Raw genomic sequence first — 229869 nt, forward strand, 5'->3', positions numbered from 1 at the left:
CCTCGGGCTCGATGCGTGGACCGGCTCGCCCAGGTCACCGGTCTCGCCGAGCATCGCGTACGACTGGGATCACCACGCCTACGGAGACGTGCCGCACCCGATGATCAGCCCGCAGCCGGGCGCGAGCCTGGTGGCGTACGTCGATATGGGTTCCGGCTTCCCGAACGTGCTCCGGCTGACGCACGTGGACGGCTCCGGTGACCGCTCGCTCACGCTGCCCGCCGCAGCGGTCGCGGCGCCGCAGTGGTCGCCGGATGCCAAACGGGTGCTCGTCTCCGTGTCCGACAGCGCCGGCCGGTCCGGGTTCGCGGTGGTGGATCCGGCCAGCGGTACCGTCGCCGCCCAGTGGCCGGGGATGAAGCTGCGGGCGCCCTACTTCAGCTGGTACGGCGACGGTACGAAGGTCGCCGCGACGGTGGCCGACGGGAGCGCGATCCAGCTGTACGACCTCGACGGCAGCGCGGGGGACACGGTTCCGGTGCGTGGCACGGTGTCCGGTGCCGGCAGCTGGTCACCCGACCTGCGGCACGTCGTCGTGCACACGGCGCGCGGCAACCGGGTGGTGGCGACCGACACCGGCACCGTGGTCGCCACGCTGCCGGCCGGCAACGTTCCCGGAGCCGCCGCCTGGTGGTCGGACGCCACCCACCTGCTGGTCCGCTCCACCGGCGAGCACGGTGCCATCCGGCTCTGCCTGGCGACCCTGTCCGGCCGGATCACCCGGAAGTGGGTGGTGCCGGTGCCGGGCGACGACCGGCGGCCACCTGCCCTCGTCCTCTCCCGGGACAGCTGACCCGGCGAAGACCCGGACGCCGGGCACGAGCCCCGTCGGACGGACGTGCCTCGACATCTCGCCGCGGCCGCGGTGGGACGACCACCTCGGCGCGAAGCGGTCAGTCGGTGCCGGCTTCCATGGCGGCCTGGTCGAGGAGGGCGTCGTCGGCCGAGGCGGTGCCGCGGGAGGCGATCGCCTGGGCGCCGCCGGCCGGCATCGCGCCGATCAACCCGGTGGAGGCGGCCTGCTCGGCGCCGATCAGCGCCGGCTGCGAGGCGGCGCCGACGATCCCGATCCCGGCGTACTGCTCCAGCTTGGCGCGGGAGTCGGCGATGTCGAGGTTGCGCATGGTCAGCTGGCCGATCCGGTCCAGCGGACCGAACGCGGAGTCCTCGGTGCGCTCCATGGACAGCTTGTCCGGGTGGTAGCTGAACGCCGGGCCGGTGGTGTCGATGATCGAGTAGTCCTCGCCGCGGCGCAGCCGCAGCGTCACCTCGCCGGTCACCGCGGTGGCCACCCAGCGCTGCAACGACTCGCGCAGCATCAGCGACTGCGGGTCGAGCCAGCGCCCCTCGTACATCAGCCGGCCGAGGCGGCGGCCCTCGTTGTGGTAGCTCGCGACGGTGTCCTCGTTGTGGATCGCGTTGACCAGCCGCTCGTACGCGGCGTGCAGCAGCGCCATGCCCGGCGCCTCGTAGATGCCGCGGCTCTTCGCCTCGATGATCCGGTTCTCGATCTGGTCGGACATGCCCAGGCCGTGCCGGCCGCCGATCGCGTTGGCCTCCAGCACGAGGTCGACGGCGGTGGCGAACTTGGTGCCGTTGATGGTGATCGGCCGGCCCTGCTCGAACCCGATCGTGACGTCCTCGCTGGCCACCTCGACGGCGGGGTCCCAGAACCGGACGCCCATGATCGGGTCGACCAGCTCGATCCCGGCGTCCAGGTGCTCCAGCGCCTTGGCCTCGTGGGTGGCGCCCCAGATGTTCGCGTCGGTCGAGTACGCCTTCTCGGTGCTCGCCCGGTACGGCAGGTCACGGGCGGCGAGCCACTCCGACATCTCGGTCCGGCCGCCCAGCTCGCCGACGAAGTCGGCGTCCAGCCAGGGCTTGTAGATGCGCAGGGCGGGGTTGGTGAGCAGCCCGTACCGGTAGAACCGCTCGATGTCGTTGCCCTTGAAGGTGGAGCCGTCGCCCCAGATCTGCACGTTGTCCGCGAGCATCGCGCGCACCAGCAGGGTGCCGGTCACCGCACGCCCCAGCGGCGTGGTGTTGAAGTACGTGCGGCCGCCGGAGCGGATGTGGAACGCGCCGCAGGCGAGCGCCGCGAGCCCCTCCTCGACGAGCGCCGCGCGGCAGTCGACCAGCCGGGCGACCTCCGCCCCGTACGCGTGGGCACGGCCGGGCACCGACGCGATGTCGGGCTCGTCGTACTGGCCGAGGTCGGCGGTGTAGGTGCACGGCACGGCACCCTTCTCGCGCATCCACGCGACCGCGACCGACGTGTCGAGACCGCCGGAGAAGGCGATCCCGACCCGTTCACCAACAGGCAGAGACGTCAGCACCTTGGACACGAGTAAGAGTATATGCACACGACTGCATGTCCATGCAACGCCCCGCATGGTGTCCCGCCCCACTGCCCGTCGCCGGCCGGGGTGGGCGCCGGAACTCAGCGCCGGGTCAGGCGCAGTACCGGGATGATCCGCGCGGTCTTCTTCTCGTAGCCGGCGAAACCGTCCGACATCGCCTTGAACCGGTCCCACGCGGCGTCCCGCTCGGGCCGAGCCAGATCCTCCGCGCGAACCGGCACGACGCCGTCGTCCGGGGTCTCGATCGACACGTCGGGATGCGCGACCAGGTTGTGGTACCAGTCCGGATTGCGGTCGGCGCCGCCGGCCGACGCGGCGATCAGCCAGCTGTCGGCCGACTCCCGGATCGCCGCGACCGGGTTGACCCGCTCGGTCCCCGTCCTGGCGCCTCGATGGTGCACGAGCACGAGGCCGCGCCCGAACCCCATGGTCTCGACGGTGCCGTCGTTCCCGCGGAACTCGTCGATGATCTGTTGGTTCCAGTCTGTCATGGGGCCAAGTATCGACCCCGGCGAATCCGACCTCTCCGGCGCCGCGCGGTCCGGCGGGACCGCGCCGCGCGGCGCCGGGTCGCCGGTCAGTTCCGGTTCGGCAGCAACAGCAGCGCGTCGCCGATCGGGCGCTCCCCGGCGGCGTCGGACGGGGAGTTGATCACCGCACCGTTCACCACCATGGTGGTCGAGCCGCCGCCGTCCAGGTTCATCGCCTGCCGCAGGCCCAGCGACTTCGCCACCGCCGCGGTCTCCGGGATGCTCAACCCGAGGCTGCCGGTACTGCGGCCGTCGGCGGTGATCAGCACCAGCCGGCCGTGCGCGTCGACCCCGGCCACCGTGCGCGGATTGCGCTTGTGCACCCAGCCGTAGTAGAAGCTCGGCCCGGCCGGCTCCACCATCCCGTCCTGCGCCACCGTCACGTCCAGCCGCCCGTTGCGGACCAGCAGCGGGCCGCCGTTGACGATCGAGGTGTGCCGGGACGGCCGTACCGTGTGGCCGCGCGCGTCGACCACCCGGGAGTCGATCGCCAGGTGCGCCCCGACCGGGGCCAGCGCCCGCAGCGCGGCGGCCTCGGTACCGGTCGCCTGCAGCACCCGGCCGCCGGCCGGCACCGCGCCGCCGCGCTCGTCCGCCACCGAGACCACCCGGTCCCGGGCGTCCAGTACCACCTGGGCGCCGTCACCGGTGGGCAACTGCGCGCCGTACGCGGCGTCGAACGCGATCACCTCGTCCGGATCGGTGCACGTGATGTCCTGCTGCGGCGCGTCGGTGTACGAGTCGTCCGGCGTGCCGCCGCAGTTGCGGATCAGGCCGGGGACCCGGTTCAGCCCGTCCAGCGTCAGGGTCGCCGTGCCGTGCCGGACGTCGCCGCGCCACCACAGCCGCTCGATCCCGGTGTTGGCGGCGTCGTCGTGCACCACGAGCGCGGGCCGGCCGTTCGTCGCCTCGCTCTCCACCTTCCCGTCGTAGACACCGATGCCGGCCGGATCCCCCGGCGCGCCGGCCTTCGGGTCCAGCACGAAGAAGCCGGCGTTGACCCCGGCGAACGCGCCGGTGGCCGCGGCCAGCGAACTGGTCGTCTCGCGCCCGACGAAGTCCGGCCCGTACGAGTCGAGCAGCCGCCCGTGGAACCGGCGCGGGTCGATCGTGAGCACCTGCAGGTGCCAGGTGCCGCGGGAGGGCGCCGCGCCCACGTCGCCGTCCCAGCCGGTGTAGACGGCGCTGCCGCCCAGTCCGGTCGCCTTGACCGCCTTGAGCTGCGCGGACAGCGCGGCGGAGCTGGCCGCCCGGCCGACCCGGACCCGGTAGCCGAGGAACCCGCCGGTGTCGGCGGTGGCCGGGGTGTCCACCGTCTCCAGCCGCGCGTCGATGCCGGCGTCGTGCAGCGTCTGCCAGGTCTCCTGCGCCGCGGCGTGCGAGGTGGTGATGGCGGTCTTCGGTGCGTCCGGGTCCGGGTTGCCGGCGTCCGGCGCCGACACCTCGATCGTCCAGAAGTCGGTGGTGTCCGGAACGCCCCGGGTGATGGTGGTCAGCGTGACGCCCGGCTGCAGTTGCTGGGTCTGCCGGGACTCGGGCAGGTCGGCGGCGCCGAGCGGGAGCCCCGGCCGGTGGGTGTCGGAATGTGCCGCGGCCGGTGCGGCGACGGCGGACAGGATCGCGGCGAGCGCGACGGCGCCGATCGGTACGCGCCGGCGTCGGCGAAAGAAGGGTGACATGGCAGGGGTCCTACCACCTGCGCACCCTGTCGGCAATGCCATCCCGATGTCGCCGGCCACCCGTCGCCGCCCGTTTCGCCGGGCCGGCATCGGGTAAGCGCAGCCCGGGAACCCACTCGTACCTGCGGAGGCGCCACCATGCCCCATGACAGCCGGTTTCGCCGCGAGCTCGGTCAACAGCTGCGGGTCGACTCGGTACGGGCGTCGGCGGCGGCCGGTTCCGGCCACCCGACCTCGTCGATGTCGGCCGCCGACCTGCTTGCCGTGCTCGTCGACGGCCACCTGCGGCTCGACTACACCGATCCGGGCAACCCGGACAACGACCACCTGATCTTCTCCAAGGGCCACGCATCGCCGCTCTACTACGCGGTACTGAAGGCGGTCGGCGCGATCGACGACGCCGAACTGCTCACCTTCCGCAAGTTCGGCTCCCGGCTGGAGGGCCACCCGACGCCGCGCATCCCCCCGACCGATGTGGCGACCGGCTCGCTCGGCCAGGGCCTGCCGATCGGTGTCGGCCTGGCGCTCGCCGGTGCCCGGCTGGACCGCACCGGGTACCGGACGTGGGTGCTGTGCGGCGACTCCGAACTCGCCGAGGGGTCGATCTGGGAGGCGTTCAACTACGCCGGCTGGGCGAAGCTCGCGAACCTGACTGCGATCGTCGACGTGAACCGGCTCGGCCAGACCCGCGAGACGATGTTCGGCTGGGACCTGGACGTCTACCGGGACCGGGCGCTCGCGTTCGGCTGGCACCCGATCGAGGTGGACGGGCACGATGTGGACGCCATCGACCGCGCGTACGACGAGGCGCAGGCCACTACCGACCGGCCGAGCGTGATCCTCGCCCGTACGGTGAAGGGCAAGGGGGTGGCGGCGGTCGCCGACCAGCCCGGCAAGCACGGCAAACCGCTGGACGATCCGGACGCCGCGATCGCCGAGCTGGGTGGCGAGCGCGACCTGCGGGTGTCGGTACCGCACCCGGAGAAGGCGACGCCGCACAGCTTCGCCGCGCCCGGTGCCGCCCCGCCCCGGTACGAGCTGGGGGAGCAGGTCGCCACCCGGGCCGCGTACGGCAAGGCGCTCGCGGCGCTCGGCTCGGCCCGCGGCGACATCGTCGCGCTCGACGGCGAGGTGTCCAACTCGACGCACGCCGAGGACTTCCGCGCCGCCCATCCGGACCGGTACTTCGAGATGTTCATCGCCGAGCAGCAGATGATCGCCGCCGCGGTCGGCATCCAGGTACGGGGCTGGGTGCCGTACGCGTCGACGTTCGCCGCATTCCTGTCCCGCGCGTACGACTTCATCCGGATGGCCGCGATCTCCCAGGCCAACCTGCGGCTGGTCGGCTCGCACGCGGGGGTGTCCATCGGCCAGGACGGGCCGTCGCAGATGGCGCTGGAGGACTTCGCCGCGATCCGGGCGGTGCACGGCTCCTGCGTGCTGCACCCCTCCGACGCCAACCAGACCGTGCAGCTGGTGGCGGAGATGGCCGACCGGCGCGGCATCAGCTACCTGCGCACGCTGCGCGCCGCGACCGAGGTACGCACCCCGGCGGACGAACCGGTGCACATCGGCGGCAGCCGCGTCGCGCTCGGCCCCGACGCCACCGGCGCGGCGGTACTGGCCTGCGGCATCACCCTGCCCGGGGCGATCGACGCGGCGCAGCGGCTGGCCGCCGAGGGGGTGCGCGTCCGGGTGCTGGACTGCTACTCGATCAAGCCGCTGGATCGCGACGCGGTGCTCGCCGCGGCCGACGAGTGCGCGCTGCTGGTCACGGTCGAGGACCACTGGTCGGAGGGCGGTCTCGGCGAGGCGGTACTGGCCACGCTCGCCGACGCCAACCGCCACCCGACCGTGCGTCGCCTTGCGGTACGGGGGATGCCGGGGTCCGGGACACCGGCCGAGCTGATGCACGCGGCCGGCATCGACGCGGACGCCATCGTCGCCGCCGTCCGCGCGGCCCAGGAAGCGTCTTCGTAGCCCGGTGCCCGTAACCGGGGTCCGGTGTCCGGTGCCTTGGAGCCCGGAACCCGGTGCCCGGAGCCCGGTGCCCGGAGCTCGGGGGCCGGCGCTGGAGCCCGGAGGCCGGGGGACGTCCTCGCGGTCGGTCAGCGGCGGCCGAGGGCCGGCGGAGTGGCGCGGTACCGCGGCGGAGTGGTGCGCGGCGAGCGGCGGCGCAGGTGCCACCGCCAGCCGGCGCCGACGGTGGCCGCCGCCGCGCCGGCGATCGCGGCCGCCGCCAGGCAGAACGTCGGGTTCACCGCGGCGCCCATGCCGACCAGGGTGACCACGCAGGCCAGCAGGGCGCCGATCGCGGTGCGGCAGAGCCGCCCGGCCTGCTGGCTGACCGGCGCGAGGCGGCCGAGCCGGTCGGCGAGCCCCGGATCGTCCTGCTCGACGGATCGTGCGATGATCTCCAGTTGCCGCCGCTCGTACTCGGTCAACGACATGGCCCTGCCTCGTGGACGTCGCGTGACTGTGGGCGCTCCTCGGGCCGTGACGCCCGGTACCGCCGCTGTCAGTGTGCCAGCAGCGCGACCGGGCGGCCGCGTACTGTGACCGGGCCGACGTGTGAGCTGTACCGTCCGGACGGCCGCTGAATGTCCATAGTGGACGATCATGGCGCCGGCCGGCCGCCGGACCACCGCACCTTATGATGTGCCGCATGACCACGCGCGGCTACACGGCGACCAAACCGCAGCTGCTGACCCGGCTGCGCCGCATCGAGGGCCAGATCCGCGGCATCGAGCGGATGGTGGACGAGGACCGGTACTGCATCGACATCCTGACCCAGATCGCCGCGATCCAGGCCGCACTGGACAAGGTGGGCCTCGGCCTGCTCGACGGGCACGCCCACCACTGCATGCAGGAGGGCGCCGAGGAGGGCCGCGCGGACGAGATGACCGAGGAGATGATGTCCGCGGTCGGCCGCCTGCTGCGCCGCGGCTGACCGAATCCGGCCGTGCCGGTGCCCGGTCCGGCCCGGCAGGCTGCCCGATCGGCGTCCGCCCTCCGCTACCGGCGCCGCTGCCGTACCGTGCTGCTGAGCGTGGGAGATCGGAGGTATGGCGTGGTTGCCCTGAACGCGAAGACGGTCCGGCGGCTGCCCGACGAGGTGGTCGTGCCGGGGTACGACCGCAGCCGGGTGACGGTGGGCATCGTGCACCTGGGCGTTGGCGGCTTCCACCGCGCGCACCAGGCGATGTACCTGGACCGGCTGATGGCCGCCGGCGAGGCGCTGGACTGGGGCATCTGCGGCGTCGGGGTGCTGCCGGCGGACCGGGCGATGGCCGACGCGCTCGCCGCCCAGGACCACCTGTACACCCTGGTGGTCAAGCACCCGGACGGGCGGTACGAGCCGCGGGTGATCGGGTCGATCGTGGACTACCTGTTCGCCCCGGACGACCCGGAGGCGGTCATCGAGAAGCTGGCCGCACCGGCCACCCGGATCGTCTCGCTGACCGTGACCGAGGGTGGGTACAATCTGCACCACGTTACCGGGCAGTTCGCCGCCGACAACCCCGACGTGCAGCACGATCTCGTGCCCGGGGTGGCGCCGAAGACCAGCTTCGGGCTGATCGTCGAGGCGCTGGCGCGGCGGCGCGACCGCGGCATCGCGCCGTTCACCGTGATGTCGTGCGACAACCTGCAGGGCAACGGCGACCTGTCCCGGCGGGTGTTCACCGCGTTCGCCCGGCTGCGCGACCCGCAGCTGGCCGACTGGATTGACGCGAACGTCCGGTTCCCGAACTCGATGGTGGACCGGATCACGCCGGTGACCACCGACGCCGACCGGGCCGAGATCGCCCGCCGGTTCGGTGTCGAGGACCGCTGGCCGGTGGTGTGCGAACCGTTCACCCAGTGGGTGCTGGCCGACGACTTCGGCGCCGGCCGACCCGGCTACGAGAAGGTCGGCGTGCAGGTCGTCGACGACGTCGAGCCGTACGAGCTGATGAAGCTGCGGCTGCTCAACGCCAGCCACCAGGCGCTGGCCTACTTCGGCCACCTCGCCGGCTACCGGCTGGTGGACAGGGCGGCCGCCGACCCGCTGTTCGCCACGTTCCTGCGGCAGTACATGGACCGCGAGGGCACCCCCACGCTCGCCCCGGTGCCCGGCGTCGACCTCGACGCGTACCAGGCGAGCCTGCTGGAGCGGTTCGCGAACCCCGAGGTCCGTGACACGATCGCCCGGCTGTGTGCGGAGAGCTCCGACCGGATCCCGAAGTGGGTGCTGCCGGTGATCCGCGCGCAGCTGAAGGCCGGCGGCCCGATCGACCACGCCACCGCGGTCGTGGCGAGCTGGGCCCGCTACGCCGAGGGCGTGGACGAGCAGGGCGAACAGATCACCGTCGTCGACCCGCTCGCCGACCGGCTCACCGCGGCGGCGAAACGGCAGCGCAGCGAGCCGCTCGCGTTCCTCGCCGACCGCAGCATCTTCGGCGACCTGATCGACGACGAGCGGTTCACCGCCTCCTATCGGGCCACCCTCGACTCCCTGCACACCGTCGGCGCCCGCGCCACGTTGGAGGGTCTCGTCGCCGGCTGACCGCGGCGCCGGCTGGTCGGGCGCGGGGTCGTGCCACGGTTCGGCCCCGGCGTGCGGTGCGGGTCAGCCGACCAGCGGGACGAAGGTACTGGTGCCGATACTCACCGCGAGCGCCGCGGCGGCGAGCAGCACCCCGAACGCCAGGACCAGCCGGTCGGCACCGGTGAACGGGTGCCGGCGGGCGAAGGTGCGCGGGGTGCCGGCGTCGAAGCCGCGCGCGTCCATCGCCGTGGCCAGCCGGCCGCCCCGCCGTACCGCGCCGACCAGCAGCGCGAACATGGTGGCGGCGAACAGCCGGAAGCGGGCCAGCGGGTTCGCGCCGCCGTCGATGCCGCGGGCCCGGCGGGCAAGACCGAGCAGCTCCCACTCGTCGGCCAGCAGCGGCAGCAGCCGGTACGCGGCGAGCGCGCCGATCGCGAACCGGGCCGGTACCCGCAGCTGCTGTACCAGGCAGTCGGCGAGGTCGGTCGGGTCGATGGTGGCGAACGCGACCACCCCGGGTAGCGCGATCGCGAGTACCCGCAACCCGAGCGCGCCGCCGACGGCCAGGCTCACCGACGACAGGTGCAGCGGCCCGAGCTGCAGGTAGGTCGTCCCGCCCTGATCGGCGGCGAACAGCATGTTCGCGCTGCCGACCAGGACCGCGCCGACCAGCACCGGCCAGCCGCGGCGCAGCAGCCGGCCGTAGTGCAACCCGCCGAACGGAAGCGCCGCCAGCACCCCGAGCAGCGCGACCGTCGGGGTCACCGGGTCGATCGAGGCGAGTACGGCGAGCGACACCGCCAGCGCGGCGCCGAGCTTGGCGAGCGGGTTGAGCCGGGAGACCGGGGCGTCCGGCGGTGCGGCGGCCGGCGCGATGCGCATCACGCCACCTCGGCCGGTGCGGTCAGCCGGCCGCCGGCCAGCGTGACGGTACGGTCGGCGAGCGCGTCGACCAGATCGGTGTCGTGCGTGACGACCGCGAGGCCGCGGCCGCCGTCGGCAAGCTCGCCCAGCAGCGCCACCGTCTCCCGCCAGGTACGCAGATCCTGGCCGAACGTCGGCTCGTCGAGCACCAGCAGCCGGGGGGCGGCCGACAGCGCGGTCGCCACCGACAGCCGGCGCTGCTCCCCGCCGGACAGCGAGTACGGGTTGGCGTCGGCAAGGCGGCTCAACCGCAACCGGTCGAGCAGCTCGTCCACGGTGGCGGCGATCTCGGCCGCCGGTCGGTGCAGCCGGCGCGGACCCAGCGCAAGCTCGTCGCGCACCCGGGCGGCGACGAACTGGTGTTCCGGGTTCTGGAACACCGAGCCGATCCGGCCAGCCAGCGCCGCGGCCCGCCACCGGTGCGGCGGCCTCGCCGCCGACCGACCGTTTCGCGCGGGCGTCGCGGTCGAGCGGTTCGGCCACCGTCCGGTCGATCGGATCGGCCCCCGCGCCGCCGACGGGTCGGTCAGCGCCGGTTCGGCGACCACCCGGCCGGTACCCGGTGCGAGCAGCCCGCCGAGCAGCAGCGCCAGCGTCGACTTGCCGGATCCGTTGTGCCCCAGCACCGCCAGCACCTGCCCGGCCGGTACCGAAAGGTCCACATCGGACAGTGCCGGGGTGCTGCGGTCGCGGTGCGTGTAGCCGAGCCGCTCGGCGCGCAGCAGCGTCGGCCCCGCCGTACGGGCCGGGTGCGATCCGGCGTGCACCGAGCCGGGCACCCACACCCCCTGCGCGGCCAGGGTTTCGCCGTGCTCGGCGAACACCTTCGCCGGCGGGCCGTCGACCGCGACGCCGCCGCCGGCGGCCAGCACCACCACCCGGTCGATCAGCGGCAGTGCCTCGGCGACCCGGTGCTCCACCAGGATCATGCTGCGCCGCCGGTCGGCCAGCGCGCCGGCGATCGCGGCGCGCACCAGCTCGGCGCCCGCCGGGTCGAGGTTGGCGGTCGGCTCGTCGAGCAGCAGCAGCTCGGGGTCGGGCGCGAGCACCCCGGCCAGCGCGAGCCGTTGCTTCTCCCCGCCGGACAGCGCATCGGTGGCCCGGTCGCGCGGGTAGCCGAACCCGACGGTACGCAGCGTCTTGTCCACCCGAGGCCAGATCGCCGCCGGTGGTACGCCGCGGCACTCCAGCCCGAACGCGACGTCGTCGCCGCTGCGCGCCATCACCAGCTGCGTCTCCGGGTCCTGGAACAGGATCCCGGGCCGGTGCGTACCGCCGGGCGGCCGGCCGTCGAGCAGGATCTCGCCGGCCGACTCGCCGGTGTCGGTGGGCAGCAGGCCGGCGATGCCGGCCAGCAGCGTCGACTTTCCGGCACCGGAGGCGCCGAGCAGCAGCACCCGCTCGCCTGGCTCGACGTGCAGGTCGACGTCGCGGACGGCCCAGGCCGAGCGGCCGGCGTGCCGCCAGGAGAAGCCGCGTACCGCAAGGGTGGTCATGGCGTCACACGGTGCTCGCGCGCTCGCGGCCGGCGCCGAACCGGTCGAGCACCCCGGTGCCGGCCATCGCCCGTACCAGCGCCCAGCCGAGCAGCCCGGCGAGCAGCAGCCCGCTGACCGCGCCGAAGCCGGTGTAGGCGAGCTTCCAGCCCCACGCCCAGCTCGGGTAGTAGGTGAACCACTCCCAGACGGTCGCGAACACCGCCGCCGCGGCGCCCGCCAGCATGGCCACCGGCAGCTTGAACACCCGGTAGGCGAACAGCGCGAAGATCAGTTCCGCGCCGAGCGCCTCGACGAAGCCCTCCAGTACCGAGGTGAGGCCCCACTGGTTCCCGATCAGCGACTCCACCAGCGCCGCGATCACCTCGACGAACAGCGCCGCGCCCGGCTTGCGAATGATCAACCCGCCGAGTACCGCGCCGAGCATCCAGATGCCGATGCCCAGGCCGCCGGCCGGCTTGAAGAAGTCGAACGCGGTCCCGAACACGCCCCACAGCAGCGACCACGCCCAGAACACGACGCCGATCGCGACGCCGAGGACCGCCGCCACGACGATGTCGATCGTGCGCCATCTCAGGCTGCGTGTCGTGTCACCCATCGCTGTACCTCCCAGTCCGTGAACCAGGAGGAGCCACCCGTACCCGGCCATGCCGGACACGGCGACGTGCCGCGACGAGACGTCGACGGCACGCCGAACTGCGTGAGATCCAACCGAACTCCCTGCGCTGGCATTACCCAGATCAGGTTCGAGGGTCTGCGAACCGGCGGCACCGGTGTCGCACTCTCAGCGTCGTGCGCTCCCCTGTCGATATGCGAGGACCAGCCGGCCCTCATGTTGTCGACCTCGACCCTAGTGCCCAGCCGCGCGCAGCTCAATCGCTCGCGTCGACGGTGTGCCCGCCCTAACAGACGCCGGCGGTACGCGCGGCCCGTTGCCGAGGCGGGCCGGGGGAGATGATTCACAGCGTGTTCGCAGGCTGTTGGCCGGTGGGCGCCGGGTTGGCGTGACAGCCTCGAACGCGTTGACATCGCACCCCCCGGATCGGGAGGACGAATGATCAGGCGCTGGGGAGCCGTCCTGATGGCGGCGGCCGGGCTCACCGTGGCGGTGGGCACACCGGCCGCGGCGAGCAGCAACGTTCCGCGGACCCGCCACCACACCACATCCGGGCGGCCCAACCAGACCATCACCTTCGCCCGCACACCCGACCTCGCCGGCCCGGTGATCCGGGTGACCGCGCGCGGCCCGATCAACGGCTTCGGCACCGCCCGGGTCGTCGACTTCGCCGCCGACGAGGCGACCGGTGGCTTCCGCGGCATCTGGGACCTGGCCTTCGGCGCCGACACCATCCGGTACCAGTTCCGCGGCGTCGCCCGGGACCAGCGGCCCGGCCCGTCGACGCCGGCCGAGATCACCGGGTCGACCGGCCTGCTGATGCCGCTCGGCGGCGTCCAGCAGGCCGCGCGTGACCTGCCGCAGCGGTACGACGCGCTGGTCGCCGGCGATTTCCGGTTGCTGGCGGGTACCGGCCGGCTGGCCGGAATCGGCGGTTCCGGCACGTTCCACGGCTTCACCATGCCGGCCGAGGTGACGCCGACCCTTCCGGCCAGCGACTGATCGCCCGTCCGGCCAGCTCCGGCACGCTGTGTGTGATTTGGCTACCAGTGGGTAACACCGACGAGTAGCCTCGAGAGTGCAGCCGGAGCAAGGGGGCCGAGATGACGGCGACCGTACGCGACGAGCACCCGGGCGGACACGTCGACGAGGCGACCGCCCGCGAGACGGCCGAGCAGGCCCGCGAGACCGAATGGCGCAAGCCGAGCTTCGGCAGGGAGCTGTTCCTCGGCCGGCTGCGGTTGGACCTGGTCCACCCGCACCCCGAGCCGGACCCGGCCGACGTCGAACGCGGCGAGGCCTACCTCGCGAGGGTCCGCGAGTTCACCGCGACCCGCATCGACGGGCGCCGGATCGAGCGCGAGGACCGGATCGACGACGACACCCTGCGCGGCCTGCGCGAGCTGGGCGCGTTCGGGATGAAGATCGACCCGGCGTACGGCGGGGTCGGCCTCTCGCAGTACTACTACGGCCGGGCGCTGATGATCATCTCCTCGGCGTCCCCGGCGGTCGCCGCGCTGCTGTCCGCGCACCAGTCGATCGGCGTACCGCAGCCGCTCAAGCTGTTCGGCACCGAGGCGCAGAAGCGCCGGTACCTGCCGCGCCTCGCGGCCGGCGAGATCAGCGCCTTCCTGCTCACCGAGCCGGACGTCGGCTCCGACCCGGCCCGGCTGGCGACCAGCGCCACCCGTACCGACGACGGCGGGTACCGCATCGACGGGGTGAAGCTGTGGGCCACCAACGGCGTGCTCGCCGACCTGCTGGTGGTGCTCGCCCGGGTGCCCGACGCCGGGATCACCGCGTTCGTCGTCCCCGCCGACGCCGAGGGCATCACGGTCGAGCGGCGCAACTCGTTCATGGGCCTGCGCGGCCTGGAGAACAGCGTCACCCGGTTCGACCGGGTGTACGTGCCGGCCGCCGACCGGATCGGCGCCGAGGGCCAGGGCCTCAAGATCGCCCTCACCACGCTGAACACCGGCCGGCTGGCGCTGCCGGCGCCGTGCGTAGGCGCGGCGAAGTACAGCCTGGCGGTCACGCGACAGTTCGCCGCCGCCCGGGTGCAGTGGGGCAAGCCGGTCGGCGCGCACGAGGCGGTGGCCGGCCAGCTCGCCGAGCTGGCCGCCGGCACGTACGGGATGGAGGCGGTGCTGGATCTGTGCGACCTGCTGGCCGACGACGACCGCAACGACATCCGGATCGAGGCCGCGATCGCCAAGCTGTACGCCTCCGAGCTCGGCTGGCGCATCGTCGACGCCGCGATGCAGATTCGCGGCGGCCGCGGCTACGAGACGGCCGACTCGCTGGCTGCCCGCGGCGAGCGACCGATCCGTACCGAGCAGTTGCTGCGGGACATGCGGATCAACCGGATCTTCGAGGGCTCCAGCGAGATCATGCGGCTGTTCATCGCCCGCGAGGCGGTCGACCAGCACCTGTCGGTCGCCGGCGAGCTGATCGACCCGAAGGTGGCACTGCCGGGCAAGGCGCGGGCCGGTGCCCGGGCCGGCGCGTTCTACGCGCGCTGGCTGCCGGGCCTGACCGTCGGCCGCGGCCAGAACCCCGCCTCGTACACCGAGTTCGGGCCGCTGGCCCGGCACCTGCGGTACGTGGAGCGGGCCAGCCGGCGCCTGGCCCGGTCCACGTTCTACGCGATGGCGCGCTGGCAGGGCGGACTGGAACGCAAGGAACGGTTCCTCGGCCGCATCGTCGACATCGGCGCGGAGCTGTTCGCGATGACCGCCGCCTGCGTGCGCGCCAGCCGGGACGAGCGCGCCGGCTCGCCGCACGCGGCGGCCTCGGCCGAGCTCGCCGACCTGTTCTGCGTGCAGGCCACCGCGCGGGCCGAGGCGCTGTTCGATGCGTTGTGGCGCAACGACGACGAGCTGGCACGGCGGGCCGCCGCGCGGGTGCTCGACGGCCGGTACGCGTTCCTGGAGGAGGGCATCCTGCCGCCGAGCGACGACGGCCCCTGGGTCGCCCACCACGAACCCGGGCCGGCCACCGTACCCAGCGTCCGCCGCCACGTACCGCGCTGATGCTGCACCCACCGCCCGGCCGCGTCGATCATGGTGTCCGGTGTCGAGACGAGCGCCTCTCCTCGACATGACGCCATGATCGACGCCGGGGTCGGCGTCGGGTCAGCGGGACAGCAGGCAGAACTCGTTGCCGTCCGGGTCGGCCAGTACGGTCCGGTCGGCGGCACCCTGTTCCGAGTCGAGCCGGGTCGCGCCGAGCGCGAGCAGCCGGTCGAGCTCGGCCGCCGGATCGCCGTCCGGCGCGAGGTCGAAGTGCAGCCGGTTCTTGCCCAGCTTGGGCGCGACGGGCGGGCCGCCCCAGGTCACCTTGGGCCCGCCGTGCGGCGACCGGATGGCCGTCTCCTCGTCCTGGTCCCACACCAGCGGCCAGCCCAGCGCCTTGCTCCAGAAGTACCCGACGGCCTGGGAACCGTCACAGGACAACGCGCCGAGGAAGCCGCAGTCGGCGAGGAAGCGGTTGCCGGCCGGCAGCACGCAGAACTCGTTGCCGTCCGGGTCGGCCATGACCGCGTGGTCGGCGTCAGGGCCCTGCCCGATGTCGATGTGCCGGCCGCCGAGTTCCAGCACCCGGGCCACGGTCTGCTCCTGCTGCTCGGCCGAGGCGCTGGTGAGGTCGAAGTGGATCTGGTTCTGCCCGCGTTTGGGCTCGTCCGAGGCCAGACATCGGATCCGGAACCCGGTGTCGTCGGTGGGTGTCAGCGCGGCGCCGGCCGGGTCGTCGGCCGGATCCCAGCCGAGTACGCCGGCCCAGAAGCGGGCCAGATCGGCAGGGTCGTGCGCGTCGAAACAGAGCGCGTCGAGGCGGGCCATGGCGAAAGCTCCGATCCATTCTGGCCGGGGCGGTACCCCAGCTGTGAGGAAGGCCACGCTAAGCGGAGCGTCGGCCGCGTCGCAACCGCATTGGCCCGGCCTCACCCGCCCACCGCGTCGAGCAGGGCGCGGCCGAGCGCGGCGTGCGCGCGTACCGCCGGGTGGGTTCCGCCGTAGTCGTCCGGGTCGCTCAGCCCGTCGGCGAGGAACGCGAACGTGGCCGCCGGCGCGCCGTCGAGGTCGAACACGATGCCCACCTCGTGCCGGCGGTCCTCGTCCGCGCCGTGCTTGACCGCCGCCCGCCGGCGCTGCGCCGACGACAGGTACCGGCGCACCCCGTCGCAGTACCCGGGCTGCGCCCAGCGCATCGCCCGCAGCACCGTGTCGGTACCGGCCGGGGAGAGCAGCGCGCCGGTCGCGAGCCGGCGCAGCAGCTCGTGCGTCTCCCGGGCGGTGGTGGTACCGAGAAAGAAGTGCCGCTCGTCGGCCGGCAGCGGCTGCACCCGGGTGTGCCGGAACCCTTGCGCGGCAAGGAAGTCGTTGATGCGGGGACCGGGCAGCAGCCGGCCGAGCAACCGGACCGCGGTGTTGTCGGAGCCGTTCACCAGCGCCACCACCAGGTGCGCGACGGTCAGCCGGTCACCGAAGGCCGCCTGCAGGTGCAGCGTGCCGGTGCCGCCTGCGACCAGCTCCGCGGTCAGCTCGACGGTGTCGGTCAGCGCCAGCTCGCGGCGGTCGACGGCGGCGAGCGCAGCGGCCGCGATCGCCACCTTCTGCACGCTCGCCGCGACCACCACCGCGTCCGGGTCCGCATCGAGCACCGTCTCGCCGAACACCGTCAGGTACGAGTGCCAGCGCCCGCCGGCCGCCCCGGTACACCGCGCGTAGGTCGCGGCGAGCCCGTCAGCCGGCGCAGGACGGGCAGTCACCGAAGATCTCCACGGTGTGCGAGACCTGCCGGTACCCGTGCTCGGCAGCGACCTTCGCGGCCCACTGCTCGACCGCCGGACCGGCCACCTCGACCGTCGCGCCGCACCGCCGGCAGACCAGGTGATGGTGGTGGTCCCCCTGCCGGCACCGCCGGTACAGGTGCTCGCCGTTGGGCGGGCGCATGGTGTCCACCTCACCGGCGTCGGCGAGCGCCTGGAGGGTGCGGTACACCGTGGTCAGGCCGACGGCGTCGCCCTGGCCGCGCAGCATCGCGTGCAGGTCCTGCGCGCTGCGGAACTCGTCGACCTCCGACAGCAGCTGCACCACCGCCGCCCGCTGCCGGGTGGCCCGCCCCATCGGCCGCCCCTGGGTCACGAGCCCTCCCCGGCGGCGACGGCCGGCTCGGCGGTGACGGCCGGCTCGGCGGCGTCCCGGTTGATCGGCTCCGGCTCGCGCGAATGGCTGACCGCGTCGGCGACGATGTGCGCCACGTGCTGGTCGGCCAGCGAGTACGCGATCTCGCGGCCGCGGCGCCGGCCACGCACCACGCCGGCACCCTTGAGCACCCGCAGGTGCTGGGAGACCAGCGGCTGCGGCGCACCGATCGCATCGACCAGCTCGTGCACGCAGCGCGGCCCCGCGGCGAGCTCGGTGACCACCGCGATGCGCAGCGGCGCGGCCAGCGCGCGCAGCAGCTCGCCCGCCGCCTGGTAGTTCTCGGACGCGTTGGGCATGCTCATCGGCCGCACCACGGGCAGCACGCGACAACAGCGGTCATGTCACCACCGTATCGCTCCCGCGGCGGCGCCCGAGCGGGCCGACGGTCACCCGCGAGACCGCGGCCCGGCCGGTCAGGCCAGCTTGACCACCGCGATGATCACGAGCACGGCGATCAGCAGCAGCTGCATCGCCCGGCGGGCCGCGAGCAGCCGTGGCCAGGTCACCCGCAGCACCGCGACCAGCCCGGCCGCGATCAGCAGCAACATGATCGCGCCGACCAGACCCGGGGCGAACAGTCCGACCAACACCACGGCCAGGGCGAAAAGGAACACTCCGGTACGCGGCAGCCCGGCCAGCCAGGCGAGCAGCACCTGCGCCCGCCGTGCCACCGGTGAACCTTCCGACATAGTCACCGACCCTAGCGCCGTCGGCGCCGCCCGGTGGGGCCGCGCCCCGACGAAACTCCTCCCGGCATGCCTGCCACAACCCTCCGGTGCCGCGTACCGGCGCCGGGCGGTACCGGTAGCGTTGCCGGAAACGAGGTACGGATCGATGCGTGGGGGACGTCGTGCTGGTGGTCAACCGATTCGTGCTGGGCGCCGGCCAACTCGACGAGCGGGACGTGACCGGGCCGGACGCGGATGCCGAGCGCGACTTTCTCAGCCGGGCCGAACCGGCGCTCGCGGCGCTGGCCGGCTGCACCGGCTTCGTGCACGGCGAGCTGGGGCGCGCGGTCGACGATCCGACCCGCTGGTGCCTGGTGACCCGGTGGGCGTCCATCGGCGCGTACCGGCGGGCGCTCGGCTCGTACCAGGTGAAGATCGCCGCGACCGCGCTGCTGGCCGAGGCGGTCGAGGAGCCCGCCGGGTACGAGGTGCTGCGCGGCGCCGACGCCGACGGCATCCGCGTCGAACACAGCGATCGGGCGCCGGGCGAGGCCAACCGCCCGCCGCGGCGGTAACGACATGGACCGCCGGCGCGAATGTTCACTCGCCAGCCTCGGCCGGCTGCGGCAGACCGGCCATGATCGACCGCGAGTGGCGCGGTGACCACGCATCGGTCAGGATCGGCGAGTGATGCCCCGGCTGGTTACGATCACCGCAAACCAGCAGACCGGGGGAGCCGACCGAACATGATCGTCAGCGGGGCGTGGGGAGCGTGCGGATGACCGGCCCCACCGGTGACTCTCCCGAGCCGGACCGCCCCGCGGCGCCGCCGGGCTGGACGCCGCCCACCCCACCAGGCGGGCAGCCGGCGTGGACCCCGCCGTCGTCGCCCGGCCCCCCGCGCCCGGCCAGCCGCGGCCCGTCCCGCCGCCCGGCAGCCAGCCACCGCCCCCGGCCCCGCCGGCCGGCGCGCCAGGTGCGCCACCGGCCGCGTCGCCGCCGGCACGGCCCCCGGCCGGTGCGCCGCCATGGACCGGCGGGATGCCGCCGGCCGGAGCCCAGCCGCCCGGGATGCCGCCTGCTGGTGCCCAGCCGCCCGGGATGCCGCCTGCTGGTGCCCAGCCGTCCGGGATGCCGCCGGCCGGGCCACCCGCACCGCCGTCCGAGCCGGCCGGGCCGCCACCGCCGGCCGGACCCGGTGCGGTCGTGCCGTTCACCGCCGCGCCGCGGGAGCGCAACCCGCGGGTCTGGATCGGCCTCGGCGTGGTTGCCTTCCTGGTCGTGCTGTGCTGCGGCGGTGGGATCGCCGGGATCTTCGGCTACGGCACCTACCAGGAACACCAGATCTCCGCCGCCGCCGACAAGTTCCTCGTCGCGCTGGAGGACCAGCAGTACGCGCAGGCGTACCGGATGCAGTGCCAGCAGGCGCGGGCACAGGAGAGCGAGCACGAGTTCGTCAGCCGGCTGGACAACCAGCCCCGGCTGGAGTCGCACCAGCTGTCGACCCCGCGGCAGTACCAGGGCAACACCGTGTTCGAGGTGCCCGCCACCCTGCAGTACGAGGGCGGCCAGTCCCGGTCGCTGGACGTCATCGTGGTGGGCAGCAGCGCCGGTGGCGGCGTCGGCTGGCAGGTCTGCGGTACCACCGGCTGACCGGTCCCGACCGGCGCCGGGGCGGGCCGAATCCGGCTCGATCCGATTTCTGCCGGCGAGTACTCTGAACAGCTCCGACGGACGGTAACCAGCGGCACCGACGAGCGTTGTGCTCGGTGACGTCAATGTCCCCGCCGACCGCCAGCCGGATGGAGGAGCTGTGCCTGTGGACCGCATCGATGCGATCGTGAGCCTGGCCAAGCGCCGTGGCTTCGTCTTCCCCTCCAGCGAGATCTACGGCGGGTCGAAATCCGCCTGGGACTACGGTCCGCTCGGCGTCGAGCTGAAGGAGAACGTGCGGCGGGCGTGGTGGCGCTCCATGGTGACGTTCCGGGACGACGTGGTGGGGCTCGATTCGGCGGTGATCCTGGCGCCGGAGGTGTGGGCCGCGTCCGGTCACCTGACCGAGTTCGTCGACCCGCTCACCGAGTGCCAGTCCTGCCACAAGCGGTACCGCGCCGACCATCTCACCGAGGAACACACCGCCCGGCACGGCGCCGCGCCGGCCAGCCTGGCCGACCTGACCTGCGCCAACTGCGGCAACCGCGGCACCTTCAGCCCGCCGCGCAACTTCAACGGGCTGGTGCGCACCTCCCTCGGCCCGGTGGAGGACAGCTCGTCGACCCACTACCTGCGGCCGGAGACGGCGCAGGGGATCTTCGTCAACTTCCTCAACGTGATGCAGTCGTCCCGGCGCAAGCCGCCGTTCGGCATCGCGCAGGTCGGCAAGTCGTTCCGGAACGAGATCACCCCCGGCAACTTCATCTTCCGCACCCGCGAGTTCGAGCAGATGGAGCTGGAGTTCTTCTGCAAGCCGGGGGAGGACGAGCAGTGGCACGAGCATTGGCTCGCCGAGCGGTGGCGCTGGTGGACCGATCTCGGACTGTCCGAGCGCAACCTGCGTCGCAACGAGCATCCGGCGGCGAAGCTGGCGCACTACGCCAAGCGCACCGTCGACATCGAGTACCGCTTCGGCTTCGGTGGTAAGGACTTCGACGAGCTGGAGGGCGTGTCGAACAGGTCCGACTTCGACCTGCGCACCCACTCCACCGCGTCCGGCACGGACCTGTCCTACTTCGACCAGGAGAACGGCGAACGCTGGTTCCCGTACGTGATCGAGCCGGCCGCGGGCCTGACCCGCGCGGTGCTCGCCTTCCTGCTGGAGGCGCACGACGTGGACAAGGCGCCGAACACCAAGGGCGGCATGGACTCCCGGACGGTGCTGCGGTTCGACCCGCGGCTGGCGCCGGTGAAGGTTGCGGTACTTCCGTTGTCGCGCAACCCACAGCTGTCACCGAAGGCCCGCGGGCTGGCCACCGACCTGCGCCGGCGGTGGAGCGTGGAGTTCGACGACGCCGGTGCGATCGGCCGGCGGTACCGGCGGCAGGACGAGATCGGTACCCCGTACTGCGTGACGGTCGACTTCGACACGCTGTCCGACAACGCGGTCACGGTTCGCGACCGCGACTCGATGAAGCAGGAACGGGTCAGTCTCGACCACGCGGAGGCATACCTCGCGGAGCGGCTGCCCGGCTGCTGAGCGACGACGCGGCGAGGGCCCGACACCGTGCGGTGTCGGGCCCTCGCTGTGGGGGGACGTGCTGCGGTTGGGGGGGGGGGGGGGGGGGGGGGGGGGAACCGCGGTACTGCTACGGGCAGGGCAGCGCGTTGACGATCGCGGTCGCCCGCACCTCGTCGTCCGCGTACGCCGACGGGAACGCCGACACCTGGACCCGCTGGGCCGCCACGGTCACCGGCAGGTGCTGCCAGCCGGGGATGCGCAGCAGCGCCTGGTAGAACTTGGTCGCCGAGATCTCCGGGTTCATCAGCTGGTTCAGCGAACCCCAGTTCGGCTGCTGCTGGAACAGCCCGACCGACAGGTGGTCGGAGCCGACCGCCTGGTGCGCCATCCGCATCGACGCCGGCAGGTTCACGTTGGCGTAGTTGCGCAGCTGGCTCTCCTGCAGCGCCGTCGACAACGCGATGATCTGGCCGCGCTTGCTGATGTGCATCTTCCGGCCGGCCCGCATGATGGCGCGGGCGTTCTGGGTCTGCAGCCTGGACAGGTCGGTGACCCGAGCCGGCGCGGTGCACCGCTTGGCGCTGCGCGAGGCCTCGGCCGCCTTCTTCTTGCGCGCGGCGTCGTCGGCCTTCTTCTTGGCGTCGTCGGCCTTCTTCTTGGCCGCGGCGTCCTCGGCCGCCTTCTTCTTGTCGGCTTCGGCCTGGGCCGCAGCCTGCCGGGCCCGGACCATGTTGGCCGAGACCCGCTGGCCGGAGGCCTGGATCCGCTGCCCGGACAGGTCCACCGCAGGCTTGGCCTCGGTGGTTGCCGCGACGGGCTTCTCGTGACTGGACGTGTCAGATGTGGGGGAGGCACTGGCCAGCGATGCACCAAACAGCGCGGGGGAGCACGCAATCACCGCAGCCAGCACCACGCGCAGACGCGCGCGATTCATGGCAGTCCTTCGGTATAGGGGGTTTGGGGGGTCTGGCACGCCGGGGGGACGTGCCGCGCCTCGACGCCTCTAACGCCGGGGCTGATCGAGTGGGAGCTCGATCCGCCTGGACCCGGTGGCTGGTGCTACCGGGCGGCCTGCGCGTCGCTTGCCGGCGGGTGGCCTACCCACGATGGTTCGCGGCGCTTGAACCTGGGTAACACTCCGCAGTCGCTGCTGGCCAGCCTCTGCGCGTCTTTCATGGCGTAACCCACAGTGATCATGAAACTGCTGGGTTGACAAGTCCGGCGTGCGTTACGGAACCGCCCAGTCACGCCGAGTCGTGTTGTCACGGCGGCGTGCGGAGCACACCGGTACGCGAGCCTGCCTCACAACTCCCGTGCCCGTTTCAGCACTCTCGGTAATCATGCTGCGGCTCGGGCAGTCGTTTGCCCGCCCGTCTGCGGGGTTGCCCGCGGCGCAGACACGCAACCGGAGCCGCCGCGGCCGCAGCCGTGTGAGCCGGCTCACTCAATCGTCGGCGGCCGCGTCCACCGTCACGGTGATTGCGGGCGGCTCGGCCAGCCGCCGCTCCACCACCGCCGCCAGCGGCGACGTCGGAGCCCGCCGCCGACCCCGCCGCAGCGACCGCTGCGCCTCCCGCCGGTCCCCGGCCGTCGCCGCCGCGATCGCGGCTATCAACTCGGCCTCGCCGGCGTCGTACTGGTTGATCGACCAGCGGATCGCCTGCTGGCAGAACTGGAGAGCCAGGTCGGTGTCCCGGTCGTACAGCGCGAACAGCGCCAGGACGACCGCCGCGAAGTCGCGTCGCAGCGTGAACGCGACAGCGGGGCAAAGCTCGCGGGCCCGAGCGGCCGCTTCCGGCGCCACCGGCTGGTCGGCGAGCACGGCAAGCCCGGTGTACAGGCAGAAGGAACCGCGGGCCATCATGTCGTCGATGCCGACGACATCGAGGTGGGCGGCGGCCGCGGCGCTGGCGGCGGCGTACTCGCCCCGGTGGTACCGGATCGCGATGCGCACCAGGGCGGCGTCGCGCTCGGATATGTTGTCCGCCAACGCATCCAGCGAGACCTGCATCGCCTCGTGGTCGCCGCGCGACTCCGCCCGGCTGAGCCGCTGGGCGGTGGCCCGGCCGGCCTTGGCGACCGCCCACTTCGTGGGTGCGAAGCGACGCGGGCGCCACAGGGCGATCCGGGTCGGCAGCTGCGACGGCACGTTCAGCTGGCCACCCCACAGCACGAGCCAGCCGAAGACGAACAGTGCGATGGTGGCCGCCGGGCGCAGCCAGGGCACCGGGATCGGCCCGACCGACCGGTCGAAGTTCAGTAGTTGCCACAGGACCCAGACCATCGCCGCGGTACTGGCCAGCGCGGGGACGAAGGCGAGCAGCCAGCGACGTGCCGTGGCCACCCCGCCGCGTGGTTGGTTGAAGCCGAACCGGATCGGCAGCGGGATCGTCCGCAGCAGCACGGCGTACCGCCCGATCAGCCAGCGACCGCGAATCCGCCCGGTACCGATGTCCAGGACCGCCACGTCCAGGCCAGCGAGCAATCCGCCGATCAGCGTGGTGCACAAAAAGCCCAGCTGCACCATCGCGACGCACGCCACGCCACGCAGCAGTACCGGTCCGTCGAGCCAGTGATCGCCGAGGCTTCCGTTCCACCACAGCACGCTGACGAGCAGGGCGAGGACGAGGTTGATTTTGGGCGGAATGCGGCGGGGCAACCGCAGAGGTGGGGGCACGGCGTGATCGTAGGGATGTGCCGATCGTCCGGGACTCGGCCGAACGGCCGATTCCCGCCGGTGTGACCTGACCTGCGCCGGGCCGCGCCGAGCGCGCGGCGGGCGGCGGTGCGTGCCATGCTCGTCGGGTGAGTGCACCGACCCTGAACCAGCCCGTACCGGCCAGCCCCCGACGGGGCTGCCCGGGCCGCTGCGGCTCGGCCCGTACGAGCTGCCCGCACCGGTGGTGCTGGCGCCGATGGCCGGCATCACCAACGTGGCGTTCCGGGCGCTGTGCGCCGAGCACGGCGGCGGGCTGTACGAGTGCGAGATGGTCACCACCCGCGCGCTGGTCGAACGGAACCCCAAGACGCTGCGCATGATCGAGTTCGGCGCGACCGAGCGCCCGCGCAGCCTCCAGCTGTACGGGGTGGACCCGCGGGTCACCGCGGACGCGGTGCGGATGGTGGTGGGCGAGGGGCTCGCCGATCACATCGACCTGAACTTCGGCTGCCCGGTACCGAAGGTGACCCGCAAGGGCGGCGGCTCGGCGCTGCCGTGGCGCCGCCGGCTGTTCGAGGCGATCGTGCGCGGGGCGGTCGAGGCGGCCGCGCCGGCCGGGGTGCCGGTGACGGTGAAGCTGCGCCGCGGCATCGACGACGAGCACCTCACCTTCCTGGACGCGGGGCGGATCGCGCAGGACGCCGGCGTCGCCTGGGTGGCGTTGCACGGGCGGACGGCCGCACAGCGCTACTCCGGTACCGCCGACTGGGCGTCGATCGCCGAGCTGAAGGGCGCGCTGTCGGTGCCGGTGCTCGGCAACGGCGACATCTGGGAGGCCGACGACGCGCTGCGGATGGTGCGCCAGACCGGCTGCGACGGCGTGGTCGTCGGCCGCGGCTGCCTCGGCCGGCCGTGGCTGTTCGCCGACCTGGCCACGGCGTTCGCCGGTGGCACCGGCCGGGTGCTGCCGACCCTGGGCGAGGTGGCCGCGACGATGCGCCGGCACGCGGTACTGCTGGGCGAGTGGCTCGGATCGGAGCGGGACGGCTGCGTCGACTTCCGCAAGCACGTCGCCTGGTACCTCAAGGGGTTCCCGGTGGGCAGCGCGCTGCGGCGCGCCCTGGCGATGTCCTCGTCGCTGTCCGAGCTGGACGGCCTGCTCGCGCAGCTGGACCCGACCGAACCGTTCCCGGTGGCGGAGCTGGGCAAGCCGCGTGGCCGCACCTCGGCGCCGGGCCGGGTGGTGCTGCCCGAGGGCTGGCTGGCCGACCGGGACGCGCTGACCGTCCCGTCCGCGGCGGAACTCGACGTCTCGGGCGGCTGAGCCGGGCCGACCGGAAGGCCGTGATACCCGTGCCACGAGGACCGCGGCGCACGATTCCCGCACCGTTGCTGGACGTGTCGTTCGGCGGGTCGTTCTCCGCCGGCGACGCGTACACCGCCGCCACCGGTGAGACGATGGCCGGTGCGCTGACCCGCCGTACCGGTGCCGAGTCGATCGACGCGGAGCACGGTGCCGTGCTGCACGGCGGCGCGGACGGGCTGGCCTTCGTGCCGGCCGCGCCGGTCAGCGGCGGCCGCCTGCAGCGTCCCTTCGTCGTCGAGGCCGCCTTCACTGCGATCGTCGTCGAGGCCGCCGTCACTTCGACCGGCCGCCAGGGATCGCCGGCGACGGTGCTCGCGGTCGGCGGTGCCCTGTTCGCCCGCTACGCCGGAAACCAGCTGCAGTACGGGTTCTCGGTGCTCGCCGGCGGCGGCCGGACCGACGTGAGCCGTACCGTGGCCGCGCCGGCGGCGGGCGGGCCGCACGTGCTGTCGCTCGCGTACGAGCCGGGCGACGGTGGGGCGACGCTGCACGCGTTCCTGGACGGCGACCGGCTGCCGGATGCGGTGAGTACGGCCGGGGCGGCGAGCTGGGCGCCCGGTGCGCCGGGGAGCACCGTGAGCCTCGGCAGCGAGGTCAGCCCCGGTGGGGCCGGCGGCCTGGCCGGGTCGGTGCGCCGGGTCCGCCTCGCCGCCCTCCCCGGACCGTTCACGGCCGCGGACCTTGCGCTGCAACGCTTCCGGCCGGCCGCGACTCGGGCCGGCGCCGACGCCGGCCCCGCCGCGCGCGGCACGGCCCCGCGCGCGGCGGCGAAGTACGCGCCGGCGCAGCGGCTGGCGATCACGCCGGGGGAGCCCCTGAACTCCTTGGTGGCCAAGGCATCCGCGCTGCGGCCGTCGCAGCGGCAACTGGACTGGCAGCGGCTGGGCCGGACCGCGTTCCTGCACTTCGGCATGAACACCTTCACCGGCCAGGAGTGGGGTACGGGCACCGAGGATCCGGACCTGTTCGCGCCGCGGGACCTGGACACCGACCAGTGGGCGAGGACGTTGCGGGACAGCGGGTTCGAGCTCGCGATCCTGGTGGTCAAGCACCACGACGGTTTCGTGCTCTACCCGTCGCGCCACACCGGGCACAGCGTCGCGTCGAGTGCCTGGCGCGGTGGCGCCGGTGACGTGCTGCGCGAGTTCGTGAACTCGATGCACTCCCACGGCCTCAAGGCCGGCGTCTACCTGTCGCCGGCGGATGAGAACCAGTACCACGACGGGGTGTACGCCAACGGCAGCGCGCGGACCAGGCGGACGATCCCGACCCTGGTGGACGGGGACGACCGGGCGGCCCGGGTCGCCGACGGCAGCCTGCCCACCTTCCACCTCACCGCCGACGACTACGGCACCTACATGCTCGACCAGCTGTACGAGGTGCTGACCGAGTACGGCCCGATCGACCAGGTGTGGTTCGACGGCGCGCCGGGGCGGATCCCGCCGGACGCGGTCGAGCCGTACGACTTCGCCAGCTGGTACTCGCTGATCCGGTCGCTGGCGCCGCGCGCGGTGATCTCGGTGACCGGCCCGGACGTGCGCTGGGTCGGCAACGAGAACGGCGTCGCCCGGCAGAACGAGTGGAGCGTGTTGCCGACCGTCACCCGCGCCGACGGTGCGCCGGACTACGCGCTCGGATTCGCCGCGCCGGACCAGGGCAGCGATGCCGCGCTGCTCGCCGGCCGGGACGCCGGCGCCACCGAGCTGTCCTGGTGGCCGGCGGAGTGCGACGTGTCGCTGCGCGACGGCTGGTTCTTCCATCCCGACCAGGCGCCGAAGTCGGTGGCGCGGCTGGTGGACCTCCACCACCGGTCGGTCGGCCGCAACGCGGTGCTGCTGTTCAACGTGCCTCCGGACACCGATGGCCGGATCAATGCCGCGGACGGGACCCGGCTCGCCGAGTGGCAGGCGGAACTGCACCGGCTGATGCCGGCCGACCTGGCCCGCGGCGCCCGGGTGACCGGCGACGGCAGCTCGCCCGGCGCCGTGGTCGACGGCAGGGACGGCAGCGACTGGACCGCGCCCGGGCCGGACACCGGCACGCTCACCCTCACCCTGCCCGCCGCCACCAGGATCGAGCGGGTGGTGCTGGCCGAGGACCTCCGGCACGGCCAGCAGCTGGTGCGGGCGGTACTGGAGGAACCCGACGGCGCAGGCGGCTGGTCCGCGGTCGCCACCGTCGGCACGGTCGGCGCGCGGCGCATCGTCGTACTCGACCGGCCGATCGACACCGACGCGATACGGCTGCGCGTCCTCGGCTCCCGGGCCGCCGTGCACCTGCACCGGATCAGCCTGTACTGCGCCGAATCCTGACCTTCGTCCACCATGGACAGCACGGCGAACGGCGTGGCCCGGCACGAGCGGCGGTGAGTCCAGCACCCGCTGCGTGGCCGCGTCGCACCAGGGGTACCGGCGGCGTCGACACGGCCGCTGGCAGCTAGCTTGAGTTTTAACCTTGGTGGGCGGTGTGGGGCACCCTGGTTGATCATGGAAGCAGCCCTTGGTTGATCATTCCTCTTGCGACAGTAGGAAGATCAACAGCAAGGGCTGCGGTGATCAGTGTGCCTCAACCATATCGTCGGGTCGTCGGCGGGCAGTTGAGCCGGTTCCGGCGGGACTTTTATGCGTGTTTGACGTCCCGGGCCGATGGCCTGTTCGAGGCGTGTGACGCCTTGTTGTGTGTCGATGGGCCGGTGCGGTCGTTGCCGGAGTTGTCGCTGGCCGGAGTCCACCGCCGTGGTCACGGTGGTCTGTATGGCGCGCTGGCGGCTGGCCGTATCGACTCCGATCGGTTGCGGCAAGCGATGTTGGGGTGCACGTTGCCGCGGGCGGGTGATGGGCGGATCGTGCTGGCGGTGGACGTGACGTGTTGGTTGCGGCCCGAGGCACATACCAGTCCCGGCCGGATGATGTGTCATACCTACGGTCGTGGCAAGGATCAGCACATCGGGGTGCCGGGCTGGCCGTGGTCGGTGGTGGTGGCGTTGGAGACCGGACGGTCGTCATGGACCGCGCCGTTGGACGCGGTCCGGTTGGCTCCGGGTGAGGACGCGGCGGCCGTGACCGCTTACCAGCTACGGCGGGTCGTGACCGGCCTGATCGAGGCAGGGCATTGGGATGCCGGTGATCCGGAGATCCTGATCGTGGCCGACGCCGGCTACGACGGTCCCCGCCTGTCGTTCGTGCTGGCCGATCTGCCGGTGCGGGTGCTGGTGCGGATGCGTTCCGACCGGGTCCTACGCCGAGCGGCTCTGTCTGATCGTCGGCATACGGTGGGCCGGCCGTGCCGGCACGGCAGCGAGTTCGTGTTCGGCCAGACGGCAACCTGGGGCGAGCCCGATGTCCAGATCTCCACCGACACCAGGCATTACGGGCCGGCGCGTATCCGTGCTTGGGACCGTCTGCATCCGCGGTTGACGCACCGCACCGCCTGGGCCGCGCATACCGGCGATCTGCCGGTGCTGGAAGGCACCGTCATCCGCCTCGACGTCGAGAGGCTGCCCTCGGGCGCGATCCCGAAACCGGTGTGGCTGTGGCATTCGGCCACCGACCTGGACCCTGGGCAGGTCGACCTGGCATGGCAGGCGTTCCTGCGCCGCTTCGACATCGAGCACACCTTCCGCATGCTCAAACAGACCCTGGGCTGGACCTGCCCGAAACTACGCGACCCGGCCGCGGCCGAACGCTGGACATGGCTGGTGCTGGCCGCCTACACCCAACTACGCCTCGCACGAAACGTCGCGGCGGACCTGCGTCGGCCGTGGGAGAAACCCCTCCCGCCACAGCGGGTGACCCCGGCACGCCTCCGGCGAGGGTTTCGATACCTGCACCCGCGGCTGCCTCCTCTAGCGGCTGCGCCGAAACTCTGCCGGCCCGGGCCAGGACGCCCAGCCGGGCACCCCAACCAACGGCCAGCCGCCCGCCATGACGTGCACACGGCGTCCAGACCGGACCGACCCAAACCGCATCGCCACAAACCTAAGAAGCCGTCGGCCACGCCACGACCCCGACGAACAGGTTAAAACTCAAGCTAGGGTCTGTTTCGCAAGTCCCGCGTGCCGGCTGCGGCGGCCCCGTTTGCCCGCTCGCGGCGTTGTCGCACAGCCCGTGTGCAAGCCCGGCACACGAACTGCCCTCCGCCTTGCGAGCAGACAAACGGCACTCGCCTCGCTCGGCCGGGGACTCCGAAACAGACCCTAGCCGGCCTGCTCTGCGGCGGCGAGTTCGGCCTTGCGGACGCGGCGGTGCTCGATCGCGTTGAGGGCGGCGAGCGCGGCGGCGAGCAGTACCAGCGCGGCGAGCGCGGGCAGGAACGGCGCGATCGGCAGCAGCGCCAGTACCACCCCGGCGGCGGCGAGCCGGGTCGTCGACACGAGCCGGAACATCTGCCAGCGGGTGTAGCCGAACGTGGCGAGATACAGCGCGGCGCCGCCGTACAGCAGTCCGGTCACCGCCCAGTTCAGGTGCTCGCCGGGGTGGGCGACCGCCTCCCGCATACCGACGGCCGCCGCGATGATGGCGCCGACGAACGACAGGTGCGCGTACGACAGCACGTGCCGGGCGACGTCGTTCTGCACCTGCGCGGTGGCCATCGAGAACCGCATCGCGTCCTGCGCGTACTGGAAGTAGACCCACCACAACCCGCAACTGAGCGCGAACGCGGCGGCCACCGCCCCCAGCACGCCGGCCGACAGCTCGTGCTCGGCGGCCGCCGGCGCGCCGATCGCGACCACCGACTCGCCCAGCGCGATCAGGACCAGCAGCCCGAACCGCTCGGTCAGGTGCGGCGCGTCGAAGTGCAGCGCGCGCAGCCGGGCGCGGGTGAGCGTCGGCGCGGCCAGGTCGATCACCGCGGCGATCGCCCACAGCGCGAGCCGGGCCGGACCGTCCAGCGCTCCGCCGATCACCAGCAGCGGACCGGAGACCACCGCCGCGATCAGGAACGGCGGGTTGGATCTCCGGCCGCGACCGGCGAACGCGATGCCGGCCAGCAGCAACCGGCCGACCCAGTACGAGGTGGCGAACAGCAGGCCGCGCTCGCCGTACGCCGCCGGTACCGCAAGCGCCATGAACAGGCCGGTCAGCCCCACCGCGAACAGCGCCAGCCGGTACCTGATCGGGCCCAGATCGCGCAGGTTCGCCTGCATCGACGCGCCCACCCAGGTCCAGTACAGGGGGACGAACACGGTCAGGGCGCGCAGCACGCCGAACCACGAATGGTGTTCGTGCACCAGCTCCGAGACCTCGGTGATGGCGAACACGAACACCAGATCGAAGAACAGTTCGGCCCAGCTGACCCGCTTTTCGGGTTGTGCTTCGGTCACGCGGACAACCTACCGACCCCGGCCCAGCTGCCATGCCGTCGTCACTCGCCGTGCCGGTCGGCGCCGTTTCGCGGTTTCCTGTCGCCTTCCGCTCCGTCGGCGGTACGGCCGGTCCCACCGCCGCCGACCGCCGCCCCGGGCACGCCGGCTTCGGTGGCCGTCTCGGCTTCGGTGGCCGCGCCGGCCTCGTCGGGATCGGCCGCGGCCGCGAGCAGCCGGGTGCCGAGGTCGCGGACCAGCTCGCGCAGTTCGGCCGGCCGGTCGACGGTGAACGGCGCGTCCAACCCGGCGAGTACGGCGGGGAGCCAGTCCAGCCGCTCGGCGCGCAGCTCGACCCGTACCCAACCGTCATCGGCCGGGTGCAGGACCGCGAGCGAGGCGGGCAACCGGGTACGGATCCGCTCGACCGGCGCGCGCACCCGCAGCGACACCCGGTACCGCCAGGGCGTGCGGGCGAGCGTGGCCGTCACGTGAGCGGCCGGATCGAACGCGTCCGGAACCTCGAACCGGCCGGGCAGCACCCGGGGTGCGTCGATCCGGTCCAGCCGGAACGTGCGCAGCGCGCCGCTGGCCGAGTCCGGCCCGGTCAGGTACCACCGGCCGCCGAGCGCGACGATCCCGTACGGCTGGACGGTGCGCCGGCCGGTCCGGCCGTCGCGTGCGGTGTAGCCGATCTCGACCGGCTGCCGGTCCCGGGCCGCAGCCGCGAGCACCAGCAGCACCTCGGTCCCGGGTGGCGTCGCGGTGGGTGGCGGGGCGAGGTCCGCGGTGTCGCGCAGGGCGGCGAGCCGGTCGGCGAGCTGCGCCGGCAGGACCCGGTGCAGCTTGGCCGCGGCGCTCTCGGCGGCCGGCGCGGCGGCGTGCCGGCCGGTGAGCAGGCCCAGCAGTACGGCGAGCGCCTCGTCGTCGGTGAACATCAGCGGCGGCAGCCGGTACCCCGGCGACAACCGGTACCCGCCGTAGCGGCCGCGGATGGACCGGACCGGGATGCCGAGGTCGACCAGGTGCGCCGCATAGCGGCGGACGGTGCGCTCGTCGACGCCGAGGCGCGTAGCCAGCTCGCGGACGGTACGGGTGCCGCCGGCCTGCAGGATCTCCAGCAGCGCGAGCACGCGTGCCGTCGGTCGGGTCACACCGCCTCCAATACCGGGCGGAAGCTGTCCGGTATCGATCCTAGCCTTCCTGCCAGCGCAAACACGAGAGGGAGCAGCACCATGAACCTGGTTTCGATCCGGATCATCACCGCCGACATGGCCCGGCTGGTCGCGTTCTACGAACTGGTCACCGGCGTGGCCGCCGACTGGGCCACCTCGGACTTCGCCGAACTGCGTACCGCGGCGGGGACCCTTGCCCTCGGCAGTACCCGCACGGTGCCGCTGTTCGCCCCGGGGTCCGCCGAACCGGCGGCGAACCGTACGGCGATCGTCGAGTTCCTGGTCGACGACGTGGACGCGCAGTACCGCCGGCTCGCGGGCGTGTTGACCGACGTGGTGGCCGAGCCGACCACGATGCCGTGGGGCAACCGGTCGCTGCTGTTTCGTGACCCCGACGGCAACCTGGTCAACCTCTTCACCCCGGTCACCGAGCAGGCCATCGCCCGGTTTTCCCGCTGATCGCACCCGCGCCGCGGTTCGGCATACGTTTGCCGAAAGGGGGCATCGGGCGAAATAACGTTTGCCCAATTGTTCGCCTCGTTCTCGGCATACGTTTTCCCATTTCTTGATCGCTTTTCGAGGCGTCGCCGCGTGCGCGTTCGTGCGCGGACAAACGAGATCCCGCACCAGGTGGATCAGTGGTTGGCCGGCCGACGTGCAAAGTGTCACGATGGCATTCAGAAGTCGGGTGAACATTCGTTAACCTGCGGGCAGACACATCCACTTCAGGCGCGGCGACGGCTGCGACCTTGCGAGAGGGGCCGGCGTGACGAAGTACGTGTACGACTTCGCCGAGGGCAACAAGGACCTCAAGGACCTGCTGGGCGGCAAGGGCGCGAACCTGGCCGAGATGACCAACATCGGGTTGCCGGTGCCACCCGGGTTCACCATCACCACCGAGGCCTGCCGGGCCTACCTGGTCGACGGCGCCGAGCCGGACGGGTTGCGCGCCGAGGTCGCCGACCACCTGGCCAGGCTGGAGGCGGGCATCGGCCGCCGGCTCGGCGACCCGGCCGACCCGCTGCTGGTGTCGGTGCGGTCCGGCGCGAAGTTCTCCATGCCGGGAATGATGGAGACGGTGCTCAATGTGGGGCTCAACGACGAATCGGTGCACGGCCTGGCCGCCCAATCCGGCAGCGAACGGTTCGCCTGGGATTCCTACCGGCGCCTGATCCAGATGTTCGGCAAGATCGTGCTGGGCATCGATCCGGAGCGTTTCGACGACGCGCTGGAGGACAAGAAGCGCGCCCGCGGTTCCGATTCCGACCTGGATCTGACCACCGACGATTTCCGTACCCTGGTGACCGCATACAAAAAGATCGTGCGAGACGCGACCGGCCGTGACTTTCCGCAGGATCCCGCCGAACAAATGAGTCAGGCGGTTCGTGCGGTGTTCGACTCCTGGAACGCCGAACGTGCCATTCTGTACCGCCGGCAGGAGCGCATCCCGGCCGACCTCGGTACCGCGGTCAACATCGTCGCGATGGTGTTCGGAAACCTCGGCATGGACTCCGGTACCGGCGTCGCGTTCACCCGGGATCCGGCGTCCGGCGCGCAGGGCATCTACGGCGACTACCTGCAGAACGCGCAGGGCGAGGACGTGGTGGCCGGCATCCGCAACACCGTGCCGCTGCAACAGCTCGCCGAGATCGACCGCGCGTCCTACGACCAGCTGCTCGAGATCATGGCCACGCTCGAACGGCACTACCGCGACCTGTGCGACATCGAGTTCACCATCGAACGCGGCAAGCTGTGGATGCTGCAGACCCGGGTCGGCAAGCGCACCGCCGCCGCCGCGTACGTGATCGCCAACCAGCTCGTCGACGAGGGCATGATCGACCTGGACGAGGCGGTACGCCGGGTCAACGGCGCCCAGCTCGCCCAGCTGATGTTCCCCCGCTTCGACACCGAGGCGAAGAAGGAACGCATCGCGCGCGGCATGAACGCCTCGCCCGGCGCCGCCGTCGGCAAGGTCGTGTTCGACTCGTACACCGCGGTGAAGTGGTCCCGGTCGGGGGAGAAGGTCATCCTGGTCCGGCGTGAGACCAACCCGGACGACCTGAACGGCATGATCGCCGCCGAGGGCATCCTGACCAGCCGCGGCGGCAAGACCTCGCACGCCGCGGTGGTGGCCCGCGGGATGGGCAAGACCTGCGTGTGCGGCGCCGAGGAGCTCGACGTCGACACCAAGGGCCGCCGGCTGACCACCCGGGACGGCCTGGTCGTCGAGGAGGGCGACGTGCTGTCCATCGACGGCTCGAACGGCATGGTCTACCGCGGCGAGGTGCCGGTGGTGTCCTCCCCGGTGGTCGAGTACTTCGAGGGCCGGCAGGAGACGACCGCCGTCGAGTCCGACGTACTGGTCAAGGCGGTGCACCGGATCATGACCCGGGCCGACGAGGTGCGCTGCCTGGGCGTGCGCGCCAACGCCGACACCCCCGAGGACGCCGCCCGGGCCCGCCGGTTCGGGGCGCAGGGCGTCGGGTTGTGCCGGACCGAGCACATGTTCCTCGGGGACCGCCGGCAGCACGTCGAGCGGCTGATCCTGGCCGACACCGAGACCGAACGCGAGTCCGCGCTCGCGGCGCTGCTGCCGCTGCAGCGCGAGGACTTCGTGGGCATCTTCACCGCGATGAACGGGCTGCCGGTCACGGTGCGGCTGCTCGACCCGCCGCTGCACGAGTTCCTGCCCGACATCACCGAGCTGTCGGTACGGGTCGCGCTCGCCGAGGCCCGCGGCGACGCCAACGAGAACGACCTGCGGCTGCTCCAGGCGGTACACAAGCTGCACGAGCAGAACCCGATGTTGGGGCTGCGCGGGGTGCGGTTGGGCCTGGTCATCCCCGGCCTGTTCACCATGCAGGTACGGGCGATCGCCGAGGCCGCCGCGCAGTGCCGGGCAGCCGGCGGCAACCCACACGCGGAGATCATGATCCCGCTGGTCGGTACGGTGCAGGAGCTGGAGATCATCCGGGCGGAGGCCGAGGAGGTGCTGGCCGAGGTGTCCCGCGAGTCCGGCGCGGACCTGCACTGCCTGATCGGCACCATGATCGAGCTGCCGCGCGCCGCGCTGACCGCCGGGCAGATCGCCGGCGCCGCCGAGTTCTTCTCCTTCGGTACCAACGATCTGACCCAGACGGTGTGGGGCTTCTCCCGGGACGACGTGGAGGCGGCGTTCTTCTCCGCCTACCTGGAGAAGGGCATCTTCGGGGTGTCGCCGTTCGAGACGCTCGACACCGACGGCGTCGGCCGGCTGGTCCGGCTGGCCACCGAGGAGGGCCGCGCCGCCCGGCCGGAGCTGAAGGTCGGCGTCTGCGGCGAGCACGGCGGCGACCCCGACTCGGTGCACTTCTTCCACCAGGTCGGGCTGGACTACGTGTCCTGCTCGCCGTTCCGGGTACCGGTGGCGCGGCTGGAAGCCGGCCGCGCCGCGCTGCAGAGCAGCGACTCCGACACCCGCTGACCCGAGCCGGGTTTCCGAACCCGGCGGAACGCGCTCTGCCCGACGAACCGGGCGCCACCCACGGCGCCCGGTTCGTCGCCCGTTCGCCGTACCCGCTCGACGAGCGAATCCGCGGGTCAGCCGGCAGAATGAGGCGTTATGTCTAGCAGGCGCGAGCAGAGCGCGGCCGACTCGAACGGCTCGGGCGCGGTTCGAGGGCGGGCACGATGAGCATCGACATGGCCGACGCGTACATCGCCGAGGGGCTGGCCGCCGACACCGCCGGCTGGGACTTCGACCGGTTCGCCAGCCGGATGAGCACCACCCCGCCGCCCTGGCGGTACGGCCGGCTCGTGGACGCCGCGGTCGACGCCGGCACGGACACCCTGCTCGACCTCGGTACCGGCGGCGGCGAGTGGCTGTCCGGCTGGCTGTCCGGCCGCCCCGCCGACCGGCAGCCGCGCCGGGTGCTCGCGATCGAGTGCTGGCCGCCGAACGTCCCGGTCGCCGCCCGCCGGCTGGCCCGGCACGGGGTGCTCGTGGTGGCCGCGGACGGCGCACAGGACAACGTCGAGCAGGGGCCGGCGGACCGGTCCGGCCGGTTGCCGCTGGCCGACCGCAGCGTCGACGTGGTCATCAACCGGCACGAGTCGTACCGGGCCTCCGAGGTGGCGCGGGTGCTGCGGCCGGGCGGCACGTTCCTGACCCAGCAGGTCGCGTGCGGCGAGAGCGACCTGCACCGGCTGCTCGACCTGCCGGAGCCGGAGGCCGGTGACTGGACCCTGCGGTACGCGGTGAACCAGGCCGCCGAGGGCGGGCTCACCGTGCTCGACGGTGGGGTCGGCACCGACGTCACCGCCTACCACGATGTCGCACCGCTGGCCTGGTACCTGCGCCAGGTGCCGTGGGCGGTGCCGGGCTTCGACCCGGCCCGCGACGCCGAGCGGCTGCGCGCGGTGCAGCACCGCATCGACGCCGACGGGCCGGCCGAGGTCCGCCGCCAGCATTTCTGGTTCCGCGCGACCCGCCGCGCCACGTGACGCCGGTCGCCCGGACCGGTCGCGTCCCCCGGCGGGTGCCGGTGGACTCGTCCGCCGGTAGCGCCGACCCTCGGTGAACCGGAATCGAACCGGCGTGCACGTCGCAGTTTGCCGGTGTTCCCGGCAGCCCGGACAATCCTCAAGCGGGGCTCAAGATTTGGCCACCGAGCTTTCCGATCCGACGGTACAGCGGCTAAATTCTGCGTACCGCGGCGATCGGGGGACCGCCGGGTGACTGTGACTCGTCGAGTAGACGCGCTGCGGGGTGGTCTGCTCACGACTGTTTACGGAGCGTTTATGTACCTGGGTTGGTTCACTCCTCTGCCGGCGCGGCTGCGCTCCGATTCGGCGACAAGATCGGATTTGTACGGCGCGGAGTGACGCGGCGGAGGCCTCACGCTCGGTGATCGTGGCGCAGGGTGCGACACCGTATGACCGAGGGGTCACGGCGCCGGGCCGCTCGCGCACGATCGGCGGGAAATCGTGTCCAGGAATTGGCACCGGACCGGAAATCCACCGGCGCTGCGAGTGCATGACCGTGCCGCCCACCCACCATTCTTTTCCATTGTTTCGGTCCGCTGTGTCGTGGCCATTGGCGGGCCGCCGCACGCAGGACCAGCCGAACGTTGAAGGGAGTCTGCGTTGCAGGGACTCACCGCGATCCTGTTCCCGGATCAGGGCGCGTACCGGCCCGGTGCGCTGACCGCGCTGCGACAGCGGTCCGCGGCGTCCGCGTGGGCGCTGGAGCGGATCTCCGTCGCCGCCGAGGGGCGGCTCGACCCGCTGCTCAGCGACGATCCGGGCCGCTCCGCGGGCGAGTTGGCCGACGCCGATCCCGGTCTGCTGCAACTCGCCATCTTCGCCGCGTCCGTCGCCACCTGGGCGGCGAACGAGGGCGGCGTGCCCGCCGGGTCGGTGATGTTGGGCCACGGCCTCGGCGAGATCGCCGCACTGACCTGCGCCGGCGGGTACTCGGTCGCGGACGGTACCCGCATCGTGCTGGCCCGCAACGAGGCACTGGCGCAGCTCGGCCCCTGGCGTGGTGGGATGGTCGCGCTCAGCCTCGACGCGAGCCGCGCGGCGGCGGCGATCCGGCTGGTCGACGACCCGACGCTGGCCGTCGCCTCGATGAACGCGCCGACGCAGACCGTGATCTCCGGCTCCGATCTCGCCCTGTCCAAGCTGGCCGACCTGGCCCGCGGCATCGACGTGGACTGCACCCGGCTGGAGGCGCCCTACGCGCTGCACGGCCCGCTGATGGCACGCGCGGTCGAGCCGTTCCAGGCCGAGCTGGCCGGCATCCGGCCCGGCCCGTTGCTGCACCGGGTGTACTCGCCGTTGCTCGGACGCTACGTGCTGGACAACGACGACCTGGGCGGACTGCTGGTCGAGCAGTTCCTGTCCCCGGTGAACCTGCTCGGCGCGATCCAGGACCTGTCGATCCACGGCGTCCGCAACTACATCGAGTGCGGCGTCGGCCGGACCACCATCGGCCTGGCCCGCCAGTGCATCCCGGTGGCGCACGCGAGCACCTGGGACGACGAGGCGCCGGTCGCGACCGACGAGGCGCCGGCCGGCGGCGCCGGTGGCGGCAGCCTGGCGGTCGCCCCGCCCAGCACGCTGCTCGACGGCGCCGCCACCGGGCGGCCCGAGCGGGTCGACGCGTCCGCGGCCGGTGCCGTCGACACGGCGGTACGCCGGGCCTCCGGCACACCGCTCGCCCCGGTCCTCGCGCCCCCGGCGCGGGGCGGCGCGCCGTTCCCCACGGCCGGCCGGTTCACCGCCGGACCGGTGCCGGGCTCGATCTGCCTGCCCGCCCGCTGACCACCTGTCCGGCCGGTTCGTCCCCCCGTGCGGCCGGCCGGACAGGTGCCCAACCGGCACGGCGTCAGGCAATGCCGGTCAGGCGCAGCAGCGCGGTGACGGCGACCGCGGCGCCGACCACGACCAGGAACGGGGCGCGCAGCAGCAACGCGACACCGGCGGCGGCGAGCCCGGCCAGCCGGGCATCGACGGTCAACTGACCGCTGTCGGTGGTGAGGGTCTGCACCGCCGTCAGCGCGGCGAGCAGCGCCACCGGCAGCAGCGCCGCACCGCGCCGTACCCAGGGGCGTTCCAGCACGCCGGCCGGCACGGACAGGCCGAGGATCTTCCAGCCGAAGCAGCCGGCCGCCATCCCGAGGATCGCCAGCCACACCAGCAGGTCGTGGCTCATCGGACCTCCTCCCCGGATCCCTGTGCCGCGACCGGGGCGCCGCGGTCGGGCCGGCGGCCGGCGAGCAGCACCAGCGGTACGGCGGGGGTGGCGAGCAGGATCGGTACCCCGGACGGCAGGTACGGGCTGGTCGCCAGCGCGAGGACCACCGCGACGCCGGCCACCCAGTACCGCTCGCGGGCACCGCGCAGTTGCGGGACGAGCAGCGCGAGGAAGCAGGCGGGCCCGGCCACGTCCAGCCCGTACCGGGACGGGTCGCCGAGAGCGGTGGCGCCCACGGCGCCGGCCAGCGTGGTGGCGTTCCACAGCACGAACAGGGTCGCCGCGGTGGCGGAGAAGCCGAGCCGGGCCGACCGGCGGTCCGGCTGCGCCAGCGTCACCGCGGTCGTCTCGTCGATGACGAACTGCGCCGCGGCGAGCCGCTGCCGGGTCCGGGTCAGGCCGAGCAGCGGGCCGACGCGCAGCCCGTACAGCGCGTTGCGGGAGCCGAGCAGCAGCGCACCGACCGCGCCGGGTAGCGGGTTGCCGCCCGCGGCCACCGCCGCCACCAGCGCGAACTGCGACGCGCCGGTGAACGCGAGCAGGCTCAGCACGCCGGCCTGCGCCACGCTCAGCCCGCCGGCCACCGCGGTACCGCCGAACGCCACGCCGGACACGCCCACCGCGATGCCGACACCGAGCGAGTCACGCAGCACCGCCCGGCGCGGCCGGGTCGGGCTCTCACACACCGTCACGCGACCACGCTACGAGCCCACCCCGCCCCGGGTCTTGTACGTTCCTGCGCCGCGCGGACGAGGCAGCACCGCGCGGACCAGGCTGCACCGCGCGGACCAGGCTGCACCGCGCGGACGAGGCAGCGCCGCCGGTGCGGATCAGCCCGCGTGCTGCCGCCGGTAGGCGCCCGGCGGGACGCCGACGATGCGGCGGAAGTGCCGGGTCAGGTGCGCCTGGTCGACGAACCCGACGGTGGCGGCGACCTCGGCCGGCGTGGCGCCGCCGTCCAGCAGCCGGCGCGCCACGCCGACCCGGTGCTGGGTGAGAAACGCATGCGGCGGCAGCCCGAAATGCGACCGGAAGGTGCGGGTTAGCGCGAACGGCCCGGTACCGACCTGGGCAGCCAGCTCGTCCAGGCTCGGCGGTGCGGCGATCCGGTCGAGCAGCAGGTCACGGGCGCGTACCGCGAGATGGGCGTTGCGCCGGGCCGGGGTGGCCAGCGTCGGCCGGCGCCCGGCGTAGCGGGTCAGCAGCCCGGCGAACAGCTCGCGCGTGAGCTCGGAGGCGGCCAGCGCGTCGCCGGTCTCGGCCGCCTGGTGCGCGGACAGCAGCAACCGGGCCAGCTGCGGGTCGTCCACCACCGGCTCGGGAAACCACGGCGTGCCGGGCGGCAGCCGCAGCTCGTCGGCGACCGACCGCAGCGCCGGTACCGACGGGTAGAGCACGCGGTAGGCCCAGCCTCCCGGCACGCCGGGTTCACCGGTGTGCACGGTGTCCGGGTTGACCAGCCCGATGCCGCCGGCACCCGCGCGCACCACGTCGCCGCGGTACCACCACTGCTCGACGCCGTCCCGGATCAGCGCGATGGCGTACGCGTCGTGCGTGTGCCGGGCGTACCGGTGGTCGACGAACCGGGCCCGCAGCAGGTCGACGTCCGGCAGCGCCGGATGCCGCCAGAACCGCGCCGTCTCCCCCGCCCCCATACGCAAACGGTACGAGCCCCGGCGCCGCCCTGGCCAGCCGGTTCCCACCGCCGGCCGACCGCGGGGGCTCCGAAACAGACCCTAGGCTGGCGGCATGACCGACGTCGATGGGTACGCCGCGGCGGGCTACGAGCCGGCCGCGATGGCCCGGTACGCGGAGGAGCCGCCGAAGGACAGCGGCGCGGCGCGCAGCCCGTTCGCCCGGGACCGGGCCCGGATTCTGCACAGCGCGGCGTTTCGCCGGCTCGCCGCGAAGACCCAGGTGCACCAGGCCGGCCCGGCGCCGGCCGGGGTGGACGACTTCCCGCGGACCCGGCTGACGCACTCGCTGGAGGTCGCGCAGATCGCCCGGGAGATGGGGCAGCGGCTCGGCTGCGACGCCGACGTGGTCGACTCCGCCGGCCTGGCGCACGACCTGGGACACCCGCCGTTCGGGCACAACGGTGAGGCCGCGCTGGACGAGCTGGCGCGCGGCTGCGGCGGCTTCGAGGGCAACGCGCAGACGCTGCGGGTGGTGACCCGGCTGGAGGTCAAGGTGGTCGACGGCGCCGGCGCCTCGGTCGGCCTCAACCTGACCCGGGCCACCCTGGACGCGGCCGGCAAGTACCCGTGGCCACGCGGCGGTGCGCCCGACGGCGGCGGCAAGTTCGGCGTGTACGCCGACGACCGGCCGGTGTTCGACTGGCTGCGGGCCGGCGCGCCGGACCGGCGGCCCTGCCTGGAAGCGCAGGTGATGGACTGGGCCGACGACGTCGCCTACTCGGTGCACGACATCGAGGACGGCGTGCACGGCGGGTACCTGCGGCCCGAGCTGCTGGCCGACCCGGACGAACGGGCCGCGCTGTGCCAGCTGGTCGCGGCGGAGTACTCGACCGAGAAGCCGGTCGATCTGGCCGGCGTGCTGGCCGAGTTGCTCACCGACCCGGTGGTGGCCCCGCTGTCGGGCTACGACGGCGGGCCGGGCGCGACGATCGCGCTGAAGCGGGCGGCGTCGGCGCTGATCGGCCGGTTCGTCGACGCCGCGGTCGGCGAGACGCGCTGCCGGTACGGCACCGGGCCGCTGCGCCGGTACGCGGCGGAGCTGGTGGTACCGCGGCGTACCCGCGCCGAGTGCGCGCTGCTGAAGGGGATGGCCTGGCGCTACGTGCTGGCCCGGCCGGACGCCGCCCGCCGGTACCAGCGGCAGCGGGAGCTGCTGCACGACCTGGTCACCGAACTCGTGGTGCGCGCCCCGGACGCGCTGGACGCGCTGTTCGCGCCGCGGTGGCGGGCGGCGGTCGACGACGCGGCCCGGCTGCGGGTGGTGATCGACCAGGTGGCGAGCCTCACCGACACGTCCGCGGTGGCCTGGTACCACCGCCTCACCGGCAGCCCCACCATCGCCCTCTGACGAGCGGCGCCGGTCCGGATCGCCACGCGGTCCGCGGGCACCGGTCCATCGTGCGCTCCCGCGGTGTTCGACGGTTCCGGACTGTCCGGTGTCACCGCCTGACCCGTCAGGTCGGCGCGTTCGGGTTGTCCGGGTCGGTCGGTGGGGGCAGGCTGGGGCCATGACCGAACCGATCACCCCGGACGGCGAGACCGAACGCGACGAGGCGCGCGAGGTCGGTCGCCCGCCGGGCAGCAACACTCCGGAAACGTTCGTGGTGGTCGGCGGCGGCCTCACCGCCGGCCGGGCGGTGGAGACGTTGCGCTCCGACGGGTACGAGGGCCGCATCGTGCTGCTCACCGACGAGGAGGAGCTGCCGTACGAGCGTCCGCCGCTGTCGAAGGGCTACCTGCTCGGCAACGACCCGCGCAGCGTCGTGTTCTGCCACGACGAGTCCTGGTACGCGCAGAACCGGGTCGAGGTGCGCCGCGGTGTGCGGGCCACCATGCTCGACACCACCGAGCACCTGCTCACCCTGGACGGCTACCACGAGCTGCGCTACGACCAGTTGCTGCTCGCCACCGGCTCCCGGGTGCGCACCCTCGACGTGCCCGGCGCGCAGCTGCCCGGGGTCCGCTACCTGCGCACCCTGGACGACTCCGACGACCTGCTCGCGCTGTTGCGGGCCGCCGGCGGCGGCCGGCGGATGGTGGTCGTCGGCGCCGGCTGGATCGGGCTGGAGGTGGCCGCCGCCGGCATCTCGCACGGGCTGTCGGTGACCGTGGTCGAACCCGAACCCTGCCCGCTGCGCCGGGTGCTCGGTGACGAGCTCGGCGGGTTCTTCACCGCGCTGCACACCGACCACGGCGTCGACTTCCGCTTCGGCGCCAGCGTCGAGGAGATCCGCGGCGAGCGTGGCGGCGTCGCCGGGGTCCGGCTGTCCGACGGGACCGAGCTGCCGGCCGAGCTGGTGGTGGTCGGCATCGGCGTCCGACCCGCGGTCGAGCTCGCGGTCGCCGCCGGGATCGCGGTCGACGACGGCATCGTCACCGACGAGCGGCTGCGTACCTCCGCGCAGGACGTGTTCGCCGCCGGCGACGTCGCCGACTCGTACCGGCCGTGGCTGGGGCGCCGGCTGCGGGTCGAACACTGGTCGAACGCGCAGGACGGCGGGGTCGCCGCGGCGCACTCGATGCTCGGCCACGACCACGTGTACGACCAGGTGCCGTTCTTCTTCTCCGACCAGTACGACCTGGGGTTGGAGTACTCGGGCTTCGTCGACGACGTGGCCGCGCCGGACGTGCGGGTGGTGTACCGGGGCGATCCGGCCAGCCGCGAGTTCATCGCGTTCTGGTTGCGCGGCGACCGGCTGCTCGCCGGCATGAACGTCAACGTCTGGGACGTCAGCGGCCACATCGAGGCGATCGTGAAGGCGGGCCGGCCGGTCGACGTGGCTCGGCTGACCGACCCGTCGGTACCGCTGGAGTCGCTCGCCGGCTGACCGGGCGCGGCGGCCGGCCGCCCTCGTCGGCGCGTCGGAGGGTGCCGCCGGCTCAGCCGTCGGTGCCGGCCGCCCGGGTGCGCCGAGCCGTGGCCGTACCCGGACGGTGATGCCGGCTCAGCGGTCGGTGCCCGCGGCCCGGGTCCGCCGCGAGGCGGGCGCGCGCCGGCGATGCGCCGCCAGGAAGGCGTCGATGCCGTCGAGCAGCCGGGCCAGCCCGAACTCGAACATCGAGTCGAGGTCGGCGTCCACCTCGTCGTGCATCGCCACCGACAGCTGCGGGAACCGCTCGGGGTCGGCGATCGCCAGCATCGACGGCTTCTGTTGCGCCATCCACTCCTCGTCGGTGAGCCCGGTGTCCTCCCGCGCCCGCAGCTCCGGCTCGATGTTGACCGCCAGCCCCCGGGTGTACATCAGCACGCTGAGCCCGAGCTGGAACCGGGTGCCGAGATCCAGGCCGTACCCGTCGAAGGCGGCCAGCAGCCATTCGCTGTAGTCCATCCCGTTCGGGATCGACTGCGGGCGGGTCATCGACAGCGCCTGCGCGGCCCAGGGATGCCGCTGGCAGAACCCCCACATGACCCGGGCGGCGACCTCGCACCGGTCTCGCCAGCCGGCCGGCGGCGGATCGGGCAGCGACCGGGCGCCGATCGCGGCGTCGAGCATCAGGTTGACCAGCTCGTCCCGGCTCGCCACGTACCGGTACACCGACATGGTGGCGATGCCGAGTTCGGTGGCGACCCGCCGCATGGACACGCCGGCCAGGCCGTCCGCGTCGGCGAGGGCGATGGCCGCGCGCACCACCTCGTCCCGGCCGACCGCGGTCGTCGCGCGTGCGGCCGACCGTACCGGGTGCCGCCCGCTCTGTCGGTCCGCGGCGCCGGTGTGCGCGGCGGAGCGGGGCCGATCGGCGACGACGGTGCCGACGCCGGGAACCGGGTGGACCAGGCCGGCCTGGCGCAGCGCGGTCAGCGCCTTGGTGGCGGTCGCCATCGCCACGCCGTAGTCGGCGACCAGCCGCCGGGTCGACGGTACGGGAGCGCCGGGTACCAGCTCGCCGGACTCGATGCGGGCCCGGATGTCCGTCACGATCTGCCGGTACGTCGCCGCCATCGCCACCTCCGCACTAGTGCACCGGATCATACGCCACCTAGTGCACTAGTGCGTTGCGTGTCATCAATTCGATTGCAGCACAACGACTTGGTGCTTCACGGCGGTGTATGTACAGTGTACCGACAGCGCCGGCGACAAACCCGTGCCGGTGTACGGACGAGGGAGCGAACCATGACCCAGGTGTTGATCAGTGGGGCGAGCATCGCCGGCCCGGCCCTCGCGTACTGGCTGCGCCGGTACGGGATGGACGTCACGGTGGTGGAGCGGGCGCCGGCGCTGCGGCCCGGCGGGCAGGGCATCGACGTGCGCGGCGCCGCCCGTACCGTGATCGAGCGGATGGGGCTGATGGCGCAGGTGCGCGCCGCGCACACCGGCACCCGCGGCATCGCCAACGTCGACGCGCACAACCGGCGCACGGCGGAGATGCCGGCGGACGCGTTCGGCGACTCCGGCGGCATCGTCGCCGACCTGGAGATACTGCGCGCCGACCTGGCGCGGATCCTGGTCGACGCGAGCGACGGGGTCGAGTACCTGTTCGACGACACGATCACCGCGCTGGATCAGCACGACGACGGTGTGGACGTGACGTTCGAGCGGGCCGGTGCGCGATGGTTCGACCTGGTGGTCGGCGCCGACGGGATCTTCTCGACGACCCGGCGGATCGCCTTCGGCGCCGACCGGTGGCGCATGGCCGACTCCGGGTACCACCGGGCCGTGTTCACCGCGCGCACCTCGCTGCGGCTGGACGGCTGGGAGCTGATGTACTCGATGCCGGCCGGCAACGGCACCAGCGGCGGTCGCAACGTGCTGCTCTACCCGGCGCACGGTGAGGCGCGGGCGATGTTCCACTTCGCCTGCGACCCGATCGAGTACGACCGGCGCGACGTCGAGGCGCAGAAGGCGATCGTGGCGCGCACCTTCGCCGGCGAGGGCTGGCAGGTGCCGGAGCTGCTCGACTCGATGGCCGAGGCGCCCGACTTCTACTTCGACCGCGTCGGCAAGATCGAGATGGACCGCTGGTACACGGGCCGGGTGATCCTGCTCGGCGACTCGTGCTTCGCCGGCTCGGTCGGGATGGGCACCTCGATGGCGATCGTCGGCGGGTACGTGCTGGCCGGCGAGCTCGCCGCGGCCGGTGGCGACCCCCGCAGCGCGTTCCCGGCGTACCAGGCGCGGATGGCCGACTACGTGGCGGCGAACCGCAAGCCGCTGCCCGGCGGGGTCAAGGGGTTCCTGCCGGCGACCGCCCGCGGCATCCGGATGCGGGACTGGTCGATGCGGATGATGACCAAGCTGCCCGGCGCCGGGAAGCTGATGGGCGGCATCGACAAGGCGGTCAACGCCATCGAGCTGCCGGACTACCCGGTGCCGGCCGCGCACTGACCGGCACCGGGGGCCGGGCGGCCCGCGCACGGACCGACGCCGGCCGCCCGGCGGCAAGCCCTCGGACGGCCGCCTGGCGGTAGGTACTCGGGCGGCCGCGCGGCGGTCAGCCCTTGATGCAGATCACCTGGCGCAGCCGCTGGACCACCTCGACCAGATCCGACTGCTGCGCCATGCCTGCTGCCACATTCGCGTCGCACGGGGAAATGTCGGACCTTGCCTCTACCCTCCGCCCATGTTCTTCGACCTAACGAACCCGGACCATGCCTATTTCTTCGGGTTCGTGCAGACCGACGGTTCGCTGTACGCGGGGAAGGGGCAAAAGGGGAAACTGTCCATCGAACTGCAGGCGCACGATGTCGACATGCTCAAACGGTTTCAACGGTTGCTGCCATTCAACAGTTCGATCATCTTTCGAACACGCGACACCAACTTCGCGGTCGGGTACCGCTCCGCGGTCTGGACACTGTCCTCATTGACCGCGCGACAGGAACTGGTGTCTCTTGGGCTCATCGCCGGCCGGAAGTCGACCGCGTCTCGCCCGCCCGACGGTTCGTTCAGTCACAACGACTACCTACGTGGCCTGATCGATGGTGACGGCTCGGTTGGAACGACCGCTCGCGGGTATCCGTTCGTCAGCTTCACGACAGCGAGCGACGACCTGGCCGCGTTCTTCTGCGCCGAGATCAAACGGATCACTGGTGCGATGCGGTCCGCCAGAGCGAACGCCCGCGACGGCGTGTACAACCTCATGGTGATGTCGGACCCCGCCGCTGAACTCGCCGCCACGTTGTACCCCGAAGACTGCCTGGCGCTACCCCGGAAGGCGGCAGCGGCTCGATCGATCGCGACCTGGACTCGACCCGCCGGGATGCGCAGGCGATCGTCGCCACGGCGCTGGACGCCGGAAGAAGACGACGTGGTTCTCGCCCTATCCACTTCTGAAGCCGCCGAGCGGCTCGGCCGTACCAAACAGAGCGTGAACCTTCGTCGCTGGCGCCTCCGACACGAGTAAACGATCTCGTGACCCCTGTCGATGCGCATGGGCGCCGGGCGAAGGATCGGTTCGATGGTGGGCATCGCCTCGGCAACGTGGTTTGTCGGACCAAGGCCGTGTCGCCGCCAGCCGCCGTTTCAGCCAGGCCTGGTAGTGCCCAATCCGGGCGCCGCTGCGTGGGACGGTGGTCACCTGCCGCGGCCGGACGGGGCCGGTGGGGGAGGATGGCGGGATGGTCGACACGCAGGATCTGGTGGCGGCGCTGGCGCGGGCCGGGGTGCCCGAGGTGGACGCCTCCACCCGCCGCCGCGCCGAGTACTCCACCGACGCCTCGCTGTACCGGGTGCCGCCCACCGCGGTGGCCTTCCCGCGCCATGCCGACGAGGTCGCCGCGGCGCTGTCGGTCTGTCGCGAGCTGGGCGTGCCGCTGACCGCCCGCGGCGCCGGTACCTCGATCGCCGGTAACGCGGTCGGCACCGGCCTGGTGCTCGACTTCTCCCGGCACCTCAACCGGATCGAGTCGGTCGATCCGGACGCCCGGACCGCCGTGGTGCAGCCCGGGGTGGTGCTCGACCAGCTGCAGCGCGAGGTCGCGCCGCACCGGCTGCGGTTCGGGCCGGAGCCCTCGACACACAGCCGCTGCACGTTCGGCGGCATGATCGGCAACAACTCGTGCGGCTCCCGGGCGCTGGCGTACGGGCGGACCGCGGACAGCGTGCTGGACCTGGACGTTCTTGCCGGTACCGGGGAGCGGCTCACCGCGGGCCGGGGCGCCGATCCGGCGTCCTCGCCGGTGCTGTCCGCGCTGCACCAGGTCACCCGGGAGCACCTGGCGACCATCCGTACCGAGCTGGGCCGGTTCGGCCGGCAGGTGTCCGGTTACTCGCTGGAGCACCTGCTGCCGGAGCGCGACTTCGACGTGGCCCGCGCCCTGGTCGGCACCGAGGGCGGCTGCGCGGTGTTGCTGCGCGGCACCGTCTCGCTGGTGCCGGTGCCGCCGGCGACGATCCTGGTCGCGCTGGGCTATCCGAGCATGGCCGAGGCCGCCGACGCGGTACCGGCGCTGCTGCCGCACCAGCCGATCGCGCTGGAGGGCCTGGACCTCCGGATCGTCGACGTGGTGCGCACCCGGCGCGGCGCCGCCGCCGTACCGCCGCTGCCGGACGGGGAGGGGTGGCTCTTCGCCGAGCTGGCCGGCGGGTCGGCGGCGGAGCTCGCGGCCGCGGCGCAGGCGCTGATCGCGGACGCCGGTGCGCTGGACGCCGCGGTGGTGACCGATGCGGCGGCGGTGTGGCGGATCCGGGAGGCGGGCGCCGCGCTGTCCCAGCGGTCGGTGGACAACCGCCCGGCGTACGCGGGTTGGGAGGATTCCGCGGTGCCGCCGGAGAAGCTCGGCGCCTACCTGCGGGAGTTCGACGAGCTGCTGGCGGCGCAGGGCCTGACCGGCATGCCGTACGGGCACTTCGGCGACGGCTGCCTGCACGTGCGGATCGACTTCCCGCTGTCCGACGGCGATCCCGGGGTGCGCCGGTTCCGGGAGTTCCTGACCGAGGCGGCGAAGCTGGTCGCCTCCTACGGCGGGTCGATGTCCGGCGAGCACGGTGACGGGCGGGCCCGCGGAGAGCTGCTGCCGCTGATGTACTCGCCGGCCGCCCTGTCGGCGTTCGCCGCGGTCAAGGACGTGTTCGACCCGGACGGCGTGCTCAACCCCGGGGTGATCGTGCGGCCCCGCCCGGTCGACGCCGACCTGCGGGTACCGGCGGCCCGACCGGTCACCGAGCGGCTGGCGCTGGCGTTGCGGCACGACCACGGCGACTTCGGCACCGCCGTACACCGGTGTACCGGGGTGGGGGTGTGCCGCGCCGACAACACCGGTGGCGGCGGGGTGATGTGCCCGTCGTACGTGGCGACCCGGGACGAGAAGGACTCCACCCGGGGCCGGTCCCGGGTGCTGCAGGAGATGCTGAACGGCACCCTGGTGCGCGACGGCTGGCGCTCGCCGGAGGTGCACGAGGCGCTGGATCTGTGCCTGTCCTGCAAGGGATGCGCGAGCGACTGCCCCGCCGGGGTGGACATGGCGAGCTACAAGGCCGAGGTGCTGTACCAGTCGTACCGCGGGCGGTTGCGGCCGGTGTCGCACTACACGCTGGGGATGCTGCCGCGGTGGTCCCGGCTGGCGTCCCGGGTGCCGGCGCTGGCGAACGCCGCGCTCGCCGCGCCGGGCGTGGCGTCGGTGGCCAAGCGGCTGGCCGGGGTGGACACCCGGCGCTCGGTGCCGCGGTTCGCGGCCCGCACGTTCCGGCACTGGTTCAACAACCGTCCACATCGGACGGACGGGGATCCGGTGCTGCTGTGGGTGGACACGTTCACCAACCACTTCACCCCGGCGGTCGGTGCGGCCGCGGTCCGGGTACTGGAACGGGCCGGGTTCGCCGTGCGGCTGTCGGATCCCGGGCTGTGCTGCGGGCTGACCTGGATCTCCACCGGCCAGCTGGACGCGGCGAAGCGCATCCTGCGCCGCTCGGTGGCCACCCTCGCTCCGCACGCCCGCAGCGGCGTACCGATCGTGGGGCTGGAGCCGTCGTGCACCGCGGTGCTGCGCAGCGATGCGGTGGAGCTGCTCGACCACGACGTCGCCCGCAGGGTCGCGGACGCCAGCCACACGCTCGCCGAACTGCTCGGCGAGCGGCCCGGCTGGCAGCCGCCGGACCTGTCCGGGGTCGAGGTGCTCGCCCAGCCGCACTGCCACCAGCACGCGGTCATGGGTTGGGACGCCGACCGGGCGCTGCTGGAGCGGGCCGGTGCGACGGTGACCTCGGTCGGCGGGTGCTGCGGGCTGGCCGGCAACTTCGGGATGGAGCGCGGCCACTACGAGGTGTCGGTCGCGGTGGCCGAGTCGGCGCTGCTGCCCGCGGTACGCGAGGCGGAGCGCGACACGGTGGTCCTCGCCGACGGCTTCTCCTGCCGTACCCAGCTGGCCGATCTCGCCGACCGCCCCGGCCGGCACCTGGTCGAGCTGCTGGACGCCCCGGCCGGTTGACCTGCGCACGCAACCGGCCGTACCGAAGGGATCGGTACGGCCGGCCGCCGGTGTGCTCAGGCGAACTTGCGCCGGTAGATGACCATCGCCGCCGCGTAGGCGGCGAGCAGGATGCCGACGCACCAGGCGAGCGCGATCCAGATGTCGTGGCCGACCGGCTGCCCCTGCAGCAGCGCCCGGAGCGCGTTGACGATCGAGGTGACCGGCTGGTTCTCCGCGAACGCCCGTACCGGGCCGGGCATCGTGTCGGTGGGCACGAACGCCGAGCTGACGAACGGCAGGAAGATGATCGGGTAGGAGAATGCGGTCGCCCCGTCGGGGGAGGACGCCGACAGCCCGGCGATCACCGCGATCCAGGTCAGCGCGAGGGTGAACAGCACCAGGATGCCGACCACCGATAGCCAGTCCAGCACCCCGGCCGAGGAGCGGAACCCGATGGCGAAGCCGACCCCGATGATGATCGCCACCGAGACCAGGTTGGACACCAGCGAGGTCAGTACGTGTCCCCACAGCACCGATGAGCGGGCGATCGGCATCGAGTGGAACCGCTCGAAGATGCCGCCCTTCAGATCGTTGAACAGCCGGAACGCGGTGTAGGAGATGCCGCTCGCGATCGCGATCAGCAGGATGCCGGGCATCAGGTAGTTGACGTAGTGGTCGGTGCCGGCCCGGATCGCGCCACCGAACACGAAGACGAACAGCAGCATGAACCCGATCGGCATGATCGTGACGGTGATGATGGTGTCCAGGCTGCGGGTGATGTGCCGCATCGAGCGGCCGAGCATCACACCGGTGTCGCTGAGGGTGTGCGCGGTCATGACTGCTGCTCCTGCTTCTGCTGGTGGTTGGTGTGGTCGTCGTCGACGATCGCCAGGAAGATCTCCTCGAGCGTGGGCTGCCGCTCCACGTACTCCACCTGTGCCGGCGGCAGCAGCTGCCGCAGCTCGGCGAGGGTGCCGGAGACGATGATGGTGCCCTCGTGCAGGATCGCGATCCGGTCCGCGAGCTTCTCCGCCTCGTCCAGGTACTGGGTGGTCAGCAGCACCGTGGTGCCGCTGTCGGCGAGGTCCTGGATCACCTGCCAGACCTCGAGCCGGGCCTGCGGATCCAGGCCGGTACTGGGCTCGTCGAGGAAGATGACCGCCGGGTCGCCGATGAGGCTCATCGCGATGTCCAGCCGGCGCCGCATGCCGCCGGAGTACGTCGCGACGCGGCGCCCGCCGGCCTCGGTGAGCCGGAACCGATCGAGCAGGTCGTCGGCGACCTTTCGAGGGTCGGCGACCCGGCGCAGCCGGGCGATCATGACCAGGTTCTCCCGGCCGGTGAGGATCTCGTCGACCGCGGCGAACTGCCCGGTGAGACTGATCGAGTCGCGTACCTTGCCCGGCGTCGCCGTCACGTCGAACCCGTTGACGCGGAGCACGCCGTCGTCGGGTGCCAGCAGGGTGGCGAGGATGCGGACCACGGTGGTCTTGCCGGCGCCGTTCGAGCCCAGCAGCGCGAAGATGCTCCCGCGCGGTACCTCGAAGTCGACGCCCTTGAGCACCTCCAGTTTCTGGTAGGACTTGCGCAGTCCGGTGACCTGGATAGCCGGCGCAGCGGTCATCGCCCCGACTCCTTTCTGGTTGTCAGGTTCGTGGGAGGGTGCGGAATCAGGCCCGGCGCAGCGTGATGTCGCCGTACGAGGTGCGGCACCGCACGGTGACCACCTCGTCGGACGGCGCCGGGCCGGCGGTGCTGTCGAGCGTGTTGTCGATCCGGCCGAACTTCGTTTCCAGGTCGAGCTTGGCGGCGGTGCCGTCGGCCAACCCGACGCGGACGTTGCCGAACCCCGTCTCGGCGTCGATCCGGCCGCGGATCGCCCGCGCCACCCGCACCGAGCCTGCCGAGGTACGCGCCTGCACGTCGCCGCCCGCGTCGCCGACGGAGACGTCGCCGTTGGACGAGCGGACCTGCACGTCGCCGGTCACCGAGTCGACCTCGGTCGTCCCGTTGGAGTTCTTGACGGTCGCGTTGCCGCCGAGTGTGCCGATCCGGATCGCGCCGGAGCCGGTGGACACCTCGGCCGTGCCGTCGATGCGGCCGATGCCGATGTCCCCGACGGTACGGGCGCGCAGCGCACCGGTGTGCTCCAGCCGCAGCCGTCCGGTACCGGACTTGACCTGGCAGTCGCCGAGCGTGCCGGTGGTGACGACGTCGCCCATCGAGGCGCTGCTGCGCACCGCCGATCCGGTGGGCAGCTCGATCGTCACGTCGACCGACCAGGTCTTGTTGCTCCAGGAGATCCAGTTGCGCAGCCGGGTGCTGCGGATGTGCAGCTCGCCGTCGGCGAACTCGACCCGGGCCTGTTCGGCGGCGCGGACGTTCGAGTCGTCGTCCGGGTCGGTCGGTACGACCTCGACGACGGTGGTGTGGCGATCGGAGGCGTGCACGGTGAGGTTGCCGACGAACAGTTCGGCGATCACCGCGATCGGTTCGGGTGTGTCGTAGCTGGGCATGGTGGGCTCCGTTGCTGGGTCGTGGTGGACGGTGCGGGTGTCAGCGCACCCAGCCGGTCTGTCGTCGGCGCCCACCGCGGCCGGTGGCCGGCTGCACGGTCGGCGGGTCGAATTCCTCGGCCGCCAGCGCGGCGTTGGCGGCCCGGGCCAGCCAGGAGTTGGCGGACCTGCCCTGGCGCGTGGCGGCCCGCTCGATCCGCGCCTTGAGCTGCTCGGACAGTCGCAGGTTGAGCCGGGCCATCGGCCCGTCGTCGGCATCGTCGATGCCCGGCCCCGGGGCCGGCGGGGGCTCGGCCGCCGCCGGTTCGGCGGGCGGCGCGGTCACCGCGAACTCGGGCTCGCCGGCCCGTAGCCGCACCTCGACCGACCCGGGCGCGAGATCCTGGGTGATCTCGGCCGCCGCGGCGGACAGCGCGTCCAGCAGCGCCAGCCGCGCGGCCGGCTCCAGCGCCACGACCAGCCGGTCGAGGAACGCGCGGGCGGCGGGATCCCCGGTCTCGGCCACGGCCACGAGCTGGTCGTGCAGCTGCCGTACATAGGTGCTCAACTCCATGACGTCAGCATGGCACAGAGGTGACGTCATGACAAGTGCCATCTTGGCACGCGTCTGGCTCTTGGCCTTCCGCAGCGCCGTGGCGTAGGAGCCTTCCGCTCTTGCCGAGATCCGAGGTGGGCGATGTTTTCTCAGGTAGACGGATGATGGGCGGCTGCTCGGGGAGCGTGTCCGGTGCTGGGGAGTGCTGCGGCACACGCGTGGCACCGATTGGCACCGATGGTCGGGTCGAGGTGCCGGCGTACCGGCACAGTGGTGTCGCGGCTGGCCGATCCGGACCGGGTCGTACCGTTGCGCCGTGCAGACGAACATTCGGCCGCGCCGCGACGACGATCTGCCCGGCTGCGTCGCCGCGCTGCGCATCGTGCAGCGGCAGGACGCGTACCCGCTGGTCTGGCCGGCCGACCCGGTCGGCTGGCTGTGCCCGAAGGGCGCGCTCGACGCCTGGGTGTGCACCGCCGAGGACGAGGTGGTCGGCCAGCTGCTGCTGCGCGACGGCGGCGACCTGGAACTGCGCGACACCGTTGCTGGCGCGGCCGGGCTGCCGGCCGACCGGCTGGCGAGCGTCAGCCGGCTGTTCGTGGCGCCACGGGCCCGCGGTACCGGCCTGGCCGCGCGGCTGATCGACACCGCCGTCGCCGCCGCGGCCGAGCAGGGTCGGCGCTGCGCGTTGGACGTGCTGGACGCCCGCTGGGGTGGCCCGACCGCGCTGTACGAGCGGCTCGGCTGGCGCCGGGTCGCCACCACGTCCGCGTCCTGGTGGTCCGGCCCGGACGCCGAACGCCCGGTCGTGCACAGCTACCTCGCGCCGGACCGCACCTCGATCCACGCCTGAGCGGCCGGCGGGTTCGGCCTGAGGTCGATGCCGCGGTGCCTCCGGGTGCGGCGGCCGCTCGGTGCTCGTGCAGGTCGGCTGCTGCGCGCGCAGGTCGGCTCAGCGCTCGCGCAGGTCGGCTCAGCGCTTGCGCAACTGGGCGCAGCGCCGCTCCACGTCAGGGACGAACCAGTCCGGGACCTGGCCGGTGGCCCGCAGCCGGACGCGTTCGTCCCTGCTCAACGTGCGGGCCGCATCGTCCACCGCGAACGCGTAGTCGCCGAGCTTGCCGGTCATGGCGTCGCGCTGGTCCTCGGCGACCATCGCGCCTCGGCTGCGTCCGCCGCCACCCATGAATGCCAGGATCAACCCGGCGGTACGAAGCACTCCTCGCTTGCGGGACAGCGCGCCGAAGTGGTCGCGGACGGCGAGCCAGGCGAGCCGTTCGTCGGTGAGGCGGTGCGTCGGTTGCGACATCCGGGGGCCTTTCTGGGCTGAGAGCGAGGCGATGTTACCGGTGCGTTCACTGGGCCGACTACCACCGTTCGGCCGATATGTCGGGTCGTACCGCCCACCGAGGGCCCTGCCGTTCGCGGCACCGCGCTGACTCCTGCGATCGAGAAAACGATCAACATTTGCTGAATGGCTGTACGCCTGGCAGTGGGTCTGCGCGCTGTCGCAAATGGATTTGCCAGCAGCGTAGGGACGGAAGATAGTCAACGTGTGCGTAATAATTCGAGCGAAGATGCGCCCGTGGTGCCGGTACGGCGGGTGGCCGGGCTGTTCGTCGGGTACCGGCGACGGCTGGCCGGGTTGGTGGCGCTGCTGGTGCTGCAGGCCGGGGTGAGCGTCAGCGCGCCGTTCCTGCTGCGAGAGATCCTGGACCGGGCGATACCGGCGCGCGACGTGCCGCTGCTGAGCCTGCTCGCGCTCGGCATGCTCGCCTCGGCGGCCGGTACCGCGGCCCTGTCGGCGGTCACCAACCGGCTGTCGAACGTGATCGGCCAGGGCATCATGCACGACGTCCGGGTCGCCGTCTACGACCACCTGCAACGGATGTCGCTCGGCTGGTTCACCAGGACCCGCGCCGGCGACACGCTGTCCCGCATCACCAGCGACATCGCCGGCGTCGACGCGGTGCTGACCAACACCGTCACCGCCATGGTCCAAAGTGGAGTCTCGGCGCTCGCGGTGGCGGTCGCGCTGGTCGTACTCAACTGGCAGCTGGCCCTGGTCGCGCTCGTGGTGGTGCCGGGGATGCTGCTGCTCACCCCGCGGCTGGGGCGCCGCCGGCGCGCCGTGGTCGGCAACCGGCAGCGGCGGATGGGCAGGCTGACCTCTCTGATCACCGAGTCGCTGTCGGTGTCCGGCATCCTGCTCGCGAAGACCATGGGCAACCGGGACGAGCTGCGCGACCGGTTCGCGGCCGAGTCGCGCGAGGTGTCCCGGCTGGAGATCGCCGCGTCGATGATGGGCCGCTGGTCGACCGCGTCGCGCCGGGCCAGCCTGGTCGCCGTCCCGGCCGTCGTGTACTGGCTGGCCGGTGTCCAGTTCGCGCACGGCATCCACCCGAGCACGCTCGGCACCGTGGTCGCCTTCACCAGCATGCTGAACCGGCTGGTCTCGCCGATCGGCACCATGCAGGGCATCGGCGCGGGCGTGTCCAGCTCGATGGCGCTGTTCGGCCGCATCTTCGAGGTGCTCGACCTGCCCGTGGAGGTGGCCGACGCACCCGGCGCAACCCCGCTGCGGACCACCGGCAGCGCCGAGGTGGCGCTGCGTGACGTCTGGTTCCGCTACGACGGCCCGGGCAGCGACCACGCCAGCGCCGCAAACGGCCACGCCGGCGTTGCGGACGGCCACGCGGGCGCCGCGGACGGCCATCGCGACGCCAGCGGCGACAGCGTCCGTGACCGGGCGAGCGAGGACCGGGGCGGCGGGTGGACGCTGCGCGGGATCGACCTGACCGTACCGGCGGGCCGGCGGCTCGCGATCGTCGGCGCCACCGGCTCCGGCAAGACCAGCCTGGCGTACCTGATCGCCCGGCTCTACGACCCGCAGCGCGGTGCGGTGACCATCGGCGGTACCGACGTGCGGACCGTCACGCTCGACTCGCTCGCCGACGTGGTCGGGCTGGTGTCCCAGGAGACCTACCTGTTCCACGACACGGTGGCGGCGAACCTGCGCTTCGCCCGGCCGGAGGCCACCGACGCCGATCTCGTCGCGGCGTGCCGGGCGGCCCGCATCCACGAGGCGGTCGCGGCGCTGCCCGACGGGTACGACACGGTCGTCGGCGAGCGCGGTTTCCGCTTCTCCGGCGGCGAGCGGCAGCGGCTCGCGATCGCTCGGGTACTGCTGCGCGACCCGCCGGTACTGGTACTGGACGAGGCGACCAGCGCGCTGGACACCGGTACCGAGCGGGAGGTGCAGCTGGCGCTGGACGTGGCCGCCGCCGGCCGTACCACGATCGCCATCGCGCACCGGTTGTCCACCGTCCGCGACGCCGACGAGATCGTCGTCCTGCACGCCGGTTCGGTCGTCGAACGCGGCCGGCACGCCGACCTGGTCGCCGCCGGCGGCCGGTACGCCGCACTCGTCGCGGACGCCGACCACGCCCCGGCATCCTGACCGGCCCGGCGTGCCGGTCCAGCGTCCGCCGGTGGCCGGTTCGCCGTGCTCGTCGGAGCGGCCGACCATGCCCGGCATCCTGACCGGTCCCGCGCGCCGGTCCAGCGTCCGGCAGCGGGCGGGGCCGGCGGATAGGCTCGCGGGCATGGCGAGGGTCGGGCCGGATCGGGCCAGCGTGGCGGCGGCGGACCGGGTGCTGGCCGGGGTGAGCCGGCTCGGCAGCCGGATGCGCGCCGAACGGCCGCGCACCGGACCGTCGCTCGCCGTGCTCGGCGTGTTGTTGCGGCTGTCGGTGCGCGGCACCATGACCACCGGCGCGCTGGCCGCCTCGCTGAAGGTGGCGCCCCAGTCGATGACCCGGATCGTGGCGGGCATGGCCGAGAACGGGCTGATCGACCGAACCCCCGACCCGGACGACCGGCGCCAGATCCTGGTCTCGATGACCGAGGCGGGCCGCCGGGTGTTCGACGAGGACACCCGGACCAGGCGGGCCTGGCTCGCGGCGGCGATGGACGCCGAGCTGACCACCGCCGAACGTGACGTGCTGCGGGTCGCCGGTGACCTGATGATCCGGCTCGCCGACTGGCAGCCTCCGGCCGACTGAGCCGCGAGACGGCGCCGCGCCGTCGCCCGATCGAGGCCGTACCGGGAGAAACCGGGCGGGCTCGGCGGGTCGGTCGGCTCGTTCGTCCGCCGATCCGGCCGTACCGGGCAGGTGAAACGGGGTCCGGGGTGGGCGCCGGCGCGGGTCCCCGCGCGGCGCGGCAGGATGGAGGCGGCGCGTGTGGGAGGTGGCCAGACTCAGATGGCGGGTCGGATCGTGGCGGCGGACATCGCCGCGGTACGGGAACGGGTGTCGATCGTCGAGGTCATCGGCGGTCAGGTGACCCTGCGTCCGGCCGGTGGCGGCAACCTCAAGGGCCTGTGCCCGTTCCACGAGGAGAAGTCGCCGAGCTTCAACGTCACCCCGGAGCGGGGTGTCTTCTACTGCTTCGGCTGCGGTAAGGGCGGCGACGCGATCAGTTTCCTGATGGAGACCGATCACCTCACCTTCTCCGAGTCGGTCGAGCGGCTCGCCGGCATGGTCGGCATCACCCTGCGGTACGAGGAGTCCGGTGACGGCTCGCCCCGGCGCCGGGAGGACACCGGCAGCCGCCGCACCCTGGTCGCCGCGCACGCCGAGGCGGCCGCGTTCTACGCCGAGCAGCTCGGCTCGGCCGGAGCCCGTACCGCCCGGGAGTTCCTGGCGCAGCGCGGGTTCGACCGGGACGCGGCGCTGCGGTTCGGCTGCGGCTTCGCCCCCGACTCGTGGGACGCGCTGGGCAAGCACCTGCGCGCCAAGGGGTACGCGGCGAAGGATCTGATCACCGCCGGGCTGATCCGGGAGGCGAGGTCCGGCAACCTGATCGACCGGTTCCGCGGGCGGCTGATCTGGCCGATCCGCGACCTGTCCGGCGACGTGATCGGGTTCGGCGCGCGCAAGCTGTTCGACCATGACGACGGCCCCAAGTACCTGAACACCCCCGAGACGCCGATCTACAAGAAGTCGCACGTGCTGTACGGCATCGACCAGGCGAAACGGGAGATCGCCAAGCAGAACAAGGCGGTCATCGTCGAGGGCTACACCGACGTGATGGCCTGCCACCTCGCCGGCGTACCGACCGCGGTCGCCACCTGCGGCACCGCGTTCGGCGACGGGCACATCTCGGTGTTGCGGCGGCTGCTGCTGGACTCCGACGCCGGCACCATCGTGTTCACCTTCGACGGCGACGCGGCCGGGCAGAAGGCGGCGCTACGCGCGTTCGCCGACGACCACAAGTTCGCCGCCCGCAGCATGGTGGCCATCGGCGCCGACAACATGGACCCGTGTGAGCTGCGGCTGGCCAAGGGCGACGCCGCGGTCCGCGACCTGATCGCGGACAGCGAACGGCTGATCAACTTCGCGCTGCGCACCACCGTGCAGGGCTACGATCTGGACAGCGCGGAGGGCCAGGCCGGCGCACTGCGGGCCGGCGCCCGGATGGTCGCCGACATCAAGCAGCGTGACCTGCGCGACCGGTACGTCGGGTTCCTGGCCCGGCACGTCGGGGTCGACACCGAGGAGGCCCGGGCCGCGGTCGGCGACGCGCTGCGGCACGGCGGCCGGCGCCCCGCCGCCCCGTCCCGTCCGACTCGGGCCGTCGCCCCCGCGGTGGTCCCGAACTCGCGCCGGGCCCTGGTCGAGCGGGAGGCGCTGAAGCTCGCCGTGCAGCACCCGCAGCTCGCCGGCCCGCTGTTCGACGCCGTCGACGCCACTCCGTACGGGCACCCGGTGCACGCGGCGATCCGGGAGGCGATCGCCGCGGCCGGGGGAGCGGCGGCCGCCGCCGGCGGGCCGACCTGGATCGAGCAGGTCCGGTCCGGCTGTACCGACCTGGCCGGCCAGGCGCTGGTCACCGAGCTGGCGGTGGAGCCGCTGCGCTACGACGGCGAGCCCGACCCGCGGTACGTGTCGGTCACGCTCGCCTCGCTGCAACTGCCGGTGATCGAGCAGCGGATCAAGGCCGTGAAGTCGAAGCTGCAGCGCACCAATCCGGTGCAGCACAAGGACGAGTACCTGTCGCTGTTCGGTGAGGTGGCCTCGCTGGAGCAGCACGCGCAGGCGCTGCGCGAACAGGCGACCGGGGGGTTGTGATGGGGATTCTCGCGCGCATCCGGCGCAGCCGGCTGCCGGTCGAGGCGAAGCGGCCCTTCGCGGCGTCCGAGCACCTGGTGGCCTGGGCGCCGGTGGGCAACGGGCACGCCACCGGTGGATCCGCCGGCGACGGGTACCTGGTGGCCACCAACCGCGGGCTGTGGCTGCCGGGCCGCGACGAGCGGCTCGGCTGGCACGAGATCCACAAGGCCACCTGGTCGGGCCGCGAGCTGGTCGTCACACCGGCCAGGCTCGTCCGGTCCGCCGGCGAGGCGCCGGACGCGCCGGCCGACGTGTTCACCGACGACGAGCCGGTGAGCTACCGGATCGGTGACCCGGGCGAGCTGCCGTACCAGGTCCGGGTCCGGGTGACCAAGAGCGTGGCGTTCTCCACCCACCACGAGCTGCCGAACGGGGGAGTGCGGGTGGTGGCCCGGCGCATCCCGGGCGTGGACGGGCTGCACTGGGCGCTGCGGTACGACGAGGGCACCGTGCTGATCGGCCCGGACCACGACCTGGTCGCCGAGTTCCTCGCCCAGGCCCGCAACACCGTCGAAACCGGCTGACCCGCCGGGGTCCTCGATCGAGGGTGCACGTCGGTGGACCGCGGCGCCTGGCGGCGCACCTCGGGTGGACCGCGGCGCCTGGTGGCGCGCTCCAGGTGGACCGCGGCGCTCGGCGGCGTCAGTCGCGGGGGACCGGGACGACGGTGTCGGCCACCGGACGCCGCCCGGTACGGGCCCGGGGTGGCTGCTCGGGGCTCGCCACGCCGAGCCGCAACACCAGGTACGGCGCGCCCAGCCCGGCCAGCACCTCGCGGGCGATCAGCTGCCGGGTGGCCAGCACTTCGATCGGGTCGGAGTAGGGCGACACGGCGAGACCGAGCCGCACCACGGTCAGCAGCACCGAGCCGAGCGCCTCACCGCCGCGCAGCCAGTGCGCCGGATCGTCCCGGTCGCCGTAGAGCACCGCATACCGCGCGTACCGGTCGGCAAGTTCCGGCTCGTCCGGCAGCGCGGCGTCCTGGTCCGGGGCGAAGTCGCGGATCGGCACCCGCCGCGCGGCCGGCTCCGGCAGTACGCCGGCGGGCAGCCCCTCGCCGCTGTCGAGGTCGCGGTGGGTCCAGTCGTGCAGCTCCCGCTGGTACGCCGGCTCGGCCCGCTCGAGCTCGCCGGCCCGGCCGACCGCCATCGTCACCGTCGTCACCTGCTCGGGCCGAACCAGGTGCAGGTGCGCGCCGCCGGCGTCGGCCGCCGCGGTGAGCTGCCGCAACGCCTCGTCGCTCGGCGGCTGGTCGGCGAACGGGCGCCGGTCCATGTGCCGGATCAGCATCGACTGGTAGTCCCGGACACACTCGGCGCTCGGCGCCGTCGCGCCGCCCAGCCTGACCCGGGCGAGCAGGTCCCCGTCCTCGGGATCGGGCAGCCGCACCACGTCCGGCAGGTACCCGGCGGCGCGCAGCGCGACCTGCGCGTGCTGCAACGCCACCCCGCAGGACAGGGTCAGCGACCGGCCGTCCGGGTCGGTGGCGAGCAGCTGCCGGGTCCGGTCCGCGTACAGCTCGGTGTCATGCTCGTGCACCAGCCACTGCCACGGCTGCGTGTTGTGGATGGACGGGGCGAGCGAGGCGATCGCCGCCGCCTCGCGCAGGAGGGACTGCGGATCCCGTGCCTGACCAGCCATGCGGTCAAGCTACCCAACCGCCCCCGGCCCGCGTGGCGGTTCGCGCCACCCGGACCGGCGCTACGGTACGAAATGGGGCCCGGTCCTGTCGGGGGTGGGCGATAGGGTCGCCGGCATGTCCTCTGATCTGATGATCTCGGCGACCGGGCTGGTGAAGCGGTTCGGCTCGTTCACCGCGGTCGCCGGCATCGACGTGGGCGTGCAGCGGGGGGAGGCGTTCGGTTTCCTCGGGCCGAACGGCGCGGGCAAGAGTTCCACGATGCGCATGATCGGCTGCGTGTCGCCACCGACCGAGGGCCGCCTGTCCATCCTCGGGCTCGACGCGGCGACCCACGGCCCGGCGATCCGGTCCCGGCTCGGGGTCGTCCCGCAGCAGGACTCGCTCGACGTCGAGCTGTCGCTGGTCGAGAACCTCACCGTCTACGCCCGGTACTTCGGCATCCCGCGCCAGGTGGCCCGCGACCGGGCTGCCGAGCTGCTGGAGTTCGTCCAGCTGACCGACCGGGCCGACAGCAAGGTCGAGCCGCTGTCCGGCGGCATGAAGCGGCGGCTGACGATCGCCCGCGCCCTGGTCAACGAGCCCGACCTGGTGCTGCTCGACGAGCCGACCACCGGCCTCGACCCGCAGGCCCGGCACCTGGTCTGGGAGCGGCTCTACCGGCTCAAGCAGCGCGGCGTCACCCTCGTGCTGACCACCCACTACATGGACGAGGCCGAGCAGCTGTGCGACCGGTTGGTGGTGATGGACGCCGGCCGCATCGTCGCCGAGGGCTCCCCGTCCCAGCTGATCGCCCGGTACTCCAGCCGTGAGGTGGTGGAGCTGCGGTTCGGCCTCGACGACCTGGCCGGGCCGGCCGGCGCCGAGCTGGTGAAGGCGCTCGACGGGCTCGCCGACCGGGTCGAGCCGCTGCCCGACCGGCTGCTGCTCTACACCGACGACGGCGACGCGACGACCGCCGCGGTGTCCGCTCGCCACATCGAGCCGACCTCGGTGCTGGTGCGCCGCAGCACCCTGGAGGACGTGTTCCTGCACCTGACCGGCCGGACCCTGGTGGACTGATGGCGAGCGCCCTCGCCGCGCCGGGCCGCGGCGCGCTGCACGTGTTCGCGTACCACCTGACCGGCTACCGCCGCACCTGGTGGGGCACCGCGTTCTCCAGCTTCCTGCTGCCGCTGATCTACCTGGCCGGCATCGGCCTCGGCGTCGGGGGCTACGTCGACCGCGGCCACCAGCTCGGCGTGGACTACCTGAGCTTCCTCGCGCCGGGCGTGCTCGCCGCGACCGGGCTGAGCATCGCCATCGACGAGTCGATGTACCGGGTCTACTCGCAGTTCGCCTGGGACCGCACCTACGAGGGGATGCTCAACACGCCGCTGCGCATCGTCGACATCGTGCTCGGCCAGCTCGCCTTCGTGGTGTTTCGTGCGCTGGTCGCGGTGACGGTGTTCCTGCTGGTCATGGCCGCGTTCGGGACGGTGCACTCGGGCTGGGCGGTCGGCGTGCTGCCCACCGCGATGCTGCTCGCGCTGGCCTGCGCGGCGCCGACGTTCGCGTTCACCGCGACCCAGCACACCGACTCCAGCTTCGCGGTGCTCACCCGGTTCGTCGTGATCCCGGTGCAGCTGTTCTCCGGTGTGTTCTTCCCGATCGCCCAGCTGCCCGCCGGGGTACGGGTCCTCGCCTGGCTCTCGCCGCTGTGGCACGGCGTCGAGGTGTGCCGGTCGCTGACCCTCGGTACCCCGCGGCTGTGGCCGGTCCTGGGGCACCTGGGCTACCTCGTGGCGTGGGCGGCGGCCGGTCTGCTGCTCGCGCACCGCGCGTTCCGCCGCAGGCTGGTGGTCTGATGCTGACCACGCTGCTGCTGCGGGTCTCGCCGCGCCGGGCCGGTGCCGTGGTGGAGCGCAACGTGCTGGTGCACCGCCGCGGCTGGGTGGTGCTCGCCTCCGGCTTCTTCGAACCGCTGCTCTACCTGCTGTCGCTGGGCATCGGCCTGGGCGCGCTGGTCGGCCGGGTGCCGTTCGCCGGCGAGAGCGTCGCCTATCCGGTGTTCCTCGCCCCGGCGATGCTCGCCGTGCAGGCGATGAACGCGGCGCTGACCGAAACCACGTTCAACGTGTTCGGCAAGCTCAAGTACATGCGGCTGTACGACGCGGTGCTCGCCACCCCGGTCACCCCGCTGGAGCTGGCGCTCGGCGAGATCGGCTGGTGCCTGGCCCGCTCCGGGCTCTACTCCGGGGCGTTCCTCGGGTTGATGGCGCTGCTCGGGCTCACCCCGTCCGGGTGGGCGATCCTGGCCTGGCCGGCGGCGGTCCTGATCGGCTTCGCGTTCGCCGCGCTGGGGATGGCGCTGACCACGTTCCTGCGCAGCTGGCAGGACTTCGACTACGTGATGATCATCATGATGGTGATGTTCATGTTCGCCGGCACCTTCACCCCGCTCGACGCGTACCCGGCGTGGGCCCGGCCGCTGGTCGAGCTGACCCCGCTGTACCACGGGGTCGCGATCACCCGCGGTCTGTCGCTCGGCCACCTCGACCTCGCCATGCTGGGCCACGCCGCATACCTGGTGGGCTGCTGCGTTCTCGGCCTCTGGGTCGCCGCCCGCCGCCTCGGCCGCCTGCTGCAACCCTGACCCTGCCGGCCGCGGCCGTCGCGGGCAACCGGCTCGGTGACCGACGTGGGTGCCCGCAGGCATGACCCGGTCGGGGGTGGCGGCGCCATCGGCTCGGGTGGTCGCGGGCGTGACCGGGGTGGATGGTCGGTGGTCGAGGCATCACCGGTGCCGACGCGGGCGAGTACTTGCCCGGGTCAGCAGGTCATGGCCCGCAGCTCGTCGAAGCCGGCGCGGATCAGGTCCGGGAACGGTCGTCGGTGCGGATCGTCGAGCCAGCGCGGGAACGTCACCCGGAACACGGCGATGCCGACCTGCGCGGCCAGGCTCGCGGCCGGTGCCGGGACGCCGTGCCCGTGCAGCGCGTCGGTGAGCGCGGTGCCGAGCCGGGCGAGCTTGACGAGTTCGCGCTCCTGCAGCTCGGGATTCTTGTCGATGACGGCCTGTCGCTGCCGGGCCGGCTCGCGCCGTTCGCCCGCCTCGAACAGCTCGCCGACCGCGGTGAGCGCGGTGCGGACCAGCTCGATCGGGGTCTGGTCGGCCGGCGCGTCGGCGACCGCGCCGGTCAGCGTCTGCTGTAGCCGGTTCGTCCCGTCGAACAGCACCTCGCGCTTGTCGGCGTAGTGCCGGAAGAAGGTCCGCTCGGTCAGACCGGCCCGCGCGGCGATCTCGGCCACGGTGACCCTTTCGTACCCGCGCTCGCCGTAGAGCGCGAGCGCCGCCTGCTCCAGCCGGCCACGGGCGTTCGGCTCCCAACGACTCATGACTCCGATCATAGTGATGACAGTGACTGACATCAGGTGTTAGCGTGATGACAGTGACTGACATGGCTGGTCGGTTCGCCCGCCCGGCCCCTCTCGGAGGTACTTCTCATGCGCGTATTCGTCACCGGGGCGTCCGGCTGGATCGGCTCCGCCCTCGTCCCCGAACTGCTGGACGCCGGACACCAGGTCGTCGGGCTGGCCCGTACGGACGCCTCCGCCGCGGCGCTCGCCGCCGCCGGCGCCCAGGTACGCCGGGGCACCCTCGACGACCTCGACGTGCTGCGCACCGCGGCCGCCGAATCCGACGGTGTGGTGCACCTCGCCTTCAAGCACGACATCGCGTTCAGCGGTGACTTCGCCGGCGCCGCCGCGGCCGACCGGCGCGCCGTCGAGGTCTTCGGCGACGCGCTCGCCGGGTCCGACCGGCCGTTCGTGCTCGCCTCCGGCATCGCCGGCCTGGCGCCCGGCCGGGTGCTGACCGAACGCGACGGCGTGTCCGGTCTGGCCGGCGGCCAGGACGGCCCGAGCGCCCGGATGGCCACCGCGCAGCTGACCCTCTCGTTCGCCGACCGCGGCATACGGTCGTCGGTACTGCGGCTGCCCCCGACCGTGCACGGCGACGGGGACCGCGGCTTCGTCCCCGGCCTGGTCGACGTCGCCCGCGGCAAGGGTGTCGCGGGCTACCTGGGTACCGGCGACAACCGCTGGCCCGCCGTGCACCGCCTCGACGCCGCGCACCTGTTCCGGCTCGCCCTCGACCACGCACCCGCCGGCACGGTGCTTCACGCGATCGGCGACGAGGGGGTATCCCTGCGCGAGGTCGCCGAGGTCATCGGCCGACACCTGAACCTCGCCGTGGCGCCGATCGCCGCAGCCGACGCCGCCGCGCACTTCGGCTGGCTCGCCGGGATGGTCGGCCTGGACATCCCCGCCTCCGCCGAGGTGACCCGAGAGCTACTGGACTGGAAGCCGACCCGCCCCGGCCTGCTCGCCGACCTCGACGAGGGCCACTACTTCCGCACCCGCTGACCCGCCCCCACGGCGGAGCCCTGACCCGCCGCACCCGTGGCGGGTGCTGACCACCCAAGGCGAGCGCGGCCCGGCATCTCGCGGCGCGATCTCGGGCCGTGCGTCACCCGCACGGCCCGAGGCGCGTCTCAGCCGTGGCTGACGCCGTTGCGGCGCCGCCGATGGTGCTCGGCCGGCTCGTGCTCCGGCGTGTACGGCATCGTGCCGAACAGCCGCTCCGCCACCCGCGTGTGCCCGATCCGGCTGTCGGCCAGCCGGTCCGAAATGACGTCCTTGCCGGTCGAGGCCAGCCGGCCGGCCTGCGCCTGCACCAGCCCGGCCGCCTCCTGCACCGTCGGGTTCTCCTTCACCCGGCGGGCCGCGGCGGCGATCTGCTCGTACCGCGCTCGACCAGCCCGGCTGCCGAGCACGTACCCGACGCCCAGACCGGCCAGGAAAGCCCACTTGGCGCGCATCGTCGACTCCTCTCGTCTGCCCTCGTACCGGCGCTTCGCGCTCCTGCGTACCATCCTGCCTGCCCAGCGTGACCGGCGAGACGCGAACCACCGCAGGTGCCACCCCCCGGCCCATGTACTACCCCCGGATCCGCTCATGTACCCTTGTCCGCGTCGGTACGGCGCACGACGGCGTACTCGATCCCGCGTAGCTCAATTGGCAGAGCAGCCGGCTGTTAACCGGCAGGTTCTTGGTTCGAGTCCAAGCGCGGGAGCTTCCACCCCAGGTCAGAGGCTTGACGGCGGCACCGCCCAAGATCAAGACCATCGCTTTACCCTCACTTTTCGATCTGGGTGGCGTACCCGTCTTCCGGCGCCGCCGCGATCCGTGGGTTAACGGTGTTGCGGGCGAGATAGACGTCCTGGGGCATCGACGGCCGCTCGTGCGCGAGCTGATCGGCCGTCGTCCGCGGGTTGAGTCCGGCGCCCATGCGTCGCCGCCGCCTAGCGGAGTGTGTGGCTGGTCACCCGGTAGCGTCGCAGCAGCCTGCGGTTCGCGGTGGGCCTGCTCGCCGGCATGGCAGTGGGGCTGGTGCTGGTCGTGCTGTTGGGCATCCGGGTCTTCGACCTGTTGGACGGTCTCGGTAGTGGCTGCCCGTGTGAGCCGATCGTCGAACAGGTGCGGTGGCCGCACGACCGAGGGCCGGTGGATCAGTCGTCGATCGCCTGGTAGGCGGTGGTCCAGAAGTCGTTCCACATCGGCAGGGTCTGGTCGCCCAGGTGCGCGCGCTGCAGGAGGACGATGGCGGTCAGATCCTCGGCCGGGTCGTTGTACCAGGCGGTGCCCCAGAACCCGGCCCAGCCGTAGCTGCCGACCGAGGGGCCGAGGTGGGTGCGCCGGGTGACGACGGACATCCCGAAACCCCAGCCCTTGGCGTCGAAGTAGCCGGGCTCGAATCCGGAGACCGCCTTCTGCGCGGGGGTCAGATGGTCGGTCGACATCAGCGACGTCGACGGCCGGGAGAGCACCCGCTCGCCGCGGTGGGTACCGCCGGCGAGGAGCGCCGAGGCGAACGCGAGGTAGTCGTCGGCGGTGGAGACGAGACCGCCGCCGCCGCTCTCGAACGTCGCCGGCCGGCTGAACCACCCATCCGGCGGATCGGCTACGACCGCCTCGCCACCGGGACCGTCGTCGCGCTGGTACGCGGTCGCGAACCGCGCGAGGTTCGGGGCGTCGACGTGGAAGCCGGTGTCCTTCATCCCGAGCGGCTCGAAGATGCGCTCGCGCAACGCCTCCCCGAACGACGTGCCGGTGGCCCGCGCGATGAGTGCACCCGTCACGTCGGCACCGGTCTCGTACATCCAGCGTTCGCCCGGCTGGTGTACCAGCGGGAGCGCGCCGAGCCGGCGTACCCACTCGTCCAGCTGCGGCGACCCGAGCGCGTCCAGGGCTTCGGCGATCGGGGCGGTGCCCGGTTCGGCGACGACCATGCCGGTGCCGAGGGTGAAGGTCAGCAGGTCTCGCAGCGTGATCGGGCGCTTCGCGGGCACGGTGTCGGTCAGCGGGCCGGTGGGATCGGCGAGCACTCGCATGTCGGCCAGCTCGGGGAGCAGGTCGTCCACCGGGTCGTCGAGCCGGAGCGTGCAGTCTTCCACCAGCGTCATCGCGCACGCGGCGACGACCGGCTTGGTCATCGACGCCATCCGGACGATCGTGTCCCCGGCCATCGGGGTCGCCGCGCCCGCGCCCTCGAACGCCAGCGACCCGACGGCCTCGACATGCGTCTCGCCGTGCCGGGCGAGAACCATCAGCGCCCCGGGAACGAACCCGGCGCCGACGTGCCGCTCCAGCAGGTCGCGCACTCGAACCAACCGCTTCGTCGAGAATCCACCGGTCGACACCGTTGCTCTCCTCGCCTCGATCGAAGGCTCGTCGCGACCGAACGTTCCCGTCGGCGGCGGCCGGAGTCAGCGCCGATGGTAGCCTCGGCTGCGCTCTCTCGCGCCCCACGTCGCGGGGCCGGAAAGGGCTCGGCGGCGCTCAACTGGCGTGGCGGGCCGGGCACTGGTGGAGCCGGCCACCAGGGCCGACCCGGCGTGGTGTCAGTACCGTTCGACGAGGTGCGCACGGCCCTCAGCGGTCGTCGAGTCGTTGCAGGTCTTCGTAGCTGGCGAAGCGAAACAGCCGAGTACCGGTGACCAGCGGTTGCGGCGTTCCGGTGAAGCGGTGGACGCCGACACCGAAGCCGGCGTCCGGCGCGGACAGCCAGCGGCGCTCGAAACCCTGCCGTTCGAACCGGTCGCAGATCTGCGGTATCCGATCGGGCTCGCCCCGAGCGCGGGTCCAGATCACCGTCCCGCCCCGCGTGCACAGCTGCGGGCAGCACTCGATGGTGCGGGCCAGGTCGTCGTCGAGGATGTTGCCGAAGATCCCGCACAGCAGTACCAGGTGCGCCGGCGCCAGGTCCGCGTACTGGTCGGCGCGGCCCGCGTCGCCGGTGACCACCTCGACGTCGGGCAGGCCGGCCGACCAGGCCCGCTGCGCCGCGACCGCGGTGTTGCCGGCGTCGAGCTCCACCAGCCGGGCCCGCACGTCGGTGCGGCGCGGATGGTCGGCGAGCACGCTGAGCAGGTCGTCGCCCTGCCCCGCGCAGAGGCTGAGCACCCGTAGCGGCCCCGACGGGCTCTCGTCGAGAAAGGTACGGATCTGGCCCTGGATCGCTGCCAACCGCCGTGCCAGCGTCGACTCCGGCCGCTCGTACTGCTCGTGCCAGCCCACCCAATCCATCCCCGAACCGTACGCACCCGCCGCAACCGCTGCGGGAACCTGCCGACCTGCGGTGTTTCGGGGCGCCGTGCGGGTCAGCCAACAGCATCCCGGCCGCACTGCGGCTCGTCGCCGCAGCACCTCGAGCGAGTGCGTCACCGGATCCACCCGCTGCTGACGTCGAGGGTCGTCTCCTCGGCCCGATCGAGGTCCGGTGAGCCCGGCCGGCGCGACGCCGACCGGGCCGGTCTCCGGTTCAGCCGGCGGAGCGGCGTTGGAACTGGGGGAGCTGCTGCAGGTCGTACGGGTAGGGCAGGGGGCGGTCGCTGGCCTCGGTGAGGCGGGCGAGTTGCTTCTCGTCGAGCGACCAGCCGGCCGCGCCGAGGTTGTCGCGCAACTGCTCGACCGTGCGTACGCCGACGATCGGTGCGGTGACGCCGGGGCGCTGCAGCAGCCAGCGCAGCGCGACCTGCGCCGGGGTGTGGCCGACCTCGGCGGCGACCGCCCGTACCGCGTCGAGGACCTGCCACGTGGCGTCGGTGTCGTGCGCCTGCCAGCTGCCGTCGTCGTGTGCGCGGGTGCCTGCGGGCGGCTCGCCCATCGTCCGCTCGTACTTGCCGGACAGCCAGCCGCCGGCCAGCGGGCTCCAGGCCACCAGCCCGGCGCCCTCCTGCTGGCAGACCGGGATCAGTTCCCACTCGGCTTCGCGGGTGAGCAGGTTGTAGGTGGGCTGCAGGCAGGTGAAGGGTTCCCAGCCGTGCTGCCGGGCCAGGTCGATCGACTTCTGGAACTGCCAGCCGGTGTAGTTGGAGGCGCCGACGAACCGCACCTTGCCGTCCCGGACCAGCGTGTCGAGCGTCGACAGCGTCTCCTCCATCGGGGTGGCGTCGTCGAACACGTGGATCTGGTACAGGTCGAGGTAGTCGGTGCGCAGCCGGCGCAGGCTCGCCTCGACCTCGCGCAGGATGTGCTTGCGGCCGGCGCCTCGCACCGGCTCGCCGGGCGCCTTCTCGCCGTACACCTTGGTCGCGATGACCAGGTCGTCGCGGTCGTGGACGGCGAGCCAGCGGCCGATGATCTCCTCGGAACGGCCGGAGGCGTACACGTCGGCGGTGTCGATGAAGGTGCCGCCGGCAGCGGTGAACTCGTCGAGGATGCGGTGGCTGGTCTGCTCGTCGGCGCGGTCGCCGAACATCATCGTGCCCAGGCACAGCTCGCTGACCTGAAGCCCGGTTCGGCCGAGAAAACGAAGGTCCATGCACGGGACGCTACGACCTGGACCGCGGTCTAGCTCAAGCTCTTTCGGTCCGGGTGAGCGTGTTGCGGACGGTGCGCGACAGGACCGCCTCGTCGATACCGGACGGGTGGTCGGCGGCGGCGTGCGCGAGGGCGATGACGGCGGCGGCGAGCCAGTCGGCGGGCAGCCGGTCGTCGAACTCCCCGGTGCGCTGGCCGCGCCGGATCACCCGCTCGATCCGGTCGGCGACGGGCGCGTGCCGCAGCCGGTCGGTGTCCGGCCCGACCGGCTGCGTGGCGATCTGCTGGAGCAGGGCCGGGTAGCGGTCGGTGCTCTGCCGGCCGGCGGCGAGCAGCCGCAGCAACGCGTCGCCGGCGGTACCGGAGTCGGTCTCGACGGCGTCCATCGCGGCGACGGCCTGCTCGGTGAGCCGGTCGACGACGGCGGCGAGCAGATGTTCCCGGGAGGAGAAGTGCGCGTAGATCGTCTGCCGGGTGACGCCGGCGGCGCGGGCCACGGCGGCCAGGCCGGCGTCCGGGTGCGCATCGAGCACCTCCACGGCGGCGGTGAGGATCGCGGCCCGGCTCCGGCGCGCGTCGGCCCGGCGAGGCGGTAACGAGGTCATCTCTTACACCTTGTCAAAATTGAGCGGCGGCTATACCTTACAACATGTAAGAGATCATCTCGATCAGGGAACTGGCGGTACTGCCATGCGCTCGCTCACCGGGACCGATCCGGCGCGGTTCGTCGCCGACTTCTTCACCTCGTTCACCGCCGACCTGCTGCGCGACGACGCGGACCCGGCGCTGATCGTCGACCGGTACCACACCGCCGACGTCGTTCAGGTCGCCGACGGCAACGTGATCGACCGGGACAAGCTGATCGCGCACACCCGTCCAGTGCGCAAGAACCGGCCGACGATCCGCGTCGAGGTGCACGACGCGGTCGCCGACGGCGAGCTGATCGCCGCGCGGTACACGCTGCACGCCCGGCAGCGCGGCCGTGACCTCGCCGTCGAGGTGTGCTTCTTCGGCCGGTTCACCCCGGACGGCCGCATGCGCAGCGCGAACATGCTCACCCGCGCGGTCGCCGCCTGACCGGCCGCGCCCCGCCCCGCCCGCCGGGACCGACCGCCCCGGCCCGTACCGCGACGGCAGGGCGCCGCTCCGGCCAGCACGGCGGTGGCGCCCGGCCGGCCACGGCAGCCAGCGGCACAAGGGCGCTCGACCGGCCACAGCGGCCAGTACGACGAGGGCGCCCGACCGGTACCGGTCGGGCGCCCTCGTCGTCGGTGTGTCGGTCTATTCGAGGTAGTCGCGCAGCAGCTGCGACCGGGACGGGTGGCGCAGCTTCGACATCGTCTTCGACTCGATCTGGCGGATCCGCTCCCGGGTCACCCCGAACGCCTGGCCGATCTCGTCCAGGGTGCGCGGCTGGCCGTCGGTGAGCCCGAACCGCAGCCGGACCACGCCAGCCTCCCGCTCGGACAGCGTGCCGAGCACCTGCTGCAGCTCGGTCTGGAACAGCGAGAACGACACCGCCTCGACCGCCGACACCGCCTCGGAGTCCTCGATGAAGTCGCCGAGCTGGCTGTCGCCCTCGTCGCCGATGGTCTGGTCGAGCGAGATCGGCTCCCGCGCGTACTGCTGGATCTCCATCACCTTTTCGGGGGTGATGTCCATTTCCTTGGCCAGCTCCTCCGGGGTGGGCTCGCGGCCCATCGACTGGAGCAGCTCGCGCTGCAGGCGACCCAGCTTGTTGATCACCTCGACCATGTGCACCGGAATGCGGATGGTCCGGGCCTGGTCGGCCATCGCCCGGGTGATCGCCTGCCGGATCCACCAGGTCGCGTAGGTGGAGAACTTGAAGCCCTTGGTGTAGTCGAACTTCTCCACCGCGCGGACCAGGCCGAGGTTGCCGTCCTGGATCAGGTCGAGGAAGGCCATCCCGCGGCCGGTGTAGCGCTTGGCGATCGAGACGACCAGCCGCAGGTTCGCCTCCAGCAGGTGGTCCTTGGCGCGGACGCCGTCCCGCTCGATCTGCTTCAGCTCGCGCCGCAGCTCGATGGTGACCTCTTCGCCCGACTCCTCCTTCTGTCGGAGCAGCTCCGCCGCGTACAGCCCGGCCTCGATCCGCTTGGCGAGGTCGACCTCCTGCTCGGCGTTGAGCAGCGGCACCCGGCCGATCTGCTTGAGGTACGCCCGGACCGAGTCGGCGGAGGTGGTCAGCTCGGCGTCCTTGCGGGCCTGCCGGAGTGCCTCGGAGTCCTCGTCGTCCCAGTCGAAGTCCTCGGACTGCTCGCCGTCGCCGTCCTTCTTGCCGCGCGCGGTCTTCTTCGCGGCCGTCTTCTTCGCCGTCTTCTTGGCTGTCCTTCTCGCCGGCGCGGGCGGCTCGTCGGCGGTCAGGTCGACCTCCGCGTCCGGGCCGGCGTCGTCGGTGGTCGGTTCGTCCGCGGGCTTCGCCGCCTTCGCGACCGGCTTCTTCGCCGCGGCCGCCTTCTTGGCCGCCTTCTTCGCCGGCGCCTTCTTGGCCGGCTCCGCGGCCGGCTCGGTCTCCGCCGGCTCGGCGGCCGCGGCCGGTTCGGCGGCGGGGACCGGCTCGGTCACCGTGGCCGGGGACGGCTGGGTGGCGGCCGGGGTCGACCGGGTCACCGCGGGGCGCGTCGAGGACGCGGCCTTGCCGGCGGTGGCCGGGCGGGTCGGGGTGGCGCGGCGACGCTTGGCGGTGCCGGCGGAGCCGTCCACCACCACGGTCACGCCGGCCTGGGCGAGCGCCTTGAGGATCTTGCGACCCTGGGCCGGGGTCACCTCGGCGGCGGCCAGCACCCGGGCCACGTCAGCTGAGGTGAGATGGCCGGACGAATCGGCCTGCGCGACGAGCGAGTCGGTGACGGCGCGAACGTCGGAACCGGCGGAGGAAGCGGCTTCGGACACAAACGACCTTCCAGAGAAGACGAGAACACCGCCCGGTCGGACTCGGCCGGTCGGGCTCTCCAGCAGGGCCACTGGCTTCGCGGCGAGCCACCGCGGGGACCGGCGTGAAGTATAACGAGGTAAAGGCCAGGCGGCCCGTCGACGCATCGGTACCGGGTCCGATCGGTGGCGTCGGTGTCCCCGAACAGTGGGTGGAGCTGAGTCACCCCGACGCAAGATCACCAGTCTCCGGCCGGTACTCAGCGTGCACGTCGCCGCCGCTCGCGGCCGTGTCGGGGCGGCTCGTAGGCTCACCCGGGTGAGCCGCGTACGAATCGAGTCACTCTCGCTGCCGAAGGCCGATATCGGGCCGGTGAACCCGCTGCCGCCGGTAGCGGGGCCGCCCGCCACGCCGTACCGACTGTCCATTGAGGAGCTGCCGGCCGCCGTGGTGCGCAACGCCGGGCACGGCACGCCGCGCACGCTCCTGCCGTACCTCACCCAGGACGGTTACTCTCGGTCGCGGGCGCCGGGGGAGCTGGCCACCGTCGTGCTCGACAACGGGGTGCTGCGTGCCACGTTCGTGCCGGAGCTCGGCGGGCGGCTCTGGTCGCTGGTCGACCTGCGCGAGGATCGCGAGCTGCTCTACCGCAACCCGGTGTGGCAGCCGGCGAACCTCGCGCTGCGCAACGCCTGGTTCGCCGGCGGGGTGGAGTGGAACATCGGTACCCGCGGGCACAGCCCGACGACCTGTGCACCGCTGCACGCCGCGCTGCTGACCGGGCCGGGCGGGGCCCCGATGCTGCGGATGTGGGAGTACGAGCGGCTGCGCGGGGCGGTGTTCCAGGTCGACGCGTGGCTGCCGGACGGCGCCGACGCCCTGCGGGTACATGTCCGGATTCGTGCTACTGCACCCGATCCGACCTTCATGTACTGGTGGTCCAACACCGCGGTGCCGGAGGACGTGCGGGTGCTCGCCCCGGCCGACCGCGCGTTCTGCACCAGCTACGACGGCACGATCCGGGCCCGGCCGGTACCGGTGCAGGACGGTGTCGACCGGTCGTACCCGCTGCGCAACGAGCACGCGGCCGACTACTTCTTCGACACCGCCGGGGTGGCACGGCCGTGGATCGTCGCGCTCGACGAGCGGGGCAACGGGCTGGCGCAGACCTCGACCGCCCGGCTGGTCGGCCGCAAGCTGTTCGTCTGGGGCACCTCGACCGGTGGCCGGCACTGGGCCGACTGGCTGTCGCCCGGAAACGCCGGGTACGCCGAGATTCAGGCCGGCCTGGCCGCCACCCAGTACGAGCACCTGCCGATGCCGGCGGGCGCGTCGTGGAGCTGGCTGGAGACCTACGGGCCGGTCACCGTGGACCCGGCGGTCGCGCACGGCGACTGGGCCGCGGCGGTGTCTCATGTGGACGGTCAGCTGGCCGCCGCGGTACCGCCGGCGCGGCTGGACGCCGAGCTCGCCGAGGCGGTGGCGCTGGCCGACGCGCCGCCGGCCGAGCGGGTGTGGTCCGGCTCCGGCTGGGGCGCGCTGGAGCGGCACCGGCGCGGGGCCGGCTGGTGCGACGAGACCGGTACCCCGTTCGGCGACGACACGCTGGGGCCGGAGCAGCGGCCGTGGCTCGCGGTACTGGCCGGCGGCGCGCTGGCGCCGGCCGACCCGGCGATCCCGCCCGCCTCGTACGTGGGCGGCGCCGGCAGCGAACCGGACTGGGCGGCCCGGCTGGCCGCGGACACCGGCTGGCTCGCCGCGTACCACCGGGGGGTGCTGGCGCACCAGCAGGGCGACGGTGAGACGGCGGCGCGCGAGTACGCGGCGTCGGTGGCCGCCGCCGAGTCGGCCTGGGCGGTGCGCGGGCTCGGCCTGCTCGCCGCGGCCGACGGCCGGGCCGGCGAGGCCGCCGACCTGCTCGTCCGCGCGTACCGGTCGGCGAGGTGGTGCCGGCAGCTCGCCGCCGAGGCCGGTGAGGCGCTGCTCGCCGCGGACCGGGCCGCCGAGTGCCTGGCGCACCTGGACGCCGCGCCGACCGGGGTACGCGAGCACGGCCGGATCCGGCTGCTGACCGTACGGGCCGCGCTGGCGGCCGGGCAGCCCGACCGGGCCCGCTCGATCCTGTCCGACGGGCTGGAGGTCGCCGACCTGCGCGAGGGCGAGACCTCGCTCGACGGGCTGTGGCGCGCCGCGTTCCCGGACCGCCCGGTTCCCCCCGAGTACGACTTCCGGATGCACTGACCGCGCCGGTTCGCTCGCAGCACCGCGGGCGGGGACGGTACGGCCGGGGCCGAAGCTTCGCCCGCATACGGTGCGGGTCATGACCGAGGTTGCGATGGGGGGCCGGCGATGATCGACCGGGTGGAACGGTTCCGGCAGCTGCACCGGGCCGGGGCGCCGCTGGTGTTGCCGAACGCCTGGGACCACGCGTCGGGCACGGCGCTGGCCCGGGCCGGCTTCGCCGCCATCGGTACCACCAGCCTCGGAGTTGCCGCGGCGGCCGGCAGCGCCGACGCGACCGGCGCCACCCGGTCGACCACGCTGCACCTGGCGCGCCGGCTGGCCCGGCTGCCAGTACTGGTCACGGTGGACATCGAGGCAGGTTTCGGCAGCCGGCCGGAGGACGTCGCCGCCCTCGTCGCGGAGCTGGCCGACGCCGGGGTGGCCGGCGTCAACATCGAGGACGGCCGGCCGGACGGCACGCTCGCCCCGCTGGCGGACCAGTGCGAGCTGGTGCGGGCGGCCGGCTCCAGCGGGCTGTTCGTCAACGCCCGGACCGACACGTACTGGCTGGCCGGCGCGCCGGTCGGGCAGACCGGGCGCCGGCTCGCCGCCTACCGGGACGCCGGCGCGGACGGGCTGTTCGTTCCCGGCCTGCGCGATCCGGCGACCATCGCCGGGCTGGCCCGCGAGTTTGCGCTGCCGCTGAACGTGCTGGCGATGCCGGAGCTCCCGGTCGCCCGGCTCGCCGAGTTGGGGGTGCGCCGGGTCAGTACCGGCTCGCTGCTGTTCCGCGCCGCGCTGGGTGCCGCGCTGGACACCGCGCGCGCCGTCGCCGCCGGTGCGCCGCTGCCGGCCGGCCTCCCGTCGTATGACGAGGCCGCCTCGTACGCCGCCGACTTCGCCTGAACCGACCGGCAGGCGCCGCACCCGGGCGCACCCGGTCGACACGGTGCCGGCGAGCGGCGCAGCTCCGGGCCGGTGCCGCGGCGAGCGTGGCCCGCAGCCGGCGCGGCGAATCCTCCACAATGGACAGATCCGGGCCGCGGGGATCACCGGGGCCGCCGTCGTGCGGGCCCGTCCGCGCTGGCCACACCATCTGCGGTCCGACGGGCCCCGGCGCGTTCGGACCGGCCGGCCAGGTCGGCGGACGGGTGCGACCGGATCCCTTGGTCAGCGTGCCGGGGCGGCGCGGAGGCTCGACACGAGTAGTGGCTGGTCCACTTCGGACAGTGGGCAGCGTGACGTTCACCCGGTCGCGGTCGTTGGGTACGGAGGTGCCGCCGGGACGAGCGCGGGAGGAAACTGGTGCGGCAGGACATCGACGACACGCATGCGGGTCGGCTTCCCAAAGGTCCGACGCGTCCTTTACTGTTGCCGCCCATGAGCGATACGCCCGATCGCAACGACGAATCACCCCACACCGCCCCGACCGTGACCCGCGAGGTCGCCGGCCGTGGCCATCTGTTCGACACCACGCTCTACCAGGCCTGGGCGATCGACGCCGACGGCGGCTGGCACTACCTGCCCGCCGACGCCAGCCCGGACGCCGCGGCCGACGCCGGCGGCGAGTCCTGGCGCGCGCTGACCAAGGCCGGTGCGCTGCGCTGCCCGTACCCGGGCTGTGGTGCCGCATTCTCCGGCGTCCGCAAGGGTGCCGGCCGGGTCGCCTTCGTGCACCCCAAGACCGAGACCACGCACACCGACAAGCAGGCCAAGCTGCAGCTGTGGCGGCTCGCCGGTCGGCAGGCGGTGGCCGGCTGGGCCCGGCAGGCCTACCCGGGCGCCACGGTCGAGGCCGCCGACATCGACCTGACGCCGACGCCGGACGTGCTCGTCACCACCGCCGACGGCGATCGGATCGCGGTGCATCTGCTGTCCGACAAGGTGTCCGACGCGGACTGGCGGGCGCAGGCCGACGCGCACCGCGAGGCCGGCGTCGCCGCCGTCTGGCTGGTCGCCCACACCGGTGCCTTCGCCAAGAAGGCCGCCGGTACCGACCTGTACCGCCCGGCCGCGCCGGTGCCGGCGGCGCTCGCCGACGGCGCCACGATCGGCTGGCTCAACCCGTTCCTCGGGCTGGTCGGGCGGGCCGACGCGGGCGCTGACGCCACCGCGCTCGCCCTCACCGAGCTGTCGATCGACGCCTGGCGCCTGGACGCGACCGAGCCGCCCGCCGCCGAGCCGGCGGTCGCTGCGGCTGCCGAGCCGGTCGCGGCCCAGCAGCCGGCCGAGACGGCAGCGGCGACCGCGGAGCCGCTCGAGACGGAGTCCGCGACGGCGGAGCCGGCCCTGGCCGAGGCCGCCGCGTCCGAGCCCGCCGCGTCCGAGCCCGCCGCGTCCGAGGCCGGCGAGTCGGTGCCGGCCACGGCCGGGTCGAAGCCGGGGAACGCCGAGAAGGGTGCCGCCCAGCCGGCCAACGCCGAGTCCGCCGGGGACGAGCCGGTGGAGGAGAAGGACGCGGACGTCACCGTCGGTACCGACCAGCCGGCCGCGGTGGCGGCCGAGGACGACGAGCCGGCCGAGGTGGCCGCCGCCGACCCGGCCGACGGGAAGGACGCGGACGTCACCGCCGGTACCGATCAGCCGGCCACGGTGGACGCCGCCGGTAGCCGTCCGAGCGCCCGGCCCGCCCGGGGCAGCCGGCCCCCGGCCGCGCCACGCTCCGGTGGCTGGCTGCGTCGCATGCTCGACCGGCTCCGCCGGCCTGCGGCCTGAGCCGCTCGCGCGGGCGTTGCGCCGACGCGGCGTAGCGCCCGCGGCAGGCAGCGATGGCACCGTGCCGGCCCGCCGCCCGGGGCGGGCGGCATGGCCGGCACGGTGCGCCGGCCGTGCCGGGCTTCCGGCACGACCGGCAGGGTGTCGGTCAGGGCCGCTCGCGCGGCTTGTCCACCACGGCGAACTGCACCGCGCTGTAGTTGCGGATCGTCCCGGCCGGTACGCCGGTGTCGTCGGCGGTGAGGGAGACGATTCGCGTACCCAGGTACTGTCCGGTCTTCGGATCGAGGATCAGTTCCTGGCGGTCGCCGTAGGCGTCGATGCCGAGCGCGATGCCGCGCTTGCCCGCCAGGTTGGCCACCCGCTCGGTGACCTTCAGATCGGGCAGCATGGCGAGCGCCTGGTAGATGGTGGACTCCAGGTCGGCGCTCACCACGCCGCTGCGCAGCAGCATGGTCGCGTTGTGTAGTACGCGCTGCTCGATGTCCGCGCCCCGGACCGAGTCGCCGTCCGCGGCCCAGGCCAGGAACTTCCGCGGGTCGTTCGGTACCTTCCTGGCGATCAGGAACTTGTTCGGCTCCTTTTTCACCTCGTTGTCCAGGCAGGACTGGGTGCCGCCCTGCTCCGCGTGATGGAAGTCGCCACAGGTGGCCGTCGCCCAGGCCGGTGGCTCGCCGAAACCGCCCTTCGCGAACTTGCCGTGCTTGGCGATCGTCTTCTTGTCACCGACGACCCACTGGTCCTTGCCGATCCGGGTGAAGTGCTGGGTCCAGGTGCCCGCCTGGTCGTAGGGGATCCAGGTCTCGAGCTGCGTCTTGCGCCGGTAGGAGAGGCTCCACGTGGTGTCGGCGGTGGTGTACAGGTCGGAGCTGATCTCCTTGACGTACAGGTACTGGCCGGGGCCGGGCTGGACCGGCTTGAACGTCCGGACCTTCGCCGCCGCCGCCCGCATGGCGTCGCCGCCCGGTACGGTCGCCACGGTCGTCTTCGCCGGCGCAGCCTTGTGCTTGTGTTGCGGTGAGTGCGCGCCGAACGGGCCGGTGAAGGCGACCGCAGCGGCCGCGACGACGGCGACACCGGCGGCGACCGCCCCGTACGCCCAGCGTCGGGTGCGAGCCGGCCGCGGTGGCGGGGCGTCGTGGCCGCGCGAGGCGGTGAGCATCGGTACGCCCTGGTGCGCCAGCGCGTCGTCCAGGGTGGCGCGGGCGGTGCCAAGCTGCCCGGCCTCGTCGGTGTGCAGCGCGTCGAGCGCCCGGTCCAGGTCCTCATCCGTCCACAGTGGACGGGCTGGTTCGGTACGGTGGTCAGTCATCGGTGCCGTCCTCGTCGTGCAGGGTCGTGGTGGGGCACTGGCGGCGCAGCCAGCGGCGGGTCCGGTGCAGGCGGGAGCGCACGGTGCCCGACGGGATGCGCAGCACCTGGCCGATCTCGGTGGCGTCCAGGCCGGCCCAGCTGGTCAGCAGCAGCACGTCCCGGTCGCCCGGCGACAGCTGGCTCAGCGCCGCGGCGAGCTGGCCCACCTGGTACGCCGCGTCCACCCGCTCGCCGACCGCGTCGGCGTGGTCGATGCCGGACGTGCCGCCGGCGGCCAGTCGCGCAGTGGCCCGGAACCTGCGCATTTCGGTGCGCTCGTGTTGCTTGAGAAGGTTGCCGGCGATGCCGTAGAGCCACGCCCGGATGCCGGCCCGGTCCGGGTCGTAGCTGGCCCGGCGGCGCAGCGCGGCGAGGAACGTCTCGGCCACGATGTCCTCGGCGGTCGCCGCGCCGACCCGACGGGCCAGGTATCGCTGCAGCCCGGGGCCGTGTTCGGCGAACAGCCGGCCGAACCGTTCGGTCAGCGCGGTGTCGGTGAGCGCGGCGAGGTTGGGCCGGTCCAGGTCGCCAGCGTCGGATTGCACCGGCGATGCGCCGGCGGGGCTGGTCATCTGTGCACCACGTCCTTCCTCCCGTCGATCCTGATGTCGGTCACACTGCTTGTTCGCCGCAGCATCAGCAGGTGTTCACGACGCGTGGACCGGACGGGCGCTGCCCGTGCCGAGCTCAGTCGGCCCCGGCGTCGTCGGGGGCCGGCGCGGCCCGCAGCGCGACGGCGACCACGCCGGCGGCGATCATGAACCCGCCGACCACCCACAGCCCGGCCTTCTCGGTGCCGGTCGCGTCGGTCAGCCAGCCGGTGACGTACGGCCCGGCGAACCCGGCCAGGTTGCCCAGCGAGTTGACCAGCGCGATGCCGCCGGCCGCGGCGGCGCCGGTGAGGAACATGGTCGGCAGCGGCCAGAACGTCGGCAGCGCCGCGCAGATGCCCATCGTGCACACGGTCACCGCGATCATCGTGGTGAACGGGGACTGCAGGTACAGCGCGACCGGGATCGCGACGCCGCCGACGACCGCCGGGATCGCCACGTGCCACACCCGCTCACCGGTACGGTCGCCGTGCCGCGCCCACAGCACCATCGCCACGCAGCCGAACGCGTACGGCACGGCGACGATCAGGCCCTGCTGGAACACCGTGTAGCTGGTGTGGAAGGTGCCCTGGAAGCCGGCGATGATGGTCGGCAGGAAGAAACCCACCGCGTACAGGCCGTAGACGATGCCGAAGTAGACGAACGCCAGCGCGAGCACCCGGGGGTGCCGCAGCGCCCGGCGCAGCGGAACGTGGTAGCGCTGGCCCGTCCGCTCGTGCTCGGCGTCCATCTCGCGTTGCAGCCAGTCACGCTCGTCGGCGGCGAGCCAGCGGGCCTGGCTCGGCCGGTCGGTCAGGTAGAACCAGCAGGCCACCCCGACCACGATCGCCGGCAGCCCCTCGACCAGGAACATGAACCGCCAGCCGGACAGGCCGAACAGCACGTCGTGCCCGGTCGAGATCAGCCACCCGGACAGCGGCGAGCCGATCATCGACGACAGCGGCACCGCGAGCATGAAGAACGCGACCGCCTTCGCCCGCTCCCGCTTCGGGAACCAGAACGTGAGGTACAGGATGATGCCCGGGAAGAAGCCGGCCTCCGCGACGCCGAGCACGAAGCGCAGCAGGTACATGGTGCCGGCGTTGGGTACGAAGGCCATCGCCGAGGCGACCACGCCCCAGCTGACCATGATCCGGGCCAGCCAGCGGCGCGCGCCGAACCGGTGCAGCGCGAGGTTGCTCGGTACCTCCAGCACCAGGTAGCCGATGAAGAACAGGCCCGAGGCCAGGCCGAAACCGGCCTTGCTGAAGCCGAGCGCCTCGTTCATGCCGTGCGGCGCGGCGAAGCTGATGTTCGTCCGGTCCAGATAGTTGATGAAGTAGAGCAGGATCAGAAACGGCGACAGCCGCACCGCCACCTTGCGCATCACCTGGCGCCGCAGCGCGATCCGGTCCGTTGCCACCATGCCGGCTCCCCGCGCTCGGCCGGGTGGCCAGCCCGCCCGGCACCGATACGAACGGGCGTCAACCTAGCACGCTCGCCGGACCGCCGGCAGCGGCGCGAACGGCACCCTGGCCGAGGCCCCGGCGGGTCACGGACGGGGGTGTGCGGTGCCCTCAGCGGTGCCGGCCGGACACCGCCAGCGCGCGGCCGAGGCACAGCAGCGCCGCGACGGAGGCGAGCGTGCGAACCACGTTCCAGGCCAGCCACGGGGTCCGGATGCGGTCGATCACCGGGCCGGCGTGGGCGGGCGCGACGGCGGCGAGCTGCTCGTTGAGCGGGATGTCGCCGACGATCGTGGCCCCGAAACCGACGAGGTACAGCCCGAGCGCGGCCAGCGCGAACAGCGCCGCGGCGCCGTTGCCGCGGCGCCACTGCTGCGTCCCGGCGATCGCGGTGACCACCAGCGCGCCGAAGAACGCCGCGAAGAACACCGGGTTCTCGATGGACTCGTTGATCCGGTCCAGCGCCTCCGCGAAGGTGGCGTCCGACGCGCGGGACAGGCCGGGGATCACGGCGACCTGGAACGCGAAGTACACGCCGGCGACCAGGCCGACGCTCAGCAGCGACAGCATCAGCATCGTGGTGCCGGAGGTGGCGTACCGGCGGGTGCGGGGCGGGGTCGTCGAGATCGTCATGACGTCAGTCCACCGTACGGCGGGACGCCGGGCCATGGTCACGACGCTCAGCCGCATGCGTGCGCGTCTCGGCGCGGGGCCCGGCTCCGCCCGTGCACGCGTCCCGACCGCCCGGGGCCGACCGCGCTCGGCCCCGGGCGGGGCTCAGAGCACGAAGCCGTGCGGGAACGGGTCGGTCGGGTCGAGCAGGTAGGTGGCGGTACCGGTGATCCAGGCCCGGCCGGAGAACTCCGGCACCACCGCCGGCACGCCGCCGACCTCGCTGGTGCGCAGCAGCCGGCCGGTGAACCGGGTCCCGATGAAGGACTCGTTGACGAAGTCGGTGTCGAGCGCGAGCTCGCCGCGGGCGTGCAGCTGGGCCATCCGGGCACAGGTACCGGTGCCGCACGGGGACCGGTCGAACCAGCCCGGGTGGATCGCCATCGCGTTGCGCGAGTGCCGCGCGTCCGAGCCCGGCGCGAGGAACTGCACGTGCTTGCAGCCGGACACGTCCGGATCGGTCGGATGCACCGGCCGGCGCTGCACGTTGATGCTGTCCATGATGGACAGTCCGGCGGCCAGGATCTCGCCCTTGCGGGCCCGGTCGAACGGCAGGCCGATCCGCTCGATCGGCAGGATCGCGTAGAAGTTCCCGCCGTAGGCGAGGTCGTAGCGCACCTCGCCGAGCCCCGGCACCTCCACGGCGGCGTCCTGCTCCAGGCAGAACGCGGCCACGTTGCGCAGCGTGACCTGCTGTACCGCGCCGTCCCGGACCGCCACCCGAGCGATCACCAGCCCGGCCGGGGTGTCCAGCCGAACCACCGTCTCCGGCTCCGTGACCGGCACCATGCCGGTCTCCACCAGTACCGTGGCGACCCCGATGGTGCCGTGCCCGCACATCGGCAGGAACCCGCTGACCTCGATGTACAGCACGCCCCAGTCGGCGTCGTCGCGGGTCGGCGGCTGCAGGATCGCCCCGCTCATCGCGCCATGCCCGCGGGGCTCGTCGACCAGGAACCGGCGCAGCTCGTCCAGGTGCTCCATCGCGTACCGCCGGCGCTGCGCCATGGTGGCGCCCGGGATCGGTGCCACCCCACCGGTCACGACCCGGGTCGGCATGCCCTCGGTGTGCGAGTCGACCGCGGTGATGGCGCGTGCGGCCCGCATCAGGACTCCCGTAGCGCCGCGATCGCCCGGTCCAGGTCCGCGGTGAGCTGCTCGATGTGCGCGGCGGTCAGCGGGCCGCGCGGCGGTCGGCACGGCCCGCCGAACCGGCCGATCCGGTCCAGCCCGAACTTGATCGCCTGAACGAACTCGGTGCGGCTGTCCCAGCGCAGCGTCGCGACGATCGGCTCGTACAGTGCCCGCGCCTCGTCCAGCTTGCCGGCCGTGGCGAGCGCGTACAGCCGGCTCGTCTCGGCCGGGAACACGTTGGGGAACCCGGCGAACCAGCCGGTGGCGCCCATCAGGACCGCCTCCAGCAGGACGTCGTCGGCGCCGGCCACGACCTGCAGGTCCGGGGCGTGCTCCTTGATCTCCAGCACCCGGCGCACGTCGCCGGAGAACTCCTTGACCGCGACCACGTTGTCGATCGCGGCGATCTCGCCCAGCAGCCGCGGCGTCAGGTCCACCTTCGTGTCGTACGGGTTGTTGTAGACCATCACCGGCAGCCCGACCGCGGCGACCGCCTGGTAGTGCGCGATCACCTCGGACTCGTTCGCCCGGTACATGGTGGGCGGCAGGCACAGCACGCCGGCCGCGCCGTCCTCGGCCGCGGCCTCGGCCCAGCGCACCGCCTGGTGGCTGCCGACGCCGTGCACGCCGACGATGACGGTCGCGTCCGCACCGACCGCGGCGATCGCGGTCCGCGCCACCCGGCGGCGCTCCTCGTCGGTCAGCGACGAGTACTCACCGAGCGACCCGTTCGGGCCGACCCCGTCGCAGCCGTTGTCCACCAGCCACCGGCAGTGCTCGGCGTAGGCGTCGAAGTCGAGCGCGAGGCCGGCCGGTGCGCCGGCCTGCTCGCGGTAGAACACCGGCGTCGCCACCACGACACCACCCAGTCCACGCGTCGTGTTCTTCACGGGTTCTCCTTGTCCGGTACGGGTTGCGGCGGCGCAACGTCCGGTGCGGTGGACGCGGCAAGCTCGCCGAGACGGATCGGTTGGGCGATGGGGCGGTGGTACGGGCTCGCGCGGCGGGCACCGTCGTCCGGCCGGTCCAGGCCGTCGCTGCCGGGAGGCGGGGCCCCGAGCGCGCGCAGCGCCGCCACCGTCGGTCCGCAGATGCGACCCTGGCACGGGCCCATCCCGGCCCGGGTACCCAGTTTCGACACCCGCGGATCCTGCCCGGCGGCGGCCCGCAGCGCGCCGTAGCAGACCTCCTCGCAGCGGCAGACCACGGTGTCGTCGCGCAGCCAGTCCGGCCAGGCGGGCCCGATCGGGTGCGCGGCGGCCAGCCGGGTGGCGAACCGCCGGCCCGCGGCGACCTGGCGGCGCAACGCCCGTACCGCCGGGCGGTCCGGTCCGCCGGCGGCGAGCCAGCCGGCGAGCGCGCCCTCGGCCCGAGCGGCCGGTGCGCCGGCGATGCCGGTGAGCTCGCCCACCGCGTACACCCCGGGGCGGCTGGTGCGCAGGTCGGTGTCGACAGCGACGAACCGGCGGCCGTCCGGCTCGGTCCGCAGCGCGCAGCCGGCGGCGACGGGCAGCTCCAGCTGCGGCGTGAACCCGTGCCCGACGCACGCCGCGTCGACCGCGACGGTGCGCTCGCTGCCCGGTACCACCGACCAGTCGGCGCGCAGCCGGGCGGTGACGACCTCCTCGACCCGGCCGTCGCCGCGAGCTTCGACCACGGTACGGCCCAGCAGCACCGGAACCCGGTGCCGAGCCAGCGTCGCCGCGTACTCGGCGAGTTCGGGCAGCTTGCCGGCCTGCCCAGCGAGCTGCCACGGCCGGGCGCCCCAGCCGGCCGCGATCCGGCCCGGCCGGTTCGCCTCCAGCACCTGCCGGACGGTCGAGCCGGCACCGAGCAGCGCGGCGGCCACCGGCAGCAGGAACGGGCCGGTCCCGGCGACCACGACGCGATCGCCGATGGCCACCCGCTCGCCCTTCACCAGCGCCTGCGCGGCGCCGGCGGTGACCACCCCGGGCAGCTCCCAGCCGGGGAACGGCAGCATCGTGTCGTGCGCGCCGACCGCGAGCACCAGCGCGTCCGACTCGATCACCCGCCGCCGGCGGTCGGCACCGTCCGCCTGGCCGGTGAGCACGTGCACCAGCGGTGGCCCACCGCGCGCCGGCGTCGCGCCGGGGTCCTCCAGCGCCCACACCGTGGTCTCCGGCAGGAACCGGCAGCGCGGATGGCTCAGCACGTGGTCGCGCCGGGCGGCGAAATCGCGCCAGCCGTGCTGCAGCGCCTCCCGCCGCGCCACGCCGAACTCGGCGACCGGTGCCCGGTGGTACTGGCCGCCCGGCTGCTCGGCCGCCTCGATCAGGGTGACCTGCGCACCGGCGCCGAGTGCGGTGGCCGCCGCGGACAGCCCGGCCGGCCCGGCCCCGATCACCACCACCCGCGTCACCGGTCACCGTCCCCGTCGGCCGGTAGGCGGGTCTGGGTGGTGACCGCGTCACCGTCGCGGGCGCGGCGCCGGCAGGCGCGCACGTCCGGGACGCCGTTGACGGTGACCAGGCAGTCGAAGCACACCCCGATGCCGCAGAACACTCCCCGGCCGGCGCCGGCGTGCCCGTACCGCCAGGCGGTGCGGGCGGCGGCGAGCAGCACGCCGGCGATCGACTGCCCGGCGACCCCGGTCACCGGCGTGCCGTCCACCGTGATGGTGACCGGCCGGTCGTCGCGGTCGAGCACGTCGTCGTCGGGCCGGATCAGCCTGGGGGTCATCGCAGCCCTCCGATCGCGGACCGGTTGGGGGAGAAGGGAACCGGGTCGATCGGTGGGGTGCGGCCGCAGATCAGGTCGGCGAGGATCCGGCCGGTGCCGACCGACAGGCCGATGCCCGCACCCTCGTGCCCGGTGGCGTGCCACAGCCCGGGCAGCCGCCCGTCCGCCCCGATCACCGGCAGGTGGTCGGGAACGAACGGCCGGAACCCGCCGTACGCCCGCATCACCGGCACCCCGGCGAGGCCCGGGAACAGCCGGAGCGCCTTCGCCGCGATCGCCGACCAGACCGCGACCGGCATCGCGTCGGCGAACCCGACCCGGCGCCGCGACGAGCCCAGCAGTACGGTGCCGCCGCGGGTCGACTCGACCACCGCCGAGGTCTGCACCGCCGCCTCGTCGCTCGCGACCGCGCCGACGTAGTCCGCGTCGTACACCTTGTGGAACACCGTCGGTGGCTGCGGCGTCGTGACGAGCACCTCGCCGCGGCGCGGCCGGACGTCGATCGGGGCGCCCAGCGCGGCCGACACCGCGCCGGCCCACGGGCCGGTCGCGTTCACGAACGCGTCGCCGCCGACCGTGCCGTGCTCGGTGCGTACCGCGGCCAGCCGGCCGCCGGTGCACACCGGGCCGGTGACCGCGCAGCCGGTCCGCAGTTGCGCGCCGGCCGCGACCGCGTCGCCCAGCAGCAGGGTCGCCGCGCCGGCCGGCTGCACCTGCGCGTCGTCCGGGTAGTGCACTGCGGCGGTGTACTCCCGGGTCAGGTGCGGCTCGGCCGCGCGCACGGCGTCGTCGTCCAGCTCGACCGCGGTCACCCCGGCCGCCCGCTGCGCCGCGGCGAACGCCGCCAGCGCGGTGGCACCGGCCGCGGTCGTGGCCACCACGATGCCGCCCTTCGGCTCCCACTCGGCGACCTCGGCCTCGGCGCGGGGTGCCCGCCGGCCGGGGCCGCCAGCGCCGGCGGCACTGCGTCTGCTTGCACGTCCGGCGGCGCCGGCTCGGCCCGCAGCGTCGCTGCTGCCCGCTCGGCCGGCGGCGTTTGCGTGGCTGGCTCCGCCGGCGGTGTTCGCGTGGCCGGCTCCGCCGGCGGTGTTCGCGTGGCCGGCTCCGCCGGCGGGGAGGGAGCCGGTTCGCGGCTCGGCGAGTACCTGCGGCCACAGGTCGCGGGACAGCTGCGCGAGGGCCAGCTCCGGGCCGGGTTCCTTGTCGGAGATCAGGATGTTGCCCTCGCCGTGCGAGGTGGTCCCGGCCGCGGCGCCGCCCCGGTCGAGCAGCACCACCTCGCAGCCCGCCCGGGCCAGCTCGCGGGCGCACGCGGCGCCGATGATGCCGGCACCGATCACCACCACCCGCATGGAGCCTCCCGTTCATTAAACCGAACGATCCGAGGGTACAACCGGGCCACGGTCGATGTCACGCGGCAAGCGCGTTCCGCTCGCCGAACGACGAACTGCGGACGGATCGGCTGCCGGTCAGTGCGGGGTGATGGTCGCCCCGGCGCGGTCCGGCCGGTACTGCAGGAGCAGCACCGAGCGCACCTCGCCGTCGGGCGCCTCGTAGCTGTGCGGCACGGTCGCATCGAACCGGATGTAGTCGCCGGCCTCCAGCCGGGTGATCCGGCCGTCCAGATGTACCAGCAGCGTGCCGACCTGCACGCTGGTGTGCTCGATGCCGACATGGCCGTCCGAGTCCTGCCGCCGGCCGGCCCGAACCCGCTGGTCGTAGAGCTCGACGATGCTCTCGCCGGTCTCCAGCCGGGACAGCGGCCGCAGATCGACGCCGGCGCCGCGCAGCACCTCCACGTCGGCGCCGCGGACCACCGTGGGCTCGGCCGTACTGGCGTCGAGCAGGTCCGAGATCGGCATCCGCAACGTCCGCGACAGGCTGAACACGGTCTCGATGGTCGGGTTGCCGGCGCCGGATTCCAGCTGCGACAGGGTCGCCTTGCCGATGCCGGACAACCGGGACAGTTCGGAGATCGACAGGCCCAGGCCGGACCGGGCCCGCCGCAGGTTCGCGGCCAGGTGACCCCGGATCGACCCGTCCGACGCGTGCACCGTCGCCTCCCCCGTTCGCTTCACCGTACGCACCGGGGCCGCGCGCCCCGTTCGTTCCACCGAACGATACCGCGCCCGCCCCGAGCAAAGTTGATCAAGGGATCCGGTCACGTCGTCCCAGGAGGCAGCGCCACGATCCCTTGATCAACGCGGCTCCTCGACCGGGGCGGCTCCTCGACCGGGGCGGCTCCTCGACCGGGACGGCTCCTCGACCGCGGCGGCGCCGCGATCGAGGCGGCAGGGCGGGGTCACAGGCGGTCGGGGGCCGGCAGGCCGAGCAGCGACAGTCCCTGCGCGAGGGTGCGGCGGGCGAGGTCGCACAGCGCCAGCCGGTTGGTGCGCACCGGCTCCGCGGCCCCGAGTACCGGGCAGCTCTCGTAGAAGGCGGTGAACGCGCGGGCCAGCTCGTACAGGTAGCCGCACAGCCGGTGCGGCTCCAGCGACTCGCCCACCTCGGCCGCCACCGCACCGAACCCGTCGAGCGCCAGGACCAGCGCGCGTTCCGCCGCCGACACCGGTACCGCCGGGTCGAGGGCCGGTGCGTCCGCGAGCTTCGCCGGGTCTGCGGCGCGACGCAGGATCGCGGCGACGCGGGTGTGCGCGTACAGCAGGTAGACGCCGGTGTTGCCGGTGAACGCCACCATCCGGTCCGGATCGAACCGGTAGTCCTGTTGACGCGAGGTCGCCAGGTCGGCGTACTTGACGGCGGCGATCCCGCACAGCTCGGCGATGCGGTCGGCCTCGGTGCCCGGCATTGCCGGGTTCTTCGCCTGCACCACCCGGCGGGCGCTCCGGACCGCGGCGTCGAGCAGGTCGGTCAGCAGCGCGGTACCGCCGTCCCGGGTGCGAAACGGCCGGCCGTCGGCGCCGAGCACCGTCCCGAACGCGATGTGCTCGACGTCGACGGTGTCGGGTAGCCAGCCGGCCCGACGAGCGGCGGCGAACACCTGCCGGAAGTGCAGCGCCTGCCGGGCGTCCACCACGTACAGCACCCGGTCCGCGTGCAGGCGACCGACCCGGTCCCGTATGGTGGCCAGATCCGTTGCGGCGTAGCCGAATCCGCCGTCGCTCTTGCGCACGATCAGCGGCACCGGCGCGCCGTCGCGGCCGGTGAACGCGGGGTCGAACACGCACAGCGCGCCGGCGGAGGGCACCGCGATCTCCTGCCGTACCAGCTCGTCGACCACGCCCGGCAGCGCGTCGTTGTAGCGTGACTCGCCGGCCGCGTCCGCCTCGGTGAGCAGCAGGCCGAGCCGGTCGAACACCTGCTGGAAGGCGTGCTGTGACTCGGCGACGATCTGCCGCCAGACCGCCAGCGTGTCCGGATCGCCGGACTGCAGCGCCACCACCCGCGTGCGGGCCCGGCCCGCGAACGCCGGATCGGCGTCGAATGCGGCCCGGGCCACCCGGTACAGCTCGTCCAGGGCGGCGACGGCGGTGGTGCCGGCGGCCAACCGCTCGTGCTGCCACGGCGCCTCGGGATGCTCGAGCAGGTACTGGATCAGCATCCCGAACTGGGTGCCCCAGTCGCCCAGGTGGTTCTCCCGGATCACCTCGGCGCCGAGGAAACCCAGCACCCGGACCAGCGCGTCGCCGATCACCGTCGATCGCAGGTGCCCCACGTGCAGCTGCTTGGCCACGTTGACCGACGGGTAGTCCACGACGGTACGCACCCCGGCCTGCGGGGTGCCCACGCCGAGCCGGTCGTCGGCCAGCCGCGCGGCGACCTGACCCCACAGCGCCGCATCGGTGAACGTGACGTTGAGAAACCCGGGCCCGGCAACGGAAACGGTCGCAGACAGCCCGCCGGGGTTCGCGGTCAGCTGCTCGACGAGCCGACCGGCGAGTTGCGCCGGTGACCGGTGCGCCGCGCCGGCGAGCGACAGGGCCGCGTTCGACTGGACGTCCACGCCGGGGCGGTCGGAGCGTCGGATCAGCGGGTCGGCGTCGCGTCGTTCCGGCAGCACCGCGCCGATCGCGGTACCGACTGCCTGTTCCACCTGCTGCGCGAGCGACGCCACGCCGGTCATACCCGGTCTCCTCCGGTCCGTCGAGAAACCGCCAGCGTGCCACACCGCGCCCCGCCGTACCGCCGAGTTTCGGCCCGTCGAAACCGGCATCCCTGTCACCGCCGGTGGGTCGCGGCGCGCGCTCCGGTGCCTGGGGAACGGAGCGGTTCGCGGTCGGCGTCGAGCCAGAACCGGACCTCAGGCCCAGCCCCGACGGACCACCTCCATGCCGGCCTGGAACCGGGTTTCCGCGCCCACCTCCGCCATCATCCGGTGAATGTGGCGATGAACGGTACGGGGACTCCAGCCGAGGGCCCGCGCGATGGTCTCGTCGGTGGCGCCGCCGGAGAGCAGGCCGAGCAACCGGTCGTCGATCGGGCGGTCGGATTCGACCGCCCGGTCCCGGTCCCGGTCGTTCAGCCGGACCGCCCGGTGCCAGAGCGCCTCGAACAGCTCGCTGAACGCGTCGAGCATCGAGGAGGGATGCACGAGGTACGCGGCTTCGGCCGCATTGCTGCCGGTCGTCACCGGGATGAGTGCGAGCTGGTCGTCGCACAACGCCATCTTCATCGGTACGTGGCGCGAAACCCGCGCCCGCTCGCCGTGCTGGACACGCCGCCGGACGTCCTCGAGGCGGCCGGGGATCTCCAGCGCGCTGGAGTGGTACACGACCCGGTAGACGAGCTTCCGCCGCTCGGACTGGATGTACTGCTCCTCGTTGCCGGCGATCGGATCTTCCAGGTACGGCGGCCGGTCGAACGTCCGGATCTCGTGTCGCGCCGTGCGCTGGAGCCGGACGAAGGCGCTCTGCACGTTGCTGGCGCCGTCGATGATCTCGACGAGGGAGGCAGGGTCGTGTTCCTGGGGCCGCTGCCGGGCATGTTCGGCCGCGAGCTGGTCGGCATGCGTTCGCAGCCGCGACAGTTCCCGCTCCCGCTCGGCGATGAGCGATCCTGCCGCGAGATCCGGGGGGACTGCCACGTACCGCGCCGGCGCACCCGGCAACCGGGTGGCGAGACCGCGCTGGACCAGCCGTCGAAGGACGCGGGCGACCTGCCCCTTCGACACCCCGACGGCCCCGGCCAGCGCCTCCGCGTCGGCCTGTCCACGATGGACGAGCGCTTCGTAGGCGGTGGCCTCGGTGCCGGACACGCCGACGGCGTCCCACATCGCGTACTCCCTCGTCAGGAACCGGACAGGTGGCAGGAACTCGCACCTTGAAGCGGTTGTCGCCGCACTCTACCTTCTGGCAGGATCCTGCAATCTGCCAATGCTGTCAGGTATGAGACAGACCGGTTGACTCGATCGGAGCCCCTCCAGATGCAGGATCCCCCAAGGCGGCGAAAAGTCCTGGCTCGCCGCATCGCCAGATACTCCACGGCTCTGGCCATCGTCCTGGTCGCCGCGATCGTTCCGGGTTCGCCGGCTGCGGCGCGGCCAGCGACGCCCGCCGCTCCCGCCTCCGGGCAGCCGACGTGGAGCAAGCAGTCGGTTGCGGCGGGTTGTGCCGCCGACACCGACCCCGATCCCAGCGACGACACGCCGTTCGCCCGGTGCTTCGCGGCGGGTCTGGCCACCTCCGACGGCAAGCTCGTCGAGCAGACCGACGAGCCCGTACCGGGTGCACTCGGCCCGGCGGACATCCAGAGTGCCTACGGCCTGACCGACACCGGCCAGGGCGGCACCGTCGCGGTGGTGGACGCGTTCGGCTACCGCGCTGCCGAGTCGGATCTGGCCGTCTTCCGCGCCCACTACGGGCTCCCGCCGTGCACGACGGAGAACGGCTGCTTCACCAAGCTGGATCAGCGGGGCGGCGACGACTATCCGAAGGTCGAAGACCCGGGCTGGTCGATCGAGACGGCCCTCGACCTGGACGCGGTCTCCGCGGCCTGTCCCTCCTGCGACATCCTCCTCGTGCAGGCCGATGACAACGGCTTCCCCAATCTCGGGCAGGCGGTCGACACGGCGGCAGCCCGGCACCCGGCGGCGATCTCGAACTCGTACGGCGTCGACGGCGAGATCCCGTACGAGGCCGCCTACTACGACCAGTACTACGACCACCCCGGCATCGCGGTGACGGTGTCGACCGGCGACACCGGGGGCGTGCAGAGCTACCCGGCCACCTCTCCCGACGTCGTCGCCGTGGGCGGCACGACCCTCACCCGGGATCCCTCGACCGCTCGCGGCTGGACGGAGACCGCCTGGGCCGGTGGCGGCAGCGGATGCTCGCGGTACGAAGCGGCGCCGGACTTCCAGCAGCCCGACGTGACCGGATGCGCGGGCAAGCGCGCGACCGCGGACGTCGCGGCCGACGCGGACAGCGCGACCGGCCTCGCGGTCTACAACACGCTGGGACAGGACGGCTGGTCGCAGTACGGCGGCACCTCGCTGTCCTCGCCGCTCGTCGCGGCGATGTACGCGCTCGCCGGCCCGGCGATCCCCGGCACCTACCCGGCCAGCTACGTGTACCGCGCGGGCGCGTCACTGTTCGACGTGACCAAGGGCGCCAACCAGAACTGCGGCACCATCGAGTGCACCGCCGGAGCCGGCTGGGACGGCCCCACCGGGGTCGGCACGCCGAACGGCCTGTCGGCACTCACGCTGGGGCCCGCGGCCGCGGTCGCCGGCACCGTCACTGCCGGTCGCAAGCCGCTCGCCGGCGCGCGGGTGACCCTGACGGCCTCGAGCGGGTACCGCTTTCACGGTGTCACCGACGCGCACGGCCGGTACCACGTCCCGGTCGCCGCGGGCACCTACCAGCTGACGGTCTCGGAGTTCGGGTACGGCTCGGCGGGGGTCGACAAGCTGTCCGTGGCCGCGGGGAAGACCGTCACGCGCGGATTCGCCCTCGACCGGCTCGCAAACCGGCGGGTCAGCGGGGTGGTGCGCGACGGGTCCGGTCAGCGATGGCCGATCTACGCGAAGATCACCATCGACGGCGACCCGAACGGCGCGGTCTACACCGATCCGGTCACCGGCCGGTACAGCGTCGAGCTGCCGGTCGGCTCGCGGTACTCGCTCGGCGTCGAGCCGGTCGACATGCCGGGCTACCAGACCCGGCGGACGACGGTCGACCTGCGTACCGGGCACGGCCGGGTCACCCACGACATCGGGCTGGCGGTCGACGCCACCACCTGCACGGCACCGGGCTACGCGTACACCTACGACGGGGTCGCCGCCGACTTCGAGGGCTGGTCGGGCGCCGCGGACGGCTGGCAGGTGACCGACGAGGCCGGGACCGGGAAGACCTGGGTCTTCGACGATCCGGGGGGCAAGGGCAACCGCACCGGCGGTGGCGGTCAGTTCGCCATCGTCGACAACTGGGTCAACTCCACCACGCACGACAGCAGCCTGGTCTCCCCGGCGCTCGACTTCTCCGATCAGACCAGCCCCGAGATCGGCTTCGACACCTATTACTACGACTACGGATTCGGCAACCAGGACGGTGACGTCGACCTGAGCCTGGATGGCGGTTCCACCTGGACGAACGTCTGGCACGCCCCGGACACGATGGTGCAGGGCCCGGTTCGGATCCCCGTACCGCAGGCCGCCGGGAAGCCCGACGTCCGGTTCCGCTTCCGGTTCACCGGATCCTTCGACAACTACTGGGAGTTGGACGACGTCTTCGCCGGCTCGCGATCCTGCGATGCGACCAAGGGCGGGCTCGTCGTGGGGACGGTGCACGACGACAACACCGGAGCGCCGCTGACCGGTGCCGAGGTGACGGCACCGGGCGGTGTCGCCACCGTGACCCAGCCGACGGTGGGCGATGCGGCGGTGGACGACGGCTTCTACTGGTTGTACGTGCCGGGCACCGGCACGACGCGGATCACCGCTGCCGGTCGGCACTACGTCGACAGCGCCGCGTCGGTGCGTACGGCCGCCCATCGCGTCGTGCGGCAGGACTGGCGGTTGCGTGCCGGTCGCGTGCAAGCCACGCCCGGCGCCATCGACGTCACCGCGTCCGCCGATCGCGGCGGGCAGCGTGGCAACACCCGTACCCTGCGGCTGCGCAACACCGGTCGGGCGCCTGCCACGGTGCGCATCGTCGAGCAGGACCGCGGCTTCACGTCGCCCGACGGGAAACGCCGGGCCGCGTCGCCGGGAGCGCCGGCGCAGCGCGTCAAGGTCGACGCGAATCCGTTCGCGTTCGGCCCATCCGGCCACGTCGGCGGCCATGACCTTCCCCCGCGGGAGGCGGCGGTCGATCCCGCCTGGGACGATCTGCCCACCTTGCCGAGGCCGATCCAGGACAGCGTGGTCGCGACCGAGGACGGGATCGTCTACTCGGTGGGCGGGCTCGACGACTCGGGCATCACGCGCGAGGCCTACGCCTACGACTCCGCGGTCGGGAAGTGGCAGGCCATCGCGCCGCTGCCGGCGGCCCGGGAGAACGCCGTGGGCGGGTTCGTCAACGGCAGGCTGTACGTCGCCGGCGGCTGGGACGGGCAGGGCAACCCGTCGGCGAGCACGTTCGTGTACGACCCGGCAACCGACCACTGGTCGACGGCGCCGGACCTGCCGGCGCCCAAGACGGCTGCGGCTGGTGCGGTGTCGGGCGGGCGGCTCTACGTGGTCGCCGGCTGCACCACGGTGACCTGTGACAGCGCGTCGTCGGTCTACGCCTACGACCCGCACACCGCCACGTGGTCCCGGTCGGCGAGCTATCCGGAGGATGAGGTACTGCTCGCGTGTGCGGCGTCGGGCGAGGGCCTGGTGTGCGCGGGCGGGCGCAATCCCGCGCCGTTCTCGGAGGAGATCGCGTCCACGGCCTACCGGTACGATGCCGGATCCGACGCCTGGACCCAGATCGCCAGCATGCCCTACGGCGTCTGGGGTGCGTCCTACGCCGGGTCGGGCGGCAAGCTGCAGCTGGTCGGTGGCATCGCCACCTACGACCACAACACCGGTGCCTCCTACACCAGCACCAACCAGGCGATCGAGTTCGATCCCGAGACCGGCGCCTGGTCTGCGCTGCCGAACGCGCGGTACGCGGTGTTCCGCGGCGGCGCGGCATGCGGCCTGACCGCGGTCGGTGGCTCGATCGGCTCGTTCACGCCGGTGCCGTACGCCGAGCGCCTGCCGGGGCAGGGCGACTGCGTCACGGGCTCCGACGTCGGCTGGCTGTCGACCAACCACAGCGAGGTGACGATCCCGGCCGGCCGGACGGTGACGGTACAGGTGGTGGTCGACACATCCGCCACCTCGTCGCGCGGGACCTACTCGGCCCGGCTGGCCTTCGTGACCGACACCCCGTACGACCTGCCGCCGGTGGACGTCACCCTCAGCAGGAAGTGAGGGTCCGTCCGATCGGCTGACGAGTCCGGGCCGGCACGGGAGTCGTCCGTGCCGGCCCGGCGCTGTCACCAGGCGGTCAGCAGAGGATCTTGTGGTTGCTGGTGGCGTACGCGAGCTCCTTGTTGCCCGCGCCGTCGTACCACTGGATCGTCAGCTTGCCGCCGTACGGCGAGACGATGGCCGTCGACTGCCCGGCCTTGACCGTGTGCGGCCACCCGAACCAGGTCGTCTTGCCGTCGTAGGTGACACCGGCGTGGAACGTCCGGTCCCGGCCGCCCGACACGTTGGTCACCTGCCACACGTTGTGCTTGTCGGTGCTGGACACCCGGCACAGGTTCGCCGGCTTGAGCACGCTCGGCTGGAATGCCGGCGGCGCCGCCTGCGAGGTGAAGTGGTCGGTGACGTCCTGGGTGTCGGTGACGATGTGGACGTCGTCGACCGACGCCTTCACCGCCTGCGGCGCCGGGTACGTGCCGAGCTCGACACCGTAGTAGCCGACGGTGAAGCCCTTCAGATCGGCGGATCCCCAGCCGGCCAGGGTGCGCCGGTCGGAGACCTTGTACGCGGCATCCGGGTTCTTCGTCCACCACCAGCCACCGCTGGTCTGCGAGGTGTCGAACCGGGTGCCGTCGATATCGCTGCCACCCTGGGCCGGGTCGTACACCAGGGTGCCGTCCCAGTCGCCGGCGGTGTCGTACACCCCGAGCTGCAGCGTCGGCAGCAGCGCCGCGTTCGCCGGACGGGCCGCCAGCTGGATGGTCGTGTACCCGAACGACGCCACGTTGGCCAGCGGCGTCCGGGCGGCCAGCGGCCGCAGATAGCCCGCCTGGTCGCCCGGCGCCGAGACCGCCAGCGTGACCCCGCGCCGGCTCAACGTCGCGGTCGAGAAGTCGCCGTTCATCGTGTTGCCGGGGATGAACAGCTTCTTGTCGACGGTACGAACCGTGTTGTCCTGCGGAGTCGGTGCGGCGTTCGCGGCGCCCGCGGCGAGCAGGCCACCGGCGACGGTCGCGACCGCGGCCATCGCCAGAAACTTCCTGTGCATGTACCACATCCCTTGCTTCCCGAGTCGCCCGATGCGACTCCGCCGGCGGCTCGGGGTCGCCGAGCCGCCGGCAGCACGTACCGAGCGAGCCCGCGCCGCGGCACGAAAGGGCCGGCGGGAGCGCGGGCAGCTTGGTCTTCGCCACCCGCATTCGGTTCGCTACCCAGTGCGGCCGAATCCGCCGGTTCGGTCAGCCGGGATCGGCCGTTCGGTGGGCACCGCGCCGTACCGGCCGCAAACCGCACCGAACCCGCCGGTACCAGGCGGCAGCCGGGCAGTTCGTGCGCGCGCCGGTACTGGACGGCGCCGGTACGCGGCTGCACGCCGCGGCGACGCAGCGCGGCGGCCAGGCCGGCGTAGTGCTCGCTGCGCAGCATCCAGCCGTGGTAGAGCGCGGGACCGCTGCCGTCGGCCCGGGCGATCCCCGGTTCGGCCGAGCCGGCGGCCAGCGCGTCGTGGTCGACCAGGGACACCTCGATCCCGGCGGGACGGGCGGCGTCGGCCTCGGCGGCGACGTGCTCGTCGACCCGGCGGGGTGCAGCACGTCGGACGGCATCAGCAGCATTCCGCCATCGTTGCGGCCGACGGTCGCCGGTCAGCCGGCCGTCGCAGTTCGGCCGAGGCCAGGGGCCCGCAGCGGGGGCGCGGGCTCAACCGTCGCAGCAGAACGGGCCGTCGCAGGGGCGGCCGTGCTCGCTGCCGTACGCGGTGAACCGGCGTACCGGTGCCAGGACCGCGGCGGCGGTGTCGTCCGGCAGCGTCGGCGCCGACCGGTCCAGCGGCCGGCCCCAGCCGGTCGGGACGTCGTCCAGGTCGAACCGGGCCACCCCGGCCACGAACAGTGTCCACAGTGGATGGTCGGGGAAGCCGTTGATCCGCAGTACCCACCAGCGGTCGTCGAACCGCGCGGCGACCGGGAACCGCCCGTCGCCGGTGAACCGCCACCGCGGTCGTTGCGCCAGCTCGGGATGCGTCACGCCACCAGTGTGCACGACCGCCGGCCCCGCCGCCCGGGTCGCGCGGGCGATCGGCACCGCCGATCCGGCCGCGCGGTCACTGCTACCGGCCGGGCAGTTCCGGTACCCGGGGTGCGGTCTGCGGCGCCGAGTGGCGGCCTGGCCAGGTCAGCACGATCATCACCGGTGGGCCCGGGCGGCCGGTTGTCGGTCGGCGGCGGGCGGTGGCCCGGACGGCCCGTTTCTGGTCGGCGGCGGGCCTGCCGTGGGCCCGGGCGGCCGGTTGTCGGTTGGCGGTGCGCCGGCGGTAGGTCCGGGCGGCGCGTGGCTAGTCGGCGGTGCGCCGGCGGCGGATGGTGGCCGACCGGGGTGGCTGCGCCCGCATGTGGTCGCGGGCCCGGGTCATGATCTCGGCCAGGGCGTGCAGGTCGCGGTCGGACATGGCGTCGAACATCAGGTCGCGAACCACCTCGATGTGGCCGGGCATCAACCGCTGGATGAGTGCGAGGCCGGCGTCGGTGATGGTCACCATGGTGGCGCGCTGGTCGTCCGGGCAACCGGTGCGGGTGATGAGCCCGGCCTGCTCGAGGAGTTTCGCCTGATGGGTGAGGCCGCTGCGGCTGTACACGACGCCGTCGGCGAGCTCGGTCATGGTCAGCTGCCTGGCCTGGGCGAGCCGGGCGAGCAGCTGGAACTGCACGTAGCTGATGCCCCCGTCGGCGCGCAGCTGTCGCTCGACGGCGTGCTGGAGCAGGGTCACCGACTCCATCAGCGCGAAGTAGGTGCGCAGCTGCTCGGGGTTCAGGGCTTTCGCCATGTCGCCAGTCTAGTTGTTTCGAATTCGAAGCAGTGTGACGACCCTCACCCGGTGCTGGTATTGCTTCGACTTCGAAGCAGTGTCATGGTGGGACCACTTCGAAGTCGAAGCAACTACTCCAGGGGGAGCCATGAAGGCAGTACGTTTCCACCGGTACGGCGACACCGACGTCCTGGCCTACGAGGACGCGCCACGCCCGGCACCCGCAGCCGGGCAGGTGCTCGTGCGCGTCGCCGGCAGCGCGTTCAACCCGATCGACGCGTCGATCCGGGCGGGCAACCTCGCCGAGGTGTTCCCGGTCCGGTTCCCGCACGTGCCCGGCGTCGAGGTCGCCGGCACGGTCGCCGAACTCGGCCCCGACGTGACCGGCTGGCAGCCCGGCGACGCCGTCCTCGCCTACCTGCCGATGACCGACGACGGCGCCGCCGCCGAGTACGTGCTCGCGCCGGCGGAGACGCTCGCCGCGGCGCCGCGGACCGTACCGCTGGCCGACGCCGCCGCGCTGCCCGCCGTCGGGCTGACCGCCTGGCAGGCGCTGACCGAGGTTGCGGAGCTCACCGCGGGGCAGCGGATCCTCGTCAACGGGGCGGGCGGCGCGGTCGGCGGGTACGCGGTGCAGCTGGCGAAGCAGCTCGGCGCCGAGGTCACCGCGACCGCCGCCGCCCGCAGCGCCGACCGGCTCCGGTCGTTCGGCGCCGACCGGATCATCGACCACATCGAGGATCCGGCCGCCGTGCCCGGCGCGCCGTTCGACGTGCTGCTCAACCTGGTACCCACCACGCCGGAGCGCAACGCCGCGCTCGTCGGCCTGGTCGCCGACGGGGAGTGCTGGTCAGCGCGACGACGCCGGCGCAGCCGGACCCGGCCCGCGGCGTGCGTGCCGCTCAGGTGTTCTCCCGCAGCGACGCCGCGCAGCTCGCGGACCTCGTCGGCCGGGTGGACGCCGGTACCCTGCGCATCGACGTGGCCGAGCGCCGGCCGCTGGCCGACACGGCGGCGGTGCACGCCGACTACGCCGCGGGTCGGCTGCCGGGCCGGACCGTCCTGATCCCGGCCTGACCGGCCACCGGATCCCGCACCTCGGTAGCCGGCGGTGCGGGATCCGCTGCGGGGCAAGGGATGTCACCGAAACCCGGGCGGCACGGCCGCCGCGCCGGTAGCCCGGCGCCGGCCCGACGCCTGTGACGTCAGGGATTCGGGATGATCTTGAAAACGACGCGGGCGCCGGTCGAGGTGTTGGTCCGCTCGTTGATGCCCCACAGTTCGCCGGTCTGCGGCCAGTACGACAGGTTCTGGGTCAGCGGCGGGCCCTGGGTGAGCACGTGCGGCGGCTGACCCGGCAGCGCCCGGTGAAGGCAGACCCAGTCGTTCGGATCGGTACCGGCCGGCGGCGTGCCGGGGCAGTCGCCGGTGAGGTAGAACGCGGTGCCGTCCGTCGCGGCGCCCTGCAGGTGCCATACGGGCGAGGAGTAGGCCTCGCTCGCGTGCACCACACCGGTCTCCGGCAGCCCGGTGGACGAGTCGGTGAGGGGCCAGCGGATCACCCGCGCACCGGCCGGCGAGCTGCCGTCGGTCGGGGCGAAGTACTCCGCGGTGACGAACGAGGTCCGGTCCGGCGCCAGGCTGATCGAGTTCAGGCACGGCTTCGTACCGGTCTTCGAGTTGCACGAGACCCAGCCGCCGTCGGCGCCCCACACCGTGCGGTACTCGGCGATCATCGGCAGCGCCCAGGCGTGCCACCGGGCGTGCGCGCCGTCGGCGTACAGGCCGATGTTGCCGGCGTTGCCACCGCTGGTGACCGTCTGCCAGATGTGGTCGAGGCTGAACACCTGCAGCCGGGTGCCGGTGGCGAGAAACAGCCGGTTCCCGTACCACAGCAGGCCGTCGGCGTGCACGTTCTGCACGGTGCGGAAGTTCGGCGCCCCGGTCGAGTCCAGGTACGGCTCGATCAGCAGCAGGTGGTGGTAGGGCACGCCGGCGGACGGCTTGGTGTAGTCGGCGATGCTGACCCGAGCGAGCGCGTCGGCCGGTGCGTGCCAGCTCGCCGCGAGCAGCCGTTTGCCGTCCACGTACCCGGTCGCCGAGGCGTCGCCGGAGCCGGTGATGCCCTGCGGTACCCACTGGTCGGTGGTGTCGTCGTCGTGGTCCCAGCAGAAGCCGGACGGCGAGTACGTCGAGGACAGGTGGGTCGGGTGGCACAGCGGCCAGGTGCCGGTGCGCACCACCCCGGCGGACAGCACGCCGGACAGCGTCGCCCGGTGGATCCGGGAATCCGATTCCAGCCGGGACACCAGGCCCTGGTAGGTGGCCGCGGTGCCGGTCGGATCGAGGGTGAAGCCGGAGGCGTCGATCGGCGTGAACGCCGCCGCCTGCGGCGACACGATGCGGTCCGGTGACGCCCCCGCGGTGGCGGGGAGGCTGCCGCCGGCGAGCAACGCGGCGGGGAGGCTGCCGCCCGCGAGCAACGCGGCGGCGATGACGACTGCGGTCCGGATCCAGCGCATGGCAACCCCTTCGCCCGGCCTGACTCGCACCGTACCGGGGCCGTCCCGGTCGACACCATGCACGAACCGGTCGCGTTCGGCCGGTCGCCGTCCGGCCGGCAGCGGCGGTGGCAGATCGCGGCAGAGCCGGGCAAACCACAACGAGACGGCGTGACATTCTTCTCTGCCCGCGGGATCGCGCGCGGTTGGGCGGATCCGGAGAATGAGGCGCATGCCGATTCCCCTTGCCGCGGTCGATGCGGCGTGCCCGCTCGACCGCGCCGCGTCGACGCCGCGGTCCGGCCGGTGAGCCCGGCACCGCCGTCCCCGCCGCCCCCCGGTACGGGTCCCGGCCGGCTCGGCTGGCTGCTGCTCGGCGCGGTGGTGCTGGTGGCGATGCTCGCCGTCGCCGCGTCCACCACCTCGGTACTGGCGCCGCTGCGGCACGGCCGCCCCGATCGGCTGGCCATCCTGGTGACCGCCGGCATCGTGGCCGGCGCGGGCGTCGTCGCGACGGTACTGGTGATCGTGGTGCTGCGGTTGGTGTTGCGGGGCCGGCCCGGTGACCGCGGGCTGCGGCACACGCTGCGCATCGCGGTACCGGCCGCGGTCGTCGCGCTGGCGCTGCTGGCCCTGGCCGGCATCGCCCGCACCGGGCTGCCGCCGGCGACGGCGACGCGGCCGACCCCGGCGCCGAGCGCGCCACCGACCTCGACGGCAGCGACCGGCGTCGGCGGTACCGCCGGCGGCACGCTCGCGCATCCGGCCGGTACCGCGCGGGTCGGCGACTTCGACCACGACGGCAAGCCCGACATCGGCGTCGACACCGACGGCGACGGCACCATCGACGGCATCTTCGTTCGGCAGCAGGACGCGACCTCGCAACTCGGCCCGAGCCGGCTCTACGTGGTGCGCCGCGACGGCCGCTGGGTTGGCGCGATCGACACCGACGGCGACGGCACGATCGACGGCTACGTCACGCTCGACGACGGCGGCGGTGCCGGGATGTCGCACGGCGACGTCGACCGGTACCTGAACAGCCTGCCCACCTCGCCGTCCGCGCCGCCGCTCGATCCGACGCCGGCCGAGGTGACCCCGGCGGCGACCGGTACGCCGCACCCCGGCGCGCTTGCCGGGCTGAACCTCGCCGCGCTGGGCTGGATCCTGATCGCGCTGGTCGGCGCCGTGGTTCTGGCCGCCGTGGTGGCGGTCGCGGTCGTCGTCGGCCGCAGCGCGGGCCGGCGGCAGCGCACCGCCCCGGCCGCGGCGCCGGACGGGTTCGCGCAGGCCCGGGAGGCGATGGCGGCGACCGTGGTGGGCAGTATCGACGCGATGCTCGCCGACCCGGATCCGCGTACCGCCGTCATCGGCGCGTACGCGCGGCTGCTGGAAGGGCTCGCCGCCTGCGGCCTGGCCCGCTACGAGCACGAGGCGCCGATGGAGCACCTGCACCGGGTACTGCTCGGCCTGCGGGTACGGCCGGAGCCGCTGCACGCGCTCACCGAGCTGTTCGAGCGGGCCCGGTTCTCGCCGCACCCGCTCACCGCCGCCGACCGGGACGCGGCGCTCGCCGCGCTGCGCCAGGCCGCGGCCGACCTGGCCGCGATGGCACCGACCGGGGCGGTGTGATGGCCGGGCCGCCCGCGACCGGGAACCTGTTGCTGCGCCGGGGAGTCACCCTCGCCGTGCTGGCGAGCGTGGCCGCGGTGCTGCTCGCGCTGGCCTGGCCGGCCGCCGCCGAGACCGTGCTGCGGGTGCTGCTGGTGCTGCTCGCCGCCGGCGCGGCCGGCTGGCTGCTCACCCGGGTCGCCTGGCCGGCCGGCTCGGACCTGTCCGCCTCGCCGCTGCGGACCGTCGACGGCGACACCGACGGCCGCCAGGTCCCGACCGGCCTGCGCGATCTCACCGACGACCTGGCGGCCACGTTCCGGACCACGCCGAACGGCCCGATCCCGTTCGCCGCGCGCGGCACGCTGCACGACGAGCTGCGCCGCCGGCTGGCCGACAGTCACGGCCTCGACCCGCGGGTACCCGAGCACGTCCCGCGGATCCAGTCGCTGATCTCGCCGCCGTCGTGGGCGCTGCTGCAGTCGCGACACCCCGGCCAGCTCACCGACACACCCGTACACCTGCAGTACCTGAGCATGATCCTCGACGATGTGGAGCGACTGTGACCGAGCAACCTTCGATCGGCGGCGAGGCGGCGGGACCGGGGGTCGCCGGTACGGCCGCCGCGGCCAAGCGGATCCTCGCCGAGGTGGAGCGCGCCGTCGTCGGCAAGCGGCACGTGCTGGAACTGGTACTCGCCGGGCTGCTCGCCGACGGGCACGTGCTGCTCGACGACCTGCCCGGGGTGGCGAAGACGCTGCTGGCACGGTCGTTCGCGACCGTCGCCGGGTTGGAGTTCCGCCGGCTGCAGCTGACCCCGGACGTGCTGCCCGCCGACATCACCGGCACGATGGTGCTCGACCTCGCCACCACCACGCCGGTGTTCCGGCCCGGCCCGGTGTTCGCCCAGCTGGTACTCGCCGACGAGATCAACCGGGCGCCGGCCAAGACGCAGGCCGCGCTGCTGGAGGCGATGCAGGAGCGGCAGGTGACGATGGACGGCAGCACGCACCCGCTGCCGCGGCCGTTCCTGACCATCGCCACCCAGAACCCGATCGAGTCGGAGGGCACCTACCCGCTGCCGGAGGCGCAGCTGGACCGCTTCCTGCTGCGCACCGGCGTCGGCTACCCCACCCCCGACGACGAGCTGGAACTGCTGGCCCAGCGGCTCACCCGGGGCCACGACGACGTGGTGTTGAGCCCGGTGGTCACCGCCGAGCAGTTCCGCGCCATGCAGGCCAGCCTGGAGCAGGTGCACGTGGACCGCAGCATCGCGCAGTACGCGGTCGCACTGGTCACCGCGACCCGCGCGGACAAGCAGCTGGAGGTCGGGTCCAGCCCGCGCGGTTCGCTGGCGCTGATCAAGCTGTCCCGGGCGATCGCGGTGCTCGCCGGCCGTGACTTCACCACCCCGGACGACATGCGCGCGATCGCGGTACCGGCGTTGGCGCACCGGGTGGTGCTGCGCTCCGAGGCGTGGGCCCGCCGGGTCTCCTCCGACGACGTGGTACGCCAGATCGTCGACCGAGTCCCGGCGCCGAACTGGCGATGAGCGCACCCACCGGGCAGCCCACGCTGCTGCCGCCGCGCCGCGACGGCCGGCTCCTGCCGTACCTGGCGATCGTGATCGGCGCGCTGGTCGTCGCGGTGCTGGCCGGCCAGCCGGCGGTGGTCGCGTTCGCCGTGCCGTTCCTGCTGGCCCTCGGCGTCGGTCTGGTCCGCACCGGCACGCTGGCGGTCACCGCGACCCTCACCGTGGACACCAGCCAGTTGCTGGAGGGCGACCTGGTCCGCGGCGAGATCGCGCTCGACTGGACCGGTCCGCTGGACCTCGAGGTGCTGATCCGGACCCCGCGCGGGCTGGTCGGCGTGCCGCCGTACCCGACCAGGTGGGCGATCCCGGCCGCCACCGGCCCGCTCCGGCTGCCGGTGGTGCTGCGCGCCGCGCACTGGGGCCGGCACCTGGCCGGCGAGGTGTGGGTACGGGCCCGGGCACCGCGCGGCCTGCTGGTGTGGCAGGGCCGGGTCGCGACCGGCCCGTCGCTGCGGGTGCTGCCGCAGGTGGAGCGGCTGAACCGGCTGCTCGACCCGGCCGAGTCGCGCACCGTGGCCGGCGTGCACCAGGCGCGCCGGATCGGCGAGGGCTACGAGTTCGCCGAACTGCGCCCGTACGAGCCGGGCGACCGGCTGCGCGACCTGAACTGGGGTGCCACCGCACGCCACGGCCGCCCGTACGTCAACCGGCACCATCCGGAGCTGTCCGGCGAGGTCGTCGTCGTGCTCGACACCTACACCGACGGCACCACCGAGGTACTCGCCCGCGCCGCCCGGGCGGCCTGGGCGATCGTCTCGGTACACCTGCAGGCCGGCGACCGGGTCGGGCTGATCGGGCTCGGCGGCGGCTGGCGCACGCTGCACCCGGCCGGCGGCGAGCGCGCGAAGTACCAGCTGCTGGAGACGTTGCTGGAGATGGGAGCCGACGCGGTGGACACCACCAGCCACAACTGGGTCTCGCACCGGCTGCCGGTACCGGAGTCCGCGCTGGTGATCGCGCTGACCTCGCTGTACCAGCGCAGCGTGGTCCGGTTCTGCCAGGACTGGCGGGCCAAGGGACGCGCGGTCGCGGTCGCGGTGCTGGACGCCGGCGACGCGCTGCCGGCGCCGGCGTCGGCCACCGAGGTGATCGCCCGGCGGCTGTGGCGGCTGGAGATCGACCGGCGCCGGGCCATGCTGGCCGGCGTCGGCATCCCGGTGGTCACCGTCGGCCCCGGCGGGCTGGCCCGCTCCGTGGTCGGTGGGCTGCGCCGCCTCGGCCAGGCCCGCACCGTACGGGCAGCCCGGTGACCGGGCTGCGGCTGGGTCTCGCCGCCGGCTCGCTGACCGGCGTGGTCGCCGCGAACGCGGTGGCGCTCGCGCTCGGGCCGGCGCGCGGGCGTCCGCTGTTCGCGATCTGCGCGGTGCTGGCGCTGGGCGCGGCGGTCTTCGCGGTGCTGGTGCGCCACGACAGGTTCGGCCTGGCGCTGCTGGCGAGCGTGCCCCCGGTGCTCGGGTTGCTCGGTACCGATCGGACCTGGCTGCTCGGCCCGCTCGGGGTGCTGCTGTTCGCCGCCGCCGAGCTGTGCGCCTGGAGCTGGGAGCAGCGCGGCGCCGGCACCGACCCGGCGCTGCCGGCCCGCCGGGTGCTGCGCTCCGCCGTACTGTGCGGGGTCGGGCTCGCCGCGTCGCTGCTGTGCTACGCCGTCGGTGCGGCGCATCCGCTCGCCGGTACCGCCGCCGTGTTCGCCGCCGCGCTCGGCACCGCCGCCATCGCCTGGGTACTGGCCCGCACCGTCACCCGCCGCTGACGGCCCCGGCAGCCTCGGCGACGCCACCGACGCTCCGACCGGCCACGCCGCGCCACGCGCCCGTTGACCGACCCGAATCCCGCCGGGTCAGGCGGTGGGACCTCGAGCGCCTCGAAGCCGGTCAGCGCGGACGGCTCGATGTGTACCCGGACGCTTCGGTCAGCGGCTTCCGGGGGTAGGCGTGAAGCACGAGGGATGTGGTGACCGGGCCGTGACGGGCAAGCGCGTCGACGACCTCTTCGAGCCGTCCCGCCTGCGGGCAGTAGACGTCGAACAGGAGGCAGTCTTCCCCGGTGACTCGGAGAATGGCGGCGATCTCGGGTGTGCGGGAGGCGAGCCCCAGGGCGCGTGACAGCTGGGCGTGGGTGGTGCGTAGCCGGACCACCGCGTGAATGTTGAGCCCGAGGGCTGCTGGATCGACCACGGCTCGGTAACCGGTGATGACGCCGTTCTTCTCCAACCGCTGGATGCGCGCGCTGGCCGCGGGCTGCGAGAGTCCGACGCGGCGCCCCACCTCCGCGCCGGTCAGCCGGCCGTCGGTCTGGAGCAGGGTGAGGATGTCTCGGTCTATCCGGTCGAGTGATTCCATTGTCGTGCGCACCGTTTCCGTTGAGATCACTTGCGTCTCTGCCGCTGCCCTGATGCGTCCAACAGAATCTGCGTCAGGGCTCCCAGGATCGCAGGGAGCGACGAGTGAAACGGTGGTGGGCAGTGGTCGCGTACGTCATCATCCCGGGCATCGACGGCTCGGACGAGGCGCACTGGCAGAGCCTGTGGCAGCGGCAGTGGGGCAGCTCCGCGGTGCGGATCTCCCCTGCCTCGTGGTCCGCCCCCGACCTGGACGACTGGGTCGACGCCGTCCAGGAGGCGTACGACGACGCCGCCCGGCAGGACAGTGACATTGTGTTGGTGGCACACAGCCTGGGCTGCTGGGCGGCGGCCAGCTGGCTGGGTAGGTACCCGTCCAACCCGGCAGGCGGGGCGTTCCTGGTGGCACCGCCGGACCCGCACGGGCCGGCGTTCCCGCGCCGGGCAGCCGCGACGTTCACCGAGCTGTCGGCACAACCGTTGCCGTGCCCGGCGCTGGTGGTGGGCAGCACCACCGACCCGTACTGCACCGCCGAGGCAGCCGCCGAGTTCGCGACGCGGTGGGCGGCGCGCTGGCACCTGGCGGGCGCGTACGGACACCTCAACTCCGCCAGCGAGCTGGGCGCGTGGCAGCAAGGCTGGGAACTTCTGGACTCGCTGACCCGGCAGTGGTGCGCGTAGCCCACCCGTGGGCCGGAAACGGCGGGACACCGGCCATCGGCGGGAGGCGGGCCACGGGCTGCCGGCCGGGAACCGAGGAAGGACAACCGGCCGGCAGCGGCCGAGCGCGTCCCGGGGGACGGGACGCAACCCGTGCAACGCACGAAACACCAGGTCGTCACGCGCCCGGGCGAGGGTGTGACGCAGTACGCAGGGGTCAGCGGCGGCGGGCGACGAGTACCGCGTCCCTGACATGTGCGGTACCGGGCGGTGCGGCGGAGACCCGCGGCCGGATCTCGTCGACCAGTACCGTCCAGTCGCCGTCCAGGACGGCGGCGATCTCGTCGGGTCGGTAGAAGTCGGCGGGGTCGGGACCGCCGTGGTGCTGCGCCGGCAGGTCTGCCAGGTCGTGCCCGGCGACCAGCAGCGTGCCGCCGGGTGCGACGGCGGCCAGCAGCCGGTGCAGCGCCGCGTGGTCGGCCTGCCGGGGCAGCGGGAAGTACTGCGCGGACACCAGCTGGTAGCTGCCCGGCGGCGCGGTGCCGGCGAGGTCGAGCCGGGTGAAGGTGACGGCCGACCCGCCGGTGCCGGCGGCGGCCCGGTCCAGCGCGACCTGGGAGATGTCGATCGCGGTGACCTGCCAGCCGCGCTGCGCGAGCCACCGCGCGTCGGCGCCCTCGCCGCACCCCACGTCGAGCGCCCGGCCGGGCGGCAGCGCCGACGCCTCCTCGACGAGCACCCCGTTGGGCCGCCCGCTCCACAGCTGGCCGCGCTCGCGGTACCGCCCGTCCCAGTACTCGCGGTCCATCGTCACTCCGGTCGCGTTCTGCTCGGTCATGACCGCAGCGTGCCGACGGCCGATCCGGGTGACAACTTTCCTTGCCGGGATGGCAAATCCGGGGTGCCGTCGATGCGGGTCGGCGACGCTCGGCCGCCGACCCGTTGCGTGGCGGTCCGGTCAGCCGACGGCGCGCTCGATCAGCTCGACGACGCGCTTCTCGCCCTCGGGCGTGAGTGCGGTGATGGCGAACGTGGTGGGCCACATCGACCCGTCGTCCAGCATCGCCTTGTCGTTGAAGCCCAGCGTGGCGTACCGCGCCTTGAACTTCGCCGCCGGCTGGAAGAAGCACAGCACCGCGCCGTCCCGGGCGTACGCCGGCATCCCGTACCAGGTCTTGGGTTCCAGGTCGGGGGCGGTCGCGGTGATCAGGGCGTGCAACCGCTCGGCGATCTGCCGGTCCGATCCGGTCATTTCGGCGATCTTGGCGAGCAGGTCGGCCTCGCCGTCCGCCCTCGACTTGCTCTGCTTCAGCTCCCGGCTGCGTTCGCGCATCGCGGCGCGTTCCTCGGCGGTGAACCGGGGCGCGGTCTTGGCGGCCGCCTTCCCGGTAGCGGCCTTTGCGGGCTTCTTGTCCGCCATGATGCGGTACCTCCGGATGTCGACGCCGCCACGCTCGTACCGGTGCGGCGAGGTTTGCGCGAGCCGGTCATCGCGGTACCGCCGAGGTCGGGGCACCGCCGATGCCCGTCACGATCACGCTAACCAGGCCCGCGATGCCGCCGCTTCTCGATTCCTGACCAGGTCTAGCCGTTCACGCCGGTGAGGGAGAAGAACTCCTGCCGGGACCGCGGGTCGGCCCGCAGCGTGCCGAGCAGGGTGGAGGTGACGGTGGTACTGCCGGTCGCCTGCACGCCGCGCAGCGTCATGCAGGTGTGCTCGGCATCGATGACGACGCCGACACCCTTGGGGTGCAGCTGCTCGTCCAGCCAGTCGGCGATCTGCTTGGTCAGCCGCTCCTGCACCTGGGGCCGGCAGGCGAAGTGCTCCACGATGCGGGCCAGCTTGGACAGCCCGAGGATCCGGCTGCCCGGGAGGTATCCCACGTGCGCGACGCCGACGAACGGCAGCAGGTGATGCTCGCACACCGACCGGATCGGGATGGAACGGGCGAGCACCAGCTCGTCATAGCCCTCGTCGTTGGGGAACGTGGTCAGATCGAAAGGGCGGGGGGTGAACAGTTCGGCATAGGCGCGGGCCATTCGGCCGGGGGTGTCCTGCAGGCTCTCCGCGTCCAGGTCGACGCCCAGCGCCGCGATGAAGTCCGCTGCGGCTTGCTCGGCCGCGGCGAGATCCATGCCCGCCTCCGGCTGCTTGACGACCCGCAGTGCGCCGCTCGTGGTGGTCATCGGACTCCTCTCCATTTCGCTAACAAGTGTTGGTCATATTTGGCGCCGTGGTCAAGAGTGAGTGGCAGATCTATCGGGCGACGGGTTTTCGGACACGCTCATCGGAGTTACGGTGAGACGGTGAGCACAGATCCGGCGGTCCGGGCCGTCGCCGCGCTCGACGACGAACAGCGCGCCCGCATCTACGCCTTCGTCCGCGCCGAGCACCGACCGGTGACCCGGGAACAGGCGGGTGCCGCCGTCGGCATCTCCCGCAAGCTGGCCGCGTTCCACCTGGACAAACTGGTCGCGACCGGCCTGCTGCGGGTGCGCGACCAGGAGGCCGCCGGCGAGCCGCGGGTCGGCCGCCGCCCGAAGGTGTACGAGCCGACCGACGTCGAGGTGCGGATCAACATCCCGGCCCGGCAGCACGACCTGCTCGCCACGATCCTGCTCGACACCGTACTGGCGGGAGACGCCCCCGGTGGCGCCGTCGAGGCCGCGACCCGGGTCGCGCACCGGCGCGGCGTCGAACTGGGCGCGGCGGTACGGGCCGAGCGGCGTCCCGGCCGGCTCGGTGCCGAGCGGGCCCTGCACCTCGCCGCGCAGCTGCTCGCCCGCTACGGGTACGAACCGGTCCGGCCGACACCGACCTGCCTGCGGCTGCGCAACTGCCCGTTCCATCCGCTGACCGACCGGGCGCCGGAGCTGGTGTGCGCGATCAACCACGCGTTCATCGCCGGCATCCTCGACGGCGTCGAGGCGGACAGCCTCACCGCGACGCTGACCCCGCCGGCCGACGGCGGCTGCTGCGTCCAACTCACCCCGCGCCGCTGACCCTCACCGCCCGACGTTTCCGGCCGCGCCGCTGACCCTCACCGCCGGGACGCGTCGGGCCGGGTCGCTCGACCACCCGCCCCGACGCGGCCGGGCGTCGCTGGACCGGCCAGCCCCCACATCCGGCCGCCCGGATCGAGGACCGTCCGGCGTGGACGGTCGCGGCGCGGGGGCGGGCCGAGGTTCAGGCGTCCCAGGCCGCGCCGAGGGCAAGCAGCCGCTCGCGGTACTCGATCGCCGCGGCCCACTCGGCCGGCCAACCGTCGGCGCCGCGGTACGCGCCGGCGAAGGCGCCGGCCAGTGCGGCGATCGAGTCGGAGTCGCCGGAGGAGTATGCCGCGCGCCGGACCACCGCGGGCGGATCGTCGGCGAGCAGGAGGAAGCAGTACAGCGCGGTGGCGAGCGCCTCCTCGGCGATCCAGCCGGCACCGGTGGCCAGGCACGGGTCGGCATCCGGATCGGGGGAGGCGAGCGCCGCGTCGAGCCGGTCCAGCGCGGCCAGGCACTCGTCGAAGCCGCGGGCGACGAACGACGCTGGATCCGGGTCGTGGCCGTGCTCGGCGAGATCGCCCAGCCAGTCGGCCCGGTAGGTCGACCGGTTCGTCCCCGCGTACTCACGCAGCCGGCTCACCAGCTCGCCCGGCTCGGTGCCCTGCGCGAGCAGCCAGATCGCCTGCATGGTCAGATCGCTCGCGGCGAGCGCCGTCGGGTGCCCGTGGGTGAGCGCGGACTGCAACTGGGCGGCGCCGGACCGCTGCACCGGATCGAGCCCGGGTACCAGCGCGACCGGTGCGACCCGCATGTTGGCGCCGCACCCCTTCGAGCCGAGCTGGCTCGCCGCCTGCCAGCGACCGCCGCGGCTGAGGTTCTCGCAGGCGCGCAGGCAGGTCGCGCCGGGCGCGCGGTTGTTGTCCGGGGACGCCCACCACTCGAGGAAGTGCGCGCGGGTTGGCGGTTCCATCCGCGCCGCCGTCAGCGGCCCCGCCGCGGTCGCCTCGCGCAGCGCCTCGCCCAGCGCGAGCGTCATCTGCGTGTCGTCGCTGACGACCGCGACCCCGCCGGAGAGCGCCAGCGCCATCTCGCGCCACGGCCCGCACTTCGCGGCGATCCGGGCGACGTCGTCGAACTCGGTCGGGAACCCCATCGCGTCGCCGATCGCCAGGCCCAGCAGTACCCCCGTCGCCGCCCGTTTCGCCATCGACCCTCGCTCCCCACGCTCCGTACCGCCGGAGGCGAAGCCTAACCGGATCACGCCGTCGCAGCGACCAGGGCGGTGGCGAAGGTCGCGGTGATGCCGGTCCACAGCACGGCGAAACCGAGGTGCCCGGCGGTACGCAGTCGCGAACCGCGCCAGATCGACGGAGTGAACGCGGCGAACTGGCAGAGCCAGCGGGAGCCCCAGAACACGCACTCACCGGCCAGGATCGCGGCCGCCAGCTGCCCGCCGGCGAGCAGGTCGCCGGCGCCGCGTTACGCGGATGCGGTCAGGCGTCGCGCAGCCGGAACAGCAGGGCGCCGGTGAGCAGGGCGGCGGCGGCCCAGCCGATCAGTACGGCAAGGCCCGGCCACGGGCCGATGGGCAGGTCGGCCGTGCCGGCGGTGACCTGCACGGCGAGCCCGGCGCTCATCGGCGCGACCTGCACCAGGTGCCGTTGCCAGTCCGGATCGTCGACCGCGCCGGCGACCACCGGCAGCAGGTACAGCACGCCCAGCACGACGCCGATCGCCGCCGCCGAGTGGCGCACCGCAACGGCGACGCCGAGGGCGAGCAGCCCGACCAGTACCAGGTAGAGCACCGTACCGCCGGCCGCGCGGAGCACCGTGGCGCTGCCCGGCAGTGGGCCGCCGGGCAGCAGCGCCTGGCCGAGCAGCAGCGAGAGAACCACCGCGACGGTACCGGCCACCGCCACGAGCGCGCTGAGTACGGTGGCCTTGGCCGCCAGTACCGCGCCGCGCCGGGGCGCCGCGGCCAGCGTGACCTGGATGGTGCCGGTGCCGTACTCGGTGCCGACCAGCAGCACCGCGAGCACCACGACCGCGATCTGGCCCAGCTGCACCCCGGTCAGGCTGGTCCGCACCGGATCGCCGGTGCACCCGGTGGCCGGGCAGTGCGTCGCGGCCGCGACCGCACCGCCCAGCGCGACCGTGGTCAGCACCGTGCCGGCCACCAGAGCTCCGGTGCTCGCCACGGTGCGGGCCTTCGTCCACTCCGCCCGCAGCAGCCGCCACCACCCGGTCATGCGTCCCGCCGGCGCAGCAGCAGCCCGGCCGCGGTGAGCGCGACCACCGTCCACCCGCACAGCACCGCGAAGCCCAGCCACGGCGCGAGCGGGTAGTAGCCGTCGAACGGCGTGTACGAGGTGTCCACCTGCGGATAGGCCAGCATCGTCTGCTGCACCGCGAAGCCGGCCGCCGGGCTGACCCGCAGCAGCCACTCGGCCGCCGGCGCCGGCAGCACCGGCAGCACCGCGGCCAGCAGGTACGGCAGGACCAGCCCGGCCAGGACGGCGACGATCGCGCCGACCGCGTGCCGCACGATCGCGGCGACCGCGAGCGCCAGGACGGCTGCGACCGCGAGCAGCGCCGCGGTGCCGACCACGACCCGCGCCTCGGTCGCGGCGGGTACCGCGGCGACCACGTTGCCGTTGGCGCGCAACAGCCTCGTCCCGAGTGCCACGGCCGCGAGCGAGGTGGCGAGGCCGACCACGAACACCACACCGCCGACCACCACCGCCTTGGCCGCGAGCACCCGGCCGCGCCGCGGGCTGGCGAGCAGGGTCAGCCGGATCGTCCCGCGCCGGTACTCGGCGCCGATCGACGAGCTGGCCACCACCGCGATGGCGACCAGGCCGGCGAAGGTACCGAGCAGGGTGCGCTCGATCGGCGTGATCGAGGCGATCGAGCTGACCGCCGGCGCAATGTCCCCCGAGCCGCGCACCCGCAGCGTGCCGCCGGTGTCGTGGTACCCGCCGGCGGCCGTGCGCAGCGGCCCGCTGTCCCCGATCCGGGTACCGGTCCAGGACGCGCCGGCCGCCCCACCGGTCGCCCGCACCCGGTCGAACGTGGCGGTGGCGACGGTGGGCTCCGGGTGCACCGTCGACTGGGTCATCGAGTCGGTGCGCCCGAGGTCGAGCGGGGTCGCGGCGAACACGCCGACCTGCGCGGTCCGGGGCAGCCCGGCCAGCCGGGCGGTGCCGACCGTGGTCCAGTGGTGGCCGTCGGGCGACACCGAGCCGGTCACCCCGTCACCTGCCCGGGTCAGTCGCAGCCAGCGCGGCCGGCCGGGCGACACCGCGCCGGGTGGGCCGGCGACGTCGTGTTCGAAGTCGTACTGCAGCCGGGCGCCGTGGCCGGGTGTGACCAGCACCGCGGCGTAGCCTGCGCCGGGCCGGACGCCGTTCTTGACCATGATCCCGGCCTTCGCCCACGGCAGGGTCGCGTCCAGCGCGGTCAGCCGTACGGTGAGGCTTCCGTCGCCGGTCATCGGCCGGTGCACGAAATAGAACCGGTCGGTGACGTTGCGGCCGTCCGGCCCGATCGTGGCCGTGCAGGCCACCTCCCGGCCGTGCGCATCCTGCCGGCTGCACACCGAGGCGCCGCAGATCAGCAGCCCGATCGCGGCGGTGAGCAGCGCCGCCACGGCCAGCCCGACCAGCCAGGCGGGCACGCTGCGCAGCTTGGTCCACTCGGCCCACACCAGTCGCCCGAAGCCCGGCCGGCGCACCCGGTCCCGCCCCGCCGCCGTTCCTCCCGCGCCGTCCCGCCCCGCGGGGCCCGCCGCACGGCTCTCCTGCTCGGCCCGCGCGCTCATCGCCGCACCTCGCCCGGTCGGGCGGTCGCGTCCGTGGCCGGCCCGGCGGCGCCGCGGTACTGGGTGGCCTCGCGGGTCAGCCGCAGGTACGCGTCCTCCAGCGTGGCGCGGTGCGGCGCGAGCTGGCTCACCGGTACCGCGGCGGCGGCGAGCAGCGCGCTCACCCGCTCGGCGGCCAGCCCCGTGACGACCAGTGCGTCCGGGCCGGCCACGGCCACGTCGCCGCCGGCGCCGGTGAGCGCGGCGGCGGCCCGGTCGATCGCCGGCGTGCGCAGCACGACCCGGTCGCCGGACTCGGCCGCCACCAGCCCGGCGACCGGGGCGTCGGCGAGGACACGGCCGCGGCCGACCACGACCACGTGCTCCGCGGTGCCCTCCAGCTCACCCATCAGGTGGCTGGACACCAGCACCGTCCGGCCCTGCCCGGCCATGGCGCGCAGGAAGCCGCGCAACCAGACGATGCCCTCCGGGTCCATCCCGTTGAACGGCTCGTCGAGCAGCAGCGCCGGCGGGTCGCCCAGCAGCGCCGCGGCGATGCCGAGCCGCTGCCGCATACCCAGCGAGTACCCGCCGGCCCGGCGCCGGGCCGCGGACCGCAGCCCGACCAGGTCGAGTACCGCGTCGACGCGGCTGGCCGGTAGCCCGGCGCAGCGGGCCAGCCAGAGCAGGTGGTTGCGGCCGCTGCGGGCCGGGTGCAGCGCGCCGGCGTCCAGCAGCGCGCCGAGCCGGCGCAGCGGATCGCGCAGGCTCCGGTACGGCCGGTCGCCCACCGTGGCTTCCCCGGCGCTCACCCGGTCCAGGCCGAGGATCACCCGCATCGTGGTGGACTTGCCGGCGCCGTTGGGGCCGACGAAGCCGGTCACCCGGCCCGGTTGCGCGCTGAACGACATCCCGTCCAGCGCGACGACCGACCCGTACCGCTTGCGCAGCCCGGTGACGGTGATGGCGGTCTGTTGCATCGTGCCCCTCCGCTCGTGGTGTCTGGGAGAGAGGTGTACCCGGCGGTACGTGTCAGCCCGGTGTCACCGCCGCGACACCGGCGGCCTGGCAGGCTGGCGGTGGTCGGCGCGAGGAGGGCGGGGCGAGATGCGGGTGCTGGTCGTCGAGGACTTCGCGGTGCTGGCCCGGGCGGTCGGGGCGGGGCTGCGCCGGGCGGGGCTGGCGGTCGACGTCGTTCTGGACGGTGCCGACGCGCTGGAACACCTGGCGGTCACCGGCTACGACGTGGTCGTCCTGGACCGCGACCTGCCTGGCGTGCCCGGCGACGAAGTGTGCCGGCAGATCATGGCCGGCGACGCCGGTACCCGGGTGCTGATGCTGACGGCCGCCGGTTCGGTCGCCGACCGGATCGAGGGGCTCGACCTCGGCGCCGACGACTACCTGCCGAAGCCGTTCGACCTGGGCGAGCTGGTGGCCCGGGTGCGCGCCCTCGGCCGCCGCCGCGCTGCCCCCGGTACTGGAGCGCGACGGCATCCGGCTGGACCCGAGCCGGCGCACCGCCACCCGGGCCGGCCGCCCGCTCGCGCTGACCCCGAAGGAGTTCGGCGTACTGGAGTGCCTGCTCGCCGCCGACGGCCGGCTGATGTCCACCGAGCAACTGCTGGAGTCGGTCTGGGACTCCGCGGCGGATCCGTTCACCACCACGGTGAAGACCACGATCCGCCGGCTGCGGGCCAAGCTCGGCGAGCCGCCCGCGATTCACACCGTTCGCGAGGGCGGCTACCGGGTGGGCCAGCCGTGACGACCCGGGCCCGGCGCAGCGTGCGAACCCGGCTCACGCTGCTCTACGCGGTACCGTTCTTCGCCGTCGGTGCGATCCTGCTGCTGGTGCCGACGATCTCGGTCGACGACACCGAGCCGGCCGGGGCCGGCAGCGGTCGCCCCGGCGTCGGCGTCGGCGTGCACCTGGTCTGGGTGGTGGTCGGCCTACCGCTGGTGGCGCTGATCGCGCTGCTGCTCGGCTGGTTCGTCGCCGGCCGGTACCTGCGGCCGCTGCACGCGATCACCGCCACCGCCCGGGAGATCTCGGCCAGCAGCCTGGACCGCAGGCTGGCGCTACCCGGCCGGGACGAGTTCGGCGAGCTCGCGGCGACCCTGGACGAGCTGTACGGACGGCTGCGCGCGTCGTTCGAATCGCAGCGGCACTTCGTCGCGAACGCCTCGCACGAGCTGCGTACCCCGCTGTCGGCCGAGCGCGCGCTGCTGCAACTGGCCCTCGACGACCCCGACGCCACCGTCGAGACGCTGCGCGAGACCTGCCGGGAGCTGCTGGAGCTCAACGTGGCGCAGGAGCACCTGGTCGACGCGCTGCTCACGCTGGCGACCGGCGAGCAGGGCGTGGCGCGGGCCGAACCGGTCGACCTGGCCGACGTCGCCGCGCGGGTGGTGTCCGCCGCAGCCGGTGACGCCGGTACCCGGAGGATCGTCCTGTGTACCGATCTCGACGGCGCGCCGGCCCGGGGCGACCGCGCGCTGCTCGCCAGCCTGGTGACCAACCTGGTCGACAACGCGCTGCGGTACAACCGAACCGGCGGCCGGGTCGAGGTCGGGACCTGCCTCGACGGAGCCGGCCGGGCCCGCCTGCGGGTGGCCAACACCGGACCGGCGGTCCCGCCGGACGAACTGCCACGGCTGTTCCGGCCGTTCCAGCGGCTCGACGGCAACCGGGTGCGGCGCGGCGGGCACGGTCTGGGCCTCGCCATCGTCCGGGCCGTCACCGACGCGCACGGTGGGGAACTGGCCCCTGCCGCCCGCCCGGACGGCGGGCTCACCATCACGATCGCGTTCCCCGCCCCGCCGAGGTCCACCGCACCGTGACCGTCGGTACGACGGAATCCGGGCCGGTCTGTGGTGATCGGACCCCGCTGCCGCCGCGGACCCGGAACCCGCATGGCCGTACCCGGCACCGACGGGTCAGGTCGTGCTGGGGCGGGGGAGGCGGGCGCGGGGCATGTCGACCCGGGTACGGGTCAGCGGGGTGCCCTCGGCCCGGAGCAGGGCCGGCGCGGTACCGCCGTGGCAGGTTGCCGGGGTGCCGTCGGCGTGCACGACGCGCCACCAGGGCACCGCGTCGTCGAGCAGGGTCATGGCCCGGCCCACCTGGCGCGGCCCGGCGCCGATGCGGGCGGCGATGTCGCCGTACGACATGACCCGGCCGGGCGGGATGGCGGCCACCACCGCGCGTACCTCGTCGACGATGCTCATCGCGGGTAGCTGATCCGTCCATTGTGGACGCGTGCCTTCTCGTCCAGGGGCGCGATGCGCGTCGTGGTCGGCGACAGGATGTGCCGGACCTCGACGCCGGAGGCGATCAGCGCGTCGGTGATCAGCCGGCGGTGGCAGCGCCACGGCACCGCCTCGCTGCACATGATCGCCGGCTGTCCGTGCCGGGCCAGCTCGCGCAGTTCGGCCAGCCCGGCGGCGAACTCGTCGCCGGCCATGTAGTCGGCGTAGTCGCGGAACGCCTTGACCCGCCAGGCGCCGTTCTCGGTCGGGGTACCGGCCGGGGTGTAGCGCCGGCCACCCAGCTTCGGCAGCCAGCGGTAGCCGATGTCGGGCGGCAGCTGCGCGGCGATCGCATCCCGGTTCCACTGCGGGAACTTCCGCGACGACGGGTACGACCGCACGTCCACCAGGTCGGTGATCTCGTTGCTCCGCAGCATGGCGAGCACCTCGTCGAACCCGCGGGTCGAGTGCCCGATGGTGTGTACCGGGTTCGGTGGTGCGCCGGTGCTTCGATCGGCCGTCACGGGATCCTCGTCGGCGCCGCGAACCGCTCGCTCATCGCACGCTCCCTTCCTCGTGCCCGCCCGCCTCCAGCATGACCGCTCGGCGTCCGGTCGGCACACCTCGCGTTCCGGTGCCCCCGCGGCCGGACGTGGATGGTGCCAGAACGCCGGAATCGGCCGGACTCGACCCGTACGCGAGGTAGTTTGGCCTGTGTTGCCCCGGGTTTTGCCGGGCCGGCGCGCGCGGCACTTCGGGCCGGGCATGGTTCGCCCGAATCCGGGTACCGCTCGCAGGGGACGGCGCCCACCGGGGCGCGCGGCGACGACGTACGGGGGACTCCATGGCACTCGACGACGATGACATGAACACGACGGCAGCTGGCGGCGGCGAGGGCCCGGCGGACTCCGGTGCGGGTGGTGGTACGCCGGGCATGCATGACGGTGGCGCGGACGGTGGCGCCGATTCCGGTGCGGAGGGTCCGGCGGACTCGGGCGCGGGTGGCGGTACGCCCGGCATGCACGACGGCGGCGCCGATTCGGGTGCGGAAGGTCCGGCGGATTCCGGGGCCGGTGGTGGTACGCCGGGGATGCACGACGGTGGCGCGGACGGCGGCGCCGATTCCGGTGCGCAGGGTCCGGCGGATTCCGGCGCCGGTGGCGGTACCCCGGGGATGCACGACGGCGGCGCGGACGGCGGGGCCGATTCCGGTGCCGAGGGTCCGGCGGATTCCGGGGCCGGTGGTGGTACGCCGGGCATGCACGACGGTGGCGCGGACGGCGGGGCCGACTCCGGTGCCCGCTGAGCCGACCGGCTCGATCGGCGGTGTCGGGCGGTCCACGGCGGACCGTCCGGCCCGGCCCACCGGCCCGCTCGCCCGGCTGGTCGGCACCGACGTCGACGCGTTCGCCGGCTCGTACTGGTCGCGCCGGCCGCTGCTGGTCCGCGGCGCCGACCCGGACGCCTTCCGCGACCTGCTCGATCTCGACGGCGTCGACGAACTGCTGTCGTACCGCGGCCTGCGGACCCCGTTCCTGCGGGTGGCACGGGAGGGCTCGGTGGTCGACTCCGCCTCGTTCACCGGTCCCGGCGGGGTCGGTGCGGAGATCGGCGACCAGGTGCGCGACGACCGGGTCGCCGCGCTGTTCGCCGACGGCTGCACGCTGGTGTTGCAGGCGCTGCACCGCACCTGGGCGCCGATCGTGGACTTCGGTACCGCGCTGGCCGCCGAACTCGGCCATCCGGTACAGGCCAACGCCTACGTGACGCCTCCGTCGTCGCGGGGCTTCGCCGCGCACTACGACGTGCACGATGTGTTCGTGCTGCAACTGGCCGGCCGCAAGCACTGGCGGGTGCACCCGCCGGTACACGTCGACCCGCTGCGCGACCAGCCGTGGAACGATCATGCCGCCGCGGTGGCCGACCGGGCCGCCAACGGCGTACCGGAGATCGACACGGTGCTCGCGCCCGGCGACGCGATGTACCTGCCCCGCGGCTGGCTGCACGCGGCCACCGCGCTCGGCGACGTGTCCGCGCACCTGACCGTCGGGGTGCACGTACTGACCCGGTTCGCACTGCTGGAGGCGCTGGTCGCGAGCGTCGCGCAGGAGCCGGACCTGCGCCGCTCGCTGCCGCTCGGCATCGACGCGACCGACCCCGCCCAACTCGCCCCGCACCTCGCCGCGGTCCGGATCGCGCTGGCGAAGGCGGTACCGGACGTGCCGGCGGAGGCGGTGGCCCGCCGGGTGCGCGCCCGGGTCTGGTCCGCCGGTCGGCCGGAACCGGTGCGCCCGGTGGCCGCCGCGCAGTTCGCCGCGAACCTGTCGCCCGGCGATGCGGTACGGCGGCGGGCCGGGCTGCCGCACCGGCTGGTCGAGGGCGACGAGCACGCGGTACTGGAGCTGGCGGACCGGCAGATCCGGCTGCCGGCGTCGACGACCCCGGCGCTGCGGGTGCTGCTCGCCGGCGGTACCGCCCGGATCGGTGCGCTGCCGGAGCTGACCGAGGCGGACCAGCTGGTACTGGTGCGCAGGTTGTTGCGGGAGGGCGTGCTGGTGCCGTCGACCGGGTCGTGACGTGCGCACCTGGCCGCGCTGCTCGTTTCTTTCCGAGGCGGCCGGTGATCCGCGGGAAGGGACCGCGCCGCCGGCGGACCGCTGGCTGCTGATCGAACATCCCGGACCGTGGGGCCGCAACGCGCTCACCCAGTCCGGTCTGGGCGCCGGCACCGTGAGCGCGCTGAGCGGCTGGGCCGGCGCGCAGGGGGCCCGGGTGACGCTGATCCGCCGGCCGGGTCGGCGGGTTCGGTCGGGAGCGGCCCGCCGCTGGTTCCGGGTCGACTCGCGGCCGGGCCACGAGGAGATCCGGGCCGGCTCGTTCGGTACCGACGCCGACCTGGTCGCCGCGCTCGCCGCGCCCGGCGAGCGCGTCGCCGGCCCGCTGCAGCTGGTCTGCGCGCACGGCCGGCACGACCCCTGCTGCGCCGTGCGCGGGCGGGTGCTGGCCGCGGCGCTCGCCGCCGCCGACCCAGCCGGTACCTGGGAGTGCAGCCACGTCGGCGGGTGCCGCTTCGCGCCGGTACTGGTGCTGCTGCCGCACGGCTACACTCTCGGCGGTGTCCCGCCCCCCGACGCGGTGCGCATCGTGCGGGACTACCGCGCCGGCACGCTCGACCCGCACTGGTTACGCGGCCGTACCTCGCTGCCGCCGGCGGCGCAGGCCGCCCAGCACCATGCCCGGGCCGCCACCGGGGCCACCGGGGTGGACGCGGTGCGGGTGGTCGCGGTCGAGCAGGTCGGGGAGGCGGGCTGGCGGGTCACGCTGGCCGACCCGGACTGCACGGTGCTGCTGCGCGAGCGGCACGTGGCCGCCGGCCGCCCGCTGACCTGCGCGGCCACCACCAACGGCTGGCTGCGCCGGTTCGACCTGCTGGACCTGCGCACCGACCGCACCGCCCCGCACCCGCCCTGAGCCGACCGGCGTCCGGGCCGCGGACTACCGCCGGCCGACCCGGTGGCACATGGACCGGGGCGTCACCGGAGCGGCCGGTCGCCGGGTACCAGCGCGGTTGTCCCGGCAGACCCGAGTTGGACGATCGGTTCGGTTCGGGGCCGGGCGCGCACTAGTCTCGAGGCGTGCGGCGGTGCTGTCGGCGGCACCGGCGACCGTGCGGCGCCAGGGAGAGCGATGAGCGACGAGCCCGAACCGATCAGCGCCAGCGAGCGGGAGGCGCTGCAGCGCGAGCCGACCGACCTGCACGCGCAGCGTGCCGAGCCGGCGGCCGGCTGACCGGCGGTACCGGTGCGGGAGGTGCGGATGCCCGGAGACGTGACCACGACGCAGCGGGTCGCGCAGGCGATGGTCACCGCGCCGAGCACGCACGGCACCGCCACCACGGTGGCGCAGCTGCGCCGGTACTTCGCCGACGACCACGTGCACCTGGCGCTGATCGTCGCGGCGGACGGCCGGCTGGTCAGCACGGTGGAACGCGCCGACCTGCCCGCGGCGCTGCCCGACGCCACCGTGGCCCGGTCGGTCGGGACGCTCGCCGGCCGTACCGTCGGCCCGGACGATCCGGTGGAGCGGGCGGCGGCGATCCTGGCGCGCCAGCAGCGCCGCCGGTTGGCCGTCGTGGACGGCTCCGGGCGGTTGCTCGGGCTGCTGTGCCTCAAGCGCAGCCGTACCGGCTTCTGCTCGGACGCCGACATCCGCGCCCGTGCCGCGGACCGCCACGGCTGCGACCCCGGGCCGGACCCGCCGTCGTAACCGCACCGGGCCGGCCGGCGCACGGGATGCGGGCGTGCCACCCCGGCGCGAGGATCGCGCGCCACCGCGCCACCGCGCCACCGCGCCACCGCGCCACCGGTACCCGGCATTCCGGCAACGGACGCGCGGTCGCCGGGGCCGTGCGGTGCGGATGTTAGGGGCAAAACAACCGTCATCGGATCCTGAACACCAAGCCGGGCAAGCGATCCGATGCCCGGGATCGCGCGCCGTTCGGAGTCTTGACGGCCGCAACGGCCGATGCCAGGGTGAGCACGAACCGAACCGGGCCCCCACATTCCGGCCGGCACCACGTCGCGGCCGCGGCCCGCTCCGAGTGATCCGGTACGACGCGAGGAGGACGGCATGGCGATCGGTGGCGGCCCGGGCGAGACGACGCCGGGCAACGGTGCGGCACCCGGTATCGAGCATCGGGACGGCGGCGAACGCGGAATCGGCAGGCAGGGGGTCACCCGGCGCAGCGCCCTCGTCGGCGGTGCCGCCCTCGTCGCCGGCGCGGGGCTGCTGGGCGCGGCCCCCGCGTACGCCGACGACCCGGCCGACGCGACCCGCTCCGGCTCGCACGATCTGTCGCCCCGGCAGCAGGCCGGCCAGCGGGTGATCTGGTCGTACCCGGGGCTCACGCCGCCGCAGGAGCTGTTCGACGCGATCCGGGCCGGGCTGGTCGGCGGCGTCATCTTCTTCGGTGAGAACATCGACCGGAACGACCGCAGCCAGATCCAGGGCGTGACCAGCGCGCTGGCCCAGGCACAGGTCGACAGCGGCATCCGGTACCCGATGCTGATCATGACCGACCAGGAGGGCGGCATCGTCCAGCGGCTGCCCGGTGCGCCCGGCATCTCCGAGAAGCAGATCGGTGAGTCGGCCGACCCGGTGGCCACCGCGACCTCGGCGGGCACCGGCGCGGCGGAGAATCTGCTGGACGCCGGGATGAACTGCAACCTCGCCCCGGTACTGGACGTCTACCGCGAGGCGGGGAACTTCGACGACCGGTTCGGCCGCTCGTACAGCATGGATCCGGCCGTCTGCGGCGCCTGCGGTGCCGCGTCGATCGTCGCCCAGCAGCGGCTCGGCGTGGTCACCACGGCCAAGCACTTCCCCGGCCTCGGCGCCGCGACCAGGGACGCGAACACCGACCTCGGCCCGGTCACGCTGAACCTGTCCCGGTCCGACCTGCGCAGCATCGACGAGCTGCCGTTCCAGTACGCCATCGGCGCCCAGGTGGACATGGTCATGACGTCCTGGGCGACCTACCCGGCGCTGGACCCGGACCTGCCGTCCGGCCTGTCGCCCAGCATCGTGCAGGGCGAGCTGCGGCACCGGCTGAAGTTCCGCGGCGTCACCATCACCGACGCGATCGAGGCCGGCGCGCTGGACGCGTTCGGCGGTACCGGGGAGCGCGCGGTGCTCGCCGCGGCCGCCGGCATGGACATCCTGCTGTGCTCCGCCCGCGACGTCAGCCAGGGCCAGGACGCGGTGGACGCGCTGCACGAGGCGATCGCGAGTCGCCGGCTCAACCGCGGCCAGGCCAACCAGGCGCTGGAGCGGGTCATCGGCCTGCGCCGCCGCCTGCACTGATCCACCGCTCCGCCGCTGACCGTCACGATCGCCGACTGTCCGGCGTGCGTCGGGCGGGCCGGCGGGGCCACCGGTCAGGCGGGCTCGGGTCGACGGGGCCGTCGGGTCAGGCGGGCTCGGGTCGGCGCGGCCGTCGGGTCAGGCGGGTTCGGGCCGGCCGGTGAGCCGGCGGGTGGCCGGGCCGAGCCCGAGTCCGGCCGCGACGGCGAGGTCGTCGCCGGTGTCCACGTCGCAGCGCAACGACGGTGACCCGGCGCCGATGCGTACCGCGCCGGTGGCCGCGTGCGCGGCCGCGGAGCCGACGCCGAAGTGCGGGTCGAGCGGCTGTCCGGGCGCGGCGAGCAGCAGGGTGGTACCGACGCCGGGCCGGTCGGCGCAGAACGCGCGCCGGCCGTCCGCCTCGGCGATCGCCGCCGCCAGCTCGGCCGGGCGCAGTGCGGGCAGGTCGGCCTGCAGCGCCCCGACCGTACCGGCCGGGCTGCGCAGCCGCTCGGCGCCGAACGCCAGCGCCGCGTTGAGCCCCGGCAGCCCGCGCTCGTCGACGCACTCGACTCCCGTACCCGACAGCGCGTCCGGCACCCGCTTGTCCTCGCAGATCACCAGGATCCGGTGCACCCCGGCGGCCCGCGCGGCCGCGGTCACGGTGTCCAGCAGCAGCGCGAGGACCAGGCCGGGATGCTCGTCGCTTCCGACCACCCCGCGCAGCCGGGTCTTGGCCGCGTCCAGCCGCTTGATCGGGACGACCAGATCAACGCCGTGTGCCGCAGGACTCATCGATCTCCTTCACCTGGCCCCGGGGGAGCGTGCCACCGGGCGACCGCGGCTACCGCGGGACGAGCGCGAGCACCTCCCGCAGCCGGTGGACGTGCTCGTGGTCGCCCGGGTCGTCGCAGTCGTCGTACGGATCGTAGTGGACCGCCCGGATGCCGGCCGCCTGTGCGCCCCGCACGTCGGCCGGCACGGTGTCCCCGACGTGTACCGCGTGCGCGGCGTCGACGCCGACCCGCTCCAGCGCGGCGCGAAACAGCCGCGGGTCCGGCTTGTCGAAGCCGACGATCGCGCTGTCGAGCACCGCGTCGACCGGTACACCAGGGCCGTCGCCCTCCTGGCACATCCGGGCGTCGAGCAGCATCTGCGCGATTCTGCCGTCGGCCTGGGAGACCACCGCGACGCGCAGGCCGGCCTCGGTCGCCGCGGCGAGCGCCTGCCTCGACGCCGGATCCGGCGCGTGCCACATGTTGCGGGTGCGGGAGATCGCCAGGTACTCCTCGGCGCAGGTGCGCCACCGCTGCTCGGGCACGCCCGCGTACCGGGGGAGCAGTTCGTAGTAGTCGCGCGGCTCGCCACGGCTCGGGAACGCCGCGTTGTAGGCGGCGAAGTGCACCCGGAGGAACTTCTCGGGGGTGTCGACGCCGCCGTGGCGGGCGATCACCGGGGTCAGGAGCTCGGCGTTGGGGAGCAGCAGCACCCCACCCACGTCGACGAGCAGGGCCCGGCGCACGGCGCTCGGTGCTGGGCGATGGTGCTGGTGGTTCATGGGCGGTCATCCGATCTTCATTGAAAAATTGCCAGAGTTTTAGCTAGGTTTTGAAAGTATTGACGACCGCGGCCCGGCGTGCAACGATCGGCCGCAGCCGCTGCCGAGGGGGTTGGCATGTCCTGGAGAAGGTCACCGACGATCTCTCGCCGTCGAGCACTGCCGAAACGCTCCGCCCTGGGCCTGATCATGGCGGTGCTGCTGGCGGGCAGCCTGGCCACGGCCCCCGCACAGGCGTCCCCCGGGAGGTCCGGCTCGCCGGGCTGGGGCAGCCCGGCCGACAGCTGGCTTCCCCAGCCCAACGAGACCCCGCCGGACAACGGTCTGGCGCTGACCCCGCCGATGATCTTCAACGCGTGGATGACCAAGGGCTGCAACATCTCCCAGCAGACGTTCGTCGACGCCGCGAACACGCTGGTCGACTCGGGCCTGGCCGCCGCGGGCTACGACTACGTCGCCATCGACGACTGCTGGTCGGCCGCCGAACGCGACGCCGACGGCAACCTCGTGGCAGACCCCGCCAAGTTCCCCAACGGAATGCGGTGGCTCGGTGACTACCTCCACGCGCGCGGACTCAAGTTCGGGATCTACGAGGACGCCGGCACCACCACGTGCGCCGGCTATCCCGGCAGCTGGGGCCACTTCCAGCAGGATGCCGACACCTTCGCGTCGTGGGGTGTCGACCTGTTGAAGTTCGACGGATGCAACCTGCCGTCGATCGCCGGCCAGACCGCCGACCAGGTGCTCGAGACGGCCTACACGCGGATGGCGGAGGCGCTGCGGGCGAGCGGTCGCCCGATCGCCTACTTCGAGTCCGCCCCCTGGTACGCCCACGATCTTCCCGCCGCGCTGGAGTGGGCGAGCCGGATCGGCAACCTCTGGTACAACCCGGCCAACGGAAGCGTCGAGTCGGCGCGGTACGCCGGACCAGGGCACTGGAACTTCGCCACGACCCTGGCACCGCAGCTCTCGTCTAGCCTCGCCGAGAAGCGGGCAGCGGTCAGCATGGCGGCCGAACTCGCGTCCCCGCTGGTCTTCAGCGCCGACATGGCGACGTTGACGGCCGCCCAGGCCAAGGTCCTCGCCAACCCCGCGGTGATCGGTGTCGATCAGGACCCGTACGGCGCGCAGGGCACCTCGGTCGGCCACCAGGGCGACGTGCAGGTGCGGTCCAAGCCGCTCGCCAACGGCGACATCAGCGTCCTGTTCTCCAACAACGGCGACACCAGCGAGCGGGCCAGCCTGACCGCGGCGCAGGCGGGCTTCTCCATCGACGCCCCCGCCTACTCGCTCGACAACCTGTGGACGGGCACGAAGACCCAGTCGGCCGGTACCATCTCGGCCGACGTGCCGCCGCACGGCGTCGTGATGTACCGGGTGACGCCGCTGCGCAAGGCGGCACCCACCGCGGCGCCCGCCACCGACCTCGCGGTGCGCGGTTCCGGATTCAGCACCGGAAGCACCGGACCGGTCACCGTGACCGTCACCAACGACGGCGTCCAGTCGCTCAAGCACGTCACGCTGTCGGTGACGCTGCCCTCCGGTGGCACGGTCACCCCCACCTCACCGGTGGCCGTACCGGAGATCGCGCCGGGAGCCTCGTGGCGGGCCACGTTCACGGTCACCGTCGCTGCTGCCCCGCGGGCGGCGAGGTCGAGATCGACGCAACCGCGGTCTACCGGGTCCCGCCGACACCGTCCGCGCCGTCCGGGCCGAAGCGGCGATCGCACGGGGCGGGGTTCTCGCCCTCGCTGACCCCGTACGCGCACCTGTCCGACGGGTTCGACAACGTCGGCATCACCTCCGACTCCGACACGGTCCCGGCGGGGTTGGACGGTGGCTTCGACGGCAGCGGCGGCACCTACAGCCAGGAGTCGTTGGACGCCGCGACCGGGTTGAACGGCGCGGTGCTGTCCGACGGCGCCTCGCCCGGTGCCACCATCGACTACCAGGGCACGCGGTTCACCATGCCCGACGTGCCGGCGAGCAGGAAGGACAACCTCGCCTCGGCCGGTCAGATCATCTCGCTCCACGGCACCGGGGAGGCGGTCGCGCTCCTCGCGGCCGGCGCGGGCGCGGCCTCGGGCACCATCACGATCAACTACACCGACGGCAGCTCGTCGGCCGCGACCATCTCCGTGCCGAGCTGGTACTACAGCGGCCAGGCCACCGGGAGCGCGGTACCGGTGGTGCAGACGCTGGGCCGCAACGCCGGCAAGGGCCACGTCCACCCGAACTACAGCTTCGATCTGTACGAGGTGACGGCGCCGATCGCCCAGGGTAGGACGGTCGCGTCCGTCGTGCTGCCCGACAACCGGAAGCTGCACGTGTTCGACCTCGCGCTTGCCGCCCGGGCGCCGGTGAAGCCGGTCTTCGCCAGTGTCGAACAGGCCTACGACAACATCGCGATCACCGACGAGGCGGCCCCGAACCCACCCGCGCTCAACGGCGGCTTCGACGGCGGGGGAAGCACCTTCTCCCAGCAGGCGCTGAACGCGGCCACCGGCCTTGACGGGGCCACCCTCTCCGACGGCGCGTCACCGGGCGCCACGATCACGTACGGCGGGACGGCGCTGACGATGCCCGACGTGCCGGCGGGCGAGGTGGACAACGTCGTGGCGGCCGGCCAGACGATCAAGATCTCCGGTACGGGATCGGCCGTGGCCCTGCTCGCCTCCGGCGCCGGAGCCGCGACCGGAACGGTCACCGTGACCTACACCGACGAGACGACGTCGTCGACGCAGGTGTCCGTGCCGAGTTGGTACTTCCACGGGCAGGCGACCGGCGACGCCGTGCCGGTCGTGCAGACCTTCGGCCGGAACAAGAGCACCGGCCTGGTGAACACCGCCTACACCTACGATCTGTACCTGCTCAGCGTGCCCGTGCCGGCGGGCAGGACGGTCGATTCGGTGACGCTGCCGGACAACGGCCAGCTCCACGTGTTCGCCATGACGGTGACGCCGTAGTGGCTCCCTGCGCGGGCCGCCGCACCGGTCGGGCACAGTAGAGGTCTCGGACCCTCGCCGGGCCGCGGTGGATGCCACGGCCCGGCGGTCCGGACCGTCGCGATCGGGGGGAACATGATGCAGGACGGCTCCACGCCGGGGGCCGAGGTGCCGACGGTGCTCGAACGGATCGCGGCGGCACGACCCACGTTCTCGGCCGGCCTGATCCGGGTGGCCGACGCGATCTCGCGCAGCCCCGAACTGACGGCGAACATCGGGATCGTCGAGCTTGCCCAGGCGGCGGGCACCTCGGTGGGTACCGTGACCCGGTTCTGCCGGGTGATCGGCCTCGACGGGTACACCGCGCTGCGGCTGGCACTCGCCACCGAGCTCGGGCAGGCGGCAGCCGATCTGGACGCCGATCCCACCGGAGAGATCGAGCCGTCCGCGAGCGCCCGGGACACCGTCAAGCTGATCGCCGCGTCCAGCGTCAACGCCATCCGCCGTACCGCCACGCTGCTGGACACCGAGGCGCTGAACCGGCTCGCGGTCGCCGTCGACGAGGCCCGGCAGGTGCAGATCTTCGCCTTCGGTGGCAGCGCGCAGATCGCGCGCTATCTCGCCGACCAGCTCGTCGGCATCGGCGTCGTCACGCTCACCTCGCCCGACGTGACCACCGCGGCCGCGCACGCGGTCACCCTCGGGCCCGGCGATGTGGCGATCGCGATCAGCCACTCGGGTACCGCGCAGCACGCCCTCGACCTGCTGTCGGTGGCCCGCGAGCGCGGCGCGTTCACCGCCGGGATCACCAGCAGCATGCACGCACCGCTGGTCACCGAGGCCGATCTGACCCTGGTCACCACGGCGCGCAGCACGACCGCGCGCTACCGCGGCACGGCCGGCCGGCACGCGCAGCTGTTCGTCACCGACGCGCTCTACGTACGGGTTTCGCAGCGGCGCGCGGGCCAGGCGAACCGGCTGCTGACGCTCGCCGGGCAGGCGACCGCGCCGTACCAGACCCGCGGTGAGCACCGGGCGGCCCGCACCGATCCGGCGCCGGGTGCCTTGACCCCGGCGGTCGCCACCGATGCGGCGCAGCGTGCCTCGACGCCGGCGGTCGTCAACGATCCGGCGCCGGGTGCCTCGATGCTGCCGGGCGCCTCGACGCCGGTGGTGGTCACCGAGCAGGCGAGCGGAGGCATCCTGGTACTGGACACCGACCAGGACTGGGCGACGGAGTCGGCGGTGCGCTGGTCCTGGCGGCCGGAGGTCGAGGCCGACGACCCGGACCGGCCGTGGCGATGCCCGACCGACGCGCGGCTGCGGCGCGACGCGTCGGGGCAGCAGTACCTGCTCGTCGCCGATTCCTACGGGCTTCTGGCCATGGTGCGCTACCCGGAGGGCGGCGCGGCGGCCTGGTCGGTGCACGCCGGCGCGGCGGCGAACCCGCACGGTATCGAGCTGCTGCCGGGCGGCAACATCGCCGCCGCGGCGAGTACCGGCGGCTGGGTCCGGATCTACCCGGCGAGCCAGCCGGACGCGACCGGGTACGCCGAGGATCGGTTGCCCGGCGCGCACGAGGTGCTGTGGCGCGCCGATGATGGTGGCCTGTGGGCGATCGGTGACACCCTGCTCGTCCGGTACGAGGTGGGTGGGCCAGCCGCGGCCCCGACGCTGCGGCGCGCGGCCAGCCACGACCTGCCGACCGCGGGCGGCCACGACCTGCAGCCGGACGCCGGCGAACCCGGACTGCTGTGGGTGACCACGCGCCACGGGGTGTACCGGTTCGACACCGTCGCCGGGGAGTTCGTGGCCGGGGCACCCGCGTGGGATCGACCGGACGTCAAGAGCGTCGGTACCGACCGGCGGTCCGGTGCGGTGCTGCAGACGACGCCCCAGCCGGACGAGGAGTGCGGCTGGGGCACCGACCGGGTCGACTTCTTCGTCGGCGAGGAACCCCGGGTGTCGAAGACGCTGCCCGGCGCGCGGATCTACCGGGCCCGCTGGTTCGCCACCGACAGCAACTGACCTGCCTCGACGCGGTCGCCATCCACGCCGGGTACGCCGGCGGTCCCGACGCCGGCTCGGGGGCGCTGGTCATCGGCCCGCCAGTCGAGATGTGTCGACGCAGGACGGGCGATCACGGACGGGCGCGTGCCGGAGCCGTGCGGGCGGTGGCTGCGCGCAGTGCCCACCGGCGGCAGGATGCGATCGTGCGGACCACCGGTGGCGGAGGCGATCGGCGGCCAGGGCGGCGAGCAGCAGGGCGCTGGCGACGGCGAGGATGGCGAAGCTGGGCGGCAGTACCGGCAGCAGGGAGGAGACGGTGAGGCCGAGCCACACCGACCCGACCGCGAGCGCACCCGACAGCGGCATCGCCCGGTACGGGTTGCCGACGAGCCGGGCGGCGGCCCCGGCCGGCGCCGCGACCAGCCCCAGGATCAGCAGCGACCCGACGACCTGGGTGGCCTCGGCGGCGGCGACGGCCGTCAGGGCGAGGAACCCGAACCCCAGCAGCCGTACCGGCACGCCGCGCACCGCGGCGACGGTCTCGTCGAGGCTGGCGAAGATCAGCGGACGGGCCACGAGCGCGAGCAGCAGGCAGACGCCGAGGCCGATCGCGGCCGCGGTGATCGCCCGGCCGTGGCCGATCCCGAACACCGACCCGAACAGTACGGTCACCGACGCCGCACCGTTGCCGGCGCTGCGGCGAGTCGTGTAGACGGTCAACAGCAGCACGCCCAACCCGAGTACCCAGGCGAAGGCGCCGCCGATGGCCACGTCGTCGGGTTTGCCGCGGCGGCCGGCGGCGGCCATCCCGACCGCGACCAGTACGGTCGTCGCGAACAGCCCGGCCCGCAGGTCCAGGCCGAGGGCGAGGGCCGCGAGGGCGCCGGTGAACGAGACGTGGCTCAGCGCGTCCGCGGTGAACACCTGGGCGCGCAGCACGAGCAGGTAGCCGACCAGCCCGGCGGCGAGAGCGACGAACGTACCGGCGAGGAATGCCTCCCGCAGGTAGTCGTGCGAGAACACGGCCGCGAGCGCGCTCACCGGGCGACCCTCCGGAAGCGGTGCGGCTCGGCCTGCGCGAGCATGGCCGCAAACGAAGTCACTGGGCGATCCTCTCGGAGCCGGGCAGGCCGTCGCGCGGGAACGTCCGCACCGGGCGACCTCTGCGGTGCCGGCGGTCGAGCCCGGCGCGAATACCCGCGGCGGCCACGAAACCGGCGAAGGCGATGCTGGTCAGCCAGAACCCGAGCGGGCACGGCGAGTAGTAGGTGGCGGTCAGGGCGCTCCACACGGCGACGAGACCGAACAGGACGGACAGGGCGAGGCCGCGGGCCGGGCGAGCGGTGATGCGCTGTGCGGTCGCCGCCGGTAGCACCAGCAACGCGAACACCAGCAGCGCGCCGGTGATGGAGGCGACCGCGGCGACGGTGGCGCCCAGTACCAGCAGGAAACCGAGGTCGAGCGCGCGTACCGGCACGCCGGCGGCCCGGGCGGTCTCGGGGTCGGTGGAGGCGAACAGCAGCGGCCGTCCGGCCACCGCGAGCAGCGCCAGCACCGGCACCGCCAGTACGGCAAGGACGGTGACCTGGCCGCCGGTGATGCCCAGGAAGCTGCCGAACAGCAGGGCGTTGGTGCCGTTGAGGAATCCCCGGTACAGCGCGACGAACACGAACCCGCAGGCCAGCAGGAAGCCCTGGATCGTACCGACGAGCGCGGACTCGTGGCCGTGCCGTCCGACGCCGCGCCCGCCGAGCAGCGCGATGACGGCGGCGGCGGCGAGGCAGAACGCGAAGTACCCGGTGAGCGCGCCGACGCCGAGCAGGGTGGCGCCGGCCGCGCCAGGGAACCCCACCGCGGACAGCGTGTGCGCGACGAACGTCTGCCGGCGCAGCACGACCAGCCAGCCGGTCAGTGCGCTGAGCACGGCCACGATGGTGCCCGCGCGGAACGCGGTGACCATGAACGGCTGCGACCACATCTGCACCACGTCGGCGACCAGGTCGACCGAGAAGCGGACGTCGTTCATGTCAGCCGCCCACCGGCTGGTGGTCGTGGCCGACGGGGGAGTCGGGCACCCCGACGACGACGATCCGACCGCCGGTGGTGCGCAGCACCTCGACCGGCGTGCCGTACAGCGCGGTCAGCGACTCGCTGCGCAGCACCCGTTCCGGCGCGCCGACGACCGATCCGGCCGGACCGAGGTACACCACACGGTCCAGGTGCGCCACGATCGGGTTCACGTCGTGCGCCACCATCACCACCGCGACGCCCTGGTCGCGGCTGATCCGGCCGACCAGCGCCGCGACCGCCGCCTGGTTGGGCAGATCCAGGCTGTCCAGCGGCTCGTCCAGCAGCAGGATCCGGGGACGGTGGGCCAGCGCCTGCGCGATCAGGATCCGTTGCTGCTCGCCACCGGAGAGCGCGCCGACCGGGCGGTGCGCGTACCGGCCGGCCCCGACCAGCTCGACGAGCTCGGCGACGCGCTGCTTCCGCTGCCGGGCCGGGCGACCGGGCAGCGGCAGGCCCCACCGGTGCCCGTCGACGCCCAGCCGGATCAGGTCCACCCCGCGGATCCGGGTACCCGCGTCGAAGCTGCGACGCTGCGGCAGGTAACCGATCGCCCGGCGGGCCCGGGCCGGTGACGTGGCCAGTACCCGGATCTGCCCGGCTGCCAACGGTTGCAGCCCGAGCATCGCCTTGAGCAGCGTCGACTTGCCCACCCCGTTCGGGCCCAGGATGGCGACGAACTCGCCCGCCGCCACGTCGACCCGGACGTCGTGCCAGACCCGACGCCCCGCCAGCTCGACCGCCGCGTCCCGTACCTCGATCACCGGTCCGGGGTGGGCGGCCGGGTCGGCGCTCACTTGCCGGTTCCCTGGTGCAGGGCGGAGATCAGCGACCTGAGCTGTGCCACCTGCCACTGCTGGAACGAGGCGCCGGCCGGGGTGAGCGTCTCGGTGACGGTCGCGACGGGGATGCCGTGCGCCCGGGCCGTCGTCACCTGCGCCCGCACGTCCGGCGTGGCGTTCTGCGAGTTGTACACGTACACCTTGATCTGCCGGCGGGCGATCTGCCGGTCGATGACCTGCTTGTCCGCGGCGGTTGGGTCGGTGCCCTCGCTGATCGCGTTCAGGAACGATGCGGGCGTCCGCAGATCCAGCCCGGTCGCGTCGGCCAGCGGCGCGAAGATCGACTCCGACGCGCCGACCGGGGTGCCGGCGTACGTCGACTTGATCCGGTCGACCAGGGCGAAGTACTGCTTGAGGTTCGTGTCGACGACCTTGTCGTGTTGCTTGCCGTAGAAGCTCGCGTGCTGCGGATCGATCTTCTGGTAGTCGGCGGTGATGCGGTCGAGCACGGTGCGCACGTCGCTCGGCGAGTACCACCGGTGCGGGTTGCCGCCCGGCGCGACGCCAACCAGCTCGCCGACGGTGAGTACGGTGCGGTGCTCGTTCGGGTTGGCGGACACCAGCTTGCCGGCCCACGCGTCGTACCCGACCCCGTTGACGATGGCGAGCTGGGCGCCCGCCACGGCCCGGCCGTCGGCCGCGGTGGGCTCGTAGTCGTGCGGGTCGGCGCCGGGGCTGTCGATGACGCTTCGCACGGTGACGTGGCTGCCGCCCAGCTGGCCGGCGAGGCTGCCCCAGAAGTTCTCGGCCGCGACCACCCGGATGCGGTCGGCGGATCCGCCCGTACCGGAGGGCGGGGCGGCGGTGGAACAGCCGGCGGCGAGGGTGGCGAGCGCGACGCCGGCCAGTGCCAGTGCCATCGAGCGGGCGCGGTGGCGGCGGGATCGTTGCTGATGGTTCACCGAAGCTCCTTCGTACCGTGAGGTCGCCCTGGATGCTAATGACAACGATTTTCAATAACAAATGGACGCATGCCGATATGGCGATGACTGCACGGTTCCAGGCCCACGCCGCCAGGAGGCGGGGTCCAGGCCCACGCCGCCGGGAGGCACGCGAGCTGGGCTGATCGCGAGGGCTACGCGAGCGGTCCAGGCCCACGCCGCCGGGAGACACCCCAGGACGGCCTAGATTTCGGGGACGCCTCCCGCACCCGACGCCGGTACGGTCGCCCGCGCATTCCGGCTGGCCGCACCCACAGCGCCCCTGGTTCCGGTCCGGTACGCCCGCAGCGAGACCGGGCGGCTCGACACCGAACGCGGCCGGTACCTGGTGAAACGGCTGGCCATCGACGGGTGGCGGGAGCTGCTGACCCGGGCGATGGACCTGGAGCGACGCGCCGCGAGGGCCGGTCTGCCCGTCGCGGTACCGGTCGAGCCAGCCGAGGCCGCGTTCGGGCTCGGCGCCGATCTCGGCGACGGTGACGGGGTGATCCGCGTGCACGAGTGGCTGGACGCCGTGCCCGACGGCACCGCGACCCCGCAGTGGTGGGGCGGGATGCGCGCGGCGCTGCACACGCTCGCGCCCGCCGCCGAAGCGGTCGACGCCGCCCGGCACCTCTGGTACGGCGTCAACCCGCCCGAGGCGTGGGAGCGGTGGCGCGCGGCCGGTACCGCCCAGCGACTGGCCTGGGCCGCGCCGCTGCGACGCCACCGCCGCCTGGTCGACGAGCTGACCCGGCGCATCGACGCCGCGTACCGGAGCATCGGCGACCACGTCCGCACCCACCGCGAATCTGGTGCCGCACAACGTACTGGTGACCCGGGACCACGGCGCCGTCCTGATCGACCGGGACACGGCCGGCCCCGACGGCGCCCCCTGGAAGCGGCCGCCGCCTGCTGGGACGCGGCCCGCCACACGATCGGGCGGCCGTGGCGGGGCAGGTGGTCGACCAGTCGTTGGTCGCCTTCGCGGAGGAGCCCGGACTGGAGCAGGTCGTTCCGGTGGCGTTGGACGGTGCGTTCCGAGCAGTTGGCGTACCGGGCGATGGTGGCCGGCTTCGCGTAGGAGACGGTGCCGTCGGCGTGGGCGTGGTTCGCGTAGCCGAGAAGGATCTGCTTGCGGGTGGGGTGTCCGACGTCGAGCGACAGGGCGTACGACATCGCCTCTATGCTCATCGGGCCCCGCCCTGGGCCGGGCGAACAGCGCCAAGATCGTTCGCACGGATTTCGTACGAACGCTGCGAACCAGTGGGATCCACCGGCCCACCAGTGGGACTGGCCTGGGAAAACACCTGGTGGTGCGGAGGGCGTGGGATTCGAACCCACGGAGACGGGGATACCGCCTCAGCAGTTTCAAGAGCGATACACCCACCACGATGACCTTTAACAACACCATCGAAGGTCAGAACTTCACCGCGTATCCGCCGCGGTCAGGCGAAGTTGGCGGCGCATGGCCGTTTCCCCGCGCCTCCGGATCTCCCTGTCGTCCCCAGTTGATGAGGTTTGGTGCCAAGAGGTCCACAGAATGTCGACAGCAGGCGTAGCGCCAGGACGCTGGCAGCTCACGAGCCGGCGCCCTGCGCCGGCCCTCGTCAGATGTCAAGAGCTGAGAGCGTACTGGGTCTCATTGTGCAAACTGTCCAGTACACGACTCTTCGGTCATCGAGGTCTTCGATAATTTTCGCACATGAACCAGGACGAAAGTGCATCAAGCGTGGGCGAGCAGCCAAGGCCCAGGATGCGTGGGCGGCAAGCCGAGTGGCAGAACATCATCGACCATGACGACCGCCCATGGCATCCAGACCACATCAGAAGCAGGATATTGGACGCTGAAGAACAGCAGGCACTACAAAGGATCTGGCGTAGAGTCGGGTTGATCTGGGCGATCTTCGGAAACGTTATCCTGGTCGCCGCTACGGTTGTGGTGAGCCTTCTTGAAGGCGACGCTATCGAACGCCTCCGCATTTATGCGTACGTACTAACCATCCTCTCATTGGCCGGATCGCCGTTCCTGATCTACTACCAGTACAAGAGATCCAGAAACGTCCGCCTCTTCATTAAAAAGCTGAACCTGGTGCTCAGGAAAAACAAGCATCTGTCTGGCGATGAGGAGGAAACACAGTCAGATCCCGTACTAGCACATCAAAAGCAGTATCGTGATGAGATGCCAGACATCATCGCCGATTTCCGAGAGGGCGCCAACAAGTATCGGTCGGTTCATAACCGCTGGCAAAGCGTGATCATTATTGGTTCTGTCCTGACCTCTGCAATCACAACAGCCTCGGTCAGCTTCGGCTACGTCCGCTGGGTTGCCGTGGTCGTCAGCTTCATCGTGGGGTTGGCTGCCGGGTTCACTGGGTACTTTAAGTACCGGGAACGAAGCTTCAATCTTCAGTGGACATCAGACGCAATCGAGCGTGAGTACCAGTCCGTTGAGTTGCGGGTCGGAAAATACGCCAATCGCTCCGAGCCCGAGGCATTCGCTTTGTTTGCCTCCGTTGTTGAGCAGCTGCGCGATGAGCAGGCCAAGCGGCAACAGCAGCTTGACCAGCACGTTGAGATTAAGCGCGAGCAGTAACGCCCCCCATTGCTCGCCTGATGCCACAGCCTCATGAATCGCGACAATGCGGCGGTCAGCTCAATCTCGCCCATGTCTTCGTCACCGCCGAGGTCGCGAATTAGGTGACACTGTAACGGAGGTTGGGCGAAGCCCCCGACGTGTCCCGACCGGCCGCTGGTCTTGTGAACCGCGAGGCTGAGGACCAAGTTCTCCGTACCCGGAAACTGGTGTGGTGGTGAGCGTTTTGAGCAGTACGACTGAGCCGTCCTGGCGCTCGTGCAGTTCGAGTACCGCGGCCACGGTGCGGCCGATCGGCAGGTCAGAGCCGTTGAGGGTGACAAGGGAGCGGCGCTTGCCGTCGGCGTCGTGGGTGCGGATGTTGGCGCGGCGTCCTCGGAAGGCGCCGCAGTCGGAGACCGAGGAGATCTCCCGGCGGCCAGACCTTCAGGTCGTAGGTGAGCTGGGCGGAGAAGCCCATGTCCCCGGCCGGCAGCAGCACCACCCAGCAGGCGAGCTCGAGGGCGGCCAGCCAGGCTTCGGCGTGTTCGACCATCGCCGCCAGCGCGCCTGGGAGTCCTCGGGCTGGCACAGCCGCACCATCTTGACCTTGGCGAGCTGGTGCAGCGGGATCAGCCCGCTGAATCAGATGCCAGGGTCTGTAGAGCGAGGGCGAGAGTGATCTCGTCGGCGGGCCCGGCTGGCTGGTCGGGTAATTCTGATCGTCTCTTTCGGCGAGGTAGGCCAGCCGTGCGGACAATGTGACGCTCCGGAGTCCGTTATTAAGATCCGGGCGTGGTCGATCGAGCTCGTGGCCCATGTGCGATGCCACGGTCCAGGTTTGACCAAGTCAGCCGGTGAAATTGCCTGACCGGGCCGGCATTCGTTCCGCCTCGTCCTGGGAGGTTGACGTGAGCTTCTACGTGCGAAAGAGCCTTCGTGCCGGGCCGTTTCGCTTCAACCTCTCGCGTTCGGGTATCGGTGTCAGTGCAGGTCTTCCGGGCTTTCGGGTAGGTAGCGGGCCGCGGGGAAACTATGTTCGCGTCGACGTAGCCGGGGTCCATTACCAGACCTCATTCAGCACGAAGCGGCGTGGGCGGAGCGGCTCCACGCCGCGGGTATCGCCCGCGGCACCGTCGCCCGTGCCAAGCGACGTGATCATGCTCGAAACGACCGGCACCGATGCCACGAGGTTGGAGCCGACTGGCCCCGGGGATCTGGTGGAACAGCTTAACCAGGCTGGGCGCAGGCACCTGTGGTGGCCGTGGGTGGCTGCGGCGGTCGTCATCGTTGCTGCGGTGTCGGGTGTCGGCGGGCTTGTTGTGCTGCCCCTCGGTGCGGTGGGCGTCGTGTGGTTGGCGCTCTGGGAACGGGCGCGTCGCACCGCAGTTGCCTTCTACGACGTGACCGGGCCGGCAGCGACGTGGTTCCAGGGGCTCGTCGACGGGTATCCACCGCTGGTCGGGATGGCCGGGGCTTGGCGGATCCAGGCTTCCGGCACAGTGACGGGTACATATCAGTACAAGATCAACAGCGGTGCCAGCAATGTCGTGAGGCGGGTAGCCGCCTCTTTCACGCTGGCGCCGCGCACCACCTTGGTCACGAACATCGCGGTGCCTTCTGTGCGGTGCGGTCGAGACGCGCTGTTGTTTCTTCCCGATCGGGTCCTGGTTTGTTCGGGGCGATCCTGGAGCGATGTGGCGTACGGCGAGCTGCGTGTGTCGATGAACCCGACACGCTTCATCGAGAGTGGCGGCGTACCGCGTGACGGCACCCGGGTCGGCTCGACCTGGCGGTACGTGAACGTCAAGGGTGGCCCGGATCGTCGCTACAAGAACAATCGACAGCTTCCGGTCATGCTCTACGGCACGCTGGAGTTCTGGTCGACGACCGGCCTGCGATGGATCATCGATTGCTCGCGGGTCGACGCGGCGAGGTGGCTGTCGTCGGTCGTTGCAGTTGCCGGGCCTGCCGTTCCTCCGGCGCCGCCCGCCTCGCCGGCTTCTCGCCCTGCGCCGGGGCTCCAACCGCGACCACCGATCCGGCCGCGACCATCGGTCTCCGTCTTGACGCCGTCCGTCGCGCCGCCGGCGCCACCGCGGATCCCTGTGCAGCCGTCCAGCGAGGTGCACGAGCGGACGCGATTCGCCAGGCCTGGTAAGTCCGGCATCCTCTTTGCCTACGGCGATCTGGATCACGCCGACGGGCTGGTCAGAGTCGGCGGTCCGTACGCCGTCATCGATCTGGAAACAACCGGCCTGTCCGCTGCGCGAGGGGATCGAGTTGTCGAGCTTGCGATCGCTCGCGTCGATGCCTCTGGTCGGATCGAGGACGAGTACGCCACCCTGATCAACCCGGATGGGCGTGACACTGGTCCTGTCTTCATCCACGGCATCAGCAATGATCAGGTCCGGGATGCGCCGCGCTTCCGTGAGGTCGTGGACGAGGTGCTGAACCGGCTCGACGGGTGCGTTGTCGTGGCCCACAACGCGGCGTTCGAGGAAGGATTCCTGGCCGCCGAACTGCGCCGGACGGGCATCACCGTCGGGCCGCTTCCTGCCTTGTGCACGCTGTGGCTTGCCCAACAGACGCTAACTGCCCCCAACTTCAAGCTTGCCACCCTTGCGCGGCACGCCGGTGTGGCGATGCCCGATGCACACGCGGCGCTCGGGATGTCCGCACGGTGGCAGCTCTGTTGCCGCTGATGCTGGGGCGGATAACGCGGCCACTCGCGTACCCCTGCCCGCCGTTGGTGCCCGCCGCCCATGCAGACGTTCCCGTCTCGGTCGCGAGCCTCCGTACCCGCGCAGTCAACCTGCGTCATGGTGGTGACGGCTGGATGGCCAGCATCCTGGCTCGGCTACCGATGAGCGCCGCCGATGCAGGCGATGCGGACACTGAGGCGTATCTGTCTGCGTTGTCAACCGCGCTGGACGACGGTCGGATCGTCGGTGATGAAGCCCGTGCTCTGGCTGACCTTGCCGGTGCGGCGGGACTCGGTGCTTCGCAGCTCGCAGAGCTCAACCAGCGATTCCTCGAATCGTTGCGCGAGGCCGCGTTCGAAGATGGCATCTTGGCTGCGGCGGAGCTGAAACAGCTACGGACTGCGGCCAGAGCGCTCGCCGTCCCCGACTACTTCGACGATCTGAGATCCGACCCCCCACCCAACTCGGTCGAGCCGACAGCCAAGAGAGCAGCCCGACCACGCCGATGCGGGTACTGCCGAGGCGCTGGCCACTACCGTTCCACCTGTCCTCAGTTGAAGGCTTAGGACCGGTATTGGGGAGAAATTTCGGTCGCGGGTTGCGCCTTCTGGCCAGAACACGGTGACCGGCACATCGCGCTAGCGGGCCCGTGCGACAACGTCAGCGGTGCGGCCGTAGCCGCGGGCTTGGCTGGCCGTCCCAGACTGCCCACAGCTCGTCGATGCGGCCGTCGTCGCGCCGCAATGGCCCGTACCAAAGTGCAGGGGTCCGCGACTCCGGCATCCCTGGGCACGCGTGGTTCTGCGGGGACAGCGGCGGCGTGGAGCGGTGTGAGCGCGGGCTCGAAGGGACCCGGTGCGCACGTATGCGGCGCGTCCCCGTCGTTCGACCGGGCCGGAGGTGAGCGTCGCGACGATCTGGTCGTTGCGGGTTGCCGGCGGTTGATGTCGGACTCGTGTACAGCGTGCGCTGCGTATCGTGGTGGTGTGTTCGTCGATGGTGCGTACGTGTCGAGCGGCGCGGTCGGCTCGGCGCAGCGGTCGCGGTGGCCGTGGTCGGTGCCGGCGGTGGCGCAGCTGCTCGATGATGGGCCGCTGCGGTTCACCGCGCCGGTGACGTTTCTGGTGGGCGACAACGGTTCGGGCAAGTCGACGCTGGTGGAGGCGATCGCCGAGGGGTTCGGGCTGGATTCTTACGGTGGGAAGGCTGGCCGGAAGTATTCGCCGCATGCCAAGTCGACGCGTACTCCGCTGGGTGAGGTGCTGCGGCTGGATCTGGCCCCGCCGGGCTCGCGCATGGTGCAGGGTCCGCGGTTGCAGAAGAAGGGGTTCTTCCTGCGGGCGGAGACCGCGTTCCAGCTCACCGAGCGGCTCGGTGGCCGGGCCGGGTACTGGGATGAGGACACCACGGCCATGTCGCACGGTGAAGGCTTTCTGACCATGTTCCGGACGATGATGGCGGAGCCGGGCTTCTACGTGATGGATGAGCCGGAGTCGGCGTTGTCGTTCGCGGCGAGCTTGCAGCTGGTGGCGCTGATGCACGAGCTGGGCGAGTCGGGCGCGCAGGTGGTGTGCGCGACGCACTCGCCGATCCTGGCCTCCACGCCCGGGGCGGACATCGTCGAGGTTGGTGAGTGGGGGTTTCGCCGGTCGTCGTGGTCGGAGCTGGAATTGGTGGACAACTGGCGACGGTACCTGGACAGGCCGCAGGCGTACCTGCGGCACCTGATCGGGGAGCAGGCGCAGACGTGAGCCGGCCGGTGCTGGCCGTCGAGGCATCCGACGAGGTGTTCACCGCGTGGATGCGCACCAACCTCGACCAGGCGGCCAAGCGGTTCGGGCTGCGGCTGGCCGGCGCGCCGGTGCTGGGTTGGCGGCTGCGGTCGATCGGCGCACGCGCTGACGGTCCCGACGGGCCGCGGTGGCTGCGGGTGGTGTCGGAGTATCCGGAGTACGCCGGCGGCGATGCCCTGACCGGCAACGCGGACGCCAGCGCACTGCCGTTGCCGGAGATCCCCCGGGTGGTGGAGGTGTGGCAGTGGCAGGCCGAAGGGCGGGTGCAGCGAGCCGAGGCATCGACGCTGCTGCCCGGCGCGGTCGTGTCAACGACCGACGTACTCGCCGACGACCCCGGCCTATCGGAGGACTGGTGGACGACGATGCGGAGCCGGCTCGATGCGCTCCGGGCCACGCCGACGACGCGGGTGCACCAGGGCGCCGAGGCGGTGGCTGCCCGGACGGAGTCGATGCTCGGTGCCGCGGTGCGGGTCCAGCGGTGGGAGACGGTGCACGGGGATCTGCACTGGGGCAACCTGATGCGCCCGTTCGGGATTCTGGACTGGGAGTTGTGGGGCCGCGGCCCGGCCGGCACCGACGCCGCGACGCTGCTGCTGTGTGCGCTGCCGGTACCGGCGGTCGCCGAGCGGGTCGCCGAGCTGTTCGCTGACGTGCTCGACACCGATGACGGTCGGGTGGCGCAGATGGCCGTCGCCGCCCGGATGTTGGCTCGCATCGCGGGCGGCGACTATCCGCAGCTGGCCGAGCCGGTGCGGCATCACCTGGCCCGGCTCGGGGTCCGCGGCTACCGGTAGATCGGCGTGCAGCCCCCGGCCGGCCGGCAGGTACCGGTCGGGTTGCAGGCCGGGCTACACGACGGCCCGCACTGTGGGTTGCACATGTTGGGCACGCACGGTGTCTGCCGGCTGCCGAACCGCTCGGCCAGCTCTCCCCGAACCTCAGCAGCGCCCGGGCCGGTCAGGATGTCGGCCAGCGGCGCGGTACGTACGTTGCCGACCGGTAGCCAGCGGGAGAACACGCACGGCCACACCTCACCGGACGGGGAGACCGCGAGCACGCCGGACGCGCAGTGCCCGCACAGCTGGTCGACGCTGGGCGCCTGGTCGCGGATGCCACGGCCGACCTGCCGTAGCCGGTCGTACCCGACCTCGGCGACCCCGAGCGAACGCAGCTCGGCGACCGCCTGCTCGGTGCGCTGCGCGTCGTCCAGGTCGACCACCCCGACGCGCAGCGGGATCGAACGGCGCACGGCTTCGGCGATGTTCGCGCGAGTACGCGCGTGCGACCCGGCCGTACCGGTGATCACCGCGTGCTGCTCGGGCCGGTCGGAGTAGTACGAGCACGCCAGCGACACACCGGGCGCGGCGAACGCCTCCCACAGCCGCGGCGTGACGTGGACCAGGTTGGTGTACACCTCGACGCTGACGCCGACGTTCAGGGCATGCTTGATCAGGGCAGGTAGCTCGGGGTGCAGGGTCGGCTCGCCGCCGATGAACTGGACGGTGCCGACGCCGAGTGCGGCGGCCTGGTCGATGACGCGCCGCCAGTCGGCGGCGGTCATGGTGCCGTGGTCACCGGACGGGCCGGAGTCGGCATAGCAGTGGGCGCACGACAGCTGGCAGCGGCCGGTGATCTCCAGCCACATGAACGACAGATCGGTTGACATGGGGTACCTCCTTCGTTCACGGTGTTGCGGGTCGGCCGGCGCCGGGCGCCGGAAGGCTGTCCACCCTTCTGCTGCACGGAGTGGCGTGTTCGCTGCGCCGGACGACGATCCGGTCGATCCAGACCATCGCCCTGCCAGGGCGCCCGTCTGGCCACCGGCCGACCAGGTACGCCCAGCCGTCGGTGTCGCACGGCTCGGTCCAGGCCACCGTCAAGACACCCTCGGCGACCGTCGTCGGCGCTACCGAGCGGGTGATGTGTACCTGGTCGCCGGGCCGCGGCAGCACGCCCAGCGCGTACACGGCGCTCACGACTCACCACGCCGCAAGCCGGGTCCGGCGGCAGCCGGGCCGGGGTGGCCGGTACTGCGGCAGGGTGTTGGCCTCCAGCCCGCGGCGCCGATCGGTACGGGACGAACCGAGCCGCCGGTGCGCCGGCGTAGCCGCGGCAGATGCTCCAGGGCCAGACTCTCGCGACGCAGGCTCACCAACGACAAGGGCACTGCCTGCTCGTCCCGCGCCGGGTGGGGCGCTCCGTCGGGAGGCCACCGACCAGTCCCATCACAGGATGTGCAGGTCCGGCGCGGTGCTGTGCTCCCGCGACAGGCGCTCAGCCAGCTGATCGGCGAGCGTGTCCGGATGTCCCCGGACCTTGCGTGACACGATCGTGAGGTCGGTCGGCTCCGGGATACCGGACTCGACGACCACGCAACTGCCAAGCACCTCGTTCTGCGAACGGATCATGGTCCCGCCTCATCTCGTCGGCTGACACTGGATCCATTGACCCATCGGGAATCCGAGCCACGCCAGACGACCGATGCGGACGACCCGGCTGTCCGCATCCCGGTGCGCGACGAATGCGGCCGGGCCGGGAATTGAAGGCGCAGAGGCGAAGCCGCCATCGACGGAGGAGGCGGTGGCACGGTCCGGGGCATTCGGCGACCGTCAACGAGACGGCAAGCTAGGCCCGGTCCTGCGCTCCATCTACCGGCGCAGGGCCAGGTCGAGCGCGTCGCGGTGACGAGTGGTGTGGTCGTATTGGCGCTTGGTCCAGGCGATCATGCGCTCGGCTTGTTCGTGGTCGTCCGTGGTGGCGGCCCGCTGACACCAGAAGTCGATGTTGCGCAGTTGACTGGCCAGCATCGCGTCAACGAGCCCGCAGCGGCGGGTGTCCGCGTCCAAGTGGTAGGTGTCGGCGAGCAGACGCACCTGGCGTGCCTGGACCGGAACGGGCGGTGCCGTGTGCTTGGCAGTCCAGCACCACAGCCAGGCCATGTAGCCGAGGTCGTCCAGGGGATCGCCAGGCGCGGCAGTGTCGAAGTCGATGAACGCGACCGGCCGCTCATTGCGGAAGACCACGTTGTTGGGCCCGGGATCATGGTGACAGACGACCTGCCGCGGCCCGGTCAAATGACAGCCGCGGGTCGCGTCATGTAAGCGGCGGAGTAACGCGCCTGCATCGTTGATCTGAGCATCGGTGAACGTCTGCAGGCGGGCGGGTACCTTGCCGGGTAGGTAGGTCAGCACGTCGCGCCCGTACGAGTCGACGCCGAGGTATCGAGGTGCTCCGGTGAATTGCTGCCGCTCCAAGTGAACCAACAACTCGGCGACCAAGTCCGAGGTCGGGAGTCTGGGACGACGAACCGTGTCGCCGACTCGCACCACCCCGGGAGTAATCCTTCCGCCGGTGAGAAGCACCTCGCTGTCGGCATCGTCAGCCATCGAGATTGCCTCCCTGATTACCCGGCCGCGGCGGCGATGCGAGCCGTGGCTGCCTGAGCGCGGCAGATGACATTGCGCCGCGCGGTGGAACGCTTCGCCGGCTTGGCGGCTACGTCGTGCTTGCACCGGGCTGGAAGGCGGTCCAGCTGGTGGGGTCGCCGGCGCGGATGGCGTCGAAACGCTGGCGCAGCACGCGGTGATGGCGGTTGCTGGTGGCGCCGCGGCGTAGGGGGCCGGTGAGTTGGACCAGGTCGCGCATGTGGAGCAGGGACGCGAAGCCGGGCCAGCGCGACAGGTCGTAGCCGTACTCGGCGGCGAAAGCGGCAGACCAGGAGGCGCCTCGTCCGTAGCGGGTCGCGGCGTGCCAGGTGGGGATCAGGTCGATTTCCCGCGGCCCCAGGCCAGCCAGTCCCAGTCGCCCAACAGGTAGCCGTCGGCGCCGCGTAGCAGGTTGCCGGCCCAGGCGTCGCCGTGAATCAGCCCCCGATTAAGCTGGTAGTCCAGGCTGAGACATTCGTCGCGGACGCGCTTGACCTCGTCGAGAAGCCAGCGCCGTTCTTCGGAGGTCAGCGGGGTTTTGACGGTCGTGTCGTGGAGCGCGGTGTCCAGTGATTCGAGAGGTACCCACGCCTCCAGCGTCGCCGGCGGCGCCTGGTCGAGGTGGTGCAGTCGGCGCAGCAGCCGGGCCAGGTCTGTCGCGGTGGGATTCGGGGCCGGGTCGGGCTGCGGGTAGTACTGCCAGAAGGTGACCGTGGCGGTCTTGGTTTCGACGGGTTCGATGTCTGCCGGCCTGGTGGCCGGGAATTGATGCTCGGTCACCAGCCAGCGGGTGATGGCTTGGGTGGTGCGAAGCCGATCACCGACATCGTCGCCGGGAGTCAGCCGCGCGACGATGTCGGCGCCTGGCAGGTGGAACACAGCGTTGCTGGAATGATGGAGCAGACGCGCGCCGTCGGCTGAGACACCACGTAGGGCGCATGCACCGCGCAGCGTCTCGGTGAGATCGACGGCGGCCGGCGTGGCGGTCAGGTCAGGATGCGGCACCGAGAACGCTCTCCATCTCGCTGTCCAGTTGCTCGACAGCGGGTCGGGAGCGGTGGGCGCGAAGCTGCGCTCGAACCGCGTGCAGCATGTTGACCGTTCGCGGGCTCGCGAGCGTCGCAGCCACCGGGACGGCGGTGCGCAGTACCTCGCATGCTTGGTCGATGTCCGCGGTGTGGTTGCCGGTGCCGCTGCCCGGCAGGTAAGAGGAGGCGAGGGCGGTCGTCGCCAGGGCCAGGCGCCGTTGCATGCCTGCTGACGACGCGAGCACGGCGGGTGCGAACCGCTGCACGTCGGCGTGTCGACCCAGCTCGCCCGCGGCGTACATGAACTCCGCCGCGAGTTGTTCGGAGGTGAAGAAGGTGACCCAGGACGGTTCCTCGTCGGTGGCCGCGGTCAGGGCCCGTTCGGCGCGGCTCATGGCCTGACCGCACGAGCCGCCGTCGCCGAGCAGCGCGTGCGCTCGGGCTTCCAGGGCGCAGCAGCGCGCCATCGACAGCGACGACCCGCAGTCGCGCGCAGTGCGTTGACCGGCTCGGGCCAGCGCGAGCGCTTCCGGTCCGTCGCCCATGTACTGGGCCTGCATGGACATGTCGGCCAGGATGTGTGCGCCGATGCTGCGGTCGCCGCTGTCCTTTGCCAGCCGCAGCGCCTGGACGTAGTAGCGCTGCGCGAGGCCGGGTCGGCGGCAGTCGAAGGCCATGAACCCGCCGATGTCGCACAGCCGCGCGGTAGCCGCCAACAGCTGTCTGCCGGTGCGTTGGCTGTAGCTGCCCTTGAGCATCGGCAGCACCGCAGTGCTCAGGTAGTGCGCGAGCGTCGTGCGGGCGTGGCCGCCGCCGAGCTGGTGATCGAGGTTGGCGAAGGTGCCGCACATCGACCAGACGACGCCCACCTCGGCCGCACCCACCCGCCGGCCATCGGCACGCGTCGGGTTCGGTGCGGCCCAGGCGGCGAGCCAGTCGCGGGCGGGTGCGGCGAACGCGGCGGCCGACCAGGCCGCGCCGATCACCACCTTGCGCCGTTGCACGTCAGCCCTCCACAGTTGACCAGCGACCTCCACCGTATCGGCCAGATCGGATGACCACGCAAGGCCAACCTCGGACGGTACGACGGAGACTGCGTTGCGCTCATGCTGGGCGTCGACGCTGGCCCGCGGGTCCAGGCGCTGCAGCGCACCGCCGGTCTCCAGAATGTCGTCGCACCGGCGCGCCAGGTCCGGTGGCGGTGTGCGTTCGGCCTTCTCGACCTTGCCGATCAGCGAGCCGCTGTGCAACGTCAAGCGGCCGAGCTGCTGCTGGGACAGCCCGCGCAGTTGTCGCCAGTGCCGCAGCTGCGCGCCGAAGTAGTCCGCCGCCGAACGCGACGGCACCAGGTGGCGGGGCGCTTGACCCATCGGCGCGCTCCTCAGCTCACCCGGCCACGGCGCCGGGCGCGGTCTGACACGACTTCTGCTCCTCGGGTTCGGGTCGGCTGGTTGAACCTGGACAGACAGCTTTCGAGCTTACCGGTTGCGTACATCTTTCCGAAGCGGACACAGGCCGGGCGATGCGGACAGCGCCGTTGTCCGCGCCGAGCCCCTCGACCGCCGCGCGGACCTGGGCCATCGTCGAGGCAGGAGCCGCCGAGAGCGTTGCCCGGCAACGCTTCCATGCTCCCCATGGTGCTGGCCGGTGATGGTCAGCACCTCATGAACTGGCCCGGGGCGGGCGCGGCGAGCCCGGTACCTCCCCGTGACGGGTGATCGAACAACCCGCCCGCCCCGGCGCCGTCCACGACGACAACCCGCATTGCGGGCCCTTGATCGGAAGGAACTGTCAGTGGCTCCGAAGCACGGAGGGCCCGCCTGTGTGGCTTGCGAGCGTTCGAGCATCCCGCGGGCCGCGGGCGTGGTGCTGGAGGGGCGCGGTCCGTTGCTCGTTCGTGGTCCGGGCGAGTCAGGCGGAAAGCGGTGAGTGAGCTTGAGGCCGCGTACGAGCGGGAGCGGCGGCTGCTGGATGAGCTGGCGGCCAGCATTGCGTCGTACCGGCTTGGTTCGCGTCGGATCTACGGCCAGTGGGGAGTTGCCGGTGAGCTGCTGCGGATTCTGACCAACCCGTTCGATGGCCGGCATGAGGCGTGCTCGCAGACGTTGCGGATGGCGCTGGTGGCGGGTGTCTTGGCCGAGCTGGTGTTGGCCGGCTGGGCGAGCTGTATGGACGCCAGCGCGGCCGATCCGGTTCCGTCTGGGCGCCGCCGGCAACGGCGGGTGCCGGGCGCGGTGTTCGTGGACACGCGCCGGGACACCGACAGTGTGTTGGCGGTGTCCCGTAGGCCGGACGCGGCACATCGCTGGGTGGTGGAGTGCGTGCTGAGCCAGCGGCAGCCGCGCAGTGCCCGGGACTGGATCGTTGAGCTGGCCGAGCATCGCACTCCGAGCCGCACCCGCGGCGATCCGCGGCTGGACTACGCCGTCGAGGATCTGGTCGCCGACCGGCTCGTCAGGGCTGGCGTGGCGCGCCGTGAACGCGGTCCCCGCGGCCAGACTCGTCTGCTGCCGGCCGACGGGCACCTGACCGGAGCGCTCAACGCAACCGTCCGGATCCCGCGCATGATTTCGCATGGCGCCACCCTGTCCACCGAAGATGCCGTGATCGCCGCGCTGATGGACCGGGTCGGGCTCTCGCGTCGGATCCGCCGCGACACCACCTACCGCACCGTCAGCCTCGCCTCGACCCTGCCGCTGCTCCCGGCGGACCTGCGGCGACTCGTGCAGCACGCGTACGCGGCGTTCGCCCGCGACGCCGCTACCGCAATATAGCCCCTTTCATCCATTCTTGTTCTTGACTGTCTCTTTGTGAAGGAGCGGCAATGGCGCATCCGGCGGTACTGAGACCCAACCAGCTGTCCACCGTGCACACGACCGTGTTCATCATGAGCAGGCGCCGTTGACGGTGCTGTGCGGCGTGGTCACCACCATGTACGCCGCGACGCAGGTCACCGCGGTCCCGTGGGCGTTCGCCGTGGTGGCCGGCGTGATCGGCCTGTTCCTGCCCGGCTATCTGGCGATGAGCAAACGCACCGCCAACCCCGGCGCCTTCTACTCGATCATCGCCCAAGGACTGTCCCGATCGGTCGCGCTGGCCGCCGGCCCGATCGCCTACCTCGCCTACGTCGCGCTGCAGATCGGCCTGTACGGGCTGATCGGCCCGTTCGCCTCCGGGGTGCTGTCGGGCTGGACCGGGCTGCACATCACCACCCTGCAGGTGCAACTCCCCGCCTGGGCGCTGGTACTGCTCTCCGGGCTGTTCCGGATCAAGATCACTGGCTGGTTCGTCTCGACGTTGATGCTGTGCGAGGTCGCCCTCGTGGTCGTGCTGGACGCCTTCCTCGCCCCGCACCCGTACCAGGGCGTGCCGCAGTGGGGGACGCTGAATCCGGCGCACCTGCTCGGCGGCACGGCCGGCGGGGTCGCGACCACGGTGTGCATCGCGTTCCTCGCCTTCGTCGGCGTCGAGCTTGGCGTGGTGATGCAGTCCGAGACCCGCAACCGCAAACGGGCCATCCTGCGCGGCACCGTGACCGCGATGCTTCTCATCACCGCCCTGTACTCGCTGACGTCCTGGCTGATGGGCTGGGTCGCCGGCGACCACCACCTGGTGCACCGCGCGCAGGTCGAAGCGCAGAACCTGCTGTTCGACCTCGCCCGCCCCTACGTCGGCCCGGCGGTCATCGACGCCGCGAACGCGCTGTTCGGCACGTCGGTGCTGATCGCGCTGATCACGTTCGCGATGACCTGCAACCGGTACGCGTTCTCCCTCGCCCGGGAGGGCTTCTGGTTCCCCGCAGCGGTCGGGCGCCCCAGCATCCGGCAGGGCGTACCGGCCACCGCGGCGTTCCTGCAGGCCGGGATCGGGCTGGCGGCCATCGGCGTCTGGTACGTGGCCGCCTGGGACCCGCTGGTGACCCTGTTCTACTACGGCGGCACCCTCGGCGGATTCATGGTCATGGTCCTGTTCGCACTGGTGAGCCTGTCGGTGTTCGTGTACTTCCGCCGCCGCCACCGCGCCGGGGAACGCGATACCGAGTCGCGCCTGGTTCGCGCGGTGCTGCCGCTGCTTGCGTTCGTACTGCTGGGCGTGATGGTCGTCCTGTCGGTGATCAACTACGACGTCATGCTCGGCGTCGCGCCGGGCAGCCCGCTGCGCTGGATCCTGCCCGCAATCCCCTTCGCCCTGCTCCTCGCGCTCGGCACACTCGGCCTGGTACTGCGCCGCACCCGGCCGCAGCGATGGCGGCGCATCGGACTCGGCACCGACGCCGACCTCGCCGACGACACCCAGACCGAAGGAGCCCTGGCATGACGATCGTGCGCGCCGCCCACGAACCGGACCGCGACCGGATCGTCGAGCTGATCGACACCAGCTTCTTCCACCTCGACGCCAACCGCTGGCTCGTCCCGGAAGCGGCGCAGCGGTCGGCGATCATGCGCGGCTACTTCGCCATCCACGTCGACCACGCCCTGTCCCACGGCGCCGCCGCCCAAGTCGCCCCTCGACGACACATCCAGCGCGATCGTCGGCGTCGCACTCTGGTACGCCAGCGACGATCCCGGACCAGCCGACTACGACCAGCGCGTCGCCTCGATCGTCGGCGAGCCAAGGCGGCAACGATTCCAGGAGTTCGACGAACTGCTGCACCACCACACACCGGCCACCGAACACGACTACCTCGGATTCCTGGCCGTCGCCCCCGAACACCAAGCACGAGGCATCGGCAGCCGCCTCCTGCGCGAGCACCACCACCGGCTCGACCACCAGGCAAGACCCGCCTACCTGGTCGCCTCCAACCAGCACAGCGCACGCCTCTACGCCCGACACGGCTACCGGCCACTGCCCGGCGCGCGCTACGAACTGCGACTCCTGGCGGGCGGATCGATGTACCGCATGTGGCGCACCCCGCCGCCCACCGACTGATGCTGCACGCGGCACATCCGGCCGGCCAGACGGCCGCGTCGCACCATCCCATGGAAGGGTTGGACTGTTCATGCGCACGACGGCACCAGCATCCACCACCGAAGCGGCGTGCGGCCGGATTGGAGCGCCTGTCGTCTGGTCGCAGCCGTGGGAACGGCTACGGCTGGACGACCGGAGCGGCTACATCGGCATAGCCCGCGCCGCCGACACCGCCCAACCCGACCGGTACTGGTGCGGCGACGCCGACCCCGCCGGATTCTGCACCGCCCTACAGTCCTGGTGGCTCGACGAAACCACCAACCCCTCCTGCGTCGCCGTCTACCCGACATCTACCGCGGTGACCGCAGCATGGCTGACCACCCAACAGGACCGACTGACCGCTGGCCTGCCGACGCACCCGTACAGGATCGAACCAATGCCGCTGGGCGCGCTGCGGGACTGGACCACCGTGCCGGCACGCACCCCGTCGCCGCTTGATTGATGAGGCAGCACGCTGCTTCCCTTACCAGGAGTGTTTGCTGAGCTGACCGAAGCCGAAGCAGACGTTGCCGATGGGCGTGATGCGGTCCAGGATGCCCCAGCATGCCGGCCCCTTCCCCGCCGCCGAGCAGCGGCTGCGTCCTCTACGCGACCTGGACGCAGAGGCCAGCTGACATGGCCAGGGGATACGGCGATGGCCGGTGTCCGCTCGTCAGTTCTCCGGTGGAGGTTCGGTGGTGTCCTCGGGGAGGTAGCCGCAGAGCTGTGGTCCGCAGTTGGCCTTGTGATCTCGACCCCAGAGGTATGTGTCACGTTCTGTGGCGCGAGCGCGGTGAACGAGTCGCAGTTGTTCCCGTCGCGGCAGGGTTGAGCGCAACGCTGCGAAGGTTGCCGGGAGTACGGCGACCATGGCGCTCACTTGCTCGCCGTCGTACATCCGCAACAGTGCGGTGCACTGCCACCAGCGGATCGTGCCACCTTTGCCGTCGGAGCTGCCGGGCCAGTAGTAGTTGGCTGGGTCCGGCACGAGATAGTGGATACCATGGGGCTCCAGATGGGCTCGTAGCCATGGTCCGCTTTTACCGAGGCCGAGTCGCAGCCGTCCGGCTTCTGCGTACAGAGCGCAGACCGCGTCGGTGTCGAGGGCTTTGAGAACGTGCGCTTCCGCGGGCAACGGCTGACGCCCGGCCGGGGCCCGAACTGGCCAGCGCCCCAGCAGAACGGTGATCTGCTGCCACAGCGCCATCGGTGACGGGTCTGTGCGGTGCGCCGGCAGTGGCGGTGGCGGTGTCCAGTGGCGCCCGTCTTGCTCGATGTGGCGCAGCATCCAGGCGCGCCCTTCTGGACCGGTGGTGTGCCAGGTCCAGCCTATCGGCCGCTCGGCCATCGCCTGCTCACGGCTGCCGCCGGGAGCTCCCCGGCGGGACGGCCTCCACGGGCGCGGCTGGGCGATCCCTGGCAGGTTGTGACACAGATCTGCCAGGAACCTGATGCGCTCCAGGTCTTCCTCGGCGGATGTGTCCTGCGAACTGCGTCGAGCGTCCCCGGCCAGATACCGAATCTCGGTGAACGCCTTGGCCGCCAGCATCGCGGCTATGTCCCGATCGAGTCGGGTCTCGCGCCGGTTCATACCACCTCACCAACACGGACATCGCCGGCGCGGCCGAGGACGCGGCAGACCGTTGCTCGACCGACGGAGAAGATCTCCATCGGATCGGCGGTGGAGTACTCGCCGCTGGCGCGCATCCGGATCAGCTCGGCCCGCCGCCGAGCGGTCAACTTGGGTTTCTTATCCTTCAGTTTGCCATTGGAACGCACCGCCACGCCCTCACGGGGGCGCGCATCTTCAGCAGGTCGGCCTCGAGCTCGGCGAACACAGCCGCATCTTGAAGAACATCTTCGACATCGGGTCGGCCGGGTCGTAAATGCTGCCGCCCAGCGACGGGTGGAGGGACTGTAAGACGTTCGGTGTAACTCCCGATCATGGAAGTGACATCGATGACCGAGATGATGTCTGGTATGGACAACACCGACGATCCGACACGGGCGGCTGGCCTGGGCGGGCTGGATGAGCAGCTGATTGATCAGCTGGTCGATCGGGCCAAGGCCGGTGGGCTGCAGCTGACCGGGGAGGGCGGGCTGCTGGCGGCGCTGACCAAGCGGGTGCTGGAGTCGGCGTTGGAGGGCGAGATTACCGACCATCTGGGCTACCAGGCTCACGATCCGGCTGGTCGAGGTAGCGGCAACTCCCGCAACGGCGTCCGCAGCAAGACCGTGCTCACCGAGGTCGGTCCGGTCGAGCTGGATGTTCCTCGGGACCGCAATGGCAGTTTCGAGCCGAGGATCGTGGCGAAGCGACAGAAGCGGCTGTCCGGGGTCGATGAGATGGTGATCTCTCTGGCGGCCAAGGGATTGACTACCGGCGAGGTCCAGGCCCATCTGGTCGAGGTATATAGGGCGCAGGTGTCACGGCAGACGATCTCCACGATCACCGACAAGGTGATCGAGGGCATGGTCGAGTGGCAGAACCGGCCGCTGGATGCGGGGCAGGTTCTAAAGGTTGTCCCGTAATCGTTGGTCCGCTCGGTCGTTGACCTTGGTGTGGAGCAGACGATCAGGTCCGATCAGCCGCAGTGGATCCCGGTGTTCACCGGCCTGTCAGCCCGGCAGTTCGGCAAGCTGGTGGCCATCGTGGCTGGTCGCGGCGGACAGCAGACCGGCGCTGGCCGCCGGTGGGGGCTCCCGCTGGCCGACCGGGTGCTGTTGGTGGCCACCTACTACCGCACCAACCTGACCCTGCGGCAGATCGCGCCGCTGTTCGGAGTATCGAAGTCGGCCGCCGGGCGCATCGTCGATCACCTGGCCCCACACCTGGTACTGGAGCCCCAGAGCCGCCGGCACCGACCCGACACGGTCCTGATCGTGGACGGCACGCTGGCGCCCACCCACGACCGGAACATGTCGGCCCGGTCGAAGAACTACCGGTACTCCACCAACCTGCAAGTGGCCATCGACGCCAACACCCGCCTGACCGTCGCGGTCGGAGATCCGTTGCCCGGCAACCGCAACGACTGCCGCGCCTACACCGACTCCGGCGTCGACCAACAGTGCGCCGGCGCGGCGGTAATGGCCGACGGCGGCTACCAGGGCAACCCGGAGGTAATCATGCCCTACCGCAAGCCGCGCGAGGGTGAACCGCCGCTGCCGCAGTGGAAACAGGACCTCAACACCGTCCACCGCCGTATCCGCGCCCGCGTCGAGCACTGCTTCGCCCACATGAAGTCCTGGAAGATCCTCCGCGACTGCCGCCGCAAACAACGAGGCGTCTGGTACGCCGCCGCCGGTATCGCGTTGATGCGCAACCTGACCATGGTCGTATGACCGGCCCGACGCGGCCGTGAAGTCCTTCCGCGTCAACCCATCAAGATCATTACGGGACAACCTTTAGCGATCGTTGCGAATCCTGATCGGAAGGACTCGCCGTGGCCCGTTACGCGTGGAACAAGGCTTCGCTGCAGACCAAGCGCCGGTTCTTTGAGTTGATCCGCCAGGGCATCAGTGGCCAGGCCGCCTCGTTCGCGGTCGGCGTGTCGCCGAGCTGTGGCCGATGTGTTGATGATGGTCTGCGACGGGCTGTCCGGGCTACCGGAAGCGATCGCCAGTGTGTGGCCAGCCACGGTGACGCAGACCTGCGTGGTGCACCTGCTGCGCAACAGTTTCCGTTACGCCGGCCGGCAGCACTTCGACGCTATCGCCAAGGCGCTACGGCCGGTCTACACCGCGCCCACCGAGGCCGCCGCGGCCGAGCGGTTCGCCGAGTTCACCGAGGCGTGGGGCACCCGATACCCGGCCATCGTCCGGCTCTGGGAACGCGCCTGGGCCGAGTTCGTGCCGTTCCTGGCGTTCGACCCGGAGATCCGGCGGGTGGTCTGCTCGACCAACGCGATCGAGTCGGTCAACGCCCGGATCCGTCGCGCTGTGCGGGCCCGCGGGCACTTCCCCAACGAACAGGCCGCGCTCAAGTGTGTCTACATGGCGGTGATGAGCCTGGACCCGACCGGCATCGGACGCAAACGCTGGATGATGCGGTGGAAGCCCGCACTCAACGCGTTCGACATCGCCTTCGACGGCCGTCTGGCCGCCGGCAAGAAGTAACCCACCCAACCCTGAGATACACCGAACGTTTGACAGACCCGTGTCGCCGGCGGGCACGGCGGCGAGGGTCTGGTCGAGGCTGATGCGGGCACGGTTGATACCGGTCAGTCCCTTGTCCAGACAGATCCGCTCAACGGGTATGCCGAGCGCGGTGAGGACTTCGCGCTGGCTGGTGAGATCTTGCAGGAGAGTCGACCATCGATCGTAGCCGTCGGCGGCTGCGCCTTGACCACGGCGGCGCGACGGGTGGAGGCGTGGTGCGAGGCCTGCGTCCGACGCTGCGTCGATGGCTGGCATGACCATTGAGCCGTGTGGCAGGGGGGACGGTCATCGCGTTGGTGGACGCCATGCTTGCTGTTCGGGCTCCCAGGTGAGTCCGCTTGCGGCGCCTTGGAGCGCGGGATCGGCGAAGGCTATGCAGGCGTCGAGGAGGTCCGCGAAGCGCTCGGGTGTGGAGTCTTCGAGGCGTTGTTTTCGCCGCCAGGCTCGCCAGCGGGACTGCGCGAGTAACGGATACCCGTCGAGTATGTCGGCGAGTGGCTGGGGGACGACGGCGCGGTAGGCGGCGACCGTGTCGATGGCGTGGTGTAGGTCGGTCCCGAGGATGCGGCGGCTGGCGGTGATCGCCGCGATGTCCACGAAATCGCGCCACCGAGTGTTCTGGTCGCCACGATCGACGGCAGTGACGATCTTCTCCGCGAGCACCATGTGGTCGGGGTAGCCGCGTAGTCGTAGGTGACCACCCAGCAGCAGGGGCAGGTCCGCGGTGGCGGGTGCGGGCCAGATCGGGTCCCCGAAGTTCACGTCGGCGTGCAACCGGATGCGGGCTGTGGCCAGGGTCGCGGCCATCTGGACGCGGACTCCCGCGTAGGTGGCTTCGTCGCGGATGGCCGCACCGGACACCGTGGCGGGGTCGAACACGAGGCCGTCGCCGTTGTCGTAGCTGACGATCGATCGGATCCGCCGCTCGACATCGGAGATGTCATTGGGGAAGCCGGATGCGGCCAGGTCGATGTCGCGAGTGGGTCGCCGGGCGGCGAATGCCGCCATCAGCACACCACCCTTGAGCGCGAAGTCTTCCGCGTACTGGGAGGCGGCAAGTCGAGTGAGGAATCCTTCCAGCGCATAGAGGGTGAAGTATTCCAGCGAGTCGCGTCGGTCGCGCTGGGCGAGGTGACGCAGGTTGAGGTAGGCGCGGCCGGCAGCGGTGCCGCGGGTGGGTGCCGGTGGGGTCACAGCAGGGCCTCCAGCGCTTGCCGGATTCTGGGAAGTGCTTTCGGGAACGACGCCGCGACCTGTAGCAACGATGCTGGGGAGCTTCCACGCCGCTGTAGCCAGCGGCGTAGGGCCGTGTAGGCGAGGTCTGGGCCTTCGTGGTGGGCGAGGCGGAAGCTGTCGACGATGGTGCGTTCGGCTGAATAGGCGGCCAGCTGCAGCCCGTCGGCTGCGTCGAAGGTCTCGCGGCCGATGGTGAAGGTGGCGGCGTCGAAGCTGTGCCAGGTGACGTACTCGAATCCGGCGGGATGGCGCTGCCCGCGTGGCAGGGCGATGTCGGTGCCGAACGGGATCTGGTCGGTCAGGTCGTGGTGCGCCAGTGCACTGGTCAGGCACAGGGTGGCCGCGTTGCGCAGTGCGGTAGCGGCCGCCAGCGCCGCAAAGGCGGGGTCGATTGTCCCGGTGCGCACGTACACGGAGCGCCCGAGCCGTTCGATCCGGCCGGCGGTGAGTAACGCGTAGACCTGGTCCTTACGGAGACCTGCTGCACGTGCATCGTCGAGGGTGAATGCGGGCGCTAGGGTCGAAACGGACACGACTTCACCTCCTAGCTGTCTACAGATCTACGTTATCTGTATACGGCTAGGAGTCAAGTCATCTGGGCGGGTAGCCGCGGTGGTCGAGCTGTCTGGGTTGCGTCGCGCTGAGCCTGTGCGCGCGTGCCGAGGTCTCACTCGTCGGATGGGCAGGTGAGTTCTGCTCGTTTCGCCGATGGCTCTGCCGAGTCGGTGGGCGATGGGTCGAGCTTCCCGGCGCGACCGGCGGCGAGGACGGCGCGGACCTGCCGGGGGCTGATGTGGTGTCGCTGGGCAAGTTCTGCGGTGTTGTCGCCTGTGGTGAGGTGGTCGCGCCAGGTGGTGCTCCAGCTGGTGCGGGCGCGGGCGGTCTTGGGCAGCCGCAGTGGGTGGGCGGGCTGGTCCGGCGATGGGGCGGTGCGCGGTTCTGATGTCGGGTCGGGTGGGTCGAGCAGGGGGGTGAGCAGTTTGATGGCGGTGGCGAAGGCGGCGGCGGGCCAGGCGGCGATGGTACGGGCGATGGGGTCGGGTGGCGCGGCGGCGATGTTGGCCGCGATCGAGGCGAGAGTGCCGGCGATCAACGCCGCCCAGGCGAGCCTGATGCCGGCCCGGCTGTGGTGTCGCGGGGCGAGCACGGCGAGGGTGGCGACGACTTCGATGCCGTCGATGGTGAGGGGGATGGCGAGGGCGGTCCATCCGGTTTCGGCATGGGTTTGAGCGAGGTGGCGAATGTGGTCGTAGGAGATGGCGGCGGCCAGGAGGCCGAGCACGGCGACTGTGGCTTGAGCGAGGCGTTGCCGGCGTCTCATCGGCCGCCCCAGTCATTTCCGCTGTTGTGGTTGTGGTTGTCGGGTCGAGGGGCCCAGCGGCCGGTGGGACGGGGGTCGGCCGTGAGGCTGATGGGTGCGGTGGGCAGTGGCGGCCAGGCGGGGGCCAGGCGCAGGTCATTGGGGGCGGTCGGGATGTAGTCGGCAGGTTGGCGGGGGTGGCCGGCGAGTCGGCCGAGGTCTGCGAGGGTGTGGCGGCGGGGCTGGTTGTCAGGGTTGGTTGGCAAGGGCAGCCAGCAGCAGCCGGCCGGGTGGGCCTCGGCCGGGTAGGCGGCGGTGGCGATCAGTGGCAGATTCTTGCCGTGCGCGGCGTGGGTGAGCGCGTGGCGGGCGTGCGTTTCGCGTCCGGAGCTGGCGAACACGAACAGGGCGCAGGGCGTGGGCGGTCCTGGCGCTCCGGTGGCGCCGTTGGCCAGGCGTTGGTATTGGGTGAGTTTCTTGGTCAGCTGGGCGAGGTGTTCGGTGCCGGTGTCGTATTCGAGGAAGAAGTCGACCAGCTGCTGGTCCTTGACCCAGGTTCCGAAGCCGTCGGGCGCGAGGTTGATCAGCGACAGCCACTTCTCGCACCAGTGACCGGGAGCCCACGTCGGTAGAAAGGTGTCGGGGTGATGGCGGGCGGTGGCGGCCAGGGTGGTGAAGAAGCTGTTAGTGCCGGTCAGGTGGGGCAGGCGTTGGCTGGTGGCCCAGGCGAGGCGTTTGTCGACGCGGTGCCGGCGGTGGTCGCGGTCGGGGATGTCGTGCTCGAGCAGGAACGCTCCGCCGGTGTCCAGCACGTAGTGGCCGGGGTGGGAGCCGGTGTCTCGGCGGGGCCGGAACCGGGCCAGGACGCGCAGGGAGGTGAGGGTGTGGAGGCGGGTGCGAGCGGTGGCTTCGGACCCGAAGCACAGCTGCGTGATCTGTCGGGTGGTCAGGACGCGGTGGGCGTCGACCAGCCCGGCGATCAGGCGATCGCGGGTGCCGGCGCGGGCGGTGATGTCCAGGAGCCGGTCGTGCGTGAGCGGCCGTGTTTTTCGTTGAGGGGAAGTCATAGTTGAGTCCGGGTCCCTTCTGGGTCGGTGGAGACGGCGGCTGTGCTGGGGGTTTGCGGCTGGCGACCCCGAGCGGTCAAAGCGCTTGCGGGACCGCGGGATGGCCTGCTCGCTGGACCGCTTGCTGTACTGGTCGCGAGGGTTGGCGCTGCTACCGGTGCGGGGCACTGCGTGGCGCTGTGGTGGCGGGGCATGGTGGTCTCCTGTCACAGGGTTCGGCCTCGACGGGCCGTGGGAAAGTCGGGTTTCGGGCGCAAGTCGGCGCGTTGCGGGTGTCTGCTGTGGCGGTGATGCCGCAGCGGGGGCCGCGGGTGGCGTGGCTTGCCGCCGCGTCCCGGCGGAGGGGCGGGTCTGTTCCGCGGAACGATCCGGAACGGTTCCGGCTGCCGCACAGCGGGGGTGGATCGTTCCGGAGTGGGTCGGCGTGTGGTCCGGGTACGCCGCCGTTCCGTCGGCCGATGATGCGGCACGAGGCGACGGTCGGCCACCCGGCGTAAGACCCGCTGCCTTCTATTGCCAGCGGGAGGACCAGATCGGGCAGGCGTCGGGCTGGATTCACCCGCACGCGCCGATCGATCCCTCCGAACGGGCGACGAGCTCCCGCTTTCAGACCGGCCCGGCATCACCGCCGTGCAGCAGGAGGCCCAGGCTCGAACGGCGCTGGCGCGCGCTGCAGTCGAGATCGGGATGCCGTGCGCCTGCCGCGAAATCAGTGCTTGGCGCCGTCGGATGCGCTGGGGCAAGCGCGGTGGCACCATCGGGCGGATGCTGCGAAAGATCGACTGTGTGATGCTGCGGGTGCCGGATCTCGATGCTGCCGTCGGGTACCACGGGCGGGTGTTCGGGCTTGGGCAGTTGTGGCGTGATGAGGTGTCGGTGGGTATGGGTATGCCGGAGACCGACGCGGAGATCGTGCTGCACACCCTGGACCTGCCGCCCGGCCAGGGCGTGCACTACCTGGTCGACGATGTGCCGACCACCGTCGAACAGTGCCGCAGCCAGGGCTGTGTCGTGCGCCGCGAGCCGTTCGCGATCGCGAACGACTGGTGCGCGGTGCTGGAGGACCCGTTTGGTAACGCCATCTCGATCCTGGACACCAGCACAGGGCTCCGCACGTAGCAGTGGATCGTTCCGCACCGGTCCGGAACGTCCCGCGCATGTTCCACGCGATCTGCCCGCGGCATGGCCCAGCTCTCGCGATCGCAGAGGCGCTGGGCGTCTCGTGGCTCCCGAGCCGGGCTGCCCGAGACGACGATCGCGTTGCCCAGATGGTGTCAAGACCTTGTCATCTCTGCGGCTACCACGCGGATGCTCATCCTGGCAGGGGCGGGACTGGACGCCGCACCACCGGGACATGATCTGCGACAGCCTGGTGTGGCGCGGTGGGCGCCCGGGCTCCGCTCACATAGCTGGCTGGTCTTCTTGCGGTGGGTCATGGCGGCTACTGGCGTTGGGCGCGGGGGATGGTGGCTGCGGTGGCGTTGGCGGCGTCTTTGGCGAGTTGGGGGAGCACGCTGCTGTAGGTGTCGGCGGTCAGGGTGATGGTGGAGTGGCGCAGCATGGCCTGCACGACCTTGAGGTCGACCCCCGCGGCGAGGGCGAGGGTCGCGGCGCCGTGGCGCAGGTCGTGCAGCCGGATCGGTGGTAGCCCGGCTGGGGGGATGAGGCGTTGGAAGTGTGCGGTGACCCGGCCGGGTTGGAGTGGTTGGCCGTCGGGGTCGGTGAACAGCAGTCCGTGGGTGGGCCACGGCTCGCGGGCGGCGAGGCGTCGTTTGGCTTGGGCCGTGCGGTGGTGGCGCAGGACGGTGATGGTGTCGTCGTCGAGGGCGATGGTGGAGTCCGACGATTCGGTCTTCGTACGTGCCAGTGTCGGGGTCCTGTGTTCACCCAGCAGTTGCCAGCGGATGGTGATCTCGCCGGCAGTCAGGTCGAGGTCGTCGTCGTGCAGGCCGCAAGCCTCGCCGCGGCGGAGCCCGCGGTAGGCGACCAGATGAAACAGCGGGTAGAGCGGGTCGTCGAGGATCGCGTCCAGGAACCGGCCGGTTTGTTCGGCGGTCCACACCATCACCGGCCCCGGGACCGTTCCATCCGCCGCCCAGCGCCGGACTCGTTCGGGCGTCCAGACGAGTGGACGCGGCCGGCGCGGGGAAGGTAGTTCGATGTGGGTGGCGGGGTTCGCGGCGATCAGATCTTCACGGATCGCGGCGTTGAGCGCGGCGCGCAGGGTGGCGCGGATGCGGTGCAGGGTGGTGGCGCCGGTGACCTTCTCCCCGCGCAGTGCGAGCGCGGCTTCCTTGTCGCCGGATTCTCGGATGGCCTGGACGTAGTCGGCGCGTTCGATGATTGCTTCGATCATTGCGGCGATGTGCTGCCGGCGCAGCCGGTCGAGCCGCAGCTGCCCGAGGTGCGGGATCAGATGCCGGCGGATGTGCTCGGCGTACTTGCTGCGGGTCGAGTCGGCCAGGTTGCGCTTGCCGGCGAGCCATTGGTCGAGCCATTCGGCGACGGTCGGCTGCCCGATCAACCGCGTCCCGGTCTGGAGGGCGCGGCGGACGGTGTCGATGTCGGGGAGCCGGCCGTCGGTGGAGATGGTGTGTTCGATCAGGTCGCCGAGGCCGACCTGGCTGGTGGTGTCGCTGCGGTCCGGGATCGCCAGCAGCGTCTTGAGCTGCAACAGATCGGCCGTCGCGTCGTCCTGGGTCAGGTAGCCGGCGTGGCGCAGCGTGCGGCGTGTGCCGTCGGCGCGGCGGGGCAGGTCGCATTGGATGTGCCAGGCGCCGTGTCGTGGGTTCCAGGATCCGTTGGCCCGCTTGAGCTGCGGGCAGCGCCGGCCGAGGAGACGGCCGGTGTCCTGGTCGCGGCAGTTGCAGCGTTTGTAGACCGAACCCTTCACCAGCCAGTACCCCTTCCCGATGCACGCCCCGACTGTCCGCAGCCAGCGGCATGCGTCGTGACGCCGGTGGTGGGGGACGGTGGGAGCAATGACCGCTCGACTCGCCGGCGAAGTCAAGTCGAACGCGTGATCGGCGGGCAGCGACGGCCGCGAAGCAACGTACGGCGGCGTGGACATCGCGACCAGGTGACCGTGGCGTGGCCGGCGGAGCTGGCGCGCGATCGCCGTGCCGGGAGGCTCTCTCGAACGCCTGGAGAACCGGCGTGACTCGAGCGCGGCGGCCGGCGTGCCGGACGGGGATCGGGAAGGCACCGGTGCAGGCGAGGCGGCGGGCGTCGTCCACGTCCCACACGCGAGCCGCGCTGCGCGCGTGGGTGGCTGTGCCGACACGGAGGACCGGGCCGAGAGGCCACGACGGTATCGAGGCCGGCTCCGATGAGGAGGCGGTTGTTGGCCCATTCAGTGATTGGCCGGTGGGTGGGCTCGACGACGGGTATACGGGTGCGCTGTCGGTGGTGGTCATACGCTCTATTGCCACCGGGCCCCGCCGAATGGGACAGCCATGTTGTCCAGCTCACACGAGGATCACCCGGTCGCAGGAGACGTATCAGAGTGCACCGCCGCCTACCGATGTGGAGCGGCGAGCACCTGACCCGGGGGCTCGTGGCCGGCTCTCGCCGTCCATCGCGGCGTGTGGTGGCACATGGCCGCGATCGCACGGTCGCTGTCGGCAGACGACAAAGCTGGAAGCAGGCGTTGGGTCCAAACGGGATACGTGATGCGGTGTTCGGGGCATACGAGCTGGTTTCTCGTGAGCCGGAACACGCTCCGGCCCTCGCACGACGCCGTGCAGTCAGTGGACGCAGCGCGGCCGATCCTGCCTGGGCGGCAGGATCGGCCGGCGACCGTTCGAAGTGGCGGGGATCCGGTGTTAGGAGATCTGTTGATACAGGGCGGTGATCTGGTAGGGGGTGAGCGCGTAGTTGAAGGTTTGGGTGGTGCTGATGGTGCCGGGGAGGTAGTCGGTGGGGGCGGTGTTGTATTGGCCGCGGCCGAGAGTGAAGGGGCCGGTGGCGTTGATGGTGGTGGCGCCGGTGGCGGTGTCGGCGAGGGTGCCGTTGACGTAGAGGCTGGAGGTGTGGGTGGTGGCGTTGTAGACGCCGACGAGGTGGGTCCAGCCGGTGGTGGCGCCGTCGGTGTAGGCGGTGTGCCAGGTGGGGCTGGCGGTGTCGGTGGTGGGGATGTTGAAGGCCCAGCCGGGGTTGCCGGTGTGGGTGTGGTTGTACTGGAGGTAGAAGCCGGAGACGGTGGTGCCGTCTTGGCCGGCGATGGTGGCGTTGGTGGCCGGTGTGCTGGTGAGGTTGACCCAGGTGGAGATCGAGAAGCTGCGGGTGGTGTCGAGGACGGGGCCGGTGGTGGCGGCGTAGCCGGTGGTGCCGTCGAGGGTCAGGGCGTTGCCGCGGGTGCTGTCGCTGGTCCAGGTGGCGCCGCCGGCCAGGGTGGCGGGGTTGGTGCCGGCGGTGGGGTCGTTGGCGAGGTAGGGGTTGGTGAAGCTTTCGGCGGTGTCGCTGACGGCGGTGCCGGCGCCGTCGTTGAGTGGCCAGGTGTCGTGGGGGGCGAGGTAGGCGGTGGTGAGGGCGGCGTAGCCGGGGTTGGTGAGGTTGACGTGGTCGCTGTTGTCGGCGTGCGCGTCGAGTGAGACGGCACCGCTGGTGGCGTCGGTGACGCCGACGGCGGCGTCGGGGTCGATGTAGAACAGGCGGGGCAGAGGGAGGCCGTCGGGGTTGTCTGGATCTGTTGTGGGCCAGGGGTACAAGCCGAGTGGTGCGTAGGACAGCCACTCGTTGGTGTTGGTGCGTTCGGTATCGACGGCGGTAGTGCAGGGGTCGTTGGCGCTGTTACCAGTCGCGCCGTCGCCGGAGTATCCGGTGCATGGGGACAGGCCGACGACGACGATGTCGATGTTATTGGCTTTCAGGTATTCGAGGAGTTCGGTGTAGCTATTGGAGGTGATGTCGTCGGCGCTGTGGCCGTTGAGGATGTCTTCGAGGCCTTCGTCGAGGACGACGGTGGTCAGGCCGGGTTGGTCGAGGATGTCGCGGTCGATGCGGGCCAGTGCGGAGGGTCCGCCGACGTCGAGGCCGCTGGCGGAGGATTCGGGGTAGTCGGTGGCGATCTGGTTGGCTTCGATGCCTTCGGAGACGGTGCCGTAGCCGGTCGGGGTGGTGGGGGCTGCTGCGGCGAGGTCGTCGGCGAGGCCGGTGGAGCCGTCGACGACGCTATTGGGTTGCCAGGCGTCGATCAGGCCGTCGCCGAGTACGGCCTGGGTTCCGGTGCCGGTGGTGGTGACGTCGACGTTGGTGAGCAGGTCGGTGAAGTCGCCGTTGAAGCTGCCCGTGGCGGTGAAGGCGGTGTCGGTGGTGTCGGCGGTGTGGTCGCCGGATCCGGTGGCGGTGACGAACTGGTGGGCGTCCTGGGTGATGGTCCAGGAGTGCTGCACCAGATAGGGCACCGAGTTGGCCAGCTGGTAGGAGACCATGAGGTACTTGCTGGGGTCGACGGTGAACGGCAGCGGGTCGCTGTAGACCATGCCGCCTTCGGGGATGGTGACCGAGGGGCTGCCGCCGAACGTCAGCGCGGTGGGGGCGCCATCGGGGACGGCCCAGCTGGGGCCGGGGGAGGTAGCGATGGTGGCGTGCCCGATGGACAGTTTGCTGGTGCCGAGGGCGTTGTCGAGTTTGATGCGGACGGTGTTGCCGCCGGTGGAGGGCCGCAGGTCGACGCGGAAAGTCTGGTTGGAGAAGTTGCCGCCCTGGTAGTTGTAGTTGCCTTCGGTCGGGCTTCCCCACGTCCCGGTCCAGGACTGGCCGGCGGGGGCGGCCGTGCTGGTTCCCGCGGGTGTGACGGTGGCGGTGGTGGTGTTACGGGGGGCCATGCCGAAGATGTGCAGGGCGGGGGTGGACTTTCCGGCGTTGTTGCCGACGTCGGGCAGGGTGATGGACTCGATGGTTTTGCCTGGTTGCAGGGGGATCGAGAAGGCGTAGATCTTGAGGTTGGTGCTGGTCTGCCCAGCGGGTTTGTTCTCGTGCGGCAGGGTGACGGCGGCGAGTGAGGATGGGCCGGTGACCCAGTCCGGAACGGTCAGGTCGAATGGCTGCGCTTCGTCGTCGCCTGCGTACTTGATGCCGCCACTGGCGGCGCAGTAGGCGTCTGGGTCGGTGGCGATGAAGCAAGAGGTCCCGGTGATCGCGATACCGGCTGGAACGTAGGGCGCTGTGGTGTTGCCGTTGATTGCGCCGGGGTCGGCAGCCGTGGCATGTGTCGACGACGCGAGTACCACCAGGGCGTTCGGTCCGGATGCCGGGACCTGGTAGCTGTAGGTGATGGTTTGATTGGCGGCCAGCACGTTGTCGGCCTGCCCTGCTCCGAAGCTCGGGAGGTGGATGGCCGCCCCGTCGACCGTGACAATGCCGCCGGGGGTCCAGCCCGCGTTGGTCAGGTCGGTGGCGGAATAGGATGCCGAGCCGTCAGCGGCTGCCTTGCTAGGGTCGGAGTCTGGGCTGATTGCGGTGTTGTTGTAGCAGGCGGACAGGCTGGCGCAGGTCGTGTTGGCGTCGTGGTCTGCTTCGAACTGGTAGCTCTTCATCCCGGAGGCGTCGCCAGCCGCATCCAGCGCGCCGACCCAGAGTACGTGCGGGCCAGGAGCATACGGGGCGATCGTGATGGTGGCCGCGTTGTTGGCGGCGGTCACCTTCTCGTACGAGGGCGTGTCGACCGTCGGGGGCGGCGCGTCCAGACGGTAGATGAAAGCCGTGGCGGTGGTGCCGGCCTGGGTGTTGGCGACATCGAAGGTGGCCTGGGTGCCGGCCGGCGCGCCGGTGCCTCCGCCATCGGTGGTGTCCGGAAACGGCACCGTGCCGTCACTACCTGGCTCTGGGGTGATGGTCGGCGGCCCGGGCGCGTCCGGCTCAACCGTGAAGTAGCAACTGGTCGACCAGTGCGACGTGTCCTCATGGTCGGTGACCTGCACGTGCCAGCCGACGGTGTCCCCGTTACCCAGCGAGCTGATGAAACTGGCCGGGATGCTGAACTTGGCCGTCGACCCGGAAGCCAGACTGTCTCCCGAGGTTCCGGAGTGAACCGTGGTGCCGTCGACCTTCAACCAGTAGTGGAACGTGGCCTGCAGCTTGTCGCCATCGGGGTCGGAGATCTTCGCCGACAGCACCGGAGGGTTCGTGACGATCGTCTTGCCGATGTAGGGGAACGGCGTCGTTGAATCGCAGGCGGCCTTGTCAGCGCCGACCGTGGCCAGCGACTGGCTGGCGCCCACGGTACGCGGGGCGCGATTGTAGAAGATCTGCAGCGACGGGTTGTCAGAGAACCGCCGGAACCCAGCCGAGGAGTGCGACGACTCGTCGCTGTCCTCAGCCAACGCGGCGGTCAAGTGCGACCAGTGCCCGGCGGCAGCCTTCACCACTGCGGACTGCACGTTGAACCCGTGGGAGACGGCCCCGCTGCTCGGGCAGTACTGCGGGTTGTAGGTCGGGCCGAACGAGGTGCTGGTGTGGAACTTCCAGTAGCCGGGCCGGTTGTTCCAGCTGGTCTTGGACCCGATTGCTCCCGTGGCGTGCAGGTTGATCGTGGCAGTGGAGGTGCAGTAGGCGGCGTAGACTTCGGTGGCCTCGACGGTGGCGGTGTTGATGTGGGCGCCCCAGATCACCTTCGGAATCGTCCACTGGTAGTAGGCGCGCATGATGCCCACACAGCCGTCCCAGGCGTTGACTCCGACACCGAGGTGCCCGTAGTCGCCCTCGGCTGAGGTGCTGTTGTACAGCGATACCCCGTTGCACGGCGAGCCTTGCTTGAGTTCGTCGAACGCGGGCTTGCTCGCCGAGGTGGGGTGCCAGCTGAAGGTGGGGTCGATGTAGACCGGCCACACCGTGTGCGTGCCGGTCAGCATCCCGTGGGAGGGCGTCAAGCTCATCGCCGAGCTGGTCACCGACGACCGGATTGCGGCGACGTGGGCGGCGGCGCCGGCATGCGTGGCGTCGGAGGCATCCGGGCCACCTTTGCCTTGGTGCTTGGCAGTGTGGGTAGGGGCGGTGTTCGAATCCCACATCAACGGCACGCTCGACTCGAGCGTGAGCCCGCCGTGAGCGCTGCGGAGTTCAAGGGTGCCGCCGGAGTTCTTGATGTGCTTGGTCTTGCTGCTGGTGGTGGCGTGCAGGTGTAGCTGGTGCAGGGCCGGGTTGCGGGCGGCTTTGGCCGAGTGCACGACCAGTACCTCGGAGAATCCGCTGCTGACGGTCGCTGACACGACCAGGTCTACGCCGGTGAACACGTCGCGGTAGGTGGCGCTGCCCTTGTCGATTCTGGGTGCAGGCACCGGGTGCGGCCAGGACAGAGTGTAGCTGGTGCCGCCGGCGGTCGAGGTCGCCAACCAGGTGGTGTTGCCGCCGGAGAACCGGACGGTGCCGTAGGCTGTCGCGCCCGGCGACAGGCTTCCGTCGGCGTTGCGGTGCAGGGTGGTGTCGACCGGGATCCAACGGCCGTGCCGCTTGGTGCGCACGGGCTCGGTGTTCTGCGTCAGCCGCATTCCCCCGTCGGGCATCGCCACGACCTGCTGCGTCGGGGTGGTCAAGGCCGACACGACGGCCGGCTTGCCGGTGGCGTCGGCGGTCGTGGCCGCCGACTGCTCGGCGGAAGCCTGCGCCTGGGTCTCGTCGTAGCCATTGGACATGGGGTTGAGGTCATCCGGCTGGTCCGGGGTCGCCGGAGCGTTCGCCGGGTCGCCGGAAGCGTGGGCCGCGCTACTGCTCGCCGTTGCGGAGGGAACCTGCGCGACGGCAGCGTTCGGCATCAGGAACAGGCCGATCAGCAGGGCTGCTGCTGCCGCCGTGAGAACCAGCCCGCGGCGGATGCGGCGTGCGGATCGCTTGCGGGACAGACGATGTGTGGGCACCAGGACACCACCCTCTCCAGCGGTATGCCGGGGTCGGTGAAGTGGTGCCGCGGGGATCCGCACTCCCGACCGGCGACTGCGTTCGGTGCACCGGCAGGCAACCTAGAGCAATCGAAAACCTCCCCGCAAGGCGTGACGTGGATCACCATCATGGCTTTCGGTGGATTCGCGCCTATTGCGGCCGGCTTTTTACCAAGGTCTTGCACTGTGAGTTTGTTTGGCCTTTCTTATGACTCTTGCCGACTGCTAGCGTTCGCGCGGCTCGTGGTGATCCACTCCTGCCCCCTCCGGGAGAACTCATGACGTTTCGCTTGCGCTGCAACGCTTCCCGCGTTTCCCGATTCGTCGCCCGCAGGGTGGCGGCCGTCCGGAGACAGGTCGGTTCGCGGCCGATGGTGTGGTTGGCCGTGGTGGTGATGACCGCGGCCACGCTGGTCGCGCCCGCTGCCGACCATGCTCTGTCCGGGCCGTCGGCCCCGCAGACGCACGATGTCGCGGCAGTGAACACCAAGCCGGTGACCTTCCACCCGGTCAAGCAGAAACGCATGCCCGCCTGGCATGCCACCAAGACGAAGTGGCCGTCCGGTACTGCCGTGGTCTCACTCTCGTTCCACCCCGGCGCCGCGGCTCGCCGCGCAGGTCACCTGCCCGTGTGGGTCGGCCCGCCGACCAGCCACCGGGCGAAGGCTTCGCATCAGCCGACGCCGTCGAAGGTGACGGTGCATGTCGCATCACACCGCGCCGCGACCTCCGCCGGTGTAACGGGTGCGCTGGTGACCATCTCGCGAGACGACGGTAAGGCGTCGTCGGCGCAGGTACAGGTGTCGATCGGGTATGCCGGTTTCCGGGACGCCTACGGTGCCGACTGGGCGTCCCGGCTGCGGCTGACGACCCTGCCTGCCTGCGCCACCGCCACCCCGGGCACTGCGGCGTGCCGGCGCCAGACCCCGATCCCGTTCACGACCAACACCAAGACCAAGCAGCTCACCGCGACCGTCACCCTTGCCGCCCACGGCACAGCGGACCCGAGCGTAGTGCTCGCGGCCGACTCGACCGACAGCGGCGGGGGTGGGGACTTCGCGGCGACCTCGTTGAAGCCGTCCGGGTCGTGGCAGGCCGGCGGAAGCACCGACGCGTTCTCCTGGTCGTACCCCATCGACGTGCCCGACGTCCCCGGTGGGCTGTCACCGAGCGTGAGCTTGGCCTACGACTCGCAGTCGCAGGACGGCCTGACCTCCTCGACCAACAACCAGGCGTCCTGGATCGGCGACGGCTGGAACTACAGCCCCGGCTTCGTCGAACGCTCCTACGCCTCCTGCCACGACAACCCGACTGGAACGACCAAGACGTCCGACAACTGCTGGTCGAACAACAACACGATCAACCTGTCGTTGAACGGATCCAGCACCCAGCTGGTGCAGGACGATGCCAGCGGCGACTGGCACGCGGTCACCGATGGCAACGAGAGGATCGAGCACCTGACCGGTGCCCCCAACGGTGCGCACGGCGGGGAGTACTGGCGGATCACCACCGATGATGGCACCCAGTACTACTTCGGCAAGAACCAACTGCCCGGCTACGCATCCGGCGACACCGCCACCGACTCGGTGCTCACCGAACCCGTCTATGCCACCAAGTCCGGACAGCCCTGCTACAACGCGACGTTCGCCGACTCCTGGTGCCAGCAGGCCTACCGGTGGAACCTCGACTACGTCGTGGACACCCACCACGACACAGTCGCCTACTTTTACGCCACCCACACCGACTACTACGCCCGCGACCTCGGCTCCACCGCCAACACCAGCTACATCCGCAGCGGCCAGCTGGCCAAAATCTGGTACGGGCAACGCGACGGCGCCGTGTACTCCACCTCACCGGCTGCGGAGGTCCTGTTCTCGACCAACGGTCGGTGCAAGACCTCCGCGGATGGATGCGACCCGTCGACGTTGTCCAGCTCGACGGCCACCGACTGGCCGGACGTGCCCTACGACCTGCATTGCGCAAACGGCGATGCCTGCGCCAGCCAATCCCCGTCGTTCTGGTCGGACCGGATGCTCACCGGCATCAGCACCAAGGTGCTGGTCGGAAGTACGGAGACCACGGTCGACTCGTGGAGCCTCAAGCACAGTTTCCCGACAACCGGGGACAGCACGACGCCGTCGGTGTGGCTGGACTCCATCAGCCACACCGGCCAGGACACCACCGCCGGCGGGTCGAGCTCGTCGATCACTCTGCCCAAGGTGACCTTCGCCGGTAAGGCGATGTCCAATCGCGTCGATGTGACCGACGGATACCCGCCAATCACCCGGCACCGGATGGACTCCATCGTCACCGAGACCGGCGAGAAGGTCTCCGTCAACTACTCCACAGCACTGACCCCGGCCGACGAGCCCAGCGACCCCGCGCACAACACGACGCTGGCCTACCCCGACTACTGGACCCGGCCGGGCCAGACCTCGCCGACGATCGACTGGTTCAACAAGTATGTGGTCACGCACGTGACCGAACAGGATCCGTACGGCGGGTCGGCCAACGACGACATCGTCACCACCTACACCCCCGTCGGCGGTGGCGCCTGGCACTACAACGACAACCCGTTGATCCCGTCGTCGCGGCGGACCTGGGACCAGTGGCGCGGGTTCGGCGGCATGACCGTGTCCACCGGCACCGTCCCCGACCCCATCACGAAGACCACCAGCACATACCTGCGCGGGATGGATGGAGACACCCTGCCGGACGGGGGTACCCGGTCGGTGACGGTGTCTGACACCCGTGGCGACAGCATCACCGACAAGAACCAGTACGCCGGGGCGACGGTCGAGACCCGCAACTTCAACGGCTCGGATCTGGTCACCGACACAGTCAACCTGCCCTGGTCGTCGGCTGCGACCGCAAGTCACGCGGTGTCCGGCCTGCCAGATCAGAAAGCATTCCATCTGGCCAGCGCCGAGCAACGCGTCTACACCCCCCTCGCGTCCGGATCGACACGAGAAACCAAGACCGTCGACTCGCACGACTCCTACGGTCGCATCGCCCAGATTGACGACCAGGGCGATGTTTCGAGCTCCGCCGATGACTTGTGCACCACCACCAGCTACCTCGACAACACCACTGCCTGGATCCTCAACGCAGCGTCTGAAACCGCGACCGTCGCTGTCGCCTGCGGCACGACGCCGAGCCTGCCCGACGATGCGGTGTCGGACGTGCGCAGCTTCTACGATGGGGCTGCCACCTTCGGCACCGCCCCCAGCGTCGGCGACATCACCAAGACCCAGGAGGTCACCGCCTACAATGCCGGTACCCCCACCTGGACCACGATCGGTTCGTCGACGCTGGACGTCTACGGACGGACGCTGACCGTCACAGATGCGGACAGCCGCACCACGAGAACCTCCTACACCCCTGCGACCGAGGCAGCGCCGACTTCGACAACAGTCACCGACCCGAAGGGGTTCGCGACCACGATCAGCTACGACCCGCTGCGTGGGCTGGCATTGTCGACTACCGATCCGGCCGGTTACAAGACCAAGAAGCAGTACGACGCATTGGGCCGGTTGACCGGGGTGTGGCTGCCCAGCAGTACCTCATCGGCTAACGCGAAATACACCTACGCGGTTTCCAACAGTGGTCCGTCGGTGGTGGATGCGTACACGCTTCTCCATGACGGCAGCTACGAGTTATCGGAAACGCTGTACGACAGCCTGCTGCGGGCCCGGGAAACCCAGACTCAGACGCCGGACAATGGCGCCGACATCACCGACACGATCTACAACACCGACGGGTGGGTTTCCGAGACCGCTGGTCCCTACTACACGCCCACCGCCGTCAACCCGACGATGGCGCAGGTGCAGCCGGGCAAGATCTCCTCCGAGACGGGTTACATCTACGACGGGGCGGGCCGCAAGACCGCGGCGATCTCGTACAAGTACGCGACCGAAACCTGGCGCACCGCCTACACGTATGGCGGTAACTTCTCGACCACTGTTCCGCCGGCCGGCGCAACCGCGACCACCGCGGTGGTCGACGCCCGCGGCAACACCACTGACCTGATCCAGTACCACTCCGGCGCCGACCCCGACTACGTCAACGACGCTGCATCCAACTATGACGACACCCGCTACACCTACACCCCCGCGGGGCAGCGCGCGTCGTTGACCAACCCGGCCGGCAACACGTGGACGTGGAAGTACAACCTGCTCGGGCAGCAGACCGATGCCACCGATCCAGACACCGGCCACACCGCCAGTAGCTACGACACTGCCGGGCAACTGCTGACCACCACCGACGCCCGCGGCGCGCAGACCACCTTCGCCTACGACGTCGACGGCCGCAAAACCGCCGAGTACGACACGACCAGCACCCAGACGCTCTCGGCATCGAACCAACTGGCCGCCTGGACCTATGACACGGTCAAGAAGGGCCTGCCCACCTCGGTGACCTCCTACTCGGGTGGCGACACGCTGACCTCCACCGTGATGGCCTACAACCAGTACGAGAAGGTCGGCGCCCAGCGGGTGACCCTGACCGGCGAGGGGACCAGCCTGGTTCCTTCCGGCGGTCTGATGTTCACCTACGGCTACACGCTCAATGGGCAGGCCAACGTCGAGAACGACCCGGCCGGCAGCGGGCTACCCTCGGAGTCCATCACCACTGGGCTCGACAACCTTGATCAGCCTGTCTCGTTGACCAGCGCCGGTGGTGGTGTGTCGGCCCACTACGTCAACGCGGTGGGCTACAGCGAGCTCGGTCAGCCGTTGCAGTACACGATGGGCACCGCCGGCACCGTGTGGGCGACCCTGACCTACAACGAACAGACCCACGCGCTGACCGGTGTGCGCACCACCGACTCCACGTTCTCCGGCGACGTCGACAACCTCACTTACAGCTACGGCAACAGCACGGTGTCCGAGGGTGCCGGGCTGGTCACCAAGATTGTCGACAAGCAGAACGCCGCAGCGAGCGTGGACACCCAGTGCTTCACTTACGACTACGCCCAACGGCTTTCATCGGCATGGACCGCCACCGACGATTGTGCGGGAGCACCGAGCACCGGCAACTCGTCCATGGTGGGTGGTGCGGAGCCGTACTGGCAGTCGTGGACGTTCACCGCCGGCGGGGACCGCGCTACGCAGACCGATCACGACACGACCGGCCAGCCGTCTGGCGACACGACCACCAGTTACGCCTACCCCGCGCAAGGCTCGGGCACCGATCAGCCGGACACGCTGACTTCCACTTCGGCCACCGGACCGGACGCTGACGCACAGTCCGCCTCCTACGACTACGACGCTGCCGGCAACACCACCGCCATCACTGGCGGTGCACAGGGCGACCAGGCCCTGAGCTGGAACAGCCTCGGCCAGTTGGCCACCGACACCACCGCCGCGGGGGACACCAGCTACGTCTACAACGCCGACGGGTCCCTGGCCGTGCGCCGTGACCCCGGCTCGACCACCGTGTTCATCGGTGACGAGCAACTGACCCTGGACACCTCCACCGGCGCGGTCACCGGCAGCCGCTACTACAGCCTCGGCGGCACCACGGTGGCGGTACGAACCTCGGCCAGCGCCTGGTACGAACTGGTCCCGGACCGGCAAGGCACCGACCAGCTGGCCATCAACGACAACGACCAAACCGTCACCCGCCGCCAGTACAAGCCGTTCGGCCAGCCCCGGGGAGTCACACCGAACGACTGGCCGGGCGACACCGGATACGTCGGCGGCACCCCCGACACCAGCACCGGCATGGAAAACCTCGGCGCCCGCGAGTACGACCCCGCAACCGGGCGGTTCCTTTCCGCCGACTCGGTCTTGGAGGCGAGTAGCCCCCAACAACTCGGCGGCTACGACTACTCCGGCAACGACCCAGTCACCGGCTCCGACCCCAGCGGGCAGTTCATGCAGGGGGACGACGGGCAAGGATATGGCACCGTCTCCCAGCTCCAGGCCGGCAACAAGCGTTGGGCGGTGGCCGAGGGAAAGCCGGAACACGACCCGGTCACCAACGACAACGGAACCGAAAAAGTCTTCGTCGACAGTTCAATTGGGTCAGATGGCGGTCGGCATTACAGCATCAACGGAGTCCGGGTGCCCGACGGGACCAATCCGTACTCCATGGCTCGGTACATGGTCACGCACCCCCAATCAGGTCTGGCCTACAACGGGCGACACACTGATGTGCAAACCACCATTGGCGGAATTCTTGGCTCCTGCTCCATGCCCGACTCGGCAGTGCACTGCAGCAGCAGCTACCGCCAGAAACTGCTGACAGCCTATGACGAGATCGAAAGCGCAAAGGGTAAGGGTCTATCTGCAGGTACCCAGCTCGCCTACATCGGACTGGGGGTCGGCGTCATCCTCGCCGTCGGCGTCGCGATCTACTTCGGCCCCGAACTGTTCGTCGCCTGCGTCACTATCTGCACCGCCGCCGGAACTGTCCTTCGAGTCTTCAACTCCAGCTACGGCCAAGGCGACGGCGAAGTACCAGCAGGCGCGGAAGAAGAGGTGCCGGCGGGCCTATGTGCCGACACTTGTGGGCCGGAATTCCGGAACGATACATCACATATTTTCCGCAGTGGGCATCCTGGGCATCTGACTACGGACACGCCACAGAATCGCGCATTAATAAAGAGCGCAATTCGGCCCGGCAATCTCCGTACTACCATTACACTTCCCAACGGTGCTGGTACTCTTGACAAATACTTTATGACACTGCCGAATGGCACTCAAGTGTGGGCGGAAGTAAGGAATGGAACGACCATTACCAATGGCGGGCTGAATCAGAGTCCCCGATAGGGAGGGCATTGTGGGCGACTATGTAATGAATGAGCGCGAAGCATTCGAAGCCATGTCTAAATTCCTTTGGAAATTTGCCAATCGGGCGGGAGACGATCTCCTTACATTGCTGGGCGATATCGCAATCGAAGCGGACGGACAGCCCACGGATCTGGCTGCATGGTCGGATTGGATGGAATGTGTCAGCGCTACCGTAGAGAAGAATCCGAAGACGTAACTCGTCAGCTGCGTACAACAGAACATGCATAATTGACTCAAGAACAATCCGAACGCGAGTTCGGGCGTTCGCGAGGTTGCGCGGAGCCTCATCAAGACTGTCGATTATGGCCGAAATTAAAACAAAACCAGATTTCGTGTTCTGTTTCACGCGGTATGATGGCCGTGTAGTGATTTCGGTCGAGCCCGACGAACGCGCTATGTTGATGCGGTGGAAAAACGGATCGACACCTTCACGCTGGTGCGGATGAAGGCGGAGGCCGTGTGGTATGCGTCGGAAGGTGTTCCGTCGGAGGTCATCGGCCGGATGGTGGAGCGGTCGGCGAAGACGGTGCAGGGTTTGGCTGCGCGACTGGGTACCCGACGGTTGGGTTCGGTGGTGATCGGGCATGCGGAAAACGAGAACGCGGCGAAGTTGGCGCGGGAGCAGAAGGCCGATGTGGCGGATCTGGTGGCCGTGCCTCCGTCCCAGAATGGTGTTCCGGTGGCGTTCTGGGATCTGGGATGTTCCGGCGTTGGCTGATGTGGTGGAGTTCCGTTTCGGTGTGGGGTACGATCCGGCGTCGTGCTATCACGTGTTGATGCATTCGCGGGAATGAGTTTCAAGCTGCCCGATCCGTTTGACAAGCGGCGTGATGAGGAGGCGATCACAGCGCGTATGGCGCAGATCCGTGACCAGGGCGCAGGCTTGCTGGCCCGACCGGGTCGAGGTGTTCGCGGCCGACGAGGTTCGGGTGGAGCACGAGGCCGAGGCCCGGCGCATGTGGTCGCTGGTCGGGCAGCGCACGAAGCTGTACGTGGACCGGCAGCGGGAGGCGATGTCGTTTTTCGAGGCGCTGAACCTGAAGACAGGCAAGGTCGGAATCGAATGGATCGACGGGCAGCAGAACACTGCTCAGACGATCGGGGTGCTGGCCCGAGTCCAACGCACCATCCGGGAAGAAACTCGCGATCATGTGGGACAACGCCGGCTGGCACACGTCGAAGGCGCTGAGGGCATGCTTCGGCGACGGGAACCAGTTTCGCCAACATCACCCTGATCCAGATGCCGCCGGACGCGTCGGACAAGATCCCCTTCGAACACGTATGGAACAACGCGAAGACCGCAATCGCCAACCTGCAACGCGACACCGCTAATCTGACCCTCGGCGCGTTCGAAACCCACGTCAACAGCAGCACTTTTTCGCCGAGTGATCCGACGGATTGTAGAATTTTGCACGGATGTCGAGCGTCCATCCCTAATGGGTCTGTGATCGGTGATCGGCTCCGCATTCTCCGGACAGTCGGTGGGGCGGGTAGCTGAGAGGAACTTTTCTCCCGGCTCCCTCAGATCCCAGGGGCTCGGCACGTCGTTCAAGGGGATGTGGCCGGCCGCGAGCTCTGTGTGGATCCCGACGGCTAGGGCTTGATCAAGTTCCGTGGTTGTTTAGAGGGCCTGGTTGAGACCGGTTGGGCGCATGACAGGTGGTGTCCAAGCCAGATGATCATGAGATGGACCGTGTCTGCTGCTGCATCCTCTGCCATCCCTGCGGTGCTGGTGAAACTGGGCCCGCTGGGCACCGTCCGGATCGCTGACCTACGCCCTTACTCCGACGTGGTGCCCGACCCGTGCGCGGCCCCGTCGGCCGACAGGCGTGCTACGGGGATGTGGTCGTCGGCGTCTACGCCTTCTCCTGGCGGAGGCCCTCGAGAAGGGGACTGCGGTGTCGCTCAAGGCACGGCAGGATCGCCTGGTTGCGAGGAGGTGTATTTTACGGTCCTGGTGAGCGCCGGGTGCGGAGCACGCTGGAGCACGCGGCCGGCTAAGCCCGGGTCCACGGGACGCTGGGGACGATGTTGTGACTGATCGTGGCGCTGCGATCGGGCAGTCGACTTCATCGGCAACTCCGGTGGTGTGGTGCTCCCTTGATGCTCCGAGCGCGTGAACCAAACGGCCCTCAACCGACGCCAGACGACGCCAATGATCGCTACGGGCACCGAGCGGGCCGGCCGGAGCCGGCAAAGGGCACACGCGACGTCGGTGCAGGTCGGGGGCGGTTTGGGGGCTACCGGGCGGTTCCCGATGCGGGGCGTCGGATAGGGTGCTGACGGCTGGGGGCGGTAGCTCAGCCGGTTAGAGCAGGGGACTCATAATCCTTTGGCCGCGGGTTCGAGTCCCGCCCGCCCCACCACCAGGAGCCGCCCGAGTCAGCGGCCGGCCGGGGTGCAGATGCAGGAGCGGTTGCCGTCGGCGTCCTCGACCACCCAGTACGACGGGGCGGCGGCGTCGCTGACCAGGCGCCCGCCGGCGGCGAGGACGGCCTGGAGGCGCCGTTCGCCCTCGTCGTGGCTGACCCAGACGTCGAAATGCCAGCGCTGTTCGAACGGCTGCGCGGGCAGCGCCGGTCCGCCGGTCTCGGTCGGGTCCTGCCACCACACGGTGGGTACCTGGCCGCTGGGATCGACTGGTTCGCCGTTGGTGACCTCGCCGCCGAACAGCGCCGCGTAGTACGGGGCGAGCCGCGAGCTGGCGGCGGTGTCGAGGCCGAGTTCGAGCTGGGTCAGGCCGCCGGCGTCGGCTGTCACCCCGAGCTGCGCGGCGCGCCGGCTGATCGCGCGGGCGAGGTCGACGTCGCGGCCGGTGATGCCGGGTACGTCGGGGCTGGTCAGCGCCACGACCACGGCCGTACCGGTGAGGGTCAGGTCCGGGTAGTGGCCGGCGGCGGTGGCGGCTTGCCCGATCGCGTTCGCCAGCGCGTACCCGGTGGCGGGGTCGCCGGTGCGGAAGCGGGCCTTGAGCCGGCCGAGGATCGGCCGCCAGTCGTCGAGGCCGGCCTCGACGAGTTGTTCGGCCGTCAGCCGCTGCTGGTCGTCCATGATGCTCCGTCCGCCGATGGGTCGTGGTGGCCCACGGTAGGGCAGGTTCCGGACGAACCCCGTCCGGATGTCCGTGCCGCGGGCGATGAGTTTCCGCCCACCGCGCCGCCTGCCCAGCAACGAAGGGTGATCGCGCATCTGGCGAGGTCGGTGGACGGGCTCGTCGCGGACCCGGACGACGGCTGCGACGAGCTGTTCGGCTTCTACGCCACCGGGACACGCGGCTGCAGCTCAGCGCCGGCCTTCCCGAGTTGCCCGTCTCGCGGCGTACCGCGGAGGTGCTGACCGGCGCGGTGGCCAGGCCGGGCCCGGCCGCCGGCTGTACGACCTGACCGACGGTTGGGGCGGCCACCCGGCGGGCGAGGTGCCGATGGTGGTGGTGACGCATCGGCCACCGAACGACTGGCCGCGCGGCGGGGTGCCGATCCGGTTCGAGACCTCGATCGAGGCGGCGGTCGCCACGGCTCGGGACCTGCCGGCGCCGAGGGGGCGAATTGCGCGCCGGCGGGTCAGCTCCACCCGTACTTGCCGCGCAGCACGGCGGCGACCCGGCCGAAGCTGGGCTGGTCCAGGATGGCGCCCTCGCGCCGGATGCCGTCCTCGCGCATGGTCAGTACCCGGTCCAGCCGCAGCCAGCTGGGCCGGTGCTGTCGGTCCCAGTCGCCGGGGCCGAGCGCGTACCAGTTGTGCTGGCCGTCCCGGCGGGCGTTGCTGGACAGCATCAGCCCGTACAGGGTGCGCCGGCCGGAACGGCCGACGACCAGCACCGGCCGGTCCTTGCCCTGGCGCGGATCCTCCTCGTACGGCACCCAGGTCCAGACGATCTCGCCCGGATCGGCCCGGCCGTCCAGTTCCGGGGCGTATGCGAGGGTGCGGCGCCGCAGCGCGGCGACCTGGCGGGGGCGGGCGGGCCGGGCCGGAGCGGGTACACCGGGGCGGCGTCGGCGCAGGCGGGCGGCCACGGAGGCGAGGAGGTTCGGCACGCCGGCACCCTACCGGTACCGATTTGCCCGCCGCGGGAATTGAGCGGGGTCGACTCAAGTTGTAGAGGGTGACGCCCGGTGCTGCCGGGCCGGGAGTGAGTGGTAGTGCCGAAGGAGAATTTCGATGAACAGTGTGTCGTTGTGGTCCCGGACCAACCCGTTCGCCGAGTTCGACGCGCTGGTGCGCAGCGCGTTCGGGGACAGCGCGGGCTGGCCGGCGCAGCGAGCCGGGTTCACCCCGGCCGCCGACGTGGTGTCCGACGGTGAGGACGCGGTGATCCGCATCGAGCTGCCGGGCGTGCGCGTCGAGGACGATGTGACCGTCGAGGTCGACGGCGACCGCCTGGTGGTGCGCGGCGAGCGCCGCGACGAGACCACCGACGGTGGGCGCGGCCGGCGCGAGGTGCGCTACGGCGCGTTCCGGCGCACCTTCGGGTTGCCCCGGCACCTCGGTCCGGATGCGGTGACCGCCAGCTACGACGCCGGCGTGCTCACCGTGCGGGTGGCCGGTGCGTACGCGCAGCCGGCGACCCGCCGCATCGCGGTGACGACCGGGCAGCCGGCGGCGGTGGCCGCGGGGGAGAGCCCGGCGGAGTCGACCGACGAGGCGGCGAACCAGGAGTAACGACGCAACACCCACGGCGGCCCGGCGCACTCGCGCCGGGCCGCGGTCGTGCGCACGCGCTGCAGGAGCGCCGTCGTCCCGGGCTGTGGGAGCGCCGTCGTTCCGGCTGCCGGAGCGTTGTCGTGCCGAGGTGCCGAGGTGCCGAGGTGCCGAGGTGCCAGAGTGCCGGGCGCGGGGTGCAAGCGTGCCCAGGGTGCCCAGGGTGCCGAGGGTGCCGAGCCGTGCGGGAAAGCGGCTCGAATCGGCCGGCGCCGCCGTGGCGGCGGGTGCTCAGCGCAGCCGGGCGAGAACGGTGACTTCCTTGCGGTTGTGGTAGAGCTGTCGGGCGAACAGCACCTGGTATCGCTCCCGCAGCAGCCGCAGACAGTCGCGTACGGTGTCCAGCGGTCGGCGGGTACCGGTCTTGAGGGTGAGCACGATGTGCGCGCCGGGACGAAGCTGCCCGGCCGCGTCCAGCATCACCCGGGTGCTCAGCCGCGGCTCCATCCGCAGGTCGTTCACGGCCAGGTCGAACCGGGTCCGGTTGTACCGGAAGAACTCCCCGACGGTGGTCGCGACGTGGTGCACCCGCGGATCGGCGGTCAGCGACTCGGCGAGCGCGCCCGGGTCGATCGCCCACACGTCCAGGCCGCGCTCGCGCAGGATGCGGGTCCAGCCGCCGGGCGCCGCGCCGAGGTCGACCGCCCGCCCGCGCTCCGGCAGCGGCACCGGGTACGCCTGGAACAGCTCCTCCAGCTTGAACTCGGCCCGGGAGACCTGGTCGGGGCCGCGGGACAGTCGGACCCGGCCGCCGGGCCAGTCGCTGAGGCTGTCCGGCGTCCGGTTGAGTCCGATCAGCACCCCGTCGCGGGTCACCACGCAGGACACCACGGTGTCGACGCCGGCCCGCCGTACCGTCCGGCCGGCGTCTCGCAGCGCCGCCGCGACCGCCTCGAACAGCTGCCGCGAGCCGTACCCGACGGTGTCCGGCTCGCTGATCCACGCCTGCACGGCGAGCTCGTCGGCGCGGGCCGCCTCGGCCAGCTCGCCCGGCAGCGGGCCGTCCAGCACCGCCCGTACCCGGGCCGCGACCCGGTCGGGATCGTCCGCGTCGGGCCGCGGTAGGCGTGCCAGCTCGACGGTCAGGTGCCGGACGAACACCACGGGCCGGCTCCGGCAGGCCGCGGCGACCTCGGCGGCGGTCGGGCCGGCCGACAGTACGCCCAGGTCCGGGCCGATCCGCTCGACGGCGGGGGACTGCAGGGTTCGCTGCAGCTCGCGGGCGGCGGCGCCGAAGCTCTCCTCGGCGGCGGAGAACACGACCCGCCCGCTGTCGTCGCTCACGCCGCGCTCACACCTCTCCGCGCTCGCCCACCGCGACCGGCCCGGGTCGGCGGGCCGCGCGGTGTCCGAGGAACTACCTGGGGTTCTCAGCACCCCGTGAACGAAACAATGGCCCCGCGGTGGCGAAGATCGACTTCACCGTCCGGCGGGGCCAGTGCGATGGCTCGGGTCGACCCGGACGCAGGAGGACCGGGCCGGGGGCCACTATGCGCGGCGCAGAACCTTGCCCTTCTTCAGGCAGGAGGTGCACACCTTCAGCCGCTTCGGGGTGCCGTTGACCACGGTGCGCACCGGCTGGATGTTCGGGTTGAAGCGGCGGGACGTGCGTGACTTCACCCGGCGCACCAGCGCGTTGCGGCCGAGCCGTTGAACGCTCTTGCCGTAGCCGGGCTCTTTGCCGCAGACGTCGCAACGCATAGACACGGTCATTCTCCTGCGTATGGTGGGGTGCTCTCAGGCGCCACTAGGGCACAGAATCTTCGTCAGTCTAGCCGAGGGTCATTCCGGGCGACCACGTGGGCCCGCCGGAAGTGGCCTCGGCGCCGACCTGCCGGCAAAACCGGACGGATTACCACAAAAGCCCAGCGGCCGGAGCTCGGTTCACCAGCGTACCCGCATCCGCCACCCGCCTCCCGCCGGTACCTCGCGCGCTCGTAGCCGGGTGCCGCCGGCACGACCGCCACAGCGGCCCGCGGCTGGCATCGGGCGATGCGGCGCGCCGACGGGACGCTCTGGCACCCAGCCGAGGCCCGGCGCGGAGCACGCCCTCGCCGGTCCCGCAATCAGTCGGCGCGGGGGAGCAGCCGGCCACCCTGGAACAGGTCGTACCCGTGCCGGCCGGGCACGAAGTGCCACGCCGACGGCGACGGCTCGGTGTCGACGAACACGGTGTCGCGCAACGAAACCAGCGTCACCTCGCGTTCCTGCGGCGCGGACAGCTCGCTCGCGTACCGGCTGTGCACCCGCAGCCCGCCGTCGAGTGCCTCGACCCGTACCGTCCGCACCACGTTGCGGTAGGTCCCGGCGAAGCGGGCCGCGTCGACCCGCGGCGGCGCGGCCGGTACGGCGAGCCGGGGCGGCGTCGCTCCGGCCAGCTCACCGAGCAACTCCGTGAACAGCGTCTGGTAGAGCGGGTTCGGCTCGCCGCCGTTGGTCAGCAGCACCGCCGCCACCTCCCGGTCCGGCAAGACCCGAAGGTAGGCGTACTGGCCGAGCGTCTCGCCGTCGTGCCCGACCACCGTGCGCCCGGCCCAGTCGTACAGCTGCCAGCCGAGCCCGCGCCGCTGCCCGGCCCAGCCGGTCGGCACCTCCGCCTTCGGCTCGCGCATCGGCGCGAGCGCACCGTCGCGCAGGTGCTCCGCGACGAACGCGAGCACGTCCGCGGCGCGGGCGAGCACCCCGCCGGCCGGTCCGGTCGACCGCGGGAACCCCCACTGCGGCACCGGCTCGCAGTCCTCGTGCCCGATCGCCGTCGCGTACCGCAGCGCCTGTTCCGGCAGCGTCACGGTGTGCGACACGCCGAGCGGCGCGAGCACCACCGACGACAGCGCCGCGTCCCAGGTGGTACCGGTGAGCGCCTCGACCACCCGGCCGGCGATGCTGAACGCGGCGTTGGAGTACGAGGTGCCGGCGCCCACCGGGTGCACCAGCGGCAGGTCCGCACAGGCCGCGACGTAGCGGGCCAGGCAGTCGTCGCCGCGGCCGGTGTCGTGGAAGAAGTCGCCGTCGATGCCGCTGGTGTGGGTCAGCAGGTGCCGCACCGTCACCGCGCCGGTCGCCGCCGCCTCGGACAGCCGGAACTCGGGCAGGATCGCGCGTACCGGGGTGTCCAGGTCGAGCCGGCCGGCGGCGACGAGCCGCTGCACGATCGTCGCGGTGTACACCTTGCTCAGCGAACCGAGCTGGAACAGCGAGTCGGTCGACACCGGCGCGCCGGTGTCGACGTTGAGCACGCCGGTCGCCACCTCGTGCACCGCGCCGTCGGCCAGCACCGCCAGTACCGCCCCGGGCACCTCGGCCGCGGAGCTCAACTGCGCCAACCGATCCCGCCATCGCGCCGCGTCGAAGTCCATGCGCCGAACCTACCCAACCGTCCCGGGTGCGCCCGAGCGGCGGTACCGGGCGGGTCAGATCGTACGGAGCCCGGACAGCGCGCGGACCAGTATCGCCGGGCTCGGCGGCGGCCCGTCCGGGCCGGTGACCGCGACCAGCCGCCGGTCGACCAGCTCGTCGAGCAGCACCCGTACCGCCACCACCGGCACGTTCATCAGCGCGGCGATCTCGGCGACCGCGCTGGGCCGCACGTTGACGAGGTCCAGCAGCCGCAGGTGTGCCGGATCCAGCCCGTAGACCGCGGCGGTGTCACCGGGCCGCCCGTACACGGTCGCGGTCCGGTTGTACGGGGTGGCCGCCACCCGGCCGCGGGCCACCATGTACGCCGCGACGATCGGCAGGTCGTCGTCGTCCGCGTGGCCGGGTGACTCGGCCTGGTGCGCCCCGCCGGCCGCCCAGCCGTTCGCGCCGGCGTGCCAGCCCTTCGGCGCCGCCGGGTCGGTGTGGTGCCAGCCGTTGGGCGCCGCCGGGTCGGTGTGCTGCCAGCCGTTGGGCGGTGTCGGGTCGGTGTGCTGCCAGCCGGGGATCGCGTCGTCGGGCGGCCACGGCGCGCGATGCCGGTGGCTGACCGGTTCGCCCGCGGTCATCACGCGCCGCCCCGGGCGGGCAGCAGCGCCGCGGCGTCCACGTCGTGCAGCAGCTCGGGCGGGATCAGCACGATCGCGGTGGTCCCGCCGTACGGGCTGGGGCGCAGCGTGACGCCGATCCCGCGCGCGGCGGCCAACCGGCCGACCACGGTCAGCCCGAGCCGGGCCGCGTGCAGTACCGGCGGATCGGGGTCGCGCGCGGTGGCGGTCAGCTCGGCCAGCATCTCCGGGCCCGGCCCGTCGCCCCGGTCCTCGATCTCCACGCAGTACCCGTGCGAGCCCAGGCTGCCGGCCACCGTGACCGGCGTACCGGGCGGCGAGAACCGGGTCGCGTTCTCCACCAGCTCGGCGAGCACGTGGATCAGCTCGGCGAGCGCATCGGGCGCGACCTGGCAGTCCTGTACCGGCAGGAACGACACCCGCAGGTGGTCGGTGGTCTCCTGCACGGCGGCCTGCAGCACGTCGACCATCCGCTGCGGTCGCCGGTGGACGGCCGGCGGCCGGTCGCCCATCGCGATGATGATGTTGTCCACCGCGCGCTGGATGCGCTGCGCCTGGGCTTCCAGCGCGTACAGCCGGGCGGTGTCGTCCGGCGTCAGTTCGGTCGACCGCAGCCACTCGACGATCGTCGCGCGCAGCGCCCTGGTCGGCTCGGCGAACCGGTGCGCCAGCCCGAGCGCGAGGTTCAGGTCGTTCTCCCGCCGCGCCTCCTCCAGGGTCGCGGCCACCACGTCGGTCGCGAGCGTCTGCTGCGCCCGGGCGACCGCGCCGAACTCGTCGGTACCGTGCTGGATCGGGCGCAACACCGACTTCGGGTCGACGTGCTCGCCGCGCCGCAGCCGGCGCACGAACCGGGCCAGGTCCGCGGACAGCTGGTGCGCGTTGTCGGCCAGCGTGCGCAGCTGGGCCAGCACGTGCGCGGGTGCGAGCCGGACCCAGACCACCGTCACTACGGCGGTCAGTGCGGTACCGATGGCGGCGACCAGCCAGGTCACGGTGTGCAGCGTGCCGTCGTCCAGGCGGGTGGCGGCGTACCAGGTGATCGCCGTCGCGTACGACACGAGCAGTGCGAGCACGACCAGTACTCCGGCGATCGCCAACCTCAACCGGGTCTTCAGCCGTGCCGATCGCAGAGTTGCCACGTCATGTCCGTTCGGGGGCGGGGACATTCGGCCGAGGTTGCCGCTGCGCGGCCCGCCCGGGGCCGGCGGGCGAGTCGCGCGGTGCAGTTCCCTCTCCTGGTGCAACGACAGGCCGCGTCACCAGGACACGCCGCCGGTTCGGGTCACGACGGTGACGTTGTACGCGGATCACCGCGTTTCGCCGTGCCGGTGCGTCGCACCGGGACCGCGCGGTGGCGCGGTTCAGGCGAGCGCGATCTCGGCGGAGACCCAGTGCCGCGGCGTGAGCGTGACCGTCACGAAGGCGCCCGGGTCGGCGACGATCTGCGCGACGTAGTCGTCCAGCGCGGCGCCCGTCAGGTAGCGCCCCGCGATCTCGCGCACCACGTCCGCGTCGACCGGGGTGAGGCCCGCCGGGCCCTCGATCCCGACGTACCGGTAGGTCGGCCGGTCCCGCTGCACCAGCAGCGAGCAGCGGCCGGCGAGCCGGATCGCGGCCGCCTTGCGGGACGCGGCACCGGTGAACATGACGAGGTCACCGCCCGGTCGGTAGGCGTACCAGACCGGCACGACCAGCGGCCCGCGATGGGTACCGTCCTCCACCGCGAGCGTCGCCACCAGCGGCGCGGCCAGCAGTTCGTGCTGCTGCGCCTGGTCGAGTGCCATCGCGGTCCTCCCGTCGACCGGGTCTCGGCCGAACTGGGCACGTAGCCGTGGCTTCGGCACCCTCGTGCGCGGCCGGGACCTCCTCGCCGAACGCTATCCCGCGGGCGGGCCGCGGACGGCGAAATCGATGGTATCGGCGGCCGGCGACCGGTCAGCAGTCCTGCCCCGCCTGCCGGCTCTCGCGGACCCGCTTCACCACCTCGAGGACGCCGATGGCGAGGATGATCACGGCCGCGCCGGAGTACCACGCGGCCGGCGCGGTCCAGTGGCCGTTGACCTCGGCGAGGAACCGCGGATCGAAGATCGACCGGTCCCGGACGACCCACGCCAGCGGCAGGGTGAAGGCGGCCTCGGCGACCAGGTAGCCGACCACCGACCGGGCGTCGCGCACCCGGCCGAAGGCGCGGTGGAGGTCCAGCGCGACCAGCCCGAGCAGCCCGAGCAGGATCGGCCAGGCCGGGCCGGACCACAGCGCGGGGTCGAGCACCGGCAGCCGGTCGCCGTTCGCCGCCCGGTACGGCACGGCGAGCTGCTGCCAGACGAGCAGCCCGGCGAGCACCGCGTGCCAGGCGGCCGAGGCGATCGGCCCCGCGGTCGAGCGGTCCGCCCGGCGCACCGACCGCAGCGCGTCCGGCGTCCAGGCGGTGGTGCGGGCCCGTTCGTCGCGGCGCTGGTACCGCGAGAGCAGGAAGAACGCCAGCGTCGACCAGGCGAACAGCTGGGCGCCGACCGTGATCACCGAGCCGATTCCCGATCCGATCGCGCTGCCGAGGTCGTTGTGCTCCACCAGGTCGGCGACCATGCTGACCACCACGACCACCGGCAGCACGGTGGCCAGCAGCATCGTGAGCACCCGCACGTACATCGGGTAGACGTCGGGGCCGATCAGCGCGAGCGGCCGGTCGGCGTAGCGCGCCGCCAGCCGGATCGGGTCGCCCATCTCGGTCAGCACGGCCCGCTCGGCGCCCGCGCGGTCGGGCTCGTCCCGCGCCTCCAGCGTGTCGGCGATCGTGGCGCGCAGCTCGCGGCCGACGTCCTCCCGGCTGGCGGCGGGGATCCGGCGGATTACCTCCTGCACGTACCGCTCGGTCAGGGTGTCCATCAGGCCTCCTTGGTCAGGCGGTCGATCGTGTCGACCAGGTCGTGCCACTCGCCGATCAGCCCGTCTCGGACCGCGGCTCCCTGCGCGCTGATCCGGTAGAACTTGCGCGGCCGGGACTCGTCGGTGTTCCACTCGCTGGTCAGCAGCCCCTGCTTCTCCAGCCGGCGCAGCAGCGGATAGAGCGTGTTGCCGTCGACCGCGACGCCGGCCGCGTCGAGCGTCTCCAGCAGCGCGTACCCGTACTGCGGGGTGGTGAGCAGGGCGAGGCAGGCCAGCACGACGGTGCCCCGGCGCAGCTCCTGCGCCTGGCTCGCGATCGCTTCGCCGGTATCCACGCCCACACAATACTGTGCGCCACACATTAATGTCCACCGCACCCCCACCCGCCACCCGAGACCGCCGAGCCCCCCGAGTCCCCCGCGCCGCCGACCCGCCGAGCCGCCGACCCGCCGAGACGGCCTGGCTCCCCGACGGCGATCACCGGCCCCCGACGTTCCGAAGCGAGCCAGGCGGCGTCCGACCCGCTCACCGTCCCCCGACGTTCCGATGCGGCCAGGCGGCGTCAGGACCTCGTCTCCGCGTCCCCGGCCGGGGATGGTCAAGGGGGCGACCCCCTTGACGGGGAAGGAGCGCGAGGAGGGGGCGAAGCCCTCTCCTCGCATCCCCCCACGCGGGGTCCAGGCGTGTACAGAGGTGGCCTTTACACCGCCAGCGCCCGGCGACGCCGTACGAGGTGGCCTTCACACCAGCACACCGGCGGGCAGGCGGCGAACAGAGGCGCCCTCCCTCTCGGAGCACGCAGCCCGGTCAGCCGACGAGCCCGGCGTCGGCTACCACGTCGGCCGCCAACGCCTCGACCGCCGCGGCCGGCAACCCGCGGGCGGTGAACCAGTTGCCGACGTTGCGAACGTCGCGCGTCAACAGCTCCTGGCCACGCGGATGCCCGATCACCTCGACGATCTGCGGTACGTCGATGAACACCAGCCGGCCGTCGTGCACCAGCAGGTTGTAGGCCGACAGGTCGCCGTGCGCGTACCCGTCGCGGGCCAGTACGAGCAGCCCGTCGCGCAGCTGTTGCCACAGATCGCGCAGCTCGTCGCCGGCCGGCCGCAACTGGGCCAGCCGCGGGGCAGCGGCACCGTCCGGCTCGCCGATGAACTCCATCAGCAGCTCGGTGCCGACGATCTGGACCGGGTAGGGGACCGCCATGCCGTCGCGCCACATCCGGCACAGCGCGTCGAACTCGGCGGCCGCCCAGGTACCGGCGATCGCCTCCATGCCGAACGAGGTGCGCTTGGCGATGGCCCGGTTGACCCGGGACTCGCGCACCTTGCGGCCCTCCAGGTACCCGGCGTCGCGGTGGAACATCCGGTGCTTGGAGTCGCGGTACCGCTTGGCCGCAAGCAGTACCGCCCGGTCGGTGTCGGGTACGGCGCGTTCGATCAGGAAGACGTCGGCCTCCTTGCCGGTCTTCAGGATGCCGAGCTCGGTGTCGACCGCGCCGAGGTCGGTGATCACCCAGTCCGGGTACGGTTTCGGGCCGCGTTGCAGCGGCTGCGACTGGTCCCAGGTGGTCCACCGGTCCCCGAAGGGCGGTCCGTCGGACACCGGCCCGTCGTCCGCCACGCCGAACCGGTCGGCGAACTCGGCGAACGCGGCGTCGAGGTCGTACTGGGGCGCGTCGTCCAGGCGCGACTTGCGGCCATGGCGGCGCATCGGGGTGAAGCTGTCCTGCTCGTCCACTGTGGTGGGTCTCCTTGACGGCGCCCACCGTGGCGTGTGGTCAGCCGGTGGGCGAGGCGATGGGAAGGGCGTCGAGGGCGCCCCGCAGGGCGCGTGGCAGCACAAAGACGGCCATCGGTCACCCCTCCCTTCGTCCGTCGGGCCACTGCCCGACACCCTGGCGGCGCCCGCTCGACCGGCAGGCACTCGACCGACCGGCACGTTAGCGGCGCCCCGTTCGGCTCGCAACCGAATTCCGGTCAGCCCTGGCCGACCCGCAACGAGCCGGTGGTACGGGTGCGCCAGCGGCGGCGCAGCCGGCGGCGGGCGGTGGCGGGCGGGCCCGGGTGCGTACCGGCCAGCGAGTCGGTGGCCCGCTGCACCCGCCGGGTCAGCGCCGGCAGCCCGGACAGCTGGCCGGCGGCCACCCGTTCCAGCGCCGGTACCAGCCGGATCAGCGCGGCCGCCGACCGCGCCGCCGGCGAGGTGGCGGCAGGCCGGCTACGGGCGGCGGCGGCGCAGGCCGGGCCGCAGTAGCGCGGCGCGCGGCCCCGCGCCGGCGGCTGGATCCGCGCGGTGCAGCCCGGGCGCTGGCAGTCGACGGCGCCGCGCCGGCGCGGGTGGGCGGCCCGGAACGCCGCCACCTCGCCGGCGAGCGCGGCCAGTACGGCGGCCTGCTCGGCGGTCAGCGTGCCGTTCGCGGCGCGCCGGTGCTGCCGGGTGAGCCAGCCCTGCGCCGACTCGTCCGGGTGCCGGCCGGCGGCGAGCAGCCCGCGCAGCTGCTCGACCCGCTGGTACCAGCGCTGCTCCTGGCGGCCGCGGATCCGCCCGAACAGGGCGCGGTGCGGCTCGGGCATGGTGCCGGCGCGCAGTGCGGCCCGCTGCCGGCTCATCCACTCCACGGTGGACTTGGAGGTGTCGCCGGCGGCGGCCAACCGGTACCGGCGCAGCCAGGTATCGGGTACCGCGGTGCGCCGGATCGCCGCCAGCTCGCCCGCGATGCCGAGGTGCGAGCGGCGGGCCCAGCCGGCGAGCACCCGTTCGGCCGGGTCGGCGGCGTCGAGCTGGGGCAGGTGGTGGTGGCTCGCGACGAAGGCCCGCAGCGCCTCCAGCCGGTCGGTGCGGTCCTTGCGGCGGGCGGCGGAGACGTCCCACCGCCAGCCGGGCAGGGCGACCAGCGCGGCCCGCTGCTCGATGGTGAGCCGGTCGCGGTGCTGGCGGCAGTTGCGGGCGAACCGGCCGACCCGGTAGCCGGCCGCGTCGACCGCACCGACCGGCGGGATCGTGCCGCGGGCGCGCATCCACGCCACCAGCGCCGGGTAGCCGACCGCCCAGCGGGACAGCCCGGTGTCCAGCCGCCGCCGGGGCCGCTTGCTGCGCCACACCCACCCCGGTACCGCGGCCAGCGCGGCGGCGCGGTCGGCGGCGAGGGTGCCCCGGTGGTACGCGTAGCGCACGTTGCTGACCCAGGTGGCGAGGTTGCGGCCGTCGGGCATCAGCGTGTCACGGGTCGGGTAGCAGTGCCCGTGCGCCGCCGCGTACGCCGCGAGCGCGGCCAGCGCCGTGGCGAAGCTCGCCGGCAGCGGCCGGGGCGCGGCCGTGGTGCGTGCCGGGCCGGGTCGGCTGGCCGGTAGCGGTCTGTTCGGGGCTTGCCCGGTGCGGGCCGGTGCGGCCACTCTCGCCTCCCAAGTACGTGCCGTCGCGGTCGACGAGGCGGCGGGCGGCTCACCCACGCGCGGACGCCGCCACGAACGTCGGCACCCAATACGCCTCTCTGTGCGTTAACGACCACAGAGGGTTTCACGTAGCGCGGTGTCCGGTTCTTGCCGTCGCCCGGCCCGCTCGCCGCGGCGGACGACCTGATCACGGCGTCGCGGCAAGACGTCCAACGAGGCCGGCGACGGGTGGACGCGTCCCCTTCCGGGTGACGACGCCGGTTTCGTACCGGCCGTCCCGGGCGCGGGGCCGCCCGCGACCGGGCCGCGGTGGCGGGGCCGCCCCGCGACCGGGCCGCGGTGGCGGGGCCGACCCGCGACCGGGCCGCGGTGGCGGGGCCGACCCGCGACCGGGCCGCGGTGCGCGGCCGGTACCGGGGGCGGGCGGCACGTAGGGTGCGGGCATGAGGTGGCGGCATGCACGCGGGTGACACGTACGAGGTGGCCGACCTGGCGTTGGCCCCGGCCGGCGGCCGCCGGATCGCGTGGGCGGAGCGGGCGATGCCGGCGCTGCTGTCGGTGCGCGACCGGTTCGTTGCCGAGCGCCCGTTCGAGGGTCAACGCATCGCCGCGTGCCTGCAGGTCACCGCCGAAACCGCGGTATTGCTGGGCACCCTGGTCGCCGGTGGCGCCCAGGTGCGGCTGGCCGCCTCCAACCCGCTGTCCACCCAGGACGACACCGCCGCCGCGCTGGTGGCCGACCACGGTGTCGGCGTGTACGCGCGCTCCGGCGTCGACACCGAGACCTACCGGCGGCACCTGTCCGGCGCGCTGGAGCTCGGCCCGACGCTGGTCATCGACGAGGGCGGCGACCTGGTCAACACGCTGCACACCGAGCGCACCGGGCTCGCCGCGGCGGTACGGGCGGGGTGCGAGTCGACCGCGTCCGGCGTGCTGCGGGCCCGGCAGATGTACCGGGAGGGCGTGCTGCGGTTCCCGATGGTGGCGGTCGACGCGACCCCGACCCGGCGGCTGGTCGACAACCGGTACGGCACCGGCCAGTCCACTGTGGACGGTATCGTCCGGGCCACCAACCTGCTGCTCGCCGGCCGCACCGTGGTGGTCGCCGGCTACGGCCAGTGCGGTACCGGCATCGCCGAGCGGGCCCGCGGTCTGGGCGCCCGGGTGGTGGTCACCGAGGTCGATCCGCTGCGCGCGCTGGACGCGACACTGCAGGGCTACCAGGTGCTACCGATGGCGCAGGCGGCGCAGGTCGGCGAGGTGTTCGTGACCGCCACCGGTAACCGGGACGTGCTGCGCGCCGAGCACTTCGCGGTGATGCCGGACGGTGCGGTACTCGCCAACGCCGGCCACTTCGACGTCGAGATCGACATCCCGGCACTGACCGACCTCGCGGTCGAGCGGCGCATCGGCGAGCGCACCCACATCGACGAGTACGTGCTCGCCGACGGCCGGCGGCTGCAACTTCTCGCCGAGGGGCGGGTCGTCAACCTCACCGCCGCCGAGGGCAACCCGGCCTCGGTGATGGACCTCGCGTTCGCCGGCCAGGCGCTCACCGCGGCCTGGCTGGCCACCGGCGACCCGCTACCGATCGGCGTCCATCCGGTACCGGCCGAGCTGGACCGGCAGGTCGCCGACCTGCGGCTGGCGGCGAGCGACATCCACCTCGACACCCTCACCGACAGCCAGCGCGCCTACCTGAGCTCTTGGCGCAGCGCCGATCCCGCCTGATCGCGAAGGGCCGCCCTGCCCCGCGTCGATCAAGGGTCGGTGCGTTGATCAAGGGCTGATGGCGTTGATCAAGCGCCGGGGGCGTTGACCAAGGGCTGGGAGCGTTGATCAAGGGCTCGGGGCGCATCCATCGCGGTCGTTGTGTCGCGATCCCTTGATCAACGGGGCGTCGCGAGACGGGGCGCTCGGGTTGGCGACGCCGAGCCGCGACGCCGAGCCGCGACGGGGTGGCGGCCGGTGATCGGCGCCAGCAGACTGCGCAGGTGCTCTGGCGTAATCGGAACTTCACCCGGCTGTGGGCCGGGCAGGCCGTCTCGATCATCGGCGACTTCGTCTTCGACACCACGCTGACCCTGTGGATCGGGGTGGTGCTCTTGCATGGCAGGACGTTCGCGCCGGCGGCGGTGTCCGGGCTGCTGATCGTGGTGGCCGTGGTGACGATGGTGGTCGCGCCGATCGCGGGGGTGTTCGTCGACCGCTGGGACCGCCGGCGCACCATGCTCGCCACCGACCTGATCCGCGTCGTGCTGGTCGGCGGGCTGACCGTGGTGGCGTTCCTGCCCGCGGGCATGCTGTCCAACCTCGCCCTGGTGGTCCTCGCGTACGCGGTGGTGGCATGCTCGACCGCGGCCGGCCAGTTCTTCAACCCGGCCCGGTTCGCGATGATCGGCGCGGTGGTATCGGAGGGCCCGGACCGCTCCCGCGCCGGCGGCATCGGCCAGGCGACCAACTCCATCGCCGCGATCGTCGGCCCGCCGCTCGCGGCGCCGCTGCTGTTCGCGGTCGGGGTGCGCTGGTCACTGCTGCTCAACGCCGCCTCGTTCCTGTTCTCGTTCCTCGCGGTCCGCTCCGTCCGGGTCGAGCCGGTGCCGGAGCCGCCGGGCGCCGGGCCGCGCAGCTTTCGTGCCGAGTTCCTCGCCGGCATCCGGTACGTGGCGACCAACCGGGTGTTGCGCACCGTGCTGATCGCGGTCTGCGTGGTGACCGTCGGCACCGGCGCCCTCAACGCGCTGAACGTCTTCTTCGTCACCGACAACCTGCACGCGGCGGCGCACTGGTACGGCACGATCGGCATGGCCGAGGGGCTCGGGTCGGTGGTCGGCGCGCTGGTCGCCGCGGCGATCGCCGCGCGGCTGGGCAACGCGCGCGTCTTCGCGGTCGGCCTCGTCGTGGTCGGCCTCGGAACCATGGTCTACGCGCGGATGCCGGTACTGCTGGCCGCGCTGGTGGTGGTGTCCGTGCTGGCGATCCCGCTCGGCGCGATCAACGCGGTGCTGAGCCCCATCGTGCTCGACGCCACACCGGCCCGGCTGCTGGGCCGGGTCATCTCGGTGCTCACCCCGGTACAGCAGGTGGCGTCGCTCGCCGGAGTCGCGGTGGCCGGCTGGCTGGCCAGTACGGTGCTGCTCGGCTTCCACGTCGACGTGGCCGGTGTGCACCTCGGCCGGCTCGACACGATCCTGTTGGCGTCCGGGGTGCTCGTCCTGATCGGCGGCCTGTACGCGGTGGTCGCGTTGCGCGGCGCCGACCGCGCCGCGGCTGCCGACGCCCCCACCCCCGCCGAGCCCATCAGCAACCCGACACGTTGAGCTCCGCCCAAGCTGCGTTGATCAAGGGATCCGTGCACGTCCTTCTCGGTCGTTGTGCCGCGATCCCTTGATCAACCACGAAATCCCTTGATCAACTACAGAACCCCTTGATCAACCGCGCGTGGGGCCGCCGTTGAGCCAGCGGAGGGCTCGTTGCTTCTCGAAGTCGAGGGCGCGGGTGGGTGGTGGGGTGAGCCGGCCGAGCCGCTGGCCGAGGTCGCGGACCCGGCGGGCCACCTCCGGGTCGGCGAGCACGCGGACCGCGAAGGCGAGCGCCGCCGGGCTCACGTCGTACTGTCGTTCGATCGCCAGGGTGAGCGCCACGGTGGCGAGGTCGGCGTCGGTGTAACGGCGGTGCGCGCCGCCGGCCCGGCCGTCGTGAGCGGGTGGCAGCAGGCCGAGGCGCTCGCGGTAGCGCAGCATCCGCGGGGTGAGTCCGAGCCGGGCGGCGGCCTGTGTGATGCGCATGCGTCCAATCTTGACATTCTTGTGTCAGGAACAGCCGGCCTCGGATGCAGCGGGCCAGAGTACCCACCTAGACTCGCCGGCAGGCTCCGAGGTCCGCGGCAGGTGTGCGGTCGCCTCGAATCGACAAGTAGGAGATGACGTGTCCGTTGACAAGCCGAACGACGACTTCAAGGTCGCCGATCTGAGCCTCGCCGAGTTCGGTCGCAAGGAGATCCGGCTCGCCGAGCACGAGATGCCCGGCCTGATGTCGCTGCGCGCCGAGTACGCGGAGAGCCAGCCGCTGGCCGGCGCCCGCATCACCGGCTCGCTGCACATGACGGTGCAGACCGCGGTGCTGATCGAGACGCTGACCTCGCTGGGTGCGCAGGTGCGCTGGGCGTCCTGCAACATCTTCTCCACCCAGGACCACGCCGCCGCCGCGGTCGCGGTCGGCCCGCACGGCACCCCGGAGAAGCCGGCCGGTGTGCCGGTCTTCGCCTGGAAGGGCGAGTCGCTCGAGGAGTACTGGCAGTGCACCGAGCGCGCCCTTACCTGGCCCGGCGAGGCCGGTGGCCCGAATCTGATCCTGGACGACGGCGGCGACGCCACGCTGCTGGTGCACAAGGGGCTGGAGTTCGAGAAGGCCGGCGCCGTGCCGGCGGTGGAGACCGCGGAGAGCGAGGAGGAGGCGGAGATCCTCAAGCTGCTCGCCGCCTCGGTCGCCGCGCAGCCGCAGAAGTGGACCGGCATCGCCGCCGGCATCAAGGGCGTCACCGAGGAGACCACCACCGGCGTGCACCGGCTGTACCAGCTGGCCGAGCGCGGTGAGCTGCTGTTCCCGGCGATCAACGTGAACGACTCGGTGACCAAGTCGAAGTTCGACAACAAGTACGGTTGCCGGCACTCGCTGATCGACGGCATCAACCGTGCCACCGACACGCTGATCGGCGGCAAGACCGCGGTGATCTGCGGCTACGGCGACGTCGGCAAGGGTTGCGCGGAGTCGTTGCGCGGCCAGGGCGCCCGGGTGATCGTCACCGAGATCGACCCGATCAACGCGCTGCAGGCGGCGATGGACGGCTACCAGGTCGCGCGGCTGGACGACGTGGTCGAGCAGGCCGACATCTTCGTCACCGCGACCGGCAACTTCCACGTGATCACCGCGGCGCACATGGCCCGGATGAAGCACCAGGCGATCGTCGGCAACATCGGCCACTTCGACAACGAGATCGACATGGCCGGCCTGATGAAGATCGACGGCATCAGCCGCGACAACATCAAGCCGCAGGTCGACGTCTGGGAGTTCCCGGACGGGCACACCATCATCGTGCTGAGCGAGGGCCGGCTGCTGAACCTGGGCAACGCGACCGGGCACCCGAGCTTCGTGATGTCCAACTCGTTCGCGAACCAGACGATCGCGCAGATCGAGCTGCACACCAAGCCCGCCGAGTACCCGATCGGCGTGTACCGGCTGCCCAAGGTGCTGGACGAGAAGGTGGCGCGGCTGCACCTGGACGCGCTGGGCGTCCGGCTCACCGAGCTGACCGACCAGCAGGCGTCCTACCTCGGCGTCCCGGTCGACGGCCCGTACAAGGCGGACCACTACCGCTACTGAGCCATCCGGCCGCCGGGCTTCCGGTGGTACCAGCGACATCCGGCGCGGTGACCAGCACGGTCGCCGCGCCGGATCGTTTTCCGGGCAGTGCAGCGGAATCATCCACAGTGGACTGATCGGCCCGGCAGCATACCGGAGCCCGTCCGCGGGGACGCGGACGCCACGCCGATCCGGCACCAAAACGTACGGAACGCGCGAGGTTCTCAGATCAATAGATCAACCTCGATATCTCCGATTGTCCTGTTATCCCATGCGATGCCGGTCACGCCACCTAACCTGAAACCGACCCGGGTATCTCACTGTCCAGTGTGGACTCTGCCCGGTGGCCGGTACGGGGGTGGCAGCGATGGCGAACGCGACGCAGGTGCGTCCTGTCGAGACCACGCCGCCCGGCCCGCCTGGTCGCCGCACCGCCCGCCTGCCCGGAGTGGACGGGATTCGAGCCCTCGCGGTCACTGCGGTCCTCGTGTACCACCTGAGCGCGTCCTGGCTGCCCGGCGGCTATCTCGGCGTCGATGTCTTCTTCGTCATCAGCGGCTACCTGATCACCCGGCTGCTGGTAGCCGAGCGTGCCGGTACCGGCCGGATCAGCCTGCGGCACTTCTGGTTGCGGCGGGCCCGGCGGATCCTGCCGCCGCTGTTCCCGATGCTGCTCGCCACCGTGGTGCTCACCGCGCTGGTGCACCGCTCGGCGCTGCACCAGCTGCGTACCGAGGTGCTCGGCGCGCTGACCTACACCAGCAACTGGGTGCAGATCGCCGAACACCATTCGTACTTCGCGAAGTTCGGCGACCCGTCGGTGCTGCAACACCTGTGGTCGCTCGCCGTGGAGGAGCAGTTCTACCTGATCTGGCCGCTGGTGGTGGTCCTGATCCTGCTGCGTGGCCGGCGCCGGCTGGCGCTCGTCGCCGGGCTCGGCGCGATCGGCTCCGCGGCCGCGATGGCCGCCCTGTTCCAGCCCGGCGGCGATCCCTCCCGGGTCTACTTCGGTACCGACACGCACGCCTCCGGGCTGCTGATCGGCGCGGTACTGGCCATCGCCTGGCCGGCTGCGAGCGCCGCACCCGGGCCCTGGCCGCGCCGCCGCCTCGCCGCGACCGCGACCGCCGCCGGGCTGGGCGCCGCCGGTATCGGCCTCGGTTTCTGGCTGCTCGGCCAGTACAGCGACGCGACCTACCGGGGCGGCATCCTCGCCGTCTCGGCGGCCACCGCGGTACTGATCGTCGGCACCGGCCACGGCCGCACCCCGATCGGCGCGCTGCTCGCGTTGCGGCCGGTGCGCTGGCTCGGCGCCCGCTCGTACGGGCTGTACCTGTGGCACTGGCCGGTACTGGTGCTCGGCGACCGGATCTTCGCCCAGCGCACCGTGATCGTCGGCGCGATCGAGGTGTCGGTCGCCGTCCTGCTCGCCGCCGGTTCGTACCGGTTCATCGAACGGCCGGTGCTCACCCACGGGTACCGGGGTGCGCTGAGCCGGGCGTGGCGCTCGGTGCAGGGACGTACCTCCGCGCGGCGCGGTGGGCTGATCACCGCCGCCGGCGCGACCGCCGCGCTGTGCGTGTTCGCCGTCGTCACGCTGCTGCACGCGCCGGCGGCGCCGGTCAGCGGTCTGGACCGGCAGCTCGCCGCCGCGCAGCTCGCGGCCAAGCAGCCGCCCGCCGTCGAACCGACGCCGGACGCCGTGGCGCCCAGCCCGTCCGCGTCGCCGAGCCCCGCCGGGCCGCCGCCCGGCAACCAGATCAGCGCGCTCGGAGACTCGGTCATGCTCGCCGCCTCGCCCGCGCTGCGGCACCAGCTGCCCGGCATCCAGATCGACGCGAAGGTCAGCCGGGCGATGCAGAAGGGCCCGGGGATCATCTCGGGTTGGGCGCATCGCGGCGCGCTGCGGCCGGTGGTCCTGCTCGGGCTCGGCACCAACGGCCCGTTCCCGGCCGACATGCTGGAGGGCATCATCGGCCAGCTCGGCCCGGACCGGACGTTGTACCTGGTCAACGTGTACCTGCCGACCCGCCCCTGGGGCGGCGAGGTCAACCACACGCTGACCAAGGTGGCCTCCGGGCACACCAACGTGCACCTGATCGACTGGCGCAGCGCCGCCGGGGCCCACCAGAACCTGCTCTGGCCGGACCGGATCCACCCGCGGCCCGGCGCCGGCGCCGACCTGTACGCCCGGACCGTGGTCGAGGCGATGAGCACGCCGATGCGCGCCGCGCCGCCCGGCCGCGTCCAGTGACCGCGCCGGTCCAACGGCGCCACGAACGAGAGATTCGGCTTGATAACCGCGGTAGAGCCGTGGCCGGCGGCGCATCATCGGCCGTATGGGTGCCACCCGTCACCGTCGCCCCCGGGCCCACCTCCATCCGGCCCGCTGGCTGGGCTGCAGGCTGCGCAACGGCAATCCGCTGCGGCGCGGCTCGGACCGCGCCGAGGGCATCTGCGCGCTGTTCGCCGTCCTGCTGCTCCTCGTCGCCGTACCGGTGACGATCCTGATCGGGCTGAACATCGCGGCCAGCCGCAGCTCGGCCGCCGCCCGAGAGCGGGCCGAGCGCCAGCCGGCCACCGCGGTACTGCTGGCCAACGCGCCCGACTCGATCGGCGTCGCAGCGGCCGACGGCGCCGCCGGTTCCGTTCCGGTCCGGGCCCGCTGGCACGTCGGTGACCAGGCCCGCACCGGTACCGTCTACGCGACGCCGGGGCTGCATCGCGGCGCCCAGGTACCGATCTGGCTCGACCACCGCGGCCGGCCCGTCGCGGCGCCGCCGTCCACCACCCAGGTCACCATGTCGAGTGCCGGTACCGGGTTGGGGCTGCTGTTCGCGATCGTGGCCGGCGTGGGGGCGGCGTGGCTGGTGCTGCGCTGGCTGCTGGATCGGGCCCGATTGGCGGCGTGGGAGCGGGAGTGGCGCCGGGTCAACCCGCACGGCAACCACTGGGTGCGGTGATCGTTGCCGGGTCAGCCTGGGCGCGCGTGGTGCCGGGCTGGTGTTGCTGGCCGGGCTGCCGGTCAGTGGAGGTGGGGGCGTAGGTAGGGGGCGGTCGGGCTGGTGGCGTTGGTGGTGAGCTGTTCGGGGGTGCCGGTGGCGACGACGTGGCCGCCCCGGTGGCCGCCGGCCGGGCCGAGGTCGATCACCCAGTCGGCGCCGGCGATCGTGGCGAGGTCCTGCTCGACCACGACCACCGTGTTGCCGGCATCGACCAGCTCGTGCAGCTGGGCGTCGAGCAGTTCGATGTCGGCCGGGTGCAGCCCGGTGGTCGGCTCGTCGAGCAGGTAGATCGTGTGCCCGCGGGCCGGTCGCTGCAGCTCGGTGGCGAGCTTGATCCGTTGCGCCTCACCGCCGGACAGCTCGGTCGCGGGCTGGCCCAACCGCAGGTAACCCAGTCCGACCCGGCGCAGCGCGCGCAGGCTGCGCAACGCCACCGGCAGGTCGGCGAAGAACTCGGTGGCCGCGTCGACGGACAGGTCGAGTACCGCGGCGATGTTCCGGCCATGGTAGGTGATCTCCAGCGTCTCCGGGGTGTAGCGGGCGCCGTGGCAGGTCGGGCACGGCGCGTACGTGCCGGGCAGGAACAGCAGCTCCACCGCCACATACCCGTCGCCCTGGCAGGTCTCGCACCGGCCGCCGGGCACGTTGAAGGAGAACCGGCCCGCGGCGTACCCGAGCTCGCGCGCCTGCGGGGTGTCCGCGAACGCCTTGCGTACCACGTCGAACAGGCCGGTGTAGGTGGCGAGGTTGGACCGCGGGGTGCGGCCGATCGGCTTCTGGTCGACCTGCACCAACCGGCCGACCGGCTCGAGCCCGTCGGCGTCGGGCAGGTCGTCCGCCGGTTCGTCGCCGAGCTTGGCCCGTACCACCTCGGCGAGGACCTGCAGCAGCGTCGACTTGCCGGCACCGGAGAGCCCGGTGATCGCGGTGAACACGCCCAGCGGCAGGGAGACGGTCAGGTCTGCCAGATTGTGCCGGCGTACCCCGGTGAGCGTCAGCCAGGACGACGGGTCGCGGCGCGTGGTGCGGCGCTCGCCGGCCCCGTCGAACAGGTACCGCCGGGTGACCGACCCGGCCGCGCCGGCGAGCCCGGAAACGGGCCCGGAGTAAAGGATCCGGCCGCCGTACTCGCCGGGGCCGGGGCCGACGTCCACCACCCAGTCGGCGCGGCGCACCACGTCGAGGTCGTGCTCGACGACGAACAGCGAGTTGCCGGCGGCGCGCAGCTCGTCCAGCACCGCGAGCAGCGCCTCGGTGTCCGCGGGGTGCAGGCCCGCCGACGGCTCGTCCAGCACGTACACCACACCGAACAGCCCGGATCGCAGCTGGGTGGCCAGGCGCAGCCGCTGCAACTCACCGGCGGACAGCGTCGGGGTGGCCCGATCCATGCTCAGGTAACCGATCCCCATCTTCGACAGCACGTCGACGCGGGCCACCAGGTCGGCCGCGATCGGCTGGGCCGGGTGGTCCGGCGAACCGTGTTCCGCGGTGAGGCGCAACAGTTCCGCCAGCTCCGACAGCGGCTCGCCGGTCAGCTGCGCGATGGTACGGCCGGCGTACGTGACGGCGAGCGCCTCGGGCTTGAGCCGGGCGCCGTGGCAGGTCGGGCAGGGCCCGGACACCAGGAAACGCTCCATCCGGCGCCGCATCGTGGCCGACTTGGAGTCCGCGAACGTGTGCAGCACGTAGCGTTTCGCGCTCTGGTACTTGCCCTGGTACGGCCGCTGGATCCGGCCCGCCTCGCGCTCCGGATGCACGGTGACGACGGGTTGGTCGTCGGTGAACAGGATCCAGTCGCGGTCGGCCTGATCCAGCTCGCGCCACGGCTTGTCGATGTCGTAGCCGAGGGTGGCGACGATGTCGCGCAGGTTCTTGCCCAGCCAGGCGCCGGGCCAGGCGGCGATCGCGTGCTCCCGGATCGACAGCGACGGATCCGGTACCAGCGAGGCCTCGGTGACCTCGTGCACCGTACCCAGTCCGTGGCAGCGGGGGCAGGCGCCGACCGCGGTGTTGGGCGAGAACGAGTCGGAGTCCATGAACGCGATCCCGGGCGGGTAGTCGCCGGCCCGGGAGAACAGCATCCGCAACAGGTTGGACAGCGTGGTCAGGGTGCCGACCGAGGACCGGGACGAGCCGGCCGCCCGGCGCTGCTCCAGCGCCACCGCCGGCGGCAGCCCGGTGATCTCGTCGACGTGCGGCACACCCGCCTGCTGGATCAGCCGCCGCGCGTACGGCGCGACCGACTCCAGGTAGCGCCGTTGCGCCTCACCGTAGATGGTGCCGAACGCCAGCGACGACTTGCCGGAACCGGACACCCCGGTGAACACCGCCAGCACGTCCCGCGGTACCGCGACGTCGACGTGCGCCAGGTTGTGCTCGTGGGCGTCGAAGACCCGGACGAACCCGTCGGCCGGAGCGGACACCGCGCTGGCGGCGGTCCCCTCGTACCGGCCGGGCGCCGCGTTCGGGCTGGTCACCCCGGTGGGATCGGGCTGTGCGTTCGGCATGGACCCAGCATGACCGACGCGTCCGGGGCGGTACCGGCAGTCCACCGCACCGGCGCCCCGGGGCCGGGGTACCGGTGCCGGGTGCTCAGTCCTCTTCGGGCGCGGCGTGGTCCGGGACCCCCGGGTGCGGGTCGCGGCTGAGGTCGATCCGCGGGTCGCGCGGCGCGCCGTCGGGGGCCGCGTGCCGGCCGGTGGAGCGCTCGCTCGCGTTCTCGTCCTGCTCGGAAGTCATTCGAATCCTCCCCGTGTCCAGCTCATCGCGCTGAACGTCCGAATCCCTGAGTCGGTACGCGTATCGGACAGCAAGGTACACGAGCCGGGGTGCGGGCCAGATCACCGACACGGAATCGGCGGTTTACCTACCGGTAGCTACCCCGATCGTGCGATCCTGCCGGACATGACGCAGCCGCAGCCGGTACTCGATCCACTGTCGCCGGCGGCGCTGTTCCTGGTGCTGTCGGTACGGCCGGGGTCCGAGGCGGCGGTACGCGACGTGCTCGCCGACGTGTCCGGCCTGGTGCGTTCGGTCGGTTTCCGGTCCGCGCACGGCGAGCTGAGCTGCGTGGTCGGGGTCGGCTCGGCGATCTGGGACCGGCTGTTCGGCTCCCCGCGACCGGCGAAGCTGCACCCGTTCCGGCCGCTGCGCGGGCCCCGGCACCACGCCCCGGCCACCCCGGGTGACCTGCTGCTGCACATCCGCGCCGGCCGCTACGACCTGTGCTACGAGCTGGGTGTGCTGATCCTCGACCGGCTCGCCGGCCTGGTCGTGGTCGAGGACGAGACGATGGGCTTCCGTTACTTCGAGCAGCGCGACCTGCTCGGCTTCGTCGACGGCACGGAGAACCCGACCGGGATCGGTGCCGCCCGCGCCGTGCTGATCGGCGACGAGGACCCGGACTTCGCCGGCGGCAGCTACCTGATCGTGCAGAAGTACCTGCACGACATGAGCGCGTGGACCGCACTGTCCACAGAGGACCAGGAGCGGGTGATCGGCCGGACCAAGCTCGCCGACGTCGAGCTGCCCGACGACGTGCAGCCGAGCAACTCGCACGTGGCGCTCAACACGATCGTCGACGCGGACGGCACCGAGCACCAGATCGTCCGGTCCAACATGCCGTTCGGCTCCCCGTCCCGAGGCGAGTCCGGTACCTACTTCGTCGGGTACGCGGCGGATCCCGGGGTCACCGAGCTGATGCTGCGGCGGATGTTCCTCGGCGACCCGCCCGGCAACTACGACCGGATCCTCGACTTCTCCACCGCGGTCACCGGCAGCCTGTTCTACATCCCGACCGTCGACTTCCTGGACGATCCGCCGGAACCGACCGGCGGCCTGCCGGACGGATCGCTGGCGATCGGCGACATGCGAGGGGAATGAGCGAATGAACAACCTGCACCGCGAACTGGCCCCGATCTCGGACGCCGCCTGGGACGACCTGTCGCAGGAGGCCCGGCGTACCTTCACCCGGCACCTCGCCGGCCGCCGCGTCGTCGACGTGTCCGGGCCCGACGGCACCGAACTCGCCGCTGTCGGTACCGGTCGCCGCGAGCGCATCGACGCGCCCGACGGGGTGCGCGCGCACCGCCGGGTCGCGCAGCCGCTGGTCGAGCTGCGGGTCCCGTTCACCATCTCGCGCGACGAGGTCGACGCGGTCGAGCGCGGTGCCAAGGACGCCGACTGGCAGCCGGTCAAGGACGCCGCGAAGCGGATGGCGTTCGCCGAGGACCGCGCCATCTTCGAGGGGTACGCCGCCGCCGGCATCGGCGGCATCCGTGCCGGTGCCTCCAATCCCGCCCTGACGCTGCCCGGGGAGGTACGCGACTACCCCGACACGATCAGCCGCGCGGTCAGCGAACTGCGCCTCGCCGGCGTCGCCGGGCCCTACTCACTGCTGCTCAGCGCGGATGCCTACACCCAGGTCAACGAGACCTCCGACCACGGCTACCCGATCCAGGAGCACCTGCGCCGGCTCCTCGACGGCGACATCATCTGGGCGCCGGCGATCAGCGGCGCGTTCCTGCTCTCCACCCGCGGCGGCGATTTCGAGCTGCACCTCGGCCAGGACCTCTCGATCGGTTACACCGCACACGATGCCGACTCGATCGAGCTCTACTTCATCCAGTCCTTCACGTTCCTGCACTACACCACCGAAGCCGCTGTCCCCATCTCCAGCTGACCGCCGCGAGCCGCGTCAGTCCATGATGGACGGCCCGGCTCAGTGCCCACGGTACGACCAGGCCGCGCCCAGCACGAACGCGACCACCAGCGAGAGCACCCAGCCGATCGCGATCCCGATGGTCATGACGCGCGGCGGACCAGGAGGCCCGAGAGGTTGGCGTAGCACACCATCGGGGTCACCTCGTCGGACCCGATCGCGTCGACCGGCACGACCCGCAGGTACACCGCGCCCTGGACGAGGGCGGGCATCCGTGACACGACCATGGCCCACCAACATCCGCGCCCGTGCACGCCGGCCGCCGGCGAGATGAACACCTGATCGCCCGCCCTGATCTCCTCCGCCGCCCGCACGTAGGCCGCTGTCGGTTCTCGCATGGCTGGGTCCTCCGTCTCGGCCGGCACGTGACGGCCCTGTTCACGACTGCTCACGGGTCTGACCATACGCCTCGTAGAGACGTCTGGGAACTAGAGGAGACGTCTAGAGATTGCCCGGAGCGCTGCCGCCTGCTTGGTTAGCGTCGGCACCATGGTGGATCTCAGCGGGCTCCGGCCGGGCGCGGCGACTCCGCTGTACGTGCAGCTACGCGATGTGATGAAGGCAGCCATCGAGGCCGGTGAGTACGGTGCCGGTACCCGTCTACCCTCCGAGACCGACATCGCGCAGCAGACCGGTGTCGCTCGGCTGACGGTCCGCAAGGCGTACCGGCTGCTGGCCGAGGAGGGCCTGGTACGCACCATCCCGCAACGTGGCACCTATGTCGAACCTGCCTGACCCCCGCCGCGCGCGATCACCAGTGAGAAGGTCCAACCGAGACCGCTGACGGGGTTCATTCGCCTGCCGCCTGACCTCGAGCCAGAGGTCGGGACGTAGTAGGTCTTCGGCTCGCCTGGTTCGTCGATCGGATTTACCGTGTAGGCGGCCGTGGTCCAGGACGAGCGGGAAGCGCCCGATGCGCGTCGACGTCAAACTAAAAGAAATCTTTAGTTTGGCGTCGAGTGCGCGCGCGAAACCAAAAGAAAACTTTAGTTTGGGGCGCTGGTTTGATCGAGCGGCCCGGGTGCGCCGACCGCGGGGCGAGCGTGGGAGTCCTAGAACCCGAGATGCGCGCGGGGGCAACGGGTCGGGGTGCGTGGCGGAAGGCGACGGCGAGCCGGACCGCGATCGAGCCAGGGGTCAGTGGGGGGAAGGCGGTAGGCCCGAGGTCGTGCTCGGTGTACAGGCGGGCGACCTCGGTCAGCTCGACGTCCGCGGCCTTCGGATCGCTGATCGCGGGGCCGGCGACCCACCAGTCGGCGCCGGGCAGCCCGGCGCAGAGGTACGCGCGGGTCCCCGGCTGGTCGCGCCGGGACGGCGAGCGGCGTCGGGCGCGGTTCTCCCCGTGGGCGGCTTCCCACAGGGTCACGGCGTCGGGATCGTCGGCGAGCACGATCGCGTCGTACCAGCGCCACACGACGACTTCGGTACCGCCAGGGCCTGTCGCCAGCGCGACCAGGTTGCCGGGGGAGACCCGTTCGACGTGCGGGGTGGGGAACGGGGTCGCGTAGCCGACCGTCGCGGGCCCGTCGTCCGCGAGGACCTCGCAGTCGCCTTGCCGTACCCGGAGCACGATCCCGCAACGCAGCCGTGGTGTGTCAGAAGGCAGGGTCATCGCGCGAGGCTACCGAGCTGCCGGCACCCCGTCGATCGCGGGTCGAGGCGAAGCGCCGCATCCGCGCCGATCGAGAACTGGCGGCCGTCCCCTCCCACCGCCGATCGCGGACTGGTCGCCGGCGTGCCGGCGACCGAGGACTGGCGGCCGGCGCGAGACCTCGATCGGCGGGTGGGCGCGGTCGGGTGGTGTCCGGGTCACCAGGGGAGGGGGTGGTCGTCCTCGGTGAAGGTGCCGGTGGGGCCGTCGGGGCCGATGGTGGCGAGGCGGACGATGACCTCGGCGCTCTGCTCGACCGGGCGGCCGCCCTCGATCCCGGCGGTGAAGTCGGTGGCGGTGAAGCCGGGCTCGACGGCGTTGAACTTCACCTCCGGTACCGCCTTCGCGTACTGCACGGTGAGCATCGAGACGGCGGCCTTGGTTGCCCCGTACACGATCGACGGGTAGTGGAACTGGCGGCGCTGCGGGTTGGTGACCGCCCAGAACGAGCCGAGCGCGCTGGACACGTTGACCACGACCGGGTTGGCGGAGGCGCGCAGCAGCGGCAGCGCGGCCGTGGTGACCCGGACGACGCCGACGGCGTTGGTGTCGAACTGGCGCAGCGCGGACTCGCCGGTGACCGCGTCGGCCTCGGACGGGCCACGCAGCTCGGCGATGCCGGCGTTGTTGACGAGCACGTCCAGCCCGCCGGCGTCGTCGGCGATGGTGCGCAGGGCGGCGCGTACCGAGCCGTCGTCGGTGACGTCGAGCTGCACGTACCGGGCGCCGAGCTCGGCCGCCGCCTTCGCGCCACGTTCGGGGTCGCGGGCACCGAGATACACGGTCTGTCCGGCCTCGACCAGCCGGCGGGCGGTTTCGTACCCGAGTCCCCGGTTCGCGCCGGTGACGAGCGTGATGGTCATGTCGGTACTCCTTCGAACGCGGATGCACGGCCGGTGTCTGGCCGGGCGGGGCCGGTGGCCGCCGGCTGCCGGACGACCGGGTCTGGACGTCGGCGAGCCCAGCGTGCGTCCCCGGCGGCGCGCGAGACAGCGCCCCGATGATCCTGGGGGTGCCAGGACCAGCCAGGACGCCGCCGGGCTGCCTACGCTGAAGTCATGACCGACGACACGAACCGGCTCGGCGAGTACCTGCGCGCGCGGCGCGAACTGGTCTCGCCGGACAGCCTCGGGCTGCCCCAGGTCGGCGTGCGCCGGGTGCCCGGGCTGCGCCGCGAGGAGGTGGCGATGCTCGCCGGCATCAGCGCCGACTACTACCTGCGGCTGGAGCAGGGCCGCGACCGCAACCCGTCGGTGCAGGTGCTGGAGTCGCTCGCCCGGGTGCTGCAGCTCGACGAGGCGGCGACCGGGTACCTGATCAGCCTGGCGGCGGAGCGGCCGCGGCGGACACGCCGGCGGCCCCGCCGGGAGAGCGTGCCCGTCGGCGTGCGCAAGCTGCTCGACACGCTGGGGCTGCCGGCGTTCGTCGAGGGCCGCTACTTCGACGTGTTGGCGGCGAACCCGCTCGCGGCGACGATCTCGCCACGGTTCGCGGTCGGTCACAACCGGCTGCTCGACGTCTTCCTCGACCCGGCCGAGCAGGCGATGTACCCGGACTGGGACCGCGCCACCGCGGGCCTGGTCGCCGGGTTCCGGCAGGCGGTCGGTACCGACACCGACGACCCGCGGTTCATCGAACTCGTCGGTGAGCTGTCGCTGGGCAGCGGCCGGTTCCGGCGGCTGTGGGCCCGGCACGACGTGGGCCCGTGGGAGGGTTCCGCGGTGCTGCTGGAGCATCCACAGGTCGGCGAGATCACCCTGTACCGGGAGAAGCTCGCGATCGGCGGTACCAGCGGCCAGGTGCTCGCTGTCTACCACGCCGACCGGGGCAGCGCGGACGCGGAGAAGCTGGCCCTGCTCACCTCGTACCAGGTGGAGACCGCCGCGCCGGCGCCGACCGCCCACCAGCCGGACTGACCGCGCCCGGACGGGCGCGAAGCGGGGCCCGGCGGGTCAGCAGCGGTGGTAGACCTTGTTCGCGATGCGCCACTCGCCGTGCTCGCACACCAGGACGAACAGGTCGGTGAAGGTGTCGGACCCGTGGCGTAGCACCATCGTGGCGTGCCCGACGGTGCCGGTGCGGCCCAGCTCGGTGACGGTACGCGTCCGGGCCGGCTCGTCCGCCGCCGGCGTCCCGGTGAAGTTCGCCCGGTAGCGGTCGAGGTCCCAGGAGACGAACCCGTCGTCGCGGATCCCCTCCACGTGCGCGGTCGGCCGGAACGCGGCGCCGAAGTGCGCGGGGTCGCCGCTCGCGTGGCCGCGCGCGTAGCTGATCAGCGGCGCCATCAGCTCGTCGTCGGTGGGGACGCCGGGTGCGGCGTACAGGCGGGCGGCGGCGTCGACGACCCGGTGGCCGGTGTCCGCCAGCCCGATGACGATCGCGGCGACATCGGCGTCGGCCGGTACGCCGGCGGACGCCAGCAGCAGGGGAAGTACGGCGCTGTCCGGGTCGACGGCCGCGAGCAGGTCGGCGTCCTTGCCGAGCGCGCCGGCGGTGAAGTCGGCGGGAGCGTGCGCGCCACCGGTGAGCCGGTCGCGCTTGCGGGCCACCAGGCCGCCCAGGGCCGTGCGCGCCAACACATCCAGCGTGGCCTCGGGGCCCAGGCCGAGCCGGCGCGCGCGGCCCAACGACTGGCCGAGCGCGACGATCGCGTCGCCGAGCGCGCCGTTCGCGACCAGCTTGAACGCCGCGGCGGTGGCCGCGTCGCCGCAGCCGAGCACGGTGCCCAGAGCGGCCAGCACCTCGGCCTCGGCGGGCGCCGGTGCGGCCCCGCCGTACAGCAGGGTGAGCGTGCCGGTCGCCGCGGCCGGCGCGGATCCGAGCACCGGGCACTGCACGTACCGGACCGGCGTGTCGCGGTGCAGTTCGGTGGCCTCGGCCGGGGCGATGGTTGCCAGGTTGAGCACCGTGGCGCCGGGCCGCAGGCTCGCGGCGCAGCGGGCGAGCACCTGCCGGCAGGCGGTCGCGTCGTACAGGGCGAGCAGGACGACGTCGGCGCCGGCGACCGCGGCGGCCGGCGAGCCGGCGGCCCGCACGCCGTCGAGCGCGACGCCGGACCGGGACCAGCCGGTCACCGGGAAGCCGAGATCGGCGAGCCTGCGGGCGAGCGCGGTGCCCATCCGGCCGAGGCCGAGGACCGACACCGGCTGCGAAGCGGAGTTCATGGGCCCAGTCTGGCGCCAGCGCAGCCATGCGACCAGTGCAGGATTAGCATGGCAGCCATGCCTGTCACGCATGCTCGGCCGACGTCGCTGGCGCCCTGGGTCGCGTTCGTCGAGGCGTGCCGGGCCGGCAGCCTGTCCGCGGTGGCCGAGGCGCTCGGCTACACCCAGTCGGCCGTCTCGCGGCAGATCGCCACGCTGGAGCGCGACCTCGGGGCCCGGCTGCTCGCGCGCGAGCCGCGCGGGGTGCGGCCCACCCCGGCCGGCGCCGCGGTACTGCCGCACGCCCGGGCGCTCGTCGCCGAGGCCGACCGGGCCGCGCGTGCGGCGGCGGCGCCCGCTCCAGCGCCGCACGTCAGCGTGGGCGCGGTCCAGTCGGCGGCGATGGCCCTGGTGCCGGGTGCGCTGCGGCGGGTGCCCGATCCACCGTCGTGGTCGATGCTGACGGACTCGACCGATCGGCTGATCGACCGCGTCGCTGGCGGCGAGCTCGACCTCGCCGTGGTCACCGACGCGCCACCCGGGCTGCCGACCCGCCGGGACGTGCTGCTGCGCCACCTGTTCGCCGATCCGATGAGCGTGGTGGTGCCCGACGACCACCGGCTGGCGCGGCGCCGGCGGGTGAGCATCGCCGACCTCGCCGACGAGTACTGGATCGAGGACAACGCGGGCTCCGAGGCGCTGCTGCACCAGCTCGCCGCCCGGTACGACCTGACCCTGCGCGTCGACCGCAGCGTCGGTGCCCTGATGATCAAGGTCGCGCTGGTGGCGGCCGGGCACGGGGTCGCGCTGGTACCGCGCAGCGTCGGACCGGCGCTGCGCGGCGACGTGCGGCTGCTCGCGTTGCGCGACGCGCCCCGCCGCGGCGTCTACGTGGCGACCCGCCCCGGCCGCGACGACCTGTCCCGCCTCGTCACCGCGCTGCGCGCGCGGCACTGACGGCGCCGCGGGTGGCCTCAGCAGCGTGAGGTTTCGGTTGCGGCACTGGGGATCCGGACCCGGCGGCGGGACAGGGCGAGGACGCCGATCGCGCCGGCCACGCACACGCCGGCGAGCACGACGCCGACCACGTGCAGCGCCCGGGTGTAGCCGGCGCCGGCCAGCCGGTCGCCGGACAGCGCGGCGAGGATCGCGCCGACCACCGCGATCCCGATCGTCTCGGACGCCAGCCGGGAGGTCTGGAACAGCCCGGACGCGGCACCGGCCGCCTCCGGCCGCACGGTGTCGATCGCCCGGCCGTCCAGCAACCCCTGGGTCAGCCCGGTACCGGCGCCGACCAGGATCAGCGGCGCGGCGAGCCCGGCCGGCCCGGTGTGCGGTCCGATCCGGCTCACCAGCAGGGCACCGACCCCGCAGACGACGATCGCGCCGACGGCGATCACCACCGTGGGCACCCACCGCGCGACCAGCCCGCTGACCGTCGGCAGCAGTACCGTCGGTCCGGTGAGCAGCAGCAGCCACAGCCCGGCGGTACCGGCGCCGACACCGGTCACCGAGATCAGGTAGGACGGCAGGTACACCAGCAGCGGCACCAGCACGACGACCAGGGTGGCGGCGGCCGTCGCGTACGAGGCGAAGCGCGGGTTGGTGAGCAGCCGCAGCTCGACGACCGGATCGTCGGCGCGGCGCTCCACCGCGACGAAACCGGCCGCGAGTACCGCGGCGAGCATCCAGCCGGCGATCACTGCCGGGTGGCCGAAGCCGGCCTCCGGCGACTCGACCAGGACCGCGATCACGGTCAGCAGCGCGCCGGTGAACAGCGCGCCGCCGGCCCAGTCGATGCGGCGGGCCGTCGGCCGTTCGGCCGGCCGGGGGATCGCGAGCGCGAGCAGCAGCGCGCAGCTCGCGATCCCGGCCGGTACCGCGAAGACACCGCGCCACCCCAGGTGCGTCACGAGCAGCCCGCCGATCGACGGGCCGAACGCCAGCCCGGCGCCGAGCATCGTGCCGAGCAGCCCGAACGCGCGGGCCCGGGCCGGGCCGGGGAACGCCGCCGACAGCAGTGCCGCGCCGCCGGTGACCGCCGCGGCCGCGCCGACCCCGCCGAGCAGCCGGACCGCGTCGAGCAGCACGACGTTGCCGGACAGTGCGCTCGCCACCCCGGTCGCCACGTACAGCACGAGACCGGCCAGGTAGACCCGCCGGCGGCCGAGCAGGTCGGCGAGCGAGCCGGTCACCACCAGGAACGCGGCGAACGTCGCGTTGTACCCGTTGACCACCCACTGGGTGCCCGCCAGCCCGGCGCCGAGGTCGGTACGGATGTCCGGCAGCGCCACCGACGCCCCGGTGATGGTCAGCGGAAACGTCACCGTGGACAGCAGCACGGCGACCAACACCAGCGCACGTCGGTCCACCCGGTGACCGTATCGGCTCCGGTCCCGCCCGCGGACGTGAACCACCTCACGGCCCGCGGCCACCGGGCCCGAGGCATGCCCGAGCCGGGCTCCGAGACAGACCCTAGTGTGCTCGGCCGGCGAGTACCCGGCCGAGCAGGTCGAGCAGGCGTTGCCGGTCGGGCCCGGACAGCGGGGCCAGCAGCTGCTCCTGCGCGCGCCGCAACGCGGTGTCCAGCCGGCGCAGCTGCTGGCGGCCGGCGGTGCTGATGTTCACCACGTTGCGGCGCCGGTCGTCCGGGTCGGGGGAGCGGGCCACGAGGCCGCGCTCGGCGAGCTCGTTGAGCGCACCGACCAGGTCGCTGCGGTAGATGCCGGTGCGGTCGCTGAGGGCGGACTGGCTCGCCGGACCGAACTCCGTCAGCGCCGCGAGCAGCGCGTAGTGGTGGTGGCGCAACCCGAACGCGGCGAGCGCGTCGGCCGAGGTGCGCTGCGCGTACCCGCCCGCCTGGGCGAGCAGCCGGCTGGGCATGGTGCGCAACCGCTCGGGCAGCAGCGCCGGGTCGTTGTCCACCCGCCCACCGTACCGCAGCCATTAGCCGTACTAACGAGCCACGGCGGCCCGGTCAGGGCCGGTACGGGTCGTCCGGGTCCGGGTCGCGGTCGCGCTGCTGGTCCAGGTCGGTGTTGCGGACCGCGTCGGGCAGCGACTCGTACTCGTCGGCGTCGTCGGGGACCGCGGCCCGGTCGGTGTCCTCGTCGACCCAGTGCACCGCCGCCTCCTCGGCGCTGGCGGCGCCGCAGTCGACGCCCACGTCGACGCCGACCATCTCCTCGCCGTTGTCACGCAGCCGGCCGGCCCGGGGCTCGGGGCCGTCCGGCCAGCGGTCGTCGACCGCATCCGGCTGGATGTCCGGCTCCTCCTCCGACAGCAACTGGTCCAGCGACTCGCCGCGACGCTCCTCGGCCGGCGTCATGCCGAACCGGTTGACCTCGGACCAGTGGTCGGGCGGTTCGATGCCGGTGTCGAGCGGGTCGCCGGACGGCTGGTCGGACAGCAACGTCTCGTCGGCGTCCAGGACGCCGTCGTCGGAGACCTCGTCGCTCTGCCGCGCATCCGGGTCGTCGTCCGCCTGCGTCATCGATCGCCTCTTTCGTCCGGTGACCGGCCGGCCGGGCATGCCTGCGAAGCACCCGCCGCGGGCGCCTCACCGCCGATACTGGCACCCGCACCGGCCCGGCGGGGCCGATCCGGCCAACATCCGCCGTCGGCGAACGAAACGGGCCGGCCGGCGCGTGCGCTGCCGGCCGGCCCTGGGCGCCCGCAAGGCACGGGGGTGGAGCGTTGCGGGCCACCCTGGGGGGTTGGGGGTGGGTCAGGACCGATCGACCACGATCACCGCCCGGCCTCGCCGCTCGCGCCGGAGATGCCGGCAACGCGCAGCCGCACCGCGACGGTGCCCATCCGCGGTACCGGCAGCACCACCTCGGCGCCGTCGACCTCGGCGGCGCCGGTCGGGTCGCCGAGCAGGGTGGCGAGCGACGCCGCGGCCACCGGTACCGCGCAGCGCAGCCGCACCGTGGTCGCGGCCGGCGCGTACGACTGGAGCCGGACCAGCAGGTCGGCGTCGTCGTCCGCGTCGGCGGCGACCGGCACGGCATCGAGCACGGTGATCCGCGGGTCGTCGACCGACAGCAGGGACGATTCGGCGGCCCGCTCGCCGGTGCCGTGCGCCACCACACCGACCAGCGGCCGGTCGACCTCGTACGCGGTGCGCAGCGCCAGCACGTCGGCCTCGACGTCCTCGCCGGCCCGCGGCACGCCCACCGCGTACCGGAACACCGTGTCGAACGCCTGCGCGGACGGGAAGTTGGTGTCCCACAGGTTGTTGTGCACCCAGGAGTAGATCGTGCCGGGCTGCCGCGGCGCGGTCGAGTCCGGGAACGGCGCGTACGGCAGCGGGATCGTCTCCGGCTCCACCAGCGGCGCGTCCCGGGTCACCCAGGCCACCGGGCCGCCCGCGTCCGACACCGAGACGAACGAGCGGACCGCCCGCATGTGCTGCGGCGCACCGGGTACGTGCTCGATGCCGTCACCGGTCAGCGCGCCGGTGATCTCGTAGTGCACGGTCGGATCGGTCACGGCGAACGGGAACGCCAGGTACGCGCTCTCCTTGGTCATCGTGGTCGGCTTGTCGAACCGGTTGTCGAACTCGACGTGCGAGGCGTTGCGGCCCAGCCGGATCGTGGTCCGCGCTGTGCGCACGCCGTCGGCCGAGTACTCGTAGGTCAGCCGCTGGCCGAGGGCGTCGTCGACCCGCTCCACCAGCACCGCCGGCCGGGCGAGCGAGCGCGAGCCGAGCAGCTCCAGCTCCGGGCTGACCGCCGTCTTGTTCGCCTGGTGGTTGTAACCGCCGGCGGTCGTGTACGTGTCGTACACGTAGCCGTTGAAGCCGACCACCGCGTCCGGGTCCACCAGCTCTCGGCCGGTCGACTTCGCCACCAGGCTCGACACGCAGGCCCGGGTCAGGTCGACGACCACGCGCAGGTGCTCGTTCTCCAGCGTCACGTCGTCCTCGGTCGGCAGCGGCACCGAACCGCCCGCCCCGCCGTCGGCCGCGCTGATGTGCAGCTCGCCGGCATCGGTCGCGACGTCCGCATCCGCCGGCCCGGCGGTCACGTCGAGCCGGACCAGCCCGTACGGGCCGATGTCGGCGACCTCGACCGAGACCCATCGGCCGGCATCCCGGTGCACCGGGTTGACCTGCGGCTCGACCAGCGCCTCCAGCTTGGCGCCGGTACGGGCGTCGACCACGGTCAGCGGCCGGTCGAGCGGGATGCGGGACTCCCGGACGAAGCAGCGCACCGGCGCGGTGCGGGTGGCCGGCGCCGTGTTCACCGCCCAGAACGACAGGTCGGCCGATTGCGCCGGCGGCAGCACCCCGCCGAGTGCGGCGGACGCGTGGTCCAGGTACACCTCGGCGTCGTGCTCGCCGTGCAGGGCGTGACCGTACTTCCAGTGCCACTGCTGTTCGCCGGACTGCATGCCCTCGTCGCCGTGCGTCCACGGGTCGGCGGCGCCCCAGGTGTGCTCGTTGAACAGCGACACCGACGAGTACACCTGGCTCGCCCCGGCCTGCGCGTCGGCCGCGTGCTTTGCGTTGCGGGCGGCCGGATCCAACAGCGCGGCCAGCCCGTACAAACTCTGCGCCGAGGTCACGGTGGCCTGTGCCCGCCGTACCATCGCCTGCGGGCGGGCGCCGGAGCCGACGCCCTCGACCCACCAGTCGCCCCAGTCGCCCTCGAACACCGGGATCGCGTCGCCGAGCCGCTGCTCGGCATCGGTGAAGAAGTCGGTGTTGGTGGACAGCCGCAGCCGCGGGCTGTCCCACGTCTCGTTCCACCGCTTCACCGTCTCGGCCAGGATCAGCCGCGGCGGCGCGTTGTCGCCGAAGTGGCCCTGCACCCGCAGGTGCAGGATGTCGTGCGGGTACGGCTCGCGGTCGGTCACCGCGGGCCCGTGCCAGCCGAACATCCCCGGCGGGAACGGGTACGGGTTGGTGGCGAGCGAGGTCAGGTAGGCCGGCAGCAGGTCGTCGACCATCTCGTACGAGGTGTCGAAGCCGAGCACCGGGCCCTCCATGTAGGCCAGGCCGTGCGGGCTGTCGGTCATCCACACCAGCAGCTCGTTGCCGGCGGGGGAGCGCCACCGGAACAGCCGCGGCAGCTTGTGCCCGCCGTTGGTGTTCGGCACCGACCGGCCGGCCCAGTTGTGCGCCACCGACAGGTACTTCACGTCCAGCGGCGCCAGCGCGTCCGGCAGCCCGGCGACGGTACCGGGCACGTCGGTCTGCATCGCCGAGCGGAACGACACCCCGTACTTCTCCCGGACCGTACGGGCCAGCCGCAGCAGCTCGTGCAGCTCCTCGGTCGAGCAGGTGTCGGTGTGCAGGTTGTACGGCATCGCGGTCAGCTCGATCTGCCCGGCCCGTACCCGCTCCAGGAACTCGGCGATGCGCTCCGGTGGGCGCGCGGCCACCCACTGCTCGAACGACCACAGCGATTCCACCGCCCAGCGGAACTTCGCGTCGTCCGGCCAGCCGTCGGTGGTACGGGTCAGGTCCAGGCACGAGTCGAGGAACGCGACGTGCTCGTTGAGCACCGTGCCCTGCGGGTCGGTGTAGCCGATGTCCAGGTGCGAGTGGTGCACCAGGTGGATGGTCCAGTCCCGGGCCGGCGGCAGCGGAAACTCCAGCGTCGCGGTCTGGTCGGCGCCGCCCGCGCGGCTCGCCTCGATCCGGACGTTGCGGGTCTCGGCCTCCGCCGGCAGCAGCAGCCGGGCGCCGCCGGTCGCCGGCAGCACCTCGACCGGTACCCGGCCGCGGCCCGCCACCTCGACGTCGAACCGCCACTGCGCCGGATCGGCCGCGGCACCGGCGATCAGTACCCGCAGCGCGCGCTGCGGGCCGTCCGGGCCGCGCCGCACCAGGTGCTCCGGCATCGCCCGCAGCTCGGTACCGCCGAGGCTCGCGGTGGCCGCGACGGCCAGCCCGACGGTGCCGGCCCGGGCCTTCTCGGTCGACCAGGGTCGGTCGGCCACCAGGGCGCGCGTCGTCATGTGGAATGTCCCCCTCGAACCGATGTGGTGATGGTGCTGGTACGGCCGACGTTCAGGATGTCAGCCGCAGGCTGTTGACGAAGAAGCGTTGGAAGACGAAGAACAGCAGGACGGTCGGGATCGACGCGACCAGCGCGCCGGCCAGGATCACCGGCGGACCGGCCGTACCGTAGCTGCCGGACAGGTCGGCGAGCGTGGCCATCACCGGCCGCACGTTGGGGCTCAGCGACAGCGTGATGCCGAACAGCAGGTCGTTCCAGATCCAGGTGAACTGGAACACGAACGTGGCGAGCAGCGCGCTGCGGGCCAGCGGCAGGTGCACCCGGACGAACATCCGCAGCCAGTTCGCGCCGTCCAGCTGCGCCGCCTCGGCGACCTCCCGTGGCACCGTCATCAGGAAGTTGCGGTTGACGAAGAACGCGAACGGGATCGTCATCGCCACGTAGATCAGCAGCATCCCGTACTGGGTGTCGTACAGTCCGGTCTTCGCGTAGCCGGTGAACAGCGGGGACAGGAACGTCTGCAGCGGCAGCACGGTGCCGATGTAGATGCCCCAGAACCAGATCGCCGGCCGCTTCACCGGCATCACCGTCACCGCGAACCCGGCCAGCGCCGAGATCAGTACCGCGATCGCCGCGCCGAGCGCCGCGTAGATCAGCGTGTTGAGCATGCCCTGCCCGACGCCGGCGGTACTGAACGCGGTCCTGATGTTGGTCGCGATGTCGGCGGAGGCGAACCACCAGCGCGGCGACCCGGTGTACTGGGCGGACGGGGTGAACGCGTTCACCACCACCAGCCAGGTCGGTACCAGCCAGACCACCGAGACCAGCACGACCAACACGTTGCGCACGATGCGTGATGCCATCGGATTCCCCTTCACCGCTGCGTCGCCTGGCGACGCAGGTAGAGCCAGGAGGCGGCGAGTACGACGATGGTGAGCACCACGGACACGGCCGCGCCGTACCCGTAGCGGCTGAGCGTGAACGTCTCGCGGTACATGGTCAGCGCGAGCGTCTCCGACGCGGTGCCGGGCCCGCCCCGGGTCAGCAGCCACACGATGTCGAACGTCTTGAGGCTGTTGACGATCGACATGCCGACGACCACGATCGTCATCGGCCGCAGCTGCGGGACGACGATGCTCCAGAACAGCCGGAAGCCGGTCGCGCCGTCGAGCTTGGCCGCCTCCAGCGTCTCCGGCGGGATCGTCTGCAGCCCGACCAGGAAGAGGATCATCGACGCGCCGGTGGCCTGCCAGGTGGTCGCGAGGATCATCACCACGGTGTTCAGCGGCCAGTGCAGCAGCCACTCCTGTTGCAACCCACCGAGACCGATCGAGGCCAGCGTCTGGTTGATCGCGCCGTCGGACTGCAGCAGGAACGTCCACAGCAGCGCGGTGGCCGAGCCGGACAGCGCGTACGGGATGACCACCACGGTGCGCGCGACCGAGCCCCATTTCACCGAGTTGGTCAGCACCGCGATCAGCAGCCCGAGCAGTACCGGCAGCACCAGCGTGCCGATCACCCAGAACACGGTGTTGAGCAGCGACCGGCCGAAGTCGGGGTCGGTGAACAGCGCGACGTAGTTCGCCAGGCCGATGAACCGGGAGCTGACGCCGTTGTCGTCGAACAGGCTGCGGTACGCGGTGACCAGGAACGGCACCACCAGCAGCACCACGATCAGCGCCACCGCCGGCAGCAGGAACCCGCCGACCCAGAGCGCCCGCCGCCACCGGAAGCCCTGCCGCGGCTCGTGCGCCGCCGTCCGCGTCGCGACCGGCACCTTCTCCGTCGTCGTCACGACCGCCACACCTTCCATTCCTTGTCGGCGCGACGCTGCATGGACGACAGCGTGCGGGTCGCGTTCGCTGCGGTCGGGTTGATCATGAAGGCGCTCAGGTCCTGCACGTTGCCCTCGATGAGCACCGGCGGGGACGCCTCCCAGTACCGGATGGCCTGGCTCGGCTTCTGCCGGCGCACCGTGGCGGCGAGCTCGGTGATCGCGCCGACCTTCGGTACCACGCCGGGGTCGGCCGAGGTGTCCTTCAGAAAGCCGGTCCAGGCCCGCTGTACCGACGGGTCGAGCCAGGCGTCGGCGACCTTGCGGGCGGCGCCGAGCTTGTGTGCCTTCTTCGACACCGACAGCACGCCGGACTCGACGACGACCGAGTCGTTGCCGCCGGGCGGCGGCGGGAGGAGGAACAGGCCGAGGTTCGCGTCCTTGACGCCGTTGGAGAGGTAGGCGCCGGTGTTCCAGCTGCCGTACAGGTGCATGCCCATCTTGCCCTGGACGAACTGCGCGGGAACGGTCGCGGTGTTGAAGTCCGGCGCGGAGAACGCGCCCGCCGCGAACAGCTCGATCCAGAGCTTCATCGCCTGCCGGCACACCGGGTCGGTGTACGACGCCTTGCCGGCGGTGAGATCCAGGTAGAACTGGTGATCGAGCCCGTTGACCAGTTGCTGGAACCAGGTCAGCGACTCGAAGGTGGTGGCGCCGCCGGACGCGATCGGGGTGATGTGCTTGGCCTTGAGTGTCGCGACCACCCGCCGGAACTCGTCCCAGTCGGTCGGTACGTCGAGCTTCAGCTTGGCGAACAGCGGCTTGTTGTAGAAGACCGCCCAGTACGACTTGTACAGCGGGACGCCGTACTGCTTGCCCTCGTAGCTGAACGAGTCGCGCAGCTCCTTGTCGTTCGACCAGCCGTTCTTGGCGGCGAGGTCCCAGGCCGACGACACGTCCTGCAGGATGCCGGAGCGGGCGATGTCCTGGAGCCGGTAGCCGTTCCACCACTTGATCAGGTCGGTGGTCGAGTCGGTCTGGGCGGACATCCGCACGATCTGCTGGTAGCTGCTGGTGTCCGGCGAGGCCCGGGCCGACAGCCGGTAGCCGACCAGCCGGTGCAGCGCCGTGCCGGCGGCGGCGTAGCCGGTGGCCCAGGTCGGGTTGTCGTTGAACAACGACACCACGTCGCCCGCGGCCGGCCGGGTCTGGGTACCCCGGGCGCAGCCCGCGGTGGCCAGCCCGACCGCGCCGGCCAGTGCCGCGGCCAGCACCGTCCGCCGGGTCGGTGAGTGTCCTGTGTCGCTCGTTTGCACGCCGTGCCCTCCTCGTACCGGGAGCCTCGGGCTGCTAAGTTATCGATAACGTACGCGTGGACTGGTCATTTAACAAGAGGTAACGTTTGCGATAGCTGATCGCCCGTTACCGCGGTGAGGTTGGTGAGATGGACACGGAACAACGGCGCCCGCGGACCCGGCAGTACGAGCCCGCCCCGCACTACCCGGTGCACGGCGACGCGGTCGCCGCCGGGTGGGCCGCCGCCGCGGCCACCGTGCCCGCCACCGCCCACGTTCTCGCCCTCGACGGCCCGGCGGCGCTGAACTGGCCGGCGGTCGCCGAGCAGCTGCAGGCCGCGCTCGCGGCGACCGGGCGTACCGTCGAGCTGGCCGACGTGCGCACCGCCGCGCGGCCCTGGCCCGAGGTGCTCGAACGGACCGAAACCGCTCAGCTGCAACACGACCCGGACTTCGCCCGACTCGCCGGCGGTACCCTCGGCGACCTGCTCGACCCGGCCGCGCTGACCCGCCTCGGCGAGACCGGCGGCGACGGGCTGCGGGTGCTGTACGGGCCGGGCGCCGGGCTGGCCGCCGCCGACCTGCTGTGGTGGGCCGAGATCCCCAAGCGCTACCAGGAGGCGGCCGTCGCCGCCGGCCACGGCCGACACCTGGCCGCGCCCGCCGACGAGCCCACCAGCACCCGCCGGCTGTTCTACATCGACTGGCCGCTGCTGGACCGGCACCGTGACGCGCTCGCCGGCCGGATCGACCGGTGGGTCGACGTTACCGATACCGAAGCGGTGACGTCGGTCGGCGGCGACGCGGTACGGGCGACCGCCCGCCGGCTCGCCGGCGCCCCGTTCCGGACCAGGCCGACGTTCAACAGCACGCCGTGGGGCGGGCACTGGGGCCAGCGCGAACTCGGCCACAACCCGGACGCGCCGAGCACCGCGCTGGGCTACGAGCTGATCGCGCCGGAAAGCGGCGTGCTGCTCGGCGACGACGCCCAGACCTGCGTGGAGATCCCGTTCCAGCTCGTCGTCGGGCTCGCCCCGGCCGAGGTGCTCGGTGGCCGCGTGCACGAGCTGTTCGGCACCTCGTTCCCGATCCGGTTCGACTACCTCGACACCGTCGGCGGCGGCAACCTGTCGGTGCACTGCCACCCGCAGCCGGAGACGATGCGCGAGCTGTTCGGCTGGCCGTACACCCAGCACGAGAGCTACTACCTGATGGTCGCCGGCGAGCAGAGCAAGGTGTTCCTCGGCCTGCGCGGCGACGCCGACCTGGACCGGTTCCAGCACGCCGCGCACGACGCCGACGCGCACGGCATCGGCTTCGACATCGAGCAGTACGTGCAGACGTTCCCGGCGCGGGCCGGCCAGCTGTACCTGGTGCCGGCCGGTACCCCGCACGGCAGCGGCGAGGGCAACGTGGTGCTGGAGGTCAGCGCCACCCCGTACCTGTACTCGCTGCGGTTCTACGACTGGCTGCGCCGCGACGCCGCCGGCCGGCAGCGCGCGGTGCACGTCGAGCACGCGTTCCGCAACCTCGATCCGGCCCGCGCCGGCGACGCCGTCGCCGACCAGCTGGTCCAGCAGCCGCGCGCGCTGGCGGGCGGCGACGGCTGGTGCGAGGAGCTGATCGGCGCGCTGCCCGAGATGTTCTTCCAGGTCCGGCGGATCGTGGTCGAACCGGGCGGCACCGGACCGCAGCGCACCGACGACCGGTTCCACGTGCTCACCGTCGTCGATGGCGATGCCGTCCGGATCAGCACCGCCGCCGGGGACGAGCACCGGTTGAACTACGCTGAAACGCTGGCGATTCCGGCGAGCGTCGGCAGCTACCAGGTGCGCAACCTCGGTACGGGCCGGGTCCGGCTGGTGAAGGCGATGGTGTCATGAGGGCAATGAGCAAGCCATGAGCGGGCGTCGGCGAACGAGCCATGGGCATCGCGCGACCCGGTGCCGCATGGGCGTTTCGACGCGGGAGGAACGCTCATGAGGTCCTCGGGGTCGGGGCCGGAGACCGGGCTGACGATGCGGGACGTGGCCGAGCGGCTCGGGGTCAGTCCGATGACCGTCTCGCGCGCGCTGCGTGGCCGGCCGGGTATCGGTGCGGCCACCCGGGAGCGGGTGCTTGCTGAGGTCGCGGCGCTCGGGTACCGGCCGAACAAGCTCGCCCGCGGCCTGCGTTCCGGCGGCCCGCACGAGTTGATCGGCCTGCTGGTCACCAACCTGGGCAACCCGTTCTACTCGCAGCTGGCGGTCGGGGTCGAGCAGGTCGCGGTGGGCTATGGGGCCCGGGTGATGCTCGGCTCGACCGGCGCCGACCCGGACTCCGAGCACGAGGTCGTCGACGACCTGCTGGAGCGCGGCGTGGACGGGCTGGTGGTGGTACCGGCCGGGCACGAGCACGGCCATCTCGGTGCGGTGCAGCGGCGCGGGACCCCGGTGGTGCTTGCGGCCAGCCCGCCGATGGGTGCCGACGTCGACTGCGTGCTGGTCGACGACTTCGGTGGTACCCGGGACGCCTGCCGCCGGCTGATCGAGCACGGCCACCGCCGGATCGGGTTTCTCGGCCTGCCCGCGGCGCTGTGGACCGGTTCGGAGCGGTTCCGCGGGTACGCGTTCGCGCTGGATGAGGCGGGTATCGAGGTCGACGAGCGGTACGTGCGGCGGCTGCGCGGTGACGTGGACGCCATAGAGGCCGCCGCGCACGAGCTGATCGACCAGCCGGAGCCGCCGACCGCGCTGCTGACCGCCAACAACCGCAACACCGTGGGTGCGCTGCGCGCGCTGCGGTCTCGAGACGCCGATGCGCCGCGGGTGGAACTGGCCGGATTCGACGATGTGGAGCTTGCCGACGTGTTGCACCTGCCGCTGACCGTCGTCTCCTACGACCCGATCGAGATCGGCCGCTCGGCCGCCACGCTGCTGTTCGACCAGCTGTCCGGGACCGACCCGGTGGCACAGCACCGATCCCGCCGGGTCACCGTGCCGACCACGCTGGTCGACTACGCGACGCAGCGTCGACCGCGACCGGTCCGGGCGACGGCGGGGCAGCCCCGATGACCGAGCACCGCACCGCGGCGCCGACCGAGGGAGCCGCCGCCACCGGGCGGGCCAGCGTGCCACCGGCCAGCCACGCCACCAGCGGCGACGGCAGAAGCGCCGGGCCGGCGACCGGGTACCGGCCGGCGGTCGAGGTCGGCGGCTCGCACGTGACCGCCGCGGCGGTGGACCTGGTCGCCGGCACCGTCGTCGCCGGCAGCCGGTGCCGGGCCGCGCTGGACCCGGCCGCGGACGCCGACACCCTGCTGGCCGCGATCGCCGCCACCGCACGCGAACTGGTCGACCGCTGCCCGGGCCGGATCGCCGATCGGTGGGGCCTCGCCGTACCGGGGCCGTTCGACTACGCCACCGGGATCGCGCGCTACCGCGGGGTGGGCAAGTTCGCCTCGCTGCGCGACGTACCGGTGGGGGACCGGCTCGCAGAGCGGCTCGGCGTGCGACCGGACCGGCTGCGGTTCCTCAACGACGCCTCGGCGTTCGCGCTCGGCGCCCGCCGGCTGCAGGCGCCGGACGCCGGTCGGCTCGCCGCGTTCACCCTCGGTACCGGTGTCGGATCGGCGTTCCTGGACGGCGACCAGGTCGTCGAGGACGGTCCGCTGGTGCCGCCGGAGGGCCGCGCCGACCGGCTCACCATCGCCGGCCGCCCGCTGGAGGACACCGCCTCCACCCGCGCGATGACCGCCCGGTACGCGCAGCGCACCGGGCGGCAGGTCGACGGCCTGCGCGAGCTGACCGCGCTGGCCGCGGCGGGCGACGAGATCGCCACCGAGACCGTGCACGCGGCGATGACCGCGCTCGGGACCGCGCTGGCGCCGTGGCTGGCCGGGTTCGGCCCCGACGTGGTGGTCTTCGGCGGCTCGATCACCGCCGCCTGGCCGATCGTGGGACCGCCGCTGCTCGCCGCGCTCGGCGTCGACACGGTCGTGGTGCTTCCCGACGGCGAGGCCGCCGCGCTGCTCGGCGCCGCGACCCACGCGGCCACCGGCGCGCGCCCGGCCGACGAGGCCGTCCACAGCGCCCCGGGCCGGGGAAACGTCGGCCCGGCCGACGGAACCGCCACGGGCGCCCCAGGCGACGGAAACGTCGTCCGAGGCGCGGCCGGAGGACACGTCGTCGGGGGCGCGGCCGGGGGAAGCGCGGCCGGACGGGCCGGCGCCGACGCGGGTCGGACGGGCGTGCAGGGCTCCCCCGCCAGCACGCCGTGATCGCCGGCGTGGCGGACGCGACTGCGTGATCGCCCGAGCCCGGCGCGCGGCGGTACTAGCGTCGGCGGCATGAGCGAACATACATGGGACGCCGTCGACGACTACCTCAGCGAGCTGTTGGTGCCGGCCGATCCGGCGCTCGCGGCGGCGCTGGCGGACTCGCGCGCGGCCGGACTGCCCGAGATCGCGGTCGCGCCGAACCAGGGCCGGCTGCTGGAGCTGCTGGCCCGGATGTGCGGCGCGCGCCGGATCCTGGAGATCGGCACGCTCGGCGGCTACAGCACGATCTGGCTGGCCCGCGCGCTGCCCGACGGCGGCCGGCTGACGAGCCTGGAGTACGAGCCGCGGCACGCCGAGGTGGCCCGGGCCAACATCGCCCGGGCCGGGTTGGCCGACCGGGTCGAGATCGTCGTCGGTGCCGCGCTGGACACGCTGCCGGAGCTGGCCGCCGGTGGCGCCGGCCCGTTCGACCTGATCTTCATCGACGCGGACAAGGACAACTATCCCGGCTACCTCGACTGGTCGCTGCGGCTATCGCGGCCGGGCACGGTCCTGGTGGCGGACAACGTGGTCCGTAACGGTGGGGTGATCGAGCCGGACCACGCCGACCCCCGGGTGCGGGGCGTGCGCGAGTTTCTCGCCCGGGTCGCCGCGGAGCCGCGGCTGTCGGCGACCGCGCTGCAGACCGTCGGTACCAAGGGGTACGACGGGTTCGCGATCGCGCTGGTCGAGGCCTGAGCCCGGTCGCCGATGATCGCCGACCGCGGCTGATCACGGATCGGCTCGGTGGTGGCGGCGGATCGTGGCCGCCGCCACCTCCCCCTGCTGTTGACAGCCGGAACCGACCACCGTGTACTGATGCCGCGGTCGTACCGGTGCCGCCGGACCCGGCCGCGCGGGCCACGGTGCGCCCCGACCGCTGCGGCAGCTGTCGATCCCGGGGGAGCCATCGTGCGCACGCTGTTGGTGGACAACCACGACTCGTACACGTTCAACCTGTTCCAGCTGCTCGCCGAGGTCAACGGCACCGACCCGGTGGTACTCGCGAACGACGACGACGCGCTCGCCACCGTCGATCTCGCCGGCTTCGACAACATCGTCGTCTCACCCGGCCCCGGACATCCCGCCGTGGCCCGCGACCTCGGGCGGGTGCCGGCGCTGCTGGCCGGTACCGACCTGCCGGTGCTCGGTGTCTGCCTCGGTCACCAGGCGCTCGCCTGGCTGTCCGGCGGTACCGTCCGGCCGGCGCCGCGGCCTGAACACGGCCGGCTCGCCCGCATCACCCATCGCGGCGACGAGCTGTTCGCCGGCGTACCGGCCGAGTTCGTCGCGGTCCGCTACCACTCGCTGTGCGTCGCCGAGCCGCTGCCACCCGACTACGTCGCGACCGCGTGGGCGGACGACGGCGTCGTCATGGCGATACGGCACCGCGCCCGCCCGCGCTGGGGAGTCCAGTTCCACCCGGAGTCGGTCGCCTCGACCTTCGGCCGAGAGCTGCTGACGAACTTCCGCGACCTGTCGACCACCGCCCGCCCCCGACCGAGCACGAAAGGCACGCCGACCGATCGGTCCGCTGCCGCGCCGCTCGACCCGGGCGCGGTCTCGGCGGGACGCACGCTCGACGCGACGGCCGAGCCCGGCGGCCCGACGGCGCCGCGCGTGCCGTCCGGGTTGGGGATCCCGGCGAGCCGGGATGAGTCCGGAGAGCCGGTCCCGGCGAGCCGGAGTGGGCTGGGAGAGCCGGTATCGGCGGACGAGCCACGGTTGCGCCTGCTGCACGCCGAGCTGCCGGTGTCGGTGGACGCCGAGGCGGCGTTCGAGACGCTGTTCGCCGGCTCGCCGGACTGCTTCTGGCTGGACAGCAGCCGGGTCGAGCCGGGGCTGTCCCGGTTCTCGTTCCTCGGCGACGCGTCCGGGCCGCTCGCGGAGACGCTGAGCTACCGGGTCGGCGAGGCCGGCGTGACGATACGGTCGGCGGCCGGATCGCGGGTCGAGCCGGGCACCGTGTTCGACGTACTGCGGCGCCAGCTCGCGCGGCGCCGGATCGACGATCCGGGCCTGCCGTTCGACCTTGCCGGCGGCTACGTCGGCTGGTTCGGCTACGAGGTGAAGGCGGACTGCGGTGCCGCCGCGGCACACCGCTCCCCGACACCGGACTCCTGCTGGATCTTCGCCGACCGGCTCGTCGCCGTCGATCACGAGCGCGGCGTCACCCACCTGATCGCTCTGCACCGCGGCGACGACCGCGCCGCCCGCGCCTGGGTCACCGCGACCCGTGCCCGGCTCGCCGCTATCCCCGGGCCGCCGCGCCCCGCCGCGCACGCCGACGGGCCCGGGAACGGCGCCGGGGCGGCGCCGGATCCGGTACCGCATCTGGTGCTGGACCGGGCGGCCTACCTGGACCGGATCGGCGAGTGCCAGCGCGAGCTGCGGCGCGGTGAGAGCTACGAGATCTGCCTGACGAACGCCGCCCGGGTGCCCTACACCGGCGACGACCTCGCCCTGTACCGCCGGCTGCGGCGGCTCAACCCGGCCCCGTACGCGGTGCTGCTGCGCACCGGCGGTGTCTGCGTGTACGGCTCCTCGCCGGAACGGTTCCTGCGCGTGACCCCGGCCGGCCGGGTCGAGACCAGGCCGATCAAGGGCACCGCGCCGCGCGACCCCGATCCGGTCCGGGACGCCGAACTCGCCGCCCGGCTGGCCGGCGACGCGAAGACCCGGGCCGAGAGTCTGATGATCGTCGACCTGCTGCGCAACGACCTCGGCCAGGTGTGCCGGGTCGGCTCGGTCTCAGTCGACCGGTACCTCGCGGTCGAGTCGTACCGGACGATGCACCAGCTGGTGTCGACGGTGTCCGGGCAGCTGCGGCCGGACGTCGGCGCGGTCGACTGCGTGCGGCACTGCTTCCCGGGCGGCTCGATGACCGGCGCCCCGAAGCAGCGCACGATGGAGATCCTCGACCGGCTCGAACCGGCCGCCCGCGGCGTCTACTCCGGCACGCTCGGCTACTTCGGCCTGACCGGCGGCGCCGACCTGAGCATCGTCATCCGTACCGCGGTGCGGTACGGCGACGAGCTGCACATCGGCGCCGGCGGCGCGATCGTCCTCGACTCCGACGCCGCGGCCGAGTTCGACGAGGTGACCCTGAAGGCCGCCGCCCCGCTCACCGCCTGGTACCAGGCGAGTCGGGTGGCGGCGCCCGTCGGGTGACGGCGCACCGGCCGGTCACCCGCCGTCGGTGGTCGTGCCGCCGGTGGTGGTGGGCCGGGTGGTGGTGACGCCGGTGGTGGTGACGCCGGTACGGCCGCCGTCGATGTCGAGCACGGCGCCGTGCACGAATGCGGCGTCGTCGGAGGCGAGGTACACCGCGGCGGCGGCGATCGCGTCCGGGTGCCCGGCGGTACCGGCCGGGGTGCCCTGCATCAGGGTCTGGCCGGGGAACGTGCCGGCCGGGTCGAGCGCCGGGTCCCGGACGACGCCCGGCGAGATCGCGTCGACCCGCACGCCCCGGCCGCCGAACTCGGCGGACCAGGCGCGGGTGAGCGTCTCCAGGGCGCCCTTGGTCGACGCGTACAGTGCGCCCGTCGGCACGCCTCGCCGCGCGATCCAGGACCCGAGGTTGATGATCACGCCACCGCCGGCGGCCACCATCGCGGGCGCCACCACCTGGGTGAGGAAGAACGGCGCCTTGACGTTCACCGCGTACACCCGGTCGAAGGTCGCCGGATCGGTCGTCGACGTCGTACCGGGCGGGTAGATCCCGGCGTTGTTGACCAGGATGTCGAGCCGCCCGCCCAGCCGGCGGGTCGCCTCGGCGGCGAGCGCCTGGCTGGCCTCGGCCGTACCGTCCAGGTCGGCTCGGACGAAGCTGGCCCGGCCGCCGGCCCGCTCGATCTCGGCGACCACGGCGTCGCCACGGTTGTCGTCCCGGCCGGACACCACCACGTGCGCCCCCTCGGCGGCGAACGCGCGCGCGATCGCGCGGCCGATGTTGCTGGTCGAGCCGGTCACCAGGGCCGTGCGGCCCTGCAGTCGTTGTGTCATGCCCTGGACGCTAGGCCGCTAATTCTGGACCCACCAGTCCAAACATGACTCGGGTGTGATGGCGGGGATCCGCTTCCACTTCCCGGTGTCTCGCGGCAGCGGCGGCTGATTGTGGACCGGCGAGTCCAGCATGGACTAGGCTCAGCGGGTGAGGATCACGGCGAAGGGGCGCGCGACCCGGCAACGCATCATCGATGGTGCGGCGGCTCACCTGCACAGCGCCGAGCCGGGGGAGATGACCCTCGACGACGTCCGCGCCATCACCGGGACCAGCAAGGGCCAGCTGTTCCACTACTTTCCCGGCGGCAAGGAGGAACTGCTGCTCGCCGTCGCGCAACACGAGGCCGACCGGGTGCTCGACGACCAGCAGCCGCACCTCGGTGCGCTCACCTCCTGGCCGGCCTGGCAGCGCTGGCGCGACGCGGTGCTCGCCCGGTACCAGGCGCAGGGCTCGCACTGCCCGCTGAGTGCGCTGATGAGTCAACTCACCACCACTCCGGGGGCCACCGAGGTGGTGCGCGCGCTGCTCGCCCAGTGGCAGCAGCACATCCGGGTGGGCATCGAGGCGATGCAGGCCGCCGGCCGGATCCGCCCCGAACTGGACCCCGACCGTACGGCCGCCGCCTTCGTCGCCGGCATCCAGGGCGGCGTTCAGGTGCTCCGCTCCACCGGCCGCATCGACCACCTCGCCGCCGTCTTCGACGTCCTCCTCACCCACCTCCGCACGACACCTACTGACACGACCACGGGCCGGTGACGACGCCGAGGCTCGGCGGGTGGCCGGCCGTCAGCGGTGGAACCAGCTGAGGATCCTGTGCCACAGCCGGCCGCGGAACTCGTGCCACCGCTCCAGCTGTTCGCGCTCCAGGCCGGACCGCACCTGTTGCCCGGCCTGGAGCGCCTCGACACTTTCCTGGTTACGGCTGCGCACCCACTGCCCGTTCGTGCCACCGGGGTACATGGCCGTCTCCGTTCGTCGACCGCGCTTCGTCTCGACGCTAGCGAGCAAGGGGTGACGAGGACAAGGGGCTCTCGGCGCCTGCTGCGCGCGACGGATTCGGTGGCAGCCCGCTGCGGGACCCCAGACGTGCGAGCATCACCGCACGTCCTGGACGAGCAGTCCGTCGATGCGGCAGAAGAAGACCCGGGCGCGGCCGTCGTGGTCGTTCGGGTCGAGCGGGCCGGCGGTCAGGTAGCACATCCCGTCGGTGAGCGCCGGTTCGGCGGTGATCACGTGCCACCAGGCGGAGCCCGCCCCGTACACCCCGGCGGCCGGGCTGATGTGCACCAGCTGTCCGGCGCGGGGAAGGCGATCGGGCCGCCGGACAAGGTTCGTCATAGCCGCTCCCTTCGCGAGCGGTCAGGGGCCGGGCGGCGTGGACTGGACGCCACCCGGCCCTGTTTGCGGAGTGCAGCCAGGCTACTTGTCTGAACCATTCTTGTACAGTCTCACCCATGGGTATGTAGGTGTGTATATGCTGGCTCGCGAGCACCTTGGCATCGTCAAGGTGAGGGGATGGAGGCCGTGCCGGACATCGAAGTGCCGAAGTGGGAGCAGATCGCCCTCGACGTCGAGAAGCAGATCCGCTCCGGGGCGTATCAGCCCGGCCAGCGGGTGATGTCGGAGAACACCATCGCCCAGGCGTACGGAGTCGCCCGCGGGACCGCTCGCCGGGCGATCGCCGGGCTCGTGGAGTGGGGCATGGTCCGGGTGCGGCCACGGCAGGGCGTCTACGCGGCGCCCCGGGAGTCCTGGCGCAAGCCGGCGTAGCCGCTCGTACCCGTTGCTGGGAACAGATGTCGTCGTCACCGAGGATCGGGTGCCGACTGCCCGCGTCCGCACCATCCACCACCGCCATCCGGCTGACGTTCGACGCCGCCGGTACGCGGCAGCGCCCGCCACCGGTGGTCCGGCGGCGGGCGCTGTTCGGGTTGCCCTGGGGCGATCAGACGATCAGACGTCGCATTGCCGGGGGCGATCAGACGTCACGTTGCCGGAGGCGATCAGACGTCGCGTTGCCGGAGGCGATCAGACGTCACGTTGCCGGGGGCGGTCAGACGTCGTAGTAGAGGGCGAACTCGTGCGGGGTGGGGCGCAGGCGGATCGGGTCGACCTCGTTGGCGCGCTTGTAGTCCACCCACGACTCGATCAGGTCGCTGGTGAACACGTCGCCGGCGAGCAGGTACTCGTTGTCGGCCTCCAGTGCGTCGAGCACCTCCGGCAGCGACCCCGGTACCTGCTTGACGCCGGCGAACTCCTCCGGCGGCAGCTCGTACAGGTCCTTGTCGACCGGCTCCGGCGGCTCGATCTTGTTGCGCACTCCGTCGAGCCCGGCCATCAGCATCGACGAGAACGCCAGGTACGGGTTGGACGACGGGTCCGGCACCCGGAACTCGACCCGCTTGGCCTTCGGGTTCGTGCCGGTCACCGGGATGCGGGTGCACGCCGAGCGGTTGCGCTGCGAGTACACCAGGTTGACCGGCGCCTCGAACCCGGGCACCAGCCGCCGGTACGAGTTGACCGTCGGGTTGGTGAACGCCAGCAGGCTCGGCGCGTGGTGCAGCAGGCCGCCGATGTACCAGCGGGCGACGTCGGACAGGCCCGCGTACCCGGTCTCGTCGTAGAAGAGCGGGTCGCCGCCGGCCCACAGGCTCTGGTGGGTGTGCATGCCCGACCCGTTGTCGCCGAACAGCGGCTTCGGCATGAACGTGGCGGTCTTGCCGGCGGCGTGCGCGGTGTTCTTCACGATGTACTTGAACAGCTGCACCTGGTCGCCGGAGTGCAGCAGGGTGGAGAACCGGTAGTTGATCTCGGCCTGCCCGGCGGTACCGACCTCGTGGTGGGCCCGCTCCACGACCAGTCCGGCCCGGAGCAGGTTCCGGGTGATCGTGTCGCGCAGGTCGGCGGTCTGGTCGACCGGCGACACCGGGAAGTAGCCGCCCTTCGGAGTGATCTTGTGGCCCAGGTTGGCGCCGCCCTCGACCGAGCCCGAGTTCCAGGCGCCCTCGATCGAGTCGATGTGGTAGAAGCCGTGCTGGGTGGCCGTGTCGTACCGGATCGAGTCGAACAGGTAGAACTCGGCCTCGGCGCCGAAGTAGGCGGTGTCGGCGATGCCGCTCGCGGCGAGGTAGGTCTCGGCCTTGCGGGCGATGTTGCGCGGGTCCCGGCTGTACGGCTCGCGCGTGAACGGGTCGTGCACGAAGAAGTTGAGCGCCAGCGTCTTCTCGGCCCGGAACGGGTCGACGAACGCCGTCGCCGGGTCGGGCAGCAGCAGCATGTCCGACTCGTGGATCTGCTGGAAGCCGCGGATCGAGGAACCGTCGAACGCCAGACCGTCGGTGAACACGTCCGCGTCGAACGACTCGACCGGCACCGTGAAGTGCTGCATCACCCCCGGCAGGTCGCAGAACCGGACGTCGACGAACCGCACGCCGTCGTCGGCCAGATACTTCAGCAGTGCCTCGGAGTTGTCGAACACGTGTCCTCCGTCGTCTCGCGTCTCGATGCGTACCCCCGGGTACCCGGACAGGGTAGGTACCCGCCGTTGCCCGGCCGTATCTGCATTGTTTCGCCGCTGTTACGTGCCCGCCGGCTTTCCGCCCCCCTGACCACGACCACGGCTGGGCGGAACCGCCCCCGCAACACCCACCTGAGCGCGCCGACCCGCGGTACGGGCGCGGACCCGGGGGCGCCGGTACCGGCGAGTCGCCGTAAGCTGGGCCGGTGAGCGAGCGCTCGTCCCAGCAGACCACCGGCCGGCCCGCCGACCCGAACGCGCCGGCCGAGCCGGGCAGCCCCGCCACCTGGGGCAAGCGGTTCGTCGCGCTGGTCCTCGACTGGATCCTCTGCCTGCTGGTCGGAACCGTGCTGGCCCGCCTGACCGGGGTGTTCTCCAACCAGACCATGGTCGGCTTCTGGGCCTACCCGGTGCTGATCGTCGAGTACGGGGTCTTCATCGGGGTCTTCGGCCAGACGGTGGGCATGCGTCTGGCCCGGATCGCCTGCCTGCGGGTGTCGGATCATGGCCGGGTCGGCGTGCCGCGGGCCCTGCTGCGCGGCTTCCTGCTCTGCCTGATCGTGCCGCCGCTCGTGATCGGCCCGGGTGGCCGCGGCCTGCACGACCGCGCCGCCCGCTCGATCATGGTGCACACCTGATCCGAGCGCCCGGACGGTGCCGGTCGGTCGCCGACCAGGGCCGACGGCGGTCAGGCGGACGGGTTGTCCTCCGGCGTGGGGCGGGCGGTGCGCCGACGGGGGGCGAACTGTGCGGCGGCGATGGCGCCGAGCGCGAGGACGAAGCCGGCCACCTGCAGCGGGCCCAGGGACTGGCCCAGCACCAGCCAGCCCACGGCCGCGGCGACGACGGGGGAGAGCAGGGGCAGGAACGACAGCGCGGTGACCGGCAGCCGGCCGATGCCGGTGAACCAGAGGCCGTACGCGAGCAGTGTGCCGACGCCGCCGAGCCACAGGTAGCCGCCGAGCGCGGGCAGGTCCAGCGGTGGCAGCGCTCCCTCGACCAGTACGGCGAGGGGGAGCAGCAGGAGCCCGCCGGCGGTGAGCTGCCAGCCGGTGTACGCGAGGACGCCGACCGGTCGTCGCCACCGCTTCGACAGGACCACGCCGGCCGCCATCCCGGCGGTACCGAGGCTGCCGGCGACGATGCCGACCGGATCGAGGGCGGCGCCGGCGCGCAGCACGATCACCGCCACCCCGCCGGCTCCGGCGATCGCCCAGCCGAGCCGCCACAGCGTCGGTCGCTCCCGGAGCAGCCCGTACGCGAGGGCGGCGACGGCGAGCGGTTGCAGTGCGCCGAGGATCGCGGCGACGCCGCCGGGCAGCCGGTACGCGGCGACGAACAGCAGCGCGAAGAAGGCGCCGATGTTGAGCGTGCCCAGCAGGGCAGCGCGCCACCACCACGCGCCGCGCGGTAGCCGGCGGCCGAGGGCGAGGGCGATCAGACCGGCCGGCAGCGCGCGCAGGGTCGCCGACCAGAGCGGATGGCCGGGCGGCAGCCATTGGCTGGCGACCAGGTAGGTGGTGCCCCAGACGACGGGGGCGAGGGCGGTCAGCGCGGTGCGTGCCGCGACGGATCCCGCCGGCGCCGCGAGGGCACCGGCGGCCTGCGCGGTACGGGTCCGGGCGCCGGTGGCGGTGTCGGCCATGGCAAACTCCTCGACGTTGAAATGTTCAACGTCGAGAAATCTAGGCCGCGAGCTATCTTGGTGTCAAACAGTTCAATGTCGAGGAGTGTGTGATGCCGGACGCGGTCGATCGGATTCTCGCGCAGTGGCAGGCCGAGCGGCCCGATCTGGACGCCAGCCCGATGGGCATCGTCGGCCGGATCAAGCGGGTCGGCCGGCTGCTGGAGCACGGCCTCGGGGAGTACTTCGCCCAGCACGACCTGCAGTCGTGGGAGTTCGACATCCTCGCCACGCTGCGCCGCAGCGGCCCGCCCTACCAGCTGACCGCCGGCGCGCTGGTGGCCTCCTCGATGATCACGTCGGGTGCGATGACCAACCGGATCGACCGGCTGACCTCGCGCGGGCTGGTGACCCGCCGGGTCGATCCGGGCAACCGGCGCAGCGTGCTGATCGCGCTGACCGAGGAGGGGCGCACGCTCATCGACCGCGCGGTGACCGGCCACGTCGCCAACGAGGACCGGCTGCTTGCCGGCCTGTCGGCGGCGCAGCGCGACCAGCTCGCCGACCTGCTGCGCACCCTCGCCCTGCACCTGGGCGACGAGGCGCCGGCAAGCCGGACCTAGCGGGTCCTACCGGCCGCGCATCGCCTTGTAGGCGCCCTTGGGCGGGCGGGCGTTCCGGGGCATCGGGCCCTTCGGCATCGGCGGCCGGGAACCGATCGCGCCGAGCCGGGTGTCCAGCGCGGAGACCTGCTTGGCGGTGATGTTGCGGGGCAGCTTCAGCAGATGGCTGCGCAGCTTGCGCAGGCTGACCTGGCCCTCCTCGTCACCGACCTGGATGTCGTAGATCGGGGTGTCACCGGCGACCCGGGAGGTGCGCTTCTTCTCCTGGCCGAGCAGGCTGCGCAGCCGGCCGGGGTTGCCCTCGCCGATCAGCACGACGCCGGCGCGGCAGACCGCCCGGTGCACGAAGTCCTCCTGCGTGGTCGCCTGCACCGCGGGGGTGACCTTCCAGTCGCCGCGCATCGTCTGCAGGATCGCCGCGGCGGCACCCACCTTGCCCTCGGCCTCGTTGAGCATCGCGGTGTTGGCCCGCAGGTTCATCACGATCAGCACCGCGAGCAGCGCGAGCACCACGCCGACCGCGATCCAGACCGGCGAGCCGAGCAGCAGGAACGCGATCACGCCGGCCGCGAGCGGGATCACCACCGCGACGATCACCAGCGGCAGGAACAGGGTGTCGCGCTTGGCGGTGAACACGAACGCGGTGCGGATCTGCTTCAGGCGTTCGAGGAACGATGCCTTCTCCGGCTCAGCTTTGGCCATGCCGTGAGTCTATCGACGTCTCCCGCGCAGCGACGTACCGGCGGAGTGTCGGGCCGGCTGGCGCGCGCTCGCTACCGTCGGTCGACGATCGCGCGGCGGGCGCGGGGTGGAACGGGAGGCAGCGCGGATGGCGTACGGACCGGTCGGCTACGCCCCGACCCGGCGTCGGCCCCGTGCCCGGGGCAGCCTGGGCGTCACACTGGTCGGGTTCGTCCTGATCGTGGTGGGCGGTGCCGGCCTGCCGTGGTTCGGTGCCGACCAGCTCGACCTGCACGAC

At 72.3% G+C, this 229869-nt stretch carries 201 protein-coding genes, 2 tRNA genes, 5 pseudogenes and 1 riboswitch (2 of these 209 running past the window's edge); of the genes and pseudogenes, 93 read left to right on the top strand and 115 right to left on the bottom strand.

The window, feature by feature from the left end:
* On the top strand, positions 1-793 hold the 3' portion of the coding sequence (locus Asera_RS17055) for a TolB family protein (RefSeq protein ID WP_030449793.1). The gene continues 167 nt to the left of window position 1, outside the view; only the last 793 of its 960 coding nucleotides appear in the window; the start codon falls outside the window, past its left edge; it ends in the stop codon at positions 791-793.
* Positions 794-893: 100 nt separating this feature from the next.
* Here Asera_RS17055 and argG read toward each other — a convergent pair whose 3' ends face one another.
* The 3 genes from argG to Asera_RS17070 form a co-directional block, all read right to left on the bottom strand.
* On the bottom strand, positions 894-2345 hold the full coding sequence (gene argG, locus Asera_RS17060) for an argininosuccinate synthase (RefSeq protein ID WP_030449792.1): 1452 nt from the start codon (positions 2343-2345) through the stop codon (positions 894-896).
* A 95-nt stretch (positions 2346-2440) separates the two neighbouring features.
* On the bottom strand, positions 2441-2851 hold the full coding sequence (locus Asera_RS17065; RefSeq protein WP_030449791.1) for a nitroreductase/quinone reductase family protein: 411 nt from the start codon (positions 2849-2851) through the stop codon (positions 2441-2443).
* Positions 2852-2937: 86 nt separating this feature from the next.
* On the bottom strand, positions 2938-4569 hold the full coding sequence (locus tag Asera_RS17070) for a phosphodiester glycosidase family protein (RefSeq protein ID WP_051803075.1): 1632 nt from the start codon (positions 4567-4569) through the stop codon (positions 2938-2940).
* A gap of 138 nt (positions 4570-4707) precedes the next feature.
* Here Asera_RS17070 and Asera_RS17075 point away from each other — a divergent pair, with 138 nt between their 5' ends.
* Positions 4708-6549 (top strand): transketolase, encoded by a 1842-nt coding sequence (locus tag Asera_RS17075; RefSeq protein ID WP_030449789.1) that lies wholly within the window; start codon positions 4708-4710, stop codon positions 6547-6549.
* A 128-nt stretch (positions 6550-6677) separates the two neighbouring features.
* Here Asera_RS17075 and Asera_RS17080 read toward each other — a convergent pair whose 3' ends face one another.
* A complete protein-coding gene (locus tag Asera_RS17080) occupies positions 6678-7019 on the bottom strand; it encodes a DUF3040 domain-containing protein (protein WP_030449788.1) in 342 nt (113 codons plus the stop codon).
* Positions 7020-7225: 206 nt separating this feature from the next.
* Here Asera_RS17080 and Asera_RS17085 point away from each other — a divergent pair, with 206 nt between their 5' ends.
* Both Asera_RS17085 and Asera_RS17090 read left to right on the top strand, forming a co-directional pair.
* Positions 7226-7519 (top strand): metal-sensitive transcriptional regulator, encoded by a 294-nt coding sequence (locus tag Asera_RS17085; RefSeq protein ID WP_225919041.1) that lies wholly within the window; start codon positions 7226-7228, stop codon positions 7517-7519.
* A gap of 120 nt (positions 7520-7639) precedes the next feature.
* A complete protein-coding gene (locus tag Asera_RS17090) occupies positions 7640-9115 on the top strand; it encodes a mannitol dehydrogenase family protein (protein ID WP_030449786.1) in 1476 nt (491 codons plus the stop codon).
* 63 nt (positions 9116-9178) lie between these two features.
* Here Asera_RS17090 and Asera_RS17095 read toward each other — a convergent pair whose 3' ends face one another.
* Genes Asera_RS17095 through Asera_RS17105 form a run of 3 tightly spaced genes read right to left on the bottom strand, consistent with a single transcriptional unit; the run spans position 9179 to position 12115 of the window.
* The gene (locus Asera_RS17095) at positions 9179-9979 is read right to left on the bottom strand and encodes an energy-coupling factor transporter transmembrane component T family protein (protein WP_157035214.1); all 801 of its coding nucleotides are present in this window, start codon (positions 9977-9979) and stop codon (positions 9179-9181) included.
* Positions 9979-11517 (bottom strand): ABC transporter ATP-binding protein, encoded by a 1539-nt coding sequence (locus tag Asera_RS17100; RefSeq protein WP_030449784.1) that lies wholly within the window; start codon positions 11515-11517, stop codon positions 9979-9981. The genes Asera_RS17095 and Asera_RS17100 overlap by 1 nt, the downstream gene beginning before the upstream one ends.
* A gap of 4 nt (positions 11518-11521) precedes the next feature.
* Positions 11522-12115, bottom strand: coding sequence for an ECF transporter S component (locus Asera_RS17105; RefSeq protein ID WP_035298793.1), 594 nt, complete (start codon positions 12113-12115; stop codon positions 11522-11524).
* A gap of 101 nt (positions 12116-12216) precedes the next feature.
* Positions 12217-12331, bottom strand: a riboswitch (TPP riboswitch).
* 240 nt (positions 12332-12571) lie between these two features.
* On the opposite strand from Asera_RS17105, the gene Asera_RS17110 reads away from it, so the two are divergent.
* Positions 12572-13135, top strand: coding sequence for a hypothetical protein (locus Asera_RS17110; RefSeq protein WP_157035213.1), 564 nt, complete (start codon positions 12572-12574; stop codon positions 13133-13135).
* A 101-nt stretch (positions 13136-13236) separates the two neighbouring features.
* Positions 13237-15165 (top strand): acyl-CoA dehydrogenase family protein, encoded by a 1929-nt coding sequence (locus Asera_RS17115; RefSeq protein WP_030449781.1) that lies wholly within the window; start codon positions 13237-13239, stop codon positions 15163-15165.
* Positions 15166-15267: 102 nt separating this feature from the next.
* Here the strand turns inward: Asera_RS17115 and Asera_RS17120 are convergent, their stop codons facing one another.
* The 5 genes and pseudogenes from Asera_RS17120 to Asera_RS33805 all read right to left on the bottom strand — a co-directional run bounded on the left by Asera_RS17120 (position 15268) and on the right by Asera_RS33805 (position 18179).
* Complete coding sequence (locus Asera_RS17120) at positions 15268-15975, bottom strand: VOC family protein (protein ID WP_030449780.1); 708 nt, start codon at positions 15973-15975, stop codon at positions 15268-15270.
* Between the two features lie 101 nt (positions 15976-16076).
* Positions 16077-16904 carry a serine hydrolase gene (locus tag Asera_RS17125; RefSeq protein WP_035298790.1) on the bottom strand — a complete coding sequence of 276 codons (828 nt, stop codon included), beginning with the start codon at positions 16902-16904 and terminating at the stop codon, positions 16077-16079.
* Positions 16879-17262, bottom strand: coding sequence for a Fur family transcriptional regulator (locus Asera_RS17130; RefSeq protein ID WP_030449778.1), 384 nt, complete (start codon positions 17260-17262; stop codon positions 16879-16881). The genes Asera_RS17125 and Asera_RS17130 overlap by 26 nt, the downstream gene beginning before the upstream one ends.
* Positions 17263-17354: 92 nt before the next feature.
* Positions 17355-17645, bottom strand: a pseudogene (locus Asera_RS17135) (ArsR/SmtB family transcription factor); the annotation flags it as partial.
* 111 nt (positions 17646-17756) lie between these two features.
* Entirely contained in the window at positions 17757-18179 is a 423-nt protein-coding gene (locus Asera_RS33805; RefSeq protein ID WP_342344447.1) for a DUF6703 family protein, read from the bottom strand.
* A gap of 2 nt (positions 18180-18181) precedes the next feature.
* Between Asera_RS33805 and Asera_RS17145 the strand changes: the two genes are divergently transcribed.
* The 3 genes from Asera_RS17145 to Asera_RS17155 all read left to right on the top strand — a co-directional run bounded on the left by Asera_RS17145 (position 18182) and on the right by Asera_RS17155 (position 21204).
* Positions 18182-18586: an antibiotic biosynthesis monooxygenase family protein gene (locus Asera_RS17145; protein ID WP_244843918.1), complete on the top strand. Its 405-nt coding sequence runs from the start codon at positions 18182-18184 to the stop codon at positions 18584-18586.
* 631 nt (positions 18587-19217) lie between these two features.
* The gene (locus Asera_RS17150) at positions 19218-19664 is read left to right on the top strand and encodes a hypothetical protein (RefSeq protein ID WP_157035212.1); all 447 of its coding nucleotides are present in this window, start codon (positions 19218-19220) and stop codon (positions 19662-19664) included.
* A 160-nt stretch (positions 19665-19824) separates the two neighbouring features.
* Positions 19825-21204, top strand: coding sequence for a glycine--tRNA ligase (locus tag Asera_RS17155; RefSeq protein WP_030449773.1), 1380 nt, complete (start codon positions 19825-19827; stop codon positions 21202-21204).
* Between the two features lie 109 nt (positions 21205-21313).
* Here the strand turns inward: Asera_RS17155 and Asera_RS17160 are convergent, their stop codons facing one another.
* Both Asera_RS17160 and Asera_RS17165 read right to left on the bottom strand, forming a co-directional pair.
* Positions 21314-22120 carry a hypothetical protein gene (locus tag Asera_RS17160; protein WP_157035256.1) on the bottom strand — a complete coding sequence of 269 codons (807 nt, stop codon included), beginning with the start codon at positions 22118-22120 and terminating at the stop codon, positions 21314-21316.
* Positions 22121-22630: 510 nt separating this feature from the next.
* Complete coding sequence (locus tag Asera_RS17165) at positions 22631-23863, bottom strand: hypothetical protein (protein ID WP_157035255.1); 1233 nt, start codon at positions 23861-23863, stop codon at positions 22631-22633.
* A 178-nt stretch (positions 23864-24041) separates the two neighbouring features.
* Here Asera_RS17165 and dusB point away from each other — a divergent pair, with 178 nt between their 5' ends.
* From dusB to Asera_RS17180, 3 genes are all read left to right on the top strand, one after another.
* Entirely contained in the window at positions 24042-25169 is a 1128-nt protein-coding gene (gene dusB / locus Asera_RS17170) for a tRNA dihydrouridine synthase DusB (RefSeq protein WP_030450021.1), read from the top strand.
* A 29-nt stretch (positions 25170-25198) separates the two neighbouring features.
* Positions 25199-27523 carry an alpha-L-fucosidase gene (locus Asera_RS17175; protein WP_211255826.1) on the top strand — a complete coding sequence of 775 codons (2325 nt, stop codon included), beginning with the start codon at positions 25199-25201 and terminating at the stop codon, positions 27521-27523.
* Between the two features lie 239 nt (positions 27524-27762).
* Positions 27763-29232 (top strand): NF041680 family putative transposase, encoded by a 1470-nt coding sequence (locus Asera_RS17180; RefSeq protein ID WP_030450043.1) that lies wholly within the window; start codon positions 27763-27765, stop codon positions 29230-29232.
* A 174-nt stretch (positions 29233-29406) separates the two neighbouring features.
* On the opposite strand, the gene Asera_RS17185 is transcribed toward Asera_RS17180, so the two are convergent.
* Positions 29407-30534 (bottom strand): low temperature requirement protein A, encoded by a 1128-nt coding sequence (locus Asera_RS17185; RefSeq protein WP_030448306.1) that lies wholly within the window; start codon positions 30532-30534, stop codon positions 29407-29409.
* A 41-nt stretch (positions 30535-30575) separates the two neighbouring features.
* A complete protein-coding gene (locus Asera_RS17190; protein WP_084132356.1) occupies positions 30576-31667 on the bottom strand; it encodes a helix-turn-helix transcriptional regulator in 1092 nt (363 codons plus the stop codon).
* Positions 31668-31748: 81 nt separating this feature from the next.
* On the opposite strand from Asera_RS17190, the gene Asera_RS17195 reads away from it, so the two are divergent.
* From Asera_RS17195 to Asera_RS17210, 4 genes are all read left to right on the top strand, one after another.
* The gene (locus Asera_RS17195; RefSeq protein ID WP_030448304.1) at positions 31749-32147 is read left to right on the top strand and encodes a VOC family protein; all 399 of its coding nucleotides are present in this window, start codon (positions 31749-31751) and stop codon (positions 32145-32147) included.
* 307 nt (positions 32148-32454) lie between these two features.
* Positions 32455-35151: a pyruvate, phosphate dikinase gene (gene ppdK / locus Asera_RS17200; RefSeq protein WP_030448303.1), complete on the top strand. Its 2697-nt coding sequence runs from the start codon at positions 32455-32457 to the stop codon at positions 35149-35151.
* A gap of 206 nt (positions 35152-35357) precedes the next feature.
* Positions 35358-36170 (top strand): class I SAM-dependent methyltransferase, encoded by an 813-nt coding sequence (locus Asera_RS17205; protein WP_051802712.1) that lies wholly within the window; start codon positions 35358-35360, stop codon positions 36168-36170.
* Positions 36171-36812: 642 nt separating this feature from the next.
* Positions 36813-37994, top strand: a complete 1182-nt coding sequence (locus Asera_RS17210; RefSeq protein ID WP_051802711.1) for an ACP S-malonyltransferase — start codon at positions 36813-36815, stop codon at positions 37992-37994.
* A gap of 64 nt (positions 37995-38058) precedes the next feature.
* Here the strand turns inward: Asera_RS17210 and Asera_RS17215 are convergent, their stop codons facing one another.
* From Asera_RS17215 to Asera_RS17225, 3 genes are all read right to left on the bottom strand, one after another.
* Positions 38059-38385 carry an AzlD domain-containing protein gene (locus Asera_RS17215; RefSeq protein WP_244843919.1) on the bottom strand — a complete coding sequence of 109 codons (327 nt, stop codon included), beginning with the start codon at positions 38383-38385 and terminating at the stop codon, positions 38059-38061.
* Complete coding sequence (locus Asera_RS17220; protein ID WP_051802710.1) at positions 38382-39119, bottom strand: AzlC family ABC transporter permease; 738 nt, start codon at positions 39117-39119, stop codon at positions 38382-38384. The genes Asera_RS17215 and Asera_RS17220 overlap by 4 nt, the downstream gene beginning before the upstream one ends.
* 138 nt (positions 39120-39257) lie before the next feature.
* Entirely contained in the window at positions 39258-40082 is an 825-nt protein-coding gene (locus Asera_RS17225; protein ID WP_030448298.1) for an AraC family transcriptional regulator, read from the bottom strand.
* A gap of 94 nt (positions 40083-40176) precedes the next feature.
* On the opposite strand from Asera_RS17225, the gene Asera_RS17230 reads away from it, so the two are divergent.
* Together Asera_RS17230 and Asera_RS17235 are read left to right on the top strand one after the other, a co-directional pair.
* Positions 40177-41472: a deoxyguanosinetriphosphate triphosphohydrolase gene (locus tag Asera_RS17230; RefSeq protein ID WP_084132354.1), complete on the top strand. Its 1296-nt coding sequence runs from the start codon at positions 40177-40179 to the stop codon at positions 41470-41472.
* 160 nt (positions 41473-41632) lie between these two features.
* On the top strand, positions 41633-42952 hold the full coding sequence (locus tag Asera_RS17235; protein WP_084132353.1) for an NAD(P)/FAD-dependent oxidoreductase: 1320 nt from the start codon (positions 41633-41635) through the stop codon (positions 42950-42952).
* A 117-nt stretch (positions 42953-43069) separates the two neighbouring features.
* Here Asera_RS17235 and Asera_RS17240 read toward each other — a convergent pair whose 3' ends face one another.
* Positions 43070-44065, bottom strand: coding sequence for a TetR/AcrR family transcriptional regulator C-terminal domain-containing protein (locus Asera_RS17240; protein ID WP_211255704.1), 996 nt, complete (start codon positions 44063-44065; stop codon positions 43070-43072).
* A 171-nt stretch (positions 44066-44236) separates the two neighbouring features.
* On the opposite strand from Asera_RS17240, the gene Asera_RS17245 reads away from it, so the two are divergent.
* From Asera_RS17245 to Asera_RS17255, 3 genes are all read left to right on the top strand, one after another.
* Positions 44237-45448 (top strand): FAD-dependent monooxygenase, encoded by a 1212-nt coding sequence (locus tag Asera_RS17245; RefSeq protein WP_030448294.1) that lies wholly within the window; start codon positions 44237-44239, stop codon positions 45446-45448.
* Positions 45449-45683: 235 nt separating this feature from the next.
* A complete protein-coding gene (locus Asera_RS17250; protein WP_030448293.1) occupies positions 45684-46463 on the top strand; it encodes an LAGLIDADG family homing endonuclease in 780 nt (259 codons plus the stop codon).
* A 214-nt stretch (positions 46464-46677) separates the two neighbouring features.
* Positions 46678-49485: an FAD-binding and (Fe-S)-binding domain-containing protein gene (locus Asera_RS17255; RefSeq protein WP_030448292.1), complete on the top strand. Its 2808-nt coding sequence runs from the start codon at positions 46678-46680 to the stop codon at positions 49483-49485.
* Positions 49486-49541: 56 nt separating this feature from the next.
* Here the strand turns inward: Asera_RS17255 and Asera_RS17260 are convergent, their stop codons facing one another.
* From Asera_RS17260 to Asera_RS17275, 4 genes are read right to left on the bottom strand one after another with little or no spacing between them, the layout of a single operon-like run.
* Positions 49542-50303 (bottom strand): ABC transporter permease, encoded by a 762-nt coding sequence (locus Asera_RS17260; RefSeq protein ID WP_030448291.1) that lies wholly within the window; start codon positions 50301-50303, stop codon positions 49542-49544.
* Entirely contained in the window at positions 50300-51091 is a 792-nt protein-coding gene (locus tag Asera_RS17265) for an ABC transporter ATP-binding protein (protein ID WP_030448290.1), read from the bottom strand. The genes Asera_RS17260 and Asera_RS17265 overlap by 4 nt, the downstream gene beginning before the upstream one ends.
* Positions 51092-51137: 46 nt before the next feature.
* The gene (locus Asera_RS17270) at positions 51138-51983 is read right to left on the bottom strand and encodes a DUF4097 family beta strand repeat-containing protein (protein WP_030448289.1); all 846 of its coding nucleotides are present in this window, start codon (positions 51981-51983) and stop codon (positions 51138-51140) included.
* A gap of 40 nt (positions 51984-52023) precedes the next feature.
* Positions 52024-52536: a toxin-antitoxin system HicB family antitoxin gene (locus tag Asera_RS17275; RefSeq protein WP_030448288.1), complete on the bottom strand. Its 513-nt coding sequence runs from the start codon at positions 52534-52536 to the stop codon at positions 52024-52026.
* Between the two features lie 298 nt (positions 52537-52834).
* Between Asera_RS17275 and Asera_RS17280 the strand changes: the two genes are divergently transcribed.
* Positions 52835-53371, top strand: coding sequence for a GNAT family N-acetyltransferase (locus tag Asera_RS17280; RefSeq protein ID WP_211255703.1), 537 nt, complete (start codon positions 52835-52837; stop codon positions 53369-53371).
* A gap of 120 nt (positions 53372-53491) precedes the next feature.
* On the opposite strand, the gene Asera_RS17285 is transcribed toward Asera_RS17280, so the two are convergent.
* Positions 53492-53827, bottom strand: coding sequence for a hypothetical protein (locus Asera_RS17285; RefSeq protein ID WP_030448286.1), 336 nt, complete (start codon positions 53825-53827; stop codon positions 53492-53494).
* Positions 53828-54103: 276 nt separating this feature from the next.
* Here Asera_RS17285 and Asera_RS33610 point away from each other — a divergent pair, with 276 nt between their 5' ends.
* The 4 genes from Asera_RS33610 (at position 54104) to Asera_RS17305 (ending at position 59218) form a co-directional block, all read left to right on the top strand.
* Positions 54104-55978, top strand: a complete 1875-nt coding sequence (locus tag Asera_RS33610) for an ABC transporter ATP-binding protein (protein ID WP_211255702.1) — start codon at positions 54104-54106, stop codon at positions 55976-55978.
* A gap of 145 nt (positions 55979-56123) precedes the next feature.
* Positions 56124-56582 carry a MarR family transcriptional regulator gene (locus Asera_RS17295; RefSeq protein WP_030448284.1) on the top strand — a complete coding sequence of 153 codons (459 nt, stop codon included), beginning with the start codon at positions 56124-56126 and terminating at the stop codon, positions 56580-56582.
* A 165-nt stretch (positions 56583-56747) separates the two neighbouring features.
* Positions 56748-58652, top strand: a complete 1905-nt coding sequence (dnaG, locus tag Asera_RS17300; RefSeq protein ID WP_051802708.1) for a DNA primase — start codon at positions 56748-56750, stop codon at positions 58650-58652.
* A complete protein-coding gene (locus tag Asera_RS17305) occupies positions 58652-59218 on the top strand; it encodes a hypothetical protein (RefSeq protein ID WP_030448282.1) in 567 nt (188 codons plus the stop codon). Before dnaG ends, Asera_RS17305 begins: the two co-directional genes overlap by 1 nt.
* Positions 59219-59336: 118 nt before the next feature.
* Here Asera_RS17305 and Asera_RS17310 read toward each other — a convergent pair whose 3' ends face one another.
* Complete coding sequence (locus tag Asera_RS17310) at positions 59337-60335, bottom strand: Acg family FMN-binding oxidoreductase (RefSeq protein ID WP_030448281.1); 999 nt, start codon at positions 60333-60335, stop codon at positions 59337-59339.
* 115 nt (positions 60336-60450) lie between these two features.
* On the opposite strand from Asera_RS17310, the gene Asera_RS17315 reads away from it, so the two are divergent.
* From Asera_RS17315 to Asera_RS17325, 3 genes are read left to right on the top strand one after another with little or no spacing between them, the layout of a single operon-like run.
* Positions 60451-61395 carry an ABC transporter ATP-binding protein gene (locus Asera_RS17315; RefSeq protein WP_030448280.1) on the top strand — a complete coding sequence of 315 codons (945 nt, stop codon included), beginning with the start codon at positions 60451-60453 and terminating at the stop codon, positions 61393-61395.
* A complete protein-coding gene (locus Asera_RS17320; protein WP_030448279.1) occupies positions 61395-62180 on the top strand; it encodes an ABC transporter permease in 786 nt (261 codons plus the stop codon). The genes Asera_RS17315 and Asera_RS17320 overlap by 1 nt, the downstream gene beginning before the upstream one ends.
* Positions 62180-62968, top strand: a complete 789-nt coding sequence (locus tag Asera_RS17325; RefSeq protein ID WP_030448278.1) for an ABC transporter permease — start codon at positions 62180-62182, stop codon at positions 62966-62968. The genes Asera_RS17320 and Asera_RS17325 overlap by 1 nt, the downstream gene beginning before the upstream one ends.
* 176 nt (positions 62969-63144) lie before the next feature.
* Here Asera_RS17325 and Asera_RS17330 read toward each other — a convergent pair whose 3' ends face one another.
* Positions 63145-63711 carry a TetR/AcrR family transcriptional regulator gene (locus tag Asera_RS17330; protein WP_030448277.1) on the bottom strand — a complete coding sequence of 189 codons (567 nt, stop codon included), beginning with the start codon at positions 63709-63711 and terminating at the stop codon, positions 63145-63147.
* Positions 63712-63819: 108 nt separating this feature from the next.
* On the opposite strand from Asera_RS17330, the gene Asera_RS17335 reads away from it, so the two are divergent.
* Positions 63820-64740, top strand: coding sequence for an SDR family oxidoreductase (locus Asera_RS17335; protein ID WP_030448276.1), 921 nt, complete (start codon positions 63820-63822; stop codon positions 64738-64740).
* Positions 64741-64868: 128 nt separating this feature from the next.
* On the opposite strand, the gene Asera_RS17340 is transcribed toward Asera_RS17335, so the two are convergent.
* On the bottom strand, positions 64869-65249 hold the full coding sequence (locus tag Asera_RS17340) for a hypothetical protein (protein ID WP_212804619.1): 381 nt from the start codon (positions 65247-65249) through the stop codon (positions 64869-64871).
* Positions 65250-65376: 127 nt separating this feature from the next.
* On the opposite strand from Asera_RS17340, the gene Asera_RS17345 reads away from it, so the two are divergent.
* Positions 65377-65449, top strand: a tRNA-Asn gene (locus tag Asera_RS17345).
* A gap of 63 nt (positions 65450-65512) precedes the next feature.
* On the opposite strand, the gene Asera_RS17350 is transcribed toward Asera_RS17345, so the two are convergent.
* The 5 genes from Asera_RS17350 to Asera_RS17370 form a co-directional block, all read right to left on the bottom strand.
* Entirely contained in the window at positions 65513-65665 is a 153-nt protein-coding gene (locus Asera_RS17350) for a hypothetical protein (protein ID WP_169745886.1), read from the bottom strand.
* Positions 65666-65885: 220 nt separating this feature from the next.
* Positions 65886-67076: a serine hydrolase domain-containing protein gene (locus Asera_RS17355; RefSeq protein WP_030448274.1), complete on the bottom strand. Its 1191-nt coding sequence runs from the start codon at positions 67074-67076 to the stop codon at positions 65886-65888.
* A 232-nt stretch (positions 67077-67308) separates the two neighbouring features.
* Positions 67309-67962 (bottom strand): class I SAM-dependent methyltransferase, encoded by a 654-nt coding sequence (locus Asera_RS17360; protein WP_030448273.1) that lies wholly within the window; start codon positions 67960-67962, stop codon positions 67309-67311.
* Positions 67963-68197: 235 nt separating this feature from the next.
* Entirely contained in the window at positions 68198-69199 is a 1002-nt protein-coding gene (locus tag Asera_RS17365) for an aldo/keto reductase (RefSeq protein ID WP_030448272.1), read from the bottom strand.
* Between the two features lie 34 nt (positions 69200-69233).
* Positions 69234-69803, bottom strand: coding sequence for a TetR/AcrR family transcriptional regulator (locus tag Asera_RS17370; protein WP_030448271.1), 570 nt, complete (start codon positions 69801-69803; stop codon positions 69234-69236).
* Positions 69804-69888: 85 nt separating this feature from the next.
* On the opposite strand from Asera_RS17370, the gene Asera_RS17375 reads away from it, so the two are divergent.
* Positions 69889-70275 (top strand): nuclear transport factor 2 family protein, encoded by a 387-nt coding sequence (locus Asera_RS17375; RefSeq protein WP_030448270.1) that lies wholly within the window; start codon positions 69889-69891, stop codon positions 70273-70275.
* A 204-nt stretch (positions 70276-70479) separates the two neighbouring features.
* Here the strand turns inward: Asera_RS17375 and Asera_RS17380 are convergent, their stop codons facing one another.
* Positions 70480-72111 carry an RNA polymerase sigma factor gene (locus tag Asera_RS17380; protein WP_030448269.1) on the bottom strand — a complete coding sequence of 544 codons (1632 nt, stop codon included), beginning with the start codon at positions 72109-72111 and terminating at the stop codon, positions 70480-70482.
* Positions 72112-72409: 298 nt separating this feature from the next.
* Here Asera_RS17380 and Asera_RS17385 point away from each other — a divergent pair, with 298 nt between their 5' ends.
* From Asera_RS17385 to Asera_RS17395, 3 genes are all read left to right on the top strand, one after another.
* On the top strand, positions 72410-74332 hold the full coding sequence (locus tag Asera_RS17385; RefSeq protein WP_030448268.1) for a DUF5107 domain-containing protein: 1923 nt from the start codon (positions 72410-72412) through the stop codon (positions 74330-74332).
* 108 nt (positions 74333-74440) lie between these two features.
* On the top strand, positions 74441-75220 hold the full coding sequence (locus tag Asera_RS17390) for an isocitrate lyase/PEP mutase family protein (RefSeq protein WP_035297858.1): 780 nt from the start codon (positions 74441-74443) through the stop codon (positions 75218-75220).
* A gap of 474 nt (positions 75221-75694) precedes the next feature.
* Positions 75695-77029 carry a hypothetical protein gene (locus Asera_RS17395; protein WP_157035046.1) on the top strand — a complete coding sequence of 445 codons (1335 nt, stop codon included), beginning with the start codon at positions 75695-75697 and terminating at the stop codon, positions 77027-77029.
* Positions 77030-77177: 148 nt separating this feature from the next.
* Here the strand turns inward: Asera_RS17395 and Asera_RS17400 are convergent, their stop codons facing one another.
* The 12 genes from Asera_RS17400 to Asera_RS17460 all read right to left on the bottom strand — a co-directional run bounded on the left by Asera_RS17400 (position 77178) and on the right by Asera_RS17460 (position 90177).
* On the bottom strand, positions 77178-78341 hold the full coding sequence (locus tag Asera_RS17400) for a CU044_5270 family protein (RefSeq protein WP_030448265.1): 1164 nt from the start codon (positions 78339-78341) through the stop codon (positions 77178-77180).
* Entirely contained in the window at positions 78334-78954 is a 621-nt protein-coding gene (locus tag Asera_RS17405) for an RNA polymerase sigma factor (protein ID WP_030448264.1), read from the bottom strand. Before Asera_RS17405 ends, Asera_RS17400 begins: the two co-directional genes overlap by 8 nt.
* Before the next feature lie 115 nt (positions 78955-79069).
* Positions 79070-80398, bottom strand: coding sequence for an MFS transporter (locus Asera_RS17410; protein ID WP_030448263.1), 1329 nt, complete (start codon positions 80396-80398; stop codon positions 79070-79072).
* Between the two features lie 151 nt (positions 80399-80549).
* Positions 80550-81071 carry an anthrone oxygenase family protein gene (locus Asera_RS17415; RefSeq protein ID WP_030448262.1) on the bottom strand — a complete coding sequence of 174 codons (522 nt, stop codon included), beginning with the start codon at positions 81069-81071 and terminating at the stop codon, positions 80550-80552.
* Positions 81072-81215: 144 nt separating this feature from the next.
* Complete coding sequence (locus Asera_RS17420; RefSeq protein ID WP_030448261.1) at positions 81216-82217, bottom strand: proline racemase family protein; 1002 nt, start codon at positions 82215-82217, stop codon at positions 81216-81218.
* Complete coding sequence (locus Asera_RS17425) at positions 82217-83134, bottom strand: dihydrodipicolinate synthase family protein (protein ID WP_030448260.1); 918 nt, start codon at positions 83132-83134, stop codon at positions 82217-82219. The genes Asera_RS17420 and Asera_RS17425 overlap by 1 nt, the downstream gene beginning before the upstream one ends.
* Positions 83131-84624 (bottom strand): FAD-dependent oxidoreductase, encoded by a 1494-nt coding sequence (locus Asera_RS17430; protein WP_051802707.1) that lies wholly within the window; start codon positions 84622-84624, stop codon positions 83131-83133. The genes Asera_RS17425 and Asera_RS17430 overlap by 4 nt, the downstream gene beginning before the upstream one ends.
* Positions 84621-84944, bottom strand: coding sequence for a (2Fe-2S)-binding protein (locus Asera_RS17435; protein WP_051802706.1), 324 nt, complete (start codon positions 84942-84944; stop codon positions 84621-84623). The genes Asera_RS17430 and Asera_RS17435 overlap by 4 nt, the downstream gene beginning before the upstream one ends.
* Complete coding sequence (locus Asera_RS17440; RefSeq protein WP_030448257.1) at positions 84941-86296, bottom strand: NAD(P)/FAD-dependent oxidoreductase; 1356 nt, start codon at positions 86294-86296, stop codon at positions 84941-84943. The genes Asera_RS17435 and Asera_RS17440 overlap by 4 nt, the downstream gene beginning before the upstream one ends.
* Positions 86297-86413: 117 nt before the next feature.
* Complete coding sequence (locus Asera_RS17450) at positions 86414-87022, bottom strand: helix-turn-helix domain-containing protein (protein WP_244843920.1); 609 nt, start codon at positions 87020-87022, stop codon at positions 86414-86416.
* Positions 87023-87246: 224 nt separating this feature from the next.
* Entirely contained in the window at positions 87247-89028 is a 1782-nt protein-coding gene (argS, locus tag Asera_RS17455) for an arginine--tRNA ligase (protein WP_030448255.1), read from the bottom strand.
* 177 nt (positions 89029-89205) lie between these two features.
* Complete coding sequence (locus Asera_RS17460) at positions 89206-90177, bottom strand: helix-turn-helix domain-containing protein (protein ID WP_051802705.1); 972 nt, start codon at positions 90175-90177, stop codon at positions 89206-89208.
* 150 nt (positions 90178-90327) lie between these two features.
* Between Asera_RS17460 and Asera_RS17465 the strand changes: the two genes are divergently transcribed.
* The gene (locus Asera_RS17465) at positions 90328-94305 is read left to right on the top strand and encodes a carboxypeptidase regulatory-like domain-containing protein (RefSeq protein ID WP_051802704.1); all 3978 of its coding nucleotides are present in this window, start codon (positions 90328-90330) and stop codon (positions 94303-94305) included.
* Between the two features lie 76 nt (positions 94306-94381).
* Here the strand turns inward: Asera_RS17465 and Asera_RS17470 are convergent, their stop codons facing one another.
* The 3 genes from Asera_RS17470 to Asera_RS17480 form a co-directional block, all read right to left on the bottom strand.
* The gene (locus Asera_RS17470; RefSeq protein WP_157035045.1) at positions 94382-95350 is read right to left on the bottom strand and encodes a hypothetical protein; all 969 of its coding nucleotides are present in this window, start codon (positions 95348-95350) and stop codon (positions 94382-94384) included.
* A gap of 650 nt (positions 95351-96000) precedes the next feature.
* Positions 96001-96327: a hypothetical protein gene (locus Asera_RS17475; RefSeq protein WP_030448251.1), complete on the bottom strand. Its 327-nt coding sequence runs from the start codon at positions 96325-96327 to the stop codon at positions 96001-96003.
* A 307-nt stretch (positions 96328-96634) separates the two neighbouring features.
* Positions 96635-97123: a MarR family winged helix-turn-helix transcriptional regulator gene (locus Asera_RS17480; RefSeq protein WP_030448250.1), complete on the bottom strand. Its 489-nt coding sequence runs from the start codon at positions 97121-97123 to the stop codon at positions 96635-96637.
* Between the two features lie 130 nt (positions 97124-97253).
* Here Asera_RS17480 and Asera_RS17485 point away from each other — a divergent pair, with 130 nt between their 5' ends.
* A complete protein-coding gene (locus tag Asera_RS17485; protein ID WP_244843922.1) occupies positions 97254-98171 on the top strand; it encodes an NADP-dependent oxidoreductase in 918 nt (305 codons plus the stop codon).
* Between the two features lie 139 nt (positions 98172-98310).
* On the opposite strand, the gene Asera_RS17490 is transcribed toward Asera_RS17485, so the two are convergent.
* Positions 98311-99627, bottom strand: a complete 1317-nt coding sequence (locus tag Asera_RS17490; protein WP_051802703.1) for a hypothetical protein — start codon at positions 99625-99627, stop codon at positions 98311-98313.
* A gap of 243 nt (positions 99628-99870) precedes the next feature.
* Here Asera_RS17490 and Asera_RS17495 point away from each other — a divergent pair, with 243 nt between their 5' ends.
* From Asera_RS17495 to Asera_RS17515, 5 genes are read left to right on the top strand one after another with little or no spacing between them, the layout of a single operon-like run.
* Positions 99871-101235 (top strand): DUF4129 domain-containing protein, encoded by a 1365-nt coding sequence (locus Asera_RS17495; RefSeq protein ID WP_030448247.1) that lies wholly within the window; start codon positions 99871-99873, stop codon positions 101233-101235.
* Positions 101235-101780, top strand: coding sequence for a hypothetical protein (locus Asera_RS17500; RefSeq protein ID WP_030448246.1), 546 nt, complete (start codon positions 101235-101237; stop codon positions 101778-101780). The genes Asera_RS17495 and Asera_RS17500 overlap by 1 nt, the downstream gene beginning before the upstream one ends.
* 14 nt (positions 101781-101794) lie before the next feature.
* The gene (locus Asera_RS17505) at positions 101795-102766 is read left to right on the top strand and encodes an AAA family ATPase (RefSeq protein WP_051802714.1); all 972 of its coding nucleotides are present in this window, start codon (positions 101795-101797) and stop codon (positions 102764-102766) included.
* Positions 102763-104058 (top strand): DUF58 domain-containing protein, encoded by a 1296-nt coding sequence (locus Asera_RS17510; protein ID WP_030448244.1) that lies wholly within the window; start codon positions 102763-102765, stop codon positions 104056-104058. The genes Asera_RS17505 and Asera_RS17510 overlap by 4 nt, the downstream gene beginning before the upstream one ends.
* Positions 104055-104558 (top strand): hypothetical protein, encoded by a 504-nt coding sequence (locus Asera_RS17515; protein WP_030448243.1) that lies wholly within the window; start codon positions 104055-104057, stop codon positions 104556-104558. Before Asera_RS17510 ends, Asera_RS17515 begins: the two co-directional genes overlap by 4 nt.
* Positions 104559-104679: 121 nt before the next feature.
* Here Asera_RS17515 and Asera_RS17520 read toward each other — a convergent pair whose 3' ends face one another.
* Positions 104680-105147: an Lrp/AsnC family transcriptional regulator gene (locus tag Asera_RS17520; RefSeq protein WP_030448242.1), complete on the bottom strand. Its 468-nt coding sequence runs from the start codon at positions 105145-105147 to the stop codon at positions 104680-104682.
* A 104-nt stretch (positions 105148-105251) separates the two neighbouring features.
* Between Asera_RS17520 and Asera_RS17525 the strand changes: the two genes are divergently transcribed.
* On the top strand, positions 105252-105827 hold the full coding sequence (locus tag Asera_RS17525) for an RBBP9/YdeN family alpha/beta hydrolase (protein WP_030448241.1): 576 nt from the start codon (positions 105252-105254) through the stop codon (positions 105825-105827).
* Positions 105828-106023: 196 nt separating this feature from the next.
* Here Asera_RS17525 and Asera_RS17530 read toward each other — a convergent pair whose 3' ends face one another.
* From Asera_RS17530 to folE, 3 genes are all read right to left on the bottom strand, one after another.
* Positions 106024-106644: a class I SAM-dependent methyltransferase gene (locus tag Asera_RS17530; protein WP_211255701.1), complete on the bottom strand. Its 621-nt coding sequence runs from the start codon at positions 106642-106644 to the stop codon at positions 106024-106026.
* 120 nt (positions 106645-106764) lie between these two features.
* Positions 106765-107226 (bottom strand): iron chaperone, encoded by a 462-nt coding sequence (locus Asera_RS17535; RefSeq protein WP_030448239.1) that lies wholly within the window; start codon positions 107224-107226, stop codon positions 106765-106767.
* A 164-nt stretch (positions 107227-107390) separates the two neighbouring features.
* Positions 107391-107993, bottom strand: coding sequence for a GTP cyclohydrolase I FolE (folE, locus tag Asera_RS17540; RefSeq protein WP_030448238.1), 603 nt, complete (start codon positions 107991-107993; stop codon positions 107391-107393).
* Positions 107994-108113: 120 nt separating this feature from the next.
* Here folE and Asera_RS17545 point away from each other — a divergent pair, with 120 nt between their 5' ends.
* Positions 108114-108809 (top strand): helix-turn-helix transcriptional regulator, encoded by a 696-nt coding sequence (locus tag Asera_RS17545; protein WP_030448237.1) that lies wholly within the window; start codon positions 108114-108116, stop codon positions 108807-108809.
* Between the two features lie 184 nt (positions 108810-108993).
* On the opposite strand, the gene Asera_RS17550 is transcribed toward Asera_RS17545, so the two are convergent.
* The 5 genes from Asera_RS17550 to Asera_RS17570 form a co-directional block, all read right to left on the bottom strand.
* A complete protein-coding gene (locus tag Asera_RS17550; RefSeq protein WP_030448236.1) occupies positions 108994-110007 on the bottom strand; it encodes an ADP-ribosylglycohydrolase family protein in 1014 nt (337 codons plus the stop codon).
* 50 nt (positions 110008-110057) lie between these two features.
* The gene (locus Asera_RS17555) at positions 110058-110216 is read right to left on the bottom strand and encodes a hypothetical protein (protein ID WP_157035044.1); all 159 of its coding nucleotides are present in this window, start codon (positions 110214-110216) and stop codon (positions 110058-110060) included.
* A gap of 77 nt (positions 110217-110293) precedes the next feature.
* The gene (locus tag Asera_RS17560) at positions 110294-111049 is read right to left on the bottom strand and encodes an ABC transporter permease subunit (RefSeq protein ID WP_030448234.1); all 756 of its coding nucleotides are present in this window, start codon (positions 111047-111049) and stop codon (positions 110294-110296) included.
* Complete coding sequence (locus tag Asera_RS17565) at positions 111046-112620, bottom strand: ABC transporter permease subunit (RefSeq protein ID WP_084132342.1); 1575 nt, start codon at positions 112618-112620, stop codon at positions 111046-111048. Before Asera_RS17565 ends, Asera_RS17560 begins: the two co-directional genes overlap by 4 nt.
* The gene (locus tag Asera_RS17570) at positions 112617-113579 is read right to left on the bottom strand and encodes an ATP-binding cassette domain-containing protein (RefSeq protein ID WP_030448232.1); all 963 of its coding nucleotides are present in this window, start codon (positions 113577-113579) and stop codon (positions 112617-112619) included. Before Asera_RS17570 ends, Asera_RS17565 begins: the two co-directional genes overlap by 4 nt.
* Positions 113580-113706: 127 nt before the next feature.
* On the opposite strand from Asera_RS17570, the pseudogene Asera_RS17575 reads away from it, so the two are divergent.
* Both Asera_RS17575 and Asera_RS17580 read left to right on the top strand, forming a co-directional pair.
* Positions 113707-114361 (top strand): annotated as a pseudogene (locus tag Asera_RS17575) (response regulator transcription factor).
* The gene (locus Asera_RS17580) at positions 114358-115437 is read left to right on the top strand and encodes a sensor histidine kinase (RefSeq protein WP_030448231.1); all 1080 of its coding nucleotides are present in this window, start codon (positions 114358-114360) and stop codon (positions 115435-115437) included. Before Asera_RS17575 ends, Asera_RS17580 begins: the two are co-directional and overlap by 4 nt.
* Before the next feature lie 96 nt (positions 115438-115533).
* Here Asera_RS17580 and Asera_RS17585 read toward each other — a convergent pair whose 3' ends face one another.
* Together Asera_RS17585 and Asera_RS17590 are read right to left on the bottom strand one after the other, a co-directional pair.
* Positions 115534-115824 carry an MGMT family protein gene (locus Asera_RS17585; RefSeq protein WP_030448230.1) on the bottom strand — a complete coding sequence of 97 codons (291 nt, stop codon included), beginning with the start codon at positions 115822-115824 and terminating at the stop codon, positions 115534-115536.
* Positions 115821-116369 (bottom strand): DUF488 domain-containing protein, encoded by a 549-nt coding sequence (locus tag Asera_RS17590; RefSeq protein ID WP_035297851.1) that lies wholly within the window; start codon positions 116367-116369, stop codon positions 115821-115823. Before Asera_RS17590 ends, Asera_RS17585 begins: the two co-directional genes overlap by 4 nt.
* A gap of 320 nt (positions 116370-116689) precedes the next feature.
* Here Asera_RS17590 and Asera_RS17595 point away from each other — a divergent pair.
* The 5 genes and pseudogenes from Asera_RS17595 to Asera_RS17615 form a co-directional block, all read left to right on the top strand.
* Positions 116690-117049, top strand: a pseudogene (locus Asera_RS17595) (BatC protein); the annotation flags it as partial.
* Between the two features lie 91 nt (positions 117050-117140).
* Entirely contained in the window at positions 117141-118421 is a 1281-nt protein-coding gene (locus Asera_RS17600; RefSeq protein WP_244843926.1) for a cupin domain-containing protein, read from the top strand.
* Position 118422: 1 nt separating this feature from the next.
* Complete coding sequence (locus Asera_RS17605) at positions 118423-119316, top strand: sucrase ferredoxin (RefSeq protein WP_035297849.1); 894 nt, start codon at positions 118423-118425, stop codon at positions 119314-119316.
* 345 nt (positions 119317-119661) lie between these two features.
* Positions 119662-120111 carry a CBS domain-containing protein gene (locus tag Asera_RS17610; RefSeq protein WP_084132340.1) on the top strand — a complete coding sequence of 150 codons (450 nt, stop codon included), beginning with the start codon at positions 119662-119664 and terminating at the stop codon, positions 120109-120111.
* Between the two features lie 363 nt (positions 120112-120474).
* A complete protein-coding gene (locus Asera_RS17615) occupies positions 120475-121707 on the top strand; it encodes a glycoside hydrolase family 3 N-terminal domain-containing protein (protein WP_084132338.1) in 1233 nt (410 codons plus the stop codon).
* A 138-nt stretch (positions 121708-121845) separates the two neighbouring features.
* Here Asera_RS17615 and cofC read toward each other — a convergent pair whose 3' ends face one another.
* Together cofC and Asera_RS17625 are read right to left on the bottom strand one after the other, a co-directional pair.
* Complete coding sequence (gene cofC, locus Asera_RS17620) at positions 121846-122481, bottom strand: 2-phospho-L-lactate guanylyltransferase (protein WP_030448223.1); 636 nt, start codon at positions 122479-122481, stop codon at positions 121846-121848.
* 49 nt (positions 122482-122530) lie between these two features.
* On the bottom strand, positions 122531-123244 hold the full coding sequence (locus tag Asera_RS17625) for an HAD family hydrolase (RefSeq protein ID WP_030448222.1): 714 nt from the start codon (positions 123242-123244) through the stop codon (positions 122531-122533).
* A gap of 117 nt (positions 123245-123361) precedes the next feature.
* Between Asera_RS17625 and Asera_RS17630 the strand changes: the two genes are divergently transcribed.
* The 3 genes from Asera_RS17630 (at position 123362) to Asera_RS17640 (ending at position 128217) form a co-directional block, all read left to right on the top strand.
* The gene (locus Asera_RS17630) at positions 123362-124999 is read left to right on the top strand and encodes an NEW3 domain-containing protein (protein ID WP_212804621.1); all 1638 of its coding nucleotides are present in this window, start codon (positions 123362-123364) and stop codon (positions 124997-124999) included.
* A 74-nt stretch (positions 125000-125073) separates the two neighbouring features.
* Complete coding sequence (locus Asera_RS17635; protein WP_212804623.1) at positions 125074-126210, top strand: hypothetical protein; 1137 nt, start codon at positions 125074-125076, stop codon at positions 126208-126210.
* Between the two features lie 156 nt (positions 126211-126366).
* On the top strand, positions 126367-128217 hold the full coding sequence (locus tag Asera_RS17640) for a DUF6528 family protein (protein ID WP_169745885.1): 1851 nt from the start codon (positions 126367-126369) through the stop codon (positions 128215-128217).
* Positions 128218-128286: 69 nt separating this feature from the next.
* On the opposite strand, the gene Asera_RS17645 is transcribed toward Asera_RS17640, so the two are convergent.
* From Asera_RS17645 to Asera_RS33975, 5 genes are all read right to left on the bottom strand, one after another.
* Positions 128287-129240, bottom strand: coding sequence for a metal ABC transporter permease (locus Asera_RS17645; protein ID WP_035297847.1), 954 nt, complete (start codon positions 129238-129240; stop codon positions 128287-128289).
* A 58-nt stretch (positions 129241-129298) separates the two neighbouring features.
* A complete protein-coding gene (locus Asera_RS17650) occupies positions 129299-130225 on the bottom strand; it encodes a metal ABC transporter permease (RefSeq protein ID WP_084132333.1) in 927 nt (308 codons plus the stop codon).
* 1 nt (position 130226) lies between these two features.
* On the bottom strand, positions 130227-131063 hold the full coding sequence (locus tag Asera_RS17655) for a metal ABC transporter ATP-binding protein (RefSeq protein WP_211255700.1): 837 nt from the start codon (positions 131061-131063) through the stop codon (positions 130227-130229).
* Positions 131060-132010, bottom strand: a complete 951-nt coding sequence (locus tag Asera_RS17660) for a metal ABC transporter solute-binding protein, Zn/Mn family (RefSeq protein WP_211255699.1) — start codon at positions 132008-132010, stop codon at positions 131060-131062. The genes Asera_RS17655 and Asera_RS17660 overlap by 4 nt, the downstream gene beginning before the upstream one ends.
* A gap of 222 nt (positions 132011-132232) precedes the next feature.
* The gene (locus Asera_RS33975) at positions 132233-133222 is read right to left on the bottom strand and encodes a helix-turn-helix domain-containing protein (RefSeq protein ID WP_425305946.1); all 990 of its coding nucleotides are present in this window, start codon (positions 133220-133222) and stop codon (positions 132233-132235) included.
* Between the two features lie 511 nt (positions 133223-133733).
* Between Asera_RS33975 and Asera_RS17670 the strand changes: the two genes are divergently transcribed.
* The 5 genes from Asera_RS17670 (at position 133734) to Asera_RS17690 (ending at position 139898) form a co-directional block, all read left to right on the top strand.
* Positions 133734-134624: a DUF4231 domain-containing protein gene (locus tag Asera_RS17670; RefSeq protein ID WP_157035043.1), complete on the top strand. Its 891-nt coding sequence runs from the start codon at positions 133734-133736 to the stop codon at positions 134622-134624.
* An 890-nt stretch (positions 134625-135514) separates the two neighbouring features.
* Positions 135515-137308, top strand: coding sequence for a DUF4236 domain-containing protein (locus Asera_RS17675; protein WP_212804627.1), 1794 nt, complete (start codon positions 135515-135517; stop codon positions 137306-137308).
* A 134-nt stretch (positions 137309-137442) separates the two neighbouring features.
* Complete coding sequence (locus Asera_RS17680; protein WP_212804628.1) at positions 137443-137874, top strand: hypothetical protein; 432 nt, start codon at positions 137443-137445, stop codon at positions 137872-137874.
* Between the two features lie 420 nt (positions 137875-138294).
* The gene (locus Asera_RS17685) at positions 138295-139059 is read left to right on the top strand and encodes an AAA family ATPase (protein WP_030448307.1); all 765 of its coding nucleotides are present in this window, start codon (positions 138295-138297) and stop codon (positions 139057-139059) included.
* Positions 139056-139898: a phosphotransferase gene (locus tag Asera_RS17690; RefSeq protein ID WP_211255698.1), complete on the top strand. Its 843-nt coding sequence runs from the start codon at positions 139056-139058 to the stop codon at positions 139896-139898. The genes Asera_RS17685 and Asera_RS17690 overlap by 4 nt, the downstream gene beginning before the upstream one ends.
* Here the strand turns inward: Asera_RS17690 and Asera_RS17695 are convergent.
* From Asera_RS17695 to Asera_RS17725, 7 genes are all read right to left on the bottom strand, one after another.
* Positions 139889-140770, bottom strand: coding sequence for a radical SAM/SPASM domain-containing protein (locus tag Asera_RS17695; protein ID WP_030448212.1), 882 nt, complete (start codon positions 140768-140770; stop codon positions 139889-139891). The genes Asera_RS17690 and Asera_RS17695 overlap by 10 nt on opposite strands.
* Positions 140771-140786: 16 nt before the next feature.
* Positions 140787-141080, bottom strand: a complete 294-nt coding sequence (locus Asera_RS17700) for a hypothetical protein (RefSeq protein WP_030448211.1) — start codon at positions 141078-141080, stop codon at positions 140787-140789.
* Between the two features lie 249 nt (positions 141081-141329).
* Positions 141330-141512: a hypothetical protein gene (locus tag Asera_RS17705; RefSeq protein WP_030448210.1), complete on the bottom strand. Its 183-nt coding sequence runs from the start codon at positions 141510-141512 to the stop codon at positions 141330-141332.
* 240 nt (positions 141513-141752) lie between these two features.
* Entirely contained in the window at positions 141753-142490 is a 738-nt protein-coding gene (locus Asera_RS17710; protein ID WP_030448209.1) for a phosphotransferase, read from the bottom strand.
* A gap of 109 nt (positions 142491-142599) precedes the next feature.
* Positions 142600-142749 carry a hypothetical protein gene (locus tag Asera_RS17715; RefSeq protein WP_212804630.1) on the bottom strand — a complete coding sequence of 50 codons (150 nt, stop codon included), beginning with the start codon at positions 142747-142749 and terminating at the stop codon, positions 142600-142602.
* A gap of 116 nt (positions 142750-142865) precedes the next feature.
* Complete coding sequence (locus Asera_RS17720) at positions 142866-143534, bottom strand: phosphotransferase (protein WP_212804632.1); 669 nt, start codon at positions 143532-143534, stop codon at positions 142866-142868.
* Complete coding sequence (locus Asera_RS17725) at positions 143521-144927, bottom strand: helix-turn-helix domain-containing protein (protein WP_084132329.1); 1407 nt, start codon at positions 144925-144927, stop codon at positions 143521-143523. Before Asera_RS17725 ends, Asera_RS17720 begins: the two co-directional genes overlap by 14 nt.
* Before the next feature lie 555 nt (positions 144928-145482).
* Between Asera_RS17725 and Asera_RS17730 the strand changes: the two genes are divergently transcribed.
* The 4 genes from Asera_RS17730 to Asera_RS17745 all read left to right on the top strand — a co-directional run bounded on the left by Asera_RS17730 (position 145483) and on the right by Asera_RS17745 (position 148967).
* Positions 145483-146331, top strand: coding sequence for a GPP34 family phosphoprotein (locus Asera_RS17730; protein WP_030448206.1), 849 nt, complete (start codon positions 145483-145485; stop codon positions 146329-146331).
* Between the two features lie 133 nt (positions 146332-146464).
* The gene (locus Asera_RS17735) at positions 146465-147874 is read left to right on the top strand and encodes an APC family permease (RefSeq protein WP_051802697.1); all 1410 of its coding nucleotides are present in this window, start codon (positions 146465-146467) and stop codon (positions 147872-147874) included.
* A 330-nt stretch (positions 147875-148204) separates the two neighbouring features.
* The gene (locus Asera_RS33980; protein ID WP_425305982.1) at positions 148205-148486 is read left to right on the top strand and encodes a GNAT family N-acetyltransferase; all 282 of its coding nucleotides are present in this window, start codon (positions 148205-148207) and stop codon (positions 148484-148486) included.
* Positions 148487-148556: 70 nt separating this feature from the next.
* Positions 148557-148967 (top strand): hypothetical protein, encoded by a 411-nt coding sequence (locus Asera_RS17745; RefSeq protein WP_157035039.1) that lies wholly within the window; start codon positions 148557-148559, stop codon positions 148965-148967.
* Positions 148968-149177: 210 nt separating this feature from the next.
* Here the strand turns inward: Asera_RS17745 and Asera_RS17750 are convergent, their stop codons facing one another.
* Positions 149178-150095 (bottom strand): hypothetical protein, encoded by a 918-nt coding sequence (locus tag Asera_RS17750; protein WP_157035038.1) that lies wholly within the window; start codon positions 150093-150095, stop codon positions 149178-149180.
* The gene (locus Asera_RS17755) at positions 150092-150289 is read right to left on the bottom strand and encodes a helix-turn-helix domain-containing protein (protein ID WP_084132325.1); all 198 of its coding nucleotides are present in this window, start codon (positions 150287-150289) and stop codon (positions 150092-150094) included. The genes Asera_RS17750 and Asera_RS17755 overlap by 4 nt, the downstream gene beginning before the upstream one ends.
* A gap of 174 nt (positions 150290-150463) precedes the next feature.
* On the opposite strand from Asera_RS17755, the pseudogene Asera_RS17760 reads away from it, so the two are divergent.
* The 3 genes and pseudogenes from Asera_RS17760 to Asera_RS17770 form a co-directional block, all read left to right on the top strand.
* A pseudogene (locus tag Asera_RS17760) lies at positions 150464-151006 on the top strand (transposase); the annotation flags it as partial.
* A 60-nt stretch (positions 151007-151066) separates the two neighbouring features.
* Entirely contained in the window at positions 151067-151846 is a 780-nt protein-coding gene (locus tag Asera_RS17765) for a transposase (protein WP_212804483.1), read from the top strand.
* 213 nt (positions 151847-152059) lie between these two features.
* Positions 152060-152620 (top strand): annotated as a pseudogene (locus tag Asera_RS17770) (IS256 family transposase); the annotation flags it as partial.
* A 327-nt stretch (positions 152621-152947) separates the two neighbouring features.
* Here the strand turns inward: Asera_RS17770 and Asera_RS17775 are convergent.
* The 4 genes from Asera_RS17775 to Asera_RS17790 all read right to left on the bottom strand — a co-directional run bounded on the left by Asera_RS17775 (position 152948) and on the right by Asera_RS17790 (position 156265).
* Positions 152948-153856, bottom strand: a complete 909-nt coding sequence (locus Asera_RS17775) for a nucleotidyl transferase AbiEii/AbiGii toxin family protein (RefSeq protein ID WP_030447819.1) — start codon at positions 153854-153856, stop codon at positions 152948-152950.
* Positions 153853-154431, bottom strand: a complete 579-nt coding sequence (locus tag Asera_RS17780; RefSeq protein WP_030447820.1) for a type IV toxin-antitoxin system AbiEi family antitoxin domain-containing protein — start codon at positions 154429-154431, stop codon at positions 153853-153855. The genes Asera_RS17775 and Asera_RS17780 overlap by 4 nt, the downstream gene beginning before the upstream one ends.
* A gap of 134 nt (positions 154432-154565) precedes the next feature.
* Entirely contained in the window at positions 154566-155180 is a 615-nt protein-coding gene (locus Asera_RS33615) for a DUF2637 domain-containing protein (RefSeq protein WP_051802606.1), read from the bottom strand.
* Between the two features lie 35 nt (positions 155181-155215).
* Positions 155216-156265, bottom strand: a complete 1050-nt coding sequence (locus Asera_RS17790; RefSeq protein WP_051802607.1) for a replication-relaxation family protein — start codon at positions 156263-156265, stop codon at positions 155216-155218.
* A gap of 630 nt (positions 156266-156895) precedes the next feature.
* On the opposite strand from Asera_RS17790, the gene Asera_RS17795 reads away from it, so the two are divergent.
* A complete protein-coding gene (locus Asera_RS17795; RefSeq protein ID WP_157034988.1) occupies positions 156896-157384 on the top strand; it encodes a VOC family protein in 489 nt (162 codons plus the stop codon).
* Positions 157385-157706: 322 nt separating this feature from the next.
* Here the strand turns inward: Asera_RS17795 and Asera_RS17800 are convergent, their stop codons facing one another.
* Both Asera_RS17800 and Asera_RS33620 read right to left on the bottom strand, forming a co-directional pair.
* A complete protein-coding gene (locus Asera_RS17800; RefSeq protein WP_244843928.1) occupies positions 157707-159617 on the bottom strand; it encodes a site-specific integrase in 1911 nt (636 codons plus the stop codon).
* Between the two features lie 472 nt (positions 159618-160089).
* Positions 160090-165120, bottom strand: a complete 5031-nt coding sequence (locus Asera_RS33620; protein WP_211255670.1) for a LamG-like jellyroll fold domain-containing protein — start codon at positions 165118-165120, stop codon at positions 160090-160092.
* A 299-nt stretch (positions 165121-165419) separates the two neighbouring features.
* Between Asera_RS33620 and Asera_RS17810 the strand changes: the two genes are divergently transcribed.
* The 5 genes from Asera_RS17810 (at position 165420) to Asera_RS17830 (ending at position 174301) form a co-directional block, all read left to right on the top strand.
* Positions 165420-171914 (top strand): RHS repeat-associated core domain-containing protein, encoded by a 6495-nt coding sequence (locus Asera_RS17810; protein ID WP_084132171.1) that lies wholly within the window; start codon positions 165420-165422, stop codon positions 171912-171914.
* A gap of 10 nt (positions 171915-171924) precedes the next feature.
* Positions 171925-172131, top strand: a complete 207-nt coding sequence (locus Asera_RS17815; protein WP_157034989.1) for a hypothetical protein — start codon at positions 171925-171927, stop codon at positions 172129-172131.
* 210 nt (positions 172132-172341) lie between these two features.
* Positions 172342-172653, top strand: coding sequence for a hypothetical protein (locus Asera_RS17820; RefSeq protein WP_051802609.1), 312 nt, complete (start codon positions 172342-172344; stop codon positions 172651-172653).
* 148 nt (positions 172654-172801) lie between these two features.
* Entirely contained in the window at positions 172802-173170 is a 369-nt protein-coding gene (locus tag Asera_RS17825) for a hypothetical protein (RefSeq protein WP_035297631.1), read from the top strand.
* A gap of 1054 nt (positions 173171-174224) precedes the next feature.
* A tRNA-Ile gene (locus tag Asera_RS17830) sits at positions 174225-174301 on the top strand.
* Positions 174302-174317: 16 nt separating this feature from the next.
* Here Asera_RS17830 and Asera_RS17835 read toward each other — a convergent pair.
* Positions 174318-174986, bottom strand: a complete 669-nt coding sequence (locus Asera_RS17835) for a VOC family protein (RefSeq protein ID WP_030447827.1) — start codon at positions 174984-174986, stop codon at positions 174318-174320.
* A gap of 509 nt (positions 174987-175495) precedes the next feature.
* The gene (locus Asera_RS17840) at positions 175496-175969 is read right to left on the bottom strand and encodes a type II toxin-antitoxin system PemK/MazF family toxin (RefSeq protein ID WP_035297633.1); all 474 of its coding nucleotides are present in this window, start codon (positions 175967-175969) and stop codon (positions 175496-175498) included.
* A gap of 124 nt (positions 175970-176093) precedes the next feature.
* On the opposite strand from Asera_RS17840, the gene Asera_RS17845 reads away from it, so the two are divergent.
* Positions 176094-176594, top strand: coding sequence for an Hsp20/alpha crystallin family protein (locus Asera_RS17845; protein ID WP_035297635.1), 501 nt, complete (start codon positions 176094-176096; stop codon positions 176592-176594).
* Positions 176595-176864: 270 nt separating this feature from the next.
* Here the strand turns inward: Asera_RS17845 and Asera_RS17850 are convergent, their stop codons facing one another.
* The 10 genes from Asera_RS17850 to Asera_RS17895 form a co-directional block, all read right to left on the bottom strand.
* The gene (locus Asera_RS17850) at positions 176865-177917 is read right to left on the bottom strand and encodes an SAM-dependent methyltransferase (protein ID WP_030447830.1); all 1053 of its coding nucleotides are present in this window, start codon (positions 177915-177917) and stop codon (positions 176865-176867) included.
* A gap of 204 nt (positions 177918-178121) precedes the next feature.
* Positions 178122-178334: a 50S ribosomal protein L28 gene (rpmB, locus tag Asera_RS17855; protein WP_370467026.1), complete on the bottom strand. Its 213-nt coding sequence runs from the start codon at positions 178332-178334 to the stop codon at positions 178122-178124.
* A 365-nt stretch (positions 178335-178699) separates the two neighbouring features.
* Complete coding sequence (locus Asera_RS17860; RefSeq protein ID WP_051802610.1) at positions 178700-179989, bottom strand: serine hydrolase domain-containing protein; 1290 nt, start codon at positions 179987-179989, stop codon at positions 178700-178702.
* A 54-nt stretch (positions 179990-180043) separates the two neighbouring features.
* Positions 180044-180616: a DUF742 domain-containing protein gene (locus tag Asera_RS17865; RefSeq protein ID WP_051802611.1), complete on the bottom strand. Its 573-nt coding sequence runs from the start codon at positions 180614-180616 to the stop codon at positions 180044-180046.
* Positions 180616-181758, bottom strand: coding sequence for a sensor histidine kinase (locus tag Asera_RS17870; RefSeq protein ID WP_157034990.1), 1143 nt, complete (start codon positions 181756-181758; stop codon positions 180616-180618). Before Asera_RS17870 ends, Asera_RS17865 begins: the two co-directional genes overlap by 1 nt.
* Before the next feature lie 222 nt (positions 181759-181980).
* Positions 181981-182403 (bottom strand): pyridoxamine 5'-phosphate oxidase family protein, encoded by a 423-nt coding sequence (locus tag Asera_RS17875; RefSeq protein ID WP_030447834.1) that lies wholly within the window; start codon positions 182401-182403, stop codon positions 181981-181983.
* 151 nt (positions 182404-182554) lie between these two features.
* Positions 182555-183505: a hypothetical protein gene (locus Asera_RS17880; RefSeq protein WP_030447835.1), complete on the bottom strand. Its 951-nt coding sequence runs from the start codon at positions 183503-183505 to the stop codon at positions 182555-182557.
* Positions 183505-183840 carry a PadR family transcriptional regulator gene (locus Asera_RS17885; protein WP_035297683.1) on the bottom strand — a complete coding sequence of 112 codons (336 nt, stop codon included), beginning with the start codon at positions 183838-183840 and terminating at the stop codon, positions 183505-183507. The genes Asera_RS17880 and Asera_RS17885 overlap by 1 nt, the downstream gene beginning before the upstream one ends.
* A 472-nt stretch (positions 183841-184312) precedes the next feature.
* The gene (locus Asera_RS17890; RefSeq protein WP_035297685.1) at positions 184313-185221 is read right to left on the bottom strand and encodes a serine protein kinase RIO; all 909 of its coding nucleotides are present in this window, start codon (positions 185219-185221) and stop codon (positions 184313-184315) included.
* 266 nt (positions 185222-185487) lie between these two features.
* On the bottom strand, positions 185488-186903 hold the full coding sequence (locus Asera_RS17895; RefSeq protein ID WP_030447838.1) for a Helicase associated domain protein: 1416 nt from the start codon (positions 186901-186903) through the stop codon (positions 185488-185490).
* A 456-nt stretch (positions 186904-187359) separates the two neighbouring features.
* Between Asera_RS17895 and Asera_RS17900 the strand changes: the two genes are divergently transcribed.
* Positions 187360-188634, top strand: coding sequence for an adenosylhomocysteinase (locus Asera_RS17900; protein ID WP_030447839.1), 1275 nt, complete (start codon positions 187360-187362; stop codon positions 188632-188634).
* A 263-nt stretch (positions 188635-188897) separates the two neighbouring features.
* Complete coding sequence (locus Asera_RS17905) at positions 188898-190223, top strand: MFS transporter (RefSeq protein ID WP_169745877.1); 1326 nt, start codon at positions 188898-188900, stop codon at positions 190221-190223.
* A 111-nt stretch (positions 190224-190334) separates the two neighbouring features.
* Here the strand turns inward: Asera_RS17905 and Asera_RS17910 are convergent, their stop codons facing one another.
* Positions 190335-190691, bottom strand: coding sequence for a MerR family transcriptional regulator (locus tag Asera_RS17910; RefSeq protein ID WP_035297637.1), 357 nt, complete (start codon positions 190689-190691; stop codon positions 190335-190337).
* A gap of 139 nt (positions 190692-190830) precedes the next feature.
* Here Asera_RS17910 and ahcY point away from each other — a divergent pair, with 139 nt between their 5' ends.
* The 3 genes from ahcY to Asera_RS17925 all read left to right on the top strand — a co-directional run bounded on the left by ahcY (position 190831) and on the right by Asera_RS17925 (position 195227).
* Entirely contained in the window at positions 190831-192285 is a 1455-nt protein-coding gene (gene ahcY, locus Asera_RS17915) for an adenosylhomocysteinase (protein WP_030447842.1), read from the top strand.
* Between the two features lie 346 nt (positions 192286-192631).
* Positions 192632-194518, top strand: coding sequence for an acyltransferase family protein (locus Asera_RS17920; protein WP_084132180.1), 1887 nt, complete (start codon positions 192632-192634; stop codon positions 194516-194518).
* Between the two features lie 85 nt (positions 194519-194603).
* The gene (locus tag Asera_RS17925) at positions 194604-195227 is read left to right on the top strand and encodes an Rv1733c family protein (protein ID WP_051802615.1); all 624 of its coding nucleotides are present in this window, start codon (positions 194604-194606) and stop codon (positions 195225-195227) included.
* Positions 195228-195289: 62 nt separating this feature from the next.
* Here Asera_RS17925 and Asera_RS17930 read toward each other — a convergent pair whose 3' ends face one another.
* Together Asera_RS17930 and Asera_RS17935 are read right to left on the bottom strand one after the other, a co-directional pair.
* Positions 195290-197776, bottom strand: coding sequence for an excinuclease ABC subunit UvrA (locus Asera_RS17930; RefSeq protein WP_211255671.1), 2487 nt, complete (start codon positions 197774-197776; stop codon positions 195290-195292).
* Between the two features lie 85 nt (positions 197777-197861).
* Positions 197862-198008, bottom strand: coding sequence for a hypothetical protein (locus Asera_RS17935; protein ID WP_157034992.1), 147 nt, complete (start codon positions 198006-198008; stop codon positions 197862-197864).
* Between the two features lie 165 nt (positions 198009-198173).
* Here Asera_RS17935 and Asera_RS17940 point away from each other — a divergent pair, with 165 nt between their 5' ends.
* Positions 198174-199151 (top strand): Dyp-type peroxidase, encoded by a 978-nt coding sequence (locus Asera_RS17940; RefSeq protein WP_035297641.1) that lies wholly within the window; start codon positions 198174-198176, stop codon positions 199149-199151.
* Between the two features lie 4 nt (positions 199152-199155).
* A complete protein-coding gene (locus tag Asera_RS17945; protein ID WP_030447847.1) occupies positions 199156-199950 on the top strand; it encodes a family 1 encapsulin nanocompartment shell protein in 795 nt (264 codons plus the stop codon).
* 122 nt (positions 199951-200072) lie between these two features.
* Here Asera_RS17945 and Asera_RS17950 read toward each other — a convergent pair whose 3' ends face one another.
* The gene (locus Asera_RS17950) at positions 200073-200327 is read right to left on the bottom strand and encodes a hypothetical protein (RefSeq protein ID WP_157034993.1); all 255 of its coding nucleotides are present in this window, start codon (positions 200325-200327) and stop codon (positions 200073-200075) included.
* 151 nt (positions 200328-200478) lie between these two features.
* Here Asera_RS17950 and Asera_RS17955 point away from each other — a divergent pair, with 151 nt between their 5' ends.
* A complete protein-coding gene (locus tag Asera_RS17955) occupies positions 200479-200724 on the top strand; it encodes a winged helix-turn-helix domain-containing protein (protein WP_035297643.1) in 246 nt (81 codons plus the stop codon).
* A gap of 196 nt (positions 200725-200920) precedes the next feature.
* On the opposite strand, the gene Asera_RS17960 is transcribed toward Asera_RS17955, so the two are convergent.
* Entirely contained in the window at positions 200921-201601 is a 681-nt protein-coding gene (locus Asera_RS17960; protein WP_030447850.1) for a hypothetical protein, read from the bottom strand.
* 197 nt (positions 201602-201798) lie between these two features.
* The gene (locus Asera_RS17965; protein ID WP_030447851.1) at positions 201799-202503 is read right to left on the bottom strand and encodes an SDR family NAD(P)-dependent oxidoreductase; all 705 of its coding nucleotides are present in this window, start codon (positions 202501-202503) and stop codon (positions 201799-201801) included.
* A 195-nt stretch (positions 202504-202698) separates the two neighbouring features.
* On the opposite strand from Asera_RS17965, the gene Asera_RS17970 reads away from it, so the two are divergent.
* Positions 202699-203556, top strand: coding sequence for a helix-turn-helix domain-containing protein (locus Asera_RS17970; RefSeq protein ID WP_030447852.1), 858 nt, complete (start codon positions 202699-202701; stop codon positions 203554-203556).
* A gap of 36 nt (positions 203557-203592) precedes the next feature.
* On the opposite strand, the gene Asera_RS17975 is transcribed toward Asera_RS17970, so the two are convergent.
* Positions 203593-204804 carry a nuclear transport factor 2 family protein gene (locus Asera_RS17975; RefSeq protein ID WP_030447853.1) on the bottom strand — a complete coding sequence of 404 codons (1212 nt, stop codon included), beginning with the start codon at positions 204802-204804 and terminating at the stop codon, positions 203593-203595.
* Between the two features lie 57 nt (positions 204805-204861).
* Between Asera_RS17975 and Asera_RS17980 the strand changes: the two genes are divergently transcribed.
* Complete coding sequence (locus Asera_RS17980; RefSeq protein WP_051802616.1) at positions 204862-205740, top strand: LysR family transcriptional regulator; 879 nt, start codon at positions 204862-204864, stop codon at positions 205738-205740.
* Between the two features lie 17 nt (positions 205741-205757).
* Here the strand turns inward: Asera_RS17980 and Asera_RS17985 are convergent, their stop codons facing one another.
* The 7 genes from Asera_RS17985 to Asera_RS18015 form a co-directional block, all read right to left on the bottom strand.
* Positions 205758-207155 (bottom strand): MFS transporter, encoded by a 1398-nt coding sequence (locus Asera_RS17985; protein ID WP_035297646.1) that lies wholly within the window; start codon positions 207153-207155, stop codon positions 205758-205760.
* 103 nt (positions 207156-207258) lie between these two features.
* Positions 207259-207708 (bottom strand): MarR family winged helix-turn-helix transcriptional regulator, encoded by a 450-nt coding sequence (locus tag Asera_RS17990; RefSeq protein ID WP_030447856.1) that lies wholly within the window; start codon positions 207706-207708, stop codon positions 207259-207261.
* Between the two features lie 52 nt (positions 207709-207760).
* Positions 207761-208276, bottom strand: coding sequence for a DUF5709 domain-containing protein (locus tag Asera_RS17995; RefSeq protein WP_084132182.1), 516 nt, complete (start codon positions 208274-208276; stop codon positions 207761-207763).
* Between the two features lie 254 nt (positions 208277-208530).
* Positions 208531-211752, bottom strand: a complete 3222-nt coding sequence (locus Asera_RS18000; protein WP_030447858.1) for a glycoside hydrolase family 38 N-terminal domain-containing protein — start codon at positions 211750-211752, stop codon at positions 208531-208533.
* A gap of 52 nt (positions 211753-211804) precedes the next feature.
* On the bottom strand, positions 211805-212617 hold the full coding sequence (locus tag Asera_RS18005) for a carbohydrate ABC transporter permease (RefSeq protein ID WP_030447859.1): 813 nt from the start codon (positions 212615-212617) through the stop codon (positions 211805-211807).
* A gap of 11 nt (positions 212618-212628) precedes the next feature.
* Complete coding sequence (locus tag Asera_RS18010; protein WP_211255672.1) at positions 212629-213549, bottom strand: carbohydrate ABC transporter permease; 921 nt, start codon at positions 213547-213549, stop codon at positions 212629-212631.
* Positions 213546-214844, bottom strand: a complete 1299-nt coding sequence (locus Asera_RS18015) for an ABC transporter substrate-binding protein (RefSeq protein ID WP_030447861.1) — start codon at positions 214842-214844, stop codon at positions 213546-213548. The genes Asera_RS18010 and Asera_RS18015 overlap by 4 nt, the downstream gene beginning before the upstream one ends.
* Before the next feature lie 128 nt (positions 214845-214972).
* Here Asera_RS18015 and Asera_RS18020 point away from each other — a divergent pair, with 128 nt between their 5' ends.
* The 5 genes from Asera_RS18020 (at position 214973) to Asera_RS18040 (ending at position 222291) form a co-directional block, all read left to right on the top strand.
* On the top strand, positions 214973-216706 hold the full coding sequence (locus Asera_RS18020; protein WP_084132184.1) for a class I mannose-6-phosphate isomerase: 1734 nt from the start codon (positions 214973-214975) through the stop codon (positions 216704-216706).
* Positions 216707-216802: 96 nt separating this feature from the next.
* Positions 216803-217876: a LacI family DNA-binding transcriptional regulator gene (locus Asera_RS18025; protein ID WP_051802618.1), complete on the top strand. Its 1074-nt coding sequence runs from the start codon at positions 216803-216805 to the stop codon at positions 217874-217876.
* On the top strand, positions 217873-219081 hold the full coding sequence (locus Asera_RS18030; protein WP_051802619.1) for an ROK family protein: 1209 nt from the start codon (positions 217873-217875) through the stop codon (positions 219079-219081). The genes Asera_RS18025 and Asera_RS18030 overlap by 4 nt, the downstream gene beginning before the upstream one ends.
* A gap of 69 nt (positions 219082-219150) precedes the next feature.
* Positions 219151-219819, top strand: coding sequence for an O-methyltransferase (locus Asera_RS18035; protein WP_030447865.1), 669 nt, complete (start codon positions 219151-219153; stop codon positions 219817-219819).
* A 213-nt stretch (positions 219820-220032) separates the two neighbouring features.
* The gene (locus Asera_RS18040) at positions 220033-222291 is read left to right on the top strand and encodes a chorismate-binding protein (RefSeq protein WP_244843932.1); all 2259 of its coding nucleotides are present in this window, start codon (positions 220033-220035) and stop codon (positions 222289-222291) included.
* Positions 222292-222306: 15 nt separating this feature from the next.
* On the opposite strand, the gene Asera_RS18045 is transcribed toward Asera_RS18040, so the two are convergent.
* Complete coding sequence (locus Asera_RS18045) at positions 222307-223125, bottom strand: SDR family NAD(P)-dependent oxidoreductase (RefSeq protein WP_084132188.1); 819 nt, start codon at positions 223123-223125, stop codon at positions 222307-222309.
* Between the two features lie 148 nt (positions 223126-223273).
* Between Asera_RS18045 and Asera_RS18050 the strand changes: the two genes are divergently transcribed.
* A complete protein-coding gene (locus Asera_RS18050; RefSeq protein WP_030447868.1) occupies positions 223274-223882 on the top strand; it encodes a TetR/AcrR family transcriptional regulator in 609 nt (202 codons plus the stop codon).
* A gap of 30 nt (positions 223883-223912) precedes the next feature.
* Here Asera_RS18050 and Asera_RS18055 read toward each other — a convergent pair whose 3' ends face one another.
* A complete protein-coding gene (locus Asera_RS18055) occupies positions 223913-224086 on the bottom strand; it encodes a hypothetical protein (RefSeq protein ID WP_157034994.1) in 174 nt (57 codons plus the stop codon).
* A 135-nt stretch (positions 224087-224221) separates the two neighbouring features.
* A complete protein-coding gene (locus Asera_RS18060; protein WP_157034995.1) occupies positions 224222-224464 on the bottom strand; it encodes a hypothetical protein in 243 nt (80 codons plus the stop codon).
* Positions 224465-224641: 177 nt separating this feature from the next.
* Here Asera_RS18060 and Asera_RS18065 point away from each other — a divergent pair, with 177 nt between their 5' ends.
* Complete coding sequence (locus tag Asera_RS18065; RefSeq protein WP_035297650.1) at positions 224642-224896, top strand: GntR family transcriptional regulator; 255 nt, start codon at positions 224642-224644, stop codon at positions 224894-224896.
* A 283-nt stretch (positions 224897-225179) separates the two neighbouring features.
* Here Asera_RS18065 and glnA read toward each other — a convergent pair whose 3' ends face one another.
* Positions 225180-226604 carry a type I glutamate--ammonia ligase gene (gene glnA, locus Asera_RS18070; RefSeq protein ID WP_030447871.1) on the bottom strand — a complete coding sequence of 475 codons (1425 nt, stop codon included), beginning with the start codon at positions 226602-226604 and terminating at the stop codon, positions 225180-225182.
* A gap of 245 nt (positions 226605-226849) precedes the next feature.
* Here glnA and Asera_RS18075 point away from each other — a divergent pair, with 245 nt between their 5' ends.
* Positions 226850-227281, top strand: a complete 432-nt coding sequence (locus Asera_RS18075) for an RDD family protein (protein WP_030447872.1) — start codon at positions 226850-226852, stop codon at positions 227279-227281.
* A gap of 50 nt (positions 227282-227331) precedes the next feature.
* On the opposite strand, the gene Asera_RS18080 is transcribed toward Asera_RS18075, so the two are convergent.
* Positions 227332-228288, bottom strand: a complete 957-nt coding sequence (locus Asera_RS18080) for an EamA family transporter (protein ID WP_051802620.1) — start codon at positions 228286-228288, stop codon at positions 227332-227334.
* 92 nt (positions 228289-228380) lie between these two features.
* Between Asera_RS18080 and Asera_RS18085 the strand changes: the two genes are divergently transcribed.
* Complete coding sequence (locus Asera_RS18085; RefSeq protein WP_030447874.1) at positions 228381-228890, top strand: MarR family winged helix-turn-helix transcriptional regulator; 510 nt, start codon at positions 228381-228383, stop codon at positions 228888-228890.
* 6 nt (positions 228891-228896) lie between these two features.
* Here Asera_RS18085 and Asera_RS18090 read toward each other — a convergent pair whose 3' ends face one another.
* A complete protein-coding gene (locus Asera_RS18090) occupies positions 228897-229592 on the bottom strand; it encodes a DUF4191 domain-containing protein (RefSeq protein ID WP_030447875.1) in 696 nt (231 codons plus the stop codon).
* Positions 229593-229719: 127 nt separating this feature from the next.
* On the opposite strand from Asera_RS18090, the gene Asera_RS18095 reads away from it, so the two are divergent.
* A protein-coding gene (locus tag Asera_RS18095) for a hypothetical protein (RefSeq protein WP_157034996.1) crosses the window boundary here: on the top strand, positions 229720-229869 show its start. 489 nt of this gene lie beyond the right edge of the window; the window shows 150 of its 639 coding nt (coding positions 1-150); the start codon lies at positions 229720-229722; its stop codon lies off the right edge, out of view.

This window comes from Actinocatenispora sera (genome assembly GCF_018324685.1).
Taxonomy (GTDB): domain Bacteria; phylum Actinomycetota; class Actinomycetes; order Mycobacteriales; family Micromonosporaceae; genus Actinocatenispora; species Actinocatenispora sera.

What these genes read in the sequence shown, in the direction of transcription:
- Asera_RS17065 (WP_030449791.1), bottom strand. Translation starts at nt 2,851, where the DNA reads ATGACAGACTGGAACCAACAGATCATCGACGAGTTCCGCGGGAACGAC.
- Asera_RS17070 (WP_051803075.1), bottom strand. Translation starts at nt 4,569, where the DNA reads ATGTCACCCTTCTTTCGCCGACGCCGGCGCGTACCGATCGGCGCCGTC.
- Asera_RS17075 (WP_030449789.1), top strand. Translation starts at nt 4,708, where the DNA reads ATGCCCCATGACAGCCGGTTTCGCCGCGAGCTCGGTCAACAGCTGCGG.
- Asera_RS17080 (WP_030449788.1), bottom strand. Translation starts at nt 7,019, where the DNA reads ATGTCGTTGACCGAGTACGAGCGGCGGCAACTGGAGATCATCGCACGA.
- Asera_RS17085 (WP_225919041.1), top strand. Translation starts at nt 7,226, where the DNA reads ATGTGCCGCATGACCACGCGCGGCTACACGGCGACCAAACCGCAGCTG.
- Asera_RS17095 (WP_157035214.1), bottom strand. Translation starts at nt 9,979, where the DNA reads ATGCGCATCGCGCCGGCCGCCGCACCGCCGGACGCCCCGGTCTCCCGG.
- Asera_RS17100 (WP_030449784.1), bottom strand. Translation starts at nt 11,517, where the DNA reads ATGACCACCCTTGCGGTACGCGGCTTCTCCTGGCGGCACGCCGGCCGC.
- Asera_RS17105 (WP_035298793.1), bottom strand. Translation starts at nt 12,115, where the DNA reads ATGGGTGACACGACACGCAGCCTGAGATGGCGCACGATCGACATCGTC.
- Asera_RS17110 (WP_157035213.1), top strand. Translation starts at nt 12,572, where the DNA reads ATGATCAGGCGCTGGGGAGCCGTCCTGATGGCGGCGGCCGGGCTCACC.
- Asera_RS17115 (WP_030449781.1), top strand. Translation starts at nt 13,237, where the DNA reads ATGACGGCGACCGTACGCGACGAGCACCCGGGCGGACACGTCGACGAG.
- Asera_RS17120 (WP_030449780.1), bottom strand. Translation starts at nt 15,975, where the DNA reads ATGGCCCGCCTCGACGCGCTCTGTTTCGACGCGCACGACCCTGCCGAT.
- Asera_RS17130 (WP_030449778.1), bottom strand. Translation starts at nt 17,262, where the DNA reads ATGGGGCGGGCCACCCGGCAGCGGGCGGCGGTGGTGCAGCTGCTGTCG.
- Asera_RS17160 (WP_157035256.1), bottom strand. Translation starts at nt 22,120, where the DNA reads ATGAATCGCGCGCGTCTGCGCGTGGTGCTGGCTGCGGTGATTGCGTGC.
- Asera_RS17195 (WP_030448304.1), top strand. Translation starts at nt 31,749, where the DNA reads ATGAACCTGGTTTCGATCCGGATCATCACCGCCGACATGGCCCGGCTG.
- Asera_RS17205 (WP_051802712.1), top strand. Translation starts at nt 35,358, where the DNA reads ATGAGCATCGACATGGCCGACGCGTACATCGCCGAGGGGCTGGCCGCC.
- Asera_RS17215 (WP_244843919.1), bottom strand. Translation starts at nt 38,385, where the DNA reads ATGAGCCACGACCTGCTGGTGTGGCTGGCGATCCTCGGGATGGCGGCC.
- Asera_RS17225 (WP_030448298.1), bottom strand. Translation starts at nt 40,082, where the DNA reads ATGGGGGCGGGGGAGACGGCGCGGTTCTGGCGGCATCCGGCGCTGCCG.
- Asera_RS17230 (WP_084132354.1), top strand. Translation starts at nt 40,177, where the DNA reads ATGACCGACGTCGATGGGTACGCCGCGGCGGGCTACGAGCCGGCCGCG.
- Asera_RS17235 (WP_084132353.1), top strand. Translation starts at nt 41,633, where the DNA reads ATGACCGAACCGATCACCCCGGACGGCGAGACCGAACGCGACGAGGCG.
- Asera_RS17240 (WP_211255704.1), bottom strand. Translation starts at nt 44,065, where the DNA reads ATGGCGGCGACGTACCGGCAGATCGTGACGGACATCCGGGCCCGCATC.
- Asera_RS17245 (WP_030448294.1), top strand. Translation starts at nt 44,237, where the DNA reads ATGACCCAGGTGTTGATCAGTGGGGCGAGCATCGCCGGCCCGGCCCTC.
- Asera_RS17250 (WP_030448293.1), top strand. Translation starts at nt 45,684, where the DNA reads ATGTTCTTCGACCTAACGAACCCGGACCATGCCTATTTCTTCGGGTTC.
- Asera_RS17255 (WP_030448292.1), top strand. Translation starts at nt 46,678, where the DNA reads ATGGTCGACACGCAGGATCTGGTGGCGGCGCTGGCGCGGGCCGGGGTG.
- Asera_RS17260 (WP_030448291.1), bottom strand. Translation starts at nt 50,303, where the DNA reads ATGACCGCGCACACCCTCAGCGACACCGGTGTGATGCTCGGCCGCTCG.
- Asera_RS17265 (WP_030448290.1), bottom strand. Translation starts at nt 51,091, where the DNA reads ATGACCGCTGCGCCGGCTATCCAGGTCACCGGACTGCGCAAGTCCTAC.
- Asera_RS17270 (WP_030448289.1), bottom strand. Translation starts at nt 51,983, where the DNA reads ATGCCCAGCTACGACACACCCGAACCGATCGCGGTGATCGCCGAACTG.
- Asera_RS17275 (WP_030448288.1), bottom strand. Translation starts at nt 52,536, where the DNA reads ATGGAGTTGAGCACCTATGTACGGCAGCTGCACGACCAGCTCGTGGCC.
- Asera_RS17285 (WP_030448286.1), bottom strand. Translation starts at nt 53,827, where the DNA reads ATGTCGCAACCGACGCACCGCCTCACCGACGAACGGCTCGCCTGGCTC.
- Asera_RS17295 (WP_030448284.1), top strand. Translation starts at nt 56,124, where the DNA reads ATGGCGAGGGTCGGGCCGGATCGGGCCAGCGTGGCGGCGGCGGACCGG.
- dnaG (WP_051802708.1), top strand. Translation starts at nt 56,748, where the DNA reads ATGGAGGCGGCGCGTGTGGGAGGTGGCCAGACTCAGATGGCGGGTCGG.
- Asera_RS17305 (WP_030448282.1), top strand. Translation starts at nt 58,652, where the DNA reads ATGGGGATTCTCGCGCGCATCCGGCGCAGCCGGCTGCCGGTCGAGGCG.
- Asera_RS17310 (WP_030448281.1), bottom strand. Translation starts at nt 60,335, where the DNA reads ATGGCTGGTCAGGCACGGGATCCGCAGTCCCTCCTGCGCGAGGCGGCG.
- Asera_RS17315 (WP_030448280.1), top strand. Translation starts at nt 60,451, where the DNA reads ATGTCCTCTGATCTGATGATCTCGGCGACCGGGCTGGTGAAGCGGTTC.
- Asera_RS17320 (WP_030448279.1), top strand. Translation starts at nt 61,395, where the DNA reads ATGGCGAGCGCCCTCGCCGCGCCGGGCCGCGGCGCGCTGCACGTGTTC.
- Asera_RS17325 (WP_030448278.1), top strand. Translation starts at nt 62,180, where the DNA reads ATGCTGACCACGCTGCTGCTGCGGGTCTCGCCGCGCCGGGCCGGTGCC.
- Asera_RS17330 (WP_030448277.1), bottom strand. Translation starts at nt 63,711, where the DNA reads ATGAGTCGTTGGGAGCCGAACGCCCGTGGCCGGCTGGAGCAGGCGGCG.
- Asera_RS17335 (WP_030448276.1), top strand. Translation starts at nt 63,820, where the DNA reads ATGCGCGTATTCGTCACCGGGGCGTCCGGCTGGATCGGCTCCGCCCTC.
- Asera_RS17340 (WP_212804619.1), bottom strand. Translation starts at nt 65,249, where the DNA reads ATGGTACGCAGGAGCGCGAAGCGCCGGTACGAGGGCAGACGAGAGGAG.
- Asera_RS17350 (WP_169745886.1), bottom strand. Translation starts at nt 65,665, where the DNA reads ATGGGCGCCGGACTCAACCCGCGGACGACGGCCGATCAGCTCGCGCAC.
- Asera_RS17360 (WP_030448273.1), bottom strand. Translation starts at nt 67,962, where the DNA reads ATGGATTGGGTGGGCTGGCACGAGCAGTACGAGCGGCCGGAGTCGACG.
- Asera_RS17365 (WP_030448272.1), bottom strand. Translation starts at nt 69,199, where the DNA reads ATGGACCTTCGTTTTCTCGGCCGAACCGGGCTTCAGGTCAGCGAGCTG.
- Asera_RS17370 (WP_030448271.1), bottom strand. Translation starts at nt 69,803, where the DNA reads ATGACCTCGTTACCGCCTCGCCGGGCCGACGCGCGCCGGAGCCGGGCC.
- Asera_RS17375 (WP_030448270.1), top strand. Translation starts at nt 69,889, where the DNA reads ATGCGCTCGCTCACCGGGACCGATCCGGCGCGGTTCGTCGCCGACTTC.
- Asera_RS17390 (WP_035297858.1), top strand. Translation starts at nt 74,441, where the DNA reads ATGATCGACCGGGTGGAACGGTTCCGGCAGCTGCACCGGGCCGGGGCG.
- Asera_RS17395 (WP_157035046.1), top strand. Translation starts at nt 75,695, where the DNA reads ATGAGCGATACGCCCGATCGCAACGACGAATCACCCCACACCGCCCCG.
- Asera_RS17400 (WP_030448265.1), bottom strand. Translation starts at nt 78,341, where the DNA reads ATGACTGACCACCGTACCGAACCAGCCCGTCCACTGTGGACGGATGAG.
- Asera_RS17405 (WP_030448264.1), bottom strand. Translation starts at nt 78,954, where the DNA reads ATGACCAGCCCCGCCGGCGCATCGCCGGTGCAATCCGACGCTGGCGAC.
- Asera_RS17410 (WP_030448263.1), bottom strand. Translation starts at nt 80,398, where the DNA reads ATGGTGGCAACGGACCGGATCGCGCTGCGGCGCCAGGTGATGCGCAAG.
- Asera_RS17415 (WP_030448262.1), bottom strand. Translation starts at nt 81,071, where the DNA reads ATGACGATCTCGACGACCCCGCCCCGCACCCGCCGGTACGCCACCTCC.
- Asera_RS17420 (WP_030448261.1), bottom strand. Translation starts at nt 82,217, where the DNA reads ATGCGGGCCGCACGCGCCATCACCGCGGTCGACTCGCACACCGAGGGC.
- Asera_RS17435 (WP_051802706.1), bottom strand. Translation starts at nt 84,944, where the DNA reads ATGACCCCCAGGCTGATCCGGCCCGACGACGACGTGCTCGACCGCGAC.
- Asera_RS17440 (WP_030448257.1), bottom strand. Translation starts at nt 86,296, where the DNA reads ATGCGGGTGGTGGTGATCGGTGCCGGCATCATCGGCGCCGCGTGCGCC.
- argS (WP_030448255.1), bottom strand. Translation starts at nt 89,028, where the DNA reads ATGACCGGCGTGGCGTCGCTCGCGCAGCAGGTGGAACAGGCAGTCGGT.
- Asera_RS17460 (WP_051802705.1), bottom strand. Translation starts at nt 90,177, where the DNA reads ATGTGGGACGCCGTCGGCGTGTCCGGCACCGAGGCCACCGCCTACGAA.
- Asera_RS17465 (WP_051802704.1), top strand. Translation starts at nt 90,328, where the DNA reads ATGCAGGATCCCCCAAGGCGGCGAAAAGTCCTGGCTCGCCGCATCGCC.
- Asera_RS17470 (WP_157035045.1), bottom strand. Translation starts at nt 95,350, where the DNA reads ATGCACAGGAAGTTTCTGGCGATGGCCGCGGTCGCGACCGTCGCCGGT.
- Asera_RS17480 (WP_030448250.1), bottom strand. Translation starts at nt 97,123, where the DNA reads ATGGCGAAAGCCCTGAACCCCGAGCAGCTGCGCACCTACTTCGCGCTG.
- Asera_RS17485 (WP_244843922.1), top strand. Translation starts at nt 97,254, where the DNA reads ATGAAGGCAGTACGTTTCCACCGGTACGGCGACACCGACGTCCTGGCC.
- Asera_RS17490 (WP_051802703.1), bottom strand. Translation starts at nt 99,627, where the DNA reads ATGCGCTGGATCCGGACCGCAGTCGTCATCGCCGCCGCGTTGCTCGCG.
- Asera_RS17500 (WP_030448246.1), top strand. Translation starts at nt 101,235, where the DNA reads ATGGCCGGGCCGCCCGCGACCGGGAACCTGTTGCTGCGCCGGGGAGTC.
- Asera_RS17510 (WP_030448244.1), top strand. Translation starts at nt 102,763, where the DNA reads ATGAGCGCACCCACCGGGCAGCCCACGCTGCTGCCGCCGCGCCGCGAC.
- Asera_RS17520 (WP_030448242.1), bottom strand. Translation starts at nt 105,147, where the DNA reads ATGGAATCACTCGACCGGATAGACCGAGACATCCTCACCCTGCTCCAG.
- Asera_RS17530 (WP_211255701.1), bottom strand. Translation starts at nt 106,644, where the DNA reads ATGACCGAGCAGAACGCGACCGGAGTGACGATGGACCGCGAGTACTGG.
- Asera_RS17535 (WP_030448239.1), bottom strand. Translation starts at nt 107,226, where the DNA reads ATGGCGGACAAGAAGCCCGCAAAGGCCGCTACCGGGAAGGCGGCCGCC.
- folE (WP_030448238.1), bottom strand. Translation starts at nt 107,993, where the DNA reads ATGACCACCACGAGCGGCGCACTGCGGGTCGTCAAGCAGCCGGAGGCG.
- Asera_RS17550 (WP_030448236.1), bottom strand. Translation starts at nt 110,007, where the DNA reads ATGGCGAAACGGGCGGCGACGGGGGTACTGCTGGGCCTGGCGATCGGC.
- Asera_RS17560 (WP_030448234.1), bottom strand. Translation starts at nt 111,049, where the DNA reads ATGACCGGGTGGTGGCGGCTGCTGCGGGCGGAGTGGACGAAGGCCCGC.
- Asera_RS17565 (WP_084132342.1), bottom strand. Translation starts at nt 112,620, where the DNA reads ATGAGCGCGCGGGCCGAGCAGGAGAGCCGTGCGGCGGGCCCCGCGGGG.
- Asera_RS17570 (WP_030448232.1), bottom strand. Translation starts at nt 113,579, where the DNA reads ATGCAACAGACCGCCATCACCGTCACCGGGCTGCGCAAGCGGTACGGG.
- Asera_RS17585 (WP_030448230.1), bottom strand. Translation starts at nt 115,824, where the DNA reads ATGAGCATCGTCGACGAGGTACGCGCGGTGGTGGCCGCCATCCCGCCC.
- Asera_RS17610 (WP_084132340.1), top strand. Translation starts at nt 119,662, where the DNA reads ATGCCCGGAGACGTGACCACGACGCAGCGGGTCGCGCAGGCGATGGTC.
- Asera_RS17615 (WP_084132338.1), top strand. Translation starts at nt 120,475, where the DNA reads ATGGCGATCGGTGGCGGCCCGGGCGAGACGACGCCGGGCAACGGTGCG.
- cofC (WP_030448223.1), bottom strand. Translation starts at nt 122,481, where the DNA reads ATGAGTCCTGCGGCACACGGCGTTGATCTGGTCGTCCCGATCAAGCGG.
- Asera_RS17625 (WP_030448222.1), bottom strand. Translation starts at nt 123,244, where the DNA reads ATGAACCACCAGCACCATCGCCCAGCACCGAGCGCCGTGCGCCGGGCC.
- Asera_RS17630 (WP_212804621.1), top strand. Translation starts at nt 123,362, where the DNA reads ATGTCCTGGAGAAGGTCACCGACGATCTCTCGCCGTCGAGCACTGCCG.
- Asera_RS17650 (WP_084132333.1), bottom strand. Translation starts at nt 130,225, where the DNA reads ATGAACGACGTCCGCTTCTCGGTCGACCTGGTCGCCGACGTGGTGCAG.
- Asera_RS33975 (WP_425305946.1), bottom strand. Translation starts at nt 133,222, where the DNA reads ATGAGCATAGAGGCGATGTCGTACGCCCTGTCGCTCGACGTCGGACAC.
- Asera_RS17670 (WP_157035043.1), top strand. Translation starts at nt 133,734, where the DNA reads ATGAACCAGGACGAAAGTGCATCAAGCGTGGGCGAGCAGCCAAGGCCC.
- Asera_RS17680 (WP_212804628.1), top strand. Translation starts at nt 137,443, where the DNA reads ATGGCCAGCATCCTGGCTCGGCTACCGATGAGCGCCGCCGATGCAGGC.
- Asera_RS17695 (WP_030448212.1), bottom strand. Translation starts at nt 140,770, where the DNA reads ATGTCAACCGATCTGTCGTTCATGTGGCTGGAGATCACCGGCCGCTGC.
- Asera_RS17705 (WP_030448210.1), bottom strand. Translation starts at nt 141,512, where the DNA reads ATGATCCGTTCGCAGAACGAGGTGCTTGGCAGTTGCGTGGTCGTCGAG.
- Asera_RS17710 (WP_030448209.1), bottom strand. Translation starts at nt 142,490, where the DNA reads ATGGCTGACGATGCCGACAGCGAGGTGCTTCTCACCGGCGGAAGGATT.
- Asera_RS17715 (WP_212804630.1), bottom strand. Translation starts at nt 142,749, where the DNA reads ATGCGCGACCTGGTCCAACTCACCGGCCCCCTACGCCGCGGCGCCACC.
- Asera_RS17725 (WP_084132329.1), bottom strand. Translation starts at nt 144,927, where the DNA reads ATGGGTCAAGCGCCCCGCCACCTGGTGCCGTCGCGTTCGGCGGCGGAC.
- Asera_RS17745 (WP_157035039.1), top strand. Translation starts at nt 148,557, where the DNA reads ATGCGCACGACGGCACCAGCATCCACCACCGAAGCGGCGTGCGGCCGG.
- Asera_RS17750 (WP_157035038.1), bottom strand. Translation starts at nt 150,095, where the DNA reads ATGAACCGGCGCGAGACCCGACTCGATCGGGACATAGCCGCGATGCTG.
- Asera_RS17790 (WP_051802607.1), bottom strand. Translation starts at nt 156,265, where the DNA reads ATGACTTCCCCTCAACGAAAAACACGGCCGCTCACGCACGACCGGCTC.
- Asera_RS17800 (WP_244843928.1), bottom strand. Translation starts at nt 159,617, where the DNA reads ATGGGCCAACAACCGCCTCCTCATCGGAGCCGGCCTCGATACCGTCGT.
- Asera_RS17810 (WP_084132171.1), top strand. Translation starts at nt 165,420, where the DNA reads ATGACGTTTCGCTTGCGCTGCAACGCTTCCCGCGTTTCCCGATTCGTC.
- Asera_RS17835 (WP_030447827.1), bottom strand. Translation starts at nt 174,986, where the DNA reads ATGGACGACCAGCAGCGGCTGACGGCCGAACAACTCGTCGAGGCCGGC.
- Asera_RS17845 (WP_035297635.1), top strand. Translation starts at nt 176,094, where the DNA reads ATGAACAGTGTGTCGTTGTGGTCCCGGACCAACCCGTTCGCCGAGTTC.
- rpmB (WP_370467026.1), bottom strand. Translation starts at nt 178,334, where the DNA reads ATGCGTTGCGACGTCTGCGGCAAAGAGCCCGGCTACGGCAAGAGCGTT.
- Asera_RS17860 (WP_051802610.1), bottom strand. Translation starts at nt 179,989, where the DNA reads ATGGACTTCGACGCGGCGCGATGGCGGGATCGGTTGGCGCAGTTGAGC.
- Asera_RS17865 (WP_051802611.1), bottom strand. Translation starts at nt 180,616, where the DNA reads ATGACCGCGGGCGAACCGGTCAGCCACCGGCATCGCGCGCCGTGGCCG.
- Asera_RS17875 (WP_030447834.1), bottom strand. Translation starts at nt 182,403, where the DNA reads ATGGCACTCGACCAGGCGCAGCAGCACGAACTGCTGGCCGCGCCGCTG.
- Asera_RS17880 (WP_030447835.1), bottom strand. Translation starts at nt 183,505, where the DNA reads ATGGACACCCTGACCGAGCGGTACGTGCAGGAGGTAATCCGCCGGATC.
- Asera_RS17890 (WP_035297685.1), bottom strand. Translation starts at nt 185,221, where the DNA reads ATGCGCCGCCATGGCCGCAAGTCGCGCCTGGACGACGCGCCCCAGTAC.
- Asera_RS17900 (WP_030447839.1), top strand. Translation starts at nt 187,360, where the DNA reads ATGCACGCGGGTGACACGTACGAGGTGGCCGACCTGGCGTTGGCCCCG.
- Asera_RS17910 (WP_035297637.1), bottom strand. Translation starts at nt 190,691, where the DNA reads ATGCGCATCACACAGGCCGCCGCCCGGCTCGGACTCACCCCGCGGATG.
- Asera_RS17920 (WP_084132180.1), top strand. Translation starts at nt 192,632, where the DNA reads ATGGCGAACGCGACGCAGGTGCGTCCTGTCGAGACCACGCCGCCCGGC.
- Asera_RS17925 (WP_051802615.1), top strand. Translation starts at nt 194,604, where the DNA reads ATGGGTGCCACCCGTCACCGTCGCCCCCGGGCCCACCTCCATCCGGCC.
- Asera_RS17930 (WP_211255671.1), bottom strand. Translation starts at nt 197,776, where the DNA reads ATGCCGAACGCACAGCCCGATCCCACCGGGGTGACCAGCCCGAACGCG.
- Asera_RS17935 (WP_157034992.1), bottom strand. Translation starts at nt 198,008, where the DNA reads ATGACTTCCGAGCAGGACGAGAACGCGAGCGAGCGCTCCACCGGCCGG.
- Asera_RS17940 (WP_035297641.1), top strand. Translation starts at nt 198,174, where the DNA reads ATGACGCAGCCGCAGCCGGTACTCGATCCACTGTCGCCGGCGGCGCTG.
- Asera_RS17945 (WP_030447847.1), top strand. Translation starts at nt 199,156, where the DNA reads ATGAACAACCTGCACCGCGAACTGGCCCCGATCTCGGACGCCGCCTGG.
- Asera_RS17950 (WP_157034993.1), bottom strand. Translation starts at nt 200,327, where the DNA reads ATGCGAGAACCGACAGCGGCCTACGTGCGGGCGGCGGAGGAGATCAGG.
- Asera_RS17955 (WP_035297643.1), top strand. Translation starts at nt 200,479, where the DNA reads ATGGTGGATCTCAGCGGGCTCCGGCCGGGCGCGGCGACTCCGCTGTAC.
- Asera_RS17960 (WP_030447850.1), bottom strand. Translation starts at nt 201,601, where the DNA reads ATGACCCTGCCTTCTGACACACCACGGCTGCGTTGCGGGATCGTGCTC.
- Asera_RS17965 (WP_030447851.1), bottom strand. Translation starts at nt 202,503, where the DNA reads ATGACCATCACGCTCGTCACCGGCGCGAACCGGGGACTCGGGTACGAA.
- Asera_RS17970 (WP_030447852.1), top strand. Translation starts at nt 202,699, where the DNA reads ATGACCGACGACACGAACCGGCTCGGCGAGTACCTGCGCGCGCGGCGC.
- Asera_RS17975 (WP_030447853.1), bottom strand. Translation starts at nt 204,804, where the DNA reads ATGAACTCCGCTTCGCAGCCGGTGTCGGTCCTCGGCCTCGGCCGGATG.
- Asera_RS17980 (WP_051802616.1), top strand. Translation starts at nt 204,862, where the DNA reads ATGCCTGTCACGCATGCTCGGCCGACGTCGCTGGCGCCCTGGGTCGCG.
- Asera_RS17995 (WP_084132182.1), bottom strand. Translation starts at nt 208,276, where the DNA reads ATGACGCAGGCGGACGACGACCCGGATGCGCGGCAGAGCGACGAGGTC.
- Asera_RS18000 (WP_030447858.1), bottom strand. Translation starts at nt 211,752, where the DNA reads ATGACGACGCGCGCCCTGGTGGCCGACCGACCCTGGTCGACCGAGAAG.
- Asera_RS18005 (WP_030447859.1), bottom strand. Translation starts at nt 212,617, where the DNA reads ATGGCATCACGCATCGTGCGCAACGTGTTGGTCGTGCTGGTCTCGGTG.
- Asera_RS18020 (WP_084132184.1), top strand. Translation starts at nt 214,973, where the DNA reads ATGGACACGGAACAACGGCGCCCGCGGACCCGGCAGTACGAGCCCGCC.
- Asera_RS18025 (WP_051802618.1), top strand. Translation starts at nt 216,803, where the DNA reads ATGAGGTCCTCGGGGTCGGGGCCGGAGACCGGGCTGACGATGCGGGAC.
- Asera_RS18030 (WP_051802619.1), top strand. Translation starts at nt 217,873, where the DNA reads ATGACCGAGCACCGCACCGCGGCGCCGACCGAGGGAGCCGCCGCCACC.
- Asera_RS18035 (WP_030447865.1), top strand. Translation starts at nt 219,151, where the DNA reads ATGAGCGAACATACATGGGACGCCGTCGACGACTACCTCAGCGAGCTG.
- Asera_RS18045 (WP_084132188.1), bottom strand. Translation starts at nt 223,125, where the DNA reads ATGACACAACGACTGCAGGGCCGCACGGCCCTGGTGACCGGCTCGACC.
- Asera_RS18055 (WP_157034994.1), bottom strand. Translation starts at nt 224,086, where the DNA reads ATGTACCCCGGTGGCACGAACGGGCAGTGGGTGCGCAGCCGTAACCAG.
- Asera_RS18060 (WP_157034995.1), bottom strand. Translation starts at nt 224,464, where the DNA reads ATGACGAACCTTGTCCGGCGGCCCGATCGCCTTCCCCGCGCCGGACAG.
- Asera_RS18065 (WP_035297650.1), top strand. Translation starts at nt 224,642, where the DNA reads ATGGAGGCCGTGCCGGACATCGAAGTGCCGAAGTGGGAGCAGATCGCC.
- Asera_RS18080 (WP_051802620.1), bottom strand. Translation starts at nt 228,288, where the DNA reads ATGGCCGACACCGCCACCGGCGCCCGGACCCGTACCGCGCAGGCCGCC.
- Asera_RS18085 (WP_030447874.1), top strand. Translation starts at nt 228,381, where the DNA reads ATGCCGGACGCGGTCGATCGGATTCTCGCGCAGTGGCAGGCCGAGCGG.
- Asera_RS18090 (WP_030447875.1), bottom strand. Translation starts at nt 229,592, where the DNA reads ATGGCCAAAGCTGAGCCGGAGAAGGCATCGTTCCTCGAACGCCTGAAG.